The organism is Embleya scabrispora (genome assembly GCF_002024165.1).
Classification (GTDB): Bacteria; Actinomycetota; Actinomycetes; order Streptomycetales; family Streptomycetaceae; genus Embleya; species Embleya scabrispora_A.
In genome coordinates, this window is record NZ_MWQN01000001.1 from 846,566 (window position 1) to 1,077,251 (window position 230,686).

150 protein-coding genes, 1 tRNA gene, 2 rRNA genes, 9 pseudogenes and 1 riboswitch (2 of these 163 cut by a window edge) are annotated in these 230,686 nt (G+C 72.3%); of the genes and pseudogenes, 75 read left to right on the forward strand and 87 right to left on the reverse strand.

The window, feature by feature from the left end; all coding sequences use genetic code 11:
• From B4N89_RS04020 to B4N89_RS04035, 4 genes are all read right to left on the reverse strand, one after another.
• Nucleotides 1-2,056 (reverse strand): 23S ribosomal RNA (locus tag B4N89_RS04020) (it extends 1,072 nt beyond the left edge of the window).
• A 349-nt stretch (nucleotides 2,057-2,405) separates the two neighbouring features.
• Nucleotides 2,406-3,929: ribosomal RNA gene (locus B4N89_RS04025) — 16S ribosomal RNA — on the reverse strand.
• Together the 16S and 23S rRNA genes form the textbook arrangement of a ribosomal RNA operon.
• 667 nt (nucleotides 3,930-4,596) lie before the next feature.
• The gene (locus B4N89_RS04030; protein ID WP_161500612.1) at nucleotides 4,597-9,345 is read right to left on the reverse strand and encodes a DUF4082 domain-containing protein; all 4,749 of its coding nucleotides are present in this window, start codon (nucleotides 9,343-9,345) and stop codon (nucleotides 4,597-4,599) included.
• A 276-nt stretch (nucleotides 9,346-9,621) separates the two neighbouring features.
• Nucleotides 9,622-12,855, reverse strand: coding sequence for a DUF4082 domain-containing protein (locus B4N89_RS04035; protein ID WP_078974485.1), 3,234 nt, complete (start codon nucleotides 12,853-12,855; stop codon nucleotides 9,622-9,624).
• A 226-nt stretch (nucleotides 12,856-13,081) separates the two neighbouring features.
• Between B4N89_RS04035 and B4N89_RS04040 the strand changes: the two genes are divergently transcribed.
• Nucleotides 13,082-14,017: an NAD-dependent epimerase/dehydratase family protein gene (locus tag B4N89_RS04040; protein WP_078979096.1), complete on the forward strand. Its 936-nt coding sequence runs from the start codon at nucleotides 13,082-13,084 to the stop codon at nucleotides 14,015-14,017.
• A 16-nt stretch (nucleotides 14,018-14,033) separates the two neighbouring features.
• Here the strand turns inward: B4N89_RS04040 and B4N89_RS04045 are convergent, their stop codons facing one another.
• Complete coding sequence (locus B4N89_RS04045) at nucleotides 14,034-14,645, reverse strand: NeuD/PglB/VioB family sugar acetyltransferase (RefSeq protein WP_235618458.1); 612 nt, start codon at nucleotides 14,643-14,645, stop codon at nucleotides 14,034-14,036.
• Between the two features lie 123 nt (nucleotides 14,646-14,768).
• On the opposite strand from B4N89_RS04045, the gene B4N89_RS04050 reads away from it, so the two are divergent.
• From B4N89_RS04050 to B4N89_RS04070, 3 genes are all read left to right on the forward strand, one after another.
• On the forward strand, nucleotides 14,769-15,830 hold the full coding sequence (locus B4N89_RS04050; RefSeq protein ID WP_143657825.1) for an O-antigen ligase family protein: 1,062 nt from the start codon (nucleotides 14,769-14,771) through the stop codon (nucleotides 15,828-15,830).
• A gap of 575 nt (nucleotides 15,831-16,405) precedes the next feature.
• On the forward strand, nucleotides 16,406-18,880 hold the full coding sequence (locus tag B4N89_RS47510; RefSeq protein ID WP_143657826.1) for a hypothetical protein: 2,475 nt from the start codon (nucleotides 16,406-16,408) through the stop codon (nucleotides 18,878-18,880).
• A 31-nt stretch (nucleotides 18,881-18,911) separates the two neighbouring features.
• On the forward strand, nucleotides 18,912-23,465 hold the full coding sequence (locus tag B4N89_RS04070) for an FtsK/SpoIIIE domain-containing protein (protein WP_078974490.1): 4,554 nt from the start codon (nucleotides 18,912-18,914) through the stop codon (nucleotides 23,463-23,465).
• A gap of 72 nt (nucleotides 23,466-23,537) precedes the next feature.
• Here B4N89_RS04070 and B4N89_RS04075 read toward each other — a convergent pair whose 3' ends face one another.
• Genes B4N89_RS04075 through B4N89_RS04085 form a run of 3 tightly spaced genes read right to left on the reverse strand, consistent with a single transcriptional unit; the run spans nucleotide 23,538 to nucleotide 25,093 of the window.
• A complete protein-coding gene (locus B4N89_RS04075; protein WP_126641095.1) occupies nucleotides 23,538-23,864 on the reverse strand; it encodes a hypothetical protein in 327 nt (108 codons plus the stop codon).
• A gap of 44 nt (nucleotides 23,865-23,908) precedes the next feature.
• Nucleotides 23,909-24,220 carry a hypothetical protein gene (locus B4N89_RS04080; protein ID WP_078974492.1) on the reverse strand — a complete coding sequence of 104 codons (312 nt, stop codon included), beginning with the start codon at nucleotides 24,218-24,220 and terminating at the stop codon, nucleotides 23,909-23,911.
• A gap of 60 nt (nucleotides 24,221-24,280) precedes the next feature.
• Nucleotides 24,281-25,093 (reverse strand): hypothetical protein, encoded by an 813-nt coding sequence (locus tag B4N89_RS04085; RefSeq protein ID WP_143657827.1) that lies wholly within the window; start codon nucleotides 25,091-25,093, stop codon nucleotides 24,281-24,283.
• 196 nt (nucleotides 25,094-25,289) lie between these two features.
• Here B4N89_RS04085 and B4N89_RS04090 point away from each other — a divergent pair, with 196 nt between their 5' ends.
• The 3 genes from B4N89_RS04090 to B4N89_RS52520 are packed head-to-tail and all read left to right on the forward strand — an operon-like array spanning nucleotide 25,290 to nucleotide 36,144.
• Nucleotides 25,290-32,384, forward strand: a complete 7,095-nt coding sequence (locus B4N89_RS04090) for a hypothetical protein (RefSeq protein ID WP_078974494.1) — start codon at nucleotides 25,290-25,292, stop codon at nucleotides 32,382-32,384.
• Complete coding sequence (locus B4N89_RS04095) at nucleotides 32,381-35,005, forward strand: right-handed parallel beta-helix repeat-containing protein (protein WP_101896991.1); 2,625 nt, start codon at nucleotides 32,381-32,383, stop codon at nucleotides 35,003-35,005. The genes B4N89_RS04090 and B4N89_RS04095 overlap by 4 nt, the downstream gene beginning before the upstream one ends.
• A 2-nt stretch (nucleotides 35,006-35,007) precedes the next feature.
• Complete coding sequence (locus B4N89_RS52520; RefSeq protein WP_078974496.1) at nucleotides 35,008-36,144, forward strand: hypothetical protein; 1,137 nt, start codon at nucleotides 35,008-35,010, stop codon at nucleotides 36,142-36,144.
• 101 nt (nucleotides 36,145-36,245) lie between these two features.
• On the opposite strand, the gene B4N89_RS04105 is transcribed toward B4N89_RS52520, so the two are convergent.
• The 5 genes from B4N89_RS04105 to B4N89_RS04125 form a co-directional block, all read right to left on the reverse strand.
• Nucleotides 36,246-37,019 (reverse strand): sugar transferase, encoded by a 774-nt coding sequence (locus tag B4N89_RS04105; protein ID WP_078974497.1) that lies wholly within the window; start codon nucleotides 37,017-37,019, stop codon nucleotides 36,246-36,248.
• A gap of 90 nt (nucleotides 37,020-37,109) precedes the next feature.
• Nucleotides 37,110-38,267: a glycosyltransferase gene (locus tag B4N89_RS04110; protein WP_235618459.1), complete on the reverse strand. Its 1,158-nt coding sequence runs from the start codon at nucleotides 38,265-38,267 to the stop codon at nucleotides 37,110-37,112.
• Entirely contained in the window at nucleotides 38,260-39,075 is an 816-nt protein-coding gene (locus tag B4N89_RS04115; RefSeq protein ID WP_078974498.1) for a polysaccharide deacetylase family protein, read from the reverse strand. Before B4N89_RS04115 ends, B4N89_RS04110 begins: the two co-directional genes overlap by 8 nt.
• Nucleotides 39,072-40,643, reverse strand: coding sequence for a GNAT family N-acetyltransferase (locus tag B4N89_RS04120; protein ID WP_078974499.1), 1,572 nt, complete (start codon nucleotides 40,641-40,643; stop codon nucleotides 39,072-39,074). Before B4N89_RS04120 ends, B4N89_RS04115 begins: the two co-directional genes overlap by 4 nt.
• Nucleotides 40,643-42,370 (reverse strand): GNAT family N-acetyltransferase, encoded by a 1,728-nt coding sequence (locus B4N89_RS04125; RefSeq protein ID WP_161500613.1) that lies wholly within the window; start codon nucleotides 42,368-42,370, stop codon nucleotides 40,643-40,645. Before B4N89_RS04125 ends, B4N89_RS04120 begins: the two co-directional genes overlap by 1 nt.
• Nucleotides 42,371-42,715: 345 nt before the next feature.
• Here B4N89_RS04125 and B4N89_RS04130 point away from each other — a divergent pair, with 345 nt between their 5' ends.
• On the forward strand, nucleotides 42,716-43,678 hold the full coding sequence (locus tag B4N89_RS04130) for a polysaccharide deacetylase family protein (RefSeq protein WP_235618460.1): 963 nt from the start codon (nucleotides 42,716-42,718) through the stop codon (nucleotides 43,676-43,678).
• Between the two features lie 143 nt (nucleotides 43,679-43,821).
• Here B4N89_RS04130 and B4N89_RS47520 read toward each other — a convergent pair whose 3' ends face one another.
• Nucleotides 43,822-44,139 (reverse strand): hypothetical protein, encoded by a 318-nt coding sequence (locus tag B4N89_RS47520; RefSeq protein ID WP_143657828.1) that lies wholly within the window; start codon nucleotides 44,137-44,139, stop codon nucleotides 43,822-43,824.
• Between the two features lie 58 nt (nucleotides 44,140-44,197).
• Between B4N89_RS47520 and B4N89_RS53300 the strand changes: the two are divergent.
• Nucleotides 44,198-44,653: pseudogene (locus B4N89_RS53300) on the forward strand (GNAT family N-acetyltransferase); the annotation flags it as partial.
• A gap of 145 nt (nucleotides 44,654-44,798) precedes the next feature.
• Nucleotides 44,799-45,944, forward strand: coding sequence for a glycosyltransferase family 4 protein (locus B4N89_RS04145; RefSeq protein WP_161500614.1), 1,146 nt, complete (start codon nucleotides 44,799-44,801; stop codon nucleotides 45,942-45,944).
• Between the two features lie 59 nt (nucleotides 45,945-46,003).
• On the opposite strand, the gene B4N89_RS04150 is transcribed toward B4N89_RS04145, so the two are convergent.
• The 6 genes from B4N89_RS04150 to B4N89_RS04175 form a co-directional block, all read right to left on the reverse strand.
• The gene (locus tag B4N89_RS04150) at nucleotides 46,004-46,450 is read right to left on the reverse strand and encodes a group II truncated hemoglobin (RefSeq protein ID WP_078974503.1); all 447 of its coding nucleotides are present in this window, start codon (nucleotides 46,448-46,450) and stop codon (nucleotides 46,004-46,006) included.
• 65 nt (nucleotides 46,451-46,515) lie between these two features.
• On the reverse strand, nucleotides 46,516-47,595 hold the full coding sequence (locus B4N89_RS04155) for a glycosyltransferase family 4 protein (RefSeq protein ID WP_078974504.1): 1,080 nt from the start codon (nucleotides 47,593-47,595) through the stop codon (nucleotides 46,516-46,518).
• On the reverse strand, nucleotides 47,592-48,854 hold the full coding sequence (locus tag B4N89_RS04160; protein WP_078974505.1) for a glycosyltransferase family 4 protein: 1,263 nt from the start codon (nucleotides 48,852-48,854) through the stop codon (nucleotides 47,592-47,594). The genes B4N89_RS04155 and B4N89_RS04160 overlap by 4 nt, the downstream gene beginning before the upstream one ends.
• A gap of 6 nt (nucleotides 48,855-48,860) precedes the next feature.
• Nucleotides 48,861-50,084 (reverse strand): ABC transporter ATP-binding protein, encoded by a 1,224-nt coding sequence (locus B4N89_RS04165; RefSeq protein WP_078974506.1) that lies wholly within the window; start codon nucleotides 50,082-50,084, stop codon nucleotides 48,861-48,863.
• Nucleotides 50,074-51,195: an ABC transporter permease gene (locus B4N89_RS04170; RefSeq protein WP_235618461.1), complete on the reverse strand. Its 1,122-nt coding sequence runs from the start codon at nucleotides 51,193-51,195 to the stop codon at nucleotides 50,074-50,076. The genes B4N89_RS04165 and B4N89_RS04170 overlap by 11 nt, the downstream gene beginning before the upstream one ends.
• 153 nt (nucleotides 51,196-51,348) lie before the next feature.
• Nucleotides 51,349-52,527, reverse strand: coding sequence for a glycosyltransferase family 4 protein (locus B4N89_RS04175; RefSeq protein ID WP_078974508.1), 1,179 nt, complete (start codon nucleotides 52,525-52,527; stop codon nucleotides 51,349-51,351).
• Between the two features lie 122 nt (nucleotides 52,528-52,649).
• Here B4N89_RS04175 and B4N89_RS04180 point away from each other — a divergent pair, with 122 nt between their 5' ends.
• The 7 genes and pseudogenes from B4N89_RS04180 to B4N89_RS04210 all read left to right on the forward strand — a co-directional run bounded on the left by B4N89_RS04180 (nucleotide 52,650) and on the right by B4N89_RS04210 (nucleotide 63,896).
• Nucleotides 52,650-53,849 carry a glycosyltransferase family 4 protein gene (locus B4N89_RS04180; RefSeq protein ID WP_235618462.1) on the forward strand — a complete coding sequence of 400 codons (1,200 nt, stop codon included), beginning with the start codon at nucleotides 52,650-52,652 and terminating at the stop codon, nucleotides 53,847-53,849.
• A gap of 147 nt (nucleotides 53,850-53,996) precedes the next feature.
• Nucleotides 53,997-55,901, forward strand: coding sequence for a tyrosine-protein kinase domain-containing protein (locus B4N89_RS04185; RefSeq protein WP_143657829.1), 1,905 nt, complete (start codon nucleotides 53,997-53,999; stop codon nucleotides 55,899-55,901).
• Nucleotides 55,901-57,003 (forward strand): annotated as a pseudogene (locus B4N89_RS04190) (glycosyltransferase). Before B4N89_RS04185 ends, B4N89_RS04190 begins: the two are co-directional and overlap by 1 nt.
• A gap of 41 nt (nucleotides 57,004-57,044) precedes the next feature.
• A complete protein-coding gene (locus tag B4N89_RS04195; RefSeq protein ID WP_235618463.1) occupies nucleotides 57,045-58,088 on the forward strand; it encodes a GNAT family N-acetyltransferase in 1,044 nt (347 codons plus the stop codon).
• A 102-nt stretch (nucleotides 58,089-58,190) separates the two neighbouring features.
• Nucleotides 58,191-59,684 carry a hypothetical protein gene (locus B4N89_RS04200; protein ID WP_078974512.1) on the forward strand — a complete coding sequence of 498 codons (1,494 nt, stop codon included), beginning with the start codon at nucleotides 58,191-58,193 and terminating at the stop codon, nucleotides 59,682-59,684.
• Entirely contained in the window at nucleotides 59,675-60,859 is a 1,185-nt protein-coding gene (locus tag B4N89_RS04205; RefSeq protein ID WP_078974513.1) for a DegT/DnrJ/EryC1/StrS family aminotransferase, read from the forward strand. The genes B4N89_RS04200 and B4N89_RS04205 overlap by 10 nt, the downstream gene beginning before the upstream one ends.
• Before the next feature lie 859 nt (nucleotides 60,860-61,718).
• On the forward strand, nucleotides 61,719-63,896 hold the full coding sequence (locus B4N89_RS04210; protein ID WP_078974514.1) for a hypothetical protein: 2,178 nt from the start codon (nucleotides 61,719-61,721) through the stop codon (nucleotides 63,894-63,896).
• Nucleotides 63,897-63,981: 85 nt separating this feature from the next.
• Here B4N89_RS04210 and B4N89_RS04215 read toward each other — a convergent pair whose 3' ends face one another.
• Nucleotides 63,982-64,647 carry a hypothetical protein gene (locus tag B4N89_RS04215; RefSeq protein ID WP_143657830.1) on the reverse strand — a complete coding sequence of 222 codons (666 nt, stop codon included), beginning with the start codon at nucleotides 64,645-64,647 and terminating at the stop codon, nucleotides 63,982-63,984.
• Between the two features lie 34 nt (nucleotides 64,648-64,681).
• Nucleotides 64,682-65,428 (reverse strand): PIG-L deacetylase family protein, encoded by a 747-nt coding sequence (locus tag B4N89_RS04220; RefSeq protein ID WP_078974516.1) that lies wholly within the window; start codon nucleotides 65,426-65,428, stop codon nucleotides 64,682-64,684.
• Between the two features lie 86 nt (nucleotides 65,429-65,514).
• Here B4N89_RS04220 and B4N89_RS04225 point away from each other — a divergent pair, with 86 nt between their 5' ends.
• From B4N89_RS04225 to B4N89_RS04235, 3 genes are all read left to right on the forward strand, one after another.
• Complete coding sequence (locus tag B4N89_RS04225) at nucleotides 65,515-67,152, forward strand: ABC-F family ATP-binding cassette domain-containing protein (RefSeq protein WP_078974517.1); 1,638 nt, start codon at nucleotides 65,515-65,517, stop codon at nucleotides 67,150-67,152.
• 117 nt (nucleotides 67,153-67,269) lie between these two features.
• Entirely contained in the window at nucleotides 67,270-68,157 is an 888-nt protein-coding gene (locus tag B4N89_RS04230) for a CAP domain-containing protein (protein WP_078974518.1), read from the forward strand.
• 195 nt (nucleotides 68,158-68,352) lie between these two features.
• Nucleotides 68,353-68,844: a hypothetical protein gene (locus tag B4N89_RS04235; protein ID WP_143657831.1), complete on the forward strand. Its 492-nt coding sequence runs from the start codon at nucleotides 68,353-68,355 to the stop codon at nucleotides 68,842-68,844.
• A gap of 301 nt (nucleotides 68,845-69,145) precedes the next feature.
• Here the strand turns inward: B4N89_RS04235 and B4N89_RS04240 are convergent, their stop codons facing one another.
• From B4N89_RS04240 to hppD, 5 genes are all read right to left on the reverse strand, one after another.
• Nucleotides 69,146-69,610 carry a hypothetical protein gene (locus B4N89_RS04240; RefSeq protein WP_143657832.1) on the reverse strand — a complete coding sequence of 155 codons (465 nt, stop codon included), beginning with the start codon at nucleotides 69,608-69,610 and terminating at the stop codon, nucleotides 69,146-69,148.
• A gap of 84 nt (nucleotides 69,611-69,694) precedes the next feature.
• A complete protein-coding gene (gene fahA, locus B4N89_RS04245; protein ID WP_078974521.1) occupies nucleotides 69,695-70,915 on the reverse strand; it encodes a fumarylacetoacetase in 1,221 nt (406 codons plus the stop codon).
• 43 nt (nucleotides 70,916-70,958) lie between these two features.
• Nucleotides 70,959-71,846: a hypothetical protein gene (locus B4N89_RS04250; RefSeq protein ID WP_078979100.1), complete on the reverse strand. Its 888-nt coding sequence runs from the start codon at nucleotides 71,844-71,846 to the stop codon at nucleotides 70,959-70,961.
• A complete protein-coding gene (locus tag B4N89_RS04255) occupies nucleotides 71,843-73,045 on the reverse strand; it encodes a homogentisate 1,2-dioxygenase (RefSeq protein ID WP_078974522.1) in 1,203 nt (400 codons plus the stop codon). The genes B4N89_RS04250 and B4N89_RS04255 overlap by 4 nt, the downstream gene beginning before the upstream one ends.
• A gap of 104 nt (nucleotides 73,046-73,149) precedes the next feature.
• Nucleotides 73,150-74,229 (reverse strand): 4-hydroxyphenylpyruvate dioxygenase, encoded by a 1,080-nt coding sequence (gene hppD / locus B4N89_RS04260; protein ID WP_235618882.1) that lies wholly within the window; start codon nucleotides 74,227-74,229, stop codon nucleotides 73,150-73,152.
• Between the two features lie 200 nt (nucleotides 74,230-74,429).
• Between hppD and B4N89_RS04265 the strand changes: the two genes are divergently transcribed.
• A complete protein-coding gene (locus B4N89_RS04265; RefSeq protein WP_078974523.1) occupies nucleotides 74,430-74,963 on the forward strand; it encodes an Lrp/AsnC family transcriptional regulator in 534 nt (177 codons plus the stop codon).
• 12 nt (nucleotides 74,964-74,975) lie between these two features.
• Here the strand turns inward: B4N89_RS04265 and B4N89_RS04270 are convergent, their stop codons facing one another.
• The 3 genes from B4N89_RS04270 to B4N89_RS04280 all read right to left on the reverse strand — a co-directional run bounded on the left by B4N89_RS04270 (nucleotide 74,976) and on the right by B4N89_RS04280 (nucleotide 77,340).
• Nucleotides 74,976-75,584 (reverse strand): hypothetical protein, encoded by a 609-nt coding sequence (locus B4N89_RS04270; RefSeq protein ID WP_143657833.1) that lies wholly within the window; start codon nucleotides 75,582-75,584, stop codon nucleotides 74,976-74,978.
• 77 nt (nucleotides 75,585-75,661) lie between these two features.
• The gene (locus tag B4N89_RS04275) at nucleotides 75,662-76,957 is read right to left on the reverse strand and encodes a hypothetical protein (protein WP_078974525.1); all 1,296 of its coding nucleotides are present in this window, start codon (nucleotides 76,955-76,957) and stop codon (nucleotides 75,662-75,664) included.
• On the reverse strand, nucleotides 76,957-77,340 hold the full coding sequence (locus B4N89_RS04280) for a hypothetical protein (RefSeq protein ID WP_143657834.1): 384 nt from the start codon (nucleotides 77,338-77,340) through the stop codon (nucleotides 76,957-76,959). The genes B4N89_RS04275 and B4N89_RS04280 overlap by 1 nt, the downstream gene beginning before the upstream one ends.
• Before the next feature lie 217 nt (nucleotides 77,341-77,557).
• Between B4N89_RS04280 and B4N89_RS04285 the strand changes: the two genes are divergently transcribed.
• Nucleotides 77,558-80,011, forward strand: a complete 2,454-nt coding sequence (locus B4N89_RS04285; RefSeq protein WP_078979102.1) for a Tex family protein — start codon at nucleotides 77,558-77,560, stop codon at nucleotides 80,009-80,011.
• 124 nt (nucleotides 80,012-80,135) lie between these two features.
• On the opposite strand, the gene B4N89_RS04290 is transcribed toward B4N89_RS04285, so the two are convergent.
• Together B4N89_RS04290 and B4N89_RS04295 are read right to left on the reverse strand one after the other, a co-directional pair.
• Nucleotides 80,136-80,711, reverse strand: coding sequence for a Clp protease N-terminal domain-containing protein (locus tag B4N89_RS04290; protein ID WP_078974527.1), 576 nt, complete (start codon nucleotides 80,709-80,711; stop codon nucleotides 80,136-80,138).
• Nucleotides 80,711-80,920, reverse strand: coding sequence for a helix-turn-helix domain-containing protein (locus tag B4N89_RS04295; protein WP_078974528.1), 210 nt, complete (start codon nucleotides 80,918-80,920; stop codon nucleotides 80,711-80,713). The genes B4N89_RS04290 and B4N89_RS04295 overlap by 1 nt, the downstream gene beginning before the upstream one ends.
• Nucleotides 80,921-81,017: 97 nt before the next feature.
• Here B4N89_RS04295 and B4N89_RS04300 point away from each other — a divergent pair, with 97 nt between their 5' ends.
• Both B4N89_RS04300 and B4N89_RS04305 read left to right on the forward strand, forming a co-directional pair.
• Entirely contained in the window at nucleotides 81,018-81,974 is a 957-nt protein-coding gene (locus B4N89_RS04300) for an NAD-dependent epimerase/dehydratase family protein (protein ID WP_078974529.1), read from the forward strand.
• A gap of 199 nt (nucleotides 81,975-82,173) precedes the next feature.
• A tRNA-Leu gene (locus tag B4N89_RS04305) sits at nucleotides 82,174-82,257 on the forward strand.
• Nucleotides 82,258-82,384: 127 nt separating this feature from the next.
• Here the strand turns inward: B4N89_RS04305 and B4N89_RS04310 are convergent.
• The 13 genes and pseudogenes from B4N89_RS04310 to B4N89_RS04370 all read right to left on the reverse strand — a co-directional run bounded on the left by B4N89_RS04310 (nucleotide 82,385) and on the right by B4N89_RS04370 (nucleotide 99,093).
• Complete coding sequence (locus B4N89_RS04310) at nucleotides 82,385-82,831, reverse strand: hypothetical protein (protein WP_321170676.1); 447 nt, start codon at nucleotides 82,829-82,831, stop codon at nucleotides 82,385-82,387.
• Nucleotides 82,832-82,964: 133 nt separating this feature from the next.
• Entirely contained in the window at nucleotides 82,965-84,509 is a 1,545-nt protein-coding gene (locus B4N89_RS04315) for an MFS transporter (protein ID WP_078974531.1), read from the reverse strand.
• Between the two features lie 167 nt (nucleotides 84,510-84,676).
• Nucleotides 84,677-86,008: a serine hydrolase domain-containing protein gene (locus tag B4N89_RS04320; RefSeq protein WP_078974532.1), complete on the reverse strand. Its 1,332-nt coding sequence runs from the start codon at nucleotides 86,006-86,008 to the stop codon at nucleotides 84,677-84,679.
• 113 nt (nucleotides 86,009-86,121) lie between these two features.
• Complete coding sequence (locus B4N89_RS04325; protein ID WP_078974533.1) at nucleotides 86,122-87,648, reverse strand: histidine kinase; 1,527 nt, start codon at nucleotides 87,646-87,648, stop codon at nucleotides 86,122-86,124.
• A gap of 211 nt (nucleotides 87,649-87,859) precedes the next feature.
• Nucleotides 87,860-88,570, reverse strand: a pseudogene (locus B4N89_RS04330) (maleate cis-trans isomerase family protein); the annotation flags it as partial.
• A gap of 119 nt (nucleotides 88,571-88,689) precedes the next feature.
• A complete protein-coding gene (locus B4N89_RS04335) occupies nucleotides 88,690-89,595 on the reverse strand; it encodes a fumarylacetoacetate hydrolase family protein (protein WP_078974534.1) in 906 nt (301 codons plus the stop codon).
• Nucleotides 89,596-89,671: 76 nt separating this feature from the next.
• Entirely contained in the window at nucleotides 89,672-90,787 is a 1,116-nt protein-coding gene (locus B4N89_RS04340; RefSeq protein WP_078974535.1) for a cupin domain-containing protein, read from the reverse strand.
• Complete coding sequence (locus B4N89_RS04345) at nucleotides 90,784-91,848, reverse strand: carbon-nitrogen hydrolase family protein (RefSeq protein WP_078979103.1); 1,065 nt, start codon at nucleotides 91,846-91,848, stop codon at nucleotides 90,784-90,786. The genes B4N89_RS04340 and B4N89_RS04345 overlap by 4 nt, the downstream gene beginning before the upstream one ends.
• A 56-nt stretch (nucleotides 91,849-91,904) precedes the next feature.
• Nucleotides 91,905-94,295 (reverse strand): FAD-dependent monooxygenase, encoded by a 2,391-nt coding sequence (locus tag B4N89_RS04350; RefSeq protein WP_161500615.1) that lies wholly within the window; start codon nucleotides 94,293-94,295, stop codon nucleotides 91,905-91,907.
• A gap of 125 nt (nucleotides 94,296-94,420) precedes the next feature.
• The gene (locus B4N89_RS04355; RefSeq protein WP_078979104.1) at nucleotides 94,421-94,864 is read right to left on the reverse strand and encodes an acyl-CoA thioesterase; all 444 of its coding nucleotides are present in this window, start codon (nucleotides 94,862-94,864) and stop codon (nucleotides 94,421-94,423) included.
• A gap of 11 nt (nucleotides 94,865-94,875) precedes the next feature.
• On the reverse strand, nucleotides 94,876-96,534 hold the full coding sequence (locus B4N89_RS04360; protein WP_078974537.1) for an AMP-binding protein: 1,659 nt from the start codon (nucleotides 96,532-96,534) through the stop codon (nucleotides 94,876-94,878).
• Between the two features lie 321 nt (nucleotides 96,535-96,855).
• On the reverse strand, nucleotides 96,856-98,685 hold the full coding sequence (gene glmS, locus B4N89_RS04365) for a glutamine--fructose-6-phosphate transaminase (isomerizing) (RefSeq protein WP_078974538.1): 1,830 nt from the start codon (nucleotides 98,683-98,685) through the stop codon (nucleotides 96,856-96,858).
• 147 nt (nucleotides 98,686-98,832) lie between these two features.
• Nucleotides 98,833-99,093 (reverse strand): hypothetical protein, encoded by a 261-nt coding sequence (locus tag B4N89_RS04370; protein ID WP_078979105.1) that lies wholly within the window; start codon nucleotides 99,091-99,093, stop codon nucleotides 98,833-98,835.
• Nucleotides 99,094-99,276: 183 nt separating this feature from the next.
• Here B4N89_RS04370 and B4N89_RS47525 point away from each other — a divergent pair, with 183 nt between their 5' ends.
• The 4 genes from B4N89_RS47525 (at nucleotide 99,277) to B4N89_RS04385 (ending at nucleotide 101,539) form a co-directional block, all read left to right on the forward strand.
• Nucleotides 99,277-99,522 (forward strand): TetR-like C-terminal domain-containing protein, encoded by a 246-nt coding sequence (locus B4N89_RS47525; protein WP_201260782.1) that lies wholly within the window; start codon nucleotides 99,277-99,279, stop codon nucleotides 99,520-99,522.
• 129 nt (nucleotides 99,523-99,651) lie between these two features.
• A complete protein-coding gene (locus tag B4N89_RS04375; protein ID WP_078974539.1) occupies nucleotides 99,652-99,975 on the forward strand; it encodes a hypothetical protein in 324 nt (107 codons plus the stop codon).
• Nucleotides 99,976-100,012: 37 nt separating this feature from the next.
• Nucleotides 100,013-100,315, forward strand: coding sequence for a DUF6247 family protein (locus tag B4N89_RS04380; protein WP_078974540.1), 303 nt, complete (start codon nucleotides 100,013-100,015; stop codon nucleotides 100,313-100,315).
• A gap of 411 nt (nucleotides 100,316-100,726) precedes the next feature.
• A complete protein-coding gene (locus B4N89_RS04385) occupies nucleotides 100,727-101,539 on the forward strand; it encodes an SGNH/GDSL hydrolase family protein (RefSeq protein ID WP_078974541.1) in 813 nt (270 codons plus the stop codon).
• Between the two features lie 66 nt (nucleotides 101,540-101,605).
• Here B4N89_RS04385 and B4N89_RS04390 read toward each other — a convergent pair whose 3' ends face one another.
• On the reverse strand, nucleotides 101,606-102,400 hold the full coding sequence (locus tag B4N89_RS04390; protein WP_078974542.1) for a GNAT family N-acetyltransferase: 795 nt from the start codon (nucleotides 102,398-102,400) through the stop codon (nucleotides 101,606-101,608).
• 282 nt (nucleotides 102,401-102,682) lie between these two features.
• On the opposite strand from B4N89_RS04390, the gene B4N89_RS04395 reads away from it, so the two are divergent.
• Entirely contained in the window at nucleotides 102,683-106,195 is a 3,513-nt protein-coding gene (locus B4N89_RS04395) for an indolepyruvate ferredoxin oxidoreductase family protein (protein ID WP_078974543.1), read from the forward strand.
• A 58-nt stretch (nucleotides 106,196-106,253) separates the two neighbouring features.
• Entirely contained in the window at nucleotides 106,254-107,402 is a 1,149-nt protein-coding gene (locus B4N89_RS04400) for an acyl-CoA dehydrogenase family protein (RefSeq protein WP_078974544.1), read from the forward strand.
• A 124-nt stretch (nucleotides 107,403-107,526) separates the two neighbouring features.
• Here B4N89_RS04400 and B4N89_RS04405 read toward each other — a convergent pair whose 3' ends face one another.
• The 5 genes from B4N89_RS04405 to B4N89_RS04425 all read right to left on the reverse strand — a co-directional run bounded on the left by B4N89_RS04405 (nucleotide 107,527) and on the right by B4N89_RS04425 (nucleotide 110,851).
• Nucleotides 107,527-107,772: a hypothetical protein gene (locus B4N89_RS04405; protein ID WP_078974545.1), complete on the reverse strand. Its 246-nt coding sequence runs from the start codon at nucleotides 107,770-107,772 to the stop codon at nucleotides 107,527-107,529.
• Entirely contained in the window at nucleotides 107,769-108,032 is a 264-nt protein-coding gene (locus tag B4N89_RS04410) for a hypothetical protein (protein ID WP_078974546.1), read from the reverse strand. Before B4N89_RS04410 ends, B4N89_RS04405 begins: the two co-directional genes overlap by 4 nt.
• Nucleotides 108,033-108,191: 159 nt before the next feature.
• Nucleotides 108,192-109,160: a non-homologous end-joining DNA ligase gene (ligD, locus tag B4N89_RS04415; protein ID WP_078974547.1), complete on the reverse strand. Its 969-nt coding sequence runs from the start codon at nucleotides 109,158-109,160 to the stop codon at nucleotides 108,192-108,194.
• 101 nt (nucleotides 109,161-109,261) lie between these two features.
• Nucleotides 109,262-110,023 carry a thioesterase II family protein gene (locus B4N89_RS04420; protein WP_078974548.1) on the reverse strand — a complete coding sequence of 254 codons (762 nt, stop codon included), beginning with the start codon at nucleotides 110,021-110,023 and terminating at the stop codon, nucleotides 109,262-109,264.
• A 45-nt stretch (nucleotides 110,024-110,068) separates the two neighbouring features.
• The gene (locus B4N89_RS04425; RefSeq protein WP_235618464.1) at nucleotides 110,069-110,851 is read right to left on the reverse strand and encodes an AfsR/SARP family transcriptional regulator; all 783 of its coding nucleotides are present in this window, start codon (nucleotides 110,849-110,851) and stop codon (nucleotides 110,069-110,071) included.
• 186 nt (nucleotides 110,852-111,037) lie between these two features.
• Between B4N89_RS04425 and B4N89_RS04430 the strand changes: the two genes are divergently transcribed.
• Together B4N89_RS04430 and B4N89_RS04435 are read left to right on the forward strand one after the other, a co-directional pair.
• Nucleotides 111,038-111,937, forward strand: a complete 900-nt coding sequence (locus B4N89_RS04430) for a metallophosphoesterase family protein (RefSeq protein WP_078974549.1) — start codon at nucleotides 111,038-111,040, stop codon at nucleotides 111,935-111,937.
• Nucleotides 111,938-111,939: 2 nt separating this feature from the next.
• On the forward strand, nucleotides 111,940-112,587 hold the full coding sequence (locus B4N89_RS04435; protein ID WP_078974550.1) for a 4'-phosphopantetheinyl transferase family protein: 648 nt from the start codon (nucleotides 111,940-111,942) through the stop codon (nucleotides 112,585-112,587).
• Nucleotides 112,588-112,650: 63 nt separating this feature from the next.
• Here the strand turns inward: B4N89_RS04435 and B4N89_RS04440 are convergent, their stop codons facing one another.
• The 7 genes and pseudogenes from B4N89_RS04440 to B4N89_RS04470 all read right to left on the reverse strand — a co-directional run bounded on the left by B4N89_RS04440 (nucleotide 112,651) and on the right by B4N89_RS04470 (nucleotide 149,850).
• Nucleotides 112,651-113,133 (reverse strand): nuclear transport factor 2 family protein, encoded by a 483-nt coding sequence (locus B4N89_RS04440; protein ID WP_101896993.1) that lies wholly within the window; start codon nucleotides 113,131-113,133, stop codon nucleotides 112,651-112,653.
• The gene (locus tag B4N89_RS04445; RefSeq protein ID WP_078974552.1) at nucleotides 113,130-113,594 is read right to left on the reverse strand and encodes a nuclear transport factor 2 family protein; all 465 of its coding nucleotides are present in this window, start codon (nucleotides 113,592-113,594) and stop codon (nucleotides 113,130-113,132) included. The genes B4N89_RS04440 and B4N89_RS04445 overlap by 4 nt, the downstream gene beginning before the upstream one ends.
• A gap of 70 nt (nucleotides 113,595-113,664) precedes the next feature.
• A pseudogene (locus B4N89_RS04450) lies at nucleotides 113,665-118,560 on the reverse strand (acyltransferase domain-containing protein); the annotation flags it as partial.
• 370 nt (nucleotides 118,561-118,930) lie between these two features.
• Nucleotides 118,931-127,237 (reverse strand): annotated as a pseudogene (locus B4N89_RS04455) (type I polyketide synthase); the annotation flags it as partial.
• Between the two features lie 163 nt (nucleotides 127,238-127,400).
• Nucleotides 127,401-136,946 (reverse strand): annotated as a pseudogene (locus B4N89_RS04460) (type I polyketide synthase); the annotation flags it as partial.
• A 143-nt stretch (nucleotides 136,947-137,089) separates the two neighbouring features.
• The gene (locus tag B4N89_RS04465; RefSeq protein ID WP_078979107.1) at nucleotides 137,090-146,671 is read right to left on the reverse strand and encodes a type I polyketide synthase; all 9,582 of its coding nucleotides are present in this window, start codon (nucleotides 146,669-146,671) and stop codon (nucleotides 137,090-137,092) included.
• 224 nt (nucleotides 146,672-146,895) lie between these two features.
• A complete protein-coding gene (locus B4N89_RS04470; protein ID WP_078974556.1) occupies nucleotides 146,896-149,850 on the reverse strand; it encodes a helix-turn-helix transcriptional regulator in 2,955 nt (984 codons plus the stop codon).
• Between the two features lie 651 nt (nucleotides 149,851-150,501).
• Here B4N89_RS04470 and B4N89_RS04475 point away from each other — a divergent pair.
• From B4N89_RS04475 to B4N89_RS04490, 4 genes and pseudogenes are all read left to right on the forward strand, one after another.
• A pseudogene (locus B4N89_RS04475) lies at nucleotides 150,502-152,165 on the forward strand (ABC transporter substrate-binding protein).
• Nucleotides 152,162-153,193 (forward strand): ABC transporter permease, encoded by a 1,032-nt coding sequence (locus B4N89_RS04480; RefSeq protein ID WP_235618465.1) that lies wholly within the window; start codon nucleotides 152,162-152,164, stop codon nucleotides 153,191-153,193. The pseudogene B4N89_RS04475 and the gene B4N89_RS04480 overlap by 4 nt, the downstream one beginning before the upstream one ends.
• Before the next feature lie 4 nt (nucleotides 153,194-153,197).
• Nucleotides 153,198-154,058, forward strand: coding sequence for an ABC transporter permease (locus B4N89_RS04485; protein WP_078974557.1), 861 nt, complete (start codon nucleotides 153,198-153,200; stop codon nucleotides 154,056-154,058).
• Nucleotides 154,055-155,800 carry a dipeptide ABC transporter ATP-binding protein gene (locus B4N89_RS04490; RefSeq protein ID WP_078974558.1) on the forward strand — a complete coding sequence of 582 codons (1,746 nt, stop codon included), beginning with the start codon at nucleotides 154,055-154,057 and terminating at the stop codon, nucleotides 155,798-155,800. Before B4N89_RS04485 ends, B4N89_RS04490 begins: the two co-directional genes overlap by 4 nt.
• Here the strand turns inward: B4N89_RS04490 and B4N89_RS04495 are convergent.
• Nucleotides 155,778-156,530: a TetR/AcrR family transcriptional regulator gene (locus B4N89_RS04495; protein ID WP_078974559.1), complete on the reverse strand. Its 753-nt coding sequence runs from the start codon at nucleotides 156,528-156,530 to the stop codon at nucleotides 155,778-155,780. The two genes, B4N89_RS04490 and B4N89_RS04495, sit on opposite strands and share 23 nt — an antisense overlap.
• An 80-nt stretch (nucleotides 156,531-156,610) precedes the next feature.
• Here B4N89_RS04495 and B4N89_RS04500 point away from each other — a divergent pair, with 80 nt between their 5' ends.
• The 7 genes from B4N89_RS04500 (at nucleotide 156,611) to B4N89_RS04530 (ending at nucleotide 168,083) form a co-directional block, all read left to right on the forward strand.
• Complete coding sequence (locus B4N89_RS04500) at nucleotides 156,611-158,080, forward strand: DHA2 family efflux MFS transporter permease subunit (protein ID WP_078974560.1); 1,470 nt, start codon at nucleotides 156,611-156,613, stop codon at nucleotides 158,078-158,080.
• A 263-nt stretch (nucleotides 158,081-158,343) separates the two neighbouring features.
• Nucleotides 158,344-160,146 (forward strand): hypothetical protein, encoded by a 1,803-nt coding sequence (locus B4N89_RS04505; protein ID WP_143657835.1) that lies wholly within the window; start codon nucleotides 158,344-158,346, stop codon nucleotides 160,144-160,146.
• Between the two features lie 109 nt (nucleotides 160,147-160,255).
• A complete protein-coding gene (locus B4N89_RS04510) occupies nucleotides 160,256-160,684 on the forward strand; it encodes a GNAT family N-acetyltransferase (RefSeq protein ID WP_235618466.1) in 429 nt (142 codons plus the stop codon).
• Nucleotides 160,685-160,851: 167 nt separating this feature from the next.
• Nucleotides 160,852-162,369 carry a CYTH and CHAD domain-containing protein gene (locus tag B4N89_RS04515; protein ID WP_078979109.1) on the forward strand — a complete coding sequence of 506 codons (1,518 nt, stop codon included), beginning with the start codon at nucleotides 160,852-160,854 and terminating at the stop codon, nucleotides 162,367-162,369.
• 211 nt (nucleotides 162,370-162,580) lie between these two features.
• A complete protein-coding gene (locus B4N89_RS04520) occupies nucleotides 162,581-164,110 on the forward strand; it encodes an ATP-binding protein (RefSeq protein WP_078974563.1) in 1,530 nt (509 codons plus the stop codon).
• Nucleotides 164,107-165,165, forward strand: coding sequence for a PD-(D/E)XK motif protein (locus tag B4N89_RS04525; protein WP_078974564.1), 1,059 nt, complete (start codon nucleotides 164,107-164,109; stop codon nucleotides 165,163-165,165). Before B4N89_RS04520 ends, B4N89_RS04525 begins: the two co-directional genes overlap by 4 nt.
• Nucleotides 165,162-168,083 carry a Z1 domain-containing protein gene (locus tag B4N89_RS04530; RefSeq protein ID WP_078974565.1) on the forward strand — a complete coding sequence of 974 codons (2,922 nt, stop codon included), beginning with the start codon at nucleotides 165,162-165,164 and terminating at the stop codon, nucleotides 168,081-168,083. The genes B4N89_RS04525 and B4N89_RS04530 overlap by 4 nt, the downstream gene beginning before the upstream one ends.
• Before the next feature lie 84 nt (nucleotides 168,084-168,167).
• Here B4N89_RS04530 and B4N89_RS04535 read toward each other — a convergent pair whose 3' ends face one another.
• Complete coding sequence (locus tag B4N89_RS04535) at nucleotides 168,168-168,389, reverse strand: hypothetical protein (RefSeq protein WP_143657836.1); 222 nt, start codon at nucleotides 168,387-168,389, stop codon at nucleotides 168,168-168,170.
• 267 nt (nucleotides 168,390-168,656) lie between these two features.
• Here B4N89_RS04535 and B4N89_RS04540 point away from each other — a divergent pair, with 267 nt between their 5' ends.
• A complete protein-coding gene (locus B4N89_RS04540) occupies nucleotides 168,657-169,043 on the forward strand; it encodes a DUF427 domain-containing protein (RefSeq protein ID WP_078974567.1) in 387 nt (128 codons plus the stop codon).
• On the opposite strand, the gene B4N89_RS04545 is transcribed toward B4N89_RS04540, so the two are convergent.
• The 6 genes from B4N89_RS04545 to B4N89_RS04570 all read right to left on the reverse strand — a co-directional run bounded on the left by B4N89_RS04545 (nucleotide 169,006) and on the right by B4N89_RS04570 (nucleotide 174,452).
• Nucleotides 169,006-170,124 (reverse strand): amidohydrolase family protein, encoded by a 1,119-nt coding sequence (locus B4N89_RS04545; protein WP_078979110.1) that lies wholly within the window; start codon nucleotides 170,122-170,124, stop codon nucleotides 169,006-169,008. The genes B4N89_RS04540 and B4N89_RS04545 overlap by 38 nt on opposite strands.
• A 76-nt stretch (nucleotides 170,125-170,200) precedes the next feature.
• Nucleotides 170,201-170,785: a 3-hydroxyanthranilate 3,4-dioxygenase gene (locus B4N89_RS04550; RefSeq protein ID WP_078974568.1), complete on the reverse strand. Its 585-nt coding sequence runs from the start codon at nucleotides 170,783-170,785 to the stop codon at nucleotides 170,201-170,203.
• Nucleotides 170,782-171,279, reverse strand: a complete 498-nt coding sequence (locus B4N89_RS04555; protein ID WP_321170677.1) for a RidA family protein — start codon at nucleotides 171,277-171,279, stop codon at nucleotides 170,782-170,784. The genes B4N89_RS04550 and B4N89_RS04555 overlap by 4 nt, the downstream gene beginning before the upstream one ends.
• On the reverse strand, nucleotides 171,276-172,061 hold the full coding sequence (locus B4N89_RS04560) for a 2-keto-4-pentenoate hydratase (RefSeq protein WP_078974569.1): 786 nt from the start codon (nucleotides 172,059-172,061) through the stop codon (nucleotides 171,276-171,278). Before B4N89_RS04560 ends, B4N89_RS04555 begins: the two co-directional genes overlap by 4 nt.
• Nucleotides 172,058-172,912 carry a 2-keto-4-pentenoate hydratase gene (locus B4N89_RS04565; protein WP_078974570.1) on the reverse strand — a complete coding sequence of 285 codons (855 nt, stop codon included), beginning with the start codon at nucleotides 172,910-172,912 and terminating at the stop codon, nucleotides 172,058-172,060. Before B4N89_RS04565 ends, B4N89_RS04560 begins: the two co-directional genes overlap by 4 nt.
• A gap of 76 nt (nucleotides 172,913-172,988) precedes the next feature.
• Complete coding sequence (locus B4N89_RS04570; protein ID WP_078974571.1) at nucleotides 172,989-174,452, reverse strand: 2-hydroxymuconic semialdehyde dehydrogenase; 1,464 nt, start codon at nucleotides 174,450-174,452, stop codon at nucleotides 172,989-172,991.
• A gap of 273 nt (nucleotides 174,453-174,725) precedes the next feature.
• Between B4N89_RS04570 and B4N89_RS04575 the strand changes: the two genes are divergently transcribed.
• From B4N89_RS04575 to B4N89_RS04585, 3 genes are all read left to right on the forward strand, one after another.
• Nucleotides 174,726-175,655, forward strand: coding sequence for an alpha/beta fold hydrolase (locus B4N89_RS04575; RefSeq protein WP_078974572.1), 930 nt, complete (start codon nucleotides 174,726-174,728; stop codon nucleotides 175,653-175,655).
• Between the two features lie 68 nt (nucleotides 175,656-175,723).
• Nucleotides 175,724-176,875, forward strand: coding sequence for a cytochrome P450 family protein (locus B4N89_RS04580; protein WP_078974573.1), 1,152 nt, complete (start codon nucleotides 175,724-175,726; stop codon nucleotides 176,873-176,875).
• A 249-nt stretch (nucleotides 176,876-177,124) separates the two neighbouring features.
• Nucleotides 177,125-177,358 carry a hypothetical protein gene (locus tag B4N89_RS04585; protein ID WP_078974574.1) on the forward strand — a complete coding sequence of 78 codons (234 nt, stop codon included), beginning with the start codon at nucleotides 177,125-177,127 and terminating at the stop codon, nucleotides 177,356-177,358.
• A gap of 69 nt (nucleotides 177,359-177,427) precedes the next feature.
• Here B4N89_RS04585 and B4N89_RS04590 read toward each other — a convergent pair whose 3' ends face one another.
• On the reverse strand, nucleotides 177,428-178,042 hold the full coding sequence (locus tag B4N89_RS04590; protein ID WP_161500617.1) for a TetR/AcrR family transcriptional regulator: 615 nt from the start codon (nucleotides 178,040-178,042) through the stop codon (nucleotides 177,428-177,430).
• Nucleotides 178,043-178,125: 83 nt separating this feature from the next.
• Between B4N89_RS04590 and B4N89_RS04595 the strand changes: the two genes are divergently transcribed.
• Together B4N89_RS04595 and B4N89_RS04600 are read left to right on the forward strand one after the other, a co-directional pair.
• Nucleotides 178,126-179,610, forward strand: coding sequence for an MFS transporter (locus tag B4N89_RS04595; RefSeq protein WP_078974575.1), 1,485 nt, complete (start codon nucleotides 178,126-178,128; stop codon nucleotides 179,608-179,610).
• A gap of 204 nt (nucleotides 179,611-179,814) precedes the next feature.
• Entirely contained in the window at nucleotides 179,815-180,546 is a 732-nt protein-coding gene (locus tag B4N89_RS04600) for a polysaccharide deacetylase family protein (RefSeq protein ID WP_143657837.1), read from the forward strand.
• Between the two features lie 81 nt (nucleotides 180,547-180,627).
• On the opposite strand, the gene B4N89_RS04605 is transcribed toward B4N89_RS04600, so the two are convergent.
• Nucleotides 180,628-181,089 (reverse strand): Fur family transcriptional regulator, encoded by a 462-nt coding sequence (locus B4N89_RS04605; RefSeq protein ID WP_078974577.1) that lies wholly within the window; start codon nucleotides 181,087-181,089, stop codon nucleotides 180,628-180,630.
• 100 nt (nucleotides 181,090-181,189) lie between these two features.
• Between B4N89_RS04605 and B4N89_RS04610 the strand changes: the two genes are divergently transcribed.
• The 3 genes from B4N89_RS04610 (at nucleotide 181,190) to B4N89_RS04620 (ending at nucleotide 184,800) form a co-directional block, all read left to right on the forward strand.
• Nucleotides 181,190-182,476 carry a precorrin-3B synthase gene (locus tag B4N89_RS04610; RefSeq protein ID WP_161500618.1) on the forward strand — a complete coding sequence of 429 codons (1,287 nt, stop codon included), beginning with the start codon at nucleotides 181,190-181,192 and terminating at the stop codon, nucleotides 182,474-182,476.
• A gap of 98 nt (nucleotides 182,477-182,574) precedes the next feature.
• A complete protein-coding gene (locus tag B4N89_RS04615) occupies nucleotides 182,575-183,201 on the forward strand; it encodes a precorrin-8X methylmutase (RefSeq protein ID WP_078974579.1) in 627 nt (208 codons plus the stop codon).
• 3 nt (nucleotides 183,202-183,204) lie between these two features.
• Nucleotides 183,205-184,800 carry a precorrin-2 C(20)-methyltransferase gene (locus B4N89_RS04620; RefSeq protein WP_235618467.1) on the forward strand — a complete coding sequence of 532 codons (1,596 nt, stop codon included), beginning with the start codon at nucleotides 183,205-183,207 and terminating at the stop codon, nucleotides 184,798-184,800.
• Between the two features lie 56 nt (nucleotides 184,801-184,856).
• Here the strand turns inward: B4N89_RS04620 and B4N89_RS04625 are convergent, their stop codons facing one another.
• Nucleotides 184,857-185,645, reverse strand: a complete 789-nt coding sequence (locus B4N89_RS04625; RefSeq protein ID WP_078974581.1) for a cobalt-precorrin-6A reductase — start codon at nucleotides 185,643-185,645, stop codon at nucleotides 184,857-184,859.
• Nucleotides 185,646-185,662: 17 nt separating this feature from the next.
• Here B4N89_RS04625 and B4N89_RS04630 point away from each other — a divergent pair, with 17 nt between their 5' ends.
• Nucleotides 185,663-186,760 (forward strand): cobalt-precorrin-5B (C(1))-methyltransferase, encoded by a 1,098-nt coding sequence (locus B4N89_RS04630; RefSeq protein ID WP_078974582.1) that lies wholly within the window; start codon nucleotides 185,663-185,665, stop codon nucleotides 186,758-186,760.
• 11 nt (nucleotides 186,761-186,771) lie between these two features.
• Here the strand turns inward: B4N89_RS04630 and cobM are convergent, their stop codons facing one another.
• The 6 genes from cobM to B4N89_RS04660 form a co-directional block, all read right to left on the reverse strand.
• Nucleotides 186,772-187,536, reverse strand: a complete 765-nt coding sequence (gene cobM / locus B4N89_RS04635) for a precorrin-4 C(11)-methyltransferase (RefSeq protein WP_078974583.1) — start codon at nucleotides 187,534-187,536, stop codon at nucleotides 186,772-186,774.
• Nucleotides 187,533-188,810 (reverse strand): precorrin-6y C5,15-methyltransferase (decarboxylating) subunit CbiE, encoded by a 1,278-nt coding sequence (gene cbiE / locus B4N89_RS04640; RefSeq protein ID WP_101896994.1) that lies wholly within the window; start codon nucleotides 188,808-188,810, stop codon nucleotides 187,533-187,535. Before cbiE ends, cobM begins: the two co-directional genes overlap by 4 nt.
• Nucleotides 188,803-192,450: a cobaltochelatase subunit CobN gene (gene cobN / locus B4N89_RS04645; RefSeq protein ID WP_078974585.1), complete on the reverse strand. Its 3,648-nt coding sequence runs from the start codon at nucleotides 192,448-192,450 to the stop codon at nucleotides 188,803-188,805. The genes cbiE and cobN overlap by 8 nt, the downstream gene beginning before the upstream one ends.
• A 204-nt stretch (nucleotides 192,451-192,654) precedes the next feature.
• Nucleotides 192,655-192,756: riboswitch (cobalamin riboswitch) on the reverse strand.
• 148 nt (nucleotides 192,757-192,904) lie between these two features.
• Nucleotides 192,905-194,032: a threonine aldolase family protein gene (locus B4N89_RS04650; protein WP_078974586.1), complete on the reverse strand. Its 1,128-nt coding sequence runs from the start codon at nucleotides 194,030-194,032 to the stop codon at nucleotides 192,905-192,907.
• A 96-nt stretch (nucleotides 194,033-194,128) separates the two neighbouring features.
• Nucleotides 194,129-194,329, reverse strand: a complete 201-nt coding sequence (locus B4N89_RS04655) for a cold-shock protein (protein ID WP_078979113.1) — start codon at nucleotides 194,327-194,329, stop codon at nucleotides 194,129-194,131.
• A 240-nt stretch (nucleotides 194,330-194,569) separates the two neighbouring features.
• Nucleotides 194,570-195,733, reverse strand: a complete 1,164-nt coding sequence (locus B4N89_RS04660) for a CaiB/BaiF CoA transferase family protein (protein ID WP_078974587.1) — start codon at nucleotides 195,731-195,733, stop codon at nucleotides 194,570-194,572.
• A 95-nt stretch (nucleotides 195,734-195,828) separates the two neighbouring features.
• Between B4N89_RS04660 and B4N89_RS04665 the strand changes: the two genes are divergently transcribed.
• Complete coding sequence (locus B4N89_RS04665; RefSeq protein WP_078974588.1) at nucleotides 195,829-196,578, forward strand: ArsR/SmtB family transcription factor; 750 nt, start codon at nucleotides 195,829-195,831, stop codon at nucleotides 196,576-196,578.
• Nucleotides 196,579-196,594: 16 nt separating this feature from the next.
• Here the strand turns inward: B4N89_RS04665 and B4N89_RS04670 are convergent, their stop codons facing one another.
• The gene (locus B4N89_RS04670) at nucleotides 196,595-197,548 is read right to left on the reverse strand and encodes a GlxA family transcriptional regulator (RefSeq protein ID WP_078974589.1); all 954 of its coding nucleotides are present in this window, start codon (nucleotides 197,546-197,548) and stop codon (nucleotides 196,595-196,597) included.
• A gap of 111 nt (nucleotides 197,549-197,659) precedes the next feature.
• Between B4N89_RS04670 and B4N89_RS04675 the strand changes: the two genes are divergently transcribed.
• The 8 genes and pseudogenes from B4N89_RS04675 (at nucleotide 197,660) to B4N89_RS04710 (ending at nucleotide 204,579) form a co-directional block, all read left to right on the forward strand.
• Nucleotides 197,660-198,589: an NAD-dependent epimerase/dehydratase family protein gene (locus tag B4N89_RS04675; protein ID WP_078974590.1), complete on the forward strand. Its 930-nt coding sequence runs from the start codon at nucleotides 197,660-197,662 to the stop codon at nucleotides 198,587-198,589.
• Nucleotides 198,590-198,856: 267 nt separating this feature from the next.
• Nucleotides 198,857-199,534, forward strand: a complete 678-nt coding sequence (locus B4N89_RS04680; protein WP_161500619.1) for a DUF4344 domain-containing metallopeptidase — start codon at nucleotides 198,857-198,859, stop codon at nucleotides 199,532-199,534.
• Between the two features lie 231 nt (nucleotides 199,535-199,765).
• The gene (locus tag B4N89_RS04685) at nucleotides 199,766-200,194 is read left to right on the forward strand and encodes a TOBE domain-containing protein (protein ID WP_078974592.1); all 429 of its coding nucleotides are present in this window, start codon (nucleotides 199,766-199,768) and stop codon (nucleotides 200,192-200,194) included.
• A gap of 14 nt (nucleotides 200,195-200,208) precedes the next feature.
• Nucleotides 200,209-201,060: a molybdate ABC transporter substrate-binding protein gene (gene modA / locus B4N89_RS04690; RefSeq protein WP_078979114.1), complete on the forward strand. Its 852-nt coding sequence runs from the start codon at nucleotides 200,209-200,211 to the stop codon at nucleotides 201,058-201,060.
• Nucleotides 201,057-201,887 (forward strand): ABC transporter permease, encoded by an 831-nt coding sequence (locus tag B4N89_RS04695; protein ID WP_078974593.1) that lies wholly within the window; start codon nucleotides 201,057-201,059, stop codon nucleotides 201,885-201,887. The genes modA and B4N89_RS04695 overlap by 4 nt, the downstream gene beginning before the upstream one ends.
• Nucleotides 201,884-202,995: pseudogene (locus tag B4N89_RS04700) on the forward strand (ABC transporter ATP-binding protein). The gene B4N89_RS04695 and the pseudogene B4N89_RS04700 overlap by 4 nt, the downstream one beginning before the upstream one ends.
• A 39-nt stretch (nucleotides 202,996-203,034) precedes the next feature.
• The gene (locus tag B4N89_RS04705) at nucleotides 203,035-203,466 is read left to right on the forward strand and encodes a very short patch repair endonuclease (RefSeq protein WP_078979115.1); all 432 of its coding nucleotides are present in this window, start codon (nucleotides 203,035-203,037) and stop codon (nucleotides 203,464-203,466) included.
• A 9-nt stretch (nucleotides 203,467-203,475) separates the two neighbouring features.
• Nucleotides 203,476-204,579: a DNA cytosine methyltransferase gene (locus B4N89_RS04710; protein ID WP_078974594.1), complete on the forward strand. Its 1,104-nt coding sequence runs from the start codon at nucleotides 203,476-203,478 to the stop codon at nucleotides 204,577-204,579.
• 51 nt (nucleotides 204,580-204,630) lie between these two features.
• Here the strand turns inward: B4N89_RS04710 and B4N89_RS04715 are convergent, their stop codons facing one another.
• Both B4N89_RS04715 and B4N89_RS04720 read right to left on the reverse strand, forming a co-directional pair.
• Entirely contained in the window at nucleotides 204,631-205,293 is a 663-nt protein-coding gene (locus B4N89_RS04715; protein ID WP_078974595.1) for a hypothetical protein, read from the reverse strand.
• A gap of 129 nt (nucleotides 205,294-205,422) precedes the next feature.
• Nucleotides 205,423-206,853 (reverse strand): tetratricopeptide repeat protein, encoded by a 1,431-nt coding sequence (locus B4N89_RS04720; RefSeq protein ID WP_078974596.1) that lies wholly within the window; start codon nucleotides 206,851-206,853, stop codon nucleotides 205,423-205,425.
• A 418-nt stretch (nucleotides 206,854-207,271) separates the two neighbouring features.
• Here B4N89_RS04720 and B4N89_RS04725 point away from each other — a divergent pair, with 418 nt between their 5' ends.
• The 3 genes from B4N89_RS04725 to B4N89_RS04740 all read left to right on the forward strand — a co-directional run bounded on the left by B4N89_RS04725 (nucleotide 207,272) and on the right by B4N89_RS04740 (nucleotide 211,738).
• Nucleotides 207,272-209,797, forward strand: a complete 2,526-nt coding sequence (locus B4N89_RS04725) for an ABC transporter permease (protein ID WP_078974597.1) — start codon at nucleotides 207,272-207,274, stop codon at nucleotides 209,795-209,797.
• Nucleotides 209,798-209,882: 85 nt separating this feature from the next.
• On the forward strand, nucleotides 209,883-211,091 hold the full coding sequence (locus B4N89_RS04735) for a sensor histidine kinase (RefSeq protein ID WP_143657839.1): 1,209 nt from the start codon (nucleotides 209,883-209,885) through the stop codon (nucleotides 211,089-211,091).
• The gene (locus B4N89_RS04740) at nucleotides 211,088-211,738 is read left to right on the forward strand and encodes a response regulator (protein ID WP_078974600.1); all 651 of its coding nucleotides are present in this window, start codon (nucleotides 211,088-211,090) and stop codon (nucleotides 211,736-211,738) included. Before B4N89_RS04735 ends, B4N89_RS04740 begins: the two co-directional genes overlap by 4 nt.
• A gap of 118 nt (nucleotides 211,739-211,856) precedes the next feature.
• On the opposite strand, the pseudogene B4N89_RS51185 reads toward B4N89_RS04740, so the two are convergent.
• Nucleotides 211,857-211,976 (reverse strand): annotated as a pseudogene (locus B4N89_RS51185) (alcohol dehydrogenase); the annotation flags it as partial.
• 153 nt (nucleotides 211,977-212,129) lie between these two features.
• Nucleotides 212,130-212,693 (reverse strand): hypothetical protein, encoded by a 564-nt coding sequence (locus B4N89_RS04745; protein ID WP_078974601.1) that lies wholly within the window; start codon nucleotides 212,691-212,693, stop codon nucleotides 212,130-212,132.
• A gap of 221 nt (nucleotides 212,694-212,914) precedes the next feature.
• Here B4N89_RS04745 and B4N89_RS52525 point away from each other — a divergent pair, with 221 nt between their 5' ends.
• From B4N89_RS52525 to B4N89_RS04760, 3 genes are all read left to right on the forward strand, one after another.
• On the forward strand, nucleotides 212,915-217,870 hold the full coding sequence (locus B4N89_RS52525) for a tetratricopeptide repeat protein (protein WP_078974602.1): 4,956 nt from the start codon (nucleotides 212,915-212,917) through the stop codon (nucleotides 217,868-217,870).
• A gap of 111 nt (nucleotides 217,871-217,981) precedes the next feature.
• Complete coding sequence (locus B4N89_RS04755) at nucleotides 217,982-218,404, forward strand: hypothetical protein (RefSeq protein WP_078974603.1); 423 nt, start codon at nucleotides 217,982-217,984, stop codon at nucleotides 218,402-218,404.
• Nucleotides 218,405-218,599: 195 nt separating this feature from the next.
• Entirely contained in the window at nucleotides 218,600-219,391 is a 792-nt protein-coding gene (locus B4N89_RS04760) for an SDR family NAD(P)-dependent oxidoreductase (protein WP_235618468.1), read from the forward strand.
• A 31-nt stretch (nucleotides 219,392-219,422) separates the two neighbouring features.
• Here B4N89_RS04760 and B4N89_RS04765 read toward each other — a convergent pair whose 3' ends face one another.
• Nucleotides 219,423-221,012 carry a PucR family transcriptional regulator gene (locus tag B4N89_RS04765; RefSeq protein ID WP_078974605.1) on the reverse strand — a complete coding sequence of 530 codons (1,590 nt, stop codon included), beginning with the start codon at nucleotides 221,010-221,012 and terminating at the stop codon, nucleotides 219,423-219,425.
• Nucleotides 221,013-221,183: 171 nt separating this feature from the next.
• On the opposite strand from B4N89_RS04765, the gene pruA reads away from it, so the two are divergent.
• The 3 genes from pruA (at nucleotide 221,184) to B4N89_RS04780 (ending at nucleotide 224,086) form a co-directional block, all read left to right on the forward strand.
• Nucleotides 221,184-222,812 (forward strand): L-glutamate gamma-semialdehyde dehydrogenase, encoded by a 1,629-nt coding sequence (pruA, locus tag B4N89_RS04770; RefSeq protein WP_078974606.1) that lies wholly within the window; start codon nucleotides 221,184-221,186, stop codon nucleotides 222,810-222,812.
• A gap of 31 nt (nucleotides 222,813-222,843) precedes the next feature.
• Nucleotides 222,844-223,773, forward strand: coding sequence for a proline dehydrogenase family protein (locus B4N89_RS04775; protein ID WP_078974607.1), 930 nt, complete (start codon nucleotides 222,844-222,846; stop codon nucleotides 223,771-223,773).
• Nucleotides 223,774-223,903: 130 nt separating this feature from the next.
• Nucleotides 223,904-224,086 (forward strand): hypothetical protein, encoded by a 183-nt coding sequence (locus B4N89_RS04780; protein ID WP_078974608.1) that lies wholly within the window; start codon nucleotides 223,904-223,906, stop codon nucleotides 224,084-224,086.
• Between the two features lie 83 nt (nucleotides 224,087-224,169).
• Here the strand turns inward: B4N89_RS04780 and B4N89_RS48860 are convergent, their stop codons facing one another.
• Entirely contained in the window at nucleotides 224,170-224,382 is a 213-nt protein-coding gene (locus B4N89_RS48860) for a hypothetical protein (RefSeq protein ID WP_143657840.1), read from the reverse strand.
• Between the two features lie 15 nt (nucleotides 224,383-224,397).
• Here B4N89_RS48860 and B4N89_RS48865 point away from each other — a divergent pair, with 15 nt between their 5' ends.
• Nucleotides 224,398-224,601 (forward strand): hypothetical protein, encoded by a 204-nt coding sequence (locus B4N89_RS48865; RefSeq protein WP_143657841.1) that lies wholly within the window; start codon nucleotides 224,398-224,400, stop codon nucleotides 224,599-224,601.
• Nucleotides 224,602-224,873: 272 nt separating this feature from the next.
• On the opposite strand, the gene B4N89_RS04790 is transcribed toward B4N89_RS48865, so the two are convergent.
• Nucleotides 224,874-225,053, reverse strand: a complete 180-nt coding sequence (locus tag B4N89_RS04790) for a hypothetical protein (protein WP_078974610.1) — start codon at nucleotides 225,051-225,053, stop codon at nucleotides 224,874-224,876.
• 212 nt (nucleotides 225,054-225,265) lie between these two features.
• Between B4N89_RS04790 and B4N89_RS04795 the strand changes: the two genes are divergently transcribed.
• The gene (locus B4N89_RS04795) at nucleotides 225,266-226,072 is read left to right on the forward strand and encodes a helix-turn-helix domain-containing protein (protein ID WP_161500620.1); all 807 of its coding nucleotides are present in this window, start codon (nucleotides 225,266-225,268) and stop codon (nucleotides 226,070-226,072) included.
• A complete protein-coding gene (locus B4N89_RS04800) occupies nucleotides 226,069-226,257 on the forward strand; it encodes a DUF397 domain-containing protein (protein ID WP_078974612.1) in 189 nt (62 codons plus the stop codon). Before B4N89_RS04795 ends, B4N89_RS04800 begins: the two co-directional genes overlap by 4 nt.
• Nucleotides 226,258-226,352: 95 nt before the next feature.
• Here B4N89_RS04800 and B4N89_RS04805 read toward each other — a convergent pair whose 3' ends face one another.
• On the reverse strand, nucleotides 226,353-227,552 hold the full coding sequence (locus B4N89_RS04805; RefSeq protein ID WP_078974613.1) for an MFS transporter: 1,200 nt from the start codon (nucleotides 227,550-227,552) through the stop codon (nucleotides 226,353-226,355).
• 177 nt (nucleotides 227,553-227,729) lie between these two features.
• Here B4N89_RS04805 and B4N89_RS04810 point away from each other — a divergent pair, with 177 nt between their 5' ends.
• Nucleotides 227,730-228,062, forward strand: coding sequence for an ArsR/SmtB family transcription factor (locus B4N89_RS04810; RefSeq protein ID WP_078974614.1), 333 nt, complete (start codon nucleotides 227,730-227,732; stop codon nucleotides 228,060-228,062).
• A gap of 177 nt (nucleotides 228,063-228,239) precedes the next feature.
• On the opposite strand, the gene B4N89_RS04815 is transcribed toward B4N89_RS04810, so the two are convergent.
• The 3 genes from B4N89_RS04815 to B4N89_RS04825 form a co-directional block, all read right to left on the reverse strand.
• A complete protein-coding gene (locus B4N89_RS04815) occupies nucleotides 228,240-229,379 on the reverse strand; it encodes a sensor histidine kinase (protein WP_161500621.1) in 1,140 nt (379 codons plus the stop codon).
• Between the two features lie 155 nt (nucleotides 229,380-229,534).
• The gene (locus tag B4N89_RS04820) at nucleotides 229,535-230,140 is read right to left on the reverse strand and encodes a response regulator transcription factor (protein ID WP_078974616.1); all 606 of its coding nucleotides are present in this window, start codon (nucleotides 230,138-230,140) and stop codon (nucleotides 229,535-229,537) included.
• A 34-nt stretch (nucleotides 230,141-230,174) separates the two neighbouring features.
• Nucleotides 230,175-230,686, reverse strand: partial view of an MDR family MFS transporter gene (locus tag B4N89_RS04825; protein ID WP_078974617.1) — the final stretch only. 1,201 nt of this gene lie beyond the right edge of the window; the window shows 512 of its 1,713 coding nt (coding positions 1,202-1,713); its start codon lies beyond the right edge, outside the window; it ends in the stop codon at nucleotides 230,175-230,177.

Consider the following 230,686-nt stretch of genomic DNA (forward strand, 5'->3'; position numbering starts at 1 on the left):
GCGTCAGTCCGTATACATCGTCTTACGACTTCGCACGGACCTGTGTTTTTAGTAAACAGTCGCTTCTCGCTGGTCTCTGCGGCCACCACCAGCTCACCCTGCAAGAGGGATCACCAACAATGGCCCCCCTTCTCCCGAAGTTACGGGGGCATTTTGCCGAGTTCCTTAACCACAGTTCACCCGAACGCCTTGGTATTCTCTACCTGACCACCTGAGTCGGTTTGGGGTACGGGCCGCCACGACACTCGCTAGAGGCTTTTCTCGGCAGCATAGGATCATCCACTTCCCCACAATCGGGTCGGCATCAGGTCTCAGGCTGTATGTCGTGCGGATTTGCCTACACGACGCCCTACACCCTTACCCCGGGACTACCACCGCCCGGGCTGGACTACCTTCCTGCGTCACCCCATCGCTCACCTACTACCCGATTGGTTCGGCGGCTCCACCCATCCGATCACCCGAAGGATCCCGGCGGCTTCACGGCCTTAACATCACGAGGTTCGGCGCTGGCGCATCGTAGCGGGTACGGGAATATCAACCCGTTGTCCATCGACTACGCCTGTCGGCCTCGCCTTAGGTCCCGACTTACCCTGGGCGGATTAGCCTGCCCCAGGAACCCTTGGTCATCCGGCGCACACGTTTCCCACGTGTGATTCGCTACTCATGCCTGCATTCTCACTCGTGCAGCGTCCACCACTGGTTTCCACCGCGACTTCACTCGCTGCACGACGCTCCCCTACCCATCCGTACACCTGAACCACGAAGGCTTGGCTAACATACGAATGACACGACTTCGGCGGTGCGCTTGAGCCCCGCTACATTATCGGCGCGGAATCACTTGACCAGTGAGCTATTACGCACTCTTTCAAGGGTGGCTGCTTCTAAGCCAACCTCCTGGTTGTCTCTGCGACTCCACATCCTTTCCCACTTAGCGCACGCTTGGGGGCCTTAGTCGGTGCTCTGGGCTGTTTCCCTCTCGACCACGGAGCTTATCCCCCGCAGTCTCACTGCCGCGCTCTCACTTACCGGCATTCGGAGTTTGGCTTATCTCAGTAACCTGGTGAGGCCCATCAACAATCCAGTGCTCTACCTCCGGCAAGAAACACACGACGCTGCACCTAAATGCATTTCGGGGAGAACCAGCTATCACGGAGTTTGATTGGCCTTTCACCCCTAACCACAGGTCATCCCCCAGGTTTTCAACCCTGGTGGGTTCGGGCCTCCACACGGTCTTACCCGCGCTTCACCCTGCCCATGGCTAGATCACTCCGCTTCGGGTCTTGGGCGCGCGACTCAACCGCCCTGTTCGGACTCGCTTTCGCTACGGCTACCCCACACGGGTTAACCTCGCCACACACCGCAAACTCGCAGGCTCATTCTTCAAAAGGCACGCAGTCACGGCCACCACACGACTAGCGCGGATGACGACGCTCCCACGGCTTGTAGGCACACGGTTTCAGGTACTATTTCACTCCCCTCCCGGGGTACTTTTCACCTTTCCCTCACGGTACTAGTCCGCTATCGGTCACCAGGGAATATTTAGGCTTGGCGGGTGGTCCCGCCGGATTCACACGGGATTTCTCGGGCCCCGTGCTACTTGGGAAATGCGCAAGCAAGCCGTACATGTTTCGTCTACGGGGGTCTTACCCTCTACGCCGGACCTTTCGCATGTCCTTCGACTACACATACGGTTTCTGACTCGCCGACCGGCCGGCAGACCGATCAAGCACACTCCCACGACCCCGATCACGCAACCCCTGCCGGGTATCACACGTGACCGGTTTAGCCTCATCCGATTTCGCTCGCCACTACTCTCGGAATCACGGTTGTTTTCTCTTCCTGCGGGTACTGAGATGTTTCACTTCCCCGCGTTCCCTCCACACACCCTATATATTCAGGTGCGGGTGACAGCCCATGACGACTGCCGGGTTTCCCCATTCGGACACCCCCGGATCACAGCTCGGTTGACAGCTCCCCGGGGCCTATCGCGGCCTCCCACGTCCTTCATCGGTTCCTGGTACCTAGGCATCCACCGTGCGCCCTTAACAACTTGGCCACAGATGCTCGCGTCCACTGTGCAGTTCTCAAACAACAACCGATTCCCACGGACCTGAAGACCGACGCCTACCAGTCTTGAAGACCGGCGGTTCGAGGATCGTCCGAGGATCGGAACCCACCCGAGACAACAGACCGGCCCCACCAGCCACGACTGGCTGACAGGGCCGGGCCCGTTCCCTCAGGACCCAACAACGTGCCCGGCGGAACCACCCCCGACATCCACGCTTTCCACGCTCTTGCGAGCAGTACTTGCGTCGACCCCAGGAGGATCCCACCGAATAGTCAACGTTCCACCCATGAGCAACCCCTTCGATACATGCGACCGAAGCGGGCTATGTGCTCCTTAGAAAGGAGGTGATCCAGCCGCACCTTCCGGTACGGCTACCTTGTTACGACTTCGTCCCAATCGCTGGTCCCACCTTCGACGGCTCCCCCTCTTGCGAGTTGGGCCACCGGCTTCGGGTGTTACCGACTTTCGTGACGTGACGGGCGGTGTGTACAAGGCCCGGGAACGTATTCACCGCAGCAATGCTGATCTGCGATTACTAGAGACTCCGACTTCACGGGGTCGAGTTGCAGACCCCGATCCGAACTGAGACCGGCTTTTTGAGATTCGCTCCACCTTGCGGTATCGCAGCTCATTGTACCGGCCATTGTAGCACGTGTGCAGCCCAAGACATAAGGGGCATGATGACTTGACGTCGTCCCCACCTTCCTCCGAGTTGACCCCGGCAGTCTCCTGTGAGTCCCCATCACCCCGAAAGGCATGCTGGCAACACAGAACGAGGGTTGCGCTCGTTGCGGGACTTAACCCAACATCTCACGACACGAGCTGACGACAGCCATGCACCACCTGTACACCGACCAAAAGGGGCACCTGTCTCCAGATGTTTCCGGTGTATGTCAAGCCTTGGTAAGGTTCTTCGCGTTGCGTCGAATTAAGCCACATGCTCCGCCTCTTGTGCGGGCCCCCGTCAATTCCTTTGAGTTTTAGCCTTGCGGCCGTACTCCCCAGGCGGGGAACTTAATGCGTTAGCTGCGGCACGGACGACGTGGAATGTCGCCCACACCTAGTTCCCAACGTTTACGGCGTGGACTACCAGGGTATCTAATCCTGTTCGCTCCCCACGCTTTCGCTCCTCAGCGTCAGTATCGGCCCAGAGACCCGCCTTCGCCACCGGTGTTCCTCCTGATATCTGCGCATTTCACCGCTACACCAGGAATTCCAGTCTCCCCTGCCGAACTCTAGCCTGCCCGTATCGAATGCAGGCTCGGGGTTAAGCCCCGAGTTTTCACATCCGACGCGACAGGCCGCCTACGAGCTCTTTACGCCCAATAATTCCGGACAACGCTCGCACCCTACGTATTACCGCGGCTGCTGGCACGTAGTTAGCCGGTGCTTCTTCTGCAGGTACCGTCACTCTCGCTTCTTCCCTGCTGAAAGAGGTTTACAACCCGAAGGCCGTCATCCCTCACGCGGCGTCGCTGCGTCAGGCTTTCGCCCATTGCGCAATATTCCCCACTGCTGCCTCCCGTAGGAGTCTGGGCCGTGTCTCAGTCCCAGTGTGGCCGGTCGCCCTCTCAGGCCGGCTACCCGTCGTCGCCTTGGTAGGCCACTACCCCACCAACAAGCTGATAGGCCGCGGGCCCATCCTGCACCGCCGGAACTTTCAACCCCCCACCATGCGGAGGAGGATGTTATCCGGTATTAGCTCCGGTTTCCCGAAGTTATCCCAGAGTGCAGGGCAGGTTGCCCACGTGTTACTCACCCGTTCGCCACTCATCCACCCCGAAGGGCTTCAGCGTTCGACTTGCATGTGTTAAGCACGCCGCCAGCGTTCGTCCTGAGCCAGGATCAAACTCTCCATTGATGTTCACCGGTAATCCGGTGGAACACAATAAGTGAGCGGCGACTCTCCCGGAGGAATGATCCGGGTATGCCGCCCGCGTCCTTGCTGTGACCTGGGCCCACTGACAGGACCCAGGATTTTCTTCAAAGGAACCACCAACACCGACCGCGACTCCCCGAACGGGGACGCGTTCAGCGCCGGGGGTGTTTCTTTGGCGTTGACTTTTGGCACGCTGTTGAGTTCTCAAGGAACGGACGCTTCCTTCGGTGCGGAATCAACCGCGCCCTCCGGGCGTTTGACGTTCGTTTGTGTTTCTCTTGTTTCGCTTTCGCGTCTCCAGCTTAGCACACCGTTTCGGCCGCTTCGCTTTCCTCGCTTTCGGCATCCGGCGCGTTCCCGCGCTTTCCGCCTTTCAGACTCTAGCAGATCTTCCGACCCACTTCGTCCTGCCGCTTCCGACATCGGGAATTTGCATTTCCGAGGCATTTGGCGACGCCCGCCGACTTTAGCGGAGCGCATTCCGATCGCCTAATCGGTGATCGGGGATTGTGCTCGCCTCCCGGGCGGACTTCGCAACAGTACACGGCCGGGCTCGGAGCGCCAAATCGCTCCGAGCCCGGCCGCTCGTACCTCCCCCCGCAGGCTCGGCGGCGCCCCGCCGTCGCCCCGCCGTCGGCTCAGCGCAGCCTCAACGCCCCGTCCCCATCCGGGTGTTCGGCCCCGGCGCGGTGTTCGGGCCCGCCTCCGTCACCGGGGCCGTCGGGGCCACCTTGCCGTCGTGGGTGAAGCCGATGCCCTTCAAGGTCGGCATTGCCGCACCGTCGCCGGTCAGCTCCACCTTGTATTGCAGGAATCGTGACGACGTCCCCACCGTGTCGCCCGGCTTGGTCAGGTCCTTCCACGGTGTCCAGCTCGCGTCGGGAATCGCGGTGGTGCCGGTTCGGACCGATACCCGCAGGGTCGTGCCCTTGGGAATGTCGGCCTGCCAGTCGCTCGCCAGCCACGTGACCATTTGGCCTGCGTCCAGGGCCTTGGATACGTACGTGCCGGTGCGGGCCCGGTCCAGGGTGAGTGCGTCCGGGCGGTCGCCGCTCACCGCTCCGCCCGAGACCGTGCCGTTGGTGAAGTCGAAGGCGCCGGTCTCGGCGACGCCCGGCCTCGGCATGACCAGGCGGGCCGTGTCCTTCTTCTTTCCACCGCCGCCCGTCCAGGTCCCCTCGTTCCCGGCCGCGTCGATGCCCGCCAGGCGGAAGGCGTACGTCGCACCGGCGCCGAGGTGGCCGAGCTTGGCGTGGTGGGTGGTGGTGCGCTGCTTCGCGTCCGTGTATACCGGGCGCACCGCGGCCGCGGTGTCGCCGAGCAGGACCGACGTCGTGGTGGGCTTGTCCGTCTTCCAGGTCAGGTCGGCGCTGCCGTCCGGCCAGGTCTTGACCGCGACGTCGCTGATCACCGGGGCCTTGCGGTCGGCCTTGGGAGTGCGGAACTCAGCGGGCTTGGCGTTCGGGGCGGGCCACGTGGTGCGGTCGCCCTTCGCGTTCACCGAGGTGAGTCGGTAGTAATAGGTGGTGTCGGGCTTGAGTGCGCCCAGGGCCACCTTGTGCTCGCCGGCCGTCTCCACGCTCTGCTGGGTGATGGGCAGCTGATCCGGCCGGGTACCGAGTTGCATCTCCGTGGTGGCCGGGACGTCCGTCGTCCAGGTCAGGGTGCCCGAGCCGTCGGGTGCCGGAGCCGCCTCGGCCCGGGCGATCAGCGGGGCGACCGGGGTGACGTAGGTGGCCGTGTACGCGCCGGAGGTCCCGTCGAAGACGGCGTACTCGATGCCCTTGATCGTGGTCTTCTGGAAGGTGACCGCGATACCGCCCCGGGACAGGCCGCTGAGCGTGGTGCCGCCCGAGCCGGTGGTCGGGAGCATCGTCATCAGGTTCGTCGCGGCCGCGTTCTGGTTGACCGTGAAGGTGACCGTGTTGCCGACCCGGTTCAGGCCGGTGACGGTCGAGGCGTTGCGCGCGTCGGTCCAGTCCAGGAGTTGTTTGGCGGAGACGATCGGGACGTTCTTGGCCTTGGCCGAGGCGATCAGCGCGGCCTCGATGTCGAGTTGGCCCACGTTGCCGACCCCGCCGTTGGCATTCGCCGAGTCGGTGTGGTTGTTCATCACGAACGCGCCGTAGAAGCCGTCGTTGTTGGCACCGCTGACGAGCTGGTCGAACGTGTCCGGATAGACCTGTTGGAATTCGTCGTTGATCTGCGTGGTGCCCTGGTAGATGTCGATCATCTGACCGTTGGGGTCGGTGAAGCGCATCGGGAATCCGGAACCGGTGAAGAATCCGGGACTGGCCTTCATCAGCGGCCCGCCCCAGGTGTTCTTCCAGTAGTCGGGCATGTAGTAGTAGTTCGTGTCGAGTCGGATTCCCTTGGCCCGGGCGATCGTGGCGTTGGAACTCCAGTCCGGCCAGGTCAGGCAGTGGGTCCGGTTGGTGGTCGGCTTCAGCGGGGCGTAGCGGGTGAAGTCGTCCAGGCTGTTCTCGTACACCGCGGACAGTTCGGCGTTGATGTCCGTCTGCGACGCGCCGGCGCGCAATTGCGGACAGCTGCCGTTCGCGTCGACGTGTCGGGCGATCTCGAAGCCCTGGGCGGTCCAGTTCTGTACGTCGGACACCGGGGGTGCCTGGGTGCCCTGGGGTCCCGGGCCCCAGACGTAGATGGTGCCGCGCATGCATTTCCAGTTCCGGACCGCGGCGTCGCGCAGGGCCGCGATGGGGCTGGAGCAGTTCGGGTCGGAGCTGTTGTTGTTGTAGCGGGTGACCCGGCCCTGCATGTCGCTGAGGTTTTGGCCGTGGTTGTCGCCGGTGGAGACCATCACGACCTTGAGCAGGTCGGGGGCGGCGGTGGCGGCGTTGCCGGGCAGGTACCAGGTCCTGGGGATCGGGGCCTTGGCACGGTTGCCGATCTCGATCAGGTTGGCGAACAGGCGCTGCTGTTCGTCGGCCTGCGGGACGCGGACTCGGCTGAGGTCGATCCAGTCCGGGTAGAACATGTCGTCGGCGCGCATCAGCGGGCCGCCGCTGTCGGAGAAGTTGTCGTTCTCGACGCCGGCTTGGGTGGGGTTGCCCTGGCGGGTCTGCACGATGGAGCGGGCCAGGTCGTAGGTGAAGGCGGAGGCGGTGCCGCTGCCGACGGTTCGGGTGGTGACGGCCGGGCCGAGCGGGCTGGTGCCGGTACGGGTGTACAGGTCGGCGACGCGGATCGTACCGACGCCGCCGGGGACCGTCCATACGTCGGCGGGGCCGTGGTATTGCATGCTCAGTTGGCTGTAGATGCCGGCGCCGGGAGCGGTGCCGCTGTCGACCTTCATGTATTGGTTGGCCTGGAAGCCGCCGGAGGTGCCGAGGCCGAGCAGGCCGGCCAGGGCGGTGCGCGGGTGCATGGCGATCAGGTTGCCGCCGGCGTTGACCCACGTGGTGAGGTCGGCGACCAGTTGCGCGGAGGGCGCCAAGTCGCCGAGGACGACGGTGGTGTAGCCGTTCAGTACGGTCGCGGTGACCGTGCTCGCGTCCTTGACCGCGAAGGAGTTCAGGCCTTCGGCGCGCAGGATTTCGGTGTAGTAGCAGCTGAAGGGGTTGGAGTCGGCCTTGATCACCAGGATCGGGCCGGTGTTCGGCGCGTCGCACGGCGGGGTGGGCGGGGCCTGGCCGGTGGTGAAGGACCAGGTGGTGTCGGGCATCGCGTTGTCCGAGCGGTCCTTGACCCCGCCGACGGTGAGTGTGTACGGCGTGCCGTAGGCCAGTTCGGCGTTCGGCTTGAGGGTGAGCTGGGTGGGGTTGGTCGGGTTGTCGAATTCGAGTTCGGCGGGTACGGCGGTGCCGTTGCGCTTGAGTTCGAAGGTCAGGCCGGTGGTCTTGAGCGGTTCGCTGAAGGTGACCGAGGGTTGTACGCCGGCGAGTACGCCGTTGGCGTTGGGTGTCGGCGACTGGTCGGTGATGGCGGGGGCGACGGTGTCCTCGGCGTTGGTGCTGAAGACGACGTCGACCCAGTAGTTGCTGCCGTTCCAACTGTCGGTGGGGTAGGTGCTGCCGGCGTTGTACTTGTAGACGCCGTTGCCGCCGTCCACGCCGTCGGCGAGTGCGCTGATCATCGTGTTGCCGACGGCCTGGGAGAACGAGCCGGTGTTGGCCGCGTAGTTGCCGTTGGGCGCGAAGTAGGACGCGACGTAGGTGACGCCGGCGTGCGCGGTGATCGGGGTGGGCAGGTCGACGGTCTGCCAGCCGGTTCCGGTGCGGTTGACGTTGGGTACGGTGGCGAGCCGGGTCTGGGTGTTCTTGTCCCACAGGCTGACCGCGTAGGGGCCGGTGCTGCCGGCGAGTTTCCAGAACCTGATCGACTTGATCTGGCCGTCGGTGGCGGTGCGGAACTTGACGCCGACCTCGACGCTGTTGTCGTCGGTCTGGTTGGGCGTGGTCGGGCTGACCGGGCCGGTCCAGATGCTGGTGTCGATGTTTTGGGTACTGCCGTTGCCGGTGGTGAAGGACCAGGACCTGGTTGCCGCGGTGTTGCCGGCGGCGTCCTTGGCGCCGGACACGCTCACGGTGTATCCGGTGGAGGCGGCGAGCGCCGAAGTGGGGGTGAAGGTGGCGGTGTTGCCGTTGTAGGACGCGGTGCCCGCGACGGCGGGGCCGCCGGTCGCGGTGACCGACCACTGCACGGTGGCGGGTTGGACGGGTTCGCTGAACGTGACGGACAGCGGTGCGGCGGTGGCCACTCCGGTGGCGTTGGCGGCCGGGACGGTCTGGCCGGCCGTGGGGGGCGTCGTGTCGGCGCCGGGGACGAAGGAGACGTCGACCCAGTAGTTGCCGGCCCGGTAGGAGTCGGTCGGCATGCCGCCGCCGGGGTTGTACGTGTAGACCCCGTTGCCCTGGGTGCCGTTGCTCGCCGGGGCGACGAGTTGTTCGACCGTGCGGTCGGTCGCGAAGTAGTCGGTGGTGACCGTGTAGCGGCCGACCGGCGCGACGTAGGAGGCGATGTACTCGGTGCCCGCGGTGACGGGGATGGGCGTGGCGAACGTGGCGCTCTGCCAGCCGGACCCGCTCTCGCCGGTGAAGGTCACCGAAGTCGCGGTGCCGGTGACGGTGTTCCAGATCCGGCCCGTGTGGGGGCCGGTGTTGGCCGCGTCCTTCCAGAACTTGACCTGGGTGATCGTGCCGTCCTGGGCGGGCTTGAAGCGCACGCCCAACTCGACGGCCACCGCGTCGGTGTCGGTCACCGCGCCGCTCGGGGTGGCGCCCGCGAACAGCGAGCACGGGCTGCATGGTGCGGCCTGGGCCGCGGTGATCGGTGCGAACAGGGTGAACAGCAGCGCGCCGATCGCGGCGAACGTGATGCTCGCCCATGTTCCTCGGCGTTGTCGAAGTCCCGGTCTGGTTCCGGCGCAGGCAACCTTCATCGAGTTGGTGCTCCTCAAGGGCATGACGGTCGGTCGTCGGTTCGTGGGTTCGGACGGGCGTCGGCGCACCGGGGTTCGGGTCGCCGCGCCCGCCCCGGAGACCGGACCGCCGGCGGCGCGTTGCCGGCGGCGGCCCGGTCTCCGTCTGTGGGTTCCGGGTGGTTCCGGTCGCCGGCGGCTCGGTTTCCGGGTGTCGGTTCTCGGTGGTGCCGGTTGCCGGTGCCGTGACCGGGACGGGTTGGTGCGGCCTGGTGGGTTCGGCCTGGTTGGCGCGGACTAGTTGGTGGTGAAGACGACGTCCACCCAGTAGTTGCTGTCGTTCCAGGTGTCGGTCGGGAATCCGGTGCCGGTCGTGTACACGCCGTTGCCGCCGACGGTGCCGGAGGCGGAGGCGGTGATCGGTCCGGTTCCGGCCGCCGCCGTCAGGCCGCCCTCGGTGGAGGAGTAGCGGCCCACGGGTGCGTGGTACGAGGCCACGTAGGTGGTGTTGGCGGCGATCACGACCGGTTGGGCGAAGTTCACCTGTTGCCAGCCCGACGCGGTCTCGCCGGTGAAGGTCGCGCTGGTCATGACGGTGCCCGCGGCGGTCCAGATGGTCCCGGTGTGCGTGCCGGTGTTGCCGGGGCCCTTGTAGAACCGCAGGCCGGTGATCTTCCCGGGCACCGTGGTGCGGAATTTGACGCCGAGTTGCATGCCGGCGGTGTCGGTGTCGGAGAGTACGGCCGGCGTCGCCGTGGCGGGCCAGATGGTGCAGGACGGGTTGCAGGTGGGCGGCGGGGTGCTGCCGGCCGTGGTGAAGGACCAGTATTTGGTGGCCATCGGCGTGCCGTCGGCGGCTTGTGCGCCGCTGAGGGCGACCGAGTAGGTGGCACCGGGGATCAGGTCGGTGGTCGGATCGAAGGCGGCGACCCTGGTCGTGGCGTTGTAGCTCGCGGTGCCGGTGACCCGGCCGCTTTCGCCCCGGTCGATCGTCCAGACGATCGTCGCGGGCTGGACCGCCGCGTCGAAGGTGGCGGTGATGTTGCCGCCGACCGGGGCGAAGCTCTCTCCGCTCGCCGGGACGGTGGCGGTGACCACCGGGGGGTTGCCGGTCGGGCCGCCGTTGGTGGTGGTGAACACCGGGTCGACCCAGAAGTTGGAGTCGTTCCAGGTCGAGGTCGGGAATCCGGTGCCGTAGCGGTACACCCCGTTGCCGCCGACGGCGTTGCTCGCCGGTGCGGTGAGCGGGCCGCGGATGTGCGCGGTGCTCAGGCCGCCCTGGTCGGCGGAGTATCTGCCGTTGGGGGCCAGGTAGGACGCCACGTAGGTGGTGCCCGCGGTGACCGCCACGGGCTGACCGAACGTCACCTGCTGCCAGCCGGACGCGGTTTCGTTGCCGAACGTGGCGGTGGCGAGTCGGGTGCCGGACGCGGACCACAGGGTTCCGGTGTGCGTGCCGGTGTTCGCGGCGTCCTTCCAAAAGCGCACGCCGGTGATGAGGCCGGCCCGGTCGGGCTGGAACTTGACGCCGAGTTCGGTGGCGGCGGTGTCCGGGTCCGGTCCGGCCGAGGGTTGGTCGGTCGGCGCCCACAGGGTGCATGGACACGTGACGGGTTGCGGTGGGCCGCCGAGGGTGACGGTGACGCCCGCCGACGGGGTCTCGGTACGGGCGCTGTCGTCGGTGGCCCGGGTTTTGATGGTGATCGAGCCGCCGGCGCCGGTGGTGAAGACGTAGGTCCAGTTGTCCCGGCCGGTGGTGGCGGGGTGCCAGGTCGCGCCGTTGTCGACGGAGACCTCGACGCCGCCCACCCGGCCGCCGGTGTCGGTCGCGGTGCCGGTGATGGTGACGTTGGAATTGGTGGGCAGGCTGCCGCCGTTGGTCGGCGCGGTGATGGTCGAGGTGGGCGGCGTGGTGTCGGTGCTCTGGGTCGCGGCGACCATGCCGCTCATCGGCGTGCCCGGCTGTACGCCCATGTCGGCGAACAGGTTGATCGTGGCCTGCTGCATCGCGGTGTCCACGGTGCCGTTCGCGCCGACTCGGTACACGTCCAGGCCCCAGGCCCACTGCACGGTGCCCGCGCCGAAGACGAGGACGCCGCTGGGCGCGCGGTACAGGGTCAGGCTGTGTGTGGAACTGCCGTCGGCGTACGTCGAACCCTGGTCCTGGATCACCGACATGCCGGACTTGACCGTGGTGGACAGGCGGATCAGGCCCGCGGGTCGGGCGCCGTTGTCCAGGTCGGAGTCCCACTCGTAGCCCAGCGTGCCGCTGCCGAGGGTGGTCTGCGCGGTGAGGCCGAGGGTGGCCAGGCGGGTGTTGCGCCACAGGCGCATCCGCCCGTCGGCGCCGTTGGCATTCATGTCGGTCGTGCAGCAGTTGACCGTGAAGATGGTCCCGGTGACGTTGTTCTCGGGGCGACCGCCGTCACCCGGTGGCGAAAAGCGCGGGTCGCGCCAGGTGCCGGTCCACATGCTCGGGCCCAGCGGGTCGATCGACTGGTTCGCGTGGGTGTCCTTGTAGGCGACCAGGGTGCGGTGGTCGGAACCGTTGCCGTTGATCCCGCCGTTTTCCCAACGGGTCTTCCAGAACATCTCGTTGCCGGAGAAGAAGGCGAGGTTGACGCCCGCGTCCCGGGCCGCCTCGACGTTGGCGCGTTGTGGGCCGGACCAGTATTCGTCGTGGCCGACGGACAGGAACACCTTGTGGTTCTTGATCAGTTGGCCGCGTCGGTCGGTGTCGACGCCGGTCGTGTAGGAAACGTCGTAGCCATTGCGTTCGATGAAGCGCAACATCGCGAACTCGGCGTTGAACAGCGAGTCCTCGGGATTGTCGGCGCGTGTGGTGAACGGCCGGTTGTAGCTGACCTTGTAGGCGCGCCCCACCGGTTGTCCGGTGTACAGGTCGTTGCCGCCGTAGGCGTTGTACGCCTGCCACGTGGTGTCGGAGGACTGCATCAGCAGTGCGGAGTGCGACGCGTCGTTGCGGACGATGAACGGGATCTGACTGGAACCGGAAGTGCCGTCGGTGCGGGTGGGTTTGGCGATGTAGTAGCCGGATACCGCGTCGGTGGGCACGGTCCAGGACGCGGAGTCGATCCAGTTCGAGCAGTCGATCAGGCCGGTCACCTGGTTGTCGATGTCGCAGTCGTCCTGCCGCTTGGGCGTCGTGGCGGAGGCCGGGATCGTGTAGACCTTGCGCGCGCCGTTGCCGTTGTACCAACCCAGTCGGTAGATGTCGACGCGGTAGGAGCTCGCCGTGGTGTCGATCTTGAACTTGATCTGGCCGCCGGCGTTGACGCTGATGTCCGTGGAGTAGCCCTGGATGGAGTTGCTGCCGGCGCCGCTGACGTCCCATTCGGTCCGTGGGTTGCCGGTCTTGCTGTTCTCGCAGGCGATGGCGTTGGCGACCGGCGCGTCGCACGGACCCGCGGCCGCCTTGGGTGTCTCCGGTGCCGCGACGGTCAATGCGAGCAGTAGCGCGAACAGTGTCGGTATGGTCGCTCTGCGCAGCCTTGGCCTGGGTATCTTCATGAGTGTCCCCCACCCGAATATCGGTTCCCGGGGCGGTGTCCCGGGGCCGAGATACGGGAAAGTGTGGCGTACGTTCCGGCCTGTTGTCCGGGTTTTGCCCTCTCGTGAGGCGGGCCGTGGGTACAGTGCGGGAAGCCGGGGGTGGGGCGACTCCGGGTCGGGCCCGGGGAGTTCGAATCGGCGGCTCGGGCGGGGACGGTTGGGCGCGACGGTCCGGGGGGACTTTGTGAAGGTAGTGATCACCGGCGGTGCCGGTTTCATCGGCGCGAATCTGGCCGCCTCGTTGCAGGGCCACGACGTGGTGCGCGACGTTCACGTGGTGGACGATCTGTCCACGGGGTCGCTCGCGAACCTCACCGGGTTGAAGGTGACGTTCCATCAGGGCTCGATCCTGGAACCGGAGTTGCTCGACCGCGCGTTCGAGGGTGCGGACGCGGTGGTGCATCTGGCCGCGTTGCCTTCGGTGCCCCGGTCGGTGGAGGCGCCGCTGGCCAGCCACCACGCCAACGCGACGGGCACCCTCGAGGTGTTGGAGGCGGCCCGGCGGGCCGGGAACATCCACGTGGTGGCCGCGTCCTCGTCGTCGGTGTACGGCGCGAATCGCGAGTTGCCCAAGCGTGAGGACATGCGCACCGCGCCGCTGAGCCCGTACGCGGTGAGCAAGTTGGCCACCGAGGCGTATCTGGTCGCGTACGGCAACTGCTACGGGCTGCCGGTGTTGCCGTTCCGGTTCTTCAACGTCTTCGGCCCCGGCCAGCCGGCCGATCACGCGTACGCCGCGGTGATTCCGCGCTTCGTGGACGCGGCGCTGGCGGGTCGGCCGCTGTCGGTGCAGGGCGACGGCGAACAGACGCGCGACTTCACCGACATCGACAGCGTGTGCGCGGTGTTGACCGACGCCGTGTTGCGCCGGGTGGTCTCGGACATCCCGGTCAACCTGGCCTTCGGCTCCCGGACTTCGTTGAACGCGCTGATCGCTCTGCTGGCGGATGTGCTCGGGCACGCGGTCGAGGTGGAGCACACCTCCCCCAGGCCCGGTGACGTGCGCGACTCCCAGGCGGACGGGTCGCGGCTGCGCGCGTTGTTCCCGGCGGCGGAGCCTGTCGAGTTGCGCGACGGGCTGGCCCGGACGGTCGCGTGGTTCCGGTCCCGGCTCGGCTGAGGCGCGGTCGGGCGGCTCAGTCCCGGGTGGGTGGGCGCAGGGGGCGGGCGGGTGCGCCCACCACGGTGGTGCCGGCGGGTACGTCGCGCGTGACCACGGCGCCCGCGCCGACGAAGGCGTCCGGGCCGACGGTCAGGCCCTGGAGGACGACGGCGTTGCTGCCGACGGTGGCGCCCGCGCACAGGTGCACGTTGCCGGAGATGTTGGCGCCCGGATACACGGTGGCGCGCGCGTCGAGCACGGTGTCGTGCCCGATGGTGGCGTTGTAGTGGACCTGCGCGTGCGGGCCGAGGGTGACGCTGCTGGAGACGTACGCGTTGGCCTGGACGAGGCAGCCGGCCGCGAGCACCGTCTCAGGCGCGATCGCCGCGCGCGGATGCACGAGGGTGGCCGGGCGCAGTCCCCGCCGCTCCAGCAGGAGGGCGAACCGGGCCCGGGCGGCCGGGGCGGCGATGCCGACCAGGTACTCGCCGGCCGCGGCCTCGTCGGGGCGCAACACCGGGAGTCCGCGCACCTGTTCGCCGGCGCGGGCGTCGTCGAGGAACGCGGTGACGGGAAGCGCGGCGGCGAGCGCGGTGTCGAGGGCTTCGCGGCCGACGCCGCCGGCCCCGCAGATGTAGAGCTGCATGGGGGACATCCTGGCACCGCCGGGCGGTCGGGGTGGGAGGCGCACGAACGCGAACGCGGGCACCGACGCGGGCGCGGGCGTGGCAGGGCTGGCCCGGATCGTCGAGTGGAAGCGAATGGTGCGGTGAGTGCTGATCGGGAAGGCGACCTTCGGGTTCGAGGCAGGGCGCGATATCTGTCCCGACTGGATCCACCGGGTGCCGCGCTGGTCGCGGTGGCGGCGTTGTGGGCACCGGTGGCGGCGGCGAATCGGGTCGGTGCGCCGGGGAGGTATCTGCTGGCGCTGGCGACCGTGGCCGGGGCGTACGTGCTGGGGCGGCTGTGCGGCGGGCGGTTCGCGTTACCCGTGCCGGCGATGCTCGCCGGCGCGGTGACGGTGATGTTGGTGGTGTGGCCCGACGCGGTGAGTGGGGACGCGACGGCGCCGCCGTTGGATTATGGGAACGCCGACGGTGCGTTGGTGGTGCAGGGGGTGGGGGCGGCGTGTCTGGCCGCTGTGGCCGCCGTGTCGGGTCGGTGGCGGGCCGCACTGCTGGTGTTGGCCGGGGTGTTGGTGGTGGGTACGTTCGCGACGCGGTCGGTGGCCGCGGCGGCGGGGGCAGTGGCGGTGTTGTCGACCGCGCTGACGGCGCCGCTGGTGCGGCGGCGGGGCACGGTCGTGGCGCTGTCGGCGCTGTGCGCGGCCGGGGTGGTGCTGGGCACCGTGGTCCTGGGTGCGCTGGGTACGCGGACGGAGAGCGTCGAGGGTGCCGCCCGGGCGGGGTTGACCGAGCGTCGGGTGCAACTGTGGGGCGACGGCGTACATCTGACGAAGCGTTTCCCGGTACGCGGGACGGGGCCCGGCACGTTCGTGGAGAACAGTCCGACCGTGCGTTCGGACGCGGATGTGCACTCCGCGCACTCGATGTGGCTGCGGCAGAGCGCCGAGCAGGGCGTCCCCGGCGCGCTGTGTCTGGTCGGCGTGGTGGGATGGGTGTACGTGCGGTTGTGGCGCTCGGCGCGGTCCCCGGCGGTGGTGGCGGTGGGATCGGTGACCTTCACGGCGTTCGTGGTGCAGGCCTCGATGGACTATGTGGCCGAGTTTCCGGCGGTGTTGGCGGCGGTCGGGGTGGTCGTGGGGGTGGCGACGGCGGGGCCGGACGTGCGGGCGCGGCCGCGGGCCGTTCCGGCGGTGGGGGTCTCGTAGCGCGGGCGGGGCTTTCCCGGCGTGATCGGGTGAACGCCGTGGCCGGCGTGCGGAGTTGCGACGTGGTTGTCGGGGTCGTGGTTTGTCCGGGCCGGCGTCCTTGAGGGCTTTGCACGACTTGCCCGCTTCACCCGATCTACGCTCGGGAAACCTCAGATGAAGCTCAGATCCGTCGCGTCGAGGCGAGTCCCCGTCTATTTTGTGGAATCGCCGCACCACGGGCGCACCTATTTCCCAGGCAAGGGGAATGTCACGTCGATTCGCAGGTTTGTCGATCTGCGTGCAGGATTGCCGGAATCCCGTTTCGAGTTCGTTGCGGGATTTTCCAGAGAATGAGAACAGGCGGGACGGACGGTCCGGGGGGCCGTCTGCCGATCGGGTGGGTATGAGCCCCGGCATCCCGTTGTACATGCAGGTCAATGCCCTGTCATCAGGCGGGCGTGGGACCGGCCGGCCGCCGGCCGGCGCGGTGAACCGACGTCTCGCCATGCCCCCGAAACGGTGTCGGATGGTCCCGGAAAGCCCAACTCGAAATTCTGCGCCGGCTCTTTCGAATACGTTGCGCGACTGCTTCAATGCCCACTGATCTCCGGGTGACCCCGGTATCACCTGTTCAGTGGGAGGGCACGATCAGCAGCACGACGGCCGCCAATCCTTTCGGCGCGGACTTCTGGAGCGGCAACCGGGGCGTGGGCTGGCTCGCCCTGCTCGAACTGGTGATCCTGGTCGCGGTGTTGCTGCGGGTGTTGTCCCGACGGGCGGGCCCGCGCGGGCTGTTCCGCGGATTCGGGCACCAGGTGGCGGCGACCGGGCGGGCGTTCGCCGCGCCGTTCGCCGCCTGGCGGCGGGATCGCCGTGGGGTCGCGGTGCTCACTCGCCATCTGGGCGCGCCGGAGACCTTCGAACGCGCCACGCGGGCGCTGGGCGCGGCCCGGGCGGCGGGGGCGCGGCCGTGGGCGGTGGTGTTGACGGGCGAGCGTGTGGCGGTACGGCTCGCGGCGGTCCGGGCGCCGGAGGTCGCGGATCCCTGGGTGGTGGACCCGGACGACGCGCTGGTGTGGACGGCCGCGGTGGCCGATCTGGGTGTGCCCGAGCCGCCCGGGGCCGTGCCGCTGCCGATCGTGGTCGGGTTGATCGGGGCCGATGTGGTCCTGCTGGATGCGGCGGCGGTGGGGCCGGTGCTCACCGTGACCGGGGACCGTGCGGGCACGGACCTGGGCCATGCGTTGACCGCGCAGTTGGTCCGGCGGTTGCCGGCGGGTGCGGTGGGCATCGCGCACGGTGTGCATCCGAGGTTCCCCGGGCGGTCGCCGGCGGAACTGGCCGCCGATCCGGCGGTACGCGTCCTGGTGTGCGCCGAGCCCGCTCCGGATGCGGCCGGTGAACCGGCGGCGTTCGCGGCGCGGCCGGGCCGTACGGTGCTCGTCCTCGGGGAGGTGCGGGGGCGGCGGCTGAGCCTGCGCCCGGACGCCTTCGGGGTGTTGCCCGCCGCGGACGGCCTGGGCCCGGTCGAAACGGCCGGCCTGGCGCGTGCGGTGGCCCGCGTGATCCGGTCGGGGCGCCCGACGGGGCCGACGGTGAACCCGCCGAGTGTGACGACGCCGGCGACGGATACGGCCCGGCCGGTACCGGGGGCCACGGGCGGAACGGGTTCGGGTCGAGCGGGCGTTCCGGACGCCGCGCCCGCGCGGGTCGGCGCGGGAGCCTCGTCCCGAAACGGCACGGATGTCGGCGGCGGCGCCGCGCTCGACCGGGCGGACGGGGCGATGGCGACCATCGGCTTGGAAGGCGGCGGTACGGCGGGCGCGAGCGGGGCCGGCCGGCGTCGCGAGCGGACGGGTGGCGGCCCCGCCGCTGCCGGCTCGGCCGGGGGCACGAGCCTGGGCGCTGACGGTGGCCCGGTCGAGGGTGCCGCCCCGGTGGTCGAGTCCGTCGGGGGTGGTTCCGGCTCGGCGGGCCGGGTCGGGGACGGGCGGGTGAGTACGCGGGCCGCCTCGGGCGGTGCCGCCTCGGCTGCCGCGTCCGCGTCGACTCCTGCGGGTCCGTCGGATCCGGCGGATGCGGGGGCGTCGACGAGCGCTTCGGCGTCGGCGTCGGGGTCCGCGTCCGCCGCTGCGGATGCGGGAGTTCCGTCGCGGCCCCGACCGCGCGTGTCGCCGTCGACCGCCGGGCAGCGGCGACCCGACGCCGATCTCCGGTCCGAGGGCGTGGACGGGACGGCCTCCCCCGCGCACCCGATTCCGGCAGCCTCGCAGCGCCCCACGGCCTCCGCGAGCGCGGAATCGCCGACCACCCCGCCAACGCCCACGAGGCCGCCGGCCGCAACCGCCGCCCACCGCCGACCCCCAGCCTTCGCCTCGGCGCGCCAAGCCCACCAACCCACCGAACCCCCCACGCCAACCGCCGAGCCCAAGCCACCCACAACACCCCCGGCACCCCCCGGATCCGAGCCACCCACCGGACGTTCGGCAACCGGCGAGCCCCAACCGCCCGCCACACCCACGACAACCGCCGCACCCGAGCCGCCCGCCGGACGTTCGGCAACCGGCGGACCCCAACCGCCCACCGCACCCACGGCAACCGCCGGATCCAAGCCGCCTGCCACACCCCCGACAACCCCCGAATCCAAGCCACCCGCCGGGCCCTCGGCAACCGGCGGACCCCAACCGCCCACCGCACCCACGGCAACCGCCGGATTCGAGCCGCCTGCCACACCCACGGCCACCACCGGATCCGAGCCCACCGGGCCCTCGGCCGCCGGCGGGCCCCAACCGCCGGCCACTGGCACGGCCGCCGCCGGGTCCGAGTCGCCGGCTTCGCCCACGGCAACCGCCACATCCCGACCGCCCACGGCAACCGGCGGGCCCGAGCCACTGGCAGCGCCCCCAGCAACCACCGCGCCCCAACCGCCGGCCACGCCCACGGCAACCGGCGCATCCGAGCCGCCCGCCACGTCCACGGCAGCCACCGCCTCCGAGGCATCTGCCGTGTCCGACGTGTTCGGGCCGGTCGAGCCCCCCGTCCCGCCCATCACCCCCGCCCGGCTGTGACCGCCGTCCGCGTGCTTCTGGAGGCGATCCCATGCGACTGACCATCACCGTGTCCGAGCCCGCGCGGGGGCGGCGGGAGTCGATCCTGGTCGATGCCCCCGCCGAGAGCACCGTTCGGGATCTGCTCGAACACCTCGCCGACACGCACGACCTGGGCGCGCCCGGCCTGCCCTGCCGGCTCGCGGCCACCGTGCTCGACCCCGACGAAGCCCTGTCGGCCTGCGGCATCCGCGAGGGCAGCGAACTCACGCTCGGGGCGGCCCCCGCCGAGCCGCCCCCGTGCCCCGATCCGCCCCTCGTAGAGCTGCACCTCGCGGCGGGGCCCGGGGCCGGGCGGATCTGGCCGCTGCCGATGGGGACCTATGACATCGGCTCGGCCCCGGAATGCGCGATCCGCATCGACGAACCCGGCGTGCCGGCGCACGGGATCCGGGTCATGGTCGGCCCGAACGGCAAGGTGCGGGTCGCCGCGCCGGCCGGGAGCGAGGTCCGACTCGGGCGGGTGTACCGGACCAAGGAGGACACGCCCGAGCGGCCGGTCGACCCCAAGGAGAAGGAGTTCGCCGACGAGCCGCCGCCGGACCCGGAGGCGCCGATCGTCGACGAGGTCGCCTGGGACCTCGGCGTGGGCCTGACCGTGGGGCCGGTACTGCTGCGCCCCGCCGCCCCGTTCGACGCGGGCGCGGACATCGTGCCCTCGGCCGACGGCGCGGGCCTCGACTTCAACCGGCCGCCGCGCATCGTGGAGCCGGTCCAGGGCGGGCGGTTCCGGATCCCGACCCGGCCGCGCGGCTCGTTCCGGCAGCCGTTCCCGATGCTGGTCACGCTCGCGCCGATGTTGCTCGGGCTGGTCATGGTGAAGGTCTTCCACTCCTACTTCTTCCTGATCTTCGCGATCTTCAGCCCGATCATGGCCCTGGCCAACTGGATCTCCTCGCGGCGCAGCGGGCGCAAGCAGTTCGTCAAGGACCTGGCCGCCTACCGGGTGCGCAAGGCGGAGGTGCTGGCCGAGGTCGCCGCGAGCACGGAGGTGGAGCGGCAGGGGCGGGTCGACGCGATCCCGGACCCGTCGACGACCGGCCTGTTCGCCACCGGCCCGGGGCAGCGGTTGTGGGAGCGGCGCCGGGTCGATCCCGACCATCTGGTGTTGCGCGTGGGCACGTCGGCGCACACCTCGTTGAACGAGGTCGAGGATCCCGATTCGCAGTCGTTGGAGCGGCGCGCGTCGTGGACGGTGCCGGACGTGCCGACGGCGGTGGATCTGCCGCAGCAGGGTGTACTCGGCGTGGCCGGGCCGAGCGGGCCCGCGTTGCGGATGGCCGGGTGGCTGGTCGCGCAGGCGGTGATCCTGCACAGTCCCCGCGATGTGCAGGTGCGGTTGCTCACCGGGGCGGCGGGGGCCGAGGAGTGGGGGTGGCTGGCCTGGGTGCCGCATGCGCGCGGCACGGTGCCCGGCGGCCCCGAGGTGTTGCTCGGCAGCGATCCGGAGACGATCGCGGCGCGGGTCGCGGAGTTGGTCCAGGTGGTACGGGCGCGCAGGGCCGCCGCCGAGACGTTGTTGCGCAACGCGGTGTTCGCGGAGCCGGACATCGTGCTGGTCGTGGACGGCGCCCGGCGGTTGCGGGAGATCCCGGGTATGACCCAGGTGTTGCAGGAGGGCCCGCAGGTGCGGGTGTTCTCGATCTGCGTGGACACCGAGGAGCGTTTCCTGCCGCAGGAGTGCACGGCGGTGATCGGCCTCGCCGACGCGGGACAGGCGCGTGGTCCGGTCGCGACGTTGCGCCGGCACGGGACGCCGACGGTCGCCGACGTGCGGCCGGATCTGCCGACGCCGGCGTGGTGCGAGTCGATCGCGCGGGCGTTGGCGCCGGTGCGGGACGTGACCTCGCCGGACGAGGGCGCACTGCCGGATCGGGTGTTGTTGCCGGAGTTGTTGGCGCTGGATCCGCCGGACCCGGCGACGATCGGCGAGCGCTGGCGGCGGCGACCCGCGTCCACGCGGGCGTTCCTGGGTGTCGGCTACGACGGTCCGGTCTCGTTCGACCTGGTTCTCGACGGCCCGCATGCGTTGATCGCCGGCACCACGGGATCGGGCAAGTCGGAGCTGTTGCAGTCGTTCGTGGCCGCGCTGGCGGCGGCGAACCGGCCGGACGAGTTGACCTTCGTGCTGGTCGACTACAAGGGCGGCTCCGCGTTCAAGGACTGCGTCGAACTTCCGCACACGCTCGGCATGGTCACCGACCTCGACGCCCAGTTGGTGCACCGGGCGATGGCCTCGCTCGGCGCGGAACTCACGCGCCGTGAACTGCTGTTGGCGATGGTGGGGGCGAAGGATCACGCGGAGTATCGGGGCAAGCGCATACGGGACGCGGAGTTGCCCGCGCTGCCGCGACTGCTGCTGATCGTGGACGAGTTCGCCACGCTGGTCCGCGAGGTGCCGGACTTCATCCCGGGTCTGGTCGGGATCGCCCAGCGCGGCCGTTCGCTGGGGATCCACATGGTGCTCGCCACGCAGCGTCCGGCCGGGGTGATCACGGCGGACATCCGGGCCAATACGAATCTGCGGATCGCGTTGCGGGTGACCGACGCCGGGGAGAGTTCGGACGTGATCGACACCAAGGACGCGGTGGCGATCTCCTCGTCCACGCCGGGCCGGGCGCTGGCCCGGACCTCGCATCACACGGTGATCCCGTTCCAGACCGCGTACGCGGGCACCGAACGGCTGGACACCAAGGCCGATCCCGACGCGCTCCGGGCGCTGCCCGCTCCGGTGGAGCCGGTACGGCCGCAGACGTCGGTGTTGTCCTGGAGCCGGTTGGGTCGACCGCGTCCGCCCGCCGTCGAGGTGGAGGTCGAGCCGCAGCCGCAGCCGGGGGACGCCGAGCCGACCACCGACCTCAAGGAGTTGGTCACCGCGATCTCGGCGGCGGCCGCGGCCCTGCCGGACTTCGTCAAGCCGCCGAGCCCGTGGCTGGACCCGCTGCCGCATCGGGTGCTGCCGGCGGATCTGCCGCCGGCCGCGCCGGGTGCCGAACGACCGCCCGGCGCGCTGGAGCCGGTGGCGTGGGCGATGGAGGACGTGCCGCATCTCCAGGCGCGCAAGCCGGTGCTGCTCGATCCGAGCACGTTCGGCCACCTGTTCGTGGTGGGCGCGCCGCGCACCGGGCGCAGCCAGTTGTTGCGCACGATGGCGGCGGCGCTGGCCCGGCGGCACTCGTGCGGCGTGGTGCACATCCAGGCGATCGACGCCGGAGGTGGGGCGTTGGCCGCGCTGGCCGATCTGCCGCACTGCGGCACGGTGGTGCCGCGCAACGACCTGAGCCGGATCGACCGGTTGATCTCCCGGCTCGGCGAGGAGCTGAGCAGCCGTCAGGAGCTGTTGTCCCGGCAGGCGTGCGCGAATCTGACCGAGTTGCGGGCGAGCGACGCGCGGGGGTGTCCGGCGCATGTGTTCCTGCTGATCGACGGGTGGGATCCGCTGGCGCCGACGTTGTACGAGTACGACGACGGCCGGGTGATGAACGAGGTGGTGCGGTTGTTGCGCGAGGGCGCGGCGGCCGGGATCCATCTGGTGATGACCTCGGAACGCGCGTTGATCAACGGGCGGTTGTCCTCGGTCAACGACGACATGGTGCTGTTGCGGCTGGCCGATCGGGCCGAGTATTCGGGCGCGGGGGTGCCGCGGACCGCGATTCCCGGGTCGATGCCGCCGGGGCGGATCCTGGTGTCGGGTTCGTGGACCGAGGCGCAGGTGTGTCTGCTCGGCCCGGGTGAGAGCGGGCGCGAGCAGGTCGAGGCGCTGCGCCGGATCGCGGCGGACGCGCGCGAGCGGGACGCGGGGGTGGATCCGGCGCGGCGGCCGTTCGTCCTGGCTCCGCTGCCCACCGCGATCACCTTCGCCGAGGCGTACGAGGCGGTGACCGAGGAGCAACGTCGCCCGCTGTGGGGCCTGTTGGGGATCGGCGGCGACGCGGTGGGCGCGGTCGGCGCGGATTTCGCCGACGCGCAGCACACCTTCGCGGTGGTCGGGCCGCCCGGCAGTGGGCGCAGCAACACGCTGGCGACGATGGCGGTGTCGCTCCTGGCGAGCGGGACCCGGGTGGTGGCGATCACGCCGCGCGATTCACCGCTGCGCCTGTTGCGGGCGCATCCGCTGGTGACGCTGGTGGAGGGGGCCGACTCGGACGGGTCGCGGACCTCGGCCGCGGTGGCGGAACTGGCCGGTCCGGCGGTGGTGTTGATCGACGACGCGGATCTGCTGTCGGAGATGGGGTCGATGGTCGGGTACGCGCTGCGCGATGTGATCGGTTCCGGCCGCGACCGGGGCATCGGGTTGGCGTACGCGGCGACGGCCGAGACGTTGTTGCAGTCGCTCAGCGGGTGGTTGGGCGATGTCCGGCGCAATCGGCAGGGCATCCTGCTGTCGCCGCAGCTCGGTGGCGAGGGCGATCTGATCGGCGCCCGGTTGCCCACCGAGCGGGTTCGGCAGCCGCTGCGGATCGGCCATGCCTGGATCCGGGACCGGAAGGGCTTTCTGGCTCCGGTACTGGTGCCGGAGACACAACTGCGCCCCGCCGCCGGATGACGGCGGGGGGCGCGGGAGACGGGCGGCGGCGCGGTTCCCGGTGGTCGATCCACGCGGGAACCGCGGACCGGGTCAGGTGGTGTGCGCCGGCGGCGGCTTGACGTCCTCGCCGTCGAGGCTGCGCAGATTGCTCACCACGACCTGGAAGGTGTCGCTGAACTGCTTGATCGAAACCATTGCCTTGTCGAGTGAAGTGGTCAACTCGTCATAGGACTGGGTCATCTGCGGGCTCGTCTTCCGCAGATAAAGGCCACCGTCGGGGTTCAGCAATGCCGTCACGACGCCCCGCAGACTCTGCAATGCGTCCTGTGTGCTCTTCGCACTGGTCACCATGTCGGTGGCGACATGTTCGACCTCGGTGATATTGACATCGACATCCGTGCCGGTGGGAGTGGCCATGTCCATCCTTTTTCGTGATGCGGGAGCGAGGGCGGGAGATTCGGTCAGCCGGACTTCTGCAGTGCCGCCTTCATCGACGAGTCGAGCTTCTGCGCCGCCTCGACAATCTTGTCGAACTGCTGGGAGAAGGTGATGATGTTGAGGATCGCCTTTTCCAGGTCCGCGCTCAGCGTCTTGTATTTGGTGTTCAGTTCGTCGCTGCTGAGCTTGAGCCACAGCCCGGATCCGGGCTTCAGCAGCGCGTCCACCTTCCCCTGGAGTCGGCGAATCTCCAGGACCGCCGCATCGGATACCTTCTTCATTTCCAGCTGGGCGGTGTGCACCTGGTCGTAGGTAATCTTGAAATCGCTCGCCATGGGGAATTCCTCACTGCGCCGTGATGGTCTTTCGAAAACGATGTCCGGACGTGTGTCGGGCTATCTCCGGTCCCGTCCGCCGCCGCCTCCACCGATCGGCGGTCGGTATGGGGGCTCCTTGACGACCTTGGTCCACGGGGACTCGGGGTCCTTGATGTTCGGGTTGGTATAGACCGTGGTGCCGTCTTTGTCGGTGATCGTCTTGGTGCCCCGGCCGGCCCCGTCCACCTCGACCTTCTCGGTGCTCACCGAGCCGTCCCGACCTGTGGTGACGGTGTTGTAGGCACCGTTGTCACCGTAGGTGGTGTGCTCGGTGTAGGTGGTGCCGTGGTCGGTGATGGTCACGGTCTGCTCGGTCACGTCGTAGTTGCCGTCGACCTTGACGGTGACGTCGGTGGTGACGCCGTTCTTGTCGGTGTTCGTGTAGTGCAGGGGTGGCTGGTCGCTCGGTTTCTCCGGTGCCGTCTCACCCTCCTTCGGCTTTCCGTCCGGGTGGGTCTTGAGCCATTCGTCCCAGGCTTTCCGCTGCTGGATCCAGCGGTCCAGCGGATTGCGTCCCGGCGTTGCCGCGAATTGCGCCGCGACGCCGTCGTCCCATGCTTCCGCGCCGTCCGCGACATATCCGAGGAGTTTCGACAGCGCGCCCAATCCGTCGACCGCCTTGCCCATGGGTCCGGACCACGCGGTATAGAAGGAGCCGAGCGGAGCGGCCACGCCGCCGATGTCCGCGGCCGGGATAGTACCGTATTGGCCGGGCACCTGCGTGCCGTAGGTACGGAACTTCGCCGCGTCCTCCTTGAACGTATTGGCGAGCAGCGTCAGCGCGGTCGCCATTTTGCGAAGCTCGGTGTAATCGAGGGAAATATCGGGCAAAGCGAACTCCATTCGACAGATCGGCGCCGGGTTCGGTCCCGCACCGCGCCCGAACACTGGCGCCGCGTCTCATCATCGGCCAAGATTGCCGGAGAATAAAGAGCCGCAGCGACCCGTCCCGATATCGCCGATGCGCTGCACCGTCGCCACGAGAGCATCGACATCCGACGCGATCGAACTTCCGCCCGGAGGGCCCATGCCACGCAATGTCGATGCCACGACGTTGAAAAAGCTGGGATACACGGGCGATCAGACGCCGGGTGATCCCGACTCGATCCGGGACGCCTCGCTGTATCTGGCCGCGTTGGCCAAGAAGGCCTCCGACGCCTCGCTCAAACTCGCCGGACTGGTCCAGGACGACGCGAAGGCGCCGCTGATGGGCGAGGCCGCGACCGAGTTGCGCGCCCACGTCAAGGACCAGCTCAAGCTGTTCGTGGACAAGCTGGCCCAGGCCGGCCAGATCGCGAGCACCGCGCTGTCGACCTACGCGACGGACCTGCTCGCGGCCCAGCAAAAGGGTCAGGAGGCGCTGAACGCGGCGGCCCCGCTGCCCGAGGGCGACCCGGGCCTCGCGGCGGCGAAGTCGACCATGTCCACGGCCAGGACCATGTACCTGGAGGCGGTGGAGAAGGCCCGCAAGGCCCTGGCTCCCGCGACCGCGCTCAAGACCAGCCCGAAGACGGTCGCCGAGGAGTTCTGGGACTTCTTCAAGATCTTCACCATCGTGCTGACCGTGCTCGGCGTGCTCTTCGGCGGGCCGCTGGGGCTGCTGGCCTTCGGCGCCAACCTGGTCGTACTGGGCAAGACCATCGCGGACTTCGCCAACGGCAAGGCCACCGGGCTCGAACTGTTCCTGAACATCCTGGGCGTGCTGTTCCCCTCCACCAAGGCACTGCTGCCGGCGCTGCTCAGCGGCCTGAAGAACCTCCTGGTGGGGCTGGGCAAGGGCGCGGTCAACCTGTTCAAGGGGGCCGGCAACCTGCTGTCGCTGCTGAGCACCGGCCTCAAGGGGTTCAACCTGTCCGGCTGGCGGTTCGCGCTCGCCTACGCCGGTCTGCTCACCGGTGCGCTCGCGTTCAAGGGCGGGGTGCTGGTCGGCAAGCTGCTGGTGTTGCCGTTCAAGGCGATCGTGTGGGTGGGCAAGACCGCGTGGGCGGTGGGCAAGAAGGGCTTCGGCGAACTCAAGGGCTGGGGCTCGCTCGGCATCCTCCTGCCGGTGGCCGGCGACGAGATCGCCAAGCTGGGGCTGGCGCGGGCGCTGAAGATCGGTTTCTGGGAGCGCGGAGTCCTGGGCAGCCAGAAGGACTTCATCCGGGCCGGGCTGGCGGTGCCGCCGGCCGCGGCCGGGACCGCGGGCAAGATCGGCGGACACACCCTGGACAAGCTGCCGATGCCGCCGGGGATCGGCGCCGGCCGGGACCTGTCCTCGTTCACCGGCTTCGGGCTGCACGACATGCCCAGGCTCGGCAGCTCGTTCGACACCGCCGTGTTCGTGCCGGCCGCGAGCGGGTTGTACACCGCGCACCACGGGCTCGGCGTGTACAGCTTCGGCAACACCCTGCTCGGGCACGAGGGCTTGCAGACGCTCGGCACCACGATCGGTCACGGCGTCACGCCGCAACTCCAGTGGAACTCGCTGCACGACGTGCTGAACCAGGCCGTGGGCGGGACGTCCGCGCTGCACGGTCTCGACGTGGGCGCCCTGTCGCCGCACACTCTCGGCGGCGCGGTGGAGAGCACCCAGTCGTTCGCGAAGAGCGCGATCGGCGTCGGCGAGGAGGTGCGGATGACGCCGCTGCCGGAGATCCGCCGGCTGACCCACGGCGACACCACGCTGACCACGTCCGGCATGGACCGGTTCGTGGCCACGCACACCGACGCGCTCACGAACAAGGCCACGGTCGCGAACGCGGTGCCGGCGCCGACCCTGCCGAACGCGGTGCACGCGCCGGGCGCGCCGACGTCGGTGCACGCGCCGGGTTCGGTACACACGCCGAACGCGGGCGCCGGCGTCGGAACGGGTGCCGGTGCCGGTGCGGCCAAGGTGGACGTCTTCGACCTGCTCGCGCCGGGCGCGGGCAAGAGCGGCTCGACCCCGCCGCCGCCCCCTTCCGTGCCACCGGCCACGCCGATCGCGCCCGGTGTGTCCGCCCTGCACCAGGACAACGCGCTCAACCTGCTCGCCGGCGGATCCCGCACCGGGGATCAACTCCCGGCCGCCTCGGCCAGGTTCGCCCCGGTCGACCTCGCCGGCGGCAACTCCGCCGGCGCCCTGCGGCCGGACCTGGCGGGCGGGCAGAAGGCCATCGACACGGTGTCGGCGCTGGTCGGCGAGAAGATCCCGATGCGGGCCGACCCGCCTCCGGTCGGCCACACTCCCCCGCCGCCGGCCCCACCGATCACCGCGCCCCCGCCGCCCGTCGTACGCGGCCGCGAACCGCTGCCGCCGAACGCGTTGGCGAACTTCGGCGCGGAGCAGCGCATGCTCGTCACCAGGGCACTGGACGACGTGGCGACCGGGCCGGGGCCAGGCGGCAAGTCCACACAGGCGCTGCCCGGTTCCCGGTTCGAGGCATGGCACGACTACTCGCGGGCCAAGCAGGCGTTCGACCGGGCCGCGACCACCGAGCAGGGGCTTCGGACCCGACTGCTCACCGGCGACACCAGTTCCGGCACGGTGCGGGCACACCTGATGGTCGCCACCGCGGAGCGGGCCAACGCCCATCTGGCCCTGGAGGATGCCACGACGGCCTTGAAGGCGTGGGGCGTGGATCCCGTGCGCGCGGTTCCCGCGGTCGCCGAGGCGATGGAGAAGCTGCGCGGGTTGCCCGGCGGCATGACGCCGGTGGAGCACGTTTTCGACGGGCGGGCGCGCGTGCCCGACTCGTGGCCACAGGGCGGCGGCGCCGTCGGACGCAACGATCCCGTGGTGCACATGTTCCGCACCGGGGACACGGTCGACCACTTCGAGGTGCTGGGTCCGATGGGCCCGGGCGGGACCCGGCCGCTGCTGCACGACGGCCATCTCCTGCCCGACGGGACCTACCAGGTGTTCCACGGGCGGTTCCGGGCCGACAGCCCCTTCGAGATCTGGGCGGACACCGGCGGCACGCGCCTCGCCACCGGCGAGCTTCGGGGCGGGGGACCCAATTTCACGGTCACCACGACCGGCGGCGACTTCCGCATCTGGGGACCCCGCGACCCCGCGACCGGCCTCCATCCGGTCCTGGGCGAGGCGCGCCGCCTGCCGGATGGCACCTGGCGGGTGGAGAATCTGGCGAACCGCCCGGCGGGCGATTTCCGGATCGTGGGACCGCGCGGCGCCGACGGCGCCCACCCGGTCCTGCGCGACGTGCACGTCCCGGGCAACGGTACGCATCACGTCTACGACGGGCCCCTGACCGATCCCGGACGCAATTTCGAGATCCGCTCCGCCGCCGACGGCACGCTCCTCGGACGCGCCGAATTCCGCACCGCCACCGGCGACTTCCGCGTCACCAACACCGGCGACAACCACTTCCAAACCTGGGGACCGCGCGACCCGGACACCGGTGCCCACCCCCTCCTCGCGGACGCCCGTGCACAAGCCGACGGCACGTACCACGTCTACGCCGGCCCCCACTCCGCCCCCGGTCAGGGCTTCGAGATCTGGTCCGACACCAACGGCACCGTCCTCAAGAACGCCCGATACCGGGCGGCCGGCGACGACTTCCACGTCACCAACGTCGGCGACGAGCACTTCCAGACCTGGGGACCGCGCGACCCCGACACCGGTATCCACCCGGTGCGCGAGGACGGGTACGCGCTCGGTGGGGATCGTTTCCAGGTCTTCGAGGGGCCGCGCGGGACCGCCGAGCGGTTCCGCATCCATGGGCCCGCCGACGCGAACGGCCTTCGGCCTCCGGCCACGCAGCACGGATACGCGCTGGGCGACGGCACCTGGCAGGTGTACGAAGGGGCGGCACACGGTCGGCTGGACGACTTCCGGGTCTGGGGCGCGGACACCACTCCGCTTCGGACCGGGACCCGCATTCGGGCCACGGAGCGTTTCCGGGTCACCAACGAAGGCGACGAGCACTTTCAGATCTGGGGCCCGCGCGGCGCGGACGACGCCGCGCCGGAGGTGTTCAAGGACGCTCGCCGGCTGACCGACCGGCGGTATCAGGTCTTCGAGGGGCCGCCCACGGCCGGCAGCCGCAACTTCGAGGTATGGGCCGGAGATTCCTTCCGGATCGACCGCAACGGCGCCGTGCACGGCGGAAAGGTCACGCACGTCGGGGAACGGGTCGGCGAGACGGCCCACTTCCGGGTCACCGACCGGCTCCGCGACACCTGGGAGAAGTGGGACGGCGCCGACCTGACCGACCATCGGCTGCTGGAGTACCCGCTGAACGGCCCGATCCCCGGAGTCGTTCGGCGGATCGATCACACGAACGGCACCTGGCAGGACGTACGTCCCCCGAACGCCCCGCTCGGCCACGACGTCGGTTGGGAACACATGCCCTTCCGCAAGGGCACCGTCGAGCAGTGGCCCGCCGGCCCCAACGGCGAGTACAAGGGCATCCGCACGCTCACCGACGGCAACGGAAACATCGTGTACACCCGCGACCCGTCGATCGCCGCCGACGGCCACTGGGTCGAGGCGATGCGCGACCACGCCGGCAAGTGGCGGTGGGTGGAGAAGACCGGCGAGGGTCGCACGATCGCCACCGGCCGGCGCTACGTGCGCTGGGACACCACGGCGTACGACGTGATCGACGGCGTCTTCGACCTCAACGCCCGGCACCTGTTCGGCGGAAAGGTCCGGGACATCTTCCCGCAGCTCGACGGGGGCCGCTTCGTCGCCGAGAAGGGCGGCCTACGGGACTGGCAGTGGCAGAAGTGGGACCCCGACGGCGCGCTTCAGGCCAAGGGCCGGCTGGAATACCGGGTGGACCCGAACCTGGGCTTCCGCGCCCGGGTCACCGAAGTCCGGCTACCCGACGGCGGGTTCCACCGGCTCACCGACGCCGACCGCCCCCTCGTCGCCTTCGAGCGGTTCGCGCCCATGCGCGGCAGCACGAAGGGCGACAAGTTCTTCTCCGCGCCCGACAAGGCCCGCGGCACCCGGCAGTTCACCTTCGACGCGAACGCGCAACCGGCGGAGCAGTTCAAGTACTCCGTCGAGCGCAACTACGTGAACGAGGAGGCGGCCACGTTCACCAAGTTCGGCGAGGCCGAACTGAAGGTGCGGCGGATCTGGCAGCAGCGCTTCAACACCCCGTTCTTCCCCGGGCGGGTGGACTTCCCCGGCAACCTGCTCACCGGCGACAGTCGGCTCTACCGGTACTGGACCGTCTCGGAGAAGAGCGGCGGGGAGACCACCGCCCGCACGCTGCGCGTCCAGCGCCTGGACGGCACCTGGCAGGACTTCACCGCGAACCGCGAGTTGGTGCGGGAGAGTCGGGTCCTGGCCGATGGCCGCAAGATCGAGTTCACCGCCGACGTCCCGGGGCGCAGCGGCACCTGGCGGGAGGTGGGCGGCACCGGCACCGGGCCGCGGGTCTTCGACGACAACCGGGGCTGGATCGACTACGCCGACGAGGCCCGCACGATCGAGGTCCGCAAGACCATCGACGCCAAGGGCACGGTGCGCGAGTATCCCGGCACCGCGGGCGACGCGGGCGCCTGGGTGGATCGCAACCGCTTCGGCCAACTGGTCGCGCGCCGGGACGAGATCACCGGCGGCTTCCTCGAGGCCCACATGCGGAAGGGGCCGGACGGCGAGTTCACCTGGACCAAACAGGCCGGCCCCGGCGATCCGCCCTTCGAGGGGCCGACCACCGGCACCCGCACCACCAATCGCGCCGGCGCGCAGATGTGGGGCGAGGGATTCGACGACGCGTTCAAGGACTACGCCCGGATCGACGGGCGGGACGTTCTGGTCTACGAGCGCAAGTCGCTGGCCGACGGCCGCACCGCGATCATCGAGCGACACGGCGCCGACGACTACCGCACCACGGTCAAGGGCCGGGAAGGCGCCGTCGAGGCGGCCCCCGGCGTCGGCGACGTGCGGCACGTGGACGCCGGCACGAAGGGGTGGCACGACGAGTTCACCGACGCCGCCGGCAACGTCCACACCCTTCGTGAGGGGCGCGGCGACGCGATCCGCGAGTATCACGTCACCGACGGCAGGGCCGATCCGCGGCACTGGGACGACGTGCGCAACGGCACCAGGATCCGCTCGTACGAGCCGATCACGCACGGTGGGCAACCGGTCGGCTACCTGGAGAAGGACATCGCCTACCTCCAGCAGCGCATCTACGACGGCGACGGCAACCTCGTGGTCCACCAGGGCCTGTCCACCCGGATCTTCGAGAAGACGCGGGCCGCGGATCCGAGCCTGGTCAATCGCGTCGAGTCCAAGCTGCACCCCGACAAGGCCCTGGCCAAGGGCGTCGACTCGCGGTTCAAACTGGTCGGGCGCGGGGTGGACCACCCCGGCGCGCTGAACGACTTCCGCGGCTACAACCGGGCGCTGGCGGACACCAACCGGCGGCACTGGGGCGGGTACGACCGGCTCACCGGCTCGGCGGAGTGGACCTTCGGGCAGAAGGTGTGGACCAAGGTCGGCATGGAGTTCATGCAGGACTTCGGCTTCTCCGTGCTGGCCGGCATGATCACCGAGTGGATCAACGACGGCAGCATCTCCGGTGCCGACTGGGGGAAGATCTTCCTCAACTCGGCGGTCTCCGCGTCGTTCGCGGGCCTGATGGCCCGCTTCCACGAACTCAAGCTGAAGCCCGGGTCGTTCTCCCCCAAGCAGTTCAAGGACGGGCTCACCGCCAACGACTTCGGCAAGCCGTTCAACACCAACCCCTACTTCGGCGACAACTGGAAGACCGACTGGTCCAACTTCGACACCGCGTTGCGCTGGCGCTCGGGGATGTACAAGTACAGCCTGGGACTTGCGGTCAACCCGATGGTCGCGTTCGTCAACGGGTCGATCAACGCCGCGGTGTTCGGCGACAAGAACGGCGTCAAGCACTACGGCCTGGACGCGCTGAGGTTCGGCGGGGTCGCGGCGCTGGGCTCGCTGGCCGGTTCGGCGTTCGGCCCGGGGGCGTTCAAGTTCGCCTACGACGCCTATGCGGCGGGCCGGTTCTGGCGCAAGTCCGGGATCCTGGACCTCGGTATCAAGTTCGGTGAGAAGTTGATCGACGCCCAGCTCAACAAGCTCTTCCAGAAGGCGCTCGGGCTGAACGAGAAGTATCTCTACCCGCCCACGCCCGAGAACGGACAAAAGCCGTGAGTGTGTTCGGCAACCGCGGCAATCGCGGTCCCCGCGGCGACCGCCCCCAGCGTGGTGGTCGACCCGTCACCACCGGTCGCACCATCGCGGAGTTGATCGGCGCCGCGCCCGACGGCGCCCGCGTCCTGGTCGCTCCCGGCGAGTACCGCGAGCACGTCGTGCTCGATCGCGGCGTGGTCCTGGTCGCCGAACAGGGGCCCGGCAGCGTGCGCCTGACGGGTGCTCACGACGTCGCGCTGACCGTCTCCGGCGGGGCCGGCGTCCGGGTCGAGGGGGTGGTCCTGATCGCCGCCGATGCGACCGCCCCGGCCGTGCGGGTCACCGGTGGCGCCGAGGTCGACTTCGACGACTGCCGCGTCCTGGGCGGGCGGGTGGAGATCGTCGACACCGCCCGGGTCCGGCTGAGCGACTGCCGAATATCGGCCGCCGGAGTGGCCGGGGTGTCGGTGGCCGACGACGCGCGCCTGTCCATGACGGGTTGTCGGATCTGCGCGGTGGACGGCGCGGGTGTGCTCCTGGCCGGGTCGGCCACGGTGACCCTGGCGGATTCGGTGGTCACCGAGGCCGCCGTCGGCCTGAACGTGCGCGACACCGCGAGCGTGCAGGCGCGCGGCTGCGCCTTCGTCCGCTGCACGCACAACGCCGTGCTGGTGGAGAACGAGGCGACGGCCGGCCTGGACGCCTGCCGCTGCACCGACAGCGGCGAGGACGCGGTACTGGTGCGCTGCGTCGCGACGTTGACCATGCGGGGCAGTGCGGTCGACCGCGCCGGGGCCTCCGGGGTGGCCGCGATCGGGCAGGCCTCGGCGAACGTGCTCGACTGCCAGATCGTCGGTGCCGCGCTCAGCGGCGCGGTCGCCGACGAGGAGTCCCGCCTCGACCTGGTCGGCGGGCTGATTCGGGCCACCGGCGCCAACGGCGTCTTCGCCCGCGGCTCGGCCCGGGTCGGCCTGGACGGCGTCGTGATCGCCGACACCGCGTTCACCGCCGTACACCTGGACGAGCACGCGCACGGCGAACTGGCCGCCGTCGTGCTCGGCCCGACCCCCGAGCACGGCCTGTGCGTCGCGGGCGCGGCGGGCGTCACCGCGACCGGCCTGCTGGTGCGCGCCGCCGAGATGACCGGCATCCACCTCGGCGGCACCGGTACCGCCCGGGTGCACGCGTCCGCGGCGCACCGCTGCGGGATCGGGCTGCGCGTGGACGAGGGCATCGACGCGGTGGTCGAGGACGCCGGCTTCGCCGCCACCGGGCGGGCCGGGATCGAGGTGGGACCGGACGCCCGGCCGACGCTGCGCCGGGTCCGGGTCGCCCGCGCCGGTACCGCCGGGGTGGTCGTGCACGAACGCGCGGCGCCCGTCCTCGAGGACTGCGCGGTCACGGACAGCGCGGGCTCGGCGATGGTGGTGTGGACGGACGCGGCCCCCGTGGTCCGGGCCGGCGCGCTGACCGGCGCGGGCAAGAACGGGGTGTACCTCAAGGGCGGCGCCGGTGGCGAGTTCACCGACTGTGTGCTGGCCGGCTCGGCGTATCCGGCGGTCTACGTGGCGGCCGGCGCGGCGCCCGTGCTGCGCGCGTGCACGTTCCGGGACTGCCCGGGCGACGCGACCATCGAGGATCCGGAACAGACCTCGGCGGTGTTCGCCGACTGTGTGGCCCGCGGGGTCGCCGAGGTCCTGGTGTCCGGCCGGGGCACGGCGCCGCCGGCGGGCCCGAACGGCCTTGCCGAGGGCTCCGGCGCGGCGGACGACCCGGCCGAGGCACCGGCGGATCTGGGCACGCTGCTCGCCGAGTTGGAGGAATTGGTCGGATTGGCCCGGGTCAAGCACGATGTCGCCACACTCGTGCAGTTGATGCAGTTGGTTCGCCGCCGCGAGGAGGCCGGGCTGACCCCGCCGCCGCTGAGTCGACACCTGGTGTTCGCCGGCAATCCGGGTACCGGCAAGACCACCGTGGCACGTTTGTACGGGCGGATCCTGGCCGCGCTCGGCATGCTCTCGCGCGGTCACCTGGTGGAGGCCGATCGCGGTGCGCTGGTCGGCGAGTACGTCGGGCACACCGCACCACGCACGACGGCGATCTTCCGCAAGGCGCTGGGCGGCGTGTTGTTCATCGACGAGGCGTACTCGTTGACGTCGGCGGGCGGCAGCGACTTCGGGCAGGAGGCGATCGCGACACTGGTCAAGCTGATGGAGGATCACCGCGACGACATCGTGGTGATCGTCGCCGGCTACCCGGACGAGATGCATCGCTTCATCGACTCCAACCCCGGTCTGGATTCGCGGTTCAACCGCACCGTGGTGTTCGAGGACTACGCGTCGGCGGATCTGGTGCGCATCGTCGAACACCAGGCCGCGGCCTACGAGTACACCCTCGACGAATCGGCACGCGCGGGCCTGTTGGCCTACTTCGACTCGGTCCCGCGCGACCGGCGGTTCGGCAACGGGCGTTCCGCGCGGCAGGCCTTCCAGGAGATGACCGAGCGGCATGCCCGACGCATCTCCGCCATCGCCGAGGTGACCCCCGAGGATCTGGTCTCCCTGCGCGCACCCGACCTCCCCGATCTCGTTCCGGCCGCCGGCGATCCCGCCCGGGCGGCCGAACCGACTCCGAAAGGCTGAACATGGCCGAACCACCCAACCCGAACGCGGATTTCCAGCGCGCGTTCGCCCGCTCGGTGCGCACGCCGATGCGACCGCTGCGGCCCGGCCGCCGGGTCTGGGCCGTGAGCCTGGGTATGCCGGTGCTGGCCGCGGCCGGGCTGGCGGCGGCGACCGTCGTCTCCGCGATCGACCTCGGCGGCGACGACGGCGCTCGGCGCAAGCCGGTGGCGCAGGCCGCGCCCATGCAGGACAAGCCCGTGGAGGTGCTGCCGAGCGGCGGCTCGACGGCGCCGCAGAGCGGTCCGAGCGCCGGGAGCGGCACCGGCGACCCGGCCGGCGCCCCCGGCCCCACGGGCGCGGGCACGCCCGGCGGCGGTTCGGCGTACCCGCCGGGCTATCCGTACCCGAACGGCGGCTCCTCCGGCGGGGGCGCGTCGGGTGGCGGCGGGTCGGCGGCGGGCGGCTCGACCGGCACGTTCGGCGGCGGCGGGTCGACGCCCGACGCGCGGAACCCGGCCACGGGTTCGCCCGGCGGCGGGGGCGGCACGGCGCCCACGCCCGGTGGCGGCAGCCCGGGCGGATCCGGCAACAAGCCGGCCCCTCCGCCGGTGCAGCCCGATTCGTTGGCCCCGAAGCAGACCTTCCTGGGCACCTCGGGCTACGGTTGCGCGAACAACGGCGCGAGCGGTTTCGCCGAGGTCGGCCGCTACGGCGACGGCTCCAAGGGCTGGTACACCGTGGGCAGCGGCGGGTGGAACAGGGACGGCTGCAACGGGAAGTTCGACGCGGTCCCGATGTCCGGGGACAAGAACAAGGACGACGCCAGCGCGCGCGTGTTGTGGTGGTTCGACGTCGGCAGCGCCTCCAAGCGCTGCCAGTTGAGCGTGTACGTGCCCTCGGGCAACGGCCGAGACGTGGGCGGAAACCCGGCGCAGTACTACGTGCTGCGCTCGCGCGACGACGACAAGACCGGTGCCTGGTACGCCCAGTTCCAGGTCAACCAGGTGGCCAACAAGGGCCGTTGGGTGAGCGCGGGGACCTTCCCGGTGGCCAACGGCAAGGTCGCGGTGAAGCTGGTCACGCGCGGCGTCGACTGGGGCGGCACCGCCGGTGCGCACCTGGCGGCCGGCCAGGTCCAGGCGAGCTGCACGGGCTGACTCGAAGACGCGGCCGGGCGCCCGGCCGGAAACGACGATGTCCGTGCTCGATCCCCACGATCGGGCACGGACATGCGTGCGTCTCGGTGCTGTCTCGGCCGTCAGGACACCTCTTCGGCCAGCGAGTCCCCCGCGTGCCGCTGCGGGGGCAGCAGACGGGTCGGGTCCACCGGCGAGTGGGTGATCGGCCCGCTCCAGACGATGGGTCTGGGCAGCGGGAACGTGTCGGTGTGCGGGGTCCGCACCGGCACGGGGCGCGGCTGGTGGCCCGCCTGGGCCGAGGTGCCGGTCTCGGCCGAGGCCGGCACCGGGAAGCCCGGATTGACCCCGCCGGCGGCGGTGATCCCGGACGGGCGCAGCAGTACCCCGACGGTGCGCCACAGGATCACCAGGTCGACCCGCGCGCCGCGGTTGCGCACGTACCACAGGTCGTACTCGATCCGCACCGGCCAACTGAGCGCGTTGCGGCCCTGGACCTGCGCCCAGCCGGTCAGCCCGGGGCGCACGTCCAGTCGGCCGCGCTGGCGCGGGCTGTAGTGCACGACCTGGCTCGGCAGCGTCGGCCGGGGTCCGATGATGCCCATGTCCCCGCGCAACACGTTGATCAATTGGGGCAGTTCGTCCAGGCTGGTGGTGCGCAGGAGTTGCCCGAGCCGGGTGATCCGGGTCGCGTCGGGTTCGTCCGGATATCGCGGGTCGAGCATGGTGCGGAACTTCAGGATCTCGAAGTCGCGGCCGTGCAGGCCGCTTCGGGTCTGACGGAACAACGCGGGTCCACCCATGGTCGCGCGGATCATCACGTGGATCGCGAGCAGAACCGGTCCCAGTAGAACCAGTGCCACCGCGGCCACGGTGATGTCGAACAGTCGTCGCATGCCATGCCCCTCCCCTGGTGTGGCGTTGGATTGTGGTGTGCTGCGGGCGCCGGTGGCGTCTCCCTCACCGGCCGGCGCCTTGTGTGTGCCTCACGTCCAGCCCAGGCCGCGGCGCGCGGCCACGGCCCGGTAGGTGTCGATCGAGACGCGGGCCACGCGCCGTTGGTCGAACTCGGCCAGCGCGCGGGTCCGGGCCGCGGCGCCGAGTGCGGCGCGCAGGTCCGGTTCGCTGATCAGGCGGTCCATCGCGGCGGCCAGGGAGTGGGACTCCCCGGCCGGCGCGAGCAACACGTGTTCGCCGTGGGTGCCGATCTCGCGGCAGCCTCGGATGTCGCTGAGCACCATGGGCAGCGCGCACGAGGCGGCTTCCATGGCGGATCGTGAGAAGCCCTCGCGGTGCGAGGGCAGGACGAAGACGTCGAGCGCGTTGTAGACGGCCGGCATGTCGGCGCGCGCGCCGACGAATTCGACGGGCGAGTCGTGCGCGGCCCGAGCGATCGCGTCGGGCTTGTCCGGGTCCTCGGGTCCGATCCAGACGAATCGGGCCTTGCCCGCGAGCAGTCCGGCTGCTTCCACGTATTCGAGGATGCCCTTCTCCGCGACCTGCCGCCCGACTCCGCCGACGAGCAGTTCGTCTTCGGCCACCCCGAGTTCGGCGCGGATCGTGGCGCGGGCGGCGGGATCGGGGCAAAAGCGGGTGAGGTCGGTGCCGTTGCCGACCACGCGCGAGCGCCATCCCGGCACGGCCCGGCGCAGCGTGGCGTGGTCGGTGGCGTTCTGGTACAGCTCGGCGTGCGAGGCGCGGGCGGCCAGGCTCTCGGTGCCCAGGACGAACGCGCGCCGGGCCCACGGATCGCCGGGGCGGATCCACAAGCCGTGGCAGGTGTTGACCACGACGGGCACCCCGGCGGCGCGGCCGAGCAGGCGGCCGAGCACGCCGGTCTTGGGGTTGTGGGTGTGCAGCACGTCCAGGCGCAATCGCCGCAGGGCGCAAACGAGTTCGCCGGCCGCGGCGGCGTCGCGGCGCGGATTCCAGGCGCGGGTGAGCGAGTTCAGCGGGACGTGGGTGACGCCCAGCGCCTCGATCCCGGGCACGTAGGGGCCGGCCGCGCTGATCCCGAAGGTCTCGAAGCCGGCGGCGACGTCCTCTTCCAGTTCGGTGCGCAGCAGCAGCGCCAGGCTCATGTCGACGGTGGTCAGGTGGGCGATCCGCAGCGGACGCCCGCCCGGTCCGCGTGGCTCACGCATGCGCACCGGCCTTCTTGCCGAGGCCGACCACCGCCGCGTAGGCGCGTTCCTGGCCGAGTCGGCCGCCGAGCTTGGCCCGGAAGAACGCGGGCGGGTCGGTGCGTCGGACCGGGACCCGGCGCAGCCGGATGGGATCGCAGCCGGGCCGGTTGCGGCCGAGCACACCGGTGGCGGCGCTGCGGAACCGGCAGCGCAGCGCGTGCTCCATGTCCGGCACGGCGACGCCCCAGGTGTAGGCGAAGTGCGCGGGGCGGCGGCCGAGTCGGCGTTCGATGTCGTCGGAGGCGTCGTCGAGTTCGGTCGCGGTGAGCGCTTCGGGACGGGCGTGGCTGCGGGTGTGGTTGCCAATCGTGGCCAGCCCCGAGTCGGCCAGTTCGGCCACCTGGTCCCAGGTCAGCGCGGCGGATCCGCCGCTGGTGCCGGTGGAGCCCTCCCAGCGCATCTCGGCGTCGATGCAGCCGGTCGCCAGGTAGAGGGTGAACGGCAGTTTGCGGGCCCGCAGTTCGGGCCAGGCGTTGGCGTACACGTCGGCGAAGCCGTCGTCGAAGGTGAGCACGATCGACGGAGTGGGGTCGCCGGCCGCGAGGCGGTCCACGGCGGTGTCCAGGGAGACCACGTGTCGGGCGGGCAGCAGGTCGAGTTGGGTGCGGAACGCGTCCGCGGGCAGGTCGAGTTCGTCCCGGGTACCGCCGCCGACGCGGTGGTAGATCAGCAGGGTCGCGCCGGGTGCGGGGTCGCGGGCGAGGGCGGTGGCGGCCAGGCCGCGCTTGAGCGTGGTGCGCACGCGGTCGCCGCTGATGGCGGTCATCGGGGGGTGCCCTTCGAGGTGAGGCGGGTCGGGCCGGTGCGGGCGACCGGCCACGGAACCGGTTCCGGTTCGCGGCGCAGGGGGGTTCCGGGGGTTCCGGCGGGGTCGGGCAGGTACAGGCGCAGCGTCTCGCCCAGGGCCGTGGCCACGCTGCGTGCGGCTTCGTGCGGTGGCCGGTCGCGCGGCAGGGTGCGGTCGGTGCCGAGGGCGGCGACGGTGTGCACGGTCCGGTCCGGGCCCAGGTGTACGAGGGTGTGCGGTTCCTCGCCGACCAGCCACCAGGTCTCGCCGCGGGCGCGGCCGGCGTCGACCGTGTCGGTGCCCCGGTAGCCGCAGGCGAGTGCGATCGCGCGGTGGTCGGCGAGGCCGGCCTCGTGTACCGGGTCGGGTTTGTCGCCGCGCTCGTGGGGATTGATGGCGGGTGGGATCACCGTCTCGGCGACCGGGGTCGGCTCGACCGGGGCGGCCTTGGCGCGGCGCGCCCGCAGGTGCTGCTCGACCGACATCCGGGTGGCCCGGGCGAAGCCGCGGGTGGGCAGGGTGACGGCGAGCAGGCGTCGGTCGCGGACCGCCTCGACGTCCCACAGGGCGGGGCGTTCGGGGGCGAGTCGCATTTTCTGCGGGGTGCGGGTGGGCATCAGGTCGACCAGGCGCGGCTCGGAACCGGCGGGCCACGGTTCGGCCAGGACGAGTTCCTGGGCCTGCCACTGCACCACGGTGCCGATGCCCAGGGCGGCGAATCGTTCGTCGTAGGCGGTGGAGTGCCAGGTGGCCACGTCGCCGAGGCGGAACCACAGGTGCATCGCGGCGGGCACGCCGTCCACGCGCAGGATGTACAGCCGGGCCCAGTCGTGTCGCGCGGCGCGGGCGATCAGGTCGCGCCGCGCGTCGGCGGCGGCGGGCTGGAGTGGGCCCTTCCAGCTTCGGGCGAACAGGTCGGTGTAGACGGCGAAGCCGGCGTCGAAGTCGGATTCGCGGGTGCCGGGGCCGCCGATCCGGTCGACGGTGAGGTCCCACTGTGCGCGGACCCGGGTGGCGAAGCGGTGCGCGTAGCGGTCGAAGCCGCGGAAGCGGGCCCGGTGGCCGGCCCAGCCGCCCTCGACCCCGGCGAGCATGTCGCAGGCCTTCTCGCGGGCGTCGACGGTGTAGCCGCAGGCGCGCAGCCCGGCGATCAGGCGGTGCGTCTCGGGGTCTCGGCTGGGCATGCGGTGCAGGCGCAGTTCGCGCACGCCGGTGCGGGCGAGGGCGTCGGCGATCGAGTCGGCGCCGTGCGGCTCGTCGGGGTGCACCACCACGTGGCTGCGGGGGCGGCGGTGTGCGGAGAAGACGCCCCAGCGGTCGGGACCGATCCGCTCCAGCGGGAGCAGCGCGCGCGGTTGGTCGGCGTCGTCGAGTACGGAGACCACGCGGATGTCGTCCGGCGGATCGTGGTGGCCGTGCAGGGTGGAGGCGAACCACGCGTGTGTGTCGAACGGGTCGGCGTGTACGCCGCGCGCGGCGACCAGGCGGTCCCAGGAGGCGGCGAAGGCGCCGTCGATCTCCAGGGGGTGCATCGGGCGGGCCCGCATCAGGCCCCCTCGGCCCGGCTGAACGCGCCGGGCGCTCCGGGTGTTCCGGGTGCCTTGTGCGTGCCGGGTGCGTTGTGCGTGCCGGGTGTCTCGGCGGCCCCGTGCTCGGCGTGTTCCCGGCCGCCGGCGTCGGCTTCGGCGTCCGGGGCGGCGGCCGTGTGGTCGGCTGCGTCGGGGTCGGCCGCGTCGGGGTCGGCGGTGGCGTGACCGAGGGCGGCGTGCTCGGCGCCCCCCGGATCGAGCCCGGTCCAGGCGCGCGGCCAGCGCAGGCGGGGGTCGCGCACGGGTACCTCGTCCAGGTAGCGGACGGGCGACGCGAGCAGGTCGGCGAGCATCAGCGCGATCGCCTCCAGGGTGTATGCCGGGTCGTAGCGCACGACCTCGCGCAGGGTGGGCACCGGCTCACCGACATCGACCCGGGCCACCGCGAGGGGGCCCGCGCCGATCCGGTACCAGCGGTCGTCCGGTCCCCAGTCGGCCCGCATCTCCTGCGGGCCCCGGCGCGCGCAGGCCACGGTGAGCAGGCGCAAGGTGGGCTGGTCCAGGACCAGTTCGGGGCTGGGCCGGGCCGGCACCTCGGTCGCCGGTCGTGCCTCCAGCCGCCGGGCGGTGCCGGCGTGGCCGGGCGGGACGGCGCCGACCCGGGCACGCAGCCGGCCCACCCGGGCGCGGGTGGCGATCGGTACGGCGCGCTGCACCTCGCGGGCCCCGCGCAGCAGCGGCAACACCCGGCGCGGCACCCGGGCCGCGCACACGTCGAGCAGCGCGGGTCGTTCGCTGCTGACCCGGTCCTTGAGCGGGCTCGCCCCCGGCAACAGGTCGATCAGCGTCAACCCGCACTCGGCGAAAGCGAGTTCCTGGGCGCGCCAATGCACCACGTTGCCCGGCGACAGCAGCGCGGCGGCCGGGTCGTAGGCGACGGTGTGCCAGTGCATCACCGGGCCGATCCGCACGCCGAGACAGGACGCGATGGCGCGGTCCTCGGCGTAGAGCACGTACAGCCGGGCCAGGCCGCGCTCGTCGAGCGCGCGGGTGAGCAGCCGGCGCCGTTCCGGGGCGGCGCCGAGGCGGCCCTTCCAGCTCAGGTCGAACAGCTCTTCGTGGTCGGCCAGTCCGGCGGCGAGCGGCGGGCCGCCAGGGGCGCCGTACGCGACGACCCGCAACTTCCACAGTTGACCGGCGCGGCGCATGGCCTGTCCGACGGCGCCGTCGAAGCCGCGATGGCGGGCCCGGTAGCCGGACCAGCCGTCGGGTGTGGACTCGATCATGTCGGTCATCCGCTCGCGCACGTCCACCGCGTAGCCGGCCCCGCGCAGCGCGCCGAGCAGCGCGTGTGTGGCGGGGTCGCGGCTGGGCACGCGATGCAGCGTCAGCTCGCGGATGCCGAGCCGGCGCAGTTCGGCCGCGAGCGCACCCAGCACCTCGGGGCGCGGTTCGGGGGTGCCGATCACGACACGTGTCCGTTCGCGCTGGCCGCGGCCGAGTTCGTGGGCACGACCGGTCGAGTCGAGTTCGAGCGGCAGCAGGGCCAGCGGTCGATTTCCGTCGAACACGGCGGGTACGCGCACGTTTTCGGCGAGTCGTGGTCGGGTCGTCAACCATGAGGACGCCCACGCGTGGGTGTCGAAGACGTCTGCCTGGACTCCCCGTCCGACCACCATTTCGTCCCACGCGCGAGCGAGATCGCCATCGATCTCCTCGGCGCGCAGGGTCGATGCACGATTCATCGCCCGGCCCCCACCTCGCGGTTCCGATGTGAGCAGCATCGGAACGTTTGTGCCCGACCGGCGCCGCCGCGCCCCCACACGGTCGGGGCTCGGGTCGCCCGCCGACCAGATTAGGCCGGATGGGTCACGCGTGAAGGGTGTTTCGCGATCCGTCCCCGAGTCGTAGGGGATGTTCCGCGATATCCGACGTTCACGACCTTGCCATGACGTGGCGGGAGTTCGGGCGGATGTTCGGTGTCGGTCCGGCGGACGTTCGGTGTCCGGCTGACGGGAGGTGACCCCGCTGTTACGGTTCCGGCAGCGGGAGCCGAAAGGCTGGGGAACCGCGGGACCGGGGAGGCGCGGGTGGGCGGTTCGAGGGTGGGGACGTTGCGGTCGTCGGCGCGTTCGTCGGTGCGGTCCTCGTTGCGGGGCGGTGCTGACGCGCTGTTGCGGTGGTCGCCGGCGCAGGTGTGGTTCGCCCGCCGGTCCCGGTTGCGGCTGGCCGTGCTCGGGTATCACGGAATCTCCGATCCGGCCGTGTTCGCCGGGCAGTTGGACCGCCTGGCGCGGATCGCCCGGCCGGTGTCGTTGGACGAGGTGGAGGCGGCGCTGAGCGATCGACGCCCCCTGCCCGCCCGCGCGGTGTTGTTGACCTTCGACGACGGCGAGCGCAGCATCCTGGAGCACGGCCTGCCGTTGCTGCGCGAGCGCGGCATCCCGGGAGTGGCCTACGTGGTGGCCTCGGCGATCGACTCGCGCACGCCGTTCTGGTGGCACGAGGCGCACCGGTTGGTCGCGGCCGGGGCGCGGGTCGCGGGCGAGCCGGAGCGGTCCCCGAGCGGGTGGGTGGCGTATCTCAAGACCGTGCCGCAGGAGCGCCGACTGCACCTGCTCGCCGCGTTGCGCCAGGGCCACGAACCGGTGCTCGGCGAGCAGTTGACCGGCGCGGACCTGCGCACCCTGGAGTCGGGCGGGATCCGGGTGGAGAACCACTCGCTCACCCATCCTTTGCTCGACCGCTGCTCCGACGCGGACGTGCGCGCCGAAGTGGTGGACGCACACGAACGGTTGACCAAGCTCCTGGGCCGGGCGCCGAGTTCGTTCGCGTATCCGAACGGGAACTGGGACGTGCGTGCCGAGCGGCTGCTCGACGAACTGGGCTACCGTTCGGGCTTCCTGTTCGACCACCGGCTCGGGCCCCGGCTTCCCGATCACCCGTTGCGGATCTCCCGCCTGCGGGTCGGCTCGAACACCCGCCCGGATCGGTTCGCCACCATCGTCTCCGGGCTGCATCCGGCGGTGCACGCCTTGCGCGGCGGCCGGTGAGGGGTCCGGTCCGGTTCGGCGTCGGTTTCGAGGTCCGGGGGGATCGTCGTGCTTGCTCTGCCCACGTTGTTGCGCTCGCCCGGGGAGTTGGCGGCGCTGGTGCCGTCCTGGCGCGCGCTGGTCGCCGCGACGCCCGGCACGTCCTACTTCGCCACGCCCGACTGGGTGCTGGGCTGGACCGAGTCGCTGGGCCGGGAGCGGGCCGGGCGGGTGCTGGTCGCGGTGTGGCGCGCGGACGACGGCGCCGCCGAGGCGGTCGTACCGCTGCTGCGCACCCGTGAGCGGCTGCACCCCCGGCTGCCCGGCGGGGTATCGATCTGGACCGTGCTCGGCAGCGGGACCGGCGCCGCGGACCACTGCGGGTTCGCCGTCGCGCCGCACCGGCACGAGGACGTACGCGCCTGGTTGGCCACGCTCGCCCGGCGGCGCAGCATGCTCTTCCCGCACCTGGATCCGAGCACCGGCGATCCGTATCTGCCCCCGGGTGCCCGGGAGATCGAGCGAACGGCCTGTCCGGTGATGCCCGCCGACCCCGATGCCCTGGGCTCGGCCCGGCACCGCCAGGGGGTGCGGCGCAAGGCGCGCCGGCTCGCGGCCGACGGGGTCGTCTTCACCTGGGCGGCTCCCGGCGAGCTGACGCCGGAGGTGTTCGACGACCTGCTGCGGCTGCATCGGCTGCGTCGCGACACCATCGGCGGGTCCAGCGCGTTCGACGCCACCCGGCGGCCGCTGCACGCGGCACTGGCGGCCCGGGCCGAACCCGGGCGCGGGCCGTGCGCGTTGGTGGCGCGGGATCCGGCGGGCGCGGTGGTGGGGGTCCTGTACGGATTCCTGTGGCAGGACACGTTCGCGTACTACCAGTTGGGCTGGGATCCGGCCTACGCGAAGGCGAGCCTGGGCACCGTGTTGTTCCACGAGACGCTGACCGCGCTGGCCGAGCGCAAGGTGGCCACATTCGACTTCCTGCGCGGTGCGGAGGAGTTCAAGCATCGGTTCGGCGCGACCGATCGATACGACACGACATGGTTGGTGGCCCGCGGTGCGGCCGGCGCGCTCCTCGGCGCGAAGGCCGCGGCCCGCCGGGCCCGGGATCGCCGGCGGCGACCGGCGCGGGGGAATCGTGACGGAGCGGATCAGGCTCGTCCACGTGGTGTGGCGGCTGAGTGTCGGCGGCGGTATCCCGCAGGTGAGCCGGCAGGTGCTCGCCGGGCTCGATCCGGAGCGCTTCGACTGCCACGCCATCAGCGCCCGCCCGGCCTGGGAGGAGGACGAACTCGGGGAGCTGGGCCCGAATGTGACGGTGCACGCGCTCGACCACACCGGGCCCGCCGGACCCCGGGACGAGGTGCGGCTGGGGCTGCGGATCGCGGCGAAGGTCCGGGAGTTGCGCCCGGACGTGCTGCACGCGCACAGCGGCACCGCCCGGCTCTCGCTGCCCGCCGCGCTGGCCTGCCCCCGGCTGCCCCGGGTGATGGAGGTGCACGAGCCGTTGAAGGACGGCCTGCACTCACGGTCGACCAATGGCATCGAGGTCGGCATGGTCAAGGCGGCCGGGTTCCGGCCGTTCGCCCACTCGACTCATGTCCGCGACGCGACGGCGGCGATCGTGCGATGGCGGCCCGAGCGCATCCCGCTGGTCCCCCTGGGGGTGCCGGTCCACGACCCGGATCCGGCCGCCGGGGCTGCGCTACGCGCCGAGTTGGGCATCGCGCCCGAGGCCCTCGTGGTGGTCGGGGTGGGCCGCGCCGCGCAGAAGAACATCCCGTTGATGGTGCGCGTCGGCGCCGACGTGGTGCGCAAACTCGGTGCCGCCGGACCGCCGGTGGTGTTCCTGATCATCGGCCGCCAGGAACCGGAGATCCCTGCGCTGATCGAGCGGTTGGGGGTGGCCGAGCACGTGCGGGTGGTACCGCCGCTGCCTCGGCTGGGCGACGCGTTCGACGCGGCCGACCTATTCCTGTCCACGTCCCACTACGAGGGCTTCGGCCTCGCGGTCGCCGAGGCGATGGTCGCGGGCGTCCCGGTGGTGGGCACGGCGGTGGGCGGGGTCACCGACGTGGTCGCCGACGGCGTCACCGGGCGACTGCTGCGCGCGGGCGATCGGGGCGGACTGGTGATGGCCTGCCGCGAGTTGCTCACCGACGCGGACACCCGGGCCCGGATGGGCGCGGCGAGCCGGGAACGGGTCCTGGCCCGCTTCACCCGGCAACACATGCTCGACGGCTTCGCCCGGGTGTACGAACGCGCGGCGCTGCGCCGGCGTTAGGCCCTGTTCGGCGGATCGGACCGGGTCCGGCGGCGAGGGGAACGTCGCCGGGCCCGGCTTCACACGATCGGCGGCCAGTCCCAGCGCGGGACTTCGCGCAACGGGTGCAGTTCGTCGTCAGTCTCGGCGTGCGAGTTCTGTTTGGCCACGTGGGTGCCGAACTCCACGTGCGAGCGCAGCGCCTCCCGAAACGGCTCGTCGGGCGGCAGTTCGGCCTTGTCGGCCGCGGCGAGATACAGCTCGACGAAACGTTGGCGCTGTTCCTCGGAGATCTTCAGGCCGCTATGGACCTCGATCAGATGGGGGAAGCCGCCCATGGTCCGGGTGAAGTCGTCCGGCCCGCCGAAGGTTTCGGCGGTGAAGGCGGTCAGGTGGTCCACGTGCTCCGGGCGCCCCGCGCCGAACAGGGGCCGCAGGAGCGGGTCGGCCAGGACGTCGCCGTAGAAGATGTCGATGAACCGGCGCAGACCCTCGTGTCCGCCCGCGTGCTCGAAAAGCGTCTCCATACCGCCACATCCCAGACCGGGACGAAGCGGCTGTCAACGGCCGGCAACGGGCCGTCACCGAACCGCTATCCGCGCAGCTCCGCCAGAATGTGCGCGGCCACCGCCGGCCACGTCATCGTCGCCCGCAGTTCCTCGCCGCGGACCACGGCGCGTTTGCGGAACGAGGGGTAGTCGGCGCTCAGTTGGCGCAGCGCCACGACCAGCGCGTCCTCGTTGCCCGGGGGTACGGTCAGGCCCGCGTCGCCGATGATCCAGGGCTGGTTGCCGACCGTGGAGGCCACGCACGGCAATCCCCGGATCAGGCCCTCGATCAGGGCTATCCCGAACGCCTCCATGTGCGTGGGGACGACCACCGCGTCGGCGGCGGCGTACACGGCGTCCATCGCGGAATGCGGCACCCGGCCCAGCGCGGTCACCCCGACCGGCAACTCCCCCGCCGGACCGCTGCCGACCAGCGTCAGCCGGTGGCGTGGGTCGCGGGCGTGGAGCCGGGCGAAGGCGGCGAGCAGGAGCGGGCCGCCCTTGAGCTCCCACTGCGTGCCGACGAACAGCAGCCGGGGCGGATCCGCGCCGCCCGGCCCGGGATCGGCCTCCGGCACGGGCTCGGCGTTGGTCCCGGAGCCGACCACGTGCACCCGATCCGCGGCCAGGCCGTACTCGCGCACCAGCACGTCGGCCGTGCTGGGGCCCATCACGAACACCCGGTGCGCGCCCAGCAACAACCGCCGCTCGCGGGCCAACCACCCGTCGGAGTACCGGGATCGATGCGTTCCGCCGACCGCCGCGCCCTCCAGGCCGACCCGGTCGGTGTACACGCCGTAGCGCACGCCCGGCGGCGGGGTCAGCGCGGGCAACGTCTGCACGATCAGCACCGGCCGCCCCGGGGCGAGCAGTCCGCGCGAGCGCACCCGGCGGTCCAGCGCCGCCGCCCACGCGCCGGTCTTGGTCCACGGCGTTCCGGGACCGGCCAACCGCGCCTCGTGCACCGCCCGCAGCCGGGCGGCGGCCAGCCCCGGCGCCCGGGCCAGCGGCATCAGGTCGTGCGCGGCCACCTCCGTGTGCGCCGCGAGCGCCCGGCACAGCCCCGGCACCGACCCGGAGAAGGCCCCGACGTGCAGCAGGGTCAGACCCGTCGGCCGGTTCATCGGGCCGAGGCTCCGCGCCCGCCCCGGGTGCGCCGGCGCAGTGCCCGACCACGCTGCCCGGCCTTGAAGCCGACCAGGCGTCCGCCGACGCGCACCGCCTCCCCCACCCGACCACGCGCCGGGGGGAGTTCGGCGCGGGCCTGTTCGTACCAGTCGACGAGCCGCAGCGCCTGGCTGTCCAGCGCGAAGCGCTCGCGGACCAGGTCGAGCGACCAGGCGCCGACGCGCTCCCGCTCGGCCTCGTCGCCCAACAGCGCCGCCAACTGGCCGACCAGCGGATCCCGCTCCACGGGCACCCGGCCCGAGCCCAGGCCGTAGAAGCCGAGGCCGTCGAACGCGCCGATCGTCTCGGGCGTGACCGGTTTGCTGAAGCCCTGCTCGCCGACCACGACGGTGGGTTTGCCGAAGGCCATCCCGCGCAGCGCCGAACCGCCCATCCCGACCACCACGTCGGCCAGCGCGTACGCCGGTCGCGGGTCGGCCATCTCGCCCGTCAGGACGATCGCACGCCGGCCCAGTTCGGCGTTCGCCGCGGCGGCACGGGCCTGGAGTTCGTTCTCGATCGAGCCGCCGCCGACCAGCACGAGCCGCACCCCGGGCAGCTCCGGGGACAGTCGGGCCACCGCGTCGACGGTGCGTTCCAGGTGCTCCTGTTTGAGGTGGCGGGCCAGGCGCGAGACAAGCACCACGGTGGGCGCGGGCTTGAGCAGCCCGTGTTCGGCGGCGAAGGCGTCCACGTCCACTTCGGCGTCGGCCCCGTCCACGATCGGATGGTCGATCGTGGTGTCCACCGGCGGTTCGAGCAGGTGCACGCGCGCACCCTCCAGGCCGCGCACCTCGCCGGTCTCCTCGTACAGGTCGCCGTAGCCGAGGGTGAGCGGCACACCGGTGCGCGGGAAGTACGGCGGCAGGCTGCCCATCGACATGATCGTGCCGAGCACGGGGGTGCCGCGCGGGACGAACGCGCCCAGGAACGCCTCGACCAGGGGCCAGTATTCGTAGGTGTGCACGACGTCGATGCGATGCCGGCGCACCGCCGCCGCGATGGTGCGCGAGACGGCGGGCGAGGGGCGTACGTGCGCCCGCTCGGGCAGCGCGAGCAGCGGCAGGCCCGCGGCGGCGACCCGTTGTCGCAGCGGACCCTGCCGGCCCATCACCCACACCTCGTGGCCCAGGTCGCGCACCGCGCGGGCCAGGTCCACCGCGTTGATCGAGCTGCCGCCCAGTTGCATGTCGTGCGGACACACCAGGATGCGCACGGTCGTTCACCCCTCCCAGGTGTGGTCGACATAGACCGGCGCGGCGAGCACGACCGCGCGCGGCGGGGTGTCGAGTTCGGGCCCGGCCACGTCGAACTGTTTGGCCGGATGCCACGCGGTCAGCGGATGTCCGTCGCCGTCGTAGACGCCGATCCACAGCGCGTAGCGCCCCCGGGGCAGCGGCAGTCGGTCCAGGGTGCACTTGACCCGGGTGCCCGACGGGCCGAACCGCACGTCGCGGCGGGTGGTGAAGACCGGACTCGCGGTGCCCTCGGTGACGCCGATGTGCACGGTGGCCGAACCGCGGAAGTCGCCGACGAAATCGGCCTCGACGACCATCGACCGATTGGTGGTGGGACCGGCGGTGTCCACGCCGCGCACGTCGACGTAGGTGGTGCGGATCGCCTCGTCGGTGCGGGTGCGCGCCTCGGTCTCCTCCTCGACGCTGTCCCGATACCCGCGCAGCGCCTGCCGGATCGGCCCGTCGGTGCGGATCTCGCCCTGCTCCAGCCAGATGCCCCGCGTGCAGATCGACTCGACCGACGCCAGGTCGTGCGAGACCAGGACCAGCGTGGTGCCCTGTTCGAGCACCACCCGCATCCGGTCCAGGCACTTTTGCTGGAACAGCGCGTCGCCGACGGCCAGTACCTCGTCGACGAGCAGCACGTCGGGCTCCAGGAACGCGGCGACGGCGAAGCCCAGGCGCATCTGCATACCGGAGCTGTACCACTTGACCTGCCGGTCGATCGCCGTGCCCAGTTCGGCGAAGTCGACGATGTCGTCGAAGCGTTTGGCCACCTCGGCCCGCTTGAGGCCAAGCAACGAGCCGTACAGGAAGGCGTTTTCACGACCGGTCAGGTCCGGGTGGATGCCTGCGCGGACCTCGATCAGCGCGCCGACCCGGCCGCGCACCTGGAGTCGACCGGCGTAGGGGTACATCACGCCGGTGAGCATCTTGAGCAGCGTCGACTTGCCGGACCCGTTGGAGCCGATCAGGCCGACCGCCTCGCCGGGGTCGACGTGGATGTGGATGTCGCGCAACGCCCAGCGCCAGTCGGCTTGATCGCGGCCGGACAACTTGCGCGCGATGCGGCCCAGGTTGTCCCGGAGCAACATGCGTTGGCTGTCCGCGCGAAAGCGTTTCCACAGGTGTTCGGCCTGGATCGTGCCCGGCGCGAGAGTGCCCGACCTGGCCGGCGCGAGCGTGGTCGACGTGCGGTCAGGCGACATCGGCGATCCCCGCCTCGAGCTTCTTGAAGATCTTGTATCCGACGATCAGCAGCACGGTCGCCGACGCCCCGGCCGCGCCGGTGAGTTCCCAGTCGGGTTGTTGTCCGTACAGGATCGAGCGCCGGTAGCCGTCGATCACCGCGGCGAGCGGGTTGCCGATCACGTAGGGCAGCAGCCAGTCCTTGGTGATCTGGTCCATGCCGTAGGCGACCGGGGTGGCGAACATGCCCATCTGCATGAGCAGCGGCAGCACGTGTCGGATGTCGCGGAAGTAGACCACCGCCGCGGACAGCACGAGCACCACGCCGAGGGTGACCTCGAATTGGATGAGCAGCAGGATCGGCAGCGCCCACATGGTCGCGGCGGGCGGGGTGGTATAGGCCGCGAACAGCACCACCAGCACGCTCGACGCGATCAGCATGTCGACGGTGGCCACGATCACGGTGGCGAACGGGAAGACCTCGCGCGGGCAGTAGACCTTGTTCAGCAGCGGCCCGTTGGACACCAGCGAGGACGAGCCCTGGGTGACCGAGGACATGAAGAACGTCCACGGGAGCAGGCCCAGGTAGCTGAACAGCGGGTAGGGCACGTCGTACTTGTGCGCGGTCTCGCTGAGGTTGCCCACCCGCTGGAAGACGATGGTGAACACCAGCATCAGCAGCACGGGCGTGATGATCGCCCAGGCGAAGCCGAGAACGGCTTGTTTGTAGCGGGCCTTGAGGTCGCGCTCGGCCAGGGTGCGGACGAGTTCGCGCGAGTGCCACAACTCCCGGATGCCGCGGAACAGGCTGGTGCGGCGCTTGAAACGCAGTTCCGGTGGTGGCCCCTCGACCTCCGGGTCGGGCGCCTGGGCGGCGGCGATGCGGCCGGTGCCGCTGCCGACGCCGGCCGGAGGCGCGGCGTGTCGTCCGGTGCCGGTGCGACTGTCGATGGTCGGCGTGGTCGCTCCCCCGTGGCCCGCGAGGGGCGCTCCGTTGACGTGTGTTCGGTGATCGGCGGGTTCGTCGACGCCGCCGCCGGGCCGGGCGTGCCGGCCCGCCCGGCCGAGATCGCCGACTCTGCTCACGCCGTCGCCGGGCATGCCGACGGCACCCCCCACATACTCCCCCACGGACTCCCCCTCCCTGGTTCGACAACAACCTTGGCACATGCGATCTCCCCACGAGTCGCATTCGGCCGTACGGGAGTCGGGGCCTGCGCCCCGTCCCGAGTCCCGCGTTCGACGCCGAGGCGTCGTCCCGATCCCTTCCTCGATGCCGCAGTGTCAGCGCGTGTGTTCGTCGAGCAACGCGGTCCACGCGTCCACCACGGTCTCCATCGCGTGTCGTTCCAGGCAACGGGCCCTGGCCGCGAGCCCCATCGCGTCCCGGTCGGCCAACACCCGGCGGATCGCGGCGACCAGCGGGGCGGGATCCCCGGCGCCCGGGCCCACCTCGGCGAGCGCCCCGGTGACCCCGTCCACCACCACGTCGCGGACGAACCCGACGTCGGTCGCGGCGGCCGGGATCGCGGTCATGCCCGCCTCGACCAGGACTCCCGGCACGCCCTCGCTGGTGCTGGAGAGCACCAGCACGTCGCCGGCGCGGTACACCGGGCCCAGGTCGGCGAGGTTGCCGGTGAAGGTGACCCGCCCCGGGGCCCGCCGCGCGGCCAGCGCCTCCAGGGCCGCGCGCTCGGGGCCCTCTCCGGCCACGAGCAGGTGGTAGGCCGGGAGTTCGCCATGCCGCGACGTCGGGGATGCGGCGGACTCCGCCGCCGCCCGGGGGCGCTCCGATGCCGCCTCGACGCGATCCGGAGCCGCTTCCACGAGCTGCGCGAAGGCCTCGATGGCCAGCGCGACCCGCTTCTCCACGGCCAGCGCGCCGACCACGACGAGCACCGTCGCATCCGTCGGCAGCCCCAACTCGGCGCGCGCCTTGGATCGATCGGTCGAGTCGGGCGGGGGGAACCGCTCCGGACGCCGCCCGTTGGGGATCGCCCGTACCCGCCCGGGCGCCAACCGGTAGGTGTGCAGCAGGATTTCCCGACCCGTCGGCGACACCGAGGCGATCGCCGCCGCCCGGCGCAGCAGCAGCCCCACCCGCGCCCGGCGCAGCGCGTCGCGCGCCCAGTGCCGGGGGTCGCCGATGTTGACGTAGACGAACGGCGTTCCGGTGCCCGCGAGGGCGATCCCGCACGCGTCCAGCGTGGTCGAGCCGTGCGCGACCACCACGCCCGCACCCGCCGCCCGCCGCCGCAGTTCGCGCAGCGTGCTCGGATGCAGCCGCCCCGGTCCGAGCACGGGGAAGTCCATCTCCCCGGTGCCGGCCAGCGCGACGAGCGCCGATGACCGCCCTCGATCGCGCAGCGCCGCGTCCAGATCGTGGGCGAACGCCTGTGAACCCCGTCGTCGGGGGTCGGTCACGACGTGCAGGACCCCACGCCGATCCGTCGTTGTCCCCATGGGGTGACAGGTTGTCACGAATCCCGCCCCGCCGGGGGCGTATCGATGACATGCTCGGCGGTGCGGGGTGGGGGCGTCCCGTGACCGACGGCCGCGTCGGGAGAGCGCGGGGGATGGCAGGGGTGAGGCAAGTGCACGTGCTCCAGGTGATCGACAGCGTGGACCGGGTCGGCGGCGCCGAACGCGCGGCGGTGGCGATGGCTCCGGGACTGATCCGGCGCGGCATCACCCTCGATGTCGCGTATCTCCTGGATCTCGACGGTTTTCAACCGGAGTTGGTCGAGGCGGGCGCGTCGCTGTTCGGGGTGCATCGCGGCTCGCGCGCGGGCTCGGTGCGCGGGTTGGCTCGGGTGATCCGCGATCGTCGGCCCGATCTGGTGCACACGACGTTGTACGAGGCGGACATCGCGGGGCGAATCGCCGCGCTGGCGACCGGTGTTCCGGTGGTGTCGAGCCTGGTCAACACCTCCTATGGGGCGGAGATGCGTACCCAGCCCGGGATTCGGCCGTGGAAGCTGCGCGCCGCGCAGGGCCTGGACGCGGCCAGCGGGCAGGGGGTGTGCCGGTTCCACGCGCTGACCGAGCATGTGGCCGAGGTGATGTCGCGCCGGTTGCGCGTGCGCCGTTCGCGGATCGAGGTGGTGCCGCGCGGACGTGACCCCGAGGCACTGGCCGCCGCGCGCGAGCGACGGGCCCGCACTCGGGCCGGCTTGGGTCTGGACGCCGACGTCCCGGTGCTGGTCACCGCGGCCCGACAGGAATACCAGAAGGGACTGGACGTGCTGCTCACGGCGTTCGCGTCGGTGCGCCGCGAGGTGCCGGACGCGGTGCTGCTCCTGGCCGGTCCGCCCGGTGGGCAGACCGCGTCGTTGCGCAGGGCGGCCGCCGGCCTGGCCGGGGATTCCCCGGAAGGGGCGGAACCCGTACGGTTCCTGGGATATCGCGACGACGTGCCCGATCTGATGGGCGCGGCCGACGTGTTCGTGCTGCCCTCGCGTTGGGAGGGCCTGGGCAGCGTGCTGATCGAGGCGATGGGGGTGGGGACGCCGATCGTCACCAGCGACCTGCCTCCGGTGCGCGAGATCACCGGGGCGGGCGACTGCGCGGCCCTGGTGCCGCCGGATTCGCCCGAGGCGCTGGCGACGGCGCTGGTCTCGGCCCTGACGGAGCGGGAGAAGACCGCGATGCGCGCGGAAACGGCGTATCGACGTTTCGGCGAGGAGTACACGATCGACAGCGTTTGCGACCGGATGGTCGCGTTCTATGCCCGGGCACTCGGTCCCGGAGCGCGGCGGAGCGGGTCGTCAGGTCCGGTGCGGTGACGGCCGCGCGAACACGGCGGGTCGGATCTCGACGGAATCTCCACACTTCCGGCACAGTCGAGGGGTCGTTCGGCGCCCCGCGTGCTCTACGTTTGGCCTGCCCCGCGGTCCCATCGCGCGGTGGCACCTCGAACCGGAGGGGGACCGGTGGAAACCTCTAGCTACTTCTCCGTTCTCCAGCGTCGTTGGCCGCTGGTGCTCGCCTGTCTGGCGATCGGACTGCTCGCGGGGCTGATCCTGACCCCATCGGACCCCAAGGGCACGGGCAACCAGTGGACCGCCTCGGTCAACGTGCTGCCCGCGCCGAACTCGGCGAAGGAGTTCAACCTCGCGCCGGTGCAGCTGATGACCGACAGCGGCGAGGTGGCCCGCCGGGTGGCGAAGCGGCTGAACAACCCGGACCCGGCGGTGCTGGCGGCCAAGGTCACCTCGCAACTGAACCCGAATCTGGGCCTGGTGACCATCTCCGCGAAGGCGCCCGGCCGCAGGGCCGCCGAGGACCTGGCGAGCGCGTGGGCCCAGGAGACGGTGGCCGCGTTCGCCGACTCGCAGCGCAAGGCCCGGCAGGGTCAGGCGGACAGCATGACCGCCCAGTTGGACAAGCTCAAGACCGACATCGACGCGCTGGACAAGAACACCACCAAACGTGCCACCCTCCAGGCCGAGTTCGACGCGAAGCGCACCCAGTACACCACCCTCGTGGGGCAGCAGCAGGAGTTGGTCAACCCGCTGAACGACCCCAAGATCGAGGTGATGGACGGCCTCAAGAGCACGGCGGACTCCACCACCAGCATCCTGGCGCCGACCTCGCGGCCGTTGCGGATCGCGCTCGCCGCCGCGCTGGGCCTCGCGCTCGGGTTGATCGCCGCGCTCATGGTCGACCGGATGGACGTGCGGCTGCGCGGGCGGATCCAGTTGGAGGACGCGTTCGGCCTCCCGGTGATCGCCGAGGTGCCCAGGGCCCCGCGCCGGCAGCGCGCCGGGCACGCGGTCCTGGTCGCGGGGCGCCCAGACAGTCCGGTCGCGGAGGCGTACCGCACGCTGCGTTCGGCGCTGCTGCTCACCGGTCCGCCCGGGCTCGCCTATCGGCTCGGCGGCACCGACCCGCGGCAGACCCGGGCCACGGCGATGCCCGTGCGCCGCGTCAGCGATCCGGCGCCGGTGATCCTGGTGGTGTCCTCGAAGCCGGGTGACGGGCGTACCAGCACGGTGGCCAACCTGGCCGCGGCGCTGGCCGAGGCGGGCCGCTCGGTGCTGGTCCTGGACTGCGACTTCCGCAACCCGGCCACCCACCTGTACCTGGGCGCCAAGCCGGGCAAGGGCATGTCGGAAGTCCTGCTCGCCGAGCAGGAGATCGACCTCGGCGACGTGGTGCGCGGAACGAACATCCCGAATGTGCGGCTGATCACCGCCGGGGCTCCGGCCGCCTACCCGGCCGCGCTGCTCCTGCGCGCGGGCGAGGTGGTCCAGCGTGCCCGGCACCACGCGGACGTGGTGCTGGTGGACAGTGCGCCGCTGATGTACGCGAACGACACCAACGACCTGGTGCAGCACGCCGACGCGATGCTGGTGGTGGCTCGCAGCGGCAATCTGACGGCCGATCAGGCGTCCCGGGTGGGCGAGCTGTTGACCCGGACCGGGGTGCCGATCGCCGGCGTCGCGCTGCTCGGGGTGGATCCGACCGGGGCGATGGGCGGCGGCATCAAGCGCGGGCCGCGCACGGGTTCGGTGGCCCGTATGGGCGCGGCGGGCGGCTTGGTGCTGCGCGGTCGCTCCGGCGGTGCACCGGCCGAGCCGGAGGAGGACGCCGAGCGGCCCGCGCCGAGTTGGGCCAAGCGCAACCAACTCACGGAGGGCGACCCGGAGTCGCCCGAGCACGGCCACGGCTCGCAGCGCACCGACCCGCCCGCCTCGACGGAGGACGGCACCGCCGGCTTCCGGGTGCAGTCGGCCGCCGAGCGGGCGCTGCACAACGGCGCCGGTGACGGCGCGCGGTTGGGTCCGCACTTCGACACGTGGTCCACCGTCGAACTCGGCTCGGAGGATCGCTGATGGGAGAACGCGTTCGTGTCCTGTGGCTCGCCAAGGGCCTGGGGCGCGGTGGTGCCGAGCAGTTGCTGGTCAACTGCGCCCGTCACCTGGACGACGAACGCTACGAGGTCGAGGTCGCCTACGTGTTGCCGTGGAAGGACGCGCTGGTGCCGACGCTGCGCGGTCTCGGCATCACGGTGCACTGTCTCGGCGGCGGGCGGACCTGGCCGCTGCGGCTGCGCACGCTGGTACGGGCGCGCGGCTACGGGCTGATCCACACGCACATGCCGGTCCCGGCGGTCGCCGCCCGCGTGGTGGCGGTCGGCGTACCGATCGTGCACACCGAGCACAACATGTGGCCGCGCTATCGGCGGCCCACCCGGCTCGCCAACGCGTGGACCTACCGGCGCAACCACGGCGTGATCGCGGTCTCGGCGGCGGTTGCCGAGAGCATCGTCCCGGGCCGGCTGCGCCCCGGGGTCGGCCCGACGGTGATCCACCACGGCCCGGACCTCGGCGACGCGTTCGCCGGCCCCGGCGCCCGGGAGCGGGCCCGCCGGATGCTGGACCTGGACCAGGACGCCTTCATCGTGGGCACGGTGGCCAACTTCACGCCCAAGAAGGACCAGTTGGGCCTGCTGGACGCGCATGCCCGGGTCCGTGACCGGCATTCCGGCGCGCTCCTGGTGCTGATCGGCTCGGGTCCGCTGGAGGCGACCCTGCGCGAGCGGGCCAACCGGGCCGACCTCAAGGGCTCGGTGGTCTTCACCGGCTCGCGCGGCGACGTGCCGACCCTGTTGTCCGCGTTCGACGTGTTCGCGCTGAGTTCGCGTCAGGAGGGGCTGCCGGTCTCGTTGATGGAGGCGATGACGGTGGGCCTGCCGTCGGTGGTGACCGCCGTCGGGGGATGCCGGAGATCGTCACCGACGGGATCGAGGGTGTGGTGGTGCCGCCGGGCGACCCCCGAGCGTTCGGCGACGCGCTGGCGGCGTTCGCCGAGGAACCGGCGCGCCGGCGGGCGTGCGGCGAGGCGGCGCGAAAGCGTTCCGCCGAGTTCGACGTCGCGGGCGCCCAGCGGCGGATCGAGGATGTGTACGCGAGAGTGCTGGAGGGGTCGCGGTGAGCGGGCAGGGACGCGGGAATTCGCCTTTCACCGTTCGGGAGTTGGGCAAGCACGACGAGCCCCGGGTGTTGGACCTGCTGGGTACGGCGCTGTCCGGCGGGCCGACCGGCGAGCGCACCTCGGAGTTCTTCCGCTGGAAGCATCGGGACAACCCGTTCGGCGCCAGCCCGGGCCTGGTCGCGGAGAGCGCCGACGGTCGAGTGGTGGCCGTACGGCTGTTCCTGCGCTGGGAGTTCGTGTTCGGCGGCGAGGTGATCCGGGCGGTGCGCGCGGTGGATACCGCGACCCATCCCGACGTCCAGGGCCGCGGCCTGTTCCGTCGGCTGACCACCGATCTGCTGGAGCGGATCGAGGCGGACACCTCGCTGGTGTTCAACACCCCCAACGGCAACAGCCTGCCCGGTTATCTGAAGATGGGCTGGCAGGAGGTCGGGAAGGTGCCGATCGCGCTGCACCCGATCCGACCACTGGCCTTCGCCCGCGGGCTCAAGGAGTTGCGCGCCTCGGGCGACCTGACCGGCACCTCGCAGACGTGGAACTCGGTGGATCCGGCGGCCCGCTGTCGCTTCCCCACCGCCCGTCAGTTCTTCTCCGATCCCCGGGCCGCGATCGGCTTCGACGAGTTGGTCGCCGAGGCCGACGCGGGCGACGCGGCGATCGGGCACGACAAGCTGCGCACCGCGCTCACCGGCGACTTCCTGCGCTGGCGCTACGGGGAGGCACCGGGCCTGGACTACCGGATCGTCGCCTCCTACAAGAACGGCGAGCTGACCGGCGTGGTCTTCGGCCGGCCGCGCCTGCGTGGGCCGTTGGTCGAGTTCACGCTGTCCCAGATGGTGGTCCGCCCGGGCGACCGGGACACCGCGCGCACCCTGTTCTCCGGGGTCGCCATGTCCGGGTGCGACCACGTCGCGACACATCTGCCGCGCGGCTCGGAGGCGGCCCGCGCGGCCCGCTACGCGGGCTACGCCACACCGCCGCGCACCGGGATGCTCCTGGTCGCGCGGCCCGTGCACCCGCATCCGATCGACGTCCACGACCTGCGCTCGTGGCAGCTCTCCCTCGGGGACTTGGAGGTGTTCTAGCCCGGCGGCCGATGCCGCGCCGGACCGGTCCCGAGCCGGTCCTCCGCGCGCGCCACCGCCGTCCTGCGTCGCGCCGGTTCGCCGTTCCTGCAAGGAGTTCCGTTGTCGTCCCGACCTGCGTGGTTCACCCGGTGGACGGGTCGTCCGCCGCGGCTGCCGTGGGGTTCGCTGCTCGCGCTCGCCGCCGTGGGTGTCTACGTCTCGGTGTTCGCGTGGGCGATGGAGTACCGCCCCTACGACACCTGGGGCGCGCTGATCGTCTTTCCGCTGCTGCTGACCGTCAGCGTGCCGCTGCTGTCCCGGTTCTCCCGCGACGAGCCGCCGTGGGTACGGCGGTTGGTGATCGGCGCGCTGGTCGCCAAGCTGCTCGCGTGCTTCGCCCGCTACTGGATGTCCTTCGTGCTCTACGAGGGTCGCGCCGACGCGGCGACCTACGACCTGGTCGGGCGGGCCATCGCGCCGCACTTCCGGGACGGCGACTTCACCGTGGACATCGGCCGCAAGGTGATCGGCACCGGCTTCATCATGATCGTCACCGGGATCGTGTACGCGATCGTCGGCCAGTCGCTGCTCGCGGGCTACCTGGTCTATTCGTGGCTCGGGTTCTGGGGGCTGTACCTGTTCTGGCGCGCGTTCAACGTGGCCTATCCGGACGGCGATCGGCGGCGCTACGGCAAGCTGCTGTTCTTCCTGCCGTCCCTGCTGTTCTGGCCGTCGGGGATCGGCAAGGACACGTGGATGATGTTCACGCTGGGGATGGCCGCCTACGGCGTGGCGCTGCTTTTGGTGCGCAAGCGCGGGGCGTTCGTGTTCCTGATCCTGGGCGCGGTGGGCACCACGATGGTGCGGCCGCACGTGACGGTGCTGCTCCTGTGCGGGTTGTGCGTGGGGTATCTGCTGCGCAACCGGCCGCAACAGGCGTCCGCCCTCGGGCCTTTGCGTGCCGCCTTCGGGATCGTGGTGCTCGGGGTGGGCTGCGTGCTCGCGCTCCAGCAGGTGGGCACCTTCTTCGGTACACCCGGCATCGGCGCGGCGCAGGCCAACCAGGTGATCGCCAAGACCCAGACGCAGACCGCGCAGGGCGGTTCGGCCCAGGCGGTGGACGACCAGGCGGCGCTGGCGATCTCGCCGGCCGCGCTGCCGCAGTCGCTGGTGACCGTGTTGTTCCGGCCGTTCCCGTTCGAGGCGCACAACATCCAGGCCCTGGTCGCTTCGCTGGAAGGCGTCGTGCTGATGGGCCTGTTCGTGGTGGCGCTGCCCCGGTTGAAACGTATCCCGGGTCTGCTGATCCGAAGACCCTACGTGGCCTTCGTGATCGTCTACACACTGGTGTTCGCGCTCGCGTTCGCGAACATCCGCAACTTCGGCATCCTCACCCGCGAACGGGTCCAGGTGTTCCCGTTCGTGCTGGTGTTGCTCGCGGTGTCGAAACCGGAACGGACCGAGACCGTGAAGGGCGGCGGTTCGGAGCGGAGACGGCGGCGTGTGCCCGTGCGGCAGACGATGCCGGTCGCGGCCGATTCCGAGTCGGTGGGGACAGGTTCGACGGATCCGGGGTATCCCGGGGAATTCAGGGGGGATGGGACATGGCGGTGACCGGCAAGCCGGCGGTGCTCGGCGGAACGGCGCTGTTCGCGGAGGGCCTGCCGCTGACGCGGGTACGGGTGCCCGAGCGGGAGGAGTTGACGCGGCGCCTGGACACGATTTTGACGAGTGGTCAGCTGACCGACGGGTCCACGGTCTGCGAGTTGGAGGAGGCCGCGGCCGCGCAACTCGAGGTGCCCTACGTGGTGGCGGTGTCGAACTGCACGAGCGGGCTGATGCTCGCGCTCCAGGCGATGGGGGTCAACGGCTCGGTGGCGATGCCGGGCTTCACCTTCTCGGCCACGGCGCACGCGGCGCACTGGGCCGGGGCGGCGCCGGTGTTCGCCGAGGTCGACCCGGACACGCTGACCCTGGACCCGGCGGACGCGGCGAAGTTGCTGGCCGAGTCCGGGGCTTCGGCGCTGATGGCCACGCACGTGTACGGAACCCCGTGTCGGGTCGAGGAGTTGGCCCAGGTCGCCGACGACGCGGGGGTGCCGCTCCTCTACGACGCGGCACACGCACTGGGCAGCCGGCGCGCCGGCACCCCGATCGGCGGCTTCGGCGCGGCGGAGGTCTTCTCGCTCAGCCCGACGAAGGTGGTCGTCGCGGGCGAGGGCGGCCTGATCGCGACCCGCGACGAGGGCTTGGCCCAGGCATGCCGATTGGGACGCGGGTACGGCAACCCGGGCGACTACGACTGCGTCTTCCCGGGCCTGAACGCCCGGATGTCCGAACTCCACGCGGCGCTGGCCCTGGTCTCGCTGCGGGGCCTGCCGGAGCGGGTACGCACGCGCACCGAGCTGGTCGCGGCCTTCGCGACGGCGATCCGGGACGTCCCGGGCGTGCGGTTGCCGGTACTCGCCGAGGGCGACGTGTCGACGTGGAAGGACCTGACGCTGGTGATCGACCCGGAGCCGTTCGGCCTCGACGTCCCCACGCTGGCGCGGGCCCTGAAGGCGGAAGGCATCGACTCCCGCCGCTACTTCCACCCCCCGGTACACCGCCAAAAGGCCTACGCCCACCTGCCGGCCCGAAACCTGCCGGTAACGGACGACATCGCAGACCGGGTCCTGACCCTGCCACTGTGGTCACACATGGACCCGACGACGGTCACCACGCTGGCGGAGGCGGTAACCCGCCTGCACGAACACGCAGCGGAGGTACGGTCGGCGACCGGCGGATAGGGGGAGGAGCTTCGAAGGCAAGGCGAGGCGAGCCGGGGTCGGCGGCATTCGGCGGTCGGCCCGGCGGGAGTCGGGCGCGGCCCGGCCCGACCGGCCGCACACGGGGCCGCCGGGTCCGTCGGCCTTACGTGCCGGCCGGGCCGACTCGGCACACGAGCCGGCCCGGCCCGACCGGCGTCGTAGCCGACTCGGCTCCGCCGACCCCGCCCACAACCGCAGCCCGGCACCCCGAGGGCCCGGGTCGAGTCCTCCGACAGACCTGCCCAAGTGGGCCATGCGTTCCCGGCACGCGCTGCACTTCGGTGCCGGTGCCGGTGCCGGTGCGGGGTTGGTCCGAGTCGGTGATGGGCCGCCGCCGACTCGAACCAATCCCGCACCAGCCGGCCCGCAGCCACAAGCACAACGCCCGCCGAAAGCAACCGGCCCACCCGGGGACGTGGCCCGGAAGACTCGACCCGACCGTCCACCCGCTCCCCGCTGCCGGCCGGTTTCGCCGGCCAACGCACCAGTCTCGTCGGGGACCCTCCGTCTCGGAGCCCCGAACGCCGGCAGCGGCCCACCACCGACTCGGACCAACCCCGCACCAGCCGGCCCGCAACCACAAGCCACCGCCCACCGGAAACACCCAACCCACCCGGAAAGCTCGCCGGAAGACCCGACCCGAGCCCCCTCCCCGCCCCGCTGCCGGCCGGCTTTCGCCGGCCAACGCACCCGCCCCGGCGGGGACCCTTCGTCCCCGAGCCCCGCATGCCGCCGGTGGACCATCCGCCGCCTCGCCCCGCCCCCGCTCCCCCGGATGGGTGGCTGGGATCGCGCGGGTGTGGTGGGCGGGTGAGCGTGGGGGGATGGGTGTTGGTCGGTGGGTCGTGGTGCTTCGGGGGTCGCCGCGCTTGTTCTGGTGCTGGCCGTGGTCGTGTTGGGCTCGGCCGGGATTGCTCGGAGTACCGTGCTCAATCGGGCCTTCTATCAGGGGGCGCTCGACGACGAGCGGGCCTACAACCGGATGTACGACGAGGTGCTCGTCGATCCGGCCGCCGCCCAGGTCACGCGGGATCTGTTGGCGCGGATGCCCGTGCCGCCGTCGGTGGTGACCGCCAACCTCAAGACCGTGCTGCCGCCCGCGACCCTGCGCGGCATCGTCGACACCCAGATCGCGAACACGATCGGCTACCTGCGCGGCGAGCAGCCCGAGTTGCGGCTGATCCTGGATCTGCGGCCGGTCCTGGCCAACGTCGGCGGTGTCGCCGAGTTGTACCTCGGGGACCTGATCGCCAACGTACAGGGACGCCCCTCCGCCGACTTCGCCGCGTTTCGCGAGGGCCTGGACGTCACCCTCGACGACCTCGCCGCAGGCCGCCGGCCGGCCGACTTCCCCACCTTCGTGCTGGACGCCCCGAGCATCGCCGCCACCGCCGATGCCCTGGTCGCGGTGGTGCCGGCGGACGCCCGGCCCGGGGTGCGCGTCCAGGTGACCGCCGCGCTCGGCACCGGCGACATCGCGGGAGCGCTCGCCGTGGTCGGGCCGTACGTGCTGGGCGGCGGCGCCGGATCGGCCTCCTCCGACCTGGCCGAGCGCACCGACGACGGGCAGTGGGACGTGCTCCCGGACCTGCGCCGCGCCGGCCTGAACCTGAGCAGCGTGTCCACCGCCCGCGGCTTCACCAAAACGGCCCTCGGCCCGATCCAGACGCTGGCCACCGTGCTCGGCATCGCCGCCGTGGCCCTGCTGTGGCTCACCGGTCCCCGTGCGTGGACCCGCCGCGTCCCGCTGATCGGCTGGTCCCTGGCCGTCGGCGGAGCGCTGACCGGCGCGCTGGTCCTGTTCGTCCGCGGCCGACTGCCGTACGTACTGGCCCAGCCGTCGCCCACCTGGCCACATTCGGTGAACACGCTGGTCACCGATGTACAGGGGTCCGCGATCTCCTCCCTCACCGGCGTCGGCCTGTTCGTCGCGCTGGTCCCCCTCGTACTCGGCCTGCTCCTCGTCGCCGGCGCCTGGACCTGGCGTCGCGCCGCCGCCCGCCGAGCGCTGGACCTGCCCCCGCGCCACCGCATCGCGCTCGCCGCGACCGTGGCCGCGCTCACCGTCGCGGCCCTGGTCCTGGGCGCCACCGTGGTCCCCGTCGCGGCGGGCAAGAGCGAGGAAGCGCACTGCCTGGGGTCGATCGAGCTGTGCGAGCTGCGCTACGACGAGGTCGCCTACCTGACCACGCACAACGCCATGGCGAGCACCGCCGACCGGTTCATCGGCCCGCTCCAGGACCCGAACATCACCGCGCAGCTCAACGCGGGCGCACGCGGCCTGCAACTGGACACCTACACCTGGGAGCAGCCCGACCAGGTCCAGCCCCGGCTCAGCGTCTCCAGCTTCGCGCCGGACATGCAGGCCGAGGTGTTGCGGCTGATCGACCTGGCCAACCCGCCGCGCCCGGGCCTGTGGTTGTGCCACGCGCTGTGCCGCGCGGGCGCGATCCCGCTGGCCCCGACCCTGCGCGAGATCGGCGCATGGCTCGACGACAACCCGGGTGAGGTGGTGACGCTGATCCTGCAGGATGACATCACCGGCGAGCAGACCGAACAGGCGTTCCGCGAGGCGGGCGTCGAGCGGCTGCTGTACACGCCGTCCGCGGACCCGGCGGCGAAGTGGCCGAAGCTGGGGGACATGGTCCGCGACGGGAAACGCCTGGTGGTGTTCGCCGAGCGGGCCAGTGGTCCGGCGCCGTGGTACCGCAACTTCTACCAGTACGGCATGGAGACCCCGTTCACCTTCCCCACCCCCGCCGACATGTCCTGTGTGCCCAATCGCGGCGGCACCGACAAGCGGCTGTTCCTGATGAACCACTTCATCACCAACCTGGGCGGCAGCCGGTTGGACGCCGGGCAGGTCAACGCGCGCCGGTACGTGCTCGACCGGGCCCGCGCGTGCGAGGCGCAGCGCGGGCGACCGGTGAACTTCGTCGCGGTGGACTACGCGACGATCGGCGACGCGGTGGGGGCGGTCGAGGAGATGAACGCCGCCCGCGCCCGGTCGGGGTGATGCACTCCCGGAGTCCCGCAGAACCCGACGAAGTCCCGGAGCAACCCCCATCGGACACGCGTCGCGCGGCCCCGCCGGACCCGCCTCAGTCCAGTTGCCCGGCCAGTGCGCCGGCGAGGTCGGCGACGCGTTCGGGTGTCAGCGTCTCCGACGAGACGTACATCGCCGCCGAGCCCGGCCCGGTCACCCGCAGCCGTACCGCCGCGACGTGCCCGTTGCCGACCGGGATCACCCGCTGCGGCTCGCCCGCCCCGATGTCGTCGGCGAACGGGCCCAGGACCGCCACGCTCGCCTCGGAGTCGCGCTGGATCACCGGCAGCGCGATGTTGAGCGGGAAGCCGCGCCGGGCGCCGTACGTGCCCACGTCGACCTTGTCGGCGCCGACGCGGTAGGAGCAGGTCAGCGCGACGCCGTTGACCCGCTGGACCGGGGTGAGGTCCGACCGCGGGTCGCGGGCCGCCGCCTCGTCGTCGGACCACCCCTCGGCGCCGGACGCGGCCGGTTCGCCGGGGGTGACCGTGCCGTCGATGTGGGCCTTGCGGGCCGCGGCGGCGACGTCGTACGGCAGCGGGCACTTGGTGCCGTGCTCGCCGATCGGCCGGACCTGCTGTCGGAACTTCTCCACGTTCAGGCGTTTCCCGGACCCGCTCGGGCCGTCGTCGCCGCCGCACGCGCTCGCTCCGGTGATGACCATCGCCCCCGTCGCGAGCACGGCGAGGGTTCGGCCTCGAAAGTGCTGCCCATCGATCATGTGGGCAGCGTAGCGACGCCTCTCACCCTCGGTGTCAGCCCATCGGGTAGACCTCGAAGGCCGAGGCGAACCGGGTGCCCAGGCGCGAGCCGGCCGCCCGACCCATGCCCTCCAGGAACTCCTCCACCTCGGCCATCGGGTGCTGCCCCAGGCCGGCGAGGTAGGCCGCGTGCGCCTTCAGCGAGGCCACGCCGGTCGCGAAGTCCTCGGTGGTGTCCACCGCGTGCCCGGACCGCGGCGACCCGTTCGCCCAGACCGCCCGCACGCCGCCCCACGGCTGGTGTCCCTCCTCGACCAGTTCGGGGAAGATCCAGCGGTTGCCCGCGTCGCGCACCCCGTCCACCACGGCGCGGCCGACCGCGATGTGGTCCGCCTGGTTGAGGAACGCGCCGCCCCAGGTGTCCCGGAAGTTGCCGGTGATCACGATCTCCGGGCGGTGCCGGCGCACCACCCGGGACACCTCGCGGCGCAGCGGCACGCCGTACTCGACCACGCCGTCGGGGTGGCCGAGGAACTCGACCGTGTCCACGCCGACGATGCGGGCCGACTCGACCTGTTCGGCCTCCCGCAGCGGGCGACACTTGTCCGGCTCCAGGCCGTCGATGCCGGCCTCGCCGCTGGTGACCATGACGTAGGTGATCCGCTTGCCCTGTCGGGTCCATCGCGCGATCGCGGCGGCGGCGCCGTATTCGAGGTCGTCGGGGTGCGCGACGATGGCCAGTGCCCGTTCCCAGTCCTCGGGCAGCCTCTCGTACGGTTCGGGCGCGGTCTCGGTGGTCATCGCATGGTCCCTTCCGGGGTGGCCGTTTCGGCCGGTGGTACGCGGACCTCGTCATCCTGGCAGCGGCCGATAGGATTCGTCTCCTCATGAGCGCCACGATCGTCGTCAAAGACCTTGCCGCCGGACACGGTGACCGTGTCCTGTTCTCCGGACTGGACCTGGTGATCGCCCCCGGCGACGTCGTGGGCCTGGTCGGGGTCAACGGTGCGGGCAAGTCCACCCTGTTGCGACTGCTGGCCGGCCTGTCCGCGCCGGAGTCGGGTTCGGTACAGCTGTCGCCGCCGACCGCGTCGGTGGGCCACCTGCCGCAGGAGCCGGAGCGGCGGCCGGGCGAGACGGTGCGCGCGTTCCTGGCCCGTCGCACCGGCGTCGCCGCCGCGCAGGCCGCGCTGGACGCCGCGACCGAGGGGCTGGTCGAGGGTCGCGCGGGGGCCGACGACGAGTACAGCGTGGCGCTGGATCGTTGGCTGGACCTGGGTGGCGCGGATCTGGAGGAGCGGGCCGAGGAGGTCGCGGCGGAACTGGGCCTGGCGGTGGACCTCGATCGGGAGATGACCGCGTTGTCCGGCGGCCAGGCGGCCCGCGCGGGGCTGATGTCGCTGCTGCTCAGCCGCTACGACGTGTTCCTGCTCGACGAGCCGACCAACGACCTGGACCTGGACGGTCTGGACCGGTTGGAGAAGTTCGTCACCGGGCTGCGCGCGGGCACCGTGGTGATCAGCCACGACCGCGAGTTCCTGGCCCGCACGGTGGACCGGGTGGTCGAGCTGGACCTGGCCCAGCAGTTGGTGCGCAGCTTCGGCGGCGGCTACGACGCCTATCTGGCCGAGCGCGAGGTGGCCCGCCGGCACGCCCGCGAGGACTACGAGGAATACGCCGACAAACGCGGCGACCTCGAGGCCCGGGCCCGGATGCAGCGCGGGTGGATGGACAAGGGCACCCGCAACGCGCGGCGCAAGTCCACGGACAACGACAAGATCAGCCGCAAGACCCGGGCCGAGGCGAGCGAGAAGCAGGCGGCCAAGGCCCGGCAGACCGAGCGCATGATCGAACGCCTCGACGTGGTCGAGGAGCCGCGCAAGGAGTGGGAGCTGCGGATGGAGATCGCCGCCGCCCCGCGCGCGGGCGCGGTGGTGGCCATGCTGAACGGCGCGGTGGTCGAGCGCGGCGACTTCACGCTCGGTCCGGTGACGCTGCAGATCGACTGGGCGGATCGGGTCGCGATCACCGGCGCGAACGGCGCGGGCAAGTCGACGCTGCTCGCGGCGCTGCTCGGGCGCACCGGGTTGACGGCGGGTCAGGGCTCGCTCGGCTCGGGGGTGGTGGTGGGCGAGGTGGACCAGGCGCGCGGGTTGTTCCTGGGCGACCGGCCGCTCCTGGACGCGTTCTGCGCGCTGGTCCCCGATCTGCTGCCGGCTGATGTCCGCACGCTGCTGGCCAAGTTCGGGCTCAAGGCGGCGCATGTGCTGCGCCCGGCGGCGACGTTGTCCCCGGGTGAGCGCACTCGGGCGGCGCTCGCGCTGCTCCAGGCCGAGGGGGTCAACCTGCTGGTCCTGGACGAGCCGACGAACCACCTGGACCTGCCGGCGATCGAGCAGTTGGAGTCGGCGCTGGAGTCGTATGCGGGCACCCTGCTCCTGGTCACCCACGACCGCCGGATGCTGGACGCGGTCCGCACCACCCGCCGGTTGCGGGTCGCGGACGGCCGGGTCACCGAGGTCTGATCGGGCGCCGGAGCGGGGTATCGGCCCTCCGGCTCGCCCGCGGCTCGATCCGACCGTGGCCCGGTGTCGATCCGTGCCTCGCCGACCGCCCATGATCCATCGTTAGAATCAGCGGCCATGAGCGAACTGCCGCCGGGCGCGAACCAATCCTTACCGGTCGGCGTCGTGCGGGTACGGGTGCCCGGGCCGTTCGACATCTCCGCGCTGATCACCGGTGAGGACCGACGGGTGTCCGGCGACGCCGACTTCGTCTTCTTCAACCAGGTGTCCGCGCCCGGGGTGCGGCTCGGCGGCGACACCGTCACCGTGGATCCCGCCGGCCTGCGGGCGGGCGCGACGCGGGTGACCGTGGTGGTCAGTCCGGCCGATACCACGCACACCCTCGGCGAGCTGCCGCCGCCGGCGATGACGCTCACGGGTGCGAGCGGCACGCTGCTCGCGCGGTTCACCCCGCCGCGACCACGCACCGAGACGGTGTTGTTGCTCGCCGAGATCTATCGGCGCGGCGCGCAGTGGAAGGTGCGCGCGCTGGGTCAGGGCTACGCGGACGGCCTGGCGGGCATCGCCCGGGACTTCGGCGTCGACGTCGAGGAGGAGACGCAAACCCCGTCCGGCCTGTCCGAGTTCCAGCGCGGCGTGGTGGAGCTGACCAACGTCGAGCGGGCCCGGCACGGTCTGCGTCCGCTCGCCCCGCAGCCGCAACTGACCGCGTGCGCTCAGGCGTTCAGCGCGGACATGATCACCCGGGCGTTCTTCTCGCACACCGATCCGGACGGCCGCGAGCCGTGGGATCGGGCGATCGCGGCGGGCTACCTGTACAGCCGGATAGGGGAGAACATCGCGTGCGGCCAGCGCAGCCCGGCCGAGGTGGTGCAGGGGTGGATGGACAGCCCCGGGCACCGCAAGAACATCCTCACCGCGGAGTTCACCGAAATCGGTGTCGGATATGTCACCGGCGGCACCTACGGCACGTCCTGGACCCAGGTCTTCGGCACCCCTCGCTGACCCGTTCCGGGGTGGCCCGGCGGTCTCCCCGTTGACCCGAATGGGTATAAAGACGATGCCGGGATCGACGTCGGCGACAGTGGTGCGCTCCGTGTGCGGGCACCGGCGCACCCTCTCGCGTCGAACCGGCAACCGGGTGCGAGGAGGCCCGATGACGGTGCGTCATACTCGGTTGTTCGAGGCGAGGGAGATCACGTGCAGCTTGAGTTGGATCCGCCGTACGGCGTAGGGCCGATCAAGATCGGCATGTCCATGGACGAGGCAGAGACCGCTCTGCGCGAACTCGGAGGAGATCTGTCGGGACGCACTCGTGGGTTCGCCCACTTCGGTGCGGACCTCTCGATTCATGTGGTGAGCGACAAGGACGGACTGGTCGAGGCGATCGAGGTACACCGGTCCGAGGACGATTTCGCCGACACGGTCCTGTGTCTGGGCATCGACGTCTTCGGCACACCGGCCGTCGACGTCACCCGACTGCTCGGCGAACTGACACCCGTCCGGGTGGAGACCGAAGGCGCGTCGCTGGTGGCCCCGGAATTGCTGGTGGCCCTGTGGCAGCCGTTCGTGCCCGGACACGGCAACAACAACGGCGTGGTCGGCGAGGGCCTGTACTTCCGCACCGCCCTGGTCGCCGGCCCCGGATACTACGACAAGAGCGGGCAGCACCGGGCGATCCACGCCGGGTGAGCCCGACCCCGTGAGCGATCGGCTCGCGACGGGAACACGACGAGCCGAAGTCGTGGATCATCGCCGAGAAGTGGTTCGGCGGGGTCCACGACCTCGTCGGCCGACGCTACGGCCGCTCGGACTCCGCCGCCCGGTGTGTGAGCTCGCCACCCGGGCCGACGGGGCGGCCGTGACGCGGTGGACAGGGGTCTGCGGCGATAGGCGGGACGACGGCCCTTCCGGGGCCGGGCCGGGGTCGACGGCCCCCCGGGGCCCGCACGGCGGCCCCGGGGCCCTTCGTGGACGCGCCCGACCGCCTCGCTCAGACCCGGTTGCCCAGCAGGCCGTTCAGGACGGCAGCGCCCTGGGGCGCGTCGGACACGGTGACCACGAACTCGCGTCCGGAGACGAGGGTGAGCGTCAGGGCCTCGCCGGAGCGCTGCACGACCCCGGTCGCGCGCGACTTGATCCGGTATCCCCAGCCGCCGAACTCGCGCAGCGCCCGCACCTCGCGGTGTCCGGCCTCGCGGATCTCGCTCAGCGGCACCCGCTTGCGCGGCCACGGCAGCAGCCCGAACTCGACGGTCAGCCCGCGCTGGTCGGCGTGCACCCGCACGACCGACAGGAAGGCGCATAACACCGCGCCGCCCAAGAGCCCGATGCCCGAGCCGATGAAGCCGTACTTGACGCTGACCACGGCGGAGGCCACCACGAAGGCCCCGGTCAGGCCCACCATGACGGGTGAAACGGCGGTTTTGCTCCAGGACGAATGTACGAACGACGACATGGGACCCCTCTGTTGCCCGGTATCGGCTGCCCTTGCCGTCCGACGATATGCCGGCTCCCGCAAGCTGCGGGAGCCGACAAATCGTCAGCGCGCCGCCACGATCCGGCCGCTGACCTCGCCGAATCCGATACGCGTGCCGTTCGGACCGGGGGCGGTAGCGGTGATCGTGACCTCGTCGCCGTCCTCCAGATAGGTCCGGCTGGACCCGTCCGGGAGCTTGAGGGGGTTCTCGCCGTTCCAGGTGATCTCGATCAGCGCGCCGCGCTCGCCGACCTCGGGCCCGCTGACCGTGCCGGAGGCGAACAGGTCGCCCGGGCGCAACGACGCGCCGTTGACGGTCATGTGCGCCAACTGCTGCGCGGCGGTCCAGTACATCGACGCGAACGGCGGCCGGGAGATCACGTGTCCGTTGAGCCGGACCTCCATGCTCAGGTCCAGCCCCCACGGCTCGGCGGCGCGGTCGTCCAGGTAGGGCAGTGGCTCGACGTCGCGCGCGGGGGGTGCCACGCGCGCGGCGTCGAGTGCTTCCAGCGGCACGATCCACGGCGACACCGAGGTGGCGAACGACTTGCCCAGGAACGGGCCCAGCGGGACGTACTCCCAGGCCTGGATGTCGCGTGCGGACCAGTCGTTGAGCAGGCACACGCCGAACACGTGGTCGGCGAAGCCGTCGAGGCCGACCGGCGTGCCCAGTTCGGAGCCGGCGCCGACGACGAAGCCGACCTCGGCCTCGATGTCGAGCCGCCGGGTGGGCCCGAAGGACGGCACCGCGTCGGTCGGCGCCTTGCGCTGTCCGCTGGGGCGCACGATCGGGGTGTGCGAGACCACGACGGTGCCGGCGCGGCCGTGGTAGCCGATCGGCAGGTGCTTCCAGTTCGGGCTCAGCGGCTCGGTGCCGGGTCGGAAGATCCGGCCGAGGTTGCTCGCGTGGTGCTCGGAGGCGTAGAAGTCCACGTAGTCGGCCGGCTCGAACGGCAGCCGCAGCACCACGTCCCGTCGCGGGATCAGGTGCGGTTCGACGCTCGCCCGCCGGCTCGGGTCGGTCAGCCAGGTGGTGACCGAGGCCCGGACGCCGCGCCACGTCGCCCGCCCGGCGGCCATGAGCGCGGTCAGGCTCGGCGCGTCCAGTACGTCCAGGGGCGCGCCGACCGCGCGTGCGGCCGCGCCGGCGTCGAGCACGAAGTCGCCGATGGCCACCCCGACGCGCGGCCGGTCCGGCTCGTGGTCGGTGGTGAACACGCCGTAGGGCAGGTTGTCGATGCCGTAGCCCGAGTCGGTCGGCAGCGGGACCCAGGTGTTGGGCATGAAATGCGGCTCCTCGTGGGATCGGTCGCGATGGTGCGGGCGTTCAGTCCCGCCGGTGCGGGGGCTCGCCGAGCAGGCCGAGCGTGAGCGCGTCCTGGAGCGGCTCGGCGACGCTACAGGTTCCGTACGAGGTCAGGTAACCGCGCAGGCGGGTGCGCTCGGGCACGGAGAGTCCGTGTGCCATGCGGGTGAGTTCGGCGCTGTCGCGGGTGGCCAGCACATCCGCGAGCGCGTCCGGTTCGGCGCCGGCGACGGCGTGGTGGGTGGCGAGCATCAGGTTGAGGTAACCGTGGTGCTCGAAACCCGTGGTCGGGTCGGTGTGCCGCACGGCGTTGTGCAGCCCGGCCGTGACCTTGAACGGCATTTCGCGGACCCGGCACGCGTGGACGAACGCGGCCAGTTCGACCTCGTTCGGGAACGCGTGCGCGGCGGTGCCGCCGGTGCGGAACTTGGGCCGCCCGTACGTGCCGGCGAGATTGTCCAGGTCTGCGTCGAGGCCCGCGCCTTTGAGGACCTCGACGTAGCCCGCCGTCATCTCCGGCAGGTGTTCGTGCAGCGCCGCGACCGCCTTGCCGATCTCGCCGTCGCCGGCGACCTCGATGCCCTCCAGGAGCAACCCGGGGGTGTCCAGGATGGTGCGTACCGCGGGCCCCACCGTGGCCGGCCCGCCCGGCGCCACGAGCACCACGCGCAGCGGCGCCTCGGGGTCGGCGAGCGCGACCAGGTCGGGCAGGTGAGCGACGCCGACCAGGAAGTGCCGGACGAAGTCGGCGAACCATTCGGTGCGGTAGACCCGGTGCGCGGGCACCGCCTCGGCCATCGGGGCGTTGCCCGGCGGGAACAGCGCCGCGTCGTCCCACAACCCCGCGAACAGCGGCAGTTCGGGTCGTTCGGCGTCCGTGCCCGAGTTCTCGTCGGTGTTCGCGCTCATGTCCGCGGCGCCTTCCCGGCCCAGGTCCACGCGTAGGCCGGGTCCTCGCTCGCGAGGCCTCCCTCGCCGACGCCCAGGGGCCGGAACGTGTCCACCATGACCGCCAGTTCGTCGAAGAACTCGACGCCGATGCTGCGCTCGTAGGCGCCGGGCTGCGGCCCGTGCGCGTGTCCGCCCGGGTGCAGCGAGATCGACCCCTGGCCGATCCCGGAGCCCTTGCGGGCCTCGTAGTTGCCCCCGCAGTAGAACATGACCTCGTCCGAGTCCACGTTGGAGTGGTAGTACGGCACCGGGATCGACAGCGGGTGGTAGTCCACCTTGCGCGGCACGAAGTTGCAGATCACGAACCCCTGGCCCTCGAACACCTGGTGCGCGGGCGGCGGTTGGTGGATCCGGCCGGTGATCGGCTCGAAGTCGGAGATGTTGAACACGTACGGGTACAGGCACCCGTCCCAGCCCACCACGTCGAACGGGTGGGTGGGGTACACGTAGCGGGTGCCGGCGACCTCGCCGCCCAGGCCGCGGTGCTTGACCAGGACCTCGACGTCGGTGCCCTGGGCCAGGAGCGGCTGTACGGGCCCGCACAGGTCGCGCTCGCAGAACGGCGCGTGCTCCAGGAGCTGGCCGAAGCGGGAGAGGTAGCGCTTGGCGGGCGCGATGTGCGAGTTGGCCTCGATGCAGTACGCGCGCAGCGGCTCGTCGCCGCCGGGCACCCACCGGTGGGTGGTGGCGCGCGGCAGGATCACGTAGTCGCCGGGGCCGACGGTCAGCGCGCCGAAGACGGTCTCCACCGTCCCCGAGCCGGACTCGACGTAGACGCACTCGTCGCCGAGCGCGTTGCGGTACAGCGGGGAGGTGGTGCCGGCGACCACGTAGGAGATCCGCACGTCGGCGTTGCCGAGGACGAGCCGGCGGCCGGTGACCGCGTCGACGGCCTTCCACTCGTTGTCCGCGAACAGGTCGTGCAGCTTGAGGTGGCGCGGCTTGAGCGGGTGGTTGGCGGTGACCGTCTGGTCCGGGACCTCCCACACGGTCGCGTCGGCGATGGCCGAGGGGATCGCGCGGTGGTAGAGCAGGGAGGAGTCGGAGGAGAAGCCCTCCTCCCCCATCAGCTCCTCGTAGTACAGGCCGCCGTCCGGGCGGCGGTGCTGGGTGTGCCGCTTGGGCGGCACCTCGCCCACGCTGCGGTAGTACGCCATGACTGCCCGACTCCTCCGTCCGTCCCGCGCCCTGTGCGCTCGGCTGCCCGTCCTCGACCGTGTCGGCCCGCCCGGCCGCGCCGGCCGGGCGGACGCGTCGCGGCCTAGAGGTTGCCGCGCCGCTCCTGCTCGCGCTCGATCGCCTCGAACAGCGCCTTGAAGTTCCCCTTGCCGAAGCCGAGCGAACCGTGCCGCTCGATCAGCTCGAAGAACACGGTGGGCCGGTCCTGGACGGGCTTGGTGAAGATCTGGAGCAGGTAGCCGTCCTCGTCGCGGTCGACCAGGATCTTGAGTTCGCGCAGCGTCTCGACCGGTACCCGGGTCTCGCCCGCCCACTCCCCCAGGGTGTCGTAGTAGCTGTCCGGGGTGGACAGGAACTCGACGCCCATCTCGCTCATCGCGCGCACCGAGGCCACGATGTCGTTGGTGGCGAGCGCGATGTGCTGCACGCCGGGGCCGCCGTAGAACTCGAGGTATTCGTCGATCTGCGACTTCTTGCGGCTGATCGCGGGCTCGTTGAGCGGGAACTTGACCCGGTGGTTGCCGCTGGTGACGACCTTGGACATGAGCGCGGAGTATTCGGTGGCGATGTCGTCGCCGATGAACTCCTTCATGTTGGTGAAGCCCATGACGCGGTTGTAGAAGGCCACCCACTCGTCCATCTTGCCCAGCTCGACGTTGCCCACGCAGTGGTCGATGGCCTGGAAGTAGCGCTTGGGGTGCGCGGCGGGCTTGCCGCGGAACAGCGGCTCGGCGGCGACGAAGCCGGGCAGGAACGGGCCGTTGTAGGCGGAGCGGTCCACCAGGGTGTGCCGGGTCTGGCCGTAGGTGGCCAGGACCGCGCTGCGCACGGTGCCGTGCTCGTCGCTGTCGTCGTGCGGCTCGACCAGGACGGTGGCGCCGTGCTCGCGGGCGTAGGCGATCGCCTTGTCCACGTCCGGGACCTCGATGGCCAGGTCGGAGACGCCGTCGCCGTGGGCGAGGAGCGCGGCGCCGATCTCGGTGCCGGCGTGGACCTCGCCGGTGATCACGAAGCGGGCCTTGCCGGAGACGAGGACGTACTCGGCGACGTCGCGGGAGCCGGTCTCGGGGCCGCGGTAGGCGACGCAGGTCATCCCGAACGCGGTGGAGTAGTAGTGCGCTGCCTGTTTGGCGTTGCCGACGAAGAACCGGACGTGGTCCATCGCGATGACGGGGAAGGGGTCGCCCGCCGGGTCGTACTCGACGGCGCCGACGAGGACGTCGGTGTCTTCCAGGGTGTTGAAGGTGCTCATGACGGGCTATCCCCTCGGAAAGGAACGGATGCCGGAAGTACACTTCCGCTGACAACATCTGACAACATCTCGGCCGGGAGCTATACAGATTGCCTAGGTGAGAGAGCCATATGCGAGACGATCTTCAGGATTCGCGCATCACGCTGGACGAGTTGGACGTACGTCTCATTCGGGCGGGCCGGCAACATCCGCGCGCCGGCATGCTGGAGCTGTCCCGGTTGATCGGGGTCTCCCGCGCCACCGTCCAGGCCCGGCTGGACCGGATGGAGGCGGCCGGGGTGATCACCGGCTACGGCCCCGAGGTGGATCTGATCGCCGCCGGATACCCGGTCCTGGCCTTCGTCACACTGGAGATCGCCCAGGGCGGCCTGTCGGGCGTGGCCACCGCGCTGGCGGCGGTCCCCCAGGTGCTGGAGGCGTACGGCACCACCGGCATCGGCGACGTGCACTGCCGCATCGCCGCCACCTCGAATCAGGACCTGCAACAGATCCTGATCGACATCAACCGCATCCCCGAGGTGGTGCGCACCACGAGCGTCATCGCCCTGTCGGAGGTCGTCCCCATGCGCACCCTGCCGCTACTGGAGGCCCAAAACCGCCCCCGCCCGAGCCGGGTACCGGCGTTTCGGGATCACTCCGCGTAGCGGCAGGCCGGGTCAGGGGTGAGGGCTAGGGGCGGGATCGTCGAACTGTGTGGCGCCGGGCGCGATGGTGCTCACGAAGCTGGGGGGAAAGTTGATCTCGCCACCGGGCCGACTCTTGCGCATGCCCAGTCGATCTCCCGAGTCTCGAATCCACTGCGGCAAGGCAGGGTCCTCCTCCGGCGGCATGACGCGTGACACCCAGGTCCCGTCCGGCCCCGGCACGACCGACCGGATCTCGGACCGCCCCTGCTCGTAGGGCGATCGGCCGACCAGCAGCCAAACCCGGTCGGATTCCCGATCCCAGTGGAACTCGGGCCCCTGCCGGCTCTCCGGATACCAACGATCATCGCTGTAGACGACCTTGCCCCGCTCGCCCTCCCCATAGCCGTCCGGCTCGAACGTACGCACCACAAATCGTTCCAGTCGCGATCCCGACCGCGCCGGATCCGCCTTGGTCCGGACTTCCATGGCGTACCGATCCCACGGTGATCGCGCCCAATACTCGGGCGTGGCCACGCTTCCCGTGTGATAGCGACTGTGCTGGTCGTACGGCGCCGTCTGCGCCGGAACCGGAGTCGGCCCCACACCCTCACACCCGGCGACGACCATCGCGACGGCCACCCACGAAACGACTCGTCCTTGCCCCCGCCACGACCCGCCGCTCCGGGTGGGAATCCCCCGGATACCCCCCGAAGTCCTCACCTCTTTCCCGGCCCACTCCTGACGACGGGGGCACCACCGTCGGCAGGGAACACCACGACCGCATCGCGGGGCCAGGTCACATGGAGGTCGTATGGCTCGGCCTGACCGAAGGACACGACCTTGGCGACTTTGCTTTTCCAACTGTCGGTATCGTACTTCTCATTCGGATCTATCGTGTCGTTCCACGTGAGGTCGGCCTGAATACGCACCACTTTGTCCCCGTTCGGCAGGACGCTGACCACCGCGTTTCCTTGGGCATTGAAGTCGCCGACATTCTTGTTCGTACCGTGTAGGTATTGGTAGCCGACGAAACCCTCGCCATTCTCGATGGCCATGTGATCCGTCATGTCGAATCTCGAGTACGTTGTCCGGCGATCGACCGCATCCTGTGCTATCTGGAGGAAATACGGCGGCAGTTTCGTATTGTTTGACTCGTCCATACCTCCGGCCTCGAGCACCGTGTTCAAATTTTGATTGCTGTTCATGTACTCGTTCCAGTCCGCGTCGTCGCGGATCGTCCAGTCACCGCCGCCACGCAGATACCGCGCGAGGATCTCCCGCCCGGCCCAGTCGCTGTTGAAGTTGAGTCCCTTGATTCCAGCGCGGTCGCCATCGCGGTTCATCTCCTCGCGCTGTTCGCCGGGGTCCTGCCGGGTCAGTGCGTCGAAGCCCTTGTCCAGGGACTGCAATGCGGTCTGGATCATCGTTCCCATGGAGCGATAGCGCGCGAAATCCTTGGCCGCCTGCTCGATGTCGCGTGCCGCGCTCTCGGCCGAGCCGTGGTGTTGCTCCTCGAGCCCCTTCGCCTGCCGAAGGATCGACGCGAGTTCGGCGCCGGCCGCGTCGGCCTCTGTCGCCAGTTGTCTCGCGCGGGCTTCATCGGCCTGGCTCGAACCGCCGCCGAACATCATGGTCTTCACGATCTGGTCCAAGGAGTGTTCGGCGGTGTCTTTGCGCCGTCGGGCGGTGAGGGCCTGGTTGTCCAGCGATGTGCGGGTTTGCTGATAGACGGTCAGCGCCGACAACCAACCGGCAAGACTCAGCTGCACGGTCTGGAGCGAATCGCGCAGGACACCGAGGTGCGGCACCAGATCCGTGACCCGGCGCTGGAATTCGTTTCCGGCTCGCCCCTGCCAGGCCGCGGGTCGCAGCAGGGTCGCGTCCAATTCGGTCTGTACCTGGCCCATCTGGACGACCACACCGCGAATCTGCGCCAGCAGCGCGTCGACGGCGCCGGGGATGCCGGGGGTCGGATCGAACCGCAGTCCGGGGAAGTCCTCTTTCGCCCCCATCAGGCGAAGAACTCCCTGATCCGCGGCGACCCGGACGCGGGCGCCTCGTCGGCCGGCGCGACCGTCGAGGCCGCTGTGACCGGTGGGGCCGTCGTGGCCGGCGGCGTCTGCGGCGCGGTCATCGAATTGGCGACGGCGTGCTCGGTCGTGCCGTAGTTGCGTCTCGCCACGCCCAAGCCCTCGCGTAATTCCGATATCTCCCCACGGAATGTGTCGACGTTCTCCTTCCATTTGTGGTTGAAGGCCGAGCAGGACCGATCCAGGCTCTTGTGCCCGGTTCGAATGGGTCCGGTCTCCTCGAGTGCCTTGAGAACCTGCCCGGCGGCGTCGGCGCACGCCGCGAACCTCTCCGCCAGCCGGTCGAGCCAGTCGAGATCGACCACGAATTGCTCGGACACGTCGAACCTCGATTCCATCCCGGACATATCGCCCTCGGCGTGCCCGCTCGTCGACAGAACTGATGAGATGCAGACGGTAGTCGATCGCACACGCGTGCGGCAGGACGAACCCGCCTTCCCGGTGGGGCTGCGCGACAGCGGGGTGGGTGGGGCGGGAGAATGCCGGGGGATGGTTGGTGATGATGTGGATCGGGACGTGACGATGTCGGTGTCTGGGCAGCAGGGTTCGGAGCAGGGTGCGCCGGAGGATGTGCATCGGCTGATCGCCGAGGAGCTCGGCGTTCGTGAGGGGCAGGTCAGGGCGGCCGTCGAGTTGCTCGACGGGGGCGCGACCGTGCCGTTCATCGCCCGCTACCGCAAGGAGGTGACCGGGACCCTCGACGACACGCAGTTGCGCACACTGGAGGAACGGCTGCGCTACCTGCGGGAGTTGGCCGAGCGTCGGGTCGCCGTGCTGGCCGCAATCGAGGCGCAGGGCAAGTTGGACGACGCGCTGCGGGCGCAGATCATGGCGGCCGACTCGAAGGCCCGCCTCGAGGACATCTACCTCCCGTACAAGACCAAGCGCCGGACCAAGGCGCAGATCGCCCGCGAAGCCGGCCTCGAACCGCTGGCGCTCGGGCTGCTGGGGGATCCGTCGCGCGATCCGGTCGCCGCCGCCGGGGCGTTCGTCGACCCGGACAAGGGCGTCGCCGACGCGCAGGCGGCGCTGGAGGGCGCCCGGGCGATCCTGGTCGAGCGCTTCGCCGAGGACGCCGACCTGATCGGCGCGCTGCGCGAGAAGATGTGGACGCGCGGGCGCGTGGTGGCCAAGGTGCGCGAGGGCAAGGAGGAGGCGGGCGCCAAGTTCGCCGACTACTTCGACTTCGCCGAGCCCTTCACCCGGCTGCCGTCGCACCGGATCCTGGCGATGTTCCGGGGCGAGAAGGAGGACGTCCTCGACCTGACGCTGGCCCCCACCGCGGACGCGGCAGAGGAGGGCGACGGTCCGACCGAGTACGAGCGGGCGATCGCGCACACCTTCGGGATCACCAACCGTGACCGCCCCGCCGACAAGTGGCTCGCGGACACCGTGCGCTGGGCCTGGCGGACCCGGATCCTGGTGCACCTGGGCATCGACCTGCGCGGTCGGCTGCGCCAGGAGGCCGAGGACGAGGCGGTCCGGGTGTTCGCCGCCAACCTGCGCGACCTGCTGCTGGCCGCGCCGGCCGGCACCCGCGCCACGATGGGCCTGGACCCGGGCCTGCGTACCGGGGTCAAGGTCGCGGTGACCGACGACACCGGCAAGGTCGTGGCCACCGAGACGATCCATCCGCACGAACCGCGCCGCCGCTGGGACGAGTCGATCGCCACGCTCGCGCGCCTTGCCGCCGCCCACCGGGTGGACCTGATCGCGATCGGCAACGGCACCGCCTCGCGCGAGACCGACAAGCTGGCCGCCGAACTGATCGCCAAACACCCGGAGTTGGGCCTGACGAAGGTGATGGTCTCCGAGGCCGGCGCCTCGGTGTACAGCGCCTCGGCCTTCGCTTCGCAGGAACTCCCGGACCTGGACGTGTCGTTGCGCGGTGCCGTGTCGATCGCCCGCCGACTCCAGGACCCGCTGGCCGAGTTGGTCAAGATCGACCCGAAGTCGATCGGTGTGGGCCAGTACCAACACGACCTGTCCGAGCTGAAGCTGTCGCGGTCGCTCGACGCCGTCGTCGAGGACTGCGTGAACGCGGTCGGGGTGGACGTCAACACCGCCTCCGCGCCGCTGCTCACCCGGGTGTCCGGGATCGGCGCGACGCTGGCCGAGAACATCGTGCAACACCGGGACGTCAACGGGCCGTTCAAGACCCGGCGCGATCTGAAGAGCGTGGCGCGGCTCGGCCCGAAGGCGTTCGAGCAGGCGGCCGGCTTCCTGCGGATCCCGGCCGGCGACGACCCGCTGGACGCCTCCTCCGTGCACCCCGAGGCCTATCCGGTGGTGCGCCGGATCGTGGCGGCGGCCGGGGGCGACGTCCGTACCCTGATCGGCGCGGCGCCGAAATTGCGTGCGCTGGACCCGAAGGCGTTCACCGACGAGAAGTTCGGGCTGCCGACGGTCACCGACATTCTGCGCGAGTTGGAGAAGCCGGGGCGCGACCCGCGACCGGCGTTCAAGACGGCCACCTTCAAGGAGGGCGTCGAGAAGTTGTCCGACCTCCGGCCCGGAATGCTCCTGGAGGGCGTGGTCACGAACGTGGCCGCGTTCGGCGCGTTCGTGGACGTCGGCGTGCACCAGGACGGCCTCGTACATGTGTCGGCGATGTCGAAGACCTTCGTGAGCGACCCGCACGACGTGGTCAAGTCGGGGGACGTGGTCCGGGTCAAGGTGCTCGACGTGGACATCCCCCGCAAGCGCATCTCGTTGACGCTGCGGCTGGAGGACGAGGCGCCCGAGCGCGGGGGACGCGACGGGCGGTCCGGGGAGGGGCGCCAGGCGAGTTCGCGGCAGGGGCAGGGGGGTTCGCGCCAGGGTCCGGGCGGCTCCCGGCAGGGCCAAGGCGGCGGGGCCGGCGGTGGCCAGGGGCGCCGAGGCGCGCCGCCGAAGCAGAGCCGTGGGTCGCAGCCGCCCGCCAGTGGCGGCGGCGCCATCGCGGACGCGCTGCGGCGGGCCGGACTGGTCGAGTAGGCGCGGTTGTTCGGCTGATCGTGCGCGCGAGCCGGGTGGGCCCGCGGACCCGCCCGGCTCGCGCGCGGTTCGCCGGCCCGACCCGCGCGCAGGTGCCCCGCACCCCGTACGGGCGCGCCGGGTGTCAACCCGCCCGGGCCGCCGGCGGCGCCAGCGCCCGGAGTACCGACACGCGGGTCACCCCGTATTCGGCGAGCAGGTCGGCCACCACCCCCGGGCCGGACGTGAGCGCGAGCAGGATGTGCTCGTCGCCGATGTGCTTGTCCCCGCGCTCCAACGCCTCCCGCAGCGACGTCTCCAGCACCCGCTTGGCCCCCTCCGTGAACGGCCCGGGTGCCGCGCGCCCGCCGAACGGCCACACCCGCCGGCGTCGCGGCGCCACCGCCAACGCGCCCTCGCCGTGCACCTGTTCGACCCTGGCCACGATCTCGTCCACGTCGATCCCGAGGTCGGCGAGCGCGGCCTGATCGGCGGGTGACACCCCGCCGCGCCGGCGCGCCCGGGCCAGCGCCCGCATCACCTCGTCGCGATGGGCGACGAATCCGATCGTCGCCAGTGCGACCGCCGCCGGCGTACCCTGCCCGTCCAGCAACGCCGCGAGCATGTGCTCCTCCCCCACCTCGCCGGCCTCGGCGCGTTGCGCGTGCTCGACCGCGCCACGCACCACGGCGCGGGCGTCGGCGGTGAACCTCTCGAACATCAGTTCCTCCCGTGCTTCTTGTGCACTGCCTGACGGCTTACGCCCAGCTCGGCGGCGATCTCCTGCCACGACCAGCCCTGCACGCGCGCGCTGCGCACCTGCACGGCCTCGAGCTGTTCGAGCAGCCGCCGCAGCGCGGCCACGGCCCGCAGGCCCACGCGCGGATCACGGTCCCCCGCCCTACTGGCGAGGTTGGTTGCTTCGGTCATGTCTGTCAACGTACGTTGACATGCAGCATCTGTCAACCGCAGTTGACACTCGAATACTCGCCCACCCGAAACCGCCCTGCCGATAAGGTCGCCACCCATGCGCATTCTTGTATTGGGTGGCACCGCGTTCGTGGGCCGGGCGATCGTCGAGGACGCACTGCGCGAGGGCGCCGACGTGACCCTGTTCGGGCGGGGACGAACCGGATCGCACCTGTTCCCGGACCTGCCCCGGCTGATCGGCGACCGCGACACCGGCGACTACGCGGCGCTGCGCGACGGCGAATGGGACGCGGTGGTCGACGTCAGCGGCTACGTCCCGCGCCACGTGAACCAGGCCATGGCCGCACTCGGCGACCGGGTCGGCCGCTACCTGTTCGTCTCCAGCCACGCCGTATACGTACAGACCGGCGTCGGCCCCGGCTCGGACGAGGACACCCCGCGCCGGCCACCCCGCCGCGACACCGAAGAGCTCGACAACGACACGTACGGCCCGTGCAAGGTCGCCTGCGAGGACGACGTCCTCGCCCGATACGGCGACCGCGCCACGATCGTGCGCCCCGGCAAGGTCGTCGGCCCCCACGACGTCCAGGAAACCTTCACCTACTGGGTCCGCCGAGCCGCCCGCGGCGGCCGAGTGGCCGTACCGGGCGACCTCGACCAGCCGGTACAGGTGGTCGACTCCCGCGACCTGGCCCACCTGGTGACCCGCCTGCTGACCGACGACCGCCCGGGCGCCTTCCACGCCGTCGGCCCGGCCGAGCCCACCACGCTGGGCACCCTGATCGAAACCTGTGCCGGCGTGGCCGGCGCCGACGTCGAACTCGTCCCGATCCCCATGGACGCGGTCTCGGCCCCCTTCCCTTTGATCGCGCCGAAGGCCGAATGGCCCACCCGCCAACGCAGCGCCGCCCGGGCCCGGGCCGCCGGCATGCCGGCCACCCCGCTCCCGGTCACGGTGGCCGACGTCCTCGCCTGGGACCGCCGACGCGGCGAACCCCCGCTGCCACGCGGCCTGTCCGCACAGGAGGAGGCCGCCCTCCTCGCCGGCACGTAACCCAGCCCCCGAAACACCGCAACCTCACCCCGGACAACGCCCGCGGTACACGAATGCGGCGGCGCCGGTCGCACTCCCGGGCGCCGCCCCCGGCCGACCACCAAGCCCCAGGTCAGCCCCGCATCCACCCCGGTCCGGCCCCCTGCGGATCTTTGATATGGTTCTCCACGTCGCCGCGCGAACACAGGGCGACCACCCGGTCCGGGTGGCGGAATTGGCAGACGCGCTAGCTTGAGGTGCTAGTGCCCGAAAGGGCTTGGGGGTTCAAGTCCCCCCTCGGACACAGAACGTGACACCGACTTGTGCGGGTCGAGGCTTGCCTCGGCCCGCACTTGTTGCGTTGTCGGATGAATCGGTATGCATCGGTTCCGGCGATCGGGAAGGCCGAGGCCGGGTCCGGTTCCCGTCGGTCAGGGTTGTCCCGTCGGGTTGCCGCCGGACGGCGGTGGGGGTTGGGTGTGGAAGGTCACGCCGGAGAAGTCGCGGCCCTGGAGGACTGGGCCGTGTTGGGTGCCGCCGGTGATGGTGTTGGTCACCGGGGCGGCGGCCGGCGTTTCGGTCAGTGGGGCCAGTTCGTCGAGCAGGGCTCTCAGCTCGGCTGCCGCTGCCGGGTCGGCCTGTAGGGCTCGGCGGAGGCGGGTGCGCCATTCGGCTTCGATGTCGGCCGCCACGATGTCGTTGCCCGCTGCGCGGGCCGTGGTCAACTCGCCCTGGGCGGCGTCCAGTTGTTGTTCCGTGGTGGATGGTTCGGAGCCGGTTCGGGTGAAGAAGGCGGCCAGGCGCGTGCGGGCCTGGGCCCAGGATTCGGAGACCATCAGGCCGACCAGCGTGGCTGCTCCGGATGCTGCCAGCGTCATCAGTTCCGGTTCCATCGGGCCCCCGTCGTCGCCGCCGTAACGAACTCGCGTTCCGTTTGTGGTGATGCGTCGTGTACGCATTCTCGCGCACCGGCGGCGCTGGAGGGGTCGAGTCGGGCACACTCGTCACCGGTCAACCCGGTGGTGGTGCGCCGCCCTGGAGGCGGTCCAGGTCGGAGGCACGGACCTGGATGACGAAGAGGGCGATCACCGCGGCGACCACCGCGAAGATCGCGGCCACGATGAAGGCCGAGGAGACGCCGCTCGTGAGTACCTGGTCGCTCCACGGTTTGGGCAGCGCGCCCGTGCGGTCGAATTCGGCGCGTTGGGCCGGGGTGGCCTGGGACAGGAAGGCGGGGACCTGGTCTTTCGCCTCGTTGCGGTTGGCCGTGCCGAAGACGGTGACCAGGATCGACAACCCGAGCGAACCGCCCACCTGCTGCATCGCGTTGAGCAGCCCGGAGGCCGCGCCCGTATCGCGGGCCCGCACGCCGGAGACCGCCATCAGCGTCAGGGACACGAACTGCATGCCCATGCCCACCCCGAACACCAGCGTCGGCCCGAGGATGCTCCCCAGGTAGGTGCTGTGCACATCGGTACGGGTGAGCCAGCCCAGCCCCGCCGCCGCGAGCAGCGCGCCGCCGACCATGAACGGCTTGGGCCCGTAGCGCGGCAGCAGCTGCGAGGCGAATCCCGCGCCGACCGCGATCACCGCGCTGATCGGCAGGAACGCGAGCCCGGTCCGGAGCGGGCTGAAGCCCAGCACGTCCTGGACCCACAGGGTCAGGAAGAAGAACATCCCGAAGATCGCCGCCGCCAGGCACAGCATGATGCCGTACGTACCGGCCCGGTTACGGTCGGCGAACATCCTCAGCGGGGTGATCGGCTGCCGGGAGTTGCGCTCGATCGAGATGAAGAGCGCGAGCAGCACCACGGCCGCCGCGAACGCGCCGAGGGTGAACGCGTCGCGCCATCCCTCCTGCGCGGCCCGGATGAATCCGTACACGAGCGAGCTGATGCCCAGCGTGGAGGTGAGCGCGCCGAGCAGGTCGAAGTGCCCCGGATGGCGCTCGGATTCGCGGATGTAGCGCGGCGTGGCCAGCGCCAGCAGCACGCCGATCGGCACGTTGACGAAGAACACCCACCGCCAGTTCAACCACTCGACCAGGACCCCGCCCGCGAGCAGCCCGATCGCGCCGCCACCGGCGGACACCGCCGCGAACACCCCGAACGCCCGGTTGCGGGCCGGACCCTCGGGAAACGTGGTGGTGATCAGCGCGAGTGCGGTCGGCGACGCGATGGCACCGCCGACACCCTGCAGCGCGCGGGCGGCGAGCAACTCCGGTGCGTTCTGCGCGAATCCGCCGAGCAGCGACGCGATCGCGAACAACAACACGCCGAAGATGAACACCCGGCGCCTGCCCAGGATGTCGCCCGCGCGCCCGCCGAGCAGCAGCAGCCCGCCGAAGGTCAGCGTGTACGCGTTGAGCACCCAGGACAGGCCGGTGGTGGAGAAGTCCAACGACCGCTGGATGTGCGGCAGGGCGATGTTCACGATGGTGATGTCCAGGACCACCATCAACTGGCAGGAGGCGATCACCGCGAGCGCCGCGCCGTTGCCGCCGCTTCGCTTCGGTGCTGCGGCGGTCTGCGAGGGTGTCGCGTTCGGATGCGCCATGGTGAGTCCCGCCGGGGGTTACGACCGCCGAGGCGTCGGTGCGACGCCCGCCGGCGGTGCGGGCCGTACCGGACGGGCCCACTCGTTCGACCGTAAACCCGCACCGGCCGACCCACCACCGGGCACCGCGCGGGGTCGGGTCGGCGAACCCGCGCGGTGGAACCGGGTCAGGACGTCCGGGGGGTGGCGCGCACGCCCATGTGGAGGTACCGGCTGCCGTCGGCGAGGCGGTAGAAGACCACGCTGTCCCACAGCGCGGCGCCCTCGCGCTGCCCGACGAAGGTGGTCTCGTCGACCGGGGTGAGCGTCAGCTCCATGTCCGGCGAGATGTCGGCCAGCTCGCCGGTGGTCTGGATGAGCATGTGCAGCCGACCGTCCCGGACCGAGAGGGTGGTGCGGTTGCCCACCCGCTCGTAGACGCCGGCGTACTGCTCGACGTCCACCTCGGCCGGGGTCTCCGGCGGGCCCAGCTGCGGCGACATGGTGACGCCGGCCAGCGTGGCGAACAGCTCGGCGCCGAGCCCGCGTTGCAGAGCCGAGGTGTCGCCGCCGTTGGCCAGCAGGCACACCACGGTGCCGGTGTCGGGCACCACCCACAACATCGCCGACTGGCCGATGGTGTTGCCCGCGTGCATGATCACCCGGTGGCCGGACCACTCGTCGAGGATCCACCCGATCCCCCACTGCGGCGCGAGCGTGTACGGGTTCGGCAGATCCACCTGCGGCTCGGTCATCCCCGTCGGCTCGGCCAGCAGCTCGGTACCCAGGTGTGCCCGGCCGAAGGCGACCACGTCGCTCGCCCGCGCGCAGATCAGGCCGGCCGGCCCCATCGCCCGCGGCAGACCCCACACGGAGGTCGCCTTGCCGTCCTCCACGTGCCCCGTTGCCGCTCCGAACCGCAGCACGTCCTCGGGCAGCGTCCAGGTGTGGGTCAGGCCCAGGGGCTCGCAGATCTGCTCGCGCAGCGCCGCGTCCCAGGTCTTGCCGGTCAGCCGCTCGATGATCCGGCCGGCGATCACGAAGCCCGTGTTGCAGTAGGAGAAGCTCTCCCCGATGGGGTGGTTCTGGGTCAGGTCCGCGCAGGCCGCGACGTACTTCTCCAGACAGTCGTCGCCGCGCCCGGTGTCCAGGAACAGGTCGCCGTCGATGCCGGAGGTGTGGGTCAGCAGTTGCCGCACCGTCACCGACTTGGTCACCTCGGCGTCGGCGACCTTGAACTCGGGGAGCAGGTCGACGACCGGGGTGTCCAGGGTGAGCCGGCCCTGCTCGGCGAGGAGCACCAGCTGGGTGGCGGTCCAGACCTTGGTCACCGAGCCGATCTGGAACAGCGAGTCGGTCGAGACGGGCGTACCGGTGTCCCGGTTGAGCACACCCGCGGCGAAGCTGTGCACCTCGCCGCCGTGCCAGAACGCGAGGCTCGCGCCCGGCACGTCGAACTCGGCGATCAGCTCGGCGAGGCGGGCATTCCAGTGCGCGGTGTCGACGACGGTTCCGGTCATGGGGCCTTCTTTCACGGGAGTCCGGAGGCGTACGGGCACGCTACGCGGACGACGCCCCGCTGCTGATGGTCGCGACGACGAACCCGAGCGCCGGTGTTCGTGTAAACGCACAATCAGCGGGCGCGGTCGCCCCGACCCGCCCGAACCAGGCCGGATTCGTACGCCACCACCACCGCCTGGGCCCGGTCGCGCACGTCGAGCTTGGTCAGCAGATCCGCCTCCCTCCGCTCCAGAGCGGCCGGCTCCTCCCGTATCGCCGCGGCGATCTCGCCGTCGCCCTTGCCGGTCGCGAACAGGCGCAGCAGCGCCACCTCGGCCGGACTCAGCCGAGCCAGCCGCTCGGGTTCGGACGCGGGGTCGGCGCTCACCACCGGCACCGCCACCGGCGTCGCGGCGGGCGGCGGCTCCGGCTCCTCCCCCGCCAGCGGCAACGTCGCCGCCACCCGGAAACCGCCGTCGGCGACCCGCCCCGCCTCGAACGACCCGCCGTGTACGGCCACCCGCTCCCGCATCCCGACCAGCCCGTGCCCACCACCGGTCATCGCGTAGTCGCCGACGACCACCTCGCCGCCCCCGTCGTCGCGGATCTCCACGGCGACCGCCCCCGGCAGGTATTCCAGCCGCACCGTCGCCGTCGCCGCGTTCCCGGCGTGTTTGCGGGCGTTGGTCAGCGCCTCCTGGGTGATCCGGTACACCGCCAGACCCACCGGCAGCGGCAACGCGCGCGGCGCGCCCAGCACGCGCAGCTCGGTGGGCAGCCCGGCCAGGCAGGATTCGGCGATCAGCCGGGCCAGGTCGTCGACGCCGGGCTGCGGCGCGACCGAGGCCGCCTGGTCCGGGTCGTGGTCGCTGCGCAGTACGCCGAGCAGCTGCCGCATCTCGCCGAGCGCCACCCGGCCGGACGCCTCCAGGGTGAGCAGCGCCGCGCGGGCCGCCTCCGGGTCGCGGTCCAGGCTGGCCCGGGCGCCCCCGGACATCAGGTGCATCGTGGTGATGTGGTGCGCCACGATGTCGTGCAGTTCGCGGGCGATCCGGCGGCGCTCGTCGGACAGCGCCCGGTCGGCCAGCAGCGCGCGGTTGACCTCGAGCTGTCCCTGCCAGTGCCGTACCGCGGCGCTGACCCCGAGCACGAGGAGGGTCGCCACGACGTCGCCGCTGAACAGCCAGAGGAAGGACTCCGACGCGTTTCGATATCCCGTCGCCTGGGCCGCCAGTGTGGCCAGGGCCGCGAGCGCGACGGTCCGGGGCCGCCCCGCCAGGCCGACCGTGTACAACGCCACGGCCAGCGTGATACCGAAACGTTGCGGCATCGCGAGAGCGGTGTTGAGCGTCACGATCAGGGCGAGCGTGAACAACAGCACCGCCACCGGCGACCGACGGCGAAAGATCAGGCTCGCCGCCGTCGCGACCATGACCAGCGCGCCGACCGCCCGCTCCCCCGGCCCGGCCGAGGGCAGCGTGAGAAACAAGCCGAACAGGTCCACGGCCCCCGCCACCGTGGCGATCAGGACGTCGGCCCGGGTACCGGCGTGGGCGCCCCGCCACCCGGTCGCCGACCCGGAGCCGGATTCGGTGGCGGTGAGGTCACGCCCGGTGACGGCCCTGCCGAGTGCGGCCATGGACACGGGGCCGTAGCCCATCCGGGGTCTCCTTCCATGGGGAACGGCGTGCCAGTATTCCACCGTGGCGGAATAGGAACGAATCGCCGCAATATCCGCCCGCTCCGTGCAGCGCGCGCTTCCCCGGGGATGTGCCCTCCTCGGCCCGGACCCGCGAGTCGCGGGTCCGGGGCCGGGAGGGCTCGCGGTAGGCCCGTGGATCAGGCCCCCGCCGCCGCGCTCCCCGCCCCAGGGGCGCGTCGGCGAACGCCCCCGACAGCAGGTGTCCGGCACCCGGCGCGAAGGCCGGCAGGTCGAGGGCGCGCAGCATCTGATGCACCGTGCACACCGCGGCCGAGACGACCGGCTTGCCCAGTCGCTGTTCGGCGTCCTCGATCGCGGCGAGCGACGGCATCTGTACGCACGCCGACAACACCACCGCGTCCGCGTCGGCATGTGCGAGCCGGTCCGCGATGTCGGGCAGGCGCAGCGGGTCGTGCGCGGCCACGTCGAGGTTGTCCGGGATCTCCAGCGCCTCGAAGTCCAGCACCTCGATCCCCTCGTGCCCGAGGTAATCCACCACCGTGCGGGTCAGCGGCAGCATGTACGGCGCGACCAGCGCGACCTTGCGCGCGCCGATCGTGTGCAGCCCGTGCACGAGGGCGCCGGCGCTGGTGACCACGGGCGCGGGCGCGCCGTTCTCGACGGTGCGCCCGTGCAGGCGCTCCTCGGAGACCCGGTGGTAGCCCAGTCCCATGCTCATGATCGCCACCAGGCACGCGTAGCCGAGCACGTCCACCCGCGCGTCGGACAGTTCGACGGCGCAGCGGTCGGAGTCGGCGTCCATCGCCGCCAGTTGCTCGGGGGTGACGTGGGTCATCCGCATCCGGCTGGAGTGGAACGTGAAGCGCTCCGGGGCGACCGTCTCGCGGGCTCGCAGGATCGCGGGCACCTCGGTTTCCATCGTGACATTGGAACTCGGCACGATCTGGCCGACGCGGTAGGGGTGTTGACGCACGGGAGGGGCCTCCTGCTGGTGCCGGTAAAGCTGATGCCGATAAGAGGGAGCGGGGCGGGTTCGGGTCAGCGGGCGTCGATCACCGGGTTGGTCAGCGTGCCGATGCGCTCGACGGTCGCCTCGACCACGTCGCCCGGTCGCAGGTATTGCGGCGGGACCTGGGCCGCGCCGACCCCGGACGGCGAGCCGGTGGAGATCACGTCGCCGGGCTCCAGGGTCATCCCGGACGAGATGTCGGCGATCAGCCGAGGGATGTCGAACAACATGTGCCGGGTGTTGGACTTCTGCTTGACGTCGCCGTTGACCCGCAGCGACAGGTCGAGGGCCTGGGCGTCGGGGATCTCGTCGGCGGTGACCACGGCCGGGCCGAACGGGGCGTAGGAGTCCTGGCCCTTGGAGAAGAACCACTGCCCGGAGCGGCGCTGGTCCCGGGCGCTGATGTCGTTCATGATGCTGTAGCCGAACACGTGGTCCCACGCGTCGGCTTCGCTCACCTTGTAGGCGGTTCGGCCGATCACCACGGCGAGTTCGCATTCCCAGTCGAGCTGTGCGGTCAGGTCAGCGTTGTGCAGGATCGGGGCGCCCGGGCCGGTCACCGCGGTGGCGGGCTTTCCGAACAGCACCGGTCGCTCCGGGAGTTCCTTCGCGGTGTCGAGCGTGCGGTTGGACTCGGCCACGTGCTCGACGTAGTTGAGCCCGATGCCGATGATCTTCCCGGGGCGCAGCGGCGCGAGCAGCCGCACCTCGCCGGTGGGGTGCACGGTCCCGGCCGGGCGGTCGGCCGGCGCGCCGGCGAGCAGTTCGCGCGCGGTGTCGAGCGCGTCGGCGCCCGCCCGGATGAACGACAGCAGGTCGCCGGGGAGTTCGACGCCCGCGGCGGCGGCCAGGGCGGCCAGGTCCGTCACGTGCGCGCCGTCCTCGGCGCCCAGGCGGGGCGACGAGTCGCCGACGGTGTAGGTGACCAGGCGCATGGGGTGTCCTCACTGTCTTGCGTCCGGGCGGCGCGGTCGCGGCGCCTCGGGTGATGGGTGTGCGGGATGAACCGGCTCAGCCGGCCGGCGTCGGCTGGTGGCCGTCGTTGTCGGCGTACGCCTCTTCGCGGAAGAAGCCCAGCGAGCGCATCACGGGGAAGTCGTTGAACGAGAACAGCACCGCGTCCTCGCCCTGGTCGAGGTTGGCGTGCTCGTGCCAGGCCCACGCGGGCACCGCGAAGACGTCGCCCTCGTGCCATTCGAACCGCCGTCCGGCCACGATCGAGACGCCGTGGCCCTTGGCCGCGGTGTACACGACCGAGCCGGTGTGCCGGTGTGCCTTCGTCGCCTGGCCGGCGCGCAGGAGTTGGATGTGCGCGCTCATCGTGGGCATCACCGAGCCGCCGGTGGCGGGGTTGGTGTACTCCATGATCAGGCCGTCGTACGGCGATCCCTCGCTCGCCTTGGCCAGGTCGAGCAGCGCCTGGTAGGTGGGCTCCCATGGCCAGGCGAGCAGCGGCGAGTAGGGCCGGGTCCACCGTTCGATGCCGTACGGGACGAGGTTGCCGCCGTAGGTCAGGACGGAGGAGTTCACCACCTTGCCGGGCACCTGGTAGACGTCCGGGTGGACCTCGTAGAAGCCCGCGTCGAGCGCGTTGACCAGCGGAATGTCCAGGCCGTCCTGCCAGATCACCGGCGTGTCGTCGGACTCGTTGCCGTGCTCGTGCCAGGTCCCGTTCGGGGTGATCGCGAAGTCGCGGGCGCCGACCCGCAGTTTCTCGCCGTCGACGATCGTCCAGGCGCCGGTGCCTTCCAGGACGAACCGCAGCGCGGCGGCCTGGTGGCGGTGCGCGGTCATCGACTCGCCGGGCCCCATGATCTGCAGGCCGGTGTACAGCAGGCCCGCGGCGGCGCTGATGTCCCGGCGGCCGGGGTTGACCAGCATGACCACTCGGCGGCCGGCGTCGTCGGCCTTGACCAGGTCGAGCGCCTTGCGCACCAGCGGGCGCAGTTCGGCGTAGCGCCACAGTGTGGGTACCGACTTGGGCTGCGGGTACCAGGGTTCGATCTCGTTTGCCACGGTCCACAGCGCGCCGGCCTCGCGGTCGGCCAATTCGGCGTAGTAGGCGCTCAGTTCCGGGGTGTCGGTGACTCGGGCCCGGCCCAGCATGTTGTCGTCCTGGGTGGTCATGTCTCCTCCTCGGGTACGGGGATCGCGGCGGGGGCGGGGGGCGGTGCGGCGGCGGGGTCGTGGGTGAACGTGATCGGGGACCGGGGCCGGTTGTCCACGTTCAGCGCGAAGACGTCGAAGCGGTTGTAGTGGCCGACGATGTCGTGCATCTGCTTGGGCTGGATGCACTTGGCGAGGTCGATGTCGGCGTAGACGATGCCCTCGTCGTCGATCAGGGGTTCGCCGACGGGGCGCCCGTCCGGGCCGAACACGCCGGAGTAGGCGCTGCGTTCGCGGCCCAGCTGCTTGCGCACCTCGTCGTCGTCGCCGGCGATGGCGTCGACGATCTCGGGTGAGATGGTCGAGCAGGCGACCACCGAGAAGACCTTGCCCTCGAAGCTGTGCGCGGCGGTGCGGACCGCGATCGCGTCGGCCATGTCGTAGTCGGCGGGCGCCACGGGCAGCGCGATGTAGCTCGCGGCGTGCACGAGTTCGCCCTGGGCGAGCAGGGTGAAGCGGGCCAGGGTGTTGGTGTTCTCCCCGCAGGCGAGCACGCCGAGCGGGCCGATCCCGGTCGGGTGCACGCGCAGCGAACTGCCGTCGCCGCCGGTCCAGGTCAGCTTCTCCGCCCAGGTGGGCACCAGCTTGCGGTGCACCCCGATCAGTTCGCCGTCGGCGTCGATGGTCAGCATGGTGTTGTACAGCACGCCCATGCTGTGCGGGCCGCGCTCGTTGACGCCGATCACCACCACCGCGCCGACCGCCCGGGCCGCCGCGCGCAGCGTTTCCACGTGCGGGCCCGGCACGTCCACCGAGGACCGGTACAGGCGTTCGTACCAGGGCGAGCCCTGGACCGGGTTCATCGTCCAGTTCCAGTACGGGTATCCGGGGACGAACGCCTCGGGGAAGACGATCAGTTCGGCGCCGTTGCCGGCGGCCTCGCGGATCAGTGCGACCGCCTTGGCCACGGTGGCGGCCGCGTCCAGATAGACCGGCGCGGCCTGGACGGCGGCGGCCTTGAACCGGGGCGGGTTGTCGCGTTGTGCGCCGGTGAGCACGATCGGCGGGGTGGGACCTGTCATGGCGGGCTCCTCGTGGTGCGCTGTTCGGTCGGCGGATACGAGGTCGGGGTGTCGGGTCACCCCCGGCCGGGTGCGGCGACCAGGCGGGTGTCGGTTTCCGGTCGCCACCGCCTCGGCACGGTCTCGACCTGTGCGCGCGACAGGTGCAGCCGCGGCGGCACCCGATCACTACCCGCGCCGGGCGGTTTGCGGCTGCCCGGCCGCCAGGCGTTCGGCCAGGGCGCGCCCGGTCCGGCGTAGCCCTGGTCGGCGGCGGCGTGCAGCGTCCACAGCGGGTCGTACAGGTGCGCGCGGCCCACCGCGCACAGGTCCGCCCGGCCCGCGAGCAGGATCGAGTTGACGTCGTCGTAGGTGGAGATGGCGCCGACCGCGATGGTCGGCACACCGGTCGCGTTGCGGATCAGGTCGGCGAACGGCGTCTGGTAGCCGCGTCCGTAGGCGGGTCGCTCATACGGCACGACCTCGCCCGAGGACACGTCGATGGCGTCCGCGCCGGCCGCCGCGAGCGCCCGGGCGATCCGTACCGCCTCGTCCTCGGTGGTGCCGCCCTCGGCCCAGTCGCTCGCCGAGATCCGCACCACCAGCGGCTTGTTGCTCGGCCACACCGCCCGCACGGCGGACAACACCTCGATCGGGAAGCGCAGTCGACCGGCGAGCGAGCCGCCGTATTCGTCCTCGCGCAGGTTGGTCAGCGGGGACAGGAAGCCGGAGAGCAGATGGCCGTGTCCGTACTGGAGTTCCAGCGCGTCGAAGCCCGCCCGGTCGGCGCGTGCGGCGGCGGCGGCGAACGCGGCGGTGATCGCGTCCAGATCGGCCCGGTCCGCCTCGCGCGGGCGGAAGTCGCCGTCGGCGTCCCAGGCGATCGCGGACGCGGCCACGGTCGGCCAACCTTTCGGACCCAGCGGCGCCCACGTGCCGTCGGCGTCCGGCACCGAACCGGCCGCGCGCCGCCCGGCGTGGGTGAGCTGGATGCCCAACAGGGGTCCGTTCGGGACCTGTTCGCGCACCCGGGTGACCACGTCGCGCCAGGCCGTCTCCTGCGCGTCGGACCACAGGCCCGGACAGGCGGCGGTGGCGCGGCCGTTGGGCAGTACGGCGGTCATCCCGGCGAAGACCAGGCTCGCCCCGCCGAGCGCGAGCGCACCCAGGTGGGCGGCCTCGAACGGGCCGGGGAAGCCGTCCACGGCCGCGTAGGTGGCCATCGGCGGGACCACCACGCGGTTGCGCAGCCGGACCGAGCCGAGCCGGAAGGGTTGGAACATCGGCGCCGCGTCCACCCGGTCCGGTCGCCCGGCGGTGAACGCCGCGTCCACCTGCGCCACGAACGCCGGGTCGCGCTCGGACAGGTTGGCGTGGGTGACCCGGCGGCTGCGGGTGAGCAGGTTGAAGGCGAACTGCTCGGGCGCCTGGCCGACCGCCCGGTCGATGTTCTCGAACCATTCCAGGCTGGCCTGGGCGGCGCGCTGGGTGGCGGCCACCACCGGCTTGCGCTCGGCCTCGTAGGCGGTGAGCGCGGTCGGGATGTCGGCGTGTTCGTTCAGGCACGCGGCCAGGGCGAGGGCGTCCTCCATGGCGAGCTTGGTGCCCGAGCCGATGGAGAAGTGCGCGGTGTGTGCGGCGTCGCCGAGCAGGACCACGTTCTCGTGGTGCCAGGTGGCGTTGCGCACCGTGGTGAACCGGATCCACCGCGAGTTGTTCGGGATCAGCCGGTGTCCGTCCAGGTGTTCGGCCAGCAGCGCCTCGCAGCGCGCGATGCCCGCCTCGTCACTGGCCCCGCGCGGCAGCTCGCGACCGGCGAACTCGGCGAAGCCGCCGCGCCGCCAGGCGTCTTCGGCCAGCTCCACGATGAACGTGCTGCGCCGGTCGTCGAACGGATACGCGTGCACCTGCACCACGCCGAAGTCGTGCTTGTCGACGATGAAGGTGAACGCGTCGAAGACCTTGTCCGTACCCAGCCACATGTAGCGGCAGCCGCGCTCGTCCAGGTCGGGCCGGAACACGTCCGCGTAGCGCTCGCGCACGGCGGAGCGCACGCCGTCGGAGGCGACCACCACATCGTGTGTGCGCGCCAGTTCGTCCACGGGCGGGGCCTCGGTGCGGTAGCGCAGGTCGATGCCGAGCGCCGCGCAGCGCTCCTGGAGGATGCGCAACAGCCGCTCCCGGCCGAGCGCGGCGAACCCGTGCCCGCCCGAGGTCAGGGTGCGTCCGCCGTAGCGCACGTCGACGTCGGTCCAGCGGGCGAAGCCCTCGGACATCGCGGCGAAGATCTCCGGGTCTGCCTGGGCGATGCCGTCCAGGGTCTCGTCGGAGAACACCACGCCGAAGCCGAACACGTCGTCGGGTGCGTTGCGCTCCCACAGGGTGATCTCCGACGCCGGCGAGAGCTGCTTGGCGAGGGCGGCGAAGTACAACCCGCCCGGCCCGCCGCCGATGACTGCTATGCGCACAGCGTCCTCCAATGTTCCCGGCCTATCCGAGCGTATGTAATAAATTCCACGGTCGTCAACGTCACGCGATATCCGAGGGGTCGGATCGGGGTGCGATCCGCCCGGTCGCGCGGGGTGCGCGCGGGTCAGGTGTAGGACTCCGGACGCTGCGGGCCGCCCCGGGACAGCGCGGTCCTGACCTCGTCCGGCCACGGCGACGCGCCCTTGTGGTCCGGCGGGCAGTGCACGACGGACAGCCGGCCGGTCGCGGCCACGCCGTGCTCGCCCCGCACCTCGAACGAGTAGTGCAGCGAACTGGTACCCACCCGATCGATCCGCAGCCGGATGTACGCGGCCTCGCCGAACCACAGGCGTTCGAGGTAGTCCGCCTCGAAGTGCACCCGGGGGATCCGGCCGAACAGGTCGCCCACACCCAGTCGGCGCAGCAGCACCGCCTCGGCCGCCTCGACCCAGCGCTGCACGGCCGAGTGGTGGTAGTGGCCGGCCGCGTCGGTGTCCTGCCACTCGACGCGGCGCTCGACCACGACGGAGGGCAGGTCGGCCGGGCCGGTCGGGCTGTCTTCGGGCATCGTCGTGCCTTTCACGAGGCTTTTGGGGCAAGGGAGTTCGGGGCCGGTTCGCCGGCGTTGGCCGCCCAGGCGCGCAGTTCGGCGCGGCGCAGCTTGCCGTTGCCGGTGCGGGGCAGGGCGGCCACGAACTCGACGGCGCGCGGGTACTTGTACGGCGCGATCGTGCTCTTGACGTAGGACTGGATGCGCTCGGCGGTGTCCGCGTCGGCCGCGACCCCCTCGCGCAGCACGACGTACGCCTTGACGATCAGCCCGCGGCGGGGATCCGGCGCGCCGACCACGCCGCACTCGGCGACGTCGGGGTGTGCGGCCAGGGCCACCTCGACCTCGGGACCGGCGATGTTGTAACCGGAGGAGATGATCATGTCGTCGCTGCGCGCCTGGTACCAGAGGTAGCCGTCGGCGTCCCGGATGTAGGTGTCGCCGGTGATGTTCCAGCCGTCGCGTACGTAGCCGAGCTGGCGCGGGTCGTCCAGGTAGCGGCACCCGGTCGGGCCCTTGACCGCAAGCTGCCCCGGCGTGCCGTCGGGGACCGGCTTGCCGTCGCCGTCCAGCACGACGGCCTCGAAGCCGGGTACGGCCCGCCCCGTCGCGCCGGGCCGGATGTCCGCGTCGGCGGCGGAGACGAACACGTGCAGCAGCTCGGTCGCGCCGATGCCGTCGATCAGTTCGATGCCGGTGGCCGCGTGCAGGTCGTGCCAGGTCTCCGCGGGCAGCGTCTCGCCCGCCGACACGCAGCGCCGCAGGCCCCGGAGGAGATCGGCCAGGCCCGCGGCCATGATCGCCCGGTACGCGGTCGGCGCGGTGAACAGCACCGTGACGCCGTGCTCGGCGATGATCCGGGCCAGCCGCTCGGGGGTGGCGTGTTCGAGCAGCAGGGTGGCCGCGCCGACGTGCAGCGGGAAGACCACCAGGCCGCCGAGGCCGAAGGTGAAGCCGAGCGGCGGGGTACCCGCGAACAGGTCGTCAGGGGTGGGCTTGAGGATGTGCCGGGAGAAGGTGTCGGAGTTGGCCAACACGTCGCGGTGGAAGTGCATGGTGGCCTTGGGCCGACCGGTGGTGCCGGAGGTGAACGCGATCAGCGCCACGTCGTCGGCGGCGGTGTCCACGGCCTCGAAGTCGGCGCTCTTGGTCGCGCAGCGCCGGGTCAGGTCGTCGGCCGTGTCGCCCCCGTAGGCCACGGCGGTCAGGCCGGGGACGGCCGCGACGGTCAGTTCGTCCATGAAGCGGTGGTCGCACAGCGCGACCGTGGGCCGGCCGATCTCGCACAGCGTGGTCAACTCGTGCGCCCGCAGCAGCGGCATCGTGGTCACCGCGACGCCGCCGGCCTTGAGCACGCCGAACCAGCAGGCGACCAGCCACGGGTTGTTCGGACCGCGCAGCAGGACGCGGTTGCCCGGCACCAGGCCGAGGTCTTCAGTCAGCACCCGGGCGACCTGATCGGCCCTGGTGCGCAGGTCGCCGTAGCTCCACTGCTCGTCCAGGGTGACCAGACACCGTCGTTCCGGACCGAGCCGATCGATGGTGTCGTCGAGCAGGACCCGGGCGCAGTTCAGCCGGGTCGGGTAGCGCAATTCCGGTAGTTCGAAACGCAGTTCGGGCCACTGCTCGGCAGGTGGCAATCGATCACGACAGAACGTGTCGACGTGAGCGGAACGGGACAGCTCCATGTGCGCGCACCTCATCCTGGTGTCAGCGGGAGTCGCGGAGCCAGTATCTATCAATTATGACGACAGTCAACGTTGCGCGATATATTTCCTTCGGCGCAGCCGGTGGAACGCGGCGTCGACGGGCACCGGGTACCGGGCACGCGGACGCCCACCCCGGCGGGCGGTGTCTTCCGGGCCGAGGCCGGGACGCCGCAGTGCCGAGGTGGGCGGGATTGGTGGGATTTGCAGGATTGGCGGGACATGATCGCGAGAGTCCCCCACTCGGGGGCTCGTACCACCGCGCCTGGACCTTTCGGGTGAGCCGGGCGGCGTCGACGCCGGCTATTCGACCGTGACCGACTTGGCCAGGTTGCGGGGGCGGTCGATGTCCTCGCCGAGGGCTCGGGCCGCGTGGTACGCGAGCAGTTGGGTGGGGATGGTGAGCAGGATCGGGTCGAGTTCGCGCTCGTTGCGGGGCACGGTGATCCGGTCGGCCTCCAAGTCGCCGAGGTCGACCCCCGGGTGGGTGATCACGGTCAGCCGGCCGCCGCGCGCGCGGATCTCGTGTGCGGCCGCGAGGTTGCGCTCCACCAGGTCGTCGTCCGGGATGACGGCCACGGTCGGCAGGTCGGCGTCGATCAGCGCGAGCGGCCCGTGCTTGAGTTCGCTGCTCGGGTACGCCTCGGCGTGCCGGTAGGTGATCTCCTTGAACTTCTGCGCCGCCTCGCGCGCCACCGGATAGCCCCGGACCCGGCCGATGAAGAACAGGCTGCGCGCGTCCGCGAGCCGTCGGCCCGCCTCGGCGATGCCTGCCTCGTCCGCCAGGATCTCGGCGATCTGGCCGGGCAGCGCCTGGAGGCCGGCCAGGATCCGCGCGCCGTCCGCGTGCGAGAGGTCGTGTACCCGACCGAGCGCGAGCGCGAGCAGCGCGAAACCGACCGCCATATGGGTCAGCGCCTTGGTCGAGGCGACCGAGACCTCCGGCCCGGCGTGCAGATAGATCCCCCCGTCGCACTGGCGCGCGATGGACGAGCCGACCACGTTGACCAACCCGACCACCCGGCCACCCTTGCGCTGGATCTCGCGAACCGCGAAAAGCGTGTCGGCGGTCTCGCCGGACTGGCTGACCGCGACGTAGAGCGTGTCCGGTTCGATCACCGGATTGCGGTAGCGGAACTCCGACGCGGGCTCGGCATCGGCGGGCACCCGGGCCAGGTCCTCGATCAGCGTCGCACCCAACTGGCCCACGTAGTACGCCGATCCGCAGCCGAGCACCTTGACCCGGCGGAATCCGCGCAGCTCGCGCAACTCCATCCGCAGGCCGTCGAGGCGGGCCGAGCCGAACCGGTCGTCGAGCCGGCCGCCGAGCATGCGCTCCACGGAGGAGGGCTGTTCGTGGATCTCCTTGTGCATGAAGTGGTCGTGGCCCGCGAGTTCGAGTTCCTCGACGGTGAGTTCGACCGTGGTGGGCGTCTTGGCGACGTCGTCCCGCTCGCGGGTGAAGGTGCGAAAGCCGGTGGCGGTCACGCTCGCCAGTTCGCCGTCTTCCAGGTGTACGACCGAACTGGTGTGCCGGACCAGGGCGGACACGTCGCTGGCCACGAACATCTCGCGCTCGCCGACGCCGATCACGAGCGGCGAGCCGTTGCGGGCCACCACTATCCGGTCCGGCGTCGCGGTGTCCACGACGGCGATGGCGTACGTCCCGGTCACCTGCGCGAGCGCGGCCAGGACGGCGGCCTCCAGGGTGTCCCGCGTTCGCGCCGCGCCGGCGATCAGGTGGGCCAGGACCTCGGTGTCGGTGTCCGACGCGAGGTCGACGCCCTCGGTCGCCAGGCGGGCGCGCAGTTCGGCCGCGTTGTCGATGATGCCGTTGTGGACGACCTGGATCCGGCCGTCGGCGGAGGGCTGCGGGTGGGCGTTGGCCTCCGAGGGCGCGCCGTGGGTGGCCCAGCGGGTGTGCCCGATGCCGACCCGCCCGGCGGTCCTGGCCGGCACGGCGGCGGCGAGCGCGTGCACGCGGCCCACCCGGCGGACCACCTTGACCGTGCCACGCGCGCCGAGCACCGCGATGCCGGCCGAGTCGTAGCCGCGGTACTCCAGTCGTCCCAGGCCTTCGAGCAGGATGGGGGCGGCCTGCTGGGCGCCGATGTATCCGACAATTCCACACATTCTGATGCGCTCCTCGGCAGGTCGACGGACCGACCGGCGGAGCGGTCGGGTGGATGGGCGGCGGAGGGAGGCAAATACTCGGCGGGCGTGGACGGGACGGGCGACGCGACGGCGGTCGCGACGAGGCGCGACCGCCGCCCGGTCGGCTCAGCCGTAGATCACGCGGCGCAGTTGACGTTCGGTCAACTCCGGTGGCGCGACGAGGCGTTCGTCGAGTTCGTCGGCGATCAGGCGATAGATCTGCGCGTTGCGCCGACCGTAGACCCGGTGATGGCGATGCCGGCGCCGCACATAGTCCTCGACCGGCTCGCGGTACCAGGCCAGCACGTCGTCGACGATCCGCGCCACCTCGCCGGGTGCGAGGCCGGTCGTCGCCACGATGCGCTCCACCAATTCGCCGTCAGCCACCCCCCGATCCTGGCCCCGCGCGGCCCCGACGGCAAGAATCTGCCCGAATTCGGGCAGATCCACGCCGCACGGCCGGGTCGGGCGGGTGGCCAGCCGGTGCGGAAGGGGCTCGTGGGCTCGAAGGGCACGCTGGTACCGGTGAGGGCCGGGCCGCGTGTCGCCCGGTCCGGTCGCGGTGGGGCCGTGGACGGGTCCGCGACCCCCACCGATGTCGCGCTGCGCGTACGACCTCGCCAAGGACCTCTGCGACCCGGACGCCGGTTGGAGGCCATCCTCGAACGCGACCGGGCCCGAGGCGAACAGCCCCCGACCCTGGAACGCACCACGGACGCCCTGCCGGCCCCCCTGTACCACCGAGCCGTCTTCACCGACGACCCCCTCACCCCCGAATGGACCCACACCCTCGTCTCCCACCTCCTACCGGACTGACCGGATCCCCCGCCTCGGACGCCGACTGCGGGTAGCGCACTCTCGTGGTGGGAGGGCGCGGGGAGCGGGGTGTGGCCTGCTTCGCGCGCCGGGTGTCGGGGTGGGGTGTTGCGGTGCCACGCTGGGGGCATGGATCGCGCACCCGACATCCACCTCGTCGTCACCGGTACCGGGCTGAACGCGCGGATCACCGATCAGGCTCTCGCCGTCGTCGACGACGATCTCCGCGCCGACTACGAACGCACGGTCAGCCAGGGCCTGAAGGCCGCCGCGGCGGCCTGGGACGCCCACCGTTACGACGACTTCGCCATCCATCTCGCCGCTGCCGCCGACACCCTCACCGAGATCCAACGCATGGCCGTCACCTGCAAGGACCGCGCCGGCTACGAGGCCCTGACCGCCCGCGCCCGCCGCCTCGCCGCCCTCGACCCGGACGACCCGGACGCCGACTGAATCGCCGACGTCCCCCGCCATACGCCACCCTGTCCCCATGAACGACCGGACACCCCACCGCACCATCCACGTCGGCGGCCCGACCCACCCGACCCCCGCCGAACTCCGCACCGAACTCCCCGACGACCTGCGCATGGACTTCGAGGAGGCGTATCAGGACGCCCTGGCCGAGGCCAACGCCAACGGCACCCTGCGACCGTTGGCCGACACCCTCGCGACCTGGCAGGCCGAACTCGCCCGCCACCGCGCCCCGACCGCCGACCGGGTCGCACCGGCCGACGCGACCCGATCCACCGTCGGGTGCGCTCCCGGCCACTCGATGTCACCCGTGCTCGAGTAGACGAGAACGAATACTTCCCGCCATGACCACGATGCCTACGACGCCTCGACGGCGGGGCGCGGCGGGCGCGAACGCATCCGGCCGCCGCCGGCCGCGCCATGGTGCCGAACGATCCGGAGTGCTGACGCCACGCGCGGGCCGCGACGGAAGTCCCGCTGGACAACGCCCTGCTCGGGTCGTGAACGACAGGCGGCTCGCGGCATCGGCTTCGGGGCCTGTTCTACACGTGTCAACCGGCCGAAATCCGCCTAGGCACGGGGCAGATCGGGGCGGGACGATGTGTGCGCAAAGCCGAGTGTCAAGGGTGACGACTGCGGTGGAGCCGGACGAGGCAAGGCCGTTCCGGCTCGGGCATCCCAACGTGGGACGCGGCGTCCCCACGTCTTCCGAGGAGACCCGCCCGTGCTTCCCATGCCTCGCACCATCGCCGCGGTGGCCGCAGCCGTGGCCGCAGCCGCCGTCGGCATCGTCGCACCGAGCGCCCAGGCCGCGCCCGCGACGACCTACGCCACGAACTACGCCGCCCTGGGCGACTCGTACAGTTCCGGGGTCGGTACCGGCTCCTATCTGCCGGACAGCGGCTCGTGCAAGCGCAGCGCCAAGTCCTATCCCGCCCTGTGGAATCAGGCCCACCCGGGCGGCACCTTCGCCTTCGCCGCCTGTTCCGGCGCCAAGACCGCCGACGTACGCTCCAGCCAACTGTCCGTCCTGAACAGCGCCACGCAGTTGGTGACCATCAGCATCGGCGGCAACGACGCCGGATTCGTCAGCACCATCACCACCTGCGTGCTCAGTTCGGACAGCGAGTGCGCCGCCGCCGTGAACAAGGCCAAGACGTACGCGACCACCACCCTGCCCGGCGACCTCGACGCCACCTACGCCCAGATCCGGGCCAAGGCCCCCAACGCCCGGCTCGTCGTGCTCGGTTACCCGCGACTGTTCGAACTCGGCTCGTGCTTCCTGGGCTTGAGCCAGGCCAAGCGCACCGTGATCAACCAGGCCGCCGACACGCTGGACGAGGTCACCCGCCAGCGCGCGAGCGCCGCCAACGCCGATTTCGCCGACGTACGCTCCCGGTTCGCCGGACACGGAGTCTGTGCGTCCAACGCCTGGGTCAACGGCGTCTCCTTGCCGATCGAGGAGTCGTACCACCCCACGACTTCGGGCCAGAGCCAGGGCTACCTGCCCGCACTCCAGGCCGTGGTGGGCGTGCGCGCGCACTAGGACCGGCACGAGAACCGGCACGAGACGCGCGTCCGGGGCGGCCCGGGTCGCCCCGGACGCGCGTCGTCACAACCGGCGCGCCACCAGGTAGCCGGCCTCCCGGTCGAAGTCGAGCACCCGCGCCCCGGCGTCGAGCAGCCCGCCCAGCACCTCGCGCAGCGCCGACCGCCAGGCTCCGGCCGCCTCGGGGTCGGTCCGGCGCATCGCCTCGATGTCGGCGGGCACCGCGACCCGAACCACCTCGGCGTCCGTCCGCACCGACACCGGGCGGCCGTCCCGCTCCACCAGGGCCGCCTCGGCCCGCACACCCGAATCCGCGCCCCGCTCCGCCGGCTCCGCCTCCCCCACGGCCGCCCGCACCAGGGGGTCGTGCAACCGCCACACCGCCAACACCCGGTCGCTGCGATCCCCGCCGTTGACCGTGTCGACCATGTCGTCGCCGTAGAAGTTCGGCAGGTACTGCTCCGGCCGCGCGCCCAGCTTGACCAGGTTGAAGTAGGCGTTGCGGCGCACCAGCGGGTCGAACGTCCAGGTGATCCGGCGCAGCCCGCGCGCGAGCGCCCATTCCCGCTGGTGCCGCTTGAGCGCGAAGCCCACCCCGGACCCGGCCACGGCGCCGGTCGCGTGCGAGTGCAGCGTCTCGCCGATCGGCGCGCCGAAGAAGGCCACGCTCGCGCCGACGAGCCGGCCGTCGCGGTACGCCCCGGCCACGTAGTTGCCGGCATGGTCCAGTGCCCGCATCAGCTCGACGGTCAGCACCCGGCCGTGTCCCGCGGCGTGCGGCCAGATCTCGTCGTACAGCCGCTCGACCTCCCGGAACTCGTCGAGTTCGTGCAGTTCGCGCACCACCGAATCGCCCATCCCGCCGCCGCCCTTCGCCCGCCGGCCACCGCCGTCGCGGTCATGGGCTACCCCGACACCGCGTCCGCCGAACGGGTCCCGTCACCTCATCGGCCCCCGGCTCCCGGCCGGACCGACCCTCCCGTGACGTGCTTCACACGCAAACCACTGCCTCTCAGATCCCCCCGGCAGCAAATTCTTTGCGTCTTTCGAGGGAAAACTCGCAAGGTACTTGCGTCGGGGTCCAGCCGTTGGTGTGCTTACCGCACCCCACCCCACCATCCGGTTTCGACGGAGGCTCCCGTGCGCGCAGATCAGGCTTCTCCGTCGGTTTCGTTGGACGACAAGTACACCGCCGACCAGGGCCGCGTGCTGATCTCGGGCGTACAGGCGCTCATCCGCCTGACCCTCGAGCAACGTCGGCTCGACACCGAGCGCGGACTGGACACCCGGGTCTTCGTCAGCGGCTATCAGGGCTCGCCGCTGGGCGGTGTCGACCTGGAGATGGGGCGCGCGAAGCGGTTCCTGGACCCGGCCGGGGTGGTGTTCCAGGCCGGACTCAACGAGGAGCTGGCCGCGACCGCCGTGGCCGGGACCCAGCTGGTCGACCAGACGCCGGGCGCCCGGCACGCCGGGGTGACCGGGTTCTGGTACGGCAAGAACCCGGGCCTGGACCGCGCCGCCGACGCGATTCGGCACGCCACGATGGCCGGCACCGCACCCCTCGGCGGCGCCGTCGCGTGGATCGGCGACGACCCCGGCAGCAAGTCGTCGACGGTGCCCAGCTCGTGCGAGCCGATGATGGAAAGCCTGTCGATGCCGCTGCTCGCCCCCGGCACGATCGGCGAGATCGTCGAGTTCGGGCTGCACGCGGTGGCCATGTCACGCGCCTGCGGCCTGTGGACGGGCCTGAAGATCGTCGCCGACATCGCCGACGCGTCGACCACGGTGGACGTGTCGGGGTGGGGCAAGGACATCCCCGTCCCGGCCGCGACCAAGCGCGGCACGCTGCCGACCCTGGTCGGTCCGGCCGCGCTCGACGCCGAGCACGACCTGATCACCCGCCGGCTCGACCTGGCCCGCGCGTACGCCCGCGAGCACGGCCTGAACAAGGTCGTGCACGACACCCCCGACGCCCGGTTGGGCGTCCTCGCCGCCGGCGTGTCGTTCTCGGTGGTCCGCCGCGCGCTGGCCGACCTCGGTCTGACCGACGACGCCCCGGACATCCGGCTGATCCGCATCGGCATGCCGTTCCCGCTGGACGACGCGGAACTCGCCGAGCTGACCGACGGCCTGGACGAGGTCCTGGTGGTCGAGGACAAGGTGCCGTTCCTGGAGGCCCGGCTCAAGGAGGCGCTGTACCGCCGCCCGAACGCGCCGCGCATCGTGGGTCGGCGCGACGACACCGGCCGTCCACTGCTCACCGCGCGCGGCACGCTCGGCGCGGACGACGTGGCCCGCGCGATCGCCGCCCGGCTCGGCGCGGACCGGCTGCCCGAGTCCGCCGGCGCCTACCTCGCCACGCTCGCCCCCAAGCGCCGTGCCCGGATCGCGCTGCCGATGCTGGCCTCGCGCACCCCGTACTTCTGTTCCGGCTGTCCGCACAACGCCTCGACCCGCACCTCCGACGACACCCTGGTCGGCGTCGGCATCGGCTGCCACGTGATGATCGCGCTCGACGGGAAGGGCCGCGGGCACCAGCTCGGGCTGACCCAGATGGGCGGCGAGGGCGCTCAGTGGATCGGCCTGGCGCCGTTCACCGACGACAAGCACTTCGTGCAAAACCTCGGCGACGGCACCTTCCACCACTCGGGCTCGCTGGCGATCCGCGCCGCCGTCGCGGCCGGCACCAAGATGACCTACAAGCTGCTGTACAACGACGCGGTCGCGATGACGGGCGGCCAGAAGGCCGAAGGCCGGTTGGACGTACCGGCGTTGACCCGACTGCTCGCGGTCGAGGGAGTGCGCCGGGTGGTGGTCACCACCGACGACCCGCGCGGCTACCGGGGAGTTCGGCTCGACCCGATCGCGAGCGTCCGGCACCGCGACGAACTCCAGGACGTCGAGCGCGAGTTGTCCGCGCTCGACGGGGTCACCGTGCTGATCCACGACGACCGCTGCGCGGCCGAGGAGCGCCGACTGCGCAAGCGCGGGCAGTTGCCGACCCCGGCCGAGAAGGTCGTGATCAACGAGCGCGTGTGTGAGGGGTGCGGCGACTGCGGCGACAAGTCGTCGTGCCTGTCGGTGCAGCCCGTGGACACCGAGTTCGGCCGCAAGACGCACATCCACCAGGGTTCGTGCAACTCCGACTTCAGTTGCCTGAACGGCGACTGTCCGTCCTTCCTGCTGGTCGAGCCGGGCACCCGCAAGGCTCGGGCGATACCGGACCTGCCGCTCGAACCCGCTCTGCCCGAGCCCCGGTTCGGCGCGGACGACCTGCTGGTGCGGATGCCCGGCATCGGCGGCACCGGCGTGGTCACGGTCTCGTCGATCCTGCAGATGGCCGCCCACATGGACGGGCTGTACGCGGCGGGCCTGGAGCAGACCGGCCTGGCCCAAAAGGGCGGACCGGTGGTGTCCGACCTGCGCGTGTCCACCCGGCCGATCACCGGCGCGCTGCGCGCCTCGCGGTCCGGCGCCGACGTGCTGATCGGCTTCGACCTGCTCGGCGCGGCGGCGGAGAGCAACCTGGCCACCGCCGACCCGGAGCGCACCGTCGCCGTGGTCAACACCGCGATCGTGCCGACCGCCGCGATGGTCACCAACCAGATCGCGCTGCCCGGTTCGCCGACCGAGACGCTGGAGCGGATCGACACCGCGACCCGGCGGGCCGACAACCTGTACGTGGACGCGCTCGGGTTGTCCGAGGCGCTGTTCGCCGACCACATGCCGGCCAACATGATCCTGGTCGGCGCCGCGTTCCAGCACGGCTGCCTGCCGCTGAGCGCGGCGGCGATCGAGCGGGCGATCACGCTCAACGGCGCGGCGGTGGACAAGAACCTGGCGGCGTTCCGGTGGGGTCGGGCGCTGGCCGTGGACCCGGCCGCGGTACTGGCCGCGGCCGTCGTCGCGCCGCCGCTCGCGGTGGTCCGGGTGGACGCGGCCTCGGTGGCCCTGGCCGATCGCTCCGGCGGCGACGCCGCGCTGCGCGAGGTGCTCGGCACCCGGATCGCCGATCTGACGGAGTACCAGGACGCGGCCTACGCCCGCCGCTACGCCGACGACGTGCGCGCGATCCGGACCCTGGCGGTCGAACGGGCGGGTGCCGTAGGCGGTGAGCGGGTGGCGGTGGCCTATGCGAAGGCGCTGCATCACCTGATGGCCTACAAGGACGAGTACGAGGTGGCCCGCCTGCACCTCGACCCGGTCGAACAGGCCCGGCGCGACGCCGAGTTCGGCCCCGATGCGGCAGTCTCCGTGCTGCTGCACCCGCCGGTGCTGCGCTACCTCGGCATGAAGCGCAAGATCCGGCTGCGGCGCACGGCGGTGCCGGCCTTCAAGGCGCTGCGCGCGGCGCGCGGCCTGCGCGGTACCCGCTGGGATGTGTTCGGCTACGCCGAGGTGCGTCGGGTCGAGCGCGAACTGGTCGCCGAATACCGGACGTCGGTCCGTACCGGGCTGCGCGAGCTGACCGCCGACAACGTCGACGCGATGATCGCCCTGGTGGCGCTGCCCGAGACGATCCGGGGCTACGAGGACATCAAGCTCGCCCGGGTCGCCGAGTATCGCGCCGCGACGCGCGCCGCCCTGGCCGCACTCGCCGCGCCCGCCGCGGTCGCCGCCGCGGCCGGCCCGCCGCTGGTCCCGGCGAACTGACCGCGGCCCGCCCCCGCTCCACCACCCGCCCCCGACCTCCCCGACCTCCGGAGCAGCCGTGACCGTCGACCGCCTCCTGCCCACCCGGGACGCCGAGGACCTGCTCGACCTCACCCGTACCGTCGCCGACCGCGAACTGGCGCCCGTGGCCGCCCGGCACGAGCGCGAGGAGTCGTACCCGGAAGGGTTGTTCGCCGTCCTGGGCGAGGTCGGCCTGCTCGGCCTGCCCTACCCGGAGGAGGAGGGCGGCGGCGGTCAGCCGTACGAGGTCTATCTCCAGGTGTTGGAGGAGTTGGCCGCGCGCTGGGCGGCGGTCGCGGTGGCCACGAGTGTGCACACGCTGGCCTGCTTCCCGGTGGCCACGTACGGCTCGGCCGAGCAGCGGGAGCGCTGGTTGCCCGACATGTTGGAGGGCCGCCTGATCGGCGGCTACAGCCTGTCCGAGCCGCACGCGGGCTCCGACGCCGCCGCGATCGTGTGCAAGGCGCGGCCGATCGCCGACGGGTACCGGATCACCGGCACCAAGGCGTGGATCACGCACGGCGGAAAGGCCGACTTCTACGCCCTGTTCGCCCGTACCGGCGAGGGCGGCCGGGGCATCTCGTGCTTCCTGGCGCCGGGCGAGGCGGAGGGGCTGGCCTTCGGTCGGCCCGAGGCGAAGATGGGTCTGAACGCGGTCCCGACGACCAGCGCGTTCTGGGACGGCGCGGTCCTGGACCGGGATAGGTTGATCGGCGCGGAGGGCCAGGGCCTGGCGATCGCGCTCAGCGCCCTGGACTCGGGCCGCCTGGGCATCGCGGCCTGCGCGACGGGTCTGGCCCAGGCCGCCCTGGACGCCGCCGTCGAATACGCCAACGAGCGCACCACGTTCGGCCGCCGCATCGTCGACCACCAGGGCCTGGGCTTCCTCCTGGCCGACATGGCCGCCGCCGTCGACTCGGCCCGCGCCACCTACCTGGACGCGGCCCGCCGCCGCGATCTGGGCCGCCCGTACAGCCGCCAGGCCAGCGTGGCCAAGCTGATCGCCACCGACGCGGCGATGAAGGTCACCACGGACGCGGTCCAGGTCTTCGGCGGCGCGGGCTACACACGGGAGTTCCCGGTCGAGCGCTACATGCGCGAGGCGAAGATCATGCAGATCTTCGAGGGCACCAACCAGATCCAACGCATGGTCATCGCCCGGAGCTTCACCCACCCGGAGAAGTAGCAGGTCGGAGGCCACATTACCCGCCGGAGATTCCCCGTATCTTCGCCGCCCACACCACCCTGCAAGATCAACTGGGGCACGAGTGGGGCACCTCACCCGGCGGCCTGGTGCGGAAGCCGCCGGCCTACAGGGCGACCGTGCGTGTGACGGTGACGACCAGGACGCCGGCGCTGACGGTGTAGCGCACGAACACTCCGGTGATCGTGGCCTCTCGGCGGTCCGGGTCGCCGCCGACCTGCGTGGACCCCGATGCATAAGGAGCCCGGCCGATCGTGGCGTCGACCGCGTCCTTGAAGGCCCTGATCCGCCCGGACGACAACGGCTTCAGGCCGTCTTCGGCCTCGTTCGTATACTGCACCCGATAGCTCATGGGATCGCGTTCCCGTCCCGATCGACGCAGTCGGAGAAGTCCCCGGCCTTCAGGCGTGCGTGCACGGCCTCGTCGTCCTCCTGGGCCTCCGGCGGCAGTGCCCAGTGCAGGATCGCGTCACGTTCGAGTCGATCAAGCGGGGTCTCGTACATGACCTTGTCGAACTCCTCACGGCGATCCTCGGGCAGCGCCGCGCGGATCTCGGCAAGGGTGTTCGGCAGTTCGATCCGCTCGCCGCGAACAACGGTCGTTCTGGGCATACACGCCTCCTCGCTGTGAGGATTCCAGGATGCCAGTGCATCGGTCGCGCTCGATACCGGCGCGCGGGCGGCGGATTCGTCCCGATCCGTGCGCCAGGCGATCGGTGGTGCGCCCGGGGCAGCGTCAAGCGCCCCACCGAAGCGACGGACCGCCCTGACCTACCCGCCCGGCAGGTCCGGGCGCAGGCGTTGCCATGCCGGGTGGCGCAGGCGGCCCTCCGGGGTCCAGCCCGAGGCGGTGACCTCGGCGGCCAGCCGGGGGTCGACCCACTGGGCGCCGGGCACGTCGACCATCCCCGCGAACGGCGAGTCGGCGCGGGCCAGCGCGCCCAGGTATTCGCCGAGTTCACCGCGCTCGGCCAGGGTCGGACCGTCCTCGACCGTACCGACGTAGCGCAGCCCGTCGGGTGCGGCGACGCCGACCAGCAACGCCCCCGGCAGGCCCCGCAGCTCGCCCCGGCCCTCGATCCAGCCGCCGATCAGCACGTCGTGGGTCTCCACGTGCTTGGTCTTGATCCAGTCCGGGGAGCGCCGTCCGGGTTGGTACTCGGAGGCCAGGCGCTTGGCGACGACGCCCTCGTGGCCCTGGTGCAGGCTGGTCGCCCAGGCGCGCCGCGCGTCGCCCTCGATCCACTCGGGGGTGGACCAGCGCGGGCCCGCCGCATCGAGCCCGGTCAGCAACATCCGCCGTTCGCGGTACTGGGTGTGCAGCAGCGGCCGGCCGTCCAGATACATGACGTCGAACAACATCAGGTGCACCGGCGCCTCGATGGTCAGCCGGGCCGCCTTGCGCGGATTCACCACGCCCATGCGCCGGCGCAGTCGCGCGTAGTCGGGGCGCCCCCGGTCGTCCAGGACCACGATCTCGCCGTCCAGCACCGCCTGGCGCTGTCCGTGCTGTTCGCCCAGGCCGGCCAATTCCGGGTACACCCGGGTCACGTCCGACCCGTCGCGCGCCAGCAGGCGCAGTCCCCCGTCCCCCGCGCAGTACGCCACCGTACGGGCCCCGTCCCACTTGACCTCGAAGCCCCAGTCGAGCTCGTATCCCTCCCCCGGCAGCGGCGCCGCGGTGGCCAGCATCGGCGCAATCTCGGGCAACGCGGCATGAACATGATCGTGACCGGCCATGCCTCGATCATCGACGCGCCCCGACACCGCCGGCCGAGCCGCCGCGCCCGAATACACCCGGACGGCCGACATATCCGGGCGGCCGCCCCCTTCGGGCCGGGCTATCCCCGTCCGGTCGCCGCGTCGATCGCCTCCGTGATGCGCGCGGTGACCGCCGCCTGGTGCTCGGTCAGATAGAAGTGGCCGCCGGTGAAGGTGTGCAGCGCGAACGTGCCGTTCGTGTGGTCGCGCCAGGCCGTGGCCTCATCCAGGGTGACCTTCGGATCCTGGTCGCCGATCAGCACGGTGATCGGGCACTCCAGCGGCGCGCCGGGGGTGCACCGGTACGTCTCGATGGCGCGGTAGTCGGCCCGCAGCGCCGGCAGCACCATCTGCAGCACCTCGTCGTTCGCCAGCAGACTCGCGTCCGTGCCGCTCATCGAGCGCAGCTCGGCGGCGAGGCCCGCGTCGTCGAGCCGGTGCAGCCGCTCCTCGCGCTGCCGGTCCGGGGCCCGGCGCCCGGACACGATCAACGCGGCGGGCGGGACCCGCAGGCGCCGGGCCACCTCGAAGCCGAGGACCGCGCCCATGCTGTGTCCGAACAGGACCAGCGGAAGCCGCTCGTCCAGCCACGGATCCAGGGCCTCGGTGATGCGCTCGGCCAGGGTGTCGATGTCGTCGACGAGCGGTTCGGCGCGCCGGTCCTGGCGCCCCGGATACTGCACGCCCAGCACCTCGACGCGTTCCTTGAGCGCCGCCGACAGCGGGAACCAGAAGCTCGCCGAGCCGCCCGCGTGCGGCAGGGCGACCAGGCGCGGCACCTGATCGGCGGCCGGATGGAACCGGCGGATCCAGGTGTCCGATACGGACGAGGCGGTACTCATGGCGGGCCCTTCTGATCGTCACCGAATGATCGTGCTGCGTGAGCGTCAGCCTGCCATCGAGTCCCTGCGCGCGCCCAGCGGTTCGGCCCCGGTGAGCACCGCGTGCTGGATCTCGCGCAGCGCCCGGGACGGTTCCAGGCCCAGCAGTTCGCGCAGCGCGGTGCGGGTGTCGCGGTAGACCGCGAGCGCGTCGCCGCGTCGGCCGCAGTGGTACAGCGCGACCATCAGGTGCCGTGCGAAGTTCTCGTGCAGCGGGTACTCGCCGGTCAGCGCGTACAGCCGGGCCACGGTCTCCCGGTGCCGGCCGAGCGCGAGGTTCGCCTCCACCAGCAGTTCCAGGCACTCCAGCCGGGATGCCTCCAACCGCGCGGCGTGCGCCCGGACGATCGGCCCGAGGCTCACGCCCGCGTAGGCGGGTCCGCGCCACAGGTCGAGCGCGCTCGTGTACACCTCGGCCGCCTCGGAGTATCGGCCGGCCCGCGCACCCGCGCGGCCACGTTCGACCAGGCCGTGGAAGGCGTCGGCGTCGAGCCGGTCCGCACCGGTGTGCAGCATGTAGCCGCCGGCGCAGGTGGCCAGCGGGCCGGTGCGGGCCGGTCCCGGCGCGCCGAGGATCGCCCGCAGCCGGGAAACGTACACGTGCACCGTCGACTTCGCCCGCTGCGGCCCGGCGTCGGTCCAGATCTCGGCGACGATCTGGTCGACCGTCAGCAGTTGGTCCCGCCGCGCGAGCAGGGCGGAGAGGAGGGTTTCCGGCTTGGGCGCCGCGATCGTGCGCGGCGTTGCGCCGTCGACGATCCGCACGGGGCCGAGAATCTCGTACCGCAACGGCTCTTCCCTCTCTGTGGCGCTGCCTCTGGCGTCCGGTCCTGCTCTCTCACGACGGTGACATATGACGGGCGTATGGCGTACCCCTGACCAACCCCTACGCCGCCTTGCGCCGGGCTTGCGCAGGCCCCCCGCTCGGCCGCGTCGGCCTTCCCTCGGCGGCCCGGATCCGCCTATGGTCGATCGATGAGCACTGCCCGTTCGCCCGAGCGCGCCCTGTACGCCGTCAGCGACCTGCATTCCGCCATTCCCTCCAATCGCAGACTCGTCGAGGGCATCCGGCCGGGGCACGACGAGGACTGGCTCCTGGTCGCGGGCGACGTGGCCGAGCATGTCGAGGAGACCGCCGCGACCCTGCGCCTGCTCGCCGAGCGCTTCGCCCGGGTGATCTGGGTGCCGGGCAACCACGAGTTGTGGTCCACCAACGACGACCCGGTGCAACTGCGCGGCGAGGAGCGCTACCGGCATCTCGTGGCGATGTGCGGGGAGTTGGGAGTGCTGACCCCCGAGGACCCGTTCCCGGTCTGGGACGGGCCGGGCGAAACCGTCACCGTGGCGCCGATGTTCGTGCTCTACGACTACACGTGGTGGCCGCCCGGCGCGGCCACGCGGCAGCAGGCGTTGGACGCCGCGTACGAGGCCGGCGTGGTGTGCAGCGACGAGTTCATGCTGCACCCGGATCCGTACCCGACCCGCGGCGACTGGTGCCGGGCCCGGGTGGCGTACACCGAGGACCGGCTCGTGGCGGCGGCCGATCCGGCGGCGCCGTTCCTGATGGTCAACCACTTCCCGCTGGTCCGGCAGCCCACGGACGTGCTGTGGTATCCGGAGTTCGCCCAGTGGTGCGGCACCGACCTGACCGCCGACTGGCATCGGCGTTTCCCGACCGCCGCCGTGGTGTACGGCCACCTGCACATCCCGCGCACCACCTGGTACGACGGGGTGCGCTTCGAGGAGGTCTCGCTCGGCTATCCGCGCGAGCGCAAGAACGGGCTGCGCAGGCCGATTCCGCGCCGGATCCTGCCGGCCGAGGTCGCCGGGAGCGCCGGAGCCGACCGTTCGGGGCAATCGGCGGGTGCCCGATGACGATGATCGACGGCATCCTGCCGCCCGAGGTGTTCGCCGAGGAGTGCTTCGACGACCCCGACGGGCCGCCGCTGTACCCGGCCGAGGAGGCGCTGCTCGCGAACGCGGTGGACAAGCGGCGCCGTGAGTTCACCACCGTCCGACGGTGCGCGCGGCGGGCGTTGGCCCGGATGGGCGTGCCGGCCGCTCCCTTGTTGCCGGGGTTGCGCGGCGCCCCCGGTTGGCCGACGGGCGTGGTCGGCAGCATGACGCACTGCGACGGGTATCGGGCCGCGGTGGTCGCGGATGCCGCCGCGGTGCTGACCCTCGGCATCGACGCGGAGCCGGCGGGGCCGCTGCCCGAAGGCGTCCTGGAGGCGGTCGCGTCCGAGACCGAGCGGAAACACCTGCGCGAGCTGGCCGCCGATCGGCCGGAGATCGCATGGGACCGGCTTCTGTTCAGCGCCAAGGAGTCCGTCTACAAGGCGTGGTTCCCGCTCACCTCGCGCTGGCTGGACTTCGCCGAGGCCGAACTCGAATTCGACCCGGCGGCGGGCACGTTCGACGCCCAACTGCTGATCGAGGATCGACCGCTGGACGGCTTCGCGGGACGGTGGCGGGTGGACCTGGGCCTCGCGGTGACGGCGATCGTGGTCAAGCACGGCCACTGATCCGCTCGGGGCGGGGCCGCCGCCGGCCCCGCCCCGATCCGCCCGTCGGCGTCGGTATCGCCGTCAACTCCGCGTGAATCGCGCCAGGTTCTCCGCCGTGGGCCGCCACGCCTCGGCGAACTCCGCCGGCAGTTCGACGGCGTCCAGGATCGGATGCCTCGGTACCGAGACCCGATACCTGATCCGCCAGCCGCGCGGCGTCCGTTCGAGGATGTCGTAGTAGTCGCCGCCGTGTACCTCGCCGTCGATCAGCGTCGCGATGTATCGGCTGCGGGCCCGGACCGTGCCGCCCGCGTCCACCAGGAGCACGGTGTCGAGCGTCTGGTGGTCGGGGGTGTCCGGGCTGCGTCGGCCGGTGAACTGCCGCGCCGAGGCGATCCCTTCGATGGTGTAGCCGGCGCCGATGGTGTTCTCGATCACTGCGTTGTCCGTGAACACCCGGTGCAGGTCGGCGACTTCGTCGTTGTCGAAGACGTGCGCGAACTGCGCGAGGGTGTCGTGGATCTCCGCGACGTCCGCCGCGCTCAGCGCGGGTGCGCCGGTCACGGCGCGACCACCTCGGCGAGCCGGACCGCAAGCGGGAAGCCGACCCGGGCCACGCCCGCCCCGGCCTCGCGGGGAGCGCGCGGCAGGCTCAGCCGATAGGCGATCCGCCAGCCGGCCGGGGTCTTCCGGAGGATGTCCAGGAATTCGCCGCCGGTGATACGACCGGCCGGGTTGATCCCGATGTAGCGGCTGCGCGTCTGGACCTGGCCGTGCTCGTCCACCTCGACGGTCGTGTTCACCGTGTGATGGTCGGGTGTCGCGGCGCTCTTGCTCCGGGTGTACTCGGCGAACTCGGCGATGCCGTGGAAGGCCCGCTTGGGTCCGAGGCCGATCTCGACCACGACGTCCTCGGTGAACACGAGGCCGAGTCCGTCCACGTCACCGTTGTCGAAGACGTGCGCGAACAGGGCGAGCGTGCGGTGGATCTCGGCGAGGTCCACCGGCGTCAATACCTTCGTCATGAATGTCCCAGCCTCGAAGTGATGTCGTATCGCAGTGGCAGTGGCAGCGGTGGCGGTGATGGGGGTGGGCTCATCGGGCCAACCCGGCGGCCCAGTCGACGATGGTCGCCGCGGTCAGGTCGGCGTGATCCTCCAGGACGGTGAAGTGGTCGCCGCGAATCTCGATCAGGTCGTGCGGCTGCGGCCAGTACGCCCGCCAGTCCCACCGACCCTCGGGGTCGATCACGGTGCCCGCCACCGGCGTGTCCGCCTGCGCGACCAGGGTCGGGGTGGTGATCGGCCGCGGCTTCCAGTCCGCGAACAACTTCTGGTAGAGCCCCATCGTGCTGAGGTTGGTGTCGTCGAGCGTCATGTCGTACTGGGCGACGCGCCCGAGCATCCCCTCGATCATCGCGGGCAGCCACCAGTCCATGCCCGGCACCAGCGCGGTGTCGATCGGGAAGGTGTCGACCAGGCCGAGCCCGACCGGGTACACCCCCTCGGCCTCCAGGCGTCGGGTCACCTCGTGCGCGATGCATCCGCCCATCGAGCGGCCGACGACGACGAACGGCTCGTCCCCCACCGCCGCGCGCACGGTCTCCACGTGCATCCGCAGCAACGCGTCCGCATGGTCGGGCAACGACTCGTCGGCCACGAACCCCGGCGTCTGGATCACGAACACGTCCCGCTCGCCCTGGAACACCTGTCCGAACCGGGCGTATTCGTGCGGTCCGGAGATCGCGCTGAGCGACGGGAAGCAGACGATCTTCGGCCCGGCCTCGCCGGTCGCCAACCGCAACACCGGCTTGACGTGCCGATCCCGTTCGGACTCCGCGAAGGACGGTCGCAGCCCCGCCGAGGCCATGATCACCTCGGCGGCCGTGGTGTACTTCTCGGCCGCGCACAGTTGCACGTAGAACGACGCGAGCGCGCCCTTGACCCGGTCGGATCCGGTCGGCGCCGAACTCTGCGGCTGATCGGCCGACTTGCCCTGTTCCGCGAGGGCGGTGCGCAGATGCCGGGCGAGGGCGCGCGGGGTCGGATGCGCGATGGTCACCGTCGCCGGCAGCCGTAGGCCGGTCGCGCCGGCGAGTCGGTTGCGCAGTTCGACGGCGGTCAACGAGTCCAGGCCGACCTCCAGGAACGCCTGTTCCGGGTCCACCGATTCGTCGGCGGCATGGCCGAGGACCACGCCCAGTTCGGTCCGGACCAGGTCGACCAGGATCTCGTCCCGCTCCCCCTCGCCGGCCGCCGCGAGCCGCCGAACGAGCCCCGATTCGGCAACCGCCGGGACGGCACGCGCCACACGCCGCCTGCGCCGCCCGGCACCGGCGTCGGCCGCCCGGGCGCGCGAGCCGGTCCCGTCCACGAGCGTCCCGGCCGGCACCGGACGCGACGTCAGCGACCCGACCGACAGCACCGGCGCGCCGGTCTCGTCCCAGGCCGCCACCGCCACCGTGTCCGGTCCGGCGGGAGTGAGCCGAACCCGCAGCCGGGCCGCCCCGGTCGCATGCAGCCGTACCGCGTTCCACGCGTAGGCCAGGCTCGTCCCGACCTCCTCGCCGGCCGCCTCGGCGCGCCGCAACGCGTCGACCACGGCCACATGCAGCGCGGCATCCAGCGGTGCCGGATGCAGCCCGAACTCCGCGGCGTCCTCCGGCCCTTCCCCGTCCGCGCCGACCTCGGCGAACAACGCCTCATCGGTGCGCCAGGCGGCCCGCAGCCCCTGAAACACCGGCCCGTAGTCGATCCCGGCCGCGGCCAACACCTCGTACGCGTCCTCGACCGGCACCGACACCCCGCCGGCGGGCGGCCAACTGTCCACCTCCGGCGCGGCGTCGTCCTCGGCGATCTCCGGTGCCAGGAAGCCGCCGGCATGCCGCGCCCACTCCGCGCCGTCCCCCGCCGCCTCGTCCCGGGAGAACACCGCGAACCGCCGCCGCCCGTCCTCGCCCGCCGACCCCACCGCGACCTGGACGTGCACGCCGGCATCGGCCTCGGCGGCGTCGGCCGCGTGGGCAAGGATCAGCGGCGCCTCGATCACGAGTTCGTCCACCACCCCGAGACCGACCTCGTCACCGGCCCGCACCGCCAGTTCCAGGAAGGCCGACGCGGGCAACAACACCGTGTCGCGGACCGCGTGATCGGCCAGCCACGGATGTGTCCGGAGCGACAGCCGTCCGGTCAGCAGGACATCATCCCCGTCGCCGGTGCCCACCGAGGCCCCGAGCAGCGGATGCCCCACGGATCGCAGACCCAAGGACGAAGCTCCGGCGGCGGGCCGGTCCAGCGTCTCGCGCCAGTAGCGCCGACGCTGGAACGCGTAGGTGGGCAACGCTACCCGCCGGGGCTGGTGTTCGGCGAAGGCGGCCGCCCAGTCCACCGGGACTCCCCGCACGAAGGCTTCGGCCAACGAGGTGTACAGGCGCTGCGCGCCACCCTGGTCGCGGCGCAACGTGCCGACCACCACGGGGCGTTCCGGGCCGGCCTCCTCCAACGTGGCCTCGATCGCGGCGGTCAGCACGGGGTGCGGACTCGTCTCGACGAACACGCCGTGTCCGGACTCGGCCAGTCCGCGCACCGCCTCCTCGAAGCGCACCGTCTCGCGCAGGTTGGTCGCCCAGTACGCGGCATCCATCCCGGCCGTGTCCAGCCAATCCCCGGTCACCGTCGACCACAGCGGCACCGATCCCGAAACCGGTGTAATCCTGGCCAAATCTTCGACAATCCGGTCGCGGATCTCCTCCACCTGCGCCGAATGCGACGCGTAATCCACCGGAATCAACCGGGCCCGACCACCCTCGTCGGTCACGGCGGCCACCAACTCGGCCAACGCATCGGGTTCCCCGGACACCACCACCTGACCCGGGCCATTCACCGCCGCGACCGAGATCCGCCCGTCCCACGCGGCGATCCGCTCCCGCACCGTCGGCTCAGGCAATGCCACCGACGCCATCCCGCCACGCCCCGACAATGCCACGATCGCCCGACTGCGCAGCGCCACCACCCGCGCACCGTCGTCCAGCGACAACCCTTCGGCCACCACCGCCGCCGCGATCTCACCCTGCGAGTGCCCCACCACCGCATCCGGCGTCACACCGAAGGACCGCCACACCTCGGCCAGCGACACCAACACCGCCCAGAGCACCGGCTGGACCACGTCCACCCGATCCAACGAGGGCGCACCTTCGACCCCGGTCAACACATCCACCGCCGACCAGTCCACGAACGGCTCCAACGCCTTCGCGCACTCACCGAACCGCGACGCGAACACCGTCGATTCACCGAACAGTTCCGCAGCCATACCGGCCCACTGCGAACCCTGACCCGGAAACACGAACACGGTCCGACCCACCGGACCGACCGACCCCGAGACCACCCCGGTCGCCGACTCGCCGCGCCGCACCGCGTCCAGGTTCTCAATCAGCCCGCCTCGGTCGCCGATCACGACCGCGCGCTCCGCGAACGCCGCCCGCGTGGTGACCAGGGAGAAGCCGACATCGGCGGTCGACGGCGAGGCGTCCCCGTCGAGCCGGTCGAGCAACCGCGCCGCCTGGGCCTGCAACACCTCCGGTGTCTTCGCCGACAACACCCACGGGAGGACATCGTCCGACACGGGTCGCTCGTCGGCCGGTTCGGCCTCGGTCGGAGGTTGTTCGAGGATCACGTGGGCGTTGGTCCCGCTCACCCCGAACGCCGACACCGCCGCCCGCCGAGGCCGATCCACCTCCGGCCACGGCCGGGCCTCGGTCAACAACCGAACCCCGCCCGACGACCAGTCCACATGCGGTGTCGGCTCGTCCACGTGCAACGTGCGCGGCAACACCCCGCGCCGCAGCGCCTCCACCATCTTGATCACCCCGGCCACCCCGGCGGCGGCCTGCGCGTGCCCGATGTTCGACTTCAACGAACCCAACCACAAAGGCCGATCCGCCGGCCGATCCCGCCCGTACGTCGCCAACAACGCCTGCGCCTCGATCGGATCACCCAACGTCGTCCCGGTCCCGTGCGCCTCCACCACGTCCACCTCGTCGGCGGACAGTTCGGCACCGGCCAACGCCGCCCGGATCACCCGCTGCTGCGCCGGGCCGTTCGGCGCGGTCAGGCCGTTGGACGCGCCGTCCTGGTTGACCGCACTGCCGCGCACCACCGCGAGCACCTCGTGGCCCAGACGCTCGGCGTCGGAGAGCCGTTCCAGAATCAGCACGCCGACCCCCTCGGCCCAACCGGTGCCGTCGGCCGACGCGGCGAACGCCTTGCACCTGCCGTCCACGGACAGTCCGCGCTGCCGGGAGAACTCGACGTAGCCCATCGGCGACGCCATCACCGTGGCCCCGCCCGCGACCGCGAGATCGCATTCCCCGCTGCGCAGCGACTGCGCTGCCAGGTGCAGCGCGACCAGTGACGACGAGCACGCGGTGTCCACCGTCACCGCCGGGCCCTCGAAGCCGAAGGTGTACGAGATCCGGCCCGAGGCGACGCTGCCGAGCGTGCCCGTGCCGAGATAGCCCTCCAACTCCGCCGGCACCCGGTCGAGCGGGGGCGCGTAGTCGATGCCCGCGATCCCGGTGAACACCGACGTGCGACTGCGGCGCAGGCCGGTGACATCGATTCCGGCCCGCTCGAACGCGTCCCAGGCGGTCTCCAGGAGTAGCCGCTGCTGGGGGTCGGTGGCCGGTGCCTCGCGCGGCGAGATTCCGAAGAACGCCGCGTCGAAGTCGCCCGCGTCCGGCAGGAAGGAGCCCGCCACGGTATAGGTGGTGCCCGGCCGGTCGGGATCCGGGTCGTAGAGGTCGCGCAGGTCCCAGCCGCGATCGGTGGGCGCCTCGCCGACCGTGTCGGTGCCGGATTCGACCAGCCGCCACAGGTCCTCGGGCGAGGTCACCCCGCCCGGAAGCCGGCAGGCCATCCCGACGATCGCGATCGGCTCGCGCCGACTCGCCTCCACCTCGCGGACCCGCTTGCGGGCCTCCCGGACGTCGGCCAGCGCACGTTTGAGATATCCCCGGAGCTTGTCTTCGTCGGACATGGAGCTGCCTTTCCTGAGTGATGGGGCCTGGGGTGGTCGGTCGGTCCGGGGATCAGAAGGATTCGACGTTGCCGTCGAGCAGACCGAACAGTTCCTCGTCGGTGGCACTGTCCAGATCGATCTCGTCCGGGTCGGCGGACACCGAGGCGGACACCGAGCCGGGTGCCGGGTCGTCCCACTTGGCGGCCAGCACGCGCAGCCGCTCGATGATCGCCAACCGCTGGGCAGAGTCGCCGAGATCGGCGGTCAACGTGGCGTCCAACCGGTCGAGTTCGGCCAGCGCGTCGGGCAGGGGCAGGCCGGGGCCGGCGGCGGCAAGCCGCTCGCCGAGGAATTCGGAGACGTCGGCCGGGGTCGGATAGTCGAAGATCAACGTGGCCGGAAGCTCCAGGCCCGAACCGGTCTTCAGCCGGTTGCGCAGTTCCACGGCGGTCAACGAATCGAACCCCAGTTCCCGGAAGGCACGTTCGGGCTCGACCGAGGCCGCGTTCCCGTGCGCGAGGACGACCGCCGTCTCGGCGCGCACGAACTCCAGTACCACGGCGCTGCGTTCGGTCGCGGCCAGACCGACGAGGCGCCCGGGGAGTACCGGACCGGCTTCCGAAACGACACCCGATTCGGCCGCGCCCGGCAGCCCGATCGCGCTCGTGGCTCCGCCCACCCCCGTCCGACTCCCGTCCAGCCAGAAGCGTTCGTGCTGGAAGGCGTAGGTCGGCAACTCGACCGGGCGGGCGTGGAAACCCGCATAGGCCACGCTCCAGTCGACATCCACCCCGCGCACCCACGCCTCGGCCAGCGAGGTGTACAGGCGCTGCGCGCCGCCCTGGTCGCGGCGCAACGTACCGACCACCAGGGAGCGGCCCGACGTCGTGGTCTCCAGGGTTTCCTGGATCGCCGCCACCAACACGGGGTGCGGACTCGTCTCGATGAACACGCCGTGTCCGGACTGGGCCAGTCCGCGCACCGCCTCCTCGAAGCGCACGGTCTCACGCAGGTTGGTCGCCCAATAGGCGGCATCCATCCCCGCGGTGTCCAGCCAATCCCCGGTCACCGTCGACCACAGCGGCACCGACCCCGAAACCGGCGCGATCCCGTCCAGATCCGCGACGATCCGCGCCCGGATCTCCTCCACCTGCGCCGAATGCGACGCGTAATCGACCGGAATCAACCGCGCCCGACCACCCTCGTCGGTCACCACGGCCACCAACTCCGCCAACGCGGCGGGTTCACCCGACACCACCACCTGACCCGGGCCATTCACCGCCGCAACCGAGATCCGCCCGTCCCACGCCGCGATCCGTTCCCGAAGCACCTCCACCGGCTCCGCCACCGACGCCATCCCGCCACGCCCCGACAGCGGCACGATCGCCCGACTGCGCAGCGCCACCACTCGCGCACCGTCGTCCAGCGACAACCCGCCGGCCACCACCGCCGCCGCGATCTCACCCTGCGAATGCCCCACCACCGCATCCGGCGTCACACCGAACGACCGCCACACCTCCGCCAACGACACCAACACCGCCCACAGCACCGGCTGAACGACGTCCACCCGATCCAGCGAGGGCGCACCCTCCACCCCGGTCAACACATCCACCGCCGACCAGTCCACGAATGGCTCCAACGCCTTCGTGCACTCACCGAACCGCGACGCGAACACCGCGGACTGACCGTGCAGTTCCGCAGCCATACCGGTCCACTGCGAACCCTGACCCGGAAACACGAACACGGTCCGACCGAGGGTGCCCGTCGCGGCCCCGGTCACCACACCGGCGGCGGAGTCGCCCCGCGCCAACGCGCCCAGTTCGTCGGGCAGCGCCTCCGACGCGCCGATCAGCACGGCGCGCTCCTCCAGGGCCGCGCGTGAGGCGATCAGGGCCGCGCCGACGTCCACCGGATCGAGGTCGCCCTCGGCCAGGGCGTCGATCAGCCGGGCGGCCTGGCCGCGCAGGGCCGGTGCCCGCTTGGCCGAGAGCAGCCACGGGAGGACCACTTCGGGATCGCGGTGCGGGTCGGCGGCCTCGGGTTCGGCGTCCGGCGGAGCCTGCTCCAGGATCACGTGCGCATTGGTCCCGCTGACCCCGAAGGACGAGACGCCGGCCCGGCGCGGGCGCCCGGTCTCCGGCCACGGACGGGCCTCGGTCAGCAGCCGTACCCCGCCCGACGACCAGTCCACGTGCGGTGTCGGCTCGTCCACGTGCAACGTGCGCGGCAATACCCCGTGGCCCAGCGCCTCCACCATCTTGATCACCCCGGCCACCCCGGCGGCCGCCTGCGCGTGGCCGATGTTCGACTTCAACGACCCCAACCACAAAGGCCGATCCGCCGGCCGATCCCGCCCGTACGTCGCCAACAACGCCTGCGCCTCGATCGGATCACCCAACGTCGTTCCGGTCCCGTGCGCCTCCACCACGTCCACCTCGGCCGCCGGCACGCCCGCGTTCGCCAACGCCGCCCGGATCACCCGCTGCTGCGCCGGGCCATTGGGCGCCGTCAACCCGTTCGACGCACCGTCCTGGTTCACCGCCGAACCCCGGACGACCGCCAGTACCCGGTGCCCGTTGCGCCGCGCGTCCGACAGCCGTTCGAGGAGCACCAATCCGACCCCCTCGGCCCAGCCGACGCCGTCCGCGGCGCCCGCGAACGCCTTGCAGCGGCCGTCCACGGACAGTCCGCGCTGACGGGAGAACTCGGTGAACGCGCCGGGGGAGGCCATCACCGCAACCCCGCCCGCGACCGCCAGGTCGCTCTCGCCCAGGCGCAACGACTGTGCCGCCAGGTGCAGGGTGACCAGGGACGACGAGCACGCGGTGTCGATCGTGACCGCCGGGCCCTCGAAGCCGAACGAGTACGAGATCCGGCCCGACGCGACACTGCCCGCGTTGCCGTTGCCGACGTATCCCTCCAGGGCAGCCGGTACGTTGCCCGGGTGCGGCGCGTAGTCGTGGTACATCACTCCGGCGAACACACCCGTGCGGCTGCCGCGGAGCGTGGTCGGGTCGATGCCGGCCCGCTCGATCACCTCCCACGTGGTCTCCAGGAGCAGCCGCTGCTGCGGGTCGGTGGCCAGCGCCTCGCGGGGCGAGATCTCGAAGAAGCCGGCGTCGAACTCGGCGGCGTCGTAGAGGAATCCACCGTTTCGGGTGTACGACTTCCCGGCCGCCTCCGGGTCCGGGTCGAACAGCTCCTCGACGTCCCACCCTCGATCCTCGGGGAACGCCCCCACCGCGTCGGTACCGGACGCCACCAACCGCCACAGGTCGCCGGCGGACGAGACGCCACCCGGCAACCGGCAGGCCGTGCCGACGATCACGATCGGATCGTCCGCACCGGGTGCGGGTGTTGCCACGGCCGGGGCCGGCTCGGGCACTCCCGCCGCCTCCCCCAGCAGCTCGCCGCGCAGGAACTCGGCGAGGGCGGCCGGGGTCGGGTGGTCGAAGACCAGCGTCGCGGGCAGCCGCAGACCAGTGGTCGCGCCCAGCCGGTTGCGCAGCTCGACCGCCGTGAGCGAGTCCATGCCCACCTCGCCGAACGCCCGCCGCGCACCAAGCGTTTCGGGATCCGCGCCGAGTACGCCCGCGACCTCGGCGCGGACCAGGTCGAGCAGTTCCCGCTCCCGGTCGGCCGGACTCAGGCCGGCCAGCCGGGCGGTCAACGCGGCGCCGCCCGCCGACCGTGCCGCCGCCGTGGCGATCCTTCGGCTCGGTCGGACCAGCCCGCGCAGCAGCGCCGGTACCGCGTCGGGCCGGGCCCGCAGGCCGGCCAGATCCAGCGGCGCCGGGATCGGCACCGCCGAGTCCGGCCCGCCGGCGCCGCCTCCGGGCCGCACCACGGAATCGAACAGGCGCAGTCCGTCCGCCGTGGCCAGCGGCCGGATGCCGGCCCGGGCCGCACGCCGCCGGTCCGCCTCCGCCAATCCGGCGGTCATCCCGCCGGCCTCGGCCCACATCCCCCACGCCAACGACACCGCCGGCAGCCCGAGCGCCCGCCGGTGCAGCGCGAGGGCGTCCAGGAAGCCGTTGGCCGCTGCGTAGTTGCCCTGCCCGGGCCCGCCGAGCACACCCGCCACCGACGAGAACAGCACGAAGCCCGCCAGGTCCTGATGCCGGGTCAACTCGTGCAGGTGCCATCCGGCGTCGACCTTGGGCCGCAGTACCGCCGCCAGCCGCTCGGGCGTGAGCGCGTCGATCACGCCGTCGTCGATCACCCCCGCCGCGTGCACCACGGCGGTCAGCGGATAGGCCGCCGGCACGCTCGCGATCAGTGCGGCCAGGTGCTCCCGGTCGGCCGCGTCGGCCGCCGCGACGGTGACCTCCGCGCCGAGCTCGGTGAGTTCGGCCAGCAGTTCGCCCGCGCCGGGAGTGTCGAGGCCGCGTCGACCGGTCAACAGCAGGCGCCGCAGGCCGTGTTCGGTCACCAGGTGCCGGGCGACCAGGGCACCGAGCACACCCACACCGCCGGTCACCAGGACGGTTCCGTCCGGATCCCAGCCGCGCGTGTCCTCGACCGAGCCCGAACCGACCGCCGCCGCCGATTGGATCCGCCGCAGCCTCGGCACGTACAAGGCCCCGCCGCGCACCGCCAGTTGTGGTTCGTCGGCGTCGAGCGAGCCCGCGTGGGCCGCGCCGAGCACGCCCTCCGAGGCCGGCTCCCCGTCGTAGTCGATCAGTACGATCCGGCCCGGCTGTTCGGCCTGCGCCGATCGCACCAGTCCGGCCACCGCGGCGGCGGCCGGATCGGGGTTCTCCCCGTTCGTCACCGCGAACGCGCCGCGCGTGAGCACCACGATCCGTTCGGCCTCCGACCGCAGGACCTCCAGCACCCGTGCGGTCTCCCGGTGTGCCGAAGCCGACGCGTCCTGCTCCGTGGGTCGCACCGCCACGACCACCGCTCCGGCACCGAACTCCCGGCCGTCCCGGCCCGGCTCCCCGGATGGCGCCGTCCCCTCGACCCACTCCACCTCGAACAGCGCGTCCCGCTCCGGCGTTCGGGCCCCTTCCAGCTGATCCGCCGTCACCGCCCGGGTGGCCAGGGACTCGATCGACAGCACCGGCGTGCCGTTCCCGTCGGCGGCCGTGAGGGTCAGCTCGCCCGGGCCGGTCGAGCCGATCCGGATCCGCAGCTCGGTCGCGCCGGACGCGTGCAGCCGTACCCCGTTCCAGGCGAACGGCAGTCGGCGTCCCTCGGCCGCGTCCGGGTCGTCCAGGCTCCGCACCGAGGCGATGTGCAGCGCGGCGTCGAGCAGGGCCGGGTGGATGCCGAACCGGGCCCCGTCCCGGTGTTCGTCGGTCGGCAGCGCGGCCTCGGCCAGGATCTCGCCGCCGAGCCGCCAGGCGGCGCGCAGACCGCGGAAGGCCGGGCCGTAGTCGATGCCCGCCTCGGCCAGGGCCGCATACGCCCGCGAGACGTCGATCGGGCTCGCGCCGGCGGGTGGCCACGGCCCCGCGTCGCCGGATCGGGCCGGCGCTTCGACGGCCTGCGGCGTGCCCTCCGCCCCGCTCAGGAAGCCCACCGCGTGCCGGGTCCAGGGCGCGTCCGCATCGGCGTCGGCCGGTCGCGCGTACACGGCGATCGGCCGACGGGCGGCGGACTCGTGGGCCCCGACGACCACCTGAAGCTGTACCGCGTCGCGCTCGCGCAGGATCAGCGGCGCCTCGATGACCAACTCCTCGACCGTGTCCAGGCCGACTTCGTCGCCGGCCCGGATCGCCGCCTCCACGAAGGCGGTTCCGGGCACCAGGACCGACCCGAACACCACGTGCCCGGCCAGCCACGGATGGCTGCGCAGGGACAACCGTCCGGTCAGTACCACCGTCTCCGCGCCGCCGTCTGCCGCACCGCCCGCCAACCGCAACGAGGCGGCGAGAAGCGGGTGGTCGGCCGCGCCGAGCCCGAGCCCGGACGCGTCGTCGGCGCCCACGGCGGGCTGGTCGATCCAGAACCGCCGGTGCTGGAAGGCATACGTCGGCAGGTCGACCCGCCGTGCGCCGGAACCGGCGTACCACGCGGGCCAGTCCACCGCCGCGCCGTGCACGTGGGCGGTGCCGAAGGCGAGCAGCGCGGTCTCGTTCTCCGGCCGGTCCCGGCGCAGCGCGGCGGCGAACGCCGGTGCGCCGCCCGCCTCGGCGGCGAGCGCCGGTGCGTCCGCGTCCGCCAGGCTGTCCTGGGCCATCGCGGTCAGCACCCCGTCGGGTCCCAGTTCCAGATAGGTGGTCACGCCCGCGTCGGCGAGGTGGGCGATCACGTCCCGGAACCGCACCGCGTGTCGCACGTGTGCCACCCAGTGCCCGGCGTCGAGCGGTTGCCCGGCGTCGGCGGGTCGACCGGTGAGGTTGGAGACCACCGGGATGCGCGGCACGTGGTGGGTCAGGCCGGCCGCTATCCGGCCGAACTCGTCGAGCATCCCGTCCATCAGCGGCGAGTGGAACGCGTGGCTGACCCGCAGTCGTTTGGTCTTGCGGCCCTGTGCGGCGAACTCGGCGGCGACCGCGAGCGTCGCGTCGGCGGCCCCGGACAGCACGATCGAGCGTGGCCCGTTGATCGCCGCCACCGCCACCTCGGCCTCCCGGCCGGTCAGCGCGGCGGCGACCTCCTCCTCCGCGGCCTGGACGGCGACCATCGCGCCGGTGGTGGGCATCGCCTGCATCAACCGGGCCCGGGCGGCGACCAGGGTCGCGGCGTCGGGCAGCGTGAGTACGTCCGCGACGTGCGCGGCGGTCAGTTCGCCGAGCGAGTGTCCGGTGACGAAGTCCGGCCGCAGGCCCCAGGACGCGTACAGCCGGTACAGCGCCACCTCGATCGCGAACAGCGCCGGTTGCGCGTACACGGTCCGGTCGAGCTGTTCGGCCGCGTCCTCGACCAGGCCGAACACCACGTCGCGCAGCGGGTACGGGACGTGCCCGGTCAGCTCGGCGTCCAGTGCGGCGGCGACCTCGTCGAAGGCGGCGGCGAATACCGGTTGGGCGGCGTGCAGTTCGCGGCCCATGCCGACGCGCTGGCTGCCCTGTCCGGTGAACAGGTAGGCCAGCGGCCCCGATCCGCCCGCGCCGCCGCGCACGAGGCCGGTGGCGGGCGTGTCGGCCGCGAGCGCGTCGAGCCCGGCCAGAAAGCCCGCCGGGTCGTCGGCGACCACGATCGCGCGCTCGTCGAACCGGGCCCGGGTGGTAGCCAACGAATAGCCGACGTCGAGCACGTCGGCGCCCTTGAGCGCGGCACCGCGCACGTGCGCCGCCAGTCGGGCCGCCTGGGCGCGCAGCGCCGCCGGCGTCCTGGCGTTGAGCAGCCAGGGGGTCGCGAAGGACGATCGCCGCGCACTCGGCTCCCCCGGTTCGGCCGGCAGGCCCCGATCGGTGGCCTCGGGTTGTTCGAGGATCAGGTGCGCGTTGGTACCGCTCGCGCCGAACGCCGAGATTCCCACCCGTCGGGGCCGGTCGGTCTCCGGCCAGGCCCGGGCCTCGGTGAGCAGCCGGACCGCGCCCGCCGACCAGTCCACGTGCGGGGTCGGTTCGTCGATGTGCAGCGTCCTGGGCAGTACGCCGTGCCGCATCGCCTCGATCATCTTGATCACGCCGACGATCCCGGCGGCGGCCTGGGTGTGTCCGATGTTGGACTTGGCCGAGCCGATCCACAGCGGCCGGTCCTCGGGTCGGTCCCGACCGTAGGTCGCGATCAACGCCTGGGCCTCGATGGGGTCGCCCAGGGTGGTTCCGGTGCCGTGCGCCTCGACCGCGTCGATGTCGGCGGCGGTCAGCCGGGCGTCGCGCAGCGCCTGGCGGATCACCCGCTGCTGCGCGGGCCCGTTGGGGGCGGTCAGGCCGTTGGAGGCGCCGTCCTGGTTGACCGCGCTGCCGCGCAGCACCGCGAGGACGCGGTGGCCCAGGCGGCGGGCGTCGGCGAGCCGTTCGACCAGGACCAGCCCGGTGCCCTCGGACCAGCCGGTGCCGTCGGCGGCGCCGGCGAACGCCTTGCAGCGCCCGTCCGCGGCCAGTCCGCGCTGTCGGGAGAACTCGACGAAGCCCAGCGGCGACGCCATCAGCGTCACACCGCCGGCCAGCGCGAGGTCGCATTCGCCGCTGCGCAGCGAGTGGGCCGCGAGGTGCAGCGCGACCAGCGAGGACGAGCACGCGGTGTCGACCGTGACGGCCGGGCCCTCGAAACCGAACGAGTAGGCGATCCGCCCGGACGCGACACTGGCCGCGTTGCCGTTGCCGATGTAGCCGCCGACCTCGTCGGGCACCCGGCTGAGCCGGGCCGCGTAGTCCTGGCCGTTGAGTCCGGCGAAGACCCCGGTGCGGCTGCCGGCGAGGGTGGTGGGGTCGATGCCGGCCCGCTCGAACAGCTCCCACGCGGTCTCCAGGAGGAGCCGGTGTTGCGGATCGGTGGCCAGCGCCTCGCGCGGCGAGATGCCGAAGAACTCGGCGTCGAAGCCGGCGATGTCGGGCAGGAACGCGCCCTGACGGGTGTACGACTTCCCCGGTCGATCGGGATCGGGGTCATACAGCTCCTCGACGTCCCAACCGCGATCGGCGGGGAAGTCGCCGACCACGTCGATGCCTTCGGCCAGGATGCGCCACAGCTCCTCGGGGGATTCCGCGCCGCCGGGCAGCCGGCAGGCCGCCGAGACGATCGCGATCGGCTCCGGCGTCGGGTTGCGCGCCTCCTCCAACCGGGCCTGTGTGTCGTGCAGTTCGACGGTCAGCCGCTTGAGCAGGTGGCGGATCTGCTGGTCGCTCATGGTGGTTGTGCCTTTCGCGTGGACCGGCCGGTCGGGAGCCACCGGCGGGTCGGGGAATGCCGACGGATCAGGAGATGCCGAACTGCTTGCCGATGAATTCGATGAGTTCGGCGTCGGAGGCCGCGTCGATCTCCTCGTCGATCGCGCCGACCTCGGGACCGTCGGACCCCGCGGCGGGTGCCGAGGCGGCAACCCATCGGGCGGCGATCGTGGTCAACCGCGCGGCAGTGGCCGCGTGTTCGGCGGGATCGGCGGCCGGATCGCCGGCCGCGTGAGCGAGCAGCGCCTCCAGGCGGTCGATCTCGGCCCGTACCGTCTCGGCGTCCGCGACGGTCCGCGGGACGAGTTCGCCGCGCAGGAACTCGGCGAGCACGTTCGGGGTCGGGTGGTCGAAGACCAGAGTCGCGGGCAACTTCAGACCGGTCTCGGCGGACAGCCGGTTGCGCAGCTCGACCGCCGTCAGCGAGTCGAATCCCTGGTCCCGGAACGGCTTTCCGGCCTCGACCGAGGCGGCCGAGGCGTGCCCGTGCACAATCGCCGCCTGGGTCCGGACCAGGTCGACCAGATGCGGTCGGCGCTGCTCCTCGGGAAGTTCCGCGAGCAGCGCGGTCAGCCTGCTCGCGGGCGTCTCGGTGGCGGTGCCGCCGGGCGCCGCGGCAGGCCCTGCCGCCGGCGTCCGAAGCAGTTCGGCGACCAGCGGGTGCCGGCGGTCCCGGAACAGCACGTCCCAGTCGATGTCGCAGACCGTCAGGTGACTCTCGTCCGCGTCGAGGACCTGTCCGAGGGCTTCCACCGCGCGGGCCGGATCGAGCATGGTCAAGCCCTGCCGGCCGAGTCGTTCCTCGATCTTCGGCGCGGCGATCCCGCCGCCGGCCCAGTGTCCCCAGGACACCGAGGTGGCGACCCGCCCGGCCTGCCGGCGGCGGGCCGCCAGCGCGTCCAGGTAGGCGTTGCCCGGCGCGTAGTTGCCCTGCCCGGCCACCCCGCAGATGCCGGCCACCGAGGAGAACAGCACAAACGCCGACAGGTCGAGATCGCGGGTGAGTTCGTCCAGGTGCCGGGCGCCGTCCACCTTGACCCGCAACACCGCCTGCTGCTGCTCCGGAGTCAGGTCCCCGATCACCGCGTCGTCCAGGATCGCCGCCGCGTGCAGCACCGCGGTCAGCGGGAACGATTGCGGGACCTCGTCCAGTACGGCCGACAGGGCGGCGCGATCGGCCACGTCGCACGCGGCGAACGAGACCGTGGCACCGAGCGCGGTGATCTCCTCCGCGAGCCGCTCCGCTCCGGGCGCGTCCGCGCCACTTCGACTGACCAACAACACGTGTTCGGCACCGCGTCCGGCCACCCAGCGGGCCACGTGTCCACCGAGCGCGCCGGTGCCCCCGGTGATCAACACCGTCCCGGACGGCCGCCAGGTCGCGGCCGGCCGTGCCGCGCCGAGCGGCGCACGCACGAGTCGGCGGCCCCGAAGCCCGCTCGCCCGTACCGCGACCTCCTTCTCGTCCGCCGCCCCGGCCAGCACGGCCGTCAGTCGGGTCCACACCGGTGCCGTGGCGTCCCCGGTCGGGTACTCGCCCGGCAGGTCGATCAGGCCGCCCCACGACCCGGGACTCTCCGCCGCGACGACTCCGCCGAAGCCCCACGTCTGCGCCTGCTCGGGCACCCGTACCGGATCGCCCGCATCGACGGACACCGCGCCGGCGGTCGCCACCCACAGCGGGGCCGACACTCCGGCGTCGTCCAGCGCCTGGACCAGTGCCACGCCGGCCGCCGAACCCCACGGCACCGCGTCGAACCCGGGCGCCGTGCCGTCGGCGAGCGCCAGCAACGAGAGCACGCCTGCGATCGGCCCGCGCGGTCCCGTCACCAGGTCCCGCAACGCCGCCCGTTCGCCCGCCCCACGCACCACCGGGATCGGCTCCACCCGGGCCCCGGCGGCCGTCAGGACCGCCGTCAGGAAGTCCGCCCACGCCGTCGCGGCGTCCGTTTCCGGGAACGGGAGCAGCCAGGTGCCGGCGAGCCTGCCGGGCCCGGAGCCGCCGACCGGACGCCAGACGATCCGGTGCCGCCACGCGTCGATCGTGGCGTGCGAGCGCCGCCGGTCCCACCACGACGACAACGCGGGCAACACCTCGCCCAACGACTCGGCCGAGGCGTCCGCCCCGAGAGCCGCCGCCAGTTCGGCCCGGTCGCCGCGCTCCACCAGGTCCCAGAACGCGGCGTCGATCGACGCCGCGGCGGTCGACACCGAACCGCCCGCGGGGGCGCCCCGCTCGGCGTCCCGAATCCAGTACCGCCTGCGCTCGAACGGGTACGTGGGCAACTCGACCACCCGTGCCCCGACGCCGGCGAAGCCGGCCGTCCAGTCCACCGCGACCCCGCGCACGAAGGCCTCGGCGAGCGAGGTGTACAGGCGCTCCGCGCCACCCTGGTCGCGCCGCAACGTACCGACCACGACCGGCTGTTCCACACCCACCTCATCGAGGGTGGCCTCGATCGCGGCGGTCAGCACGGGATGCGGACTCGCCTCGACGAACACCCCGTGCCCGGCGGCGGCAAGACCGCGCACCGCCTCCTCGAAGCGCACGGTCTCGCGCAGGTTGGTCGCCCAGTACGCGCCGTCCATCCGCGCGGTGTCCAGCCACTCCCCGGTGACCGTCGACCAGACCGGGATCGTCCCGGTAACCGGCACCAGCCCCGCCAAATCGTCGACGATCCGGGCGCGAATCTCCTCCACCTGCGCCGAATGCGAGGCGTAGTCCACCGGGATCAACCGCGCCCGACCACCCTCGTCGGTCACCGCGGCCACCAGTTCGGCCAACGCGGCGGGTTCACCGGAGACCACCACCTGCCCCGGGCCGTTCACCGCCGCGACCGAGATCCGCCCGTCCCAGGCCGCGATCCGCTCGCGCACCGCCTCCAGCGGCTCGGCCACCGAGGCCATCCCGCCGCGACCGGACAGCGCCACGATCGCCCGACTCCGCAGTGCCACCACCCGCGCACCGTCGCGCAGCGACAATCCGCCGGCCACCACGGCCGCCGCGATCTCACCCTGCGAGTGCCCGACGAGTGCGTCCGGGACGACCCCGTACGCCCGCCAGACCTCGGCCAGCGATACCAACACCGCCCAGAGCACCGGCTGGACCACGTCCACCCGATCCAACGACGGCGCACCCTCGGCCCCGGTCAACACCTCCACCGGCGACCAGTCGACGAAGTCCGCGAGCGCGCTCGCGCACTCGGCGAAGCGGGCCGCGAACACGGGTGAGTCGTCCAGGAGTTCGGCGGCCATTCCGGTCCACTGCGAGCCCTGTCCCGGGAACACGAACACGGTCTTGCCGACCGGCCCGGCCGTCCCGGTCACCACGCCCGACGGGCGGTCTCCGCGCGCCAGTGCCTCGAGCCTCGCCGCTCGATCCGCCGAGCCGACCAGGACCGCGCGCTCCGCGAACGACGCCCGCGAGGCGACCAGCGAGAACGCCACGTCCACGGGGTTCTCGTCGAGCACGCCCCGCACTCGGGCGGCCTGCGCCCGCAACGCGTCCGGTGTCCGGGCCGACAACACCCACGGGAACACGTCGTCGACGGGCGGCCGTTCGTCGGCCCGCTCGTCCTCGGACGGGGCCGATTCGAGGATCACGTGCGCGTTGGTCCCACTCACCCCGAAGGCGGACACCGCCGCCCGCCGAGGCCGATCCGTCTCGGGCCAGGCGCGGGCCTCGGTCAGCAGTCGCACCCCGCCCGAGGACCAGTCCACGTGCGGCGTCGGCTCGTCCACGTGCAGCGTCTTGGGCAACACGCCGTGCCGCAGGGCCTCCACCGTCTTGATCACCCCGGCCACCCCGGCGGCGGCCTGGGCGTGCCCGATGTTGGACTTCAACGACCCCAGCCACAACGGCCGATCCTCGTCCCGGCCCCGGCCGTAGGTGGCCAACAACGCCTGGGCCTCGATCGGATCACCCAGCGTCGTCCCGGTCCCGTGCGCCTCCACCACGTCCACGTCACCGGCGGACAACCCGGCATCGGCCAGTGCCGCCCGGATCACCCGCTGCTGCGACGGGCCGTTCGGCGCCGTCAACCCGTTCGACGCACCGTCCTGGTTCACCGCCGAACCACGCAGCACGGCGAGCACCCGACGGCCCGCGCGCCGTGCGTCCGACAGGCGCTGCAACACCACGAGTCCGACGCCCTCGGCCCAGCCCGTGCCGTCGGCCGCGCCGGCGAACGCCTTGCACCTGCCGTCGACGGACAGGGCGCGCTGCCGGGAGAATTCGACGAGCATGTTCGGCGAGGCCATCACCGCGACCCCGCCGGCCAGCGCGAGATCGCTCTCGCCCGAGCGCAGCGACTGGGCCGCGAGGTGCAGCGCGACCAGCGACGACGAGCACGCGGTGTCCACCGTGACCGCCGGCCCCTCGAAGCCGAGGGTGTACGAGATGCGGCCCGAGGCGACGCTGCCCGCGTTGCCGGTGCCGAGGTAGCCCTCCAGACCCTCCGGCGTGCCGGTCAGGTCGCGCAGGTAGTCCTGGCCGGCCAGGCCCGCGAACACCCCGGTCCGGCTGCCACGCAGCGTGTCCGGGTCGATCCCGGCCCGCTCCAGCGCCTCCCACGAGGTCTCCAGGAGCAGCCGCTGCTGCGGGTCCATCGCCAGCGCCTCGCGCGGCGAGATGCCGAAGAAGGCGCCGTCGAACTCGGTCGCCTCCGCCAGGAAGGCGCCGTTGCGGGTGTACGACGTGCCGACCCGATCCGGATCGGGGTCGTACAGCCCCTCGAGGTCCCAGCCCCGGTCGGTGGGCAGGCCGCCCACCGCGTCCGTCCCGGCCGCCACCAGGCGCCACAGGTCGGCGGGCGAGGCCACCCCGCCGGGCAACCGGCAGGCCATCCCGACGATCACCACGGGATCGTCGGTGGTGTCCGCCTCGGAAACCGCCTGGACCACGTCCGCCGCCTCGACCTCGCCCAGCAGTTCGCCGCGCAGGAATTCGGCGAGCGCGTTCGGGGTCGGGTAGTCGAAGACCAGCGTCGCGGGCAACTTCAGACCGGTCTCGGCGGAGAGCCGATTGCGCAATTCCACCGAGGTCAGCGAGTCGAATCCCTGATCCCGGAAGGGCTTGGCGGCATCCACGGCGGCAGCGCTCGCGTGCCCCTGGACAACGGCCGCCTGGGCACGCACCGCCTCCACGAGGAAGCGCGAGCGGTCGGCCGTACCGAGCGCGGCGAGTCGGGCGGCGAAGCCTTCGGCGGACGGGGCGTCGAGCGTGGCCGGCGGGCGGGTCCCGGCGCCGCCGGCGGCCGCGTCGAGCAGTTCGCCGACCAGCGGCGCGCGACGATCGCGGAACAGCACGTCCCAGTCGATGTCGCAGACCGTCAGGTGGCTGTCGCCGGCGTCGAGGACCTGGCCCAGCACCCGCACGGCGAGTTCGGGATCGAGCATCCGCAGGCCCTGGCGCCCGAGCCGTTCCTCCACCTCGGGTGCGGCGATGCCGCCACCGGCCCAGTGGCCCCAGGAGATCGCCGTCGCGGGCAGTCCGGCGCTCCGGCGGCGGGCCGCCAGCGCGTCCAGGTAGGCGTTGCCCGGCGCGTAGTTGCCCTGTCCGGGGACCCCGCAGATGCCCGCGAGCGAGGAGAACAGCACGAACGCCGACAGGTCGAGATCGCGGGTGAGTTCGTCCAGGTGTCGGGCGCCGTCCACCTTGACCCGCAGCACCCGGTCGAGTTGGTCGAGGGTCAGGTCGGCGATCACCGCATCGTCGAGCACGGCCGCGGTGTGCACGACGGCGGTGAGCGGCAGGTCGGCCGGGATGCCGGCGAGGACGTCGGCCAACGCCGCGCGATCGCCGACGTCGCACGCGGCGAACGAGACCCGGGCACCGAACGCGCCCACCTCGGCCGCGAGCGCCGCCGCTCCCGGGGCGTTTGCCCCGGACCTGCTCACCAACAGCACGTGCTCCGCGCCACGTTCGGCCACCCAGCGGGCCGCGTGCCCGCCCAGCGCCCCGGTGCCGCCGGTGACGAGCACGGTCCCCGTGGGCTGCCAGGGCGTCGGGTCCGGGCCGGCGGCCGGCAAGGCCCGGACCAGCCTGCGCGCCCAGATCGCCGCGTCCCGCAGCGCGATCTCCGTCTCGCCGGTGGCCCCGGAGAGCACGGCGACCAGTCGGTCCGCCGCCGCCCCGGTCGGGATCCGCGCCGGAAGGTCGATCAAGCCGCCCCACAGGTCGGGCAGTTCCGCTGCGGCGATCCCGCCGAAGCCCCAAATCTGGGCCTGTTCGGGCACCCGCACCGCGTCCTCGGCACCGATGGACACCGCACCGCCGGTCACGGCCCACACCGGGGCGACCACGTCCGCGTCCCCCAGCCCCTGGACCAGCGCCAGGGTCGCCGCCGCACCCCACGGCACGGCGGCGAAGCCGGGCACCGGGCCCTCGGCCAGGGCGAGCAGCGACACGATTCCGGCGACGGGTCCGTCCGCCGCCGCGACCGCGTCCGTCAGCCGCGCCCGCAGCGCCCCACGATCCGCGTCCTCTCGGGCCACCGCCAGCGGCACCACCCGGGCACCGGCCGCCGCGAGCGCCTCGCCGAACCACGCGGCCCACGGCTCGACCTCCGGGTCGTCCGGCACCGCAAGGAGCCAGATCCCGTCCGGCCGCGACCGCCCCGGATCGGAAACCGGGCGCCATACGATCCGGTGTCGCCAGGACTGCGTCACCGCGCCGGATCGCCGCCGCTCCCACCAGGACGACAGGGCCGGGAGTACCGCGCCCAACGGCTCGGCCAGATCCCCGTCCACGTCCCCGAGGGCGGCGGACAACCCCGCCGGGTCGCCACCCGCGACGAGTTCCCAAAAGGCCGAGTCCGCCGCGTCCCGGGTCGGTTCGGTGTGCTCGCCGGTGTCCAGCCAGAACCGCTCGCGCTGGAAGGCGTAGGTGGGCAGCGAGACCCGCGGCAGGGTGCCCTCGGCGAACGCGAACGCCGCCTCCCAGGACACCGGCACCCCGCGCACGAACGCCTCCGCGAGCGAGGTGTGCAGCCGAAGCAGATCGCCCTGCTCCCGGCGCAGGGTGCCGACCACGACCGGGTCGACCGTGCCGGCCGCCTCCAGGGTGTCCTGGATCGCGGCGGTCAGCACGGGATGCGGGCTCACCTCGACGAACACGCCGTGTCCGGACTCGGCCAGTCCGCGCACCGCCTCCTCGAAGCGCACCGTCTCGCGCAGGTTGGTCGCCCAGTACGCGGCATCCATCCCGGCGGTGTCCACCCAGTCCCCGGTCACCGTCGACCAGACCGGGATCGTCCCGGACACCGGCGCGATCCCGGCCAGATCCGCGACGATCCGCGCCCGGATCTCCTCCACCTGCGCCGAATGCGAGGCGTAGTCCACCGGAATCAACCGCGCCCGACCACCCTCGTCGGTCACCACGGCCACCAACTCCGCCAACGCATCGGGTTCGCCCGAGACCACCACCTGCCCCGGGCCGTTCACCGCCGCGACCGAGATCCGCCCACCCCACGCCGAGATACGCTCGCGGACCGTCGGCTCCGGCAGCGCCACCGACGCCATCCCTCCGCGCCCCGACAGGGCCAGGATCGCCCGGCTGCGCAACGCGACGACCGTGGCGCCGTCCTCCAGGGACAACCCGCCGGCCACCACCGCCGCCGCGATCTCACCCTGCGAGTGCCCGACGAGCGCGTCCGGGACGACCCCGTACGCCCGCCAGACCTCGGCCAGCGACACCAACACCGCCCACAACACCGGCTGAACCACGTCCACCCGATCCAACGACGGCGCACCCTCGACACCGGTCAACACATCGACCAACGACCAGTCCAGATGCGGTTCGACGGCCTTGGCGCACTCGTCGAAGCGCGCCGCGAACACCGGTGCCTGGGCGTACAGTTCGGCGGCCATCCCGGTCCACTGCGAGCCCTGGCCGGGGAAGACGAAGACGGTACGGCCGGGCGCGCCCGCCGTGCCGGCCACCACGGTCGGGATCTGCTCACCGCGCGCCAACGCGGCCAGTCCGGACTCCAGTTGCGTACGGTCCGCGCCCAGGACGACGGCACGCTCGCCGAACACCGAGCGCGAGGAGACGAGCGCGAAGCCGACCTCGGCCGCGCCGGGCACGTCGGTCAGTCGAGCCGCCTGCGCACGCAACGCCGGCGCCGACTTGGCGGAGAGCACCCACGGAATCGACGGCGCCGACACGGTCGGCGGCGGCTCGACGACCTCCCGGTCCTCGTCCGGCAGTTCCAGGATCACGTGGGCGTTCGTCCCGCTCACCCCGAACGCCGACACCGCCGCCCGCCGAGGCCGATCCACCTCCGGCCACGGCCGGGCTTCCGTCAACAACCGAACCCCGCCCGACGACCAGTCCACATGCGGCGTCGGCTCGTCCACGTGCAGTGTCTCGGGCAGCACGCCGTGGCGCAGCGCCTCGATCATCTTGATCACTCCGGCCACCCCCGCGGCGGCCTGGGCGTGCCCGATGTTGGACTTCAACGAGCCCAGCCACAGCGGCCGTTCCGGCGTGCGCTCGCGGCCGTAGGTGGCCAGCAGGGCCTGGGCCTCGATCGGGTCGCCGAGCCGGGTGCCGGTGCCGTGCGCCTCGACCGCGTCCACGTCGGCCGGGGTCAGGCCCGCGTTGGCGAGCGCCCGGCGAATCACCCGCTGCTGGGACGGGCCGTTGGGGGCGGTGAGTTGGCTGCTGGTGCCGTCCTGGTTGACCGCGCTGCCCCGAAGGACCGCGAGCACCCGGTGGCCGGCCCGGCGGGCGTCCGAGAGTCGTTCCAGGACGAGCAGGCCGACGCCCTCGGCCCAGCCGGTGCCGTCGGCGGCACCGGCGAAAGCCTTGCAGCGTCCGTCGGCGGACAGTCCGCGCTGGCGGGCGAACTCGACGAACATCCCGGGCGAGGCCATCACCGTGGCCCCGCCCGCGAGGGCGAGGTCGCACTCGCCCGAGCGCAGCGACTGGGCCGCCAGGTGCAGCGCGACCAGCGAGGACGAGCACGCGGTGTCCACCGTCACCGCCGGGCCCTCGAAGCCGAAGGTGTACGAGATCCGGCCCGACGCGACACTGGTGGTGCTGCCGGTCAGCACGTAGCCGTCGACCCGGTCGGGGGTGGACTTGTACAGGCGCGGGGTGTACTCCTGCGCGATCACGCCGGCGAAGACGCCGGTGGCCGAGCCGCGGACCGCCGCCGGGTCGATCCCGGCGTCCTCCAGCGCCTCCCAGGCGGTCTCCAGGAGCAGTCGCTGCTGCGGATCGGCGGCCAGCGCCTCGCGCGGGGAGACGCCGAAGAAGGCCGCGTCGAACTCGGCGGCGTCGTGGAGGAATCCGCCCTGTCGGGTGTACGTCTTGCCGACCGCGTCCGGGTCCGCGTCGTAGAGGCCGTCCAGGTCCCAGCCCCGGTCGGTGGGGAAGCCGCCGATCGCGTCCCGGCCCTCGGCCACCAGCCGCCACAGGTCCGCAGCCGAGTGCACGCCCCCGGGCAGCCGGCAGCCGATGCCGACCACGGCGATCGGCTCGTTCCGGGCTTCCTCGTTCTCCCGCAACCGGCGCCGGGCCTGGTGCAGGTCGGCGGTCACCCGGGTCAGGTAGTCACGCAGCTTCTCTTCGTTCGCCATGGGGTATCAGCCTTTTTCCGTGCGGCGGCTTCGCCGTGATGTGGTACGCGTCGGGGTGCCCGGCCGGCCCGCGTGGCTCCACGCGGGCCCGTTCGGGCCTGCTCCTGCCGGGGCGAGCGGGCTGCGCCGGCTCAGGAGATGCCGAGTTCGTTGTCGATGAAGTCGAAGAGGTCGTCGTCCGTGCCCGCGCCGAGACGGGCGATCACCGCCGAGGTCGGGTCCTCCGGGGCGGCGACGCCGAGCCGGCCGAGCAACTCGTACAACCGGGCGACCGCGTCGGCGCGGAAACCCTCGTCGGTACCGGCTCCGGCGTTCAACAGGTCGGCCAACGACACTTGCCAGCGGTCGAGTTCGTCGAGCAGTCGGCCGCCGTCCGGGGCGGCCGGGGCCGGGGCGAGCAGGTCGCGCAGGTGCTCGGCCAGCGCGATCGGGGTGGGGTGGTCGAAGGCCAGCGTGGAGGGCAGGTCCAGGCCGGTGCCGGCATTGATCCGGTTGCGCAGCTCGATCGCGCCGAGCGAGTCGAACTCGGCTTCCATGAATCCGCGTTCGGGTGCGATCGCGGCGGGTCCGTCGTGGCCGAGCACGGCCGCGGCGGTCTGGCGTACGAACAGCAGCAGTTCGCGGCGCTGTTCGTCGACGGGGCGGCCCGCGAGTCGGTCCCGCAGGCCGGCGGCGGGCTTTCGGGTGGTCCGGGCGGCGCCGCGCTGGGCGGGCACCCGGGCCTGGCCGGCCGCGCGGGTCAGGCCGGCGAGTACGCCGACGGCCGCGTCCGGGCGCAGCGTGCCGGTGTCGATCCGGGCCGCGATCGGTGCGGGCAGTGGGGTGTCCAGGGCCCGGTCGAGCAGGTCGAGGGCGGTGTCGGTGCGCATCGGGGCCAGGCCGCTGCCCGCGAGCCGGCGCCGGTCCACGTCGGTCAAATGTGCGGCCAGGCCGCCCGCTTCGGCCCAGTGGCCCCAGCCGATCGAGGTGGCGGCCAGGCCGAGACTGTGCCGGTGGTGGGCGAGGGCGTCCAGGAAGGTGTTGGCCGCGGCGTAGGCGCTCTGCCCCGGGTTGCCGAGCACACCGACGGCGGACGAGTAGAGCACGAAGGCGGACAGGTCCAGGTCGGCGGTGAGCGTGTGCAGGTGCCAGGCGGCGTCGACCTTGGGCCGTAGTACGGCGTGCAGGCGATCGGGGTCGGTGCCGGTGAGCGCGCCGTCGGCGACCACACCCGCGGTGTGCACGATCGCGGTGAGTGGGTGTGCGGTCGCGATGCCGTCCAGCAGTTCGGCGAGCGCTGTCGGGTCGGCCACATCACACGCGGCGATCTCGACCGAGGCGCCGGCGGCGGCCAGCTCGGCGCGCAGTTCGGTGGCGCCGGGGGCGCTCGGGCCGTGCCGGCCGACCAGGAGCAGGTGTCGGGCGCCGTGTTCGGCGACCAGGCGGCGGGCGGCGAGGGCGCCGAGGGTGCCGGTGCCGCCGGTGATCAGGACCGTGCCGGCGGGGTCGAAGGGGGTGGGGGTGGGCGCGATGGTGAGGACGAGTTTGCCGGTGTGTCGGGCCTGGCTCAGCCGGCGCAGCGCCGGGATCGCGTGTCGGGCGTCCCACGCGGTGACCGGCAGCGGGGTGAGCGTGCCGGACGCGAACAGCGGGGCCAGGACCCGCAACATGTGGGCGATGTGTGCGGGATCCAGGGTCAGCAGGTCGAAGGCGCGGTAGTCGATCCCCGGGTGGGCGGCGCGCACCTCGGCCGGGTCGCGCGGGTCGGTCTTGCCCAGTTCGACGAACCGGCCGCCGGGGGCGAGCAGTCGCAGCGACGCGTCGGTGAACTCGCGCGCGAGCGCGTTGAGCACGATGTCGACGCCCCGGCCGGCGGTGCCGGCCCGGAATCGGTCCTCGAAGTCGAGGGTGCGGGAGGAGGCGATGCGCTCGTCGGGCAGGCCCTGGGCGCGCAGCGTGGGCCACTTGGCCGGGCTCGCGGTGCCGTGTACGTCGGCGCCCAGGTGGCGGGCGAGTTGTACGGCGGCGGTACCGACCCCGCCGGTCGCGGCATGCACCAGGACGGATTCCCCGGCGCGCAGTCCGGCCAGTTCGACCAGGCCGTGGTAGGCGGTCAGGAATGCCACGGGGACGGTGGCGGCCTGGGCGTACGTCCACCCGGCCGGGATCGGGGTGAGCAGGCGGTGGTCGACCACGGCCTGGGACCCGAGCACACCGGGCAGCAGGCCCATGACCCGGTCGCCGACCGCGAGGTCCGTGACGTCCGGGGCGACTTCGAGGACCCGGCCGGCGCCCTCCGCGCCGATCCGGGCGGCGCCGGGGTAGACGCCGAGGGCGATCAGGACGTCGCGGAAGTTCAGTCCGGCCGCGCGCAGTGCGATCCGGACCTGCCCGGGCGCCAACGGCGCGCCGGCCTCGGGGGCCGGCAGCATCGCGACGTTGTCGATCGTGCCGGGTTCGGTGACGTCGAGCCGCCACGGCTCCTGGGCGCGCGGTGGCTCCAGCGCGTCGTCCGGACGCACCCGGGCCAGGCGCGGTGCGAGGATGTCGCCGGCGCGCAGCGCGAGTTGCGTCTCCGGGCCGGCGAGCGCGGCGGGCAGCGCGGCGAGCGAGTCGGGATGGATGTCCAGGTCGAGCACCCGCAACCGGCCCGGGTGTTCCCCCGCGGCGGCCCGGACCAGGCCCCACAGGCCGGCGGCGGTCGGGTCGCGCACGTCCTCGCCGGGGTGGGTGGCGATCGCCTCGCGGGTGAGCAGGACCGGTGTGATGTCGCCGAGTGCGGGGTCGGCCAGCCAAGTGCCCAGCAGCGTCACGGCCCGCTCCGTGACAGCGTGGGCGGCCACGACCGTGCCCAGTTCCGGGACGGGTCGGGCGAACGGGACCAGGACGCGGGCGGGTCGGGCCGCACCCGCGGCCAACGCGGCACGCAGCGCGTCGAGGTCGGGGTGGAACACGACGGGCCGGTCGTCGGCCTCGGCGAGGGTGGTGAGACCGAACGGGTCGGCGGTCTCGCCGAGGATCACCCAACCGTCGTCCGCCGCGACCGACTCGCCGGGCGGCACCGGCATCCAATCCACCCGGTACCAGGAGTCCGCGGCCGAATCCGCGCCCGAGCCCGGAGCGCCCGGTCGGGTCGCGAGCCGCTCCGCCGGGATCGCGCGCAGGGTCAGCCGGTCGATCGTCACGACGGGCGTACCCCGGTCGTCGGTGGCGGCCAGGGCGATCGTGTCCGGGCCGATCGGGCTGATCCGGACCCGCAGTTCGCGGGCGCCGGCGGTGTGCGCGGCGGCCCCGGCCCAGGCGAACGGCAGCCGGGTGGGCGCGGCCGGGTCGGTGCCGGGCAGCAGTGCCACCACGGCGTGCAGCGCGGCGTCGAGCAGCGCGGGGTGGACTCGGTGGCCGATCTCCTCGACCGGTTCGGGCAGTTCCACCTCGGCGAGCAGGTCGTCGCCGGCCTGCCAGGCGGCGATCAGGCCCTGGAAGGTCGGGCCGTAGTGGTAGCCCAGGGCGGCCAGGCGGTCGTAGACGTCGACGACGTCGATGGGGCTCGCTCCGGGCGGCGGCCACGCGGTGTCGGTCGGCGCGGGGGTCGTGTCCCGGGCCGGGTCCAGTCGGCCGGTGGCGTGTCGGGTCCAGGTCTCGGTGCCGGCGGCGCGCGAGTGTACGGTCAGGGCCCGGGTGCCGTCCGGTTGTTCGGCGCCGACGGCGAGTTCGATCCGGACCGGCGCCGCGTCGGGCAGCACGAGCGGTTCGGCCAGCACGAGTTCGCCGACGCCGCCCGCACCGGTGCGCTCGGCGGCGTACAGCGCGAGGTCGACGAAGGCGGTGCCGGGCAGCAGGACCGTGTCCTGTACCGCGTGGTCGGCGAGCCAGGGCCGGTTGGTGGTGGACAGGGTGCCGGTCCAGACCCGGCCGGAGCCGTCCGCGCGGGTCAGATCCGCGCCCAGGAACGGGTGTTCGCTCGGGTCGAGACCGGCCGAGGTCGGGTCGGCGCTCGCCCGGGACGGGTCCAGCCAGTGCCGGCGACGCCGGAACGCGTAGGTGGGCAGGTCGACCCGGCCCGGCTCGCGCCGGCCGCGGGTGGTGGTCCAGTCGACGGGCGTACCGGTGACGTGCAGCCGGGCCAGCGCATGCGTGAAGGTCGTCGGTTCGGGGCGGTCGGCGCGCAGCGCGGCGACCACGACCGCCGACGGGTCGTCCAGGTTCGCCAGGGCGAGCGCGGTCAGCACGGCGTCGGGGCCGAGTTCGAGGAAGGTGGTCGTGCCGAGGTCGGCGAGTCGGCGAATGCCGTCGCGGAAGCGCACCGCCTCGCGGATGTGCCTGACCCAGTAGTCGGGATCGGCGAGTTCGGCGGCGTCGGCGAGGTCCCCGGTCACGTTGGACACGATCGGGATGCGCGGTGTGCCGAAGCGCACGCCCGCCGCCACCGCGCGGAACTCGTCCAGCACGGCGTCCATGTGCGGGGAGTGGAAGGCGTGGCTCACCCGGAGTCGCCTGCTCTTGCGACCGGCGGCCCGCCACCGGTCGGCGAGCGCTTCGACGAGGTCGGCCGTACCGGAGATCACCACCGAATCGGGGCCGTTCACCGCCGCGATACCGACCTCGGTCGGGTGTTCGGCGATCAGGGCGGCGATCTCGTCCTCGGTGCCCTGGAGCGCGATCATCGCACCGGTGGCGGGTATTCGCCCCATCAGGCGACCTCGGGCGACGACCAGCGCGGCGGCGTCCGGGAGGTCGAGCACACCGGCGATGTGGGCCGCGGTGAGTTCGCCGATCGAGTGGCCGATCAGGTGGTCGGCCCGCACGCCGTACGCCTCGACGAGTCGGTACAGCGCGGTCTCGATCGCGAACAACGCGGGCTGGGTGTAGGCGGTTTCGCCGAGCAACGCGGCCTCGGCGCTGTCCGGTTCGGCGAACAGCAGGTCGCGCAGCGGCCGGTCGAGCGCGGCGTCCAGGTGCGCCAGCGCCTCGTCCAGGGCGCGGCCGAATACCGGTTCGGCGGCGTACAGTTCGCGACCCATGCCGACGCGCTGGCTGCCCTGGCCGCTGAACAGCACGGCGAGCGGCGCGCTCGGGCGGGCGGCACCCTCGATCAGATTGGCCGCGTCGAGACCGTCGACGAGCGCGTCGAGTCCACGCAGCAGGTCGTCCCGACCGCCACCGGTGATCACCGCGCGGTGGGCGAGGGTGTCCCGGGTGCCGGCCAGGGCCAGGGCCAGGTCCCCGAGCGCGAGATCGGGACGCTCGGCCAGGTGTGTACGCAGCCGGGCGGCCTGGGCGGGAAGTGCCTCCGCGCTCGCGGCGGACAACGTCCACGGCCCGGCGTCGTCCTGGGTCGCAGCGGTCGGCCGCGCCTCGATCGGGGCCTGTTCCAGGATCACGTGCGCGTTGGTGCCGCTGATCCCGAACGAGGACACCGCGGCGCGGCGCGGCCGATCGGCGTCCGGCCAGGGGGTGGGCTCGGCGAGCAGGCGCACCCCGCCGCGGGCCCAGTCCACGTGCGGCGACGGTGCGTCCAGGTGCAGTGTGCGGGGCAGTTCGCCGTGCCGCATGGCCTCGATCAGCGCGATCACGCCGGTGACACCGGCGGCGGCCTGGGTGTGTCCGAGATTGGACTTGACCGAGCCGACGAGCAGCGGCCGATCGGCCGGCCGGTCCGCGCCGTACGTGGACAGCAGCGCCTCGGCCTCGATCGGATCGCCCAGGGTGGTCCCGGTCCCGTGCGCCTCGACCGCGTCGACCTCGGCCGGGCTCAGCCCGGCGTCGTGGAGCGCGGCGCGGATCACCCGCTGCTGCGCCGGCCCGTTGGGCGCGGTCAGCCCGTTGGACGCGCCGTCCTGGTTGATCGCGCTGCCCCGGAGCACGGCGAGTACGGGATGCCCGTTGCGGCGCGCGTCGGAGTGGCGCTCCAGCAGGACCAGGGCCGCGCCCTCGGCCCACGCGGTGCCGTCGGCGGCGGCGGCGAACGGCTTGCAGCGACCGTCGGGGGCGAGTCCGCGCTGCCTGGCGAACTCGGTGAACATGCCGGGCGTGGACATCACGGTGACCCCGCCAGCCAGCGCGAGTGTGCACTCGCCCGCGCGCAGCGAGCGTGCCGCCAGATGCAGCGCGACCAGGGACGACGAGCACGCGGTGTCGATCGTCAGCGCCGGCCCCTCCAAGCCGAGGGTGTACGCGAGCCGGCCGGACGCGACGCTGGTCAGCGCGCCGGTGAGCAGATGTCCGGCGTGGTCCTCGGAAGCCTCGTGCAGGCGCGGCCCGTACTCCTGCGGCATGGCGCCGACGAAGACGCCCGCCCGGGTGCCGCGCAGCGTGCTCGGGGCGATGCCCGCCCGCTCGACCACCTCCCACGCGGTCTCCAGGAGCAGCCGCTGCTGCGGATCCATCGCGGCGGCCTCGCGCGGGCTGATCCCGAAGAAGCCCGCGTCGAAGGTGTCGGCCGCGTGCAGGAATCCGCCCGCGCGTACGTAGGTCGTCCCGGGCCGGCCGGGCCCGGGGTCGGGGTCGTGGAGCGCGTCGAGGTCCCAGCCCCGGTTGGTCGGGAACGGGCCGATGGTGTCGGTGCCGGTCGCGAGCAGGTCCCACAGCGCCTCGGGGGTGTCCGCGCCGCCGGGCCACCGGCCGCCGGCCGCGACGATGACGATCGGGTCGTCCTCGGGCGCGGCCGGCGCCGGGCCGGTCCCGGGCCCGCCGCCATCCGCGGGCACGGTGCCAGCCGTGCGGTGCGCGAGATGGGCGGCGACGGCCCGGGGGGTCGGGTGGTCGAACGTCAGCGACGCGGACAGCGCGGTCCCGCTCGCGGCGGTCAGCCGGTCGCGGAACTCCAGTGCGCCGACCGAGTCGAAGCCGAGGTCCTTGAAGGTGCGATCGGGGTCGACCGCACCGGGGCCGGCGTGGCCGAGCACGACGGCGGCGGTGGCACGGACGAGGGCGAGGGGGTCGGGGGCGGCGTGGCCGGGACCGTCGCCGAGGTGCGAACTCCCGTTTTCGGTGGCGGAGTTGACGGCGCCGATGTCTCCGGCTCGGGTGGACCCGGCCGCCGGCGCGTCCCGGGGCGTCGCCGCCGGTTCCGCGATCCAGTGCGGTGTCGGCAGGAAGGCGTACGTGGGCAGTTCGGTCCGTCGGGCGTCGGCCGGCAGTGCGGCGGTCCAGTCCACGGGGACGCCGTGGACGTAGGCCTGGGCCAGCGAGGTCACCAACCGGCGCGCCCCGCCGTCGTCGCGCCGCAGTGTGCCCACCGTCAGCGCGGCGGCGGCATCCGCGGAGCCGGCTTCGTCGAGGATCTGCCGAAGTCCCATGGTGAGCACGGGATGCGGGCTCGACTCGACGAAGACGCGCCGGCCGTCGGCGAGTGCGGCGCGGACCGCGTCCTCGAAGCGCACGGTGCCGCGCAGGTTGCGGTACCAGTAGTCGGCGTCCAGCCCGGCGGTGTCCAGCGGGCCGCCGGTGACCGTGGAGTAGAACGCGATGTCGCTCGATACCGGTGCGAGTGCCTCGAGTTCGCGGGCAAGGTCGGCGCGCAGCGGCTCCACGTGGGCCGAGTGCGAGGCGTAGTCGACCGGGATGGACCGGACGTCCACGCCGGCCTCGGTGTAGTCGGCGAGCAGCGTGTCCAGCGCGTCGCGGTCACCGGAGACCACGGTGGACGAGGGCCCGTTGATCGCGGCGATCGCGATCCGGCCGGCCCGTACGGTCGGCGCGGCGCGAACCTCGTCGGCCGGGAGCGGTATGGAGGCCATGCCGCCGCCGGGCGCGAGGCCGGCCAGGAGCAGGCTGCGCCGGGCGACCAGGCGCGCGGCGTCGGCCAGGGTGAGCGCACCGGCGATGTGCGCGGCGGCGATCTCCCCCTGTGAGTGGCCGATCACCGCGTCCGGGCGCACGCCGAACGCCTCCCACAGCCGGGCCAGCGAGACCATCACGGCGAACAGCGCGGGCTGTACCACGTCGACGCGGTCGAGCCCGGGCGCCCCGGGCACGTCCCGCAGGACGTCGTGCGGCGACCAGTCGACGTGCGGCGCGAGCGCGTCCGCGCAGGCGTCCAGGTGTGCCGCGAAGACCGGGGATTCGGCGCGGAGTTGCCGGGCCATGCCGATCCACTGGGAGCCCTGGCCGGGGAAGACGAACACGGTGGAGGTGTGCGGGTGGGCGACGCCGGTGACCGCGTCGGCGCTCGGCAGTCCGGCGGCCAACGCGCCCGCCGCGTCGCGGAGTTCGGCCGATTCCTCGCCGAGGAGCACGGCCCGGTGGGCGAACGCGGTGCGGTGGGCCGCGAGGGTGAGTGCGACGTCCCCGGGCGCGGCGTCCACCGCCGCGAGCCGGCCGGCCTGGCCGGGCAGCGCACGCGGGTCGCGGGCGGACAGCGGCCACGGCAGGACGGACGCCACGAGCGCGCGGGGGCCCTCGGGCGCGGGCGCCTCGCCCTCGGGTACCTCGTCGGCCACCACCGCGGGCGCCTCGCCCACCACCACGTGGCAGTTCGTGCCGCCCATCCCGAACGAGCTGACTCCCGCGAGCAGCGGCCGGTCCGGGCGCGGCCACGGTCCCGCTTCCGTCAGCACCCGCAGTCCGTTCCCGGCCGGGTCGGTCGCCGGGTTCGCGCTGGTGTGGTGCAGGCTCGCGGGCAGCGTGCGCCGGCGGATTCCGAGCACCGTCTTGAGCAGTCCGACGATGCCGGAAGCGCCCTCCAGGTGGCCGATGTTGGTCTTCACCGAGCCCACCGCGAGCCGGTCGGCGCCGGTGCGGCCGGCGCCGTAGGCGGTCCCGAGGGCGGCGGCCTCGATCGGGTCGCCGACGCGCGTGCCGGTGCCGTGCAGTTCGACGTACTGGATGCGGTCGGGCGCCACCCCGGCGGCGGACGCGGCGCGGCGCAGCACGTCGGTCTGGGCGCCGACGTCGGGCACCGTGAGGCCGTCGGTGTCGCCGTCGCTGGTGATCGCGCTGCCGTGGATCACCGCGTGGATCGGGTCGCCGTCGGCCAGCGCCCGCTCCAGCGGCTTGAGCAGCAGCACCGCGCCGCCCTCGCCGCGCACGAAGCCGTTGGCGCGGGCGTCGAAGGCGAACGAGCGGTGGTCCGGGGACAACGCGCCGAAACGTTCCGCGGCGACGGTGCTCTCCGCGGCCAGGTTCAGGTGCACACCGCCGGCGAACGCGACGGTGGACTCGCCGCTGCGCAGGCTCTCGCAGGCCAGGTGTACCGCGACCAGCGAGGAGGACTGCGCGGTGTCGACGGTCAGGCTCGGGCCGTGCAGGTCCAGGGCCCAGGACAGGCGATTGGCGATCAGCGCGCGAGCGACGCCGGTGAAGGTGTGCCGGGTGATCGCGTCGGTTCCGTACCGGTGCACCACGGTGGACCAGTCGCCGGCGATCGCGCCGACGAACACGCCGGCCCGGGTGCCCGCGAGGGATTCGGGCAGGAGGCCGGCGTCTTCGGCGGCCTCCCACCCGAGTTCGAGGGCCAACCGCTGGTGCGGGTCCATCGCGTCGGCCTCGCGCGGCGAGATGCCGAAGAACGCCGCGTCGAAGGTGTCCACCCGGTCGAGGTAGCCCCCGGGCCGCAGGTCCGCGCCGCGCCGGCGCTCGGCGCCCGCCTCGCCGACGGCGTCCACACCGTCCGCGAGGAGTCGCCAGAAGGCGGCGGGGTCGGCGGCGCCCGGCAGCCGGCAGGCGGTTCCGATGACGGCGATCGCGCCGCCGTGCCGATCGCGGTCGCCGGCGGTGTTCTCACTGGTCGTCATCATCGCGGAGTGTCGCCCCCCATGCCGAACGGTCCGATCCCGAACGGCGACGAGTGCGCCGAACGATCTCAGGATTCGTCCGGCGCACCCCGCCCGAATACCCCTGTCGATCCCCTACCGACCCCATAGCGGACGGGCTCCGGAACGACCCCTGTCGGGGCATGCCGAGGGCCGCCGGACATTCGCCTCGGCGGCCCCGGTCACGCTCCCCGATCGGGGTCTTTTCAGCCCGCGATCTCCTCCTCCAGCCAGGGCGGCAGGTCCAGTCGGCGGGCCACCCCGAGCTTGCGGTACACCCGGGTCAGGTGTTGTTCGACGGTGCTGACCGTGATGAACAGCCGGCGGGAGATCTCCCGGTTGGTCTGGCCCTGGGCGGCCAGCGCGGCGACGCGGCGTTCGGCGTCGCTCAGGCCCGCGCCGGGCTGCTCGTCGGTGCCCGGGGAGCCGCCCGAGGCGGTGGCCGGCAGCGTGATGCGCGCCGTTTCGCGGTGTTCGGGTCGCCCGGGGCGTTCGACGATCCGGTCCGCCTCGCGGTTCGTGGCGGGTTCGTGGATGGGCGCCGGCTCGGGTGTCGTGCCGCGCAGGCGCGATATCGCGCCGTCCCGGTCGGGTACGGCGGCCAGCCGGTCGGTGCGCGGCAGGGTGTGCGGCAGCTCGGCCCGGCACACCTCGGACAACTGCCGGGCCCGACGGGCCGCCCGTCGGGCCCGGCCGAAGTCGCCCAGTTCGCGGTAGGCGTTGCCGAGTTGGGCGAACACCAGGGACAACTCGAAGCGGTCCCCGCAGGCCTGGAGTTCACGAATCGCCTCCCACAACAGCGCCGGGCGGCGGCGCAGTTCGACCACCGACGCCTGCACGCCGAGCGCGAGCCCGCGGGTGCGGGACGGCTCGTCCGCGAGCCGGTCGAACTGTTCGGCCAACAACTCGCGGGCCGCGTCGTGGTCGCCGAGGTGCACGTGGGCCCGGGCCGCCTCGACCCGCCAGGGCACCAGGCCGGGCAGGTCGATCCGCCACGCCGTCATCAGCTCGCCGCAGGACAGGAAGTCGTGCAGCGCCGCGTCGGCGCGGCCGGTGGCCAGGTTGTACCGCCCGCAGGCGTGCAGGTAGTGCAGTCCGGCCGGGGTGTGGAACATCGCGCCGGGCACCGGGAGTTCCAGGAGCCGGGCGGCCTGGTCCCGGTCGCCGCGCGCGACCGCGGCGACGATCCGGGCGGCCAGCGGAACCCCTACCGCAACTCCCCAGCCCTCGGGGGCGATCCGGGTCAGCGCGGTCGCGGCGCTCTCCTCCGCGCCGAGCAGGTCGCCCTGGCGCACGGTGATCTCGCCGAGTACCGCCGAGAACAGCGCGTGGGCGATCGGGCTGCGCCGGCCGGCCGCCCGGTCGATCAGCGCGACGCACCACTCCTGGGCCTCGGCGGCCCGGTCCGCGTACACCAGCGCGGTCAGCGCGGAGGTGAGCGATTCCACCGTGGCGTCCTCCAGGCGCGAACCGCGCAGGATGCGCTCGGCCCGGTCGCAGACCCGGTCGGCGTCGAGCCGGCCGGCCAGGACGTCGGTGAGCAGGTCCAATCCCTCGATCCGGCCGATGGTCGCGGGCAGCGGGGACACCTCGGCCCCGTATTCGGGCAGGTCCGCGTCGACGGCCGGGTACCAGTACTTGAGCCAGACCCGGGCGGCCCGGGTCTCGGCGGCGGTGAGCCAGTCGGCCGACTCGCCGGGCGCGCACGACTGCCGGCTCGCCTCGATCACGATCCTGGCCTCCTCGAGCCGGCCGTACCAGGCGAGGTAGCGCACGCACACCAGCGCGTCCCGGCCGCTGAGCCGGCCGTCGCGCACGGCGGCGGCCAGCCACGGCACGTGTCGCGCGGCGGCGGCCGGGTTGACCAGCCATTCCAGTCCGATCAGGAAGGCTTTGATCGAGACCCGGGTGCACTCGTCCGGGGCGATGCGTTCGGCCAGCTTGAGGTAGTCGACGGCGAGGCGCAGATCGCCCTCGGCGACCACCGCCTCGGCGGCTTCGCGCAGCGTGCGCACCGCCCAGGGCGCACGGAACTCTCCGGCGCCCGCGAGGTGTTTGGCCACCGCCTCGGACGGCGCGCCGTCGATGTGGCGCAGCGTGGCGGCGCGGCCGTGTCCGCGTTCGCGTTCCGGCCGGGTCATCGTGTCCAGCACGGCCGCGCGGGCCCGGTCGTCGCGAAATCGCCCGCAGGCGACGAGTCCGGCGTCGTTGAGGGTGCGTGCCGCGCGGGTGGCGGTGGCGGGTTCGAGGTCGACCAGTTCGGCCAGGCCCTCACTCGTGCCCGACTCGCCGAGCAGGGCCAGCCCGCGCGCGACCTCCACGGTGGCCGGGTCCAGGCGGTACAGGCAGCCGACCAGGGCTCGGCAGTAGGCGTCGGCCGCGGTCGCCCGAAGCGGGCGCCGGGCGCTGTCGGTGCGGTGTCCCGCGCCCATGTCCTCCAGTAAGGCCCGGATCAACAGCGGGTTGCCGCCGGTGAGTTCGAGTACATCGGCGGTGAGCCGGGCGGCGGCGCCCGCCCCGACGGCGGGTTCGAGCAGTTCGCCGACCGAGGCGCGGCCGAGCAGGCCGAGTCGGATCCGCCGGTGGTGCGGCTGGCGTTCGACGTCGGCGGAGAAGGCGGCGAACGCCGCCGAGGGGGCTGCGGCGTATTCGCGTTCGCCGAGCAGGACGAGCACCCGTGCGGTGCGGACGCGCCGGATCAGGTGGGCCAGGAACTGCAACGACACGGGGTCGGCGTGCTGGATGTCGTCCACGACCACCACGACCGGCCGTGACTCGGCCAACGTCAGCACCACCGCCGACAGTTCGTGAACGGCGCGGACCGTGGTCGCGTCCAACGCGTCGGTGCCGGCGAAGGCGGCGGTATGGGCGCCGTCGTCGAGGAGCCGGTCGATCCGGGTCTGATCCTCGTCGGCGAGCGGGGCCGACTGGAGCAGCTGGCGCACCACCCCGAGCGGGAAGTCCTGCTCCATCGGGGTGCCGATGGCACGCAGGAACAGCGCCTCGTCGGCGGAGGGCCGCTCGGCGAAGGTGTGCAGGAGCGCGGTCTTGCCGACCGCCACGGGCCCGCAGACGGTGATCGCGCCGCCGACCCCGGTCGCGCAGCGGGCCCGGGCGTTATCCAGTCGGCTGAGTTCCTCGGTTCGCCCCACGAAAAACACGTGCCACTCCCCCGGCGGAAATCCAAGTGTTTCCGCTTGTTGAATTAGCTATTGCCGTTGATTAACATTTGCGCACGCCGATGACACATCGGGGCCGCGGCGCCGCGGAATATCTCGGTTCGACGGCTCGTCGGCGCACGACGGCCGAAACACGCGTTATCGGGCCCGATCCGCGGGGGCCGCCGGGCCTGCCGACGCGCCGAGGCGGCCTCGGACGTCGGGGTGGGATCGATCCGACCCCGGTCGAATCACGGAGGATTCAGCGACACAGCCCGCTGGACATGCGGGCGAGGTCCACGTCGAGGCGGGACACCAGCGCGAGGCGCCAGGCGCTCGCTCCACGGGTCCCCTGCACGGCCGTCTCCGAAAAAAGAAGTGGAAGAGTCCCGAATCGGTGATTCGGACTTTCGCTCCATAGCTGACCGGCAGTCTAGAAATCCGCTCGCGTCGCGTCAACACGAAGGTCTCGCGAAAGAAAGGCGACATGCGGACGCGAGGATCGTCCCCGTCCGCACGCGCAAGGGTCGGTAGGGGTCCGCTAGGGGTGCTGGGCGTCCCGACGGCGCGGCTAGTTTCCTCAAGGGCCGGAGCCGGTGTTCGCCCCGCTCTGCGCCGCTTCGCGACATCCCCGACTCTCGACAGGACTCGACCATGCGCGTCATCCGACCACGCCTACCCAGAATCGTCGGTGCGGCGCTCGCCGCCGCGTTCGTCCTGTCGGCCTGTTCCGCCACCGCGAAGACGGGCCCGAACGCGGCGGAGCCCGCGGCGGGGCCGCCGGTCAAGGGCGGTTCGGTGACGGTGGCGATCAACACCGAGCCCACCTGCTTCGACATCCACGTGAGCCCCCAGGACATCACCGCGTCCATCCAGCGCAACGTGTTCGACTCGCTGGTCGCCGAGGACGATCAGGGCAACTTCCAGCCCTGGTTGGCAACTTCCTGGGAAGTCGCGCCGGACCTGACCGGCTACACGTTCAAGCTGCGCACCGACGTGAAGTTCACCGACGGCACCCCGTTCGACGCGAACGCGGTCAAGGTCAACTTCGACCGGATCGCGGCCAAGACCACCAAGTCGCAATACGCGGCGAGCCTGCTCGGCCCCTACGCCGGCACCGAGGTGCTCGACCCGGCGACGGTGAAGGTCTCCTTCACCAAGCCGTTCGCCCCCTTCCTCCAGGCCGCGAGCACCGCCTACCTGGGCTTCTACTCGCCGCAGACACTCGCCGCCAACGGCGACAAGCTCTGCGCGGGCGGCCCGCACCTGGTGGGCACCGGCCCGTTCCGCTTCGCCGCGCACACCAAGGGCCAGAGTCTGACGCTGGAGAACAACCCGGCGTACAACTGGGCACCTGCCGGCGCCAAGCACCAGGGCGCCGCCTACCTGGACAAGCTGACCTTCCGGTTCCTGACCGAGGACTCGGTCCGGGTCGGTGCGTTCGCCGGCGGCCAGGTCGACATCGCCGGATCGATCCCACCGGTCAACGTCAAGGGTCTGGAGGGGCGTTCGGACGTACGCATCCTGCGCCACGACTTCGCGGGCGCGGTCTACAGTCTGTTCCTGAACACCACCCGGGCGCCCTTCGACGACGAACGGGTACGGCGGGCCGTACAACGCGCGATCAACATCGGGCCGAACGTGCAATCCATCTACTTCGACCAATACCGGCGCGCCTGGGGCCCGTTGGGGCCGGCCACCCCGGCTACGACAAGGCGCTGGAGAACACCTGGCCGTACGACCCCGCGCTGGCCGGCCGGTTGCTGGACGAGGCCGGGTGGACGGGCCGTGACGGCGACGGATACCGGACCCGCGACGGCAAACGGTTGAGCGTGCAGTGGCCCAGCGCGCCCGCCGCGGTGCGCGAACAGCGCGACATCCTGGCCCAGGCCGTGCAGTCGGACCTGAAGAAGATCGGCGTCGAGGTGCAGCGGCCGGCCCTGGACCTGGGCGCGTTCACCACGAACGCCTACGCGGGCAAGTACGACGTGCTGGACATGAGCTGGGCCCGCTTCGAGCCGGACGTGTTGCGGCTGTACTTCAACTCGGCGAACCTGCCCAGCACCGGTGGGCAAAACGCCGCCTGGCTGAGCAATCCGCAGATCGACCAGTGGACCGACGCGGCGGCGGCGACCCTGGACCGGCCCACCCGCGACCGGCTGTACGCGCAGACCCAGGGCTGGGTGATCGAACACGCGGCGGTGGTCCCGCTCTACGCGGCCACCACGATCTTCGCCACCGGCAAGCACGTCAACGGACTGCGCCTGGACCCGAACGCCTGGCCGCTGTTCCACGACGTGTGGAGCGCGCGGCGATGAGTCACGCACCGACGATGGCGGACGCGTCGGCCCCGGTCGACGCGTCCGCCCCGGCCGAGGCCGTGTCGTCCGCCGATCCGCCGGGCCCGCCTCGCCCACTGCGGCTGCTGCGCGCGATCGGCGCACGCCTGGTGGCCGTCGCCTCCGTGCTGCTCGGCGCGGCGACGCTCGCCTTCGTCGGGCTCAAGCTGCTCCCGGGCGATCCGGTGGCCACGCTCCTGGGCCCGCAGACCACCGCGTCGCCCGCCGTACGGGCGCAGATCCGCGCCGACTACGGCTTCGACGAGCCGGTCTTTCGGCAATACCTGCACTATCTGAACGAGTTGCTGCACGGCCGACTCGGCGAGTCCTATCAGCTCCAGCAGCCCGTCTCCGCGCTGATCGGCGAGCAGTTCCAACCGACCCTCGAACTGGCCTCGGCGGCACTGGCGTTGGCGGTGGTGATCGCCGTGGTCTCGGCGATCGCCACCGCCGGGCGCCGGTCCGGGCTGCGTTCGGCGTTGGGCGCGTGGGAGTTGGTCGCGGTCTCCACGCCGTCGTTCTGGCTGGGGATCGTGTTGCTCACCGTGTTCTCGTTCCGGCTCCAGTGGTTCCCGGTGGCCGGCACCGAGGGCGTACAGACCCTGGTCTTGCCGGCCGTGACGCTCGCGCTGCCGATCGCGGGGGTGCTGGCCCAGGTGTTGCGCGAGGGCTTGGAGACGGCGCTGGCCGAGCCGTTCGTGGTCACCGCACGAGCGCGCGGGCTGAGCCGGATCGCGGTACGCGCGCGGCACGCGTTCCGGCACGCGGCGATTCCGCTGCTCACCCTGTCGGGCTGGCTGACCGGCACCCTGCTCGGCGGCACCGTACTGGTCGAGAAGGTCTTCGCCCGACCCGGGATCGGCGCGCTGACCCTGCAATCGGTGAACACCAAGGACATGCCGGTGGTGATGGGCGTCGTCCTGCTCGCCGCCCTGGTCTTCGTGGTGATCTCGCAGGTCACCGACCTGCTCTACCTCGTCATCGATCCACGGCTGCGGAAGGGGTGACCCGATGGCCCAGGCAACGATCGAGAGTGTCCGGCCGGTACGGATCCGGCGGCGCGGCCGAATCGGCCCCGGCGTGGCGTGCGCACTCGCCGTCCTCGCGCTGTTCGCGCTGATCGGCCTCGCGCCCGGGTTGTTCACCGACACCTCGCCGATCGAGACCGACCCGCTCGCCGCACTGCAAGGGCCCGGCGCCGAGCACTGGTTCGGTACCGACCAACTCGGTCGGGACGTATTCGCCCGGGTGCTGCACGGCGCCCGCCCCTCGCTGCTGCTCGGCCTGGGCGCCACCGTGTTCGCGCTGATCGGCGGTACGTTGTGGGGTCTGGCGTCGGCCCTGGGCGGACGGGTCGCCGATCAGGTGGGCATGCGGCTGGCCGACATCATGCTCTCGCTGCCGGAGTTGTTGCTCGCGCTGTTCGTGGTCACGCTGCTCGGGCGCGGCACGGTCGATGTGATGATCGCCGTGGCGGTGGCGGCGATGCCCGGTTACGCGCGGCTGGTTCGTGCGGAAGCGCTGGTGGTGCGCCGTTCGGGCTATGTGGAGGCGGCGGCCGGCCTCGGCCTGCGCCGCGGGGTGCTGATCGTTCGGCACGTGTTGCCGAACGCGATCGGGCCGCTCCTGGTGCTCGGCACGGTCGGCTTCGGCACCTCGCTGATCTACGCGTCCGGGCTCAGCTTCCTGGGCCTGGGCGCCCAGCCGCCGTCCCCCGAGTGGGGCGCGATGCTCTCCGAGGGACGCGGCTTCCTGGAGACCGCGTGGTGGATCGGGGTGTTCCCCGGCGCCGCGGTGACCTGCGCGGTGATCGCGGTGAACGTGGCCGGCCGACACGCCCGTGCCCGCTTCGCCGGAGGGACTGCCCGATGAGCACCGACCTCGCCCCCGCCCCTGCCGCGCCCCTGCTGGTCGTGGACGGGCTCGACGTCGCCTTCCGCGGCCGCGAACCGGTGGTGCGGGACGTGTCGTTCACCCTCGACCGGGGCGAATGCCTGGCCGTGGTGGGCGAATCCGGCTCCGGCAAGAGTGTCACCGCCCGCACCCTGGTCGGACTCACCGGCGACGGCGCCCGGGTGACGGCCCGTCGGCTGGCCTTCGACGGCACCGACCTGACCGCGCTGTCCGAGAAGCGGTGGCGCACGCTGCGCGGGCGGCGGATCGGTCTGGTGCTCCAGGACGCGCTGGTCTCGCTCGATCCGCTGCGCACCGTCGGCGCCGAGGTCGCCGAGGCACTGCGGACGCACGCGGTGTTGCCGCGCGGACGGGTCGGCGCCCGGGTGCTGGACCTGCTCACCGACGTCGGCATCCCAAATCCGGCCCGGCGGGCCCGGCAGTATCCGCACCAACTCTCCGGCGGCCTGCGCCAGCGTGCGCTGATCGCCTCGGCGCTGGCCGCCGGGCCGGAACTGCTGCTCGCCGACGAGCCGACCACCGCGCTCGACGTGACCGTGCAGGCCCAGGTCCTCACGCTCCTCGGCCGGCTTCGGGACGAGGGCACGTCGGTGCTGATGATCAGCCACGACCTGGCGGCGGTGGCCCGGCTGGCCGACCGGGTCGCGGTGATGTACGCGGGTCGCATCGTCGAACACGGGCCCACCGAGCGAGTCCTGGCCGAGCCGGAGCACTCCTACACACGGGCGTTGCTCGCGGCGGTGCCGACCGGGCGGGCCAAGGGCACCCGGTTGTCGGCGCCGGTCGGCGCGACCCGGACGGCGACTCCGCCCGCGCCCCCGGTCGGCGATGTCCTGCTCGACGTGGCCGGCATCGGCAAGAGTTTCCGCGGCCCGGACGGGACCCGGCAGCACGCGGTCCGGGACGTGTCGTTCACCGTACGCTCCGGCGAAACCCTCGGGGTGGTCGGCGAATCCGGCTCCGGCAAGACCACGGCCGCGCGGATCGTGCTCGGCTGGGAGCGACCCGACACGGGAGCCGTGCGCTTCCGGGACGCCCCGTGGAGCACGCTTCCGGAGTCCGCCCGGCGGGCCTCGCGCGGCCGAATCCAGGCGGTGCAGCAGGATCCGCTCGGCTCGTTCGACCCCCGCTACCCGGTGGCCCGCATCCTCGGCGAAGCGGTCGCCGCGGCCGGCCTTCCGGGCGGCCGACTGCGCCCCACCCGCGCCGCGCATCGGGCTCGGGTGGGCGAACTGCTAGATCTGGTGGGCCTGTCCGAGGATCTGCTCGATCGCCGGCCGCGCGACATGTCCGGTGGCCAGCGGCAACGGGTGGCGATCGCCCGGGCGTTGGCCCCCTCGCCCGAGTTGATCGTCTGCGACGAGCCGGTCTCCGCGCTGGATGTGTCCATCCAGGCGCAGATCCTCGACCTGCTCGCCGATCTGCGGGCCGAACTGGGCCTGGCGCTGCTGTTCATCTCGCACGACCTGGGCGTGATCCGGCACGTCAGCGATCGCATCCTGGTGATGAAGGACGGCCGGGTGGTGGAGAGCGGGGACGCCGAGCGGGTGTTCACCCGGCCCGAGGCGCCCTACACCCGGGAGTTGCTGGCGGCGATCCCGCGTCCCCCGGCATCGGCCGACGGCGCGGAACGGACCACCGGTCCGGAGCCGGTAGAACATCCGGCCGGGCGGGTGCTCAGCGGCGGGGCGGTGCCGTGACCGGGCCGGACGCGCGGGTGTCCTCCCCGGCGACGGACGCGGGTGTGCCGGCGGGCTCCGCGCGCGGGGTGAACGCGCGCAGGAACGTGGTCACTCCGGCGGTCACCGCGCGATGCAGGGCCGCGTCGTCCACGGGCCGGGTGCCGAGCGCGGTGAGCGTGGGCAGGTCGCCGGAGATCAGCGCGAGGAACTGGTTCGCGGCGGTGACCGGGTCGTCGATGTCCAGGTGTCCGCCGTGCGCGAGCCGAGCCAGTCGGCCTGCCAGGGCCTCGACGATCCGGACCGTGCCGCCCTCGCGGATCGTGTCGTACAGGTCCGGGAAACGGGCCGCCTCGGCGTACACCAGGCGCTGTAGCGCCCAGCCCTTCTCGCCGGCCTGGCACTGCACCACGCGGTGCGCGATCGCGGTCAGGCGCGGATGCAGTTCCTCGGCGTCGGTCGGGAACGCCTCCAGGGCGGCCAGGATCCGGCCGCTGGATTCGATCGCGGCCTCGACCACGACGGTGCGGAAGAGGTTGTCCTTGCCGCCGAGGTGGTTGTAGATGGTCGGCTTGGACACGCCCGCCTCGGCGGCGATCGCGTCGATCCCGGCGAGTGTGTAGCCCTCGCGCGTGAACACCGCCTCGGCGGCGGCCAGGATCGCCCGTCGCTTGTCGATCCGGCCGCGGGTGGCGGCGGGCCCGGGGGCGGCGGGCGGCGGGGTCGTCGACCGTTTCGTTTCCTCGACCATGTTGCGACGTTACCAGACGTGCTGTTAATTTTTACTCGCGAGTTTAGTTAACTGATCTCATCGGTAACTTGGAGGCGTACATGCCCGCCGCACCCCCCGATCCCGAAACCAAGATCGACGGACCACTCCTGCGCCTGATGCTGGTGATGCTGCTCGGCGGCGTGATGGGCATCCTCGACACCACGATCGTCAACGTCGGCATCGACACCCTCGGCGCGCACTTCGACGCGCCGCTCGAAACCATCGAATGGGTGGCCACCGGCTATCTGTTGGCCCTCGCCGCGACCGTGCCCCTGGCCGGTTGGGCGGCCGGCCGCTTCGGCGGCAAGACCGTCTGGCTGACCGGCCTGATCGTCTTCCTCGCCGGCTCCGCGCTGTCCGCGGTCGCCTGGAACGCGGGCAGCCTGATCGCCTTCCGGGTGATCCAGGGTGTCGGCGTCGGCGCCCTGGAGCCGACCCTGCTGACCATGCTGGCCGTCGCCGCCGGACCCAAGCGGGCCGGGAAGATGATCGGCATCGTCGGCGCGGTGGTCACCCTCGGCCCGATCCTGGGTCCGGTGCTCGGCGGCGTGCTGCTCGAACACGTCGACTGGCGCTGGATGTTCATCATCAACCTGCCGATCGGCCTGGTCGCCCTGGCGCTGGCGTACCGGCAGATCCCCGCCGACCCGCCGCGCGAGGGCGACCCGCCGCCGCTGGACGCCCGGGGCATCGCGCTGCTGTGCCCGGGATTCGCGGTGGTCGTCTACGGCCTCTCCCAGGCCGCGGGCGACAGCGGCTTCGGGGCACCGCGCGTGCTCGCGGCACTGATCGCGGGCGTCGCGCTGATCGCCGGCTACGTCCTGCACGCGCTGCGCGTCGAGCACCCGCTGATCGACGTACGGCTGTTCCGGATCCGCGGCTTCGCCGGCGGCATCGGTGCGGTGTTCCTGACCGGCATCCTGCTCTTCTCGCTGCTGTTCCTGATCCCGCTCTACTACCAACTGGCGCGCGACCGGGGCGTGATGGCGGCCGGACTGCTGCTGGTACCGCAGGGGGTCGGGGTGTGGATCGGCATGCCGATCGCCGGGCAGCTGTTCGACAAGGTCGGCGCCCGGGCGCTGATCCCGTTCGGCGGGGTGTTGGCCGCGCTGGGCATCCTGGGCTTCAGTACGGCCGACGGCGGCACCAACACCGCGCTGCTGGTGGGCTATTCGGTGGTGACGGGAGCCGGACTCGGCTTCGTCGGAGCACCCGCGATGTCGTCGGTGTTCGGCTCGGTGGCACCCGAATCGGTGCCCAGCGCCACGGCGGCGGTGTACCTGAGCAATCAGATCGGCGGCACGCTCGGTATCGCGATCGCCGCGCTGGTCCTGCAGAACCGCTCCGAGGCGCACTCGGTCGTCCCGGCCTTCCAGGGCACGTTCGGCTACCTGATCGCGATCGCCCTGGTGGTCGGCGCGGTCGGTCTGGTACTGCGCCGCGGTCCTTCGGCGGACCCGGCCGCGCCTGCCGAAGCGGCGGAGGAAGGCGACGCGGCCCTGCCCGAACCCGCGCGCCAGGAAGCCTGATCGGCATCGGCCCGGTTCGCGTCGGCACGATGCGGCGACGCGAACCGGGCTCAGGTCCGGTCGGGCGACTCGATCGGCCGGGTCGACCTCCTGCCCGAGCGGTCGGAGCCGGAGGACGGTGCGCGCGGCCCGAGTGACGCGGGTCACTCGGGGCGATCCGAAAATCCTTGCGACGGAGCGTGAGCACGCGCCGTTCGGCGTGTCCCACGAGCACGTGATCCGGCGGGAGTCGGCACGACTCGACGGTGCACACGGGGGATGCGATGGGCGATGGCAGACAAGCGGAAGCAGTTGCTCCGGTAGATCCGAGCAAGGACCGCCCGGCGGCTGCTGCTCGAACGGGCCTCGACGCGGAGCCGGCCGATGGGCCGATCGAGCGGTCCGGGGACCGGTCCGGCGACCGCTCCGAGAGCATTACATCGCCGGAGGAGCCGACCGGGCTGCTCTACCACCTGATCCGCTGGCCGATCCGCATCGTCGCGTTGATCGTGCTGTTGCCCGCCCGCCTGGCGTGGGAACTGCTGAGGGTCGCCGGGCGCGCGGTTCGGGACTGGGTGCTGATCCCGACGGGGCGACTGGTCGCGGTGATCGGGCGCGGATTGCGGTGGTTGGTGTGGGACCGGTTCGCGATACCGATCGCACATGCGCTCGCGGCCGTCGGCCGCGGGCTGCGCTGGGCCGTGGTGGGGCTGGGGCGCGGGCTGCGCTGGGCCGTGGTGGTGCCGTGGCGCGGGGCGGTGGTGGTTGCCCGGGTGGTGTGGCGTGGGCTGCGCTGGGCCGTGGTGGTGCCGTGGCGCGGGGCGGTGGTGGTTGCCCGGGTGGTGTGGCGTGGGCTGCGCCGGGCCGTGGTGGGGCTGGGGCGCGGGTTGCGCCGGGCCGTGGTGGTGCCGTGGCGCGGGGCGGTGGTGGTTGCCCGGGTGGTGTGGCGCGGGTTGCGCCGGGGCGTGGTGGGGCTGGGGCGCGGGCTGCGGATGGTCGGGCGATACGGGATCGTGCTGCCGCTGCGGTGGGTTCGGGACGCGGTGGCGCGCCCCCTGGCCACCGGTCTGGTCACGGCCGGTCGATGGGTCGCCCATGCGCTCGGGCGCACGTTGTACTACCTCGTGCTGGTGCCCGGGTGGTGGTCGTGGCGCGCGGCTCGGGGGCTCGCGCGGGGCTTCGGGCGGGGGCTGTACTACGTCCTGGTCGTACCGGCGAAGGCGCTGTGGCGTGGCCTCGTCGCCTGCGGTCGGGTCGCGTTGCGCGGGGCGGGCGCCCTGCTTCGGGGTCTGGCACTGGTGGTGCGCGGTATCGCCTTCCTCCTTCGGCGGCTGGTGCTGATCCCCGCCCGGTGGGTGTGGCGGGGCGCGGTGGTGGTGACCCGGGCCGTCGGACGGGGCCTGTACCGCGGCCTGTTCGTCCCGGCGCGATGGCTCGCTCGTGGCTTCCTGCGCGGACTGCGCGCGACCGGGCGCGGATTGCGCGTCGGGTTCGTCGTGTTGGTGGCGCGGCCGGCGGCCTGGACCTGGCGCCGGGGCATCCGCCTCGGCCGCGCGACCGGTCGGGGCCTGTACCTCCTGACCGTGCTGCCGGCGCGATGGGCGGCCCGCAGGGTCGTCCTCCTCGTCCGCCTGCTCGGCCGGGGCCTGTACGTGCTCACGGTGCTTCCCGCCGGGTGGGCCGGCCGCAAGGTCGTGCTCGTGGTCCGGTTCCTCGGTCGGGGCCTGTACGTGCTGACGGTGCTTCCCGCCCGGTGGGCCGGCCGCAAGGTCGTGCTCGTGGTCCGGTTCCTCGGCCGGGGGCTGCGGTTCGTGATCGTGCGGCCCGCGCGGTGGGGCGGGCGGCGTGCCCGGTCGGGTGCGCGCATGGCCGGTCGCGGGCTGCGGGCGACGGTGGTGCGGCCTTCGGCGTGGGTCGGTCGGACGATGGTGGCGCCCGCCCGTCGGGCGGCCCGGTCCGGCTGGAGGCACGGCGTCGCCCCGGTCCGGGCCGTGTTTCGCACCGTCTGGGAGCAGACCCGCCTGGCCGGCCGCGACGTACGCCGCGCGCTGGGCTTTCGCAGACGCGGCTCCTCCGACGACAGGTAGCTCGATACCACCATTTCGCCCCGTACCATCCCGAGAGGTCCCCCAATCATGGGGTGTCCATTGCCGTCGGCGGCTTCTGGAATGGGACCAAATCTCGTTGAATGTCGTCGTGGATACGAATGTGGCGTCGATTCGGCGTGTGACGACGGTGGCCGATGTGCTCGCGGCCGGGGACCTGTTCGACGAACCGGTGCGCCCGGACTGGGCGGCCCGCTTCCTGGGCGAGGCGGGCCATCACATATTGCTCGCCTACGTGGCCGCCACCCCGGTCGGGATGGTCACCGGCGTCGAGACGACCCACCCCGACAAGGGCACCGAGATGTTCCTGTACGAACTGGCCGTCGCCGACAGCCACCGGCGCCTCGGCATCGGCCGTGCCCTTACCGAGGCCCTGGCCGAACTGGCCCGCAAACGCGGCTGCTACGGCATGTGGGTCCTCACCGAACGCGCCAACGAGGCCGCCATGGCCACGTACCGCTCCACGACCCCCACCACCGAATCCGACCACACCATGTTCGGCTGGACCTTCGACACCTGACCCCACCCGACCTGGGTGATCCGTGTCGGACCGGCCGATTCGGGCACACGTATCCGCGAGCCCGGTCGGCGAACTCCGATCTCGGACGTGCCGACCATCCGCCCCGGGGATCGTTCGACCACACGGTCGAACGCCTCGTGCCGCCCCCCAGGAAGCAGGTGCGTGCCATGGCAGAGGTCGTGCGTGAGGTCGAGCGGAAGTATGTGGCGCCGGAGGGGGTGGGCGTGCCGGACTTCGCCGGGGTGGCGGACGGGGTCCGGGTCGAGGTCGGCGAGACGGTCGAGTTGGACGCGATGTACTTCGACACCCCCGGCCTGGCACTGGCCGCACGCGGCATCACGCTGCGGCGGCGGACCGGAGGCGGGGATGCCGGGTGGCATCTGAAGCTGCCCGCCGGGGTGGATGCGCGCGACGAGGTACGGGCGCCGCTGGGTGCGTCCGAGCGGGTGGTGCCGGACGAACTCGCGGTGCGGATCCGGGCGTACACACGCGGCGCGGAGCAGGTGCCGGTGGTGCGCCTGCGGACCGTGCGCGAGGTGCGGGTCGCCCGCGCGGACGGACCCACGCTGGCCGAGATCGCGCACGACACGGTGACCGCGGACGTCTTCCTCGGGTCGAAGGTGACCACCACCTCCTGGGTCGAACTCGAGGTCGAACTGGTCGACGGCGACACGGCGTTGGCAAACGCGCTGGAGCGGCGACTGGGCAAGGAGGGCTGGCGGCGCTCCGAGTCCGCGTCCAAGCTCGGGCAGGCGCTGGCCGCGGCGGGAGCGCAGCCGAAGCGTCGGATCGCGAAGCCGCGGTCGGGCAGCGCCGGGGCGGTGGCGCTGGACTACGTCCGGGAGCAGGTCGACACCATGTTCGCGTACGACCCCCGGGTCCGGCTCGACGAGCCCGATTCCGTGCACAGGATGCGCGTCGCCACCCGGCGCCTGCGCAGCGCGTTCCGGGTGTTCTCGCGGGTGCTCGACGAGCGGGTGACCCGGATTCTGGGCGCGGAACTCAAGTGGCTGGCCGCGGAGTTGGGTCGGGCCAGGGACCAGGAGGTATTGGCCGCGCGATTGCGCGAGCGGGTCGCGGCGCTGCCGGCCGAGGCGGTGCTGGGCCCGGTGGAGGCCCGCTTGACCGCCTGGGACGCACGGCGCCGCAACGAGGCCCGGGCCCGGATCCTGGCCGATCTCGACGGCCCCCGCTACTTCGCGCTGCTGGACGCGCTGGATGCCCTGGTCGCGCGGCCGCCGTTCACCGTCAAGGCGCATCGTCCCGCCCACAAAACGGCCACGGTGGCTCTGCGCCGGGCCGACCGCCGCACGTTCCGGCGCGCCCGCGTCGCACTGCGCACACCCGCCGGCCGGGCCCGGGACACCGCCCTGCACGAGGTACGCAAGGCCGCCAAACGGGTCCGCTACGCCGGCGAGGCCACCGGCCCGGCCCTGGGCAAGCCGGCCAAGCGGCTCGCCAAGCGGGCCAAGGCGATGCAGGGCCTGCTCGGTACGCACCAGGACAGCGTGCAGACGCGCAAGGCGCTGCGGCGGCTGGCGATCGCCGCGCACGCGGCGGGCGAGAGCTCCTTCACGTGGGGGCTGCTCTACGGCGAGGAGGTCGCGCTCGCCCGGCGGGTCGAGGCCGACTTCCCCACGCACTGGGCGGACTTCGCCCGGTCCCGGCTGCGCCGCGAGCTCTGACGGCGCCCACCGGTCACGCCCTTCGACCCCGATCTCCGGCCGCATTTTCCGGCCATGATCCCGGCCGCCACATCTCCACTCGGGAACCACCCGGTCACGACTCGGGGGTTCCGCTTTCGGCGCGTCGGTCCAACCGCTACGGTCGGTCCGGCGCAAGTGGGGGCGGGCGCGTGACAGCGCGCACCGAAAGTGTGGGGATCCAGGGGTGGGCATGGACGACTGGCGTATCGACGTACCTACGAGCGGCAGCAAGCACCTGCCTCCGGATCCCGGGTACATCAAGGGACTCGCCAGTCAGGGCTATCGCTTCGAGGAGGCGGTGGCCGACCTCGTGGACAACTCGATCGACGCCGGCGCGTCCGAGGTCGTGGTGCATTTCCGGCGCACCGGCGACCTGTTGACCTCGCTGGTCGTGGTGGACAACGGACGCGGCATGACCGAGGCCGAGTTGGACACCGCGATGACCGTCGGCAAGCGGCGGGCGTACGACGACACGGCGCTCGGCATGTTCGGCATGGGTCTGAAGGCCGCGTCCTTCAGCCACGCCGAGAGCGTCACGGTGATCAGCCGGGCCAAGCGGGCCGGCACCGTCGGGCGGCGCTGGCGGACCGAGTCGGCGCAGGAAAGCTTCCAGTGCGACATCGTCGAATTGGAGTTCGCCAAACGTTTCCTCGACCTGTACGACGAGTACGTGGTGTGGAACGGCACGGCGGTGCGCTGGGACGGCGTCCGCGACTTCCCGGCGCGCGGTGACGCCGGCCAGACCGACATCTACGTGACCAAGACGATGCGTTCGCTGGCCGACCACCTCGGTCTGCACCTGCACCGGTTCCTGGCCGACGGGCGGATCCGGATCACCATCGCGGTCTCCGGGACCGACGACGACGTGCCGCCGATGACCTGGCAGGTCCAGGCCGTGGACCCGTTCGGCTACGCCGTGTCCGGACTGCCGGGATATCCGCGCGTGTTCACCACGACGCTGGACGGCGTCGGCCCGCTGACGCTGACCGCGCACGTATGGACGCCGCGCTCGAACGCCGAGCAATTCCGCCTGCCCGGCGGCATCCTGGCCCGTCAGGGCCTGTACGCGTACCGTCACGACCGGCTCGTCCAGGCCGGCGGCTGGTACGGCCTGCGCCAGAGCGAGCAGCACCTGTCGCTGGCCCGGGTCGCGTTCGACCTGCCGGCCGACTCCGAGCATGCGTTCGGGTTGACCGTGAAGAAGGCCGAACTCCAGCCCGTTCCGGGCTTCGTGGACGCGGTCGAGCAGGCCGTGGACGCCGACGGGCACACCTTCCTCGACTACCTCAAGGACGCCGAGGGCGCCTATCGGCAGGCCCGGACCACCACGCGCGAGCGCAAGGCGGTGCTGCCGCCCGGGAAGGGCTTCGCGCCGGAGCTGCGCGCGGCGATCGAGGAGGAACTGCCGTTCGTCCCGGGCGAGGAGCCGATCGAGGTGCGCTGGGTGCCGCTGGGCGGGGACGTGTTCTTCTCGATCGACCGGGACGAGCGCCGACTGCTGCTGAACAAGCAGTTCCGCGCCGCGCTGCTCGGCGGTCGGCGCGGCGGGCTCAACGACGTGCCGGTGCTCAAGACGCTGCTGTACCTGCTGATGAACGAGGCGTTCACCGGCGAGCGCATCGGCCCCCGGGTCAAGGACAACCTCGACCTGTGGCAGTCGTTGCTGCTCACCGCGGTCAAGAGCGAGACGGCGAAGTACGGTTCGGAGGGCGGCGCGTGACGGGCGCGGACGGGCGGAGCCGACACCTGGGCTGCGAGGCGCTGCGCGACCATCTGGACAACGGGGCACCGATGTTGATCCCGGTCGAGGGCGACCCGCCGCTGTACTGGCACCTGGAGGCGGGCGGCCGGCGACCGGCGCTGCGCATCCCGGTGCCGGCCGGCACGAAGGCGCCCCGGCTGGGCATGCAGGGCGTGCGGGCGGTGTGCGTCCTGGACGGCGGCGAGCAGTACCTGCACGTGTACACCGAACAGCTCGACCTGCTGCGCGAGTTCCACATCGTGTGCTGCGAGATCGCGGATCGGGTGCAGGTGATGAAGTCCCCGCCGGTGGTGGCGGTTCGCACCACGGTCCTCCTCTGGCGCAAGCTCCTGGCCCGGGGCCGGCGTATCTCGCTGGAGGCGGAGATCGGCCTGTTCGGCGAGTTGCTCACGCTGATCGGCCTGGCCGAGGCACGCGGGTGGCACGCGGCGGTCCGGTCCTGGCAACACCCGGACTGCGCGGATCACGATTTCACCGTCGGGCCGTACGACGTCGAGGTCAAGACCGTGACCGGACGCGCCCGTGTACATACGGTCCACGGGCTGGGCCAGCTCGCGCCCCACGCCGACCGACCGCTGTGGTTCGTCTCGCACATCCTGGACGAGAGCGACACCGGCCGCTCGGTGCTCGGCCTGATCGAGGGCATTCGTTCGACGATCCGCGTACACGCGCCGGACGTGCTGGACGATTTCGACACCCGCCTCAAACTGGGCACGGACAACGAGGCCGAGATCCCTCGCGAACGTCGGTGGGTTTCGGCCGGAAATCCGTTGGCGTTCCCCGCCGACGCCGATTTTCCGCGCCTGACCGAGAACATTCTCGTCACGCTGCCGGAGGCCGTCGCTCGGCGCATCGTCGACATCGACTACCGCATCGACGTGGCCGACCTGGTCCCCTCGATCGCACCCGCCCCCGACGGGATCGACCACGCCGTCGACCTCTCCCGGGTGCTCCCGCCCGACGTCGCGTCGGACCTGTCCGAGTCGAACCAGTCGAAGGGCGGCGCTTCGTGACCGAAGAACTCGCGCTTCTCGCGCTGCACCGCGCGGCCTTCGGCGGCATGTCCGCCGGCCCGAAGAATCTGACCAAGGCACTCGCCTACCACGCCGACGAGCATCCCGGCCCGCTGCCCGACCTCGGCGAGACCGCGTTGCGCCGCCGACTGCACCACGCGCACCCGGACGACGCGCTGCTCATCCTGTGGCGCGATCGACTCAGCCGCTGGGACTTCGCCGACGGCGACATCCCGCCCAACACCGACGCCCGCCGCGCGGCGACCTACGATGCCCTCGGTCTGGAGCGGGGCACGCGCGAACTCCTCGATCGGCGCGCGCCATTCGCGCGAAGCTCAGGCGCTGTGGTGATCACCGACGAAAGCTGGGTTTCCTGGTACGGGGAGGATGTCGCGCGGCACCACAGCCACTACTGGGACGCTTATCGGGAGACCCTGCTCGGCAAAGGATGGGCGCCCGAGGCCGTCGCCGCGCTCGACCGCAACACCACCCGCGTGGTCGAGCGCCTGGCCGATCCCACCTGGGACCAGCCCTATCAGGCCAAGGGGTTGGTGGTCGGCTACGTGCAGAGCGGCAAGACCGCCAACTTCACCGGCGTCGCAGCGAAGGCGATCGACGCGGGTTACCGCCTGGTCATCGTGCTCACCGGCACCATCGAGGCGCTGCGCGCGCAGACCCAGCGCCGCCTGGACATGGAACTCGTCGGCGTCGAGAACATCTACTACGGCCAGGACCCGGACTCGGGCACCCTCGCCTTCCGCGACTACGACTATCTCGACGACCGGGACCGGCTGGACGGCAGGTTCCTGCGCCACGGAGCGTTGCCGTCCCGACTCGGCGGGTTCGACATCGTCCGGCTGACCCGGCATCAGGACGACTACCAGGCGCTGCGTCAGGGGCTCAGCGCGCTGGAGTTCGAGAAGGCGGATCGGTTCACACCGCTGTACGCGCCGGAGAACCTGCATCGCAGTTCGGCCCGGCTGATGGTGGTCAAGAAGAACGCCTCGGTGCTGAAGAAGCTGGTCAAGGACCTGGCCCGGATCAAGACCGAGCGCGGCGAGATCCCCGCGCTGATCATCGACGACGAGTCGGATCAGGCGTCGGTCAACACCTCCGACCCGAAGAAGTGGGCGCAGGACCAGGTCCAGCGCACGGCGATCAACGGGATCATCTCGGAACTGCTCGGCATGCTGCCGCGCGCCCAGTACATCGGTTACACCGCGACCCCGTTCGCGAACGTCTTCATCGATCCGGCCGACTCCGAGGACATCTTCCCCAAGGACTTCGTCATCTCGCTGGACCGCCCGGACGGTTACATGGGTGTCGCCGACTTCCACGACATCGACTCCACGATTCCCTCGGCCGAGCGCACCGTGGCCAACTCGGCCGGGCTCGCGCACGTACGCTCGGTGCGGCCGGCGCATGACGACGACGACAGCGATCTTCGCACCGCCATCGACATGTTCGTGCTCACCGGCGCGATCAAGCTGTTCCGCGAGGATCACGGGCTGGGCGCGGACCACTTCCGCCACCACACGATGCTCGTGCACGAATCGGTGCGCACCCATGTGCACCGGGACCAGGCCCAGCGGATCAACGCGATCTGGCGCCGTGCGGGGTATCTCGGCGCGGGGGCACACAAGCGCCTGCGCGCGCTGTACGACGAGGACGTGTACCCGGTCAGCGAGGCACACGCGGCGGGTGCGTCCATCCCCGACTCGTTCGCCGACATCGCCCCCTACATCGGCATCGCGGCGATGCGGATCGAGGACTCGAACGGCAGTCCGGTCGTGGTGGTCAACGGCGACAAGGAGATCGAGCAGCGCGCCGCCGACTTCGACCGGGACAAGGTCTGGCGGATCCTGGTCGGCGGCGCCAAGCTCTCGCGCGGCTTCACCGTCGAGGGCCTGACCGTCTCCTACTACCGTCGCAAGACGCTGACGGCGGACACGCTCATGCAGATGGGCCGCTGGTTCGGCTTCCGCAAGAACTACCGCGATCTGGTCCGGCTCTACATCGGCCGCGACGAGGGTGGTCGCAACGGGGACCTGTACGAGGCGTTCGAGGCGATCTGCCGGGACGAGGAGGAGTTCCGCGACCAGCTCCGGCTGTACGCCGAACTCGTGGACGGCTCACCGCAGGTGACGCCGGCTCAGATTCCGCCCCTGGTCACCCAGAGGTTGCCGTGGCTCAAGCCGACGGCGCGCAACAAGATGTTCAACGCGGAACTGGTGGAGACCCGGTCGCCGGGCCGATGGGTGGAGCGCTCGGCCTACCCGAGCAAACCGGCCGAGTTGCGCCACAACGTGGAGCGGTTCGAGCCGGTGATCCGGTCGCTGGCGGCGGAGCGCATCGAACTGGCCTATCCCGTGCAGGATCGGTTGTTGCGCTTCCCCGCCTATATCGGGCGCATCGCACACGCTCCGCTGCTGTCGGTGCTGCGCGAACTGCGCTGGGCCGAACCCGCCCAGTTCCGGCCGGATCTGGCCTACCTGGAGAACCCGGAGATCGCCGCGAAGATCGACGACTGGGTGGTGATCGCCCCGCAGTTGCAGAGCCCCAACCTCGACCCGGTGACGCTGCACGGCTTCGGGCCGCTCGACGTGGTGAGTCGGCGTCGGCGCGAGGGCGGACTGTTCGACCAGGTCAGCTTCGGTACCCATCGATTCGCGGCGCGGCGGATCGTCGGCACCGACACCTCGATCGGCGACCCGGTCGCGGACGGCCTGGCCGGACCCCGGCGGGGCTGCCTGCTGGTCTACCCGACCATGGAGCCGGAGAAGAACGACCTCGTGATGGCGTTCGCGCTCGTCCCCCCGGTCACCGCTGTCGGTCGCGACCGGCGCCTCGTCGCCTTTCGGGCCAAGGACTCCTCCCGGGGCGCGGCCGCGATCGTGGCGGCGCCGGCGCCGGTGTGACGCCGTCGGGCGGGGCGGCGTGATCGCAAAATCACGTCGCCCCGCCCGACGAGCCGCTGGTAGCCGTCCCTGGCTACCGATCCGTCAGTGCACCCAGAGGGCGTAGACGGTGCCGCCGTTGTTCAGACACAGGTACACCGGGCCGTGTGCCGGGACCGTGGCCTTGCCCGCCGCGTCGCACGACTCGGCGCTCGGGTAGTAGCCCCAGAGGTAGAAGCCGCTCGGATCCGCCATCGCGGGTTGCGCGGCAACCCCCACACCCAACATCGCCGCGGCCAACGCGATACCCGCCATAGCCTTGCGCATGTGCTCGACTCCGTTCTCGACCCGAGGGCAACCCGGGGCGTTGGAAAGGTCGTTCGGGCTGTACATGTGGAACATGTGGTGCCGGCGCGCACGCGGAAAACGCTAGCCGGTGCCATCGGCGCGAGCAATAGGTCTATACCAATTGAATCGATCCATGCACCGATCCACACGTTGCTCACACGTTCGGCCCGTGAACGGCCGGAATGCATCCCGGGTTCGGGCGGTTGTGCCGACGAAGGACAGCCCCTGCCCGCCGGAGGAGAGCCCATGCCGACGTCCACACCCGGCCACGTCGTGACCACCGTGCACAGCACCCAGACCGTGACCGTCGAGATCGACGGCGAGGTGGTGGCCCGGTCCACCCGTCCCGTCGTGCTGTACGAGACGGGTCTGCCCATCCGCTACTACCTGCCGCCGGACGATGTCGATCTGACCCGCTTCGAGCCCACCGACACGCACACCACGTGTCCGTTCAAGGGCGAGGCGTCCTACTGGACCTATCTCGGCGGCGCCGACTCCGCCCCGCGCCCCGACGTGGCGTGGGAATACCCGAAGCCCATCGAGTCGGTACCCGACATCGCCGGCCACCTGTGCTTCTACGACTCGGTGGCCCGCGTCACGGTCGAGGGCGAACCCCCGGCTCCGCCCGCCTGATCGGCACGACGGCCGATCCGCCGCCGCCGATCGTGTTCACCGACTCCCGGCCGGCGGTCCGGTCCGACCGGCGCCGTCCGGCCGGGTCGGGAAGGCCGAAGAAGCGCTCCGCGTTGCCGCCGAGGATCAGCGCGCACTCCTCGGCGCTCAGCTGCGAGCAGTCCCGGATCACCGCACCCGGGTCCGACTCGCCCAGCGGGAACGGGAAATCGGTGCCGAGCATGACCCGGTCGGCGCCCATCACCTCGACCAGCAACCGCAGCGCGCGCGGGTCGAACACGGCCGAGTCGACGTAGAACCTGCGCACGTACTCGGACGGCGGCCTGGGCGAGTCGGCCCGCACCAGATCCCGGTTGTGCCACGCGTTGTCGGCCCGCCCGAGCAGGAACGCGAAGCTGCCGCCGCCGTGGCAGAAGCACAACTTCAACGACGCGGGCAACCGTTCGAACGCGCCCCGCAGAATCATCCCCAGGATGCTCAGCTGTGTCTCCGCGGGCATCCCGACCAGCCACGGCAACATGTGGTCGCGCATGCGGTCGCCGCCGAGCATGTCCCACGGGTGGACCAGGACCGGAATGCCCTCCTCCCCGCAGTGCGCCAGGAACTCCACGATGCCGTCGTCGCCGAGGTAGCGCTCGCCGACGTGGTTGCCGATGTGTACGCCGCGGTGCCCGGCCGCGACCGCCCGCGACACCGTCTCCCGGGCCGCGCCGAGGTCCTGCAAGGGCACCTGACACAGCGGCAGCAGCCGCCGCGGATCGGCCGAGCAGTAGTCGAGGATGCGGTCGTTGACCAGGTCGCACCACTCGACCGCGCGCGCCGTCTCGGCCGCGTAGCCGAACATCAACGGGGTCGAGGAGATCGCCTGGACGTCCACGCCGAGCGTGTCCATCTCGGCCAACCGGCTCTCGGCGTCCCACAGCGGCGCGCGCACCGGGCGGTACTCGTCCGAGCCGCTCATCATCATCCCGGTGCCGTCCCCGCGCACCCGCAACCACGGCTCGCCCGCGCCCGTCAGCACGCGGCTCTCGGCCCGCGAAATGATGGGGAAGACGTGCGCGTGGACGTCGATGACAGTCACGGAACCTCCGTGGTCCACCGCCGGACTCGGCCGGCGGTCGGGGTGTACAGGTGGGGACGGGCGGCGCGGTCGGGGCTCATTGGACCGCCCGGGGCCGAGGCGTGATCCTCGGCCGCATCGCCTCGGGCCAGTCCCGGCCCGGGTGGATCGCGCCGCAATGCGGGCAGAGGCGGTCGCCGGCGTAGAACGCCTCGAACAGCGGCGGCAGATCGTCCACGATAGAGCGCACCTGTACCGGCGAGCGGTGCACCAGGTGGTGGCACTCGACGCAGTACCACTCGAACGCGTCGACCTCACCCTCGGCCCTGGTGGACTCGATCACCAGTCCGACGCTGCCGGGCTCCGGTCGTTGCGGGGAGTGGCGCACGTGCGGCGGCAGCAGAAAGACGTCGCCCTCGTCGATCGGGATGTCGACCGGTGGCCGGCCCTCCTCCTCCATCACCCGCAACACCATGGACCCCCGGAGCTGATAGAAGAACTCCTCCAACGGGTCGTCGTGGAAGTCGGTGCGCTGGTTGGGGCCGCCGACCACGGTGACCACGAGGTCGGTCCCGGTCCAGATCTGGACGTTGCCGACCGGCGGCCGGAGCAGGTCCCGATGCTCGTCGATCCAGGCGGTGAAGTTGAACGGCAGGCCGTTGCTCGGCTTCGGCAGACTCATCTCGCCCTCTCAGGACTCGACGACGGAGGCGACGGAGGAGACGGTTCGGTCGTGGCGGTGTCCCCCGACGGAGCGGGCCGCGGGATATGGGCGACGCAGGAGATCTCGATCAGCAGGTGCGGATGCGGGAGTTGGTGTACGGCGACGGTGGTGCGGGTGGGGCCGGTCTCGTCGAAGTACTCGGCGTAGACCTCGTTGTAGCCGCCGAAGTCGTTCATGCTCACGAGGTACGTGGTCAGCGAGACCGCGTCGGAGAGCCCGCCCCCGGCGGCGGCCAGCAGGTCGGCGATGTTCTCGATCACGGCGCGCGTCTGCGCGCGGATGTCGAGGTCGGTGGTGCCCGCCGGGTCCACCCGGGCGCCGACGAAGCCGCCGTCGGGGCGCCGCGAACTGGTCCCCGACACGTAGACGAAGTCGCCGGCCCGGCGCACGTGCGGGAACCGGCCGCGCGGGGCGGCCTTGCCCGCGACCACGATCGCGTCGTCGGCGCTCACCGGGTGCTCACCTCGGCCCGGCCCAGCCCCGCCGCGGACACCCGTACATGGACGCCCTTCGGCAGCGGCAGCGCGGCGGTGGCGGCGCCGGCCAGCACGATCCACCCGGGCCGCAGTTCCAGGCCGGCCCCGGCGGCGAGCCTGGCGGCGGCGATCAGCGAGCGCAGCGGGTTGCCCAGGATGGCCGCCGACGACCCGGTCGCCACGGGCCGGCCGTCGATCTCCACGAGCAGGCCCAGGTTGGCCGGGTCGACCGCGCCCGGGTCCTGCCAGGGGCCGACGCCGAAGCCTGCCGCCGACGCGTTGTCCGCGATCACGTCGGGCAGGGTGAAGGCGAAGTCGGCGTAGCGCGAGTCCAGTACCTCGTAGGCGACCGCGACCCCGGCGACCGCGCGCACCGCCTCGGCCGGGGTGACCTCGCCGGACAACGGGCGGCCGATCAGGAAGGCGATCTCCGGCTCGATCCGCGGCTGGATCAGGCCGGCCGTGTCCAGGACCCCGCCCTCCTCGATCAGCATCGCGTCGGTGAGCAGCCCCCAGATCACGTCGTCGACGCCCATCTGGATCATCTTGGCGCGGCTGGTGAAGCCCATCTTGACGCCGATCGTCGCCTCGCCCCGGGCGATCCGCCGCTCGATCACGGCGCGTTGGACCCGATAGGCGGTCGCCGGGTCGAGGTCGGCGGTGTCGGTGGGGCGCTCGGCGGTACGCCCGGCGAGCGCGGCCTCGTCCAACCGGGCGGCGAACGCCGCGACGAGGTCTGCGTCGTGTGAAGCGCTCATCGTTCGCCCTCCCGGGAATCGACGGGGGTCTCGGTATCACCGGCGGCGAACGCGACCCGGACGTCGCCGAGTCCGTCGATCCGGGCTTCCAGCACATCGCCGGGGACGACCGGCACCATCGGGCCGAGCGCGCCGGTGAGCACGGTGTCCCCGGCGCGCAGCGGGCGGCCGAGGCGGACCAGATGGTCGGCGAGCCACAGGGCCGCGTGCAGCGGATGGCCCAGGCAGGCGGCACCGATGCCGGTGGAGACCGGTTCGCCGCGCCGCTCCAGGACCATGCCGGCGAGCCGCAGGTCGACGTCGGCGAGCGCCACCGGCCGGTTGCCCAGCACATACATCCCGGACGAGGCGTTGTCCGCGATCGTGTCCGCGATGGAGATGTCCCAGTCGCGTACCCGGCTGCCGCACACCTCGATCGCGGGCAGGACGAACGCGGTGGCCCGGATCAGGTCGGCGACGGTGTGCCGCTCGTGCGTGAGGTCGGCGGCCAGCACGAGGGCCACCTCCGCCTCGGCGCGTGCCTGCGGCACCGCGCCGACCGGGATCTCCGCCCCGTCGGGCACCGCCATGTCGGCGAACAGCATGCCGAAGTCAGGTTCGTGCACCCCGAGTTGACTCTGAACGGCGGCGGAGGTCAGGCCGATCTTGCGGCCGACGAGCCGACGGCCTTCGGCGAGCCGGGCCAGGGTGAGTCGTTCCTGGACCGCGTACGCCTGCTCGACGCCGTCGATCAGGTCGCGAACCGGTGCGCATGGCACGCCCGTTCGCTCCGCGTCGCGAAGTCGTGCGGCGGCCGCCTCGACGGCTCTCCCGTCGGTCGCCTCGCCGGCCGTCCCGCTGGCATTCGTCACTGTTCCGGACCCTCCAGAGCCTTCGGTGTCTTCGCTGCTTTCGGTGTTTTCGATGCCTTCGGTGTTTTCGATGCCTTCAGATGGCGATGCAGATGTTGACCGGCTCGGAGAAGAAGTCCAGCGAGTATTCGCCGCCCTCTCGGCCGATGCCCGACGCCTTGATCCCGCCGAACGGGGTGCGAAGGTCGCGCAGGTTCCAGCAGTTGACCCAGACGATCCCGGCCGCGACGCGCGGGGCCACCCGATGGGCGCGGGACAGATCGCGGGTCCAGACCGTCGCCGCGAGGCCGTACGGGCTGTCGTTGGCCAGCGCGACCGCCTCGTCCTCGGTGTCGAACGGCGCCACGTGGCAGATCGGCCCGAAGACCTCCTCCCGCACGGTGCGCGCGCTCTGCGGCAGACCGGTCAGCACGGTCGGCTCGACGTAAAAGCCCCGATCGCGCTCGTCGCCGAAGCTCGGTACCCCGCCGCCGGCGACGACCGTCGCGCCCTCCTCGACCGCGAGCCGGTAGTAGGACAGCACCTTGTCCCGGTGCGCGGCCGAGATCATCGGCCCGTAGTCGGTCGACGCGGCGGCCCTGCGCCCGAGTTCGGCCACGAAGTCCGCGTGGATCGAGCGCTCGACGTAGACCCGCTCGGTGCACAGGCAGATCTGCCCGGAGTGGGTGAAGGCGGAGCGCAGGGTGCCCGCCACGGCCTGCTCGAAGTCGGCGTCGGCGAACACGATCGCCGGATTCTTCCCGCCGAGTTCGAAGGAGACCGGGGTGATGTGCTCGGCGGCCACGCGCATGATCGCGGTACCGGTGGCCGACTCCCCGGTGAACGCGATCGCGTCGACGTCCGGGTGCGCGGTCAGGAACTCCCCGGCCGCGCCCGCGCCGTGACCGTGGATCAGATTGAACGTGCCGACCGGCAGGCCGACCTCGTGGATCACCTCGGCGAGCAGCGTCGCGGTGGACGGCGTCTCCTCCGACGGCTTGGCCACCACGGTGTTGCCGGCCGCGAGTGCGGGCGCCACCTTCCAGGTGAGCAGCAGCAGCGGGAGGTTCCACGGCGAGACGATCGCGACCACGCCGAGCGGTCGGCGCACGGTGTAGTTGAGCGCCTGTCCGGTGCCGCCGCTCCAGCCGGGCACGGCGGTCGAGTGGGCCCGCTCGGGCCGGCCGTACAGCAGGTCGGCGTAGGCCCGGAAGTTGCCGATCGCCCGCGGGATGTCCACGCTCGCGGCCAAGTCGCGCGGCTTGCCGGTGTCGGCGACCTCGGCGTCGACGAACTCGTCGAAGCGGGCCTCGACGCCGTCCGCGATCCGCCGCAGCGCCCCGGCCCGCACCTCGACCGGGGAGCCGCCCCACGCGGCCAGCGCCGCCCGGGCCGCCGCCACGGCCGCGTCCACCGTCTCCCGGTCGGCTTCGGGCACCTCGCCCACCACCGCCCCGTCCACCGGGTCCACCAGCGGGAACCGCGCGGCACCGGCGGGCCGGAACTCCCCCGCCACGTAGTGCGCGGGCCGGACCGCCTTCCCGACCACCGAACGTGCCATCGCCGATCCCTTCGCCGCGGGTGACGGTCGCCGTCGCCCGCCATCGTCCTCGCCGTTGTCAACCATCCGTCCCGGGGTTTGTCACCTCGGGCTTTCCCACCCTGAGCCTCCCGCGCAACGACATGTCCGTCCAATGCCTGTTGGCGGCTCCCGCATAGCGTTTCTGATATGTACTGCACATGAAGATCAAACTAATGCTCAGCTTATTCTTGACTCATTAGATCTGGGGTCGATAGAACTGACCCACCAGCCCGACGACGAAGGCGGAAGATCATGAACATCGCCGCAATTCCGCAGGTGGCGCACCGGTTCGTGGAGGTCGGCGGGGTTCGGGTCTTCTACCGGGAGGCCGGACCCGCGGACGCGCCCACACTGCTCCTGCTGCACGGGTTCCCCTCGGCCTCGCATCAGTTCCGCCGGCTGATCGACGTGCTCGGCAACGACTTCCACCTGGTCGCGCCGGACTATCCCGGATTCGGGCACACCGAGGTGCCGGACGGGTTCACCTACTCGTTCGACCGGCTGGCCGACGTGGTCGAGGGGTTCGTGGACGCGCTCGGGCTGGAGCGCTACGTGCTCTACACCTTCGACTTCGGCGGGCCGGTCGGCATGCGGCTGGCCGAACGGCGGCCGGCGGCAATCGCCGGGCTGATCGTGCAGAACGCGAACGCGTATGCCGAGGGTCTGTCCGAGGTGGCCCGCGAGTTCGTCGCGCTCACCCCCGAGGTCGACGGGGCGCGGGACCGGGCCGCCGAGCTGCTGGTCCTGCCCGTCACGCGCGGCCAGTACGAGGGCGGTACCGCCGACCCGACGCGGGTGGCCCCCGACGGCTGGACACTGGACCAGCACTTTTTGGACCTGCCGGGGCGCAAGGCGGCCCAGGTCGACCTGGCGCTGAACTACCACACCAACGTCGCGCTGTACCCGAGATGGCAGGCCTGGTTGGCCGAGCACCGCCCGCCGACGCTGATCGTCTGGGGCCGCAACGACATGTTCTTCCCCGAGGCCGGCGCGTACGCCTACCTGGCCGACCTGCCGGACGCCGAGGTGCACGTCCTGGACACCGGCCACTTCGCCCTGGAGGACAAACTGGCGGAGGTGGCGCCGCTGATCGCCGACTTCCTGGGCCGAATCCCGCGCCGAGCCGGGATCCGAACGGAGCGGGAGCCGGGCCCGGCGGCGGGGTTTGGCTTCGTCCGGTAAGCGTCGATAGGTTGGCAAAACGTGTTGTCGCCGATCGAAAGCGGTTCCCGGTGGATGTCGCCCGCGCCATGGCCCACGATCCGCACGGTGTCTTCGCCCGCATGCGCGAGGCCGGCCCCGTACACCCGATCGTCGCGCCCGACGGCAGCTCGGCATGGTTGGTCACCCGGCACGCCGACGTCCAGGCGGCGCTCGGCGATCCCCGGTTCTCGCTGGACAAGTCGCATGCCAGGCCGGGTGGTTACAAGGGGTTCGAACTGCCGCCCGCCCTGGACGCCAACCTGCTGAACATGGACCCGCCGGACCACACGCGGCTGCGTCGACTCGCCGGCCAGGCGTTCACCGCACGGCACACCGCGAACCTGCGCCCCGAACTGGAGCGTGCGGCCGAGGCGTTGGCCGACGACCTCGCCGCCCGCGAACGGGTGGATCTGGTCCGGGACTTCGCCACCCCGTTCGCGGTCGGCGCGATCTCCGAACTGCTCGGCGTGCCGGCCGAGTCCCGGACCGATTTCCGCACCTGGACCAACGCGGTACTCGGCGCCGACGCGACGCGCGAGGGCATTCGCGCGACCGTGCGTGAGATGTACGCGTTCTTCGTCGCGCTGCTTGCGGCCAAACGGGCGAATCCCGGCCCGGACCTGCTGTCCGCGTTGATCGCCGCGCGGGACGCCGACGATCGGCTGAGCGAGGACGAACTCACCTCGCTGGCCTTCCTGCTGCTGTTCGCCGGCTACGAGAACTCGGCCAACCTGATGGCCGGCGCGCTGTACGCGATGGTGGACGACGAGGTGTTGCGCGACGCGTTGCGGGCCGACCCGGAGGCGGTGCCGACCCTGGTCGAGGAGGTGGCCCGGCACATGTCCCCGGCGCTGCTCGCGATCCGGCGATTCCCGCTGGAGGACCTCGAGGTGGGCGGGGTGGCCATCCCGGCGGGCGACACGGTCTTCCTGTCCATCGCGGCGGCCAACCGTGATCCGCGCCGCTACCCGAACGCCGACCAAATCCGGCTCGATCGGCCCGATCCGGCCCGCCACCTGAGCTTCGGCCAGGGCATCCACTACTGCATCGGCGCACCGCTGGCGCGCCTGGAGGGCGAGATCGCGGTCCGTACCGTCCTGGCCCGCTTCCCGAAGGTCCGGCGGCACGCGCCGATCTCATGGCAGCCCTCGATCCGAGTGCGCGGATTGAGCAGCCTGCCGGTCGAACTCGGCGGCTGACCCGCCGGATCCGCCGCCCGCCAGGCGCCGTTCCCGGAGCGGGAATCCCCATGGTCGGTGTTGCCGGGGCGAATGGACTGTCACAACTGTGTGAGAACCCTGTGCGCAGCGTGTCGCGCCCCGTGACGTCCGGGCCGAAAACGGCGACAGTGGAGGCAGCACGGCAGGGGATCGACGGCGCGGGGCCACAACCGTCGAAGGGTGGCGTGCCATGGATGGGGAGTCGGAGAGATGGCTGTTCGTCAAGCGATGGCAACTCGAACGCGCAACGACAACGAGCGGGTGCCCGGCCGGGCGGCGGGTGTGCGCTGGTGGACCCGGCGGACCACGCAGGCCGCCGCGATGCTCGTGCTGATGGTGGTGGCACTGGCGGTGGGGCCGTCGCTCGGCGTGCTGCCGTCGTTGTCCGAGCGGGTGAACGGGGTCAGCCGGATCAGCGACGTGGTGCACGACTCCGAGTCGCACGGCCACAACCGGCACTGATCGTCGGACGACTGAGGCGCCGCCTCGCGAGGTCGGCCGGCGGGCCCCGACGCGCCCGCCCCCGGGGTCTCAGTACCGCACCGACTCGATCGCCCGGCGCAGTCCGACCTCCAGGATCTCCAGGTCCTCCCAGTCGCGGGTGACGTGGTCGAACAGCAGTCCCTGGAGCAGGGCGAGCAGGATGTGCCCGTCCAGGCGCGCGTTCGTCGATCCCAGGGCCAGCGCGACCAGTTCGGCGAAGCCGCGGAACTCGGCCTGGCAGCGGATCATCTCCTCGCGGATCAACGGCTCGCGCGCGCCCGCGAGTTCCAACTCCAGGCGGGCCAACTGCACATCCCGGCCCTCGTTCCACCAATCGCGCACGAACCGGGCGATCCGCGGGTAGTCGATGGCGATCGGGCGCACGGCCGTCATCCGCATCAACTCGTGGGTGATCTCGTTGGCGTACATCTTGTCGCGGGTGGCCATCCGGTCGATCACGGCCAGGATCAGTTGATCGCGCGTCTTGAAGTAGTACGTCACCGAGCCGTTGGGCAGCCCCGCCTCCTCCTGCACCGCACGATGGGTCAGCCCGCGCAGCCCCTGTGAGGCAAGCACCCGGATCGACGCGTCGAGCATCAGCGTGCGGCGGTCGGCCCGCGCGGGGGTCGGGGACGACGGGGCGGGTTCGTTGTCGTGCGGCATGGGTCCATTATCCCCGAGCTTGACGCTTGTAGAAATCTTCTCTACAACTATAGAAACTGCTTCTACGAACGTAGGAATGGCCGATGGCTGCCTCATCAGGGATACCCGTCACCGCCGCGCCACGGGGGATCGACACTTCCGCACCCGGACGTTCCGGCCGCCCGACGAACCCGAAGCTGGTGCTGCTGCTGGTATGCGTCGCCCAGTTCGTCCTGCTGGTCGACGACACGATCGTCAACGTCGCCCTGCCGACCATCGGCGACGACCTCGAGTTCGGCGAGAGCTCGCTCTCGTGGGTCACCAACGCCTACTTCCTCACCTTCGGCGGCTTTCTGCTGATCGGCGGCGGGCTGGCGGACCTGCTCGGCCGGCGTCGGCTGTTCGGGATCAGCCTGACGGTGTTCGTGCTGGCCTCGGCGGTGTGCGGGCTGGCCCCGAACGCCGGGGTGCTGATCGGCGCCCGCGCGGCGCAGGGCATCGCCGGCGCGCTGCTCTCCCCCGCCGCGTTGTCGATCCTGCTGGCCACCTTCCGCGACCCGGCCGAGCGGGCCCGCGCACTCGGCACGTGGGCCGCGCTCACCGGACTCGGCGCGGCCACCGGACTGCTCCTGGGCGGCGCGCTCGTCGAATGGACCCACTGGCGCTGGATCTTCCTGATCAACCTGCCGATCGGCGCGCTCGCGCTCTTCGCCCTGCCCCGGACGATCGGTCCGGACGACCGCGACGCGCCGCGTCGGGTACCGGACTTCGCCGGCGCGGCGCTCGGCACCGCCGCCGTGCTGACCCTGGTGTACACGGTGGTCGAGACCGACAAGCACCCCTGGGGTTCGACCCGGACGCTGGTCGGCCTGGGCGTGGCCGTCGTCCTCGCCCTCGGCTTCACCGTGCGCCAACGGTCGGCGGCCGAACCGCTGTTGCCCCGGGCCCTGTTGCGGATGCGGCACGTGGTGCTCGCGGACGTCCTGGTCCTGGTCGCGGCCGGCGGGCTGTTCGCGATGTTCTTCTTCCTGACCCTGTACATGCAGCGCATCCAGAGCTGGTCGCCGATGCGCACCGGCCTGTCGTTCCTGCCGTTCAGCGTCGGCATGGGCGCCGGCGCCGCGGTGTCCACCAAGCTGCTCGCGCACCGGGGACCGCTGCTGCCGGTCAGCGTGGGTCCGGCGGTCGCGGCGGGCGGCATGTGGTCGCTCAGCCGGCTGGACGCGCACAGCTCGTTCGCCGCGCACCTGCTGCCCGCGCTGGTGATCACCGGGCTGGGTCTGGGGGTGGCGTTCGTCGCGATCATCAACACCGCGACCGGCGGCGCGGGTGAGGGCGAGGGCGGGGTCGCGTCGGCCATGGTGACGACGTGCCAGCAGATCGGCGCCGCGATCGGGATCGCCGTGCTCGTCACGGTCGCCACCGACCACACGCGGAACCAGGTCGCGTCGGGCGTGGAACGGGGTCGGGCGGCGGTCGACGGATTCGCCCGGGCGTTCGAGATCCAGGCGGGTCTGATGGCCGCCGCGGCGGTGCTGGGCGTCGTGGTCGGACTGGCCGCCGAGCGACACCGGGCCGCGCAGGGGTAGACCGCGCGTGTGACGCCGGCCCGGGCGACTCACCCGGGCCGGCGTCGGCGGGTGGCGGGCCGGCGTCGGGGGCCGATGGGCCGGCCTCGGGGGTTCGGCGGCGCGATCCGTGCCGGTGTGATCATGTGCTCCGAACCGGTGAACTCCGCCCGACTCGTGCGTGTCCGCACCGAAGTGATCACAAACGTATGCCAGACACACGACATGGACACCACTTCCGTCACGTCGTCGCGTCGCACGTTGCTGATGGGCGCCGCCGCAACCACCACCACCCTCGCTCTCTTCGCCGCCGCTCCGTCCGCCTCCGCCACGGACAAGCAGCCCTCCCCCCGTCCCGCCTTCGTCCCGGAACCGGTACGCACGGTCGACGCCGGCCCCCAACGCGTCGCGGTGACCTTCGACGACGGACCACATCCCGACCACACGCCCGGGGTGCTCCGGGTACTGCGCCGCCATCGGGTGCGCGCGACGTTCTGCGTCGTGGGCACCGAGGTCGAGAAACATCCCCAGTTGCTACGCGCGATCCACGACGCCGGACACATGATCGCCGGCCACTCGTGGTCCCACCCGGACCTTCGGCGCCTGGACCCGGACGAGGTGGCCGAGGAGGTCGACCGCAACCTCGCCGCGATCGCGCGGGTGTTGCCCCGGTATCGGGTCGAGTGGTTCCGCGCGCCGTACGGCGGCTGGTCGCCGGAGGTGTTGGGCGCGCTGAGCGCTCGCGGTCTGCGTCCGCTGGGCTGGTCGGTCGATCCGGTGGACTGGTCGCGCCCGGGTACGGACGCGATCGTCGAGCGGGTGCTGAGCGAGCTCACGACCGGCTCGATCGTGCTCAACCACGACGGCGGCGGGGACCGCGACCAGACGGTCGCCGCGCTGGAGGTATGGCTGCCCGAGGCGTTGTCCGACGGGTTCCGCTTCGTCCTCCCGGCCTGACCCGCGCCCGATGCGGCCCGCCGCCCCGGGACCACGTCGACCGCCCCCACACGACGTGGGCCCGGGGCCGGGCCGCGGGCGTTACGGCCTGGCGCAGCGTGCGCAGCGGCCGGTCAGGGCCACGGCGGTCGGGTCGAGGGCGAAGCCCTGTTCCGCCGCCAGTCGGAACGCGACGTCGTCCAGCAGGTCGCCCGGGGCGTGGCCGACCGTGCCGCAGACGCGGCAGCGTACGTACACCCGCGCGCCGCCGACGAGATGGCCCGCCAGGTGGTAGGTGGCCGCGTCGTGCCGGAGCCTGGTGAAGGCGACCAGGTCGAGGCGTTCGAGCGCGTCGAGGGCCCGGTAGATGGTGGTCCGGTGCACCCCCGGCGCCGCGCGCGAGACGGCGGCGAAGATCGCGTCGGCGCTCAGGTGCTCGTCGGCGTCGGCGAGGACCCGCAACACCGCCGTACGCGCCACCGTGACCCGCTCGCCGTGCGCGCGGATCTGCCGCACCGCCTCGGCCACGGGGTCGGGGGTGGGGTGCTGTACACCGTCGTCCATATGCAACAGTGTCGCATCTGGCCGGTGCACGATCCGGCCCGGGGCGACCGACCGGACACCCCGACGCAGGCCGGCGAGGCGGCACGAAGGGGGTGGGGCGGTGCCGATCCGAGACCGCGACGACGCCTGCCCCGGGGTCGTGGACACCTCCCCCGCCGACGACGGACTGATCGCGCGCGTACGCCTGCCGGGCGGCCGGCTCGGGCCCCGCCAGATACGCGAACTCGCCGCCCTGTCAGGGCGATTCGGTACCGGATCGGTGGACCTGACGGCCCGCGCCAACATCCAGCTGCGCGGCCTGGCCGAGACCGACCTGCCCGCCTTCGCCGACGCCGTCGCGGCCGCCGGCCTGATGCCCTCGCGCAGCCACGACCGGGTGCGGAACATCCTGGCGAGCCCGCTGGCGGGTCGCGATCCGCGAGCCCTGCTCGACGCCGACCCGATCCTTGCCGCCGTGGACGAGGCCGTGTGCGCGGCGCCGGACCTGACCGCGCTGTCCGGGCGCTTCCTGATCGGCGTCGACGACGGCGGCCTCCCGATCGCCTCCGCCCGACACGACCTGGACCTGGTGGCCCGGTCGGCGAACAGCGTCGCGCTGTACGCCGCCGGCCACGACACGGGATGGCGTTTCGCCCCGGCCGACGCGGCGACCGCGATCGTCCGCGCGGCCCGCGCGTTCCTGACCGCCCGCGCCGACAGCGGGGCCTGGCACATCCGGGAACTCCCGCTCGGCGCAGTCGCGTTCGCCGCCGAACTGGGCGGCGATCCGGGACGACCGGGCCCGATCCCGAACGGGGCGGCGACGCCCCCGCAGTCGCGGCGGCGCGACGCCGGGCCGCCGATCGGGGTGCTGCGTCAGAGCGACGGCCGCTACGCCGTCGGGGTCTCGGTGCCGCTCGGGCGGTTGACGCCGGAGCACCTGCACGCGCTGGTCGCGACGGGGGCCGAGGTGCGGATCACCGGCTCCCGGGGCCTGATCGTCCGGGACCTGGTCGACCCGACGGGCGTCTCGGCCGGATTGGCGGCGGCCGGCCTGTCCGCCGACCCCGCGTCGCCGTGGCGCGGAGTGAGCGCGTGCAGCGGACTGGGCGCGTGCCGCCGAGCCCTGGCCGACGTCCGCGCGGAGGCGAGCCGCCACGCGCTGGGCCACTCCCGAGCCGCCGCACTCGCCCTCGACACGGACCTCTCCGACAACGCCGGCCAGACCTCCCCCGGACGGGTCGCCACACACTGGGTCGGTTGTGCTCGCGCCTGCGGCACACCCGCCGGGGCGACCGTGCTGGTGGCCCGGGAGGACGGCGGCTACCTGGCCCTGCGGCCGGATGCCGCCGGGCCGCCGGGTGCCCGGGGAGCGACCGCGCCGACCGGGCCGCCGAGCCGGCCGTGAGCGTCGGCGCCCGCCCCCGCCGGAGCCGGCCGCCGGCTACCCCGATTCCCCTCACCCCGACCACCATCACCCCGCTCGCGGGCGAAGGAGCAGCCGACGTGGACGACTGGATCAAGGACGGCCCCGAGATCTATCGGCGTTCGTTCGCGACCATCCGGGCCGAGGCGGACCTGTCCCGCTTCCCCGAGGACGTCTCGCGCGTCGTCGTGCGGATGATCCACGCCTGCGGCATGACCGACCTGCCGCAGGACGTCGGCTTCCACCCCGACGTGGCCCGCGCCGGCTCGGCCGCCCTGCGCGACGGGGCGCCGATCCTGTGCGACGCGAACATGGTCGCGTCCGGGGTCACGCGCAAGCGGCTGCCCCGGGACAACGACGTGCGCTGCCTGCTCGCCGACCCCCGCACCCCCGTGCTCGCCGCGGAGCAGGGCACCACCCGCAGTGCCGCCGCCGTGGACCTGTGGGTGGACGATCTGGCCGGCGCCGTGGTGGCCGTCGGGAACGCGCCCACCGCGCTGTTCCGGCTGCTCGAACTGATCGACCTGGGCGCCCCGCGCCCCGCCGCGATCATCGGCATCCCGGTCGGCTTCATCGGCGCGGCGGAGTCCAAGCAGGCCCTCGCCGAGCATCCCGCCGGTATCCCCTACCTCGTCGTGCACGGCCGCCGCGGCGGCAGCGCGATGACCGCCGCCGCGCTGAACGCGCTCGCGAGCGAGCAGGAGTAGCCGGTGTCCGACACGAGCGACTCTCGGCAGCACCCCCACCCCCAGGAGCACAGCGTGACCACCACCGGCCGCCTGTACGGCATCGGCCTCGGCCCGGGCGACCCCGAGCTGATCACCCTCAAGGCGCATCGCCTGATCACCTCGGCCGACGTGGTCGCGTACCCGGTCAAGAAGGGCGCCCGCGGCGTCGCGATCACCATCGCCGAGCCGTACCTGACCGAGACCCAACTGCGCCTGCCGCTGGAATACCCGGTGACCACGGAGAGCACCGATCATCCCGGCGGCTACGACGGCGCGCTCGCCGACTACTACGACGCGACCGCCGCCGAGATCGCCGCGCATCTGGACGCCGGGCGCGACGTCGCGGTGTTGTGCGAGGGCGACCCGTTCTTCTACGGCTCGTACATGTACTGGCACGAACGGCTCGCCGACCGCTATCGCGTCGAGGTGGTCCCCGGGGTGACCTCGGTCAGCGGCGCGGCGGCGGTGCTGGGCCGCCCGCTCGTCCAGCACGACGAGGTGCTCACCATCCTGCCCGGCACACTTCCGCCGGACGTGCTCGCGGCGCGGCTGCGCACCGCCGACTCGGCCGCGGTGATCAAGCTCGGCAAGCGGCATTTCCCGGCCGTGCGGGGCGCCTTCGAGCAGGCCGGCCTTGCCGACCGCACCTGGTACGTGGAGCGCGCCACCACCGAACGGCAGCAAGTGCGCCCGCTCGCGGAGGTCGACCCGGCCGAAGTCCCGTACTTCTCCCTGGTGATCACCCCCTCCACCGCGCCCGGTGGCGAGTTCGCCACCAACCGCACCCCGCGCGCGCCGGAGCCGGACTACGCGATCCCCGAACCCACCGGCGAACTCGGCTCGATCGACGTGGTCGGCCTGGGCCCGGCCGGCCCGGAATGGCTCACCCCCGACGCGCACGCCGCGCTCGCCGCCGCGGACCACGTGGTCGGCTACGGACCGTACGTCGACCGTGTCCAGCCCCGCCCGGGCCAGAAGCGGCACCGCACCGACAACCGGGTCGAGGCCGAACGCGCCCGCCACGCCATCGCGTTGGCCGAGGCCGGCGGCCGGGTCGCGGTGGTCTCCTCCGGCGACGCGGGCGTGTTCGCGATGGCCTCGGCCGTGCTGGAGGCCGCGCACGAGACGGCCACCGAGGTCCCGGTCCGGGTGGTCGCGGGGCTGTCCGCGATGCAGGCCGTGGCGGCGCGCGCGGGTGCGCCGCTCGGCCACGACTTCTGTGTGATCAGCCTGTCCGCGATCCTCAAGCCGTGGGACGTGATCGAGCGCCGGCTGACCGCCGCCGCCGAGGCGGACCTCGCGGTGGCGATCTACAACCCGGCCTCGAAGACCCGCCGGACCCGGGTCGCCGAGGCCCGGGACCTGTTCCTGAAGCACCGCTCGCCGGACACCCCGGTGGTGGTCGGGCGCGACGTCGGCGGTGCGACCGAGTCGGTTCGGGTGGTCCGCCTGGCCGATCTGGACCCGGACGTGGTCGACATGCGCACGCTGCTGATCATCGGCTCGTCCCAGACCCGCGCCTACCCGCGCCCCGACGGCGGCACCGGCGTGTACACGCCGCGCCGCTACCCCGCCTGAGCGCCCGGGGGCGGGCCGGCGTGCGGGTTTGTGTCACAGTGAGCGCTATGTACGACTCATGCCCCGCCCGCCACCGCCCTGGCCAGGACCCAGCGCGCGGCGCTCGCCGCGTCGGCGACCTGTTCCCGCGCGGTCGCCTCGGGGCGGCGGATCACCACCACGGGCAGGCCGAGTTCGCGCGCGGCGGTGAGCTTGGCCGCCGTCCGGGTGCCGCCGCTGTCCTTGGTGACGATCACCTCGACGCGGTGGTCGCGCATCAGCGCGATCTCGTCCTCGACCGTGAACGGGCCCCGGGCCAACAGCACTTCGCAGGCTCGGGGCAGTGCGCCGGTGGGCGGCTCGACGCTGCGCAGCAGGAACCACAGCCGGTCCAGGTGTGCGTACGGCGCGGTCTCCAGGCGCCCGGTGGTCAGGAACACCCGCCGGGCCAGACCCGGCAGCACCCGCGCGGCGTGTTCGGCCGAGTCGACCGGGTGCCAGTCGTCGCCCGGTACGGCCGTCCAGCCCGGCCGTTGCAGCCGCAGGAGCGGTACGCCGACCTCGGCGCAGGCGGCGACCGCGTGCGCCGAGATGCGGGCCGCGAACGGGTGGGTGGCGTCGACCACGCCGACCACGTCCCGGGCCCGCAGCCACGCCACCAGGCCGGGTATGCCGCCGAAGCCGCCCACCCGGGACTCGCCGACCGGCAATACCGGCGATCGGGTCCGCCCCGCCAGCGACGACACCACGCGCAGACCGGGCGTGTCCGCGAGGAGTGCGGCCAGGATCCGGGCGTCGGAGGTGCCGCCGAGCACCAGGAGCACCCGGCCGTCGGCCGGCCGGTCGATCGGTGTCGTCCCGCTCATGATCGGCTCCTGCCGCGATGACCCGCCCCGACCGCCCGTTGCGTCGCGGCTGGACCACCGGGACGTGTGCCACGGCGGCCACCACGGCCGCCTATCAGGCCCTGCTGACCGGCGAGTTCCCCGATCCGGTGACGGTGTACCTGCCCGGCGGGCAGACGCCGGCGTTCGCCCTGGCCGTCGAGGAGCGCGATGCCGACGCGGCCATGGCGGGTGTGGTCAAGGATGCCGGGGACGATCCGGACGCCACCCACGGGGCGCTGATCCGGGCCACCGTGCGGCACGCGGCGGCCGGGTCCGGGGTGACCTTCCGGGCCGGGCCCGGGGTCGGCACCGTGACGCTGCCCGGCCTGCCCCTGCCGGTCGGTGAGCCGGCGGTCAATCCCGTCCCGCGCATGCTGATGCGCGAGGCGGTGGCGCGGGTGGCCGGCGCGTACGGCGGCACCGGTGACGTGACGGTCGAGTTGTCCGTGGACGACGGCGAGCGCATCGCCGAGCAGACCTGGAATCCGCGCCTGGGCATCCTGGGCGGCCTGTCCATCCTGGGCACCACCGGCATCGTGATCCCCTACTCGTGCTCGGCGTGGATCGACTCGATCCGCCGGGGCATCGACGTCGCGGCGGCCACCGGCGAGACGCACGTGCTCGGCGCCACCGGCACCACGTCGGAGCGGGTCGGCGCCGAGGTGCACAAGTTGTCCGGCACTGCCCTGCTGGACATGGGCGACTTCGCCGGCGCGCTGCTCAAGTACCTGCGCCGGCACCCGATCCCGCGATTGACCATCGCCGGCGGCTTCGCCAAGCTCTCCAAACTCGCCGACGGCCATCTCGACCTGCACTCGGGCCGCTCGCAGGTGAACCTGGACAATCTCGCCGAGCGCGCCGCGGCGGTGGGCGCCGGCGCGGAGTTGGCCGCGGACATCCGCGCCGCGAACACCGCCCTGCACGCCCTGCAACTGGCCCGCGCCGCCGACGTCCCGCTCGGCGACGCGGTGGCCGAGGCCGCCCGGGACGCGGCGCGCGACCTCCTGCGCGGCAGCGAGATCCCGATCACCGTGGACGTGATCGCCATCGACCGCGGCGGCACGATCGTCGGCCGCGCCGAACCGGCGGCCTAGGACGCGCCCGTTCATCCGGCCGGCTGCGACGCGGCCGCCCGGTCCCGCGCCTCGCTGTACAGGTGGCTGTCGCAAAACCCCGGCTCGCCCAGCACCCGGCCGACCATGATGACCGCCACCGCCCTGATCCCGTTGTCGCGCACCAGCGACACCAGATCGGCCAGTTCGCCGCGCACGATCAACTCGTCGGGCCGCGACGCGCGGGCCACCACCGCGACCGGGCAGTCCGAGCCGTACAGCGGGGTCAACTCGGCCACCACGCGCTCCACCTGACCCACCGCCAGATGCAGCACGAGGAGGGCGCCGGAGCGGCCGAGGGTGGCCAGGTCCTCACCGGGCGGCATCGCCGTCGCGTTGCCCGCGACCCGGGTCAGGATCACCGTCTGACCCACCGTCGGCAGCGTCAACTCCCGGCCCATGGCCGCCGCCGCGGCGGCGAACGCCGGTACGCCGGGGGTGATGTCCCACGGGATGCCGAGCGCGTCGAGCCGGCGCTGCTGCTCGGCCACCGCGCTGAAGAACGAGGTGTCCCCCGACTGGAGGCGGGCCACGTCGTGCCCGGCGGCGTGCGCCGCCCGCAGTTCCTCGACGATCTGATCCAGGTTCAGCCCGGCGGTGTCCACGAGGCGGGCGCCGGGCGGTGCCGCCTCGACCAGTTCGCGCGGGACGAGTGCGCCCGCGTACAGGCACACCGGCGACGCGGCGATGATGCGCAGCCCGCGCACCGTGATCAGGTCGGCCGCGCCGGGGCCGGCGCCGATGAAGTGCACGGTCATGGGTGGGTTACTCCTGGTTCGGGGCCGGCCGGCTTGACGACCACCCATTGGGTGACCGGCATCGCCGGTCGCCATCCGGTGAAACGGCCCACCGGGGTGGCCCTGGTGATCTGGAGTCGGGTCAACTCCCCGCCGTACGAGGCCCGGTGGCGGACAAGTTCGGCCTCGGTCTCGGCGACCACGGCATTGGCGACCAACCGGCCCCCCGGACGCAGCGCGGACCAACAACGTTCCACCACGCCCGGCACGGTCAGCCCGCCGCCGACGAAGACGGCATCCGGGGTCTCACCCTCCGGGAGCACGTCCGGCGCCCGGCCGCGCACGATCCGCAGGCCCGGGACGCCGAGCGCGACCGCGTTGGCCTCGGCCCGCTCGGCGCGGTCCGCACGCGCCTCGAAACCGATCGCCCGGCACGACGGATGTGCGCGCATCCACTCGATCCCGATGCTGCCGCTGCCCGCGCCGACGTCCCAGAGCAGTTCCCCGGGGCGCGGCCCGAGCCCGGCCAGGGTGACCGCCCGGATCTCGCGCTTGGTCAACTGCCCGTCGTGTGCGTAGACGTCGTCCGGCAGACCGGCCAGCCGGCTCAGTCCCGGCCCAGGCCCGCACACGACGGCAACCACGTTCAGGTCCGCGAACCGCCGCTCCGGGGCCGCCGCGAGCGCGTCGGCGGTGCCGCGCCACACCGACTCGGCCGGGCCGCCCAGGTGTTCCAGCACGGTGACCTCGCTCGTGCCGAAGCCGCGCGCCACCAGCAGCGCCGCCGCCCGCCCGGGCGTCAGCCCATCCGCGCTCAGCACCAACACCCGCCGATCCGCGGCCAGTTCGGCCGTCAAGGTATCCAGCGGTCGGCCCACCGCGCTGACCAGCGCAACGGTCTGCGTCGACCAGCCGAGCCGCGCACATGCCAACGACGCCGACGAGGCCACCGGCACCACCGTGACCCGATCGGCGCCCAACGTCGCCACCAGCGTGGCCCCGACGCCGTGGAACATCGGATCGCCGCTGGCCAGTACGCACACCCGCCGGGACGCCGCCAGGTGGGCCACGAAGTCCACCCGGAACGGCGACGGCCACGCGACCCGTTCGGCCCCGGTGGTGCGCGCCATCGCCAAGTGCCGCGCCCCGCCGACCAACACCTCGGCCTCGCGCACCAAAGCCCGGGCCGCTTCGGACAGTCCGGCCCAGCCGTCGTCCCCGATCCCGACCACGGACACCGGCCGGGCCTGCGGCGATGCCGCCGCAGGCCCGGATCCGGCTTCCCGCTCAGCCATCCCCCGCGTCCTCGCCGCCCTCGAGATCGCCCTCGACATCCAGGTACACCTCGCGCAGCCCGTCGAGCGTGGCCGCCTCCGGCTTCTCCCACATGCCCCGGTCGGCCGCCTCCAACAGCCGCTCGGCGATCCCGCGCAGCGCCCACGGGTTGGACGTGCGCATGAACTCCCGGTTGGTCTCGTCCAGGACGTATTCGCCCGCGAGCTTCTCGTACATCCAGTCCGCCACCACACCGGTGGTGGCGTCGTAGCCGAACAGGTAGTCCACGGTGGCCGCCAGCTCGAACGCGCCCTTGTAGCCGTGCTTGCGCATCGCCTCGATCCAGCGCGGGTTGACCACCCGGGCGCGGAACACCCGCGCGGTCTCCTGCTGGAGGGTGCGGGTGCGGACCGCGTCGGGCATGGTCGAGTCGCCGATGTAGGCGGCGGGCGCGGTCCCGGTCAGCGCGCGTACCGCCGCGACCATGCCGCCGTGATATTGGAAGTAGTCGTCCGAGTCGGCGATGTCGTGCTCGCGCGTGTCGGTGTTCTTGGCCGCGACGGCGATCCTGCGGTACGCGTCCTCCATGTCCTCACGTGCGAACACCCCGTCCAGGCCCCGCCCGTAGGCGTACCCGCCCCACGTCGCGTACACCTCGGCCAGGTCCGCGTCGTCGCGCCAGGTGCGGGCGTCGATCAGCGGCAGCAGGCCCGCGCCGTACGCGCCCGGCCGCGAGCCGAACACGCGCGTGGTGGCGCGCCGCGCGTCGCCGTGCCGGGCGACGTCGGCCCGGACGTGTGCCCGGACGTAGTTGTCCTCGTCCGGCTCGTCCGCCTCCGCGGCCAGCCGCACCGCGTCGTCGAGCAGCAGCACCACGTGCGGGAAGGCGTCCCGGAAGAAGCCGGAGATGCGCACCGTCACATCCACGCGCGGGCGGCCCAGTTCGGCGGGCGGGATCGTCTCGATCCCGGTCACCCGGCGCGACGCGTCGTCCCAGATCGGCCGCACCCCCAGCAGCGCCAGCACCTCGGCGATGTCGTCGCCGCTGGTCCGCATCGCGCTGGTGCCCCAGACCGAAAGGCCCACCGAGCGCGGCCAGTTCCCGTCGTTGTCGGCGCGGTAGCGGGCCAACAGCGAGTCGGCGAGCGCCTGTCCGGTCTCCCAGGCCAGTCGGCTGGGGATCGCCTTCGGGTCCACGGTGTAGAAGTTGCGGCCGGTCGGCAGCACGTTGACCAGGCCGCGCAGCGGCGAACCGCTGGGCCCGGCCGCGACGTAGCCGCCCTCCAGGGCGTGCAGCACCGCGCCGATCTCGTCCCCGGTGCGGTCCAGGCGCGGCACGATCTCGGTCGCCGCGAACGCCAACACCTCGGCGACGGCGGGCGATGCGCCGCCCAGCACCTCGGCGGTGACCGTCGCGGCCCGGGTCGGGTCCCAGTCGGCCGCCTCCATCGCCGCGACCAGTCGGTGTGCCCGGTCCTCGGCGTCGTCGGTCTCGGTCCGCGTGGCGCTGCCGCCCTCGACCAGGCCGAGGGATTCGCGCAACCCGGGCAGCGCGGCGGCCCGTCCGCCCCACACCTGGCGCGCCCGCAACATCGCGGTGACCAGGTTGATCCGGCCCTCACCGGTGGGCGCGCTGCCCAGGATGTGCAGGCCCTCGCGGATCTGCGCGTCCTTGACCTCGCAGAGCCACCCGTCCAGGTGCAGGATCAGGTCGTCGAACTCGGCCTCGTGCGGGCGGTCGGTGATGCCGAGGTCGTGGTCCAGCTTGGTGGCCTGGATCAGCGTCCAGATCTGGCTCTGCAGGGCCGGGCCCTTGGCCGGGTCCAGCGCCTGCACGTTGGCGTATTCGTCGAGCAGTTGCTCCAGGCGGGTCAGGTCGCCGTACGTCTCGGCACGCGCCATCGGCGGCACCAGGTGGTCGACGATGATCGCGTGTGCGCGCCGCTTGGCCTGGGCGCCCTCGCCCGGGTCGTTGACCAGGAACGGGTACACCAGCGGCAGGTCGCCCAGCACCGCGTCGGGACCGCACTCCGAGGACAACCCCAGGTTCTTGCCCGGCAGCCACTCCAACGTGCCGTGCTTGCCGAGGTGGACGAGGGCGTGCGCGCCGAAGCCGCCCCGCCCGGCGGGCGCGTCCAGCCACCAGTAGGCGGCCAGGTAGTGGTGGCTCGGCGGCAGGTCCGGGTCGTGGTAGATGGCGACCGGGTTCTCGCCGAAGCCGCGCGGCGGCTGGATGATCAGGATGACGTTGCCCGCGCGCAGCGCGGCGAGCACGATCTCGCCCTCCGGATCGCGCGAGTGGTCCACGTACAGCTCGCCGGGCGGCGGGCCCCAGTGCTCCTCGATGTTCGCGCGCAGCCCGAGCGGCAGGGTCGCGTAGCGCTCGCGGTAGGCGGCGGCGGAGATCCGGACCGGGTTGCCTTCGAGTTGACCCTCCGTCAACCACTCGGGATCCTGGCCGCCGGCCGCGATCAGCGCGTGGATCAGCTTGTCGCCGTCCGGGGGTTCCAGGCCGGGCAGCGCGTCGGCGCCGTCGAGCGCGCCGACGTCGTAGCCGGCCGCGCGCATCGCGCGCAGCAGCGCGACCGCCGAGGCGGGGGTGTCCAGGCCGACGGCGTTGCCGATCCGGGAGTGTTTGGTCGGGTACGCGGAGAGCACCACGCCGACTCGGCGCTCCGTGGCCGGTACGTGCCGGAGCAGGGCGTGTCGTACCGCGATCCCGGCCACCCGGGCGGCCCGTTCGGGGTCGGCGGCGTAGTGGGTGAGGCCGTCCGCGCCGGTCTCCTTGAACGAGAACGGGACGGTGATCAGCCGGCCGTCGAACTCCGGCACCGCCACCTGGGTGGCCGCGTCCAGCGGCGACAGGCCCGCGTCGCCGGCCTCCCACTCGGCCCGACTGGTGGTGAGGTTGAGCGCCTGGAGGATGGTGATGTCGAGTCCGGCCAGCGCCCCGACGTCCCACTGCTCGTCGTCGCCGCCGGCGGACACCTCGGCGGGCTTGGCCCCACCGGCACCACCCGCGGCCAGCACGGTCACCAGGAGCGCGTCCAACTCGCCGAGCGCGGCGAACAACGACTCGTCGGCGCCGCGCAGCGACGCGCACCAGATCGGTACCGGCCGCCCGCCCGCGTTCTCGATCGCCGTGCACAGGTCGGCCACGAACGCGGTGTTCCCGGCCAGGTGGTGCGCGCGGTAGTACAGCACGCCCACCGCCGGGCCGTCGCCGCCGGACGCCGTGCGGTCGAGCCGCCCCCAGGAGGGCACCTCGACGGGCGGCTCGAAGCCGAAGCCGGTGAGCAGCAGCGTGTCGGACAGGAAGCGGTGGAGCTGGGTCAGGTTGGCGGGGCCGCCCTGGGCGAGGTAGGCGTGCGCCTGCGCACTCACCCCGGCGGGCACCGTGGCCAGTTCCATCAGCGCCGCGTCGGCGGCGAGTTCGCCGCTGACCACGACCACCGGGCGCGGGCCGGCGAGCAGCGCGTCCAGGCCCGCCTCCCACGCGCGCCGGCCGCCGAGCAGGCGGACCACGACGAGGTCGGTGCCGTCGAGGAGCGCGGGCAGGTCGGCCACGTCGACCCGGGAGGGGTTGGCCAGGCGCCAGTCGCCCTCGCTCGCCTTGGCGCTGAGCAGGTCGGTGTCGGAGGTGGAGAGAAGGAGGATCACCGGGAGCCTCCGACGGGGACGATGCCGCGGGCCGACCGGCCGGGCGTGTGGCCGCCGGGCGTGTGACGGGCGGGCGTAAGCCGGCCGGGTGTACGTCGGCCGGGTGTACGTCGACTGGGTGTGCAAGAACGCCGGCAGGACGAAATCGTCACCTGGAAGCGCCTCTCCGGGGTCCGCGCCCCATCGGACTCGGGGTGAGACGCGCAGTTCCTGACTCCCGGTCGCGCCGTGGTCGACGTCGGGCGACGTCGTACGGCGGAGCCGGTCACAGTGGCGGGACCGTCCCGGGATCACACCGGGTTCCTGCCACGCCCTCCCCGCGCCGGTAGGGCCGGCGCGGGGCCAGCATTGCTCAGTGGCCCGCCTTGACGCAACATGCCCGGATCGGCGTGGGCGGCGGGGGTGATACATGTCACCGACGGCCGCCGGTCGCCGCGGCCGGCCTCGCCCGCTGTCAGCCGCTCTCGCGGACCCGCTCCACGAACGCGCCGAACTCGTCGGCGACCTCGTCCTCGGTCCACTCCAGGGCGGGTTCGGCGACGGTGATCTCCGTGTACGACAGACCCGGCAGCGCGGGCTCGGTCCAGCGGCCGGTGAGCCACACCCCACGCTCGACGGCGTACTCGACGCTCGTCCGGTTGAGCAGTTCGGCCGGGTACGGCAACCACACCTGGAACTGGTGGGTGTGCGGGACCGCCGGGAACACCTTCGTCTGCCGCACCCGGGCGAGGCCGGCCGCCACCGTCGCGGCATGCCCGACGCAGGTCGCCAGCCGGGGCAGTGTCTCGGTGAGCGCGGCCAGCGCCTCCAGCGCCATCGGCCACGCCTGGAACGGTCGCCCACCGTAGCGGTGGCGCCACGCGTGCGCTTCCTCGATCAGCTCGGCGGTGCCCGCGAGGGCCGCCCCGGCGCTCGCGCCGAGACCCTTGTAGTAGGACACGTACACCGAGTCGAACAGGTCGACGATATCGGTCAGCCCGTGCCCGAGCCCCGTGGTGCTCTCCCACAGCCGGGCGCCGTCCAGGTGCAGCGCGGCGTGCCGATCCCGGGCGGCCTGGACGACGGCGATCAGGTCGTCCCAGGCGGGCAGGACGAAACCGTGGTCGCGCAGCGGGAGTTCGTAGAAGAGCGTGCCGAATCGCTCGGCGCTGCTTCGGACGTCGTCGGCGGTGATCTGCCCCGGCCCCTGGGTGAGCACGAGTGGCCGGAGCCCGGACAGGACCGAGATCGCGTCGCGCTCGTAGGTCAGCGGGTGGGCGCGGGGGTGGATGCCGACCACGTCGGATCCCGTGGCTCCGGCGTGGATGCGCAGCGCGACCTGCTGGGCCATCGTGCCGGTGGGGAAGAGCAGCGCCGCCTCGGTGCCGAGCAGCTCGGCGGTCCGGGCCTCCAGGCGGGCGACCGCGCCGCCGTCGCCGTAGGTGTCCGGCCATTCGTCGGGGTCGACGTGCTCGTGCGCGTAGGCGTCGAGCCGGGCCAGCCGCTCGGCGACCGTGGCGGGCCGTACCCCGGACAGGATCCGGCCGCATGCACGGATCACGCGCATGCGGCCGGCGTGCTCGTCGTTGCCGATGTATGCCATGGGGGCATCATGCAACGCGCGGGATCGCTCCGGTACGCACACACGGCCCGCCCCGGGGAGGGGGCGGGCCGTGTGGGTGGTGCGAGGTGCCGCGGATCAGATGGTGATGTTCTCCGCCTGCGGGCCCTTCTGGCCCTGCACGGCGTCGTAGCTGACCTTCTGACCTTCGGTCAGCTCACGGAAGCCCTGGGACTGGATCGCCGAGTAGTGCGCGAAGACATCCGGGCCGCCGTCGTCCGCCTGGATGAAGCCGAAGCCCTTTTCCGCGTTGAACCACTTCACGGTTCCAGTAGCCATACAAATCTCCTTCGTGGTACCGAATGCGGACGTGCGCACATGCACATCCACAGGCCGCAACAGCAATTCACTCTTCACACGAATCCGGTTCTGGATAAACAAAAAGCGCCCGACGGTCACGACCGTAAGGCGCTCACAAAATTCATGGGAACCACTACTGCAACTGCCTCGAGGCTAGCACGGAAATGTCGCGGGGCTCGGAAGGCGGACAAATATCTCCGCCCGCGGGTCGCGAGCCGCCTACTCGTGGGCCGCCTTCGGCTCGGTGAAGCCCAACTCCTGAAGGATCGCCGCCGTGTGCTCGCCGACCGCCGGGATCGGGCCCATCGCCGGCTCGCGGCCGGCCACCGTGACCGGCGGCAGCAGCGCGCGCAGCGGGCCCGCCGGGGAGTCGACGGTGCGCAGTCGGTCGCGGGCGGCCAGTTGCGGGTGGTCGGCGAATTCGGCGACGGTGCGCATGCGGGCGTTGGCGATGCCGACCGCGTCCAGGCTCGCCACGATCTCGTCGGCCGTACGGTCCGCGAAGGCCGCCTCGATCAGCGCGGTCAGCCGCTTGTTGGCCGCCACCCGCAGCGAATTGGTGCGAAAGTCCGGATCCTCGATCAACTCCGGCTGCCCGAGTACCCGTTCGCACAGCGCCGCCCACTCCCGATCGTTCTGCACACCCACGAACACCTGACCGCCGCCGCCCACGCGGTACGGTCCGTAGGGCGCGATCGCCGCATGCCGGGCTCCGGTGCGCGGCGGGGGTGTGCCGCCGTAGGTCGCGAAGTAGTACGGGAATCCCATCCACTCGCCCAGCGCGTCGAGCATGGAAACCTCGAACGAGCTGCCCTCGCCCGTGAGTTGCCGCTCGTAGAGCGCGGTGAGCAGGCCGGTGAAGGCGTACATCGCGGCGGCTATGTCGGCGATCGGAATCCCCGCCTTGGCCGGCTCGTCGGCGGTACCGGTGACCGACAGCAGTCCCGCCTCGCACTGCACGAGCAGGTCGTACGCCTTCTTGTCCCGATAGGGTCCCGCGGTCCCATAACCCGATATTCCACAAACGATCAGCCGGGGAAATCTGGCCCGCAATTCGGCCGCGCCGAGCCCGAGCCGATCGGCCGCGCCCGGTGCCAGGTTCTGGACGAACACATCGGCTCGGGCCAGCAGTCGATCCAAAATCTCCGGCGCCCGCTCGTCCTTCACGTCGAGCGTCAGACTTTCCTTCCCCCGATTGGCCCAGACGAAGTGGCTGGACAAACCCTCGACGGTCTCGTCGTACGCCCGGGCGAAATCCCCCGCGCCGGGCCGCTCGATCTTGATCACCCGGGCGCCGAGATCCGCCAGTTGGCGCGTGGCGTAGGGCGCGGCGATGGCCTGTTCGAGCGAGACGACGGTGACACCCGTGAGCGGTAGGAACACCCTCCCATCCTGACAGAGCCGGGCACGCGCACGGCCTGTCGGTGGCGGCGAACCCTTCGGTCCGCGCCGAAGCGTCCCGGGGCGATGATGGCGGCATGGACTCGACCGCACGTGCCTCCGATCCGGATTCGGTGCCTCGCCTCGCCGCGCTCGCCGCGTTGCTCGCGGACGAGACGCGAGCGGCGGTGTGTCTGGCCCTGCTGGATCGGCGGGCCTGGACCGCCGGCGAGTTGGCCCGGCACTGCGGGGTCGCGCCGTCCACGATCAGCGAGCACCTGACCCGCCTCGTCGAAGGTGGCCTGCTGGTCGGGGAGCGGCAGGGACGGCACCGGTATGTGCGGTTGGCCGATGCGGGGGTGGCGCGGATGGTCGAGGACCTGGCCGCGTACACCACGCCGGCGACCCCTCGGCCGGCCGCGTCGCTGCGGGCGCACTCGGCCGGCGCGGCCCTGGCCCGGGGGCGTACCTGCTACGACCACCTGGCCGGCCGCCTCGGCGTGGCGATCACCGACGCGCTCACCGCCCGGGGCCTGCTGCGCCAGGACGCCGGCTTCGCGATCACCGAGGCGGGCCTGACCTGGCTCACGGAATTGGGCGCCGACCTCACCGCATCGGGCAAACGTCCACTGGCCCGCCCCTGCCTGGACTGGACCGAGCGCCGCCACCACCTGGCCGGCACCGCCGGCGCCGAACTGTGCCGACTTCTGTCGTCCCGGGGCTGGACCGAACGTGTCGGCACGGGCCGCGCGGTCCGCGCCACCGAGGCCGGGCGCGCCGAACTGGGCCGGATGCTGGGCATCCGGGCGGAGGACCTCGAGGTGACGGCGGGCACGGCTCCGGCCTGAGCGGTCACCGGCGGCCTCACATGCGCGTGAAGGCCGCTCGATAGCCGCTGGGCGTCAAGCCGGTGCGGCGCAGGAGGTGTTTGCGCAGTGAATCCGTGGTGCCGATGCCGCTGTTGTGCGCGACCTGTTCCATGGTCAGGTTCGTCGATTCCAGCAACTCCCGGGCCCGGTCGATGCGTTGGTGGAGGAGCCATTGCAGGGGGCTGAGGCCGGCCTCGGCGTGGAAGCGGCGGGTGAGGGTGCGCACGCTGGTGTTCGCGTGGGCGGCGAGGTCGGCCAGGGTGAGCGGGCGGTCGAGTCGGGCCAGGGCCCAGGCGCGGGTCTCGGCAAGCGATACGCCGGTCTCCGCCGGAAGGGGCGTTTCGATGAACTGGGCCTGGCCGCCCGGGCGGACCGGGGCCGCGACGACCAGGCGGGCGACGGTGTTGGCGATCGCCGCGCCGTGGTCGGTGCGGATCAGGTGCAGGCACAGGTCGATGCCGGCGGACAGGCCGGCGGAGGTCAGGATCGGCCCGTCCTCGACGTACAGCACGTCGGGGCGCAGGTCGACGGCCGGGAAGCGGCGGCGGAACTCGTCGGTCATGGTCCAGTACGTGGTGGCCGCGCGCCCGTCGAGCAGGCCGGCCTGGGCCAGCACGAAGGCGCCGGTACAGATCGACGCGACGCGCTTGCCGGCCGCGGCGGCGGTGCGCAGCGTGGTCAGGATCCTCGGGTCGGCGTCGGCGCGGGCTCCGGTGCCGGTGACCACGACCGTGTCGGCGGTGTCGATCGTGTCCAGGCCGTGCGGCACCACGATGTCGAGGCTGCCGGTGCCGACGACGGCGCCGGGGTCGGCGGTGCACACCCGCACCTCGTATCCGGGCGCGCCGTCTGCCAGTTCGACGGCGCCGAGCACCAACTCCGGGATGGACAGGTCGAAAGTGGTCACCGGCGGCACGGCCACGACGGCTATTCGATGGACGGCACGCATGGCCCGAACCTCCGGATGTTTGGCGTTCCGGCCACTACCGTACGCCCGGGCGGGAGCGGGAGGCTGAGCACGTCCATTCGGACGCCACCCCTCCCTCCTCCTGGAGCGATCATGTCCGCATCCACCGGATTCCACGTCGTGGTCGGCGCCGGCACCACCGGTACCGCCACCGCCCTGCTCCTCGCCGAGTCCGGCGAGCGGGTCCGGGTCGTCACCCGACGCGGCGGCGGCCCGGGGCATCCCCTGGTCGAACGCGTCGCCGCCGACGCGACCGACGCCGCGCGCCTGACCGAACTCACGCGCGGCGCGACCACGTTGTTCAACTGCGCGATGCCGGCCTACGACCGCTGGCCCACCGACTGGCCGCCGCTGGCCGCCGCGCTGTTGACGGCGGCGGAGCGGACGGGGGTGCACTATGTGATGCTCGGCAACGTATACGGCTACGGCCCGGTGGACGGGCCGATGACCGAGGACCTGCCGATGGCGCCGACCACGGTCAAGGGCCGGGTCCGGGCCGACATGTGGACTGCCGCGCTGGCCGCGCACGAGGCGGGCCGCGCCCTGGTCACCGAGGTCCGCGCGAGCACGTACCTCGGCGTGGGCGTGGCCTCGCTGTTCAACTTCGTGGTCGTCCCGAACGTGCTCGCCGGCACCCCGGCCGCGCTCCCCGACGACCTCGACGCACCGCAGAGTTGGTCGTACAACGGCGACGTCGCCCGCACCCTGGTCGCGGCGGCCCGCTCCGCCGAATCCTGGGGCCGCGCCTGGCACGTACCGTCGTCGACCGCGTCCGTCCGCACCCTGACCACCCGCTTCGCCGCCCTCACCGACTCGCCCGCCCCGACCCTGACCCGAATGTCGATCGAGGAACTCCGCGCGCTCGGACGGGAGAACCCGATCGTCGGCGAGTTCGAGGAAATGCTCTATCTGACGGACGGCAACTCCCACGTGGACGCGACAACAACCACCAAGCTCCTACAGGTCTCCGCCACCCCCACGGACACCGCCCTCACCGAACTGGCGGCCTCCGTAAGCAAGTAGGCCAGGCGAGCAGCGCCGACGAACGCGTCACCCGCCCGGTCCGCCGGGCCACCCAACGATCGCTCCGCTCGCCGGGTGGCGCATATACCGTCGGCGTATGCGGGCTTGGAGTGGGGGCGGGCGGTGACGCGGGTCGGACGGGCGTGGGTGGGGCTCGTCGTGGTTGTCCTCGTCGGCGGGTGCGGCTCGTCCGGGGGTGATGCCGACGAGGTTCGGCCCACGGACGCGAAGGACTCGTCGTCTCCGCCGCCGGGGCGTGCCGGCTTCGTGGTTCGCTATGAGGAGCCGGCTTCCGCCGATCGGGACGCGGCGTCCTTCCTGCGTGCGCGAAGGCCCATGGAGGCGGCCGTCGAGGCGCTCGGCGCGTTCGTCGACCCCGGGCGGGAGATCGCCGTCGTCGGGCGCTCGTGTGGCGGGGAGGGTTCCGCGTACGATCCCGAAACCCGTCGTATCCAGGTGTGTTACGACGACCTCGCGGACGAGCGTGCCCTGTTCGAGCGCGGCGGCCATCGGCCCGCCGACGACGAGGTCGTCGCCGTGGTGGCGGAGACCGTGTACCACGAGGCCGGCCACGCCCTCGTCGACGTGCTGCGGCTGCCCTTCGACGAACGGGCCGAGGAGGATGCGGCGGATCGGTTCGCCGCTCTGCTGTTGCTGCGCCAAGGCGTGGACGGGGAGCGGCAGTTGCGGGCGGCGGTGGAGGAGTACCGGCTGTCGGCGGCGGAGGCGGACCGGGCCGATCGTGATGCGAAGGACGAGCACGCACCGGATCTCGTACGCGCCGCCGACCACCTCTGCCGGCTCTACGGCGCCGCCCCCGACCGGAATCCCGACCTGGCGAACACGAGCCTGCTCCCCCGGGAGCGCGTCGCCGGCTGCGCGGCCGAGTGGACCCGTGCCCGCGACGCCTGGCTGAAGGACCTCGCGCCCATCCTGCGTCGGTAGCCCGCGGCGGTTCCACACGCCGTCCCGATGCACGATCGCCCCCTGCAGGCCGGTTCCGACACGACAGCCGCGGCGGCGCCACGGACGGCCGATCAGGTCGAATCTGCGAGGCTTGTGGCGGAGGTGTCCTGGCATCTGCAAGGATGGTGTTCCGCGGGCGGCGGTTCGGCCGTCGCCTGCGTACATCGGCTTCGCTCTGTGGGAGAGGCGGGCGTGACTAGGATCCCGGCCGTGAACACGTTCGGGATCGGTGACGCGGCGGCTCTGCTCGGTGTGAGCGCGGATACGGTGCGGCGCTGGGTGGACTCCGGTCGACTCGACGCGCGGCGGGACGAGAACGGTCGGCGGGTGGTGGACGGTGCCGCGTTGGCCGCGTTCGCCCGCTCGACGGCCGCCGGCGACGCCCGCGCGGACAGCGAACGGCTCGGCTGGTCGTCGGCGCGCAACCGCTTCCGCGGCATCGTCACCGACGTCCGCAAGGACACGGTGATGGCCCAGGTCGAGATCCAGGCCGGGCCGTACCGGGTGGTCTCGCTGATGAGCGCCGAGGCCGCGGACGAACTCGGCCTCCGGGTCGGCGTACTCGCCACCGCGGTCGTGAAGTCGACGAATGTCATGGTGGAGCGGACCGAGGGCGCGCGCGAGCACTCCCTCGAATAGTGGGAGCGGGCACGATGGGCGCAATCGGGACGGTGCGGGCCGGACGGGTGATCGCGGCGACGCTGCTCGCGGGGGCGATGGTAACCCTCACCGCGTGCGGCGGCGACGACGACAAGAAGGACGACCGGGACGCCACGAAGGCCGCCCCGCAGGCCCCCGGCAGCGCGCCCGCCGCCGACGCCAAGCCGCTCAAGGGCACCGTCACCGTGTTCGCGGCCGCATCGCTGACCGAGACGTTCACCGCGCTGGGCAAGCGGTTCGAGGCCGCCCACCCCGGCGTCACCGTCAAGTTCAACTACGGGGGCAGCTCGGCGCTCGCCGCGAGCATCAACCAGGGTGCGCCCGCCGACGTGTTCGCCTCCGCCGACGAGAAGAACATGAAGCTCGTCACCGACGGCAAGAGCGCCGACGGCGCGCCCACCGCGTTCGCGAAGAACACCTTGCAGATCGCGGTGGCGCCGGGCAATCCGAAGAACGTCAAATCGCTCGCCGACCTCAAGCGGGACGGCCTCAAGGTCGCCCAGTGCGCCCCGCAGGTTCCCTGCGGCGCCGCCGCCAGGACCGCGCTCGACGCGGGCGGCGTCAAGTTCACCCCGTCCACGCTCGAACAGGACGTCAAGGCCGCGCTGACCAAGCTCACTCTCGGCGAAGTGGACGCCGCGCTCGTGTACCGCACCGATGTCAAGGCCGCGGGTGCCAAGGTGGTCGGCGTGGACTTCCCCGAGGCCGCCCAGGCGGTCAACACGTACCCGATCGTCCCGCTCGCGAAGGCGCCCAACGCCGACGCGGCCAAGGCGTTCGTCGCCTTCGTCCTGGCCGAGCCCGGCCGCACCGCACTGACCGCGGCGGGTTTCCAGGCCCCGTGATCGGCTCTCTCCGGGTCCGCCGCCGCGTGCGGGCCGAACGACCGCGCCGCGGCGGCGCGCCCCTGGCCCTGCTCGTCCCCGGCCTGATCGGCCTGGTGTTTTTGGTGCTGCCGCTGCTCGGACTGCTGATCCGGGCGCCGTGGAGCGACCTGGGGCGTCAGCTCGGCAGTACGGAGGTCCGCGAGGCGCTGAAGCTCTCGCTGTTCACCGCGACCATCGCCACCGGCATCGTGCTCGTGCTCGGTGTACCGCTGGCGTGGCTGCTCGCCCGCACCGACTTCCCCGGGCGGCGCCTGATCCGGGCGCTGGTCACCCTGCCGCTGGTGTTGCCGCCGGTGGTGGGCGGTGTGGCGCTGCTCCTGGTGCTGGGCCGCAAAGGCATCGTCGGCGCATGGCTGGACGACACGTTCGGCTACACGCTGCCGTTCACCACCACCGGGGTGATCGTGGCCGAGGCGTTCGTGGCGATGCCGTTTCTGGTGATCAGCGTCGAGGGTGCGCTGCGAGCGGCGGATCCGCGGTACGAGGAGGCCGCGGCCACGCTGGGCGCGTCCCGCTGGACCGCGTTTCGCCGGGTCACCCTGCCGCTGATCGCCCCGGGCGTGGCGGCGGGCGCGGTACTCGCGTGGGCCCGCGCGCTCGGCGAGTTCGGCGCCACCATCACCTTCGCCGGCAACTTCCCCGGCAAGACCCAGACGATGCCGCTCGCCGTCTACCTCGCGCTCGAAACCGATCCGGAGGCGGCGATCGTGCTCTCCCTGGTGTTGTTGGCGGTGTCCGTGCTGATCCTGGCGGGCCTGCGCGAGCGTTGGATGACCACCTCGTGACCGGCCTCGACCAGGCACCCGACCGGGCACCCGACGCGGTGCCCGACCCGGCCGCCGGCCTCGACGCGCATCTCGTGGTCGCCCGCGACGCGTTCCGCCTGGACGTACGCCTGACCGCCGCGCCCGGCGAGGTGGTCGCGCTGCTCGGCCCCAACGGCGCCGGCAAGACCACCGCGCTGCGCGCCCTGGCGGGCCTGACCCCCTGGGCGGCGGGCACACCCGGCTCGCCGGCGTCGACCTGGAGGATCCGGACCGACGCCGCTACACCCCGCCCGAGCGGCGACCGGTGGGCGTGGTGTTCCAGGACTACCTGCTCTTCCCGCACCTGTCCGCGCTGGACAACGTCGCCTTCGGCCCGCGCTGCCAGGGCGTCGGCCGGCGCGAGGCGCGCGCCGTGGCGGCCGAGTGGCTGGAGCGGGTCGGCCTGGCCGAGCACGCGGGCGTCAAGCCGGGTCGGCTCTCCGGCGGCCAGGCGCAGCGGGTCGCCCTCGCCCGGGCGCTGGCCACGCACCCGCGGCTGCTGCTCCTGGACGAGCCACTGGCCGCCCTCGACGCGCGCACCAGGGTGGAGATCCGGGCCACGCTGCGCCGGCATCTGACCGACTTCGACGGGGTCGCGGTGGTGATCACCCACGATCCGCTCGACGCGATGGTGCTGGCCGACCGGCTCACCGTGATCGAGGCGGGCCGCGCGGTCCAGGACGGCACGCCGGCGGAGGTGGCCCGGCATCCGCGCACGGACTATGTGGCCCGCCTGGTCGGCCTGAACCTGTACCGCGGCACCACCTCCCGGGGCGGCGTCGAGCTGGCCGCCGGGCAGCGCCTGGTGGTCGCCGAACTCCCGGACGCGGCCGAGGTGTTCGTGGCCTTCCCGCCGTCGGCGGTGACGCTGTACCGCAGCCGCCCCGACGGCAGTCCGCGCAACCTGTGGCAGGTCGAGGTGGACGGCATGGAACTGCACGGCGACACGGTGCGGGTCGAGCTGACCGGACCGGTGCCGCTGCTCGCCGACGTCACGCCACCGGCCGTCGCCGAACTCGAACTCGCGCCCGGGAAGCCGGTATGGGCGGCGGTGAAGGCCACCGAGGCCCGTGCGTACCCGGCCTGAACACCATCACCGCGCGCGATGACGGTGCGACCGTGCACCATGGTCCCCGTGACGAGCCTGACCACCACCGACGCGACTCGTGCCCGGATGAGTCGCCAACGCAGCAAGGACACCGGCGTCGAGGTCGCGCTGCGGCGCGTCCTGCACGGCATGGGACTGCGCTACCGCGTGCACCGCCGCCCGCTCAAGGGCATCCGGCGCGAGGCCGACGTCGTCTTCGGCCCGGCCAAGGTCGCCGTCTACGTCGACGGCTGCTTCTGGCACGGCTGCCCGGTGCACGCGACCTGGCCCAAGCGCAACGCCGAGTTCTGGAAGACCAAGATCGAGGGAAACCGCACCCGCGACGCGGACACCGACCGGCGGATGGCCGAGGCCGGCTGGTTGGTCGTGCGGGTCTGGGAGCACGAGGACGCGGCCACCGCGGCGGCCAGGGTTCGGGACGCGGTGATCGCACGCCGCGCGGCCGGCTAACCTGTCCGCATGGCACGACCCATCACCATGATCGACCTGTTCGCGGGCTGCGGTGGAATGACGTCCGGATTCGCCGCCGCGAAGGGCTTTCGGCCGGTCATGGCGGTCGAGTGGAACCTGCACGCGGCCGCGACCTACGCCGCCAACTTCGGCGAGGCGCACATGCGCTGGGGCGACATCGCGGAGATCCCCGACCGGGACATCCCACGCGCCGACGTGATCATCGGCGGCCCGCCCTGCCAGGGTTTCTCCAACCTCGGCAGCCGCAACGTGGAGGATCCGCGCAACAAGCTCTGGAAGGAATACCTGCGTTTCGTCCGTCGGGCGAAGCCCAAGGTGTTCGTGATCGAGAACGTGGACCGCTTCCAGAAGTCCGCCGAGTTCGCGCTGTTGCTCGCCGAGGCGCAGCCCGGCGGCCTCCTGGAGGGGTACGAACTGTCCGACGCGCTGCTCCCGGCTGTGGACTACGGCGTTCCGCAGCGCCGCAAGCGGGCGATCGTGATCGGCTCCCGGATCGGCCGGATCGAGGCGCCCGAACCGACCCACGGCCCCGGCCGCCGGCTGCGCTGGAGCACCGTCCACGACGCGATCGCGGATCTGCCGCGCGTGCCCGGGACAACCAGCCTGCCCGCGTCGAAGACCGAGTTCTTCGGCCGTCCGGTGCCCGGCGTGTTCAAGGAGGCCGACCTGCACCTGGGCCGCACGCCGACCGAGCGCTCGCTGCTGCGCTACGACTGCGTGCCGCCCGGCGGCGGCCGGTTCGACCTGCCGGACCACCTGCTCCCCGACTGTTGGCGGAACAAGAAGACCGGTACGACGGATGTGATGGGCCGGATGCGCTGGGACCATCCGTCGCTGACCATCCGGACCGAGTTCTACAAGCCCGAGAAGGGCCAGTATCTGCATCCGCAGTGGAACCCGGAGGACCCGGCCGACCGGGTCAACCGGCCGATCACGCACCGCGAGGCGGCCCGGCTCCAGTCCTTCCCGGAGACCTTCGTGTGGTGCGGTTCCAAGACCGAGATCGCTCGACAGATCGGCAACGCGGTGCCGCCGGGGTTGGCGGAGGCGATTGCCCGGCATCTGAAGCCGAGGTTGCGCGAGGCGGGGTGACCCGGCGCCCGCGGCCGGTCAGAAGGGCGATCGGCGCCCGCGACCGGCCGGTCAGGAGGGCGTTTCCTCGTCCAGGGCGTACATCCGGGGCGGTAGCTGCTCCTCGGCCCGATCCAGGTCGGTCCCGTCCAGGTCGAGCCACACCCGGTCGCGGCGCTCGCCGGGTCGGTCGAGGCCGCTCGCGGCCCAGGTGAAGATGCCGCACACGGTGGCCCGGTCCCGGTCCGGCGCCTCGATCTGCGCGGCGAAGCAGACGGCGAGCGAGGTGCGGGTGGGGATCAGGTACTGCTCGTTGTCCGGGTCGGGCCGGCCGGTGGTGGCCGCGCGCGGGGGTTCGAGGATCTTCATCCAGGTCAGCGTCGCGCCCGGGGCCTGGCCCGCGAAGCAGTCGGTGACCGATTCGCGCAGCGCGGCGGCCGGGTCGTCGCCGAGCCAGTCGAACCAGGCGTCCTGGTCGAGCAGTTTGGCGAAGTCGTCGCGCGGCGGGCCGTGGTGCGGGTTCTCCCGGTACTCCCCGGTGAGCGTCCCGTCGGGGCCGACCAGCCACGCGCCGCGGATCGCCTCGCCGGGCACGTAGCCGTTCGGGTCGTCGGCGTAGGCCGGGTCGATCTCGGCGACCGAGCCGCCGGGCGACTGTGCGGCGGCGGCGACGAGTCCGGGGTCGTCCGGGGGCTCGCGTCGCACCACGGAACCGGTCACCGGGGCCTCACCCATGCGTACCACTCTCCAGCGCTCGTCGACGGTTCGGAGGGCTCGGCTGATGTGCGCGGCCCGGACAGGTCGGCCATTCTCGCGCACGGCCGTCGGCCGGCCGGCCCCGGGCGACCCGGTCCGGCTCGCCGCTCAGCGCCCCCAGGCGACGGTGATCGCCTTCGTATGCTCGGCCGCCTGCTCCCGGGCCGTGGCCGCCTCGGCCGCCCGGCCCAGTTCCTCGGCCAGCCGGGCTCGGCCGAGCCAGTTGTACGGGCTGCTCGGTCGCACATTGACGCGCTCGCTCAGGAGGGTGCGGGCCAGGTCGTGCCGGTGTGCGCGCAGGGCCGCCTCGACCAGGGTCTGCTGGATCGCGTCGCGCTGCGCGTGGCTGCCGCCGAAGGTGTTCAGGCGGTGCCGGATGGGGACGAGGATGTCGACGGTGTCCGGGTAGCGCCCCTGTTCGAAGGCGACCAGCGCGCGGCACACCGGCAGGCCGACCTCGGCGGTCATCGTGTGGTTGCTCACCCCGGGGTGCGGGTCGGCCAGCCACCGCTCCCGGTCGCGCGTCACCGCCTCGGCGTCGGCGATCCGGCCGGCGCCCAGGTACGCCATCACCGCGTGCACGTCGTTGAAGGCGTAGTACGGACCGTCCGCGCGGGCCGCCCACGCGTCGGCCAGTCGGGCCCAGCGCTGCGGCTGCTCGCCGCCCGCGAGGTGGATGCGCCACAACAGGGCGGAGGCGTCCAGGAGTTCCATCGCGGCACCGACAGAGCGATCGTTGTGCAGCACGGCGTCGTAAATCGCCAACGCCCGGTCGATCGCGCCGGCCTCGATCGCGTACAGGCCGTAGTGCCACCAGTTGTGCACGTTGAGGTAGTTGCCGCCGGACCAGTCGTCGACCCGGGCGTCCAGGAAGCGGATGCCCTCGGCGAAGCGGCCCTGCATCTCGTACGTGTGCACCACCGCGTGGATCGCCCACACGTCGCGCGGGTGCGCCGCCACGGCGGCCAGTCCGGCCTGTTCGGAACGCTCGTAGTGGCCGGTCTCCTCCAGGCCGAACGCGGACATCCCGAGCAGGGGCCCGTAGTGCGGATCGTCCGGGTCCCACGCGCCCAGCGCGCCGCCGACGCGGTCGCGCAGCCGGGTCGCGTCACCGGTGAAGAAGTCGATCTGATGGCCGATCGCGAGCGCGAGCACGTCCCGGGGGTGCGCCACGACCAGGTCGCGCAGGATGTCGCCGGCCCGGTGGACGTCACCGGCCAACCACGCCTCGGCGGCCGCGAGATGGGCCGACTCGCGCGCATCCGCCCGCGGCCCGCCGGCCGCGAACGCCGCATACCGCTCCCGCGCGGCGGCGGCATCGGCCGGCTCGGTACCCAGCAGCCCGAGATAGGCGGCGAACGCGTGGGCCATCGGCGCCTCGGGAGCCGCCGACAACGCGGCCTCCACCTCGGCGGAGACCTCCGCCCGAAAGAACAGGAGGGCATCAAGCCCACGCTCGAAGTGCCCGGCCGCCTCCGCTCCCATCCCGGACAACCCGAGCCCCTGCCGATCCACCACGCCCACCGAGGTCCCTTCCATCACACCCGAGCCCGAGTCCCACCCCGATTAAACACGCCGGCGTGCTCCCCGGACGTGCCGCAATCGCCATCGAAACGAAGGGCGGTGCACACGAACTCGGAAGGTCTGTGCTCGCAGCACGCTCACCACCGGCATGGTGGCCGGGCGCGTGTGGAGCGCACGGTGCGCGTGCGCTGTCTTGTCGGCCGCCGGGGTGGAACTCCACCACGGGCGGAGTGGCGCCTTGTCGCGCCCGAGCTCGTCGGGTGGTTTGTCGGGATCGATGCCTTCGTGGATTCGGGTGCAACGATCGGATCGGCGTCGGGTGGATCGGTGAGACGAGTGCCCACCGTCGGCCGTATCGGGCGGGGCGTGGGCGCGGCGAGGGTGGGGGTGACCCGGTGTCGGCCGGGACCAGGTCGGCCTCGGGACGTTGCTCATGTTCAGGAATGCTCTTCGTACGCTCGCCGCGCAGCGCATGCGGTTGGCGCTCACCGTGCTCGCGATCGTCTTCGGTGTGGCCTTCGTGGCCGGTGTGCTCACGCTCAAGGACACCATCACCGAGGCCGCCGCCACCTCCGCCGCGGACGACTTCGCGGGGGTGGGCGTGGGGGTTCGCGCCGACTCGGAGCACGTCGCCGGCGATCCCGCCGCCCTGGGGCCCCGGCTGGTGGAGCGGCTGCGTGGGCTGCCCGGCGTGGCGACCGTGCGCGGCTCCGTCACCGGGCCCGCCGTGGTGGTCGACCGCGACGGGGACCTTGTCGGTCGGGTGGAGGAGTCCGCCGGTACCAACTACGCGCCCGGGCCCGAGGGTTCCGACCCGCTGTACCGGCTGACCCAGGGCCGCGCGCCGAGCGCCGCCGGCGAGGTCGCCCTGGACGAGGCCGGAGCCCGGGCGGCGGGCTATCGGGTCGGTGATCGGCTGCGCGTGGTCGCCGGCGGCGGCACGATGGACGCCACCCTCGTCGGCACCGTGCACGCCGTCGACGCCCGGATCCGGCTCGGCGCCACCCTCACCCTGTTCGACACCCCCACCGCGCAGCGCCTGTTCGCCGCCCCCGACACCTACGACCTGATCACCGTCGCCGCCCGCCCCGGCACACCCGACGCCGCGCTCCTGGACGCGGTCCGTCCCCTCGTCCCCGCCGGCGCCGAGGCGGTCACCGGCGCCGCGCTCACCGCCGAGCGCCGCGACCTGGCGTCGGCCGGGACCGCCGGACTGGCCACCGGGCTGCTCGTGTTCGCCGGCGTCGCGCTGTTCGTCGGGACGTTCATCATCACCAACACCTTCACCATGCTGATCGGCCGCCGCACCCGCGAACTCGCGCTGCTGCGCGCGGTCGGCGCCACCCGGCGGCAGGTCACCCGCTCGGTGCGCCTGGAGGCGCTGATCACCGGCCTGGTCGGCGCGCTGCTCGGGCTGCTGCTCGGGGTCGCGCTGGCCGCCGGTCTGCTCGCGCTGCTGCGCGGCACCGACACCGCACCGCCGCGCGGCCCGCTCGTGCTGCGGCCGGGCACGATCCTGTGGTCGCTCGTGGTGGGCATCGGCGTGACCGTCGCCGCCGCGTGGCTGCCCACCCGCAAGGTGGCCCGGATCGCGCCGATGGCGGCGCTGCGCGCGAATCCGCCGAGCCCGGCCGGGCTGTTCCGACGCAATCTGGCCGGCCTGCTCCTGATCGGCGTGGGCGTCGCCGGAGGTTATGCCACGGTCAAGGCCGCCCCGGGCGGCAACGGCGAGCCGGTTTTGGTCACGGTGTGTGGCGTGCTGGCCGTCACCGGCGTGCTGATGCTGATCCCGCTGCTTTCGGTCGGCGTCATCGGGGTGCTCGCACGGCCGCTGACCCGGGTGTTCGGGGTGACCGGGACGCTGGCGAGCCGCAACGCGCTGCGTGATCCGCGCCGCACGGCCGCGACCGCCTCCGCGCTGATGGTCGGCCTGTTCCTGGTCACCGGCCTGACCGTGATCGGCGCTTCGCTCAAGGACAGCCTCGACCACGCCGCGGCGCGCGGGCTGACCGCCGACTACGCGGTGTCCACCACGCTGCGCGACCCGATGGCCGCCGCGACGGTGGACCGCATCGGCCGATTGCCGCACGTCGAGGCGGCGAGCGTGTACCGCACCGTGACCGCGCGGATCGGCGACGCCGAGCAGGAGGTCGCCGCGCTGGACCCGGTCGCGGGCCCGAAGGTGATGCGCCTGGACTTCGTCGCGGGCGGCCCCGAGGCGCTGGGCACGGACCTGCTCGTGGAGCGGGTCGAGGCCGAGTCGCGGGGGTTGGGCATCGGCGCGACCGTGCCGGTGACGTACCCCGACGGCACGTCCGGCACGCTGCGCGTCGGCGGGATCTACCGGGCCAATCCGATCCTGCTCCCCTACCTGGTCTCCACCCGCGTCCTGGACCCGCACCTCGAACGCCCGATCGGTCGACAGGTGTTCGTCAAGAGCGCGCCGGGCGAGGCGCGGGCCTTGGAGGCGACCCTGAAGGACGCCTTCGGGGCCGATCCGGCCCTGCGCGTGCAGTCGAAGGACGAACTGCGCCGGGGTCTGGGCGCGGCCATCGACCTGCTTTTGAACATCGTCTACGGCCTGCTGGCGATGGCCGTGCTGATCGCGGTCATCGGCATCGTCAACACGCTGGCGATGTCGGTCCTGGAACGCACCCGCGAGATCGGTCTGTTGCGCGCGATCGGCCTGGACGCCCGCCGGGTGCGCGCGCTGATCCGCCTGGAGGCGGCGCTGATCTCGCTGTTCGGCGCACTGCTCGGGGTCGGGCTCGGCACCACGGTGGGAGTGCTGGCGGTGCGCGGGATCGACCTGGGCAACGTCCCGCTCGGCGCGACGATCCCGTGGCCGCGGATCGCCCTGTTCGTAGTCGGCGCGCTTGCCGTCGGGCTGCTCGCGGCCGCCTGGCCCGCGCGGCGCGCGGCGCGCATGTCGGTGCTCGGCGCGCTCGGGTCCGAGTGAGGTGCCGGTCCGCTCCGGGCGGCGTCCGTCCCCGACTCCCGCCGATTGGCCGGACGCCTGGACGGCTGCCGGTACCTTGGCGAACGTGCACCCGCCACCACCCGCGACGATCGCCCGCGCCGTCGTGTTCGACGTCGTCCTGGCCGGCTCGGTCGCCGTCGTGGCCGGGCTGCTCCGCGCGCTCGGCTCGTTCGACGAGGACGGGTGGCATTCGCCGCATTCGCTGCCGTGGTGGGGCGTGCTCGTCCAGGTCGCCGCCGGCGCCGCGCTCGTCCAGCGGCGGCGCCGACCGATCGCCTCCGCCGGCGTCGTCTTCGTCCTCTCCTTCGGCGACCCGGTGCTGGCCGGGCCCTTCGCGGCCTACGCGCTCGGCGCCTACGCCCCGCCCCGGCGCGCCACGTGGGCGCTCGCCGTCGGGCTCGCGGTGACCATGTGCGAGCCGTGGCGGGCGCAGCCCGGGCCGGACCTGTTCGTGGAGCTCCTGGCCGTCGTCACGCCGCTGCTGCTCGGGAAGTACCTCGCGTCGCGTCGCGGCCTGATCCTCGCGCTGGCCGAACGCGCCGAACGGGTCGAGCGCGAACAGGCGGAGCGGGACCGGCAGGCGCGGATCGAGGAACGCCGCCGGTTGGCGGGCGAGATGCACGACATGATCACCCACCGGGTCAGCCTGATGGTGCTTCAGGCGGGCGCCCTGCGCACCATCGCCGAACGGGACAACGTGCGCGCGGCCGCCGAGGAGTTGCGGCTGACGGGCTGTCAGGCGCTGTCGGAGCTGCGTGAGTTGGTGGCCATCCTGCGTGACCCCGACGACCCGACGCCGCCCGGTGCACCCGCGCGGGGCGGCGAGCCGGCCGGTCTGGACGTGTCCGACCTGGTCGCCGACTCGCGGGCGGCGGGTGTCGAGGTCGACCTGACGGTGAGCGGATCGGCGCCCGCCGACCACGCGCCGGCCGCCGTGCGCGGCGCGCGGCGGGTGGTCCAGGAGGCGCTGACGAATGTGCACAAGCACGCGCCCGGCGCGCTCGTGACGGTGGCCGTGCGGCACGAGCCCGGGGGCATCGCGGTGACCGTCGCCAACACCGCCGGGGTCAGGACCCCCGACGTCGACCTCGGCACGGGCGGCACCGGCCTGCTCGGTCTGCGCGAACGGATCGAACTGCTCGGCGGCCGCTTCCGGGCCGGGCCGGACGACGCCGGCGGGTTCATCGTCGACGCGCTCATCCCGGTCGGCGAATCCGCCGGCGCCCCGACCCCTCCCGTCCACCACCCCGTGCCCGACGAAGGTGCCGCATGATCCGACTCCTGCTCGTGGACGACGAACGTATGGTGTGCGCGCACCTGCGCACCATCCTCGGCGGCGCCGAGGACATCGACATCGTCGGCGAGGCCTACGACGGCGCCGAAGCCCTGGAGCAGGTGGTCCGGCACCGGCCCGACCTGGTGCTGCTCGACCTGCACATGCCGGGTGTGGACGGGCTGACCGCGCTGCGCCGGATGGTCCGGCTCGACGCGCCGCCCAAGGTCGTCGTGCTGACCACGATCGACACCGACGACCACGTGTTGCGGGCGCTGCACACCGGCGCGGTGGGCTTCCTGCTCAAGGACACCCCGCCCGAGGACCTGGTCGCCCTGCTCCGGGTGGCCGTCGAGGGCAACACCGTGTTGTCCCCGGCCGCGGCCCGCAGCCTGATCGGCGCGAGCGCGGCCCGCGAGACCGCCCGCCGCGAGGCCCGCCACACGATCCGCGACCTGACCGAACAGGAGACCCGGATCCTCGCCTGCCTGGGAGAGGGCATGTCCAACGCGCAAATCGCCGCCCGCCTGTACCTCACGGAGCCGACGGTCAAGGCCTACGTCTCGCGCACCCTGACCAAACTCTCGTGCACCAACCGCACCCAGGCCGGCCTGATCGCCCACAACGCGGGCCTGACCCTCGACTGAACCCGCCCCCCGACCGCAGCCGCTGCGCGGAGCGAAGCGGACGGGACGGGCGGGCACACGGGCAGGAGGGGACGCCCGGGCGGAAACCGTGTGCCCGTGTCGATGCCGCCTACCGGCCGAGGCGATCGGTCACCGCCGGCCCCGAGCCGTCCGCCGCGGCCCGGACCACCAGCCCCGCCACGTCCCTGCCCGGCCGGTGTCCCGCTCGCGGATGCTCCGGCAGGAAGGTCTCGCCCCTGGTTCGTCTCGAACCGGTGGCCGCCGTCGTCGGCGCGGACCATCCTCTGGCCGGCGCCGCCGAACCGCGCCCGGCCGACGACCGCCGGCTCGACCACGACCCGTCCCGGGACTGGCTCCCGGGGCCCGACGACAGGTGGGACGACCCGCCTCGTCAGGACACGAGGTCGCGCCAGAACGGCACCGTCGGCACGGTGTACTCGATGCTGCCGTCCAGGAACTCCGCGGTGAGGTAGTTGGTCAGGTTCGCGCCGTACACCACGATGTCGGTCTGCATCATCGACAGCACCGGGTGACCCCACTGGCCCTCGGTCCCGGGCAGGTAGCGGTGGCCGTACACCGGCACCATCCTCGGTACCCGCGCCAGGTGATACCGCGCCGACTTGAGCGCGTGTTTGAGCTGCGCCGGCCGGGCGCCCCACACGTCCGGCCAGAAGGCGTTGTGCTCGACGTCGAACAGCACACCCTCGGTGGGCAGGCCCAGTCGGGCCTTCAGGTCGCGCGCGCCGCCGGCGCGCCAATTCGGCCACCCCTTGCCGGTCGGCAGCGCGGCCGACAACATCGCCCTGTGGTCGGCGGAGAAGCGGAATCCGAAGTCCTGCTCCACGGTCTCGAACTCGGCCCCGGTCAGGCCGGGCAGGAGGTCGGCGCCGGTCCGCTCCAGAAGCAGGCGGAAGTCCCGCTCGGTCGGTCGATCCGGGGACGGTGTGCTGGTCATGGCCACCGAGCGTAGTCGGCGCCGGTCGCCGCGCCGGGACCGCCGGGGCGGCACGCGGCCGGATTTTATCGGAACCGGCCCGGCAAGCACCTGAAAGTCGGCTGACCGGTGTTCTAGCATGAGCGCTCGATGCTGGGATGAAGTGCGAATTGAACGGTGCTGGTTGAACGGTCGGGGGACCCGTTGATCGACGAAGTTCGGCATGCCCCGCGGGCCGCCCGATGACGGTCCCGCTGCTCGCCGCCGTCGCGGCCCTCCTCGCCCTGGTGGCCGCGCTGATGTGGTTCGGATTCCGGCGCCGGCCCGCCTCCGTGGCGGCGCGCGCCGACACGCTGTTGGCCCAGGCCGAGGGGGCGCATCGGGCGGGCCGGCTCGCCGCGGCCGATCGCGGCTATCGACGCGTCGCGGACGCGCTCGGCAAACCGGGCGCGCCGACCGGCCTCGCCGCGACCCGGGGCCGGGCCCTGATCGGCCTCGGCGAGGTGGCGAGCCGCCAGGGGCGCCCGGCCGACGCGCTCGCCGCGTTCCGGGCCGCGTTCGCGCTGACCACGCTGCCGCCCGGCGCACTGGAGCTGACCGCGGCCGACGCGACCCGGCGGGCCGATCCGGGGCCGCTGGAGATCGCCTTGTGCGTCGACCTGGTCACCCGCACCGACACCGACCCCGACCATGCCGCCTACGACTTCCTGGAGGCCCGGTGTGTGGTCGCCGCCGGGGCGTCCGAGGCCGAGCTGATCGCGGTGGAGGCGCTGGCGGCGCGGATCGAGGCGGGCGCGCCGCGGCTGGAGTGGGCGGTGTACGCCCGCGCGTGCGCGCTGCGCGACCTGGGCCGCGGCGCCGAGGCGATCGCCGCGTTCGAGCGGGCCGACCGGCTGGTGCCGCGCGCGGCCACCGGGTACGAGCTGGGCCGGCTGCACCGCGACGCGGGCCGACCGGACGAGGCGCTCGCCGCGTTCGAGCGTTCGTTGACCATCGAGCCGGAGCGGCCCGAGGTGCTGTACGCGATGGCGCTGACCCACCTGCGCCGCACGCCCGCCGACAAGGCGCAGCGCGTCGCCGCCCTGGAGGCCGCCGTCGGCCTGCTCACCCGCACCTGCACGCTCGCCCCCACCCACGCCCAGGCCTGGCTCGGCCTGGGCCGGGCGCAGCACGCGCTCGGCCACGACGACGCCGCGTTCGAGCCGCTGCGCCGTGCCTGCGAGTTGATGCCCGAACACGTCGACGTGCAGATGGAGTTCGTCGACCTGGCACTGGCCCGGGGGCAACGGGCCGCCGCCATCCCGGTGTTGCGCCGCGTGGTGGCCGGCCGGCCCCGGCATGTCGCGGCCAACCTGATCCTGGGCACGCTCCACGACGAGGACGGCGACTTCGTCGCGGCGGCGCCCTGTTTCGAGCGGGTGGTGGCGGTCGAGCCGGGCCATGCCCGGGCCCGATTCGGCCTGGGCCGGGCGCTGTTCGAGCAGGGCGAGGCGGGGCGGGCGATCCCGCACCTGGCCGCGGTGCCGGAGCGGGATGCGGCGCAGCACCACCTGTTGGCCCGGGCGTACAGCGCGGCGGGCGAACCGGCGGCGGCCGACGCGGCGTTCTCGGCCGCGATCGAGGCGGGCGACGACAGCGCGATCGCCCACCACCGGCAGGCCTGTGTGCGGCTGCGGCGCGAGTTGCGGCAGGACGCGATCGCCTCGTTCTGGCGGGTGTTGGACCGGGCGGACGACGATTCGCCGTTGGTCGCGGAGGCGTTGCTCTTCCGTGGCATCGCCTATCGCGAGGAGGGCGACCTCGGCGCGGCGCGGGCCGACGCGGACGCCGCGGTGGCCGCCGCGCCGCGCGACGCCCGGGCCCACTACGCGCGCGGGCAGTTGGCCGTCGTGGAGGACGAATGGGCCACCGCGAGGGGCGCGTTCGAGACCGCCGTGCGGCTCGACCCGGACTACGCGCCGGCCCGGTTCGGGCTGGGGTTGGTCCGGGAGCACGCGGGCGAGCACGAGGGCGCGGCGGAGGCGTACGAGCACGGGTTGGCGCGCCGGCCGGACTGGACGCCGGCCGTGGTGCGCCTGGGGGCGGCCCGGATCGCGGCGGGGCGGATCGCGGACGGCGTCGAGGTGCTGGGGCGGGTGCGCGGCGAGCCGACCGGGTCGGCCCGCTTCCATCTGGCCCTGGGCTACGCCCGGCAGGGTCGGGTGGAGCGAGCGGACGAGTTGTGGGCCGCGCCGGGCGGGGTCAACGACGCGATACGCGCGCACAACGTGGCCACCGCGCGCGATCTGCTGGCCCGGGCGGCGCTGGCCGCCGGGGACCACGCGCTCGCCCGGGAGCACTGGCAGGCCTGTCGGGACGCGTTTCCCGAGCACGACGGCTACCGGACCGCGCTGGCCGAGACGTTGTTCCGCGAGGGCGCCGAGTTGTTGCGGTTCGGCCGGGACGGGGGCGCGCAGTTGGCCGCCGCCCGGGATCGGCTGGGCGCGGCGGCGGCGCTGGTCCCGGGTGATCGCCGGGTCCGGCTGCACCTGGCGGTCGCCGCGTTGTACGCGGGCGAGCCGGCGCTTGCGGTGCGGTTGTCGGCGGCGCTGGATCCGCTGGCCGACCCGCGGGTGGGCCATCTGGCGCCGCTGGCCCGGCTGGCGCTCGGCGCGGGCACGGTGTCGCTGGGCGCGCTGGTCGAGGCGGAGCCGGCGGCGTGGGCGGTGCGCGGGATGCACGCCGCGCGGGGCCGGCGGTGGGCGGACGCGGCGGAGGCGTACCGGCAGGCGCTGGTGGTGCCCGGTCCGGTCGAGCCGGAGCCGCGGGCGGCGGTGTGCGAGGCGGCGCGGTGCACGGCTTCGGCGCGGGCGGGGTGTGGGCAGTGCGGGCGGGCGTATTGCGCCGAACACGGCGTCCTGGGGGCCGCGTTGCCGGCCCGCTGCGGGAGTTGCGTGGATGCGGTCCTGGCGGCGCTGGCGTCCTGTGCGCACCTGGCGGGCACGGGGGCGGTGGCGGAGGCCGAGGCGACGCGGTGGGCGGGCGACGGTGGGCGGGCGGCCGCGCATCACCTGCTGGCGCTGCTGCGGGCGCAGCGGGGCGATCACGACGCGGCCCTTGCCGGTCTGGAGCGGTTGTTGGCCGGGCCGATGGCGAGCGACGAGGGCCGGTTGATCGCGGCCCGGGTGTATCTGCACCGGGCCGCGGCGCACAGCGAGGACCTGGTCGCCGCGTCGGCGGACGTGGAGCGCGCCGCGCGGCTGGTGCCGGAGTTGCCGGAGGTGCGCCGGGCCCGACCGCTGCTGCGCTCGTGGCAGGCGCTCGCCCACGCCCTGGCCGGCAGGCACGAGGCGTCGATCGAGATCCGCCTCGAGTCGGAGCGGATCGACCCGACGGATGTACGCAACCTGCAATGCCTGGCGCTGTCCGCGCTGCGCGCCGGGCAGGCGGGCGACGCGGGGCACACCACCGGGCTGTGGCGGCTGGTCTGCGGGACGTGGGCGACGGTGTTGTACAGCCCGAGGTTTTGGATCGACCTGGAGGCGCGGACCGGGCGGGAGATCTCCGCCGAGCAGATCCACACCGCGCGGCAGGAGCAGATCGAGCGGGTGTGTCGGGAGTTGCGCGAGCGCGCCGCGCACAGCGAGGGCTCGGTGGCCGCGCTGTATCGCAGGCTGGACCGGCACTGGGCGTGGGAGGTGGCCGCGACCGAGCGGGTGGCGGCGCTGGATCCGGCGCCGGCGCCGATCGTGTGCGGGCCGCTGTTCCTGGCCCGGGTGGCCGATCCGGAACACGGCTCGGACGCGGGTCGGGCGTTGGCCGAGACGGTGCGCGCCGCCGCCGATCCGCACACCGGCGACCTGCTCGGGCCGTTGGGGATGTACCACCACCTGATCGACGTGGGCCGCTTCGACGAGGCGGTGGCGGGGCTGACCGGTCTCGCGGGCCTGGCCGGGCCGGACGCGACACCGGGGGTGGCCGCGCTGTTGGCCCGGGCGCACCTGGTCCGGGCGCGGGATCTGGGCGGGCGCGGGGAGTGGGCGCAGGCGCTGGGGTGTCTGGAGCAGGCCGCGCCGATCCCGGCGGAGGCGACCGAGTTGGCGGCGGAGGTGGGAATTCGCGCCGCCAAGGCGGTACTCGCCGCCGCGCCGGCCGAAGAGGACGAGGCCGCGCGGCTGTTGGAGCGCGCGTGGGCGCTGGCTCCCGACGGGCCGGGCCTGCGCGGGGAGTTGGCCGGGGCGTACGCGCGACTGGCCCGGCGGGCGCACGAGGGCAGGCGGCATCGGGACGCGATCGCGCTGGTGCGGCAGGCGCTGGAGCTGACCCCGGCGGACCCGGCGACCCGGGCGCTGGCGGGCGCCGCGTTGCGCGGGCTGGTGATGGAGTTGCTGGCGGCCGACACCGCCGCGGCGGCGGCCGAGGCGGTCGGGGCGATGCGCGAGGCGTTCGCGCTGGATCCGGGCGAGGCGAGCCGGATCGGGCTGACCAACTCGCTGTTCCTGAGCGCGGAGCGGCTGGCGCTGCGCGGGGGTGCGCGTGAGCGGGCGGTGGCGGCGATGGCCGAGGCCATCGCGCTGGCCGACCCCGACGGCGGGACCGACTCCGTGGCCGCCGAGGCCCGCCGGCGGGTGGCCGCGCTGCTGGTGGAGACGGCGGGGGCGAGCGAGCGGGACGAGGACTTCGACCGGGCGATCACGCTCCTGGAGGAGGCCCGGCACTACGGCGACGACCCGCCCACCCGCCGGGCGCTGGCGTTCAACCACTACTACGCGCGGCACTACGAGGTCGCGGAGAGGTTGTTGCGGCAGGAGATCGGCGGCGGCCTGGAGATCGACACGCTGCGCGAGGCGTGGGTGGTGGTGGCCGTCGACTGGGGCTACGACCTGCTGGCCAAGGGCCGTGCGTACGATGCGATCGAGGTGCTGTCGGCGGCGCTGCGCGAGCACGAGGAGCCGAGGCTGCGGGACGCGCTGGTGGCGGTGTACCTGGGCGAGGAGCGCTACCAGGACGCGATCCGCACGCTGGAGGCGGTCGAGTCGACCCCGGAGAACACCCGCCTCCTGGCACTCGCGCTGCACAACGAGGGGGTACGCCAGGCGAACATGGGCCACAACCACACCGCGCTCGTACACCTGGAGCGGGCCCACGAGTACCACCCGACGGACGGCACCCGGGAGATCCTGGACGAGGTCCGCTCCCGAATCCACGGTTACTACTGACACCGCCCGCGCCACGGCGCCCTCGCGCCCCATCGCACGACGAAGCCGCACCGCATCCCACCGAAACCACACCCACCGCGCACCGCACCCCGATCCCCCGGAGCCCGGATCATGCCCGCAGCCGAACCCTCGCCGTACGACGTCCTCGGAATCACCCCGGCCGCCACGCCACCCGAGGTACACGCCGCCTACGAACGCGCGTTGGCGGCGGCCACGGGCGCCCCCGACCGCGAGGCATGCACCACCGCCTACCTGCACCTGCGCAACACCGGCCGCCGCCTGGGCGCCGACATCCTGGAGTACGCCGCCCCCGACCCGTCCACCACGGCCCGCGAGGCATTCGCGGGCGTCGCCGAGCAACGCTTCCTCCCCCGGGACGCCCCACCCCCACCGATCACGACCCTGGTCGTCCTGCGCCGCTCCACCACCGCCGAAGACCACCGCGAACCCCCGCCCACCGACACGACTTTCGCCACCCCGGCCCGCTTCACCGCCACGGCCGACGTATTGCCCCCGGTGGACATCCCCCGCTGAGCCCATCGGCGCCGACCTCCGCCGCCCTCCCGCCGCCCCGGCCCCGCACGCCGTCCCGCCGGGGAAGCCGCTTCGCGTTGCGCGTCGTGCCCCGTCCCGACCCCCAAGGGGTGGGATTTCGCGTTCTGATGGTTGACCTAGTCCACTGTTGTGAGGATGGTGGCAGGCAGTTGTCCGGATCAGGGGAGGGACGCCGTGGCCAAGCGGTTCGAGGGACGTAGGGCATTGATCACCGGGGCCAGCAGGGGAATCGGGGCGGCGTTGGCGGTGCGGCTCGCGGCCGAGGGAGCCGATGTGGCGGTGACCGCGCGTACCGTGCGGCAGGGGAATCTGGCGGGGTCGTTGGAGCGGACCGAGACGCTGATCGCCCGGCACGGTCGCCGCACCGCCGTGGTGCCGGCCGACCTGTCCGACGAGACGCAGCGGGCCAGGATCGTGCCCGCCGCCGAGGAGGGGCTGGGCGGGCCGATCGACATCCTGGTCAACAACGCGGCGATGGCCTCGTACGCCTCGCTTCGGGTGTACCCGCAACGCCGCGCCCGGCTGCACTTCGAGGTGAACGTGCTGGCCCCGATGGAGTTGTGTCAGGCCGTGGTGCCGGCCATGGCGACGCGTGGCGAGGGCTGGATCGTCAACGTGACCAGCGGTACCGCCCGGCCGTGGGCGGGGCCGCCGTTCGATTTGGGGGTGCTCGGGACCAAGAGCGCGGTGTACGGGGCGTCCAAGGCGGCGCTGAACAGGATCACCAACGCGCTGGCGGCGGAGCTGTACGGGACCGGGATCCGGGTGAACACGATCGAGCCCCGGGCCGCGGTACTCAGCGAGGGCGCCGAGGAGTTGGTCGGCGGGCAGTTGCGGCCCGATCAGATCGAGACGATGGACCAGATGGTCTCCGCCACGCTGGAGTTGTGCGACGGGCCGGCGGCGCGAACCGGCGGCGAGTACGTGAGCCTGGACCTGCTCTCCGAGTTGGGCATCAACGTCTGAACCGCCTCCGCCGGGCGGCCCGGGCGCCGGGTCACCCCGGCAGGCGCAGCAGGAGCGCGGCGAGCAGGCGGGTCTTCGGGTCGGCCCAGTCCAGGCCGGTCAACTCGCCCGCCCGGCGGATCCGGTAGCGCAGCGTGTTCGGGTGGATGTGCAGCGCCGCGGCGGCGGCGCGCACATCGCCCAGCGCGTCCAGCCAGGCCAGCACCGAGTCCGCGTACTCCGTGTCGTGCTCGCCGTCGTGCGCCCGCAGCGCGATCAGGCGCGGGTCGCGGATCTCCCGGTGCTCGGCCAGCAGCGCCTGGACCTCCCCGTGCAGCACCTGCGGACGCACCTGCGACAGCGCCGCGACCTCGGCCGACACCCCGCCGGTCGCCATCGCGTCCAGGACCCGGTCGGCCGACTCCCGGGCCGCGACGGTACGGGCCAGGCTCGGCGCCGGATCGCCGACCGCGCCGCGCACCACCAGGTCGAGGTGGCCGTGCGCGGCGGCGGCGATCTCGTGCGCCCAGCCGAGCGCGACCGTCTCGGTCGGCGGCGCGGACAGCAGCACGTAGACCCTCGGACCCAGCGGCGCGACCCGGGCGTGGCTGTGTCGCGCCGCCGCGTACACCGAGACCAGGTTCGCCAGTTCGGTCCGGGCCAGCTCCTGCGCCGACTCGTCGGGTACGTCCGCCCGCACCGCGAAGCCGAGCACGAGCACCGGTCGCACCGGGTCCAGGCCGAGTTGCGCGGCGGCGGCCCGAGCCGCGATCGAGCCGCCGAGCAGGCCGGCCACGCTCTCCCGGGTCGGCCCGGCCTCGGCGGCCGACCTGGCGCGTCGGCGCACCAGATGCAGCGTGGCCACCCGCGCCGCGCCGACCAGCACCTCCTCGGCCCGATCGGCGAGCGGCCGGCGGCCCTCCTGGACCCAGATCGTGCCCAGCCACCGCCCACCGGCGTGCACCCCGACCGCGAGCCGGCGCCGGATGCCCAGGTCGGGCCGCTCCTCCACGGCGACCACCTGCGTGGTGGTGCGCAGCCGGTGGAACACGCCCCAGTCGCGCAGCCGGGCCATGTACTCCTCCGGCCCCTGCCACCCCAGGATGGACAACCGCCGCAACTCGTCGGCCTCGTCCGGCCCGGTGGCCCGCGAGTAGGCCAGCACCCGGTTGGCGCTGTCCTCGATGCTCACCCCGCCGCCGGTGAGCATCGCGGTCGTCTGGGCGAGCGAGAACAGGTCGCCGCCATCGGGCGGTTCGGCGTCGGGCCGCTCGTCGAGGGCGGCGTGCGCGAGCGCGGCCACCTGTTCCCAGCGGGCCTCGGGGCGCACCGACAGCAGCACCACGCCCGCCGCGTCGGCCACCTCGCGCAGCGCCGCGCTCTCCCCCTTGACCGCGATCGCCGTCGCGCCGGCCGCGCCCGCCGCCCGCACCGTGCCGGCCGCCGCCCGGCCGCGCAGGCCGACCGCGAGCAGCAGATCGCCCGGCATCACGTGCGGCTCCTCCTCCGGATCGAGGATCGACACGTGCCGAACCGCCGCCTCCAGGCCGCCGGCCGCCGCCGCGACCCGGATCGGGCCGTCGCCGACCGGGCCGCCGAGGGCGGCGAGCAGTTCGCGCAGCGGGACGGCGGATTCGGGCACGTTCGGCCCCTTCGTGGATTCGGCAGACATTGGCCGATGGGCCAAGCGGGGAGTTTCGAGTTTAACCGATCGGATAAACACCCGACGGCGGTCGCGGCCTACCGTTGAGCGCGAGATCCGTGTCCGCACACGGCCGCACACCGCCGCAGATCACCGAACAGGAGCGCCGTCTTGGACGCTGTGACCCAGGTTCCCGCCCCGGTCAACGAGCCGGTACACGACTACGCCCCCGGCACGCCCGCGCGGGCGCGCCTCGAAGCGAAGCTCGCGGAACTGGCCGCGGCCCCGATCGACCTCCCCATGACCATCGGCGGCAAGCGGCGCATGGGCGCCGGCAAGCGCGAGGACGTGGTCCAGCCGCACAACCACAGCGCGCGCCTGGGCACCTTCGCGCACGCGGACACCGCCGACGCGCAGGACGCCGTCGACGCGGCCCTCGCCGCCGCGCCGGCCTGGCGGGACCTGTCCTTCGACGACCGCGCGGCGATCTTCCTCAAGGCCGCCGACCTGCTCGCCGGCCCGTGGCGCGAGACGCTGGCCGCGGCGACCATGCTGGGCCAGGGCAAGAACGCCCAGCAGGCGGAGATCGACTCCTCGTGCGAGCTGATCGACTTCTGGCGCTTCAACGTGCACTTCGCCCGCCGTGCGCTGGCCGAACAGCCGATCAGCAGCCCGGGCGTGTGGAACCGCACCGACCACCGGCCGCTCGAAGGCTTCGTCTACGCGATCACCCCGTTCAACTTCACCGCCATCGCGGGCAACCTGCCCACCGCGCCCGCCCTGATGGGCAACGTCGTGGTCTGGAAGCCGTCGCCGACGCAGACCTTCTCGGCCGTACTGCTGATGGAACTGCTCGAAGAGGCCGGGCTGCCCCCGGGCGTGATCAACCTGGTCACCGGCGACGGGATCGCGGTCTCCGAGGTGGCGCTGCGCCACCCGGACCTGGCGGGCATCCACTTCACCGGCTCCACCGCCACCTTCCAGCACCTGTGGCGCACGGTCGGCGAGAACATCGCGAACTACCGCACCTACCCGAGGATCGTCGGCGAGACCGGCGGCAAGGACTTCGTGGTCGCCCACCCCAGCGCCGACCCCGACGTGCTGCGCACCGCCCTCGTTCGCGGCGCGTTCGAGTACCAGGGCCAGAAGTGCTCGGCCGCCTCGCGCGCCTACATCCCGCGCTCGCTGTGGGAGTCCGACTTCAAGGCCGACTTCCTGGCCACCGTCGACGGCCTGTCGATGGGCGACCCGACCGACCTGAGCCACTTCCTGGGCGCGGTGATCGACGAGCGCGCGTTCGCCAAGAACAAGGGCGCGATCGACCGGGCGCACGCCGACGAGACGGTGGAGGTCGCGGCCGGCGGGACCTACGACGACAGTGTCGGCTGGTTCGTCCGCCCGACCGTGCTGGTCTCCGCGAACGCCGACCACGAGATCTTCAAGGACGAGTACTTCGGCCCGATCCTGGCCGTGCACGTGTACGAGGACGACGCCTACGACATGATGCTGGCCCAGATGGAGTCGGTCTCCGCGTACGGCCTGACCGGCGCGATCATCGCCCGGGACCGCGAGGTCATCGCGCACACCGCGCACGTGTTGCGGTTCGCGGCGGGCAACTTCTACATCAACGACCGACCCACCGGCGCGGTCGTGGGGCAGCAGCCGTTCGGCGGCGGGCGCGCGTCGGGCACCAACGACAAGGCCGGCGCGATGCAGAACCTCACCCGCTGGATCAGCTCACGCTCGATCAAGGAGACGTTCGTCCCGGCGACGGACCACCGCTACCCGCACATGGGCTGACCCCACCCCACCGGTACATCGGGAGAAGAAGATGCTCCGCAGCCCCATCCTCGCGGCGGCCCGCTCGCCGCGGACCCGCTCCCTGGTCGAGCACCTGCCGCCGACCCGGGCCATCGTGGACCGCTTCGTCGCGGGCGACGTGCTCGACGACGCCGTCCGGGTCACCCGCGAACTCGTCGGGACCGGGCGCAAGGTGACGCTCGATCACCTCGGCGAGGACACCACCGACCGCGCGCAGGCGGACGCCACGGTGGACGCGTACGACGCGCTGCTCGACACGCTCGGCGAGACCGGCCTGGCCCGCGACGCCGAAGTGTCGGTCAAGCTGTCCGCGGTGGGCCAGTTCCTGCCCGGCATCGGCGAGCGGACCGCGCTGGAGAACGCCCGGCGGATCTGTACCGCCGCCGCGCGGGTGGGCACCACGGTCACCCTGGACATGGAGGACCACACCACGACCGACTCGACCCTGGGCATCCTGCGCGAATTGCGCGTGGACTTCCCGTGGGTGGGCGCGGTGCTCCAGGCCTACCTGCGGCGCACCGAGCAGGACTGCCGGGACCTGGCCTACGAGGGCTCGCGGGTGCGGTTGTGCAAGGGCGCCTATCAGGAGCCGGAGTCGGTCGCGTTCCAGGACAAGGGCGACGTGGACCGGTCCTACGTGCGCTGCCTGCGGATCCTGATGGAGGGCAAGGGCTACCCGATGGTGGCCTCGCACGACCCGCGCCTGATCGCCATCGCGAGGCACCTGGCGGATCGGGCGGAGCGGGCGCCCGGCAGCTTCGAGTTCCAGATGCTCTACGGCATCCGCCCCGAGGAGCAGACCCGGATCGTCGAACAGGGCGATCTGATGCGGATCTACCTTCCCTACGGCGCCGAATGGTACGGCTACTTCATGCGCCGACTCGCCGAACGCCCCGCCAATCTGACCTTCTTCCTGCGCGCGATGGCCACGAAGAGCTAGGCAGGGCAGGGCAGTTCGCATGGGCGCCGGACGGGAGCGGTTTCTCCCGTCCGGCGCCCGCTGTCGTTTCGGTGCGTGCTCGGCATGATCGGTGTGATCGGCGTGCGGGGCACGCTGACAGCATGGGCTCATGAACGCAATGGACTTCGGCGACTTCACGGTGCGCCGCGCGAAGGAGTCGGACGCGGGCGCGTTGGCCGGGATCGACGTGATCGCGAGCGCGGGTGACGCCGAGCGGCGGGCGAACATCGCCCGAACTGTTCCACCTCTGCGGTCGGCCGCAGGTCGGACCGACGCATCCATGACCTTGTGAGCCGTGAGCCGACGCGGGCGGCGTGGGACGGACCTGGCTCTCGCCGTCCGGCCCTGCCGAGGAACGCGCCTGTCTCGTCGGGGTCAGACGGGTCGGGTCATCGGGCCTTCGCGGTACATCTCGGCGGCGAGCGCGGTGGTGATCCTGTCGCCGAGGGCGCCGTACGCGTATTCGACCATCCACCGGTCACCGTCGTGCCAGATGCGGGTGATGGTGCCGAGGTGGTGACGTCGTTCGTGGTGGTCGACCTTGCGCCAGAGGTGTTCGCCGACGGCCCATGGGGGTGTGCCGGTCATGATTTCTCCTCGGGTGTGGAATGGGACGACGGGGGCGAGGGCGGGTGCTTCGGCACGCGCACGGTGCGCGATCATCCGCACGTAGCCCGGGGAGAACCCGGTGGCGCGAGCGATGGTCTCCGTCGATATGCCGAATCGGTGCGCATCGGCAACGGCGGCCCGCAGCACATCCCCGGCGGCGCGACAGCAGCGGCGGTGGGCACGCTGCCGGCGCAGTGAGGTGGTGGCGGGGTCGGGCCACTGACCCTGAAGGCGGCCACGGTGCGGGCGGTTGCGGTGAGGCGGGCGAGAAACGGCGGATACACGAAGCTGCTTTCGGCGATGGGTCGGCGGGCGGTTCCACTGGGCCTTGTCCGGCCGGGCGTGCGGGGGTCTTCAGGCGCCCGGCCGGACAAGGGATCAAGCCCCCGGCCCCGCGGTCGCGCCGGTGGCCGCAGGGCCGGGGGTGCCGCCCGCAGGAAACAGTCGGAGCGGGCGGCGTCGGGCGTGGCTCAGCCGCCCGAGTCCAATCCGCGCCCGACCGACGGCGCCGGGAGGGTCCGCATCGGATACATCCGCGACTCATGCACCAGAGCGGTCGGTTCCGCCCGCGTGACGTCCAGGGGTTCACGACCGGGCGTGGTGATCCGGATCAGACGAACCTCGTCACCGGACGGGGTCACGGCGGTCATGTGGGCCTCCGCCGCACGTGAGGGTGTCAGCGCCGCAATCGGGTGGCGAATTTCTGTCATGGCCACGAGCTTGCCGCCAAGCATCTACGGTGGCCAGTAATTGTGCATGCACAGTGCGTATACGCCCGCCCCACGCAGTCATGCAGCACACGTACACGTTCGTACAGCCAAGACCCTCGCCCGTACCGGCCCGTACTCCGGAGGCGCAAGTAGTGGACGGAAGACCCAACCCGGCCGCAAAGATGTTCGGCGCTCAGCTGCGTCACCTGCGCAGGAGGGCAGGACTCGACCCCGCCCAGCTCGGCGCCGCAATCGGCAACAGCCGGTTCACCATCGAGTCTTGGGAGCGCGGAGTCCGTACTCCCCACCCGGACACCATCCGGACGCTCGACGAACTTCTCAACGCCGACGACATGTTGACCGCCGTCATCGAGCAACTTGCGAGCCCGCTGTTCCCGGGCCAGTTCGCCGAGTACGCGGAACTGGAAGTCAGTTGTGTCAGTCTCTATTCCTATAACGCGCTCGCCATTCCCGGCCTGCTGCAAACCGAGGATTACGCGCGTGCCGTCATCGGTGCCAGTGTTCCTCCGTTGGACGACGAGGATGTCGAACGGCTGGTCGCCGCTCGCATCGAACGACAGGTTCTCCTGACCCGCAAGCCGCAGCCGGTGGTGAGCTTCGTCATCGAGGAGATTGCGATCCGGAGGCCGATCGGCGGAAAACCCGTGCTTCGAGAGCAGTTGAAGCACATCGCCGAAGTGGCCGACATGCGCAATGTGACGATCCAGGTGATGCCCATCGACGTCGTCGAGCACAGCGGGCTCGAAGGCCCGATGATTCTGATCCGGACGTACGACGGGCGTGATCTGGTCTACATCGAAGGGCAGGTCGGCGGCGTATGGGCAACAGACGCCACGCAGGCTGCCATCATCGCGCAGCGGCATGGAAGGATCCAGACGCAGGCCCTTCGGGCAGCGGAGTCGATCGAACTCATCGAACGGATCACGGGAGACCTATGACCAGGGAGCGCATCGCCACGGGGACGTGGCGGAAGAGTAGCTACAGCGGAAACCAAGGTGGTGACTGTGTCGAGGTCGCGCCGTTGACCGGCGCTGTCGGCGTTCGCGACAGCAAGGTCGGTGAATCGCCGATCGTCCGGACCCGCGCTGAAGCATGGGCCGCGTTCCTCGACTCGCATCGCTGAGCGACCCGCGTCCGCCCCGCCTTGGATCGACCGGTGGCGGGGCGGGTGGTCCTCGACAGCGCGTCCTCACCTGGGCTCGACCGGCCCACGGCCCCTCAGATGGTGGCCCGGTGCTCGTCCCGTGGCGGTGTCGCGGGAGCGAGGGCGCGGGCCGAGGCCCGGGTGCGGCGTACGGCTGCCAGGTGGTGGAGCAGCGTGGCGGCGGTGAGGATGGCTGCCGGGTAGCCGAGTCGGGGCGGCGTGAGGGCGGGCCACTGTTGGGCCAGGCCGCCGAGGGCGCCGCCCAACGCGATTCCGGTGTAGATGGCGCAGGAGTTGAGGCCCAGGAGTACCGGTGCGGCCGTGGGGTGCAGGGCGATCAGACGGTGTTGTTGGGGGACGACGATGATGCCGACCGCCCCGCCCCAGATCACGGCCCACACCATTGCCCCGGCCAGGGTTTGTACCGCGATGGGCGTCAGGGCCAGGACGACCGTGCCCAGCGCGAGTGCGACGGTGAGAACTCGCGTGGGGTCACGGCGGTCCACCAGGCGGCCGGCTGTGAGGTTGCCGGCCAGGGTGCCGGTGCCCCAGGCCGTCAGGATCAGGGTCAGCCGAGCGTCGGAGCCGTTGGTGGCGGCGTCCAGTGCGGGTGCGATGTATGTGTAGAGCGTGTACGAGGCCAGGAACGTCATCGCCGTGATCGCCAGCAGGCTCAGCACACGACGCTGCCGCAGCGGGCGCAGGCGGTCGGCCAGTGACGCCGCCGGCAGGACCACCTTCGGCACGCCGAGCGCCACACCGACCGCGGCGAGCAGGCCGAGTCCGGCTACGGCCCACAGGGTGATGCGCCAGTCGGTGCGGCCGATCAACGTTCCCAGCGGCAGCCCGACGGCGGTGGCGAGGGTCAGGCCGCCGAGGACGAACGCCAGTGCCCGGCCTCGGCGTTCGGGCTCGACGATGGCGGCGGCCGTACTGGACGCGGTCGAGGTGATCGTGCCGGCACCGATCGCGGTGAGGACGCGGGCGGCCATGACCACCTCGTAGCCGGTGCCGACCGCGGTGAGGGCGTTGCCGGCGACGAACACGCCGAGTGCGACGAGCAGGGCCATACGTCGGTCCAGCGCCCCCGCCACCGCCGCCATGACGGGTGCCGACGCGGCGAGGACCAGGGCGAAGACCGTGACCAACTGCCCGGCGGCGGGCGTGGAGACGTCCAGATCGTCGGCGATGGACGGGAGCAGACCGGCGATGACGTAGCTGTCGGTGCCGACGGCGAAGGTCGCCAGGGCCAATGGCGCGAGTCGTTTGAACATGGGGCGGCGCTGCCTTCCGGTGCGGTGCGGCGGATCGCAAGAACTGACGAGTCGGCAGCGTAGGCAACACATGGATGCTTGTCCATGTATCAATGTGTCGGATAGGCTCGACCCGACGCGATGAGCGGCAGGGGCAGCGTCGGCGGCAGCGAGAGCGGCACGAGCAGGAGGCGGACGATGCGCGAGGTGTCACAGCCGACTCGGGAGGCCATCCGGCTCGTGGACGTGTTGCGGGCGCTCGGCGATCCCGTGCGGCTCGAACTCGTGCAGCGGCTCGACCGTACGGGCCCGGACAACTGCTCTGCGGCCGGCGAGGAACTCGACGTCCACCAGACGACGTTGTCCCACCACTACCGGGTGCTGCGCGAAGCCGGCGTCACCTGGACGACCATCGAAGGCCGGACCCGGCTGGTCCGGGTGCGCCGCGACGACCTGGACAATCTCTTCCCCGGGCTCCTCGACTCCGTCCTGGCCGGAGCACGCCGAAGCCGGCCGACGCCCGACCACTGACCCGCGACCGGAGGGCCGATCCGGGTGGACCGGGTGGACCGGCCCTCCGGTCCACCACGTCGTCGAGTTCCAGGCCGGCGTACAGGCCACGCTGAACGGCTCCGTCAAGGGCGAGGACGAGCCGGAGGGGCGCCACCGAGGCGGTGGGCGCCGGGTCGTCGGTCGAGCCGTCGAGCGTCAGGCCGCCGCCGGCGGGCGCGCGGGCCGGTTCTCCACCTCGGCCCGCAGCAGGAAGCCGCCCGTGCGTACCCGGCCCGTCGTGAGATTCCCCCCGACCGCGCGCAGCCGCTCGGCCAGGCCCAACAGGCCGTAGCCGCCACCCGCTTCCGCCGCCCAGGCGTCCTTGGCGAAGATCCGCCCGTTGCCGTCGTCCTCGACTTCCAGCCACGTCTCGCCGAACCGCACCTCGCACCGCCGGGCCCGGCTGTGCTTGATCACGTTGGTCACCCCTTCGCGGAGCACATGGGCGAACACGTCGCGCAGTTCGAAACGCACCACGTCGCCCGTCCCGGGCACGGTCGCGGAGATCCCGGCGGCGCGCAGCGCCAGTGCGGCGTTCGCCAACTCGTCGTCCAGGGACACCGACCGCGTGTCGAAGATCGTGCTGCGGATCTCCCGCATCGCCTTGCGGGACAGTTCCTCGATGTCCCGGACCTCCGTTCGTACGGAGTCCCGGTCCACGTCGCTCTCCAGCATCCTGCGCGCGACGCCCCCCTTGAGCGCGATCGTGGCCACCGTGTGTCCCAGCACGTCGTGCAGATCCCTGGCCAGCCGATTCCGCTCGTCCACCACCGACTGGTGGGCAATGACCGCCCGGGCGGCGCTCAACTGCGAGACGACCCGGGCGAGCAGGAACAACGACGAGAACGACAACGTCAGCAGCACCAGCAGCCAGGTCCCGTCCCAGTCGACCCGGCCGTCGACCACCCGGGTGGCGATCACCTGGGCCGACGCGACCCCGAGCCCGACCAATCGGCTCGCCCGGGCCGGCAGCAGCACGACCGCCGCCACGATCGCGTAGGCGAGGTGGACCAGCATCGTGACATCTCCCGTGACGACCGGCAGGGCCGAACCCACCACGAGGAGCCAGCCGACCATCAGGGAACGCCGCCACCGCGATTGCCGCTGCCCGACGTGTGTGACGACCAGGAAGCTCCCCGCGTAGAGCACGAGATCCGCGACCAGCAGCGGCCGGCGCAGCCCCGCCGATCTCCCCCCGTCCATGTGCACGGTGACGAGCGGCACCAGGACGATGAGGAGCACCACCAAAACGTGCCCCCGCAGCCGGGCCGGTCCGGACTGCTGCCACGCTCCCACGCCCTGTCCCTCGACGGGCCACTGCCGAGGTCCGAAGCGCGTCGATTCGACGTTCACAAGCCGGCCTTCCGGAAGCGCATGTCCATGATGCGTGTGACGAGCCATTGTGCTCCCACCCCCACTCGCCTCTCCCACGTCGCCGTCGGCGCCGCGCCTCAGAGCCAGCCGTATCCCTCCGCGATGCGGGCCGCCTCGGCACGGGTCCTGGCCGTGGTCTTGGCCATCGCGGACGAGACGTGGTTGCGCACGGTCCCCTCGGACAGGTGCAGCACCTGTGCGATGTCGGTGATCGTGCCGCCGTCGAGGGCCTGGGCGAGTACCTGCCGTTCCCGACCCGTGAGCGGGCTGGTGCCCGAGTGCCGGGCCTCCGACGCGAGGCCGGGGTCGATGACCCGCAGCCCCGCCGCGGCCCGGCGCACCGCGTCGACGAGGTGTTCGGGCGGCGCGTCCTTGACGACGAACCCGACCGCGCCCGCCGCCATGGCCCGGGTCAGGTATCCGGGACGGCCGAACGTCGTGCACACGACGACCTTGCAGGACGGCAGCAGCTCGCCGAGTTCGGCCGCCGCGGTCAGGCCGTCCTTGCCGGGCATCTGCACGTCCATCAGCGCCACGTCCGGACGGGTACGCAGCGCGGCGGGGCCGACCTCGTCCCCGCTGCCGACCTCGGCGACGACCTCGATGTCCGACTCCAGACGGAGCATCGAGACGAGTGCACCACGCACCAGGGCCTGATCGTCGGCCAGCAGAACCCTGATCACGCGAGTACTCCTCCAACGGTCCGGGCGGCCGGGCTCAGCGTACTGGCCGGGACACGGGCGCCGTCCCGGACAGCGCCTCGGGGTTCGGGGCCATTCGCGAACCGGCCGCGGGGGCGGCTTCGCACCGAGCCCCGTCCGTCCCGGCTCCGGCGTTCTCCGGCTCACCGCCCTCGGCGGCCTTCGCGTTGGTGTCTCGCAGCGGCACCTCACGAATCAACCAGGCGGCCGCGATGGTGAGGACTCCGATCACCGCGCCGCCGATCGCGACCGCGTGCAGCCCGCTGGTCATCCCGTCGGCGAAGGCGTCCCGTACCGGCGCGGGCAGCGCACGCAACCGCTCCGGGGTCAGGTTGTCGTCCACCGGCGCACCGCCTCCGCCGGATGCTCCGAGCCGGTCCGCGATCGTGTCCTCGACGGAACGGGTGAACAGCACACCGAGCAGCGCCACACCCAGCGAGGCGCCGATGAGCCGGGCCAGCGTGTTCGCGCCGTTCGCCGCGCCCATGTCGCGCACTTCCACGCTGTTCATGGTGATCACCACCGTGT

Bases quoted from the DNA above. Each gene is read 5' to 3' on its own strand.
- B4N89_RS04080 (WP_078974492.1), bottom strand. From the start codon at position 24,220: ATGGCGAGCGATTTCAAGATTACCTACGACCAGGTGCACACCGCCCAG.
- B4N89_RS04810 (WP_078974614.1), top strand. From the start codon at position 227,730: ATGCGCGAGGTGTCACAGCCGACTCGGGAGGCCATCCGGCTCGTGGAC.
- B4N89_RS04505 (WP_143657835.1), top strand. From the start codon at position 158,344: ATGGGCGATGGCAGACAAGCGGAAGCAGTTGCTCCGGTAGATCCGAGC.
- B4N89_RS47510 (WP_143657826.1), top strand. From the start codon at position 16,406: ATGCCCACTGATCTCCGGGTGACCCCGGTATCACCTGTTCAGTGGGAG.
- B4N89_RS04725 (WP_078974597.1), top strand. From the start codon at position 207,272: ATGTTCAGGAATGCTCTTCGTACGCTCGCCGCGCAGCGCATGCGGTTG.
- B4N89_RS04225 (WP_078974517.1), top strand. From the start codon at position 65,515: ATGAGCGCCACGATCGTCGTCAAAGACCTTGCCGCCGGACACGGTGAC.
- B4N89_RS04035 (WP_078974485.1), bottom strand. From the start codon at position 12,855: ATGAAGATACCCAGGCCAAGGCTGCGCAGAGCGACCATACCGACACTG.
- B4N89_RS04300 (WP_078974529.1), top strand. From the start codon at position 81,018: ATGCGCATTCTTGTATTGGGTGGCACCGCGTTCGTGGGCCGGGCGATC.
- B4N89_RS04790 (WP_078974610.1), bottom strand. From the start codon at position 225,053: ATGACCGCCGTGACCCCGTCCGGTGACGAGGTTCGTCTGATCCGGATC.
- B4N89_RS04310 (WP_321170676.1), bottom strand. From the start codon at position 82,831: ATGACGCTGGCAGCATCCGGAGCAGCCACGCTGGTCGGCCTGATGGTC.
- B4N89_RS04560 (WP_078974569.1), bottom strand. From the start codon at position 172,061: ATGAGCGCTTCACACGACGCAGACCTCGTCGCGGCGTTCGCCGCCCGG.
- B4N89_RS04240 (WP_143657832.1), bottom strand. From the start codon at position 69,610: ATGTCGTCGTTCGTACATTCGTCCTGGAGCAAAACCGCCGTTTCACCC.
- B4N89_RS04745 (WP_078974601.1), bottom strand. From the start codon at position 212,693: ATGACCAGCACACCGTCCCCGGATCGACCGACCGAGCGGGACTTCCGC.
- cobM (WP_078974583.1), bottom strand. From the start codon at position 187,536: ATGACCGTGCACTTCATCGGCGCCGGCCCCGGCGCGGCCGACCTGATC.
- B4N89_RS04580 (WP_078974573.1), top strand. From the start codon at position 175,724: ATGGCCCACGATCCGCACGGTGTCTTCGCCCGCATGCGCGAGGCCGGC.
- B4N89_RS04385 (WP_078974541.1), top strand. From the start codon at position 100,727: ATGCCTCGCACCATCGCCGCGGTGGCCGCAGCCGTGGCCGCAGCCGCC.
- B4N89_RS04755 (WP_078974603.1), top strand. From the start codon at position 217,982: ATGCCCGCAGCCGAACCCTCGCCGTACGACGTCCTCGGAATCACCCCG.
- B4N89_RS04740 (WP_078974600.1), top strand. From the start codon at position 211,088: ATGATCCGACTCCTGCTCGTGGACGACGAACGTATGGTGTGCGCGCAC.
- B4N89_RS04495 (WP_078974559.1), bottom strand. From the start codon at position 156,530: ATGGTCGAGGAAACGAAACGGTCGACGACCCCGCCGCCCGCCGCCCCC.
- B4N89_RS04650 (WP_078974586.1), bottom strand. From the start codon at position 194,032: ATGGCATACATCGGCAACGACGAGCACGCCGGCCGCATGCGCGTGATC.
- cbiE (WP_101896994.1), bottom strand. From the start codon at position 188,810: ATGGCTGAGCGGGAAGCCGGATCCGGGCCTGCGGCGGCATCGCCGCAG.
- B4N89_RS04345 (WP_078979103.1), bottom strand. From the start codon at position 91,848: ATGACAGGTCCCACCCCGCCGATCGTGCTCACCGGCGCACAACGCGAC.
- B4N89_RS04110 (WP_235618459.1), bottom strand. From the start codon at position 38,267: ATGCGTGAGCCACGCGGACCGGGCGGGCGTCCGCTGCGGATCGCCCAC.
- B4N89_RS04410 (WP_078974546.1), bottom strand. From the start codon at position 108,032: ATGCCCAGAACGACCGTTGTTCGCGGCGAGCGGATCGAACTGCCGAAC.
- B4N89_RS04295 (WP_078974528.1), bottom strand. From the start codon at position 80,920: ATGACCGAAGCAACCAACCTCGCCAGTAGGGCGGGGGACCGTGATCCG.
- B4N89_RS04315 (WP_078974531.1), bottom strand. From the start codon at position 84,509: ATGGCGCATCCGAACGCGACACCCTCGCAGACCGCCGCAGCACCGAAG.
- B4N89_RS04285 (WP_078979102.1), top strand. From the start codon at position 77,558: ATGTCGGTGTCTGGGCAGCAGGGTTCGGAGCAGGGTGCGCCGGAGGAT.
- B4N89_RS04250 (WP_078979100.1), bottom strand. From the start codon at position 71,846: ATGAGCGCGAACACCGACGAGAACTCGGGCACGGACGCCGAACGACCC.
- B4N89_RS04275 (WP_078974525.1), bottom strand. From the start codon at position 76,957: ATGGGGGCGAAAGAGGACTTCCCCGGACTGCGGTTCGATCCGACCCCC.
- B4N89_RS52520 (WP_078974496.1), top strand. From the start codon at position 35,008: ATGGCCGAACCACCCAACCCGAACGCGGATTTCCAGCGCGCGTTCGCC.
- B4N89_RS04290 (WP_078974527.1), bottom strand. From the start codon at position 80,711: ATGTTCGAGAGGTTCACCGCCGACGCCCGCGCCGTGGTGCGTGGCGCG.
- B4N89_RS04490 (WP_078974558.1), top strand. From the start codon at position 154,055: ATGAGCACCGACCTCGCCCCCGCCCCTGCCGCGCCCCTGCTGGTCGTG.
- B4N89_RS52525 (WP_078974602.1), top strand. From the start codon at position 212,915: ATGACGGTCCCGCTGCTCGCCGCCGTCGCGGCCCTCCTCGCCCTGGTG.
- modA (WP_078979114.1), top strand. From the start codon at position 200,209: ATGGGCGCAATCGGGACGGTGCGGGCCGGACGGGTGATCGCGGCGACG.
- B4N89_RS04220 (WP_078974516.1), bottom strand. From the start codon at position 65,428: ATGACCACCGAGACCGCGCCCGAACCGTACGAGAGGCTGCCCGAGGAC.
- hppD (WP_235618882.1), bottom strand. From the start codon at position 74,229: ATGGACCACGTCCGGTTCTTCGTCGGCAACGCCAAACAGGCAGCGCAC.
- B4N89_RS04355 (WP_078979104.1), bottom strand. From the start codon at position 94,864: ATGCCCGAAGACAGCCCGACCGGCCCGGCCGACCTGCCCTCCGTCGTG.
- B4N89_RS04090 (WP_078974494.1), top strand. From the start codon at position 25,290: ATGCCACGCAATGTCGATGCCACGACGTTGAAAAAGCTGGGATACACG.
- B4N89_RS04155 (WP_078974504.1), bottom strand. From the start codon at position 47,595: ATGAACCGGCCGACGGGTCTGACCCTGCTGCACGTCGGGGCCTTCTCC.
- glmS (WP_078974538.1), bottom strand. From the start codon at position 98,685: ATGTGTGGAATTGTCGGATACATCGGCGCCCAGCAGGCCGCCCCCATC.
- B4N89_RS48860 (WP_143657840.1), bottom strand. From the start codon at position 224,382: ATGACCGGCACACCCCCATGGGCCGTCGGCGAACACCTCTGGCGCAAG.
- B4N89_RS04775 (WP_078974607.1), top strand. From the start codon at position 222,844: ATGCTCCGCAGCCCCATCCTCGCGGCGGCCCGCTCGCCGCGGACCCGC.
- B4N89_RS04265 (WP_078974523.1), top strand. From the start codon at position 74,430: ATGCGAGACGATCTTCAGGATTCGCGCATCACGCTGGACGAGTTGGAC.
- B4N89_RS04340 (WP_078974535.1), bottom strand. From the start codon at position 90,787: ATGACCACCCAGGACGACAACATGCTGGGCCGGGCCCGAGTCACCGAC.
- B4N89_RS04125 (WP_161500613.1), bottom strand. From the start codon at position 42,370: ATGAATCGTGCATCGACCCTGCGCGCCGAGGAGATCGATGGCGATCTC.
- B4N89_RS04380 (WP_078974540.1), top strand. From the start codon at position 100,013: ATGAACGACCGGACACCCCACCGCACCATCCACGTCGGCGGCCCGACC.
- B4N89_RS04465 (WP_078979107.1), bottom strand. From the start codon at position 146,671: ATGACGACCAGTGAGAACACCGCCGGCGACCGCGATCGGCACGGCGGC.
- B4N89_RS04435 (WP_078974550.1), top strand. From the start codon at position 111,940: ATGATCGACGGCATCCTGCCGCCCGAGGTGTTCGCCGAGGAGTGCTTC.
- B4N89_RS04480 (WP_235618465.1), top strand. From the start codon at position 152,162: ATGAGTCACGCACCGACGATGGCGGACGCGTCGGCCCCGGTCGACGCG.
- B4N89_RS04500 (WP_078974560.1), top strand. From the start codon at position 156,611: ATGCCCGCCGCACCCCCCGATCCCGAAACCAAGATCGACGGACCACTC.
- B4N89_RS04780 (WP_078974608.1), top strand. From the start codon at position 223,904: ATGAACGCAATGGACTTCGGCGACTTCACGGTGCGCCGCGCGAAGGAG.
- B4N89_RS04320 (WP_078974532.1), bottom strand. From the start codon at position 86,008: ATGACCGGAACCGTCGTCGACACCGCGCACTGGAATGCCCGCCTCGCC.
- B4N89_RS04715 (WP_078974595.1), bottom strand. From the start codon at position 205,293: ATGGGTGAGGCCCCGGTGACCGGTTCCGTGGTGCGACGCGAGCCCCCG.
- B4N89_RS04335 (WP_078974534.1), bottom strand. From the start codon at position 89,595: ATGCGCCTGGTCACCTACACCGTCGGCGACTCGTCGCCCCGCCTGGGC.
- B4N89_RS04405 (WP_078974545.1), bottom strand. From the start codon at position 107,772: ATGAGCTATCGGGTGCAGTATACGAACGAGGCCGAAGACGGCCTGAAG.
- B4N89_RS04205 (WP_078974513.1), top strand. From the start codon at position 59,675: ATGGCGGTGACCGGCAAGCCGGCGGTGCTCGGCGGAACGGCGCTGTTC.
- B4N89_RS04625 (WP_078974581.1), bottom strand. From the start codon at position 185,645: ATGAGCGGGACGACACCGATCGACCGGCCGGCCGACGGCCGGGTGCTC.
- B4N89_RS04670 (WP_078974589.1), bottom strand. From the start codon at position 197,548: ATGCGTGCCGTCCATCGAATAGCCGTCGTGGCCGTGCCGCCGGTGACC.
- B4N89_RS04045 (WP_235618458.1), bottom strand. From the start codon at position 14,645: ATGCAGCTCTACATCTGCGGGGCCGGCGGCGTCGGCCGCGAAGCCCTC.
- B4N89_RS04105 (WP_078974497.1), bottom strand. From the start codon at position 37,019: ATGCGACGACTGTTCGACATCACCGTGGCCGCGGTGGCACTGGTTCTA.
- B4N89_RS04075 (WP_126641095.1), bottom strand. From the start codon at position 23,864: ATGGCCACTCCCACCGGCACGGATGTCGATGTCAATATCACCGAGGTC.
- B4N89_RS04655 (WP_078979113.1), bottom strand. From the start codon at position 194,329: ATGGCTACTGGAACCGTGAAGTGGTTCAACGCGGAAAAGGGCTTCGGC.
- B4N89_RS04585 (WP_078974574.1), top strand. From the start codon at position 177,125: ATGGCAACTCGAACGCGCAACGACAACGAGCGGGTGCCCGGCCGGGCG.
- B4N89_RS04535 (WP_143657836.1), bottom strand. From the start codon at position 168,389: ATGCGCAAGGCTATGGCGGGTATCGCGTTGGCCGCGGCGATGTTGGGT.
- B4N89_RS04720 (WP_078974596.1), bottom strand. From the start codon at position 206,853: ATGGAAGGGACCTCGGTGGGCGTGGTGGATCGGCAGGGGCTCGGGTTG.
- B4N89_RS04175 (WP_078974508.1), bottom strand. From the start codon at position 52,527: ATGGGGACAACGACGGATCGGCGTGGGGTCCTGCACGTCGTGACCGAC.
- B4N89_RS04150 (WP_078974503.1), bottom strand. From the start codon at position 46,450: ATGGAGACGCTTTTCGAGCACGCGGGCGGACACGAGGGTCTGCGCCGG.
- B4N89_RS04570 (WP_078974571.1), bottom strand. From the start codon at position 174,452: ATGGCACGTTCGGTGGTCGGGAAGGCGGTCCGGCCCGCGCACTACGTG.
- B4N89_RS04630 (WP_078974582.1), top strand. From the start codon at position 185,663: ATGACCCGCCCCGACCGCCCGTTGCGTCGCGGCTGGACCACCGGGACG.
- B4N89_RS04255 (WP_078974522.1), bottom strand. From the start codon at position 73,045: ATGGCGTACTACCGCAGCGTGGGCGAGGTGCCGCCCAAGCGGCACACC.
- B4N89_RS04445 (WP_078974552.1), bottom strand. From the start codon at position 113,594: ATGACGAAGGTATTGACGCCGGTGGACCTCGCCGAGATCCACCGCACG.
- B4N89_RS04515 (WP_078979109.1), top strand. From the start codon at position 160,852: ATGGCAGAGGTCGTGCGTGAGGTCGAGCGGAAGTATGTGGCGCCGGAG.
- B4N89_RS04665 (WP_078974588.1), top strand. From the start codon at position 195,829: ATGGACTCGACCGCACGTGCCTCCGATCCGGATTCGGTGCCTCGCCTC.
- B4N89_RS04070 (WP_078974490.1), top strand. From the start codon at position 18,912: ATGCGACTGACCATCACCGTGTCCGAGCCCGCGCGGGGGCGGCGGGAG.
- B4N89_RS04325 (WP_078974533.1), bottom strand. From the start codon at position 87,648: ATGGGCTACGGCCCCGTGTCCATGGCCGCACTCGGCAGGGCCGTCACC.
- B4N89_RS04390 (WP_078974542.1), bottom strand. From the start codon at position 102,400: ATGGGCGATTCGGTGGTGCGCGAACTGCACGAACTCGACGAGTTCCGG.
- B4N89_RS04485 (WP_078974557.1), top strand. From the start codon at position 153,198: ATGGCCCAGGCAACGATCGAGAGTGTCCGGCCGGTACGGATCCGGCGG.
- fahA (WP_078974521.1), bottom strand. From the start codon at position 70,915: ATGCCCAACACCTGGGTCCCGCTGCCGACCGACTCGGGCTACGGCATC.
- B4N89_RS04605 (WP_078974577.1), bottom strand. From the start codon at position 181,089: ATGGACGACGGTGTACAGCACCCCACCCCCGACCCCGTGGCCGAGGCG.
- B4N89_RS04420 (WP_078974548.1), bottom strand. From the start codon at position 110,023: ATGAGTACCGCCTCGTCCGTATCGGACACCTGGATCCGCCGGTTCCAT.
- B4N89_RS04030 (WP_161500612.1), bottom strand. From the start codon at position 9,345: ATGAAGGTTGCCTGCGCCGGAACCAGACCGGGACTTCGACAACGCCGA.
- B4N89_RS04120 (WP_078974499.1), bottom strand. From the start codon at position 40,643: ATGCGGGCCCGCCCGATGCACCCCCTGGAGATCGACGGCGCCTTCGCC.
- B4N89_RS04230 (WP_078974518.1), top strand. From the start codon at position 67,270: ATGAGCGAACTGCCGCCGGGCGCGAACCAATCCTTACCGGTCGGCGTC.
- ligD (WP_078974547.1), bottom strand. From the start codon at position 109,160: ATGGCCGGTCACGATCATGTTCATGCCGCGTTGCCCGAGATTGCGCCG.
- B4N89_RS04710 (WP_078974594.1), top strand. From the start codon at position 203,476: ATGGCACGACCCATCACCATGATCGACCTGTTCGCGGGCTGCGGTGGA.
- B4N89_RS04575 (WP_078974572.1), top strand. From the start codon at position 174,726: ATGAACATCGCCGCAATTCCGCAGGTGGCGCACCGGTTCGTGGAGGTC.
- B4N89_RS04590 (WP_161500617.1), bottom strand. From the start codon at position 178,042: ATGCCGCACGACAACGAACCCGCCCCGTCGTCCCCGACCCCCGCGCGG.
- B4N89_RS04550 (WP_078974568.1), bottom strand. From the start codon at position 170,785: ATGAGTCTGCCGAAGCCGAGCAACGGCCTGCCGTTCAACTTCACCGCC.
- B4N89_RS04165 (WP_078974506.1), bottom strand. From the start codon at position 50,084: ATGTCGCCTGACCGCACGTCGACCACGCTCGCGCCGGCCAGGTCGGGC.
- B4N89_RS04675 (WP_078974590.1), top strand. From the start codon at position 197,660: ATGTCCGCATCCACCGGATTCCACGTCGTGGTCGGCGCCGGCACCACC.
- B4N89_RS04600 (WP_143657837.1), top strand. From the start codon at position 179,815: ATGGACACCACTTCCGTCACGTCGTCGCGTCGCACGTTGCTGATGGGC.
- B4N89_RS04705 (WP_078979115.1), top strand. From the start codon at position 203,035: ATGGTCCCCGTGACGAGCCTGACCACCACCGACGCGACTCGTGCCCGG.
- B4N89_RS04115 (WP_078974498.1), bottom strand. From the start codon at position 39,075: ATGACCGCCATCAGCGGCGACCGCGTGCGCACCACGCTCAAGCGCGGC.
- B4N89_RS04360 (WP_078974537.1), bottom strand. From the start codon at position 96,534: ATGGAGCTGTCCCGTTCCGCTCACGTCGACACGTTCTGTCGTGATCGA.
- B4N89_RS04430 (WP_078974549.1), top strand. From the start codon at position 111,038: ATGAGCACTGCCCGTTCGCCCGAGCGCGCCCTGTACGCCGTCAGCGAC.
- B4N89_RS04375 (WP_078974539.1), top strand. From the start codon at position 99,652: ATGGATCGCGCACCCGACATCCACCTCGTCGTCACCGGTACCGGGCTG.
- B4N89_RS04595 (WP_078974575.1), top strand. From the start codon at position 178,126: ATGGCTGCCTCATCAGGGATACCCGTCACCGCCGCGCCACGGGGGATC.
- B4N89_RS04540 (WP_078974567.1), top strand. From the start codon at position 168,657: ATGCCGACGTCCACACCCGGCCACGTCGTGACCACCGTGCACAGCACC.
- B4N89_RS04800 (WP_078974612.1), top strand. From the start codon at position 226,069: ATGACCAGGGAGCGCATCGCCACGGGGACGTGGCGGAAGAGTAGCTAC.
- B4N89_RS04215 (WP_143657830.1), bottom strand. From the start codon at position 64,647: ATGATCGATGGGCAGCACTTTCGAGGCCGAACCCTCGCCGTGCTCGCG.
- B4N89_RS04520 (WP_078974563.1), top strand. From the start codon at position 162,581: ATGGACGACTGGCGTATCGACGTACCTACGAGCGGCAGCAAGCACCTG.
- B4N89_RS04805 (WP_078974613.1), bottom strand. From the start codon at position 227,552: ATGTTCAAACGACTCGCGCCATTGGCCCTGGCGACCTTCGCCGTCGGC.